The 230,686-nt window shown below is 58.5% G+C and carries 190 protein-coding genes and 6 tRNA genes (1 of these 196 running past the window's edge); 104 read left to right on the top strand and 92 right to left on the bottom strand.

Annotated features, from left to right (window positions below):
* The first annotated feature begins 193 nt into the window (after nt 1–193).
* From dnaK to QBL02_RS04500, 6 genes are all read left to right on the top strand, one after another.
* A complete protein-coding gene (gene dnaK / locus QBL02_RS04525; protein ID WP_282725159.1) occupies nt 194–2,041 on the top strand; it encodes a molecular chaperone DnaK in 1,848 nt (615 codons plus the stop codon).
* A gap of 2 nt (nt 2,042–2,043) precedes the next feature.
* Nucleotides 2,044–2,661 (top strand): nucleotide exchange factor GrpE, encoded by a 618-nt coding sequence (locus QBL02_RS04520; RefSeq protein WP_282725158.1) that lies wholly within the window; start codon nt 2,044–2,046, stop codon nt 2,659–2,661.
* The gene (locus tag QBL02_RS04515) at nt 2,654–3,634 is read left to right on the top strand and encodes a DnaJ C-terminal domain-containing protein (RefSeq protein WP_282725157.1); all 981 of its coding nucleotides are present in this window, start codon (nt 2,654–2,656) and stop codon (nt 3,632–3,634) included. The genes QBL02_RS04520 and QBL02_RS04515 overlap by 8 nt, the downstream gene beginning before the upstream one ends.
* A 34-nt stretch (nt 3,635–3,668) precedes the next feature.
* Entirely contained in the window at nt 3,669–4,082 is a 414-nt protein-coding gene (locus QBL02_RS04510; RefSeq protein ID WP_282725284.1) for a MerR family transcriptional regulator, read from the top strand.
* Nucleotides 4,083–4,232: 150 nt separating this feature from the next.
* Complete coding sequence (locus QBL02_RS04505; RefSeq protein ID WP_282725156.1) at nt 4,233–5,405, top strand: methyltransferase; 1,173 nt, start codon at nt 4,233–4,235, stop codon at nt 5,403–5,405.
* 43 nt (nt 5,406–5,448) lie between these two features.
* On the top strand, nt 5,449–6,123 hold the full coding sequence (locus QBL02_RS04500; protein WP_282725155.1) for a TrmH family RNA methyltransferase: 675 nt from the start codon (nt 5,449–5,451) through the stop codon (nt 6,121–6,123).
* Between the two features lie 12 nt (nt 6,124–6,135).
* Here QBL02_RS04500 and QBL02_RS04495 read toward each other — a convergent pair whose 3' ends face one another.
* A complete protein-coding gene (locus tag QBL02_RS04495) occupies nt 6,136–7,314 on the bottom strand; it encodes a PLP-dependent aspartate aminotransferase family protein (RefSeq protein ID WP_282725154.1) in 1,179 nt (392 codons plus the stop codon).
* A gap of 125 nt (nt 7,315–7,439) precedes the next feature.
* Between QBL02_RS04495 and QBL02_RS04490 the strand changes: the two genes are divergently transcribed.
* Nucleotides 7,440–7,937: an Lrp/AsnC family transcriptional regulator gene (locus QBL02_RS04490; RefSeq protein WP_282725153.1), complete on the top strand. Its 498-nt coding sequence runs from the start codon at nt 7,440–7,442 to the stop codon at nt 7,935–7,937.
* Between the two features lie 482 nt (nt 7,938–8,419).
* Nucleotides 8,420–9,445, top strand: coding sequence for a hypothetical protein (locus QBL02_RS04485; RefSeq protein ID WP_282725152.1), 1,026 nt, complete (start codon nt 8,420–8,422; stop codon nt 9,443–9,445).
* A gap of 70 nt (nt 9,446–9,515) precedes the next feature.
* Here QBL02_RS04485 and QBL02_RS04480 read toward each other — a convergent pair whose 3' ends face one another.
* Nucleotides 9,516–11,192, bottom strand: coding sequence for a PucR family transcriptional regulator (locus QBL02_RS04480; protein ID WP_282725151.1), 1,677 nt, complete (start codon nt 11,190–11,192; stop codon nt 9,516–9,518).
* A 209-nt stretch (nt 11,193–11,401) separates the two neighbouring features.
* On the opposite strand from QBL02_RS04480, the gene QBL02_RS04475 reads away from it, so the two are divergent.
* The 3 genes from QBL02_RS04475 (at nt 11,402) to QBL02_RS04465 (ending at nt 16,109) form a co-directional block, all read left to right on the top strand.
* Nucleotides 11,402–12,886: a CoA-acylating methylmalonate-semialdehyde dehydrogenase gene (locus QBL02_RS04475; protein WP_282725150.1), complete on the top strand. Its 1,485-nt coding sequence runs from the start codon at nt 11,402–11,404 to the stop codon at nt 12,884–12,886.
* Between the two features lie 193 nt (nt 12,887–13,079).
* The gene (locus QBL02_RS04470; RefSeq protein ID WP_282725149.1) at nt 13,080–14,471 is read left to right on the top strand and encodes an aspartate aminotransferase family protein; all 1,392 of its coding nucleotides are present in this window, start codon (nt 13,080–13,082) and stop codon (nt 14,469–14,471) included.
* 261 nt (nt 14,472–14,732) lie between these two features.
* Complete coding sequence (locus QBL02_RS04465; RefSeq protein ID WP_282725148.1) at nt 14,733–16,109, top strand: NAD-dependent succinate-semialdehyde dehydrogenase; 1,377 nt, start codon at nt 14,733–14,735, stop codon at nt 16,107–16,109.
* Between the two features lie 66 nt (nt 16,110–16,175).
* Here the strand turns inward: QBL02_RS04465 and QBL02_RS04460 are convergent, their stop codons facing one another.
* From QBL02_RS04460 to QBL02_RS04435, 6 genes are all read right to left on the bottom strand, one after another.
* The gene (locus tag QBL02_RS04460; RefSeq protein WP_282725147.1) at nt 16,176–16,886 is read right to left on the bottom strand and encodes a CE1759 family FMN reductase; all 711 of its coding nucleotides are present in this window, start codon (nt 16,884–16,886) and stop codon (nt 16,176–16,178) included.
* A gap of 139 nt (nt 16,887–17,025) precedes the next feature.
* A complete protein-coding gene (locus tag QBL02_RS04455) occupies nt 17,026–17,511 on the bottom strand; it encodes a MarR family transcriptional regulator (RefSeq protein ID WP_282725146.1) in 486 nt (161 codons plus the stop codon).
* 5 nt (nt 17,512–17,516) lie between these two features.
* A complete protein-coding gene (locus tag QBL02_RS04450; RefSeq protein ID WP_282725145.1) occupies nt 17,517–18,728 on the bottom strand; it encodes an LLM class flavin-dependent oxidoreductase in 1,212 nt (403 codons plus the stop codon).
* A gap of 311 nt (nt 18,729–19,039) precedes the next feature.
* Complete coding sequence (locus tag QBL02_RS04445) at nt 19,040–19,879, bottom strand: siderophore-interacting protein (RefSeq protein WP_282725144.1); 840 nt, start codon at nt 19,877–19,879, stop codon at nt 19,040–19,042.
* A 324-nt stretch (nt 19,880–20,203) separates the two neighbouring features.
* A complete protein-coding gene (locus tag QBL02_RS04440; RefSeq protein WP_282725143.1) occupies nt 20,204–21,406 on the bottom strand; it encodes a pyridoxal phosphate-dependent aminotransferase in 1,203 nt (400 codons plus the stop codon).
* Between the two features lie 26 nt (nt 21,407–21,432).
* Nucleotides 21,433–23,622 (bottom strand): malate synthase G, encoded by a 2,190-nt coding sequence (locus tag QBL02_RS04435; protein ID WP_282725142.1) that lies wholly within the window; start codon nt 23,620–23,622, stop codon nt 21,433–21,435.
* A gap of 154 nt (nt 23,623–23,776) precedes the next feature.
* Between QBL02_RS04435 and QBL02_RS04430 the strand changes: the two genes are divergently transcribed.
* The 5 genes from QBL02_RS04430 (at nt 23,777) to QBL02_RS04410 (ending at nt 28,580) form a co-directional block, all read left to right on the top strand.
* A complete protein-coding gene (locus QBL02_RS04430) occupies nt 23,777–24,517 on the top strand; it encodes an IclR family transcriptional regulator (RefSeq protein ID WP_282725141.1) in 741 nt (246 codons plus the stop codon).
* A gap of 54 nt (nt 24,518–24,571) precedes the next feature.
* Nucleotides 24,572–25,759 (top strand): AMP-binding protein, encoded by a 1,188-nt coding sequence (locus tag QBL02_RS04425; protein ID WP_282725140.1) that lies wholly within the window; start codon nt 24,572–24,574, stop codon nt 25,757–25,759.
* A gap of 27 nt (nt 25,760–25,786) precedes the next feature.
* Complete coding sequence (locus QBL02_RS04420; protein ID WP_282725139.1) at nt 25,787–26,743, top strand: 1,4-dihydroxy-2-naphthoate polyprenyltransferase; 957 nt, start codon at nt 25,787–25,789, stop codon at nt 26,741–26,743.
* A 70-nt stretch (nt 26,744–26,813) separates the two neighbouring features.
* Entirely contained in the window at nt 26,814–28,184 is a 1,371-nt protein-coding gene (locus QBL02_RS04415) for an FAD-binding oxidoreductase (RefSeq protein WP_282725138.1), read from the top strand.
* Nucleotides 28,185–28,232: 48 nt separating this feature from the next.
* A complete protein-coding gene (locus QBL02_RS04410; RefSeq protein ID WP_282725137.1) occupies nt 28,233–28,580 on the top strand; it encodes a cupin domain-containing protein in 348 nt (115 codons plus the stop codon).
* A gap of 4 nt (nt 28,581–28,584) precedes the next feature.
* Here the strand turns inward: QBL02_RS04410 and QBL02_RS04405 are convergent, their stop codons facing one another.
* Nucleotides 28,585–28,881, bottom strand: coding sequence for a DUF4229 domain-containing protein (locus QBL02_RS04405; RefSeq protein WP_282725136.1), 297 nt, complete (start codon nt 28,879–28,881; stop codon nt 28,585–28,587).
* A gap of 101 nt (nt 28,882–28,982) precedes the next feature.
* Between QBL02_RS04405 and QBL02_RS04400 the strand changes: the two genes are divergently transcribed.
* The gene (locus QBL02_RS04400) at nt 28,983–29,456 is read left to right on the top strand and encodes a PLD nuclease N-terminal domain-containing protein (protein ID WP_282725135.1); all 474 of its coding nucleotides are present in this window, start codon (nt 28,983–28,985) and stop codon (nt 29,454–29,456) included.
* A complete protein-coding gene (gene menD / locus QBL02_RS04395) occupies nt 29,453–31,285 on the top strand; it encodes a 2-succinyl-5-enolpyruvyl-6-hydroxy-3-cyclohexene-1-carboxylic-acid synthase (RefSeq protein ID WP_282725134.1) in 1,833 nt (610 codons plus the stop codon). Before QBL02_RS04400 ends, menD begins: the two co-directional genes overlap by 4 nt.
* A 59-nt stretch (nt 31,286–31,344) precedes the next feature.
* Here the strand turns inward: menD and QBL02_RS04390 are convergent, their stop codons facing one another.
* On the bottom strand, nt 31,345–32,607 hold the full coding sequence (locus QBL02_RS04390; protein ID WP_282725133.1) for an isochorismate synthase: 1,263 nt from the start codon (nt 32,605–32,607) through the stop codon (nt 31,345–31,347).
* Nucleotides 32,608–32,692: 85 nt separating this feature from the next.
* Here QBL02_RS04390 and QBL02_RS04385 point away from each other — a divergent pair, with 85 nt between their 5' ends.
* The 3 genes from QBL02_RS04385 to QBL02_RS04375 are packed head-to-tail and all read left to right on the top strand — an operon-like array spanning nt 32,693 to nt 36,262.
* On the top strand, nt 32,693–33,712 hold the full coding sequence (locus QBL02_RS04385; protein ID WP_282725132.1) for a class I SAM-dependent methyltransferase: 1,020 nt from the start codon (nt 32,693–32,695) through the stop codon (nt 33,710–33,712).
* 41 nt (nt 33,713–33,753) lie between these two features.
* Nucleotides 33,754–34,767 (top strand): polyprenyl synthetase family protein, encoded by a 1,014-nt coding sequence (locus QBL02_RS04380; protein ID WP_282725283.1) that lies wholly within the window; start codon nt 33,754–33,756, stop codon nt 34,765–34,767.
* A gap of 58 nt (nt 34,768–34,825) precedes the next feature.
* On the top strand, nt 34,826–36,262 hold the full coding sequence (locus tag QBL02_RS04375; protein ID WP_282725282.1) for an FAD-dependent oxidoreductase: 1,437 nt from the start codon (nt 34,826–34,828) through the stop codon (nt 36,260–36,262).
* 125 nt (nt 36,263–36,387) lie between these two features.
* On the opposite strand, the gene QBL02_RS04370 is transcribed toward QBL02_RS04375, so the two are convergent.
* Nucleotides 36,388–37,230, bottom strand: a complete 843-nt coding sequence (locus QBL02_RS04370) for a Sir2 family NAD-dependent protein deacetylase (RefSeq protein ID WP_282725131.1) — start codon at nt 37,228–37,230, stop codon at nt 36,388–36,390.
* A 76-nt stretch (nt 37,231–37,306) separates the two neighbouring features.
* On the opposite strand from QBL02_RS04370, the gene pyrE reads away from it, so the two are divergent.
* Nucleotides 37,307–37,861, top strand: a complete 555-nt coding sequence (pyrE, locus tag QBL02_RS04365) for an orotate phosphoribosyltransferase (protein WP_282725130.1) — start codon at nt 37,307–37,309, stop codon at nt 37,859–37,861.
* Nucleotides 37,862–37,916: 55 nt separating this feature from the next.
* Nucleotides 37,917–38,690, top strand: coding sequence for a sulfite exporter TauE/SafE family protein (locus QBL02_RS04360; protein WP_282725129.1), 774 nt, complete (start codon nt 37,917–37,919; stop codon nt 38,688–38,690).
* A gap of 64 nt (nt 38,691–38,754) precedes the next feature.
* On the opposite strand, the gene QBL02_RS04355 is transcribed toward QBL02_RS04360, so the two are convergent.
* The 4 genes from QBL02_RS04355 to QBL02_RS04340 all read right to left on the bottom strand — a co-directional run bounded on the left by QBL02_RS04355 (nt 38,755) and on the right by QBL02_RS04340 (nt 41,922).
* Nucleotides 38,755–39,558 (bottom strand): HAD-IIA family hydrolase, encoded by an 804-nt coding sequence (locus tag QBL02_RS04355; protein ID WP_282725128.1) that lies wholly within the window; start codon nt 39,556–39,558, stop codon nt 38,755–38,757.
* Between the two features lie 73 nt (nt 39,559–39,631).
* The gene (locus QBL02_RS04350; RefSeq protein WP_282725127.1) at nt 39,632–40,375 is read right to left on the bottom strand and encodes a hypothetical protein; all 744 of its coding nucleotides are present in this window, start codon (nt 40,373–40,375) and stop codon (nt 39,632–39,634) included.
* A gap of 38 nt (nt 40,376–40,413) precedes the next feature.
* Nucleotides 40,414–41,154, bottom strand: coding sequence for a hypothetical protein (locus QBL02_RS04345; protein ID WP_282725126.1), 741 nt, complete (start codon nt 41,152–41,154; stop codon nt 40,414–40,416).
* A gap of 39 nt (nt 41,155–41,193) precedes the next feature.
* Entirely contained in the window at nt 41,194–41,922 is a 729-nt protein-coding gene (locus QBL02_RS04340) for a hypothetical protein (protein WP_282725125.1), read from the bottom strand.
* Nucleotides 41,923–42,030: 108 nt separating this feature from the next.
* Here QBL02_RS04340 and pgm point away from each other — a divergent pair, with 108 nt between their 5' ends.
* Both pgm and pheA read left to right on the top strand, forming a co-directional pair.
* Entirely contained in the window at nt 42,031–43,683 is a 1,653-nt protein-coding gene (gene pgm / locus QBL02_RS04335) for a phosphoglucomutase (alpha-D-glucose-1,6-bisphosphate-dependent) (RefSeq protein WP_282725124.1), read from the top strand.
* 32 nt (nt 43,684–43,715) lie between these two features.
* On the top strand, nt 43,716–44,654 hold the full coding sequence (gene pheA / locus QBL02_RS04330) for a prephenate dehydratase (protein WP_282725123.1): 939 nt from the start codon (nt 43,716–43,718) through the stop codon (nt 44,652–44,654).
* A 17-nt stretch (nt 44,655–44,671) separates the two neighbouring features.
* Here the strand turns inward: pheA and QBL02_RS04325 are convergent, their stop codons facing one another.
* Nucleotides 44,672–45,658 (bottom strand): diacylglycerol kinase family protein, encoded by a 987-nt coding sequence (locus QBL02_RS04325; RefSeq protein ID WP_282725122.1) that lies wholly within the window; start codon nt 45,656–45,658, stop codon nt 44,672–44,674.
* Between the two features lie 67 nt (nt 45,659–45,725).
* Here QBL02_RS04325 and serS point away from each other — a divergent pair, with 67 nt between their 5' ends.
* From serS to QBL02_RS04285, 8 genes are all read left to right on the top strand, one after another.
* Nucleotides 45,726–46,994 (top strand): serine--tRNA ligase, encoded by a 1,269-nt coding sequence (serS, locus tag QBL02_RS04320; RefSeq protein WP_282725121.1) that lies wholly within the window; start codon nt 45,726–45,728, stop codon nt 46,992–46,994.
* On the top strand, nt 46,994–47,848 hold the full coding sequence (locus tag QBL02_RS04315) for an HAD-IIB family hydrolase (protein WP_282725281.1): 855 nt from the start codon (nt 46,994–46,996) through the stop codon (nt 47,846–47,848). Before serS ends, QBL02_RS04315 begins: the two co-directional genes overlap by 1 nt.
* A gap of 40 nt (nt 47,849–47,888) precedes the next feature.
* Nucleotides 47,889–47,979, top strand: a tRNA-Ser gene (locus tag QBL02_RS04310).
* Nucleotides 47,980–48,144: 165 nt separating this feature from the next.
* On the top strand, nt 48,145–49,368 hold the full coding sequence (locus QBL02_RS04305; RefSeq protein ID WP_282725120.1) for an LCP family protein: 1,224 nt from the start codon (nt 48,145–48,147) through the stop codon (nt 49,366–49,368).
* A gap of 59 nt (nt 49,369–49,427) precedes the next feature.
* A tRNA-Ser gene (locus tag QBL02_RS04300) sits at nt 49,428–49,516 on the top strand.
* A gap of 266 nt (nt 49,517–49,782) precedes the next feature.
* On the top strand, nt 49,783–51,189 hold the full coding sequence (locus QBL02_RS04295) for an SHIRT domain-containing protein (protein WP_282725119.1): 1,407 nt from the start codon (nt 49,783–49,785) through the stop codon (nt 51,187–51,189).
* 80 nt (nt 51,190–51,269) lie between these two features.
* A complete protein-coding gene (locus QBL02_RS04290; protein WP_282725118.1) occupies nt 51,270–51,512 on the top strand; it encodes a PLD nuclease N-terminal domain-containing protein in 243 nt (80 codons plus the stop codon).
* Nucleotides 51,513–51,622: 110 nt separating this feature from the next.
* Nucleotides 51,623–51,793: a hypothetical protein gene (locus tag QBL02_RS04285; RefSeq protein WP_282725117.1), complete on the top strand. Its 171-nt coding sequence runs from the start codon at nt 51,623–51,625 to the stop codon at nt 51,791–51,793.
* Here QBL02_RS04285 and QBL02_RS04280 read toward each other — a convergent pair.
* On the bottom strand, nt 51,790–53,079 hold the full coding sequence (locus QBL02_RS04280) for an MFS transporter (protein WP_282725116.1): 1,290 nt from the start codon (nt 53,077–53,079) through the stop codon (nt 51,790–51,792). The two genes, QBL02_RS04285 and QBL02_RS04280, sit on opposite strands and share 4 nt — an antisense overlap.
* The gene (locus QBL02_RS04275) at nt 53,076–54,458 is read right to left on the bottom strand and encodes a GH1 family beta-glucosidase (protein WP_282725115.1); all 1,383 of its coding nucleotides are present in this window, start codon (nt 54,456–54,458) and stop codon (nt 53,076–53,078) included. Before QBL02_RS04275 ends, QBL02_RS04280 begins: the two co-directional genes overlap by 4 nt.
* A 183-nt stretch (nt 54,459–54,641) precedes the next feature.
* On the opposite strand from QBL02_RS04275, the gene QBL02_RS04270 reads away from it, so the two are divergent.
* A complete protein-coding gene (locus QBL02_RS04270; RefSeq protein WP_282725114.1) occupies nt 54,642–56,801 on the top strand; it encodes an AAA family ATPase in 2,160 nt (719 codons plus the stop codon).
* 309 nt (nt 56,802–57,110) lie between these two features.
* Entirely contained in the window at nt 57,111–58,433 is a 1,323-nt protein-coding gene (locus QBL02_RS04265; protein WP_282725113.1) for an MFS transporter, read from the top strand.
* Here the strand turns inward: QBL02_RS04265 and QBL02_RS04260 are convergent, their stop codons facing one another.
* Nucleotides 58,434–58,736: a helix-turn-helix transcriptional regulator gene (locus QBL02_RS04260; RefSeq protein WP_282725112.1), complete on the bottom strand. Its 303-nt coding sequence runs from the start codon at nt 58,734–58,736 to the stop codon at nt 58,434–58,436. It abuts the gene before it with no gap.
* A 393-nt stretch (nt 58,737–59,129) separates the two neighbouring features.
* Here QBL02_RS04260 and QBL02_RS04255 point away from each other — a divergent pair, with 393 nt between their 5' ends.
* Together QBL02_RS04255 and QBL02_RS04250 are read left to right on the top strand one after the other, a co-directional pair.
* Nucleotides 59,130–60,281, top strand: coding sequence for a glycosyltransferase (locus QBL02_RS04255; protein ID WP_282725280.1), 1,152 nt, complete (start codon nt 59,130–59,132; stop codon nt 60,279–60,281).
* Nucleotides 60,282–60,286: 5 nt separating this feature from the next.
* Nucleotides 60,287–61,495 carry a glycosyltransferase gene (locus QBL02_RS04250; RefSeq protein ID WP_282725111.1) on the top strand — a complete coding sequence of 403 codons (1,209 nt, stop codon included), beginning with the start codon at nt 60,287–60,289 and terminating at the stop codon, nt 61,493–61,495.
* Between the two features lie 100 nt (nt 61,496–61,595).
* Here the strand turns inward: QBL02_RS04250 and QBL02_RS04245 are convergent, their stop codons facing one another.
* Nucleotides 61,596–62,237, bottom strand: a complete 642-nt coding sequence (locus QBL02_RS04245) for a lipase (RefSeq protein ID WP_282725110.1) — start codon at nt 62,235–62,237, stop codon at nt 61,596–61,598.
* 307 nt (nt 62,238–62,544) lie between these two features.
* Nucleotides 62,545–63,942, bottom strand: a complete 1,398-nt coding sequence (locus QBL02_RS04240; protein ID WP_282725109.1) for a M20/M25/M40 family metallo-hydrolase — start codon at nt 63,940–63,942, stop codon at nt 62,545–62,547.
* A 49-nt stretch (nt 63,943–63,991) separates the two neighbouring features.
* Between QBL02_RS04240 and QBL02_RS04235 the strand changes: the two genes are divergently transcribed.
* Entirely contained in the window at nt 63,992–64,504 is a 513-nt protein-coding gene (locus QBL02_RS04235; RefSeq protein WP_282725108.1) for a glutathione peroxidase, read from the top strand.
* Between the two features lie 35 nt (nt 64,505–64,539).
* The gene (locus QBL02_RS04230; RefSeq protein ID WP_282725107.1) at nt 64,540–64,983 is read left to right on the top strand and encodes a DUF3995 domain-containing protein; all 444 of its coding nucleotides are present in this window, start codon (nt 64,540–64,542) and stop codon (nt 64,981–64,983) included.
* A 10-nt stretch (nt 64,984–64,993) separates the two neighbouring features.
* Here QBL02_RS04230 and QBL02_RS04225 read toward each other — a convergent pair whose 3' ends face one another.
* The 5 genes from QBL02_RS04225 to QBL02_RS04205 form a co-directional block, all read right to left on the bottom strand.
* Entirely contained in the window at nt 64,994–65,764 is a 771-nt protein-coding gene (locus tag QBL02_RS04225; protein WP_282725106.1) for an SDR family oxidoreductase, read from the bottom strand.
* A 10-nt stretch (nt 65,765–65,774) separates the two neighbouring features.
* Nucleotides 65,775–66,965, bottom strand: a complete 1,191-nt coding sequence (locus QBL02_RS04220) for an acyl-CoA dehydrogenase family protein (RefSeq protein WP_282725105.1) — start codon at nt 66,963–66,965, stop codon at nt 65,775–65,777.
* 51 nt (nt 66,966–67,016) lie between these two features.
* A complete protein-coding gene (locus QBL02_RS04215) occupies nt 67,017–68,417 on the bottom strand; it encodes a dihydrolipoamide acetyltransferase family protein (protein WP_282725104.1) in 1,401 nt (466 codons plus the stop codon).
* Between the two features lie 80 nt (nt 68,418–68,497).
* Entirely contained in the window at nt 68,498–69,469 is a 972-nt protein-coding gene (locus QBL02_RS04210) for an alpha-ketoacid dehydrogenase subunit beta (RefSeq protein WP_282725103.1), read from the bottom strand.
* Nucleotides 69,466–70,623, bottom strand: coding sequence for a thiamine pyrophosphate-dependent enzyme (locus tag QBL02_RS04205; protein ID WP_282725102.1), 1,158 nt, complete (start codon nt 70,621–70,623; stop codon nt 69,466–69,468). The genes QBL02_RS04210 and QBL02_RS04205 overlap by 4 nt, the downstream gene beginning before the upstream one ends.
* Nucleotides 70,624–70,826: 203 nt before the next feature.
* Between QBL02_RS04205 and QBL02_RS04200 the strand changes: the two genes are divergently transcribed.
* The 3 genes from QBL02_RS04200 (at nt 70,827) to QBL02_RS04190 (ending at nt 72,459) form a co-directional block, all read left to right on the top strand.
* Nucleotides 70,827–71,261 (top strand): Lrp/AsnC family transcriptional regulator, encoded by a 435-nt coding sequence (locus tag QBL02_RS04200; protein ID WP_282725100.1) that lies wholly within the window; start codon nt 70,827–70,829, stop codon nt 71,259–71,261.
* Between the two features lie 95 nt (nt 71,262–71,356).
* A tRNA-Ser gene (locus QBL02_RS04195) sits at nt 71,357–71,441 on the top strand.
* 190 nt (nt 71,442–71,631) lie between these two features.
* Nucleotides 71,632–72,459 carry a hypothetical protein gene (locus QBL02_RS04190; protein ID WP_282725099.1) on the top strand — a complete coding sequence of 276 codons (828 nt, stop codon included), beginning with the start codon at nt 71,632–71,634 and terminating at the stop codon, nt 72,457–72,459.
* 40 nt (nt 72,460–72,499) lie between these two features.
* Here the strand turns inward: QBL02_RS04190 and QBL02_RS04185 are convergent, their stop codons facing one another.
* The 3 genes from QBL02_RS04185 to hutI are packed head-to-tail and all read right to left on the bottom strand — an operon-like array spanning nt 72,500 to nt 75,862.
* Nucleotides 72,500–73,195: a helix-turn-helix domain-containing protein gene (locus QBL02_RS04185; RefSeq protein ID WP_282725098.1), complete on the bottom strand. Its 696-nt coding sequence runs from the start codon at nt 73,193–73,195 to the stop codon at nt 72,500–72,502.
* A gap of 7 nt (nt 73,196–73,202) precedes the next feature.
* Complete coding sequence (locus QBL02_RS04180; RefSeq protein ID WP_282725097.1) at nt 73,203–74,573, bottom strand: aromatic amino acid lyase; 1,371 nt, start codon at nt 74,571–74,573, stop codon at nt 73,203–73,205.
* Nucleotides 74,570–75,862 (bottom strand): imidazolonepropionase, encoded by a 1,293-nt coding sequence (hutI, locus tag QBL02_RS04175; protein WP_282725096.1) that lies wholly within the window; start codon nt 75,860–75,862, stop codon nt 74,570–74,572. The genes QBL02_RS04180 and hutI overlap by 4 nt, the downstream gene beginning before the upstream one ends.
* 120 nt (nt 75,863–75,982) lie before the next feature.
* Here hutI and QBL02_RS04170 point away from each other — a divergent pair, with 120 nt between their 5' ends.
* The 6 genes from QBL02_RS04170 to QBL02_RS04145 are packed head-to-tail and all read left to right on the top strand — an operon-like array spanning nt 75,983 to nt 81,938.
* Nucleotides 75,983–77,623 carry a urocanate hydratase gene (locus QBL02_RS04170; RefSeq protein WP_349238629.1) on the top strand — a complete coding sequence of 547 codons (1,641 nt, stop codon included), beginning with the start codon at nt 75,983–75,985 and terminating at the stop codon, nt 77,621–77,623.
* Nucleotides 77,620–78,564 (top strand): arginase family protein, encoded by a 945-nt coding sequence (locus QBL02_RS04165; protein ID WP_282725095.1) that lies wholly within the window; start codon nt 77,620–77,622, stop codon nt 78,562–78,564. The genes QBL02_RS04170 and QBL02_RS04165 overlap by 4 nt, the downstream gene beginning before the upstream one ends.
* Complete coding sequence (locus tag QBL02_RS04160) at nt 78,561–79,631, top strand: ATP-binding cassette domain-containing protein (protein ID WP_282725094.1); 1,071 nt, start codon at nt 78,561–78,563, stop codon at nt 79,629–79,631. Before QBL02_RS04165 ends, QBL02_RS04160 begins: the two co-directional genes overlap by 4 nt.
* Entirely contained in the window at nt 79,628–80,275 is a 648-nt protein-coding gene (locus QBL02_RS04155; RefSeq protein WP_282725093.1) for an ABC transporter permease subunit, read from the top strand. Before QBL02_RS04160 ends, QBL02_RS04155 begins: the two co-directional genes overlap by 4 nt.
* The gene (locus QBL02_RS04150) at nt 80,272–81,006 is read left to right on the top strand and encodes an ABC transporter permease (protein ID WP_282725092.1); all 735 of its coding nucleotides are present in this window, start codon (nt 80,272–80,274) and stop codon (nt 81,004–81,006) included. Before QBL02_RS04155 ends, QBL02_RS04150 begins: the two co-directional genes overlap by 4 nt.
* Before the next feature lie 32 nt (nt 81,007–81,038).
* Complete coding sequence (locus QBL02_RS04145) at nt 81,039–81,938, top strand: glycine betaine ABC transporter substrate-binding protein (protein WP_282725091.1); 900 nt, start codon at nt 81,039–81,041, stop codon at nt 81,936–81,938.
* Between the two features lie 86 nt (nt 81,939–82,024).
* Here the strand turns inward: QBL02_RS04145 and QBL02_RS04140 are convergent, their stop codons facing one another.
* Both QBL02_RS04140 and QBL02_RS04135 read right to left on the bottom strand, forming a co-directional pair.
* A complete protein-coding gene (locus tag QBL02_RS04140; RefSeq protein ID WP_282725090.1) occupies nt 82,025–82,711 on the bottom strand; it encodes a LysE family translocator in 687 nt (228 codons plus the stop codon).
* Nucleotides 82,712–82,776: 65 nt separating this feature from the next.
* Entirely contained in the window at nt 82,777–83,325 is a 549-nt protein-coding gene (locus tag QBL02_RS04135) for a TetR/AcrR family transcriptional regulator (protein WP_282725089.1), read from the bottom strand.
* Nucleotides 83,326–83,407: 82 nt separating this feature from the next.
* Here QBL02_RS04135 and QBL02_RS04130 point away from each other — a divergent pair, with 82 nt between their 5' ends.
* The 3 genes from QBL02_RS04130 (at nt 83,408) to QBL02_RS04120 (ending at nt 86,125) form a co-directional block, all read left to right on the top strand.
* Nucleotides 83,408–84,946 carry an MFS transporter gene (locus tag QBL02_RS04130; protein ID WP_282725088.1) on the top strand — a complete coding sequence of 513 codons (1,539 nt, stop codon included), beginning with the start codon at nt 83,408–83,410 and terminating at the stop codon, nt 84,944–84,946.
* Between the two features lie 64 nt (nt 84,947–85,010).
* Nucleotides 85,011–85,565, top strand: coding sequence for a hypothetical protein (locus QBL02_RS04125; protein WP_282725087.1), 555 nt, complete (start codon nt 85,011–85,013; stop codon nt 85,563–85,565).
* Nucleotides 85,562–86,125, top strand: coding sequence for a dihydrofolate reductase family protein (locus tag QBL02_RS04120; RefSeq protein WP_282725086.1), 564 nt, complete (start codon nt 85,562–85,564; stop codon nt 86,123–86,125). Before QBL02_RS04125 ends, QBL02_RS04120 begins: the two co-directional genes overlap by 4 nt.
* A gap of 55 nt (nt 86,126–86,180) precedes the next feature.
* Here QBL02_RS04120 and QBL02_RS04115 read toward each other — a convergent pair whose 3' ends face one another.
* From QBL02_RS04115 to QBL02_RS04100, 4 genes are all read right to left on the bottom strand, one after another.
* Nucleotides 86,181–87,308 (bottom strand): AAA family ATPase, encoded by a 1,128-nt coding sequence (locus QBL02_RS04115; RefSeq protein WP_282725085.1) that lies wholly within the window; start codon nt 87,306–87,308, stop codon nt 86,181–86,183.
* A gap of 36 nt (nt 87,309–87,344) precedes the next feature.
* Nucleotides 87,345–87,415: transfer RNA gene (locus QBL02_RS04110), tRNA-Cys, on the bottom strand.
* A 32-nt stretch (nt 87,416–87,447) separates the two neighbouring features.
* Nucleotides 87,448–88,794 (bottom strand): 4-aminobutyrate--2-oxoglutarate transaminase, encoded by a 1,347-nt coding sequence (gene gabT / locus QBL02_RS04105; RefSeq protein ID WP_282725084.1) that lies wholly within the window; start codon nt 88,792–88,794, stop codon nt 87,448–87,450.
* On the bottom strand, nt 88,778–90,190 hold the full coding sequence (locus QBL02_RS04100) for an aminotransferase class I/II-fold pyridoxal phosphate-dependent enzyme (protein WP_282725083.1): 1,413 nt from the start codon (nt 90,188–90,190) through the stop codon (nt 88,778–88,780). Before QBL02_RS04100 ends, gabT begins: the two co-directional genes overlap by 17 nt.
* 99 nt (nt 90,191–90,289) lie before the next feature.
* Between QBL02_RS04100 and QBL02_RS04095 the strand changes: the two genes are divergently transcribed.
* The 3 genes from QBL02_RS04095 to QBL02_RS04085 all read left to right on the top strand — a co-directional run bounded on the left by QBL02_RS04095 (nt 90,290) and on the right by QBL02_RS04085 (nt 91,800).
* Entirely contained in the window at nt 90,290–91,078 is a 789-nt protein-coding gene (locus QBL02_RS04095) for a YggS family pyridoxal phosphate-dependent enzyme (protein WP_282725082.1), read from the top strand.
* 32 nt (nt 91,079–91,110) lie between these two features.
* On the top strand, nt 91,111–91,293 hold the full coding sequence (locus QBL02_RS04090) for an aminoglycoside adenylyltransferase domain-containing protein (RefSeq protein ID WP_282725081.1): 183 nt from the start codon (nt 91,111–91,113) through the stop codon (nt 91,291–91,293).
* Nucleotides 91,294–91,362: 69 nt separating this feature from the next.
* A complete protein-coding gene (locus tag QBL02_RS04085) occupies nt 91,363–91,800 on the top strand; it encodes a carboxymuconolactone decarboxylase family protein (RefSeq protein ID WP_282725080.1) in 438 nt (145 codons plus the stop codon).
* 71 nt (nt 91,801–91,871) lie between these two features.
* On the opposite strand, the gene QBL02_RS04080 is transcribed toward QBL02_RS04085, so the two are convergent.
* The 3 genes from QBL02_RS04080 to QBL02_RS04070 all read right to left on the bottom strand — a co-directional run bounded on the left by QBL02_RS04080 (nt 91,872) and on the right by QBL02_RS04070 (nt 94,201).
* Nucleotides 91,872–93,053, bottom strand: coding sequence for a Cmx/CmrA family chloramphenicol efflux MFS transporter (locus QBL02_RS04080; RefSeq protein ID WP_282725079.1), 1,182 nt, complete (start codon nt 93,051–93,053; stop codon nt 91,872–91,874).
* A 187-nt stretch (nt 93,054–93,240) separates the two neighbouring features.
* A complete protein-coding gene (locus QBL02_RS04075; RefSeq protein WP_282725078.1) occupies nt 93,241–93,711 on the bottom strand; it encodes a GNAT family N-acetyltransferase in 471 nt (156 codons plus the stop codon).
* Nucleotides 93,712–93,718: 7 nt separating this feature from the next.
* On the bottom strand, nt 93,719–94,201 hold the full coding sequence (locus QBL02_RS04070) for a DUF523 domain-containing protein (RefSeq protein ID WP_282725077.1): 483 nt from the start codon (nt 94,199–94,201) through the stop codon (nt 93,719–93,721).
* A 154-nt stretch (nt 94,202–94,355) separates the two neighbouring features.
* Between QBL02_RS04070 and QBL02_RS04065 the strand changes: the two genes are divergently transcribed.
* Genes QBL02_RS04065 through QBL02_RS04055 form a run of 3 tightly spaced genes read left to right on the top strand, consistent with a single transcriptional unit; the run spans nt 94,356 to nt 97,818 of the window.
* Nucleotides 94,356–95,399 carry a GNAT family N-acetyltransferase gene (locus QBL02_RS04065; protein ID WP_282725076.1) on the top strand — a complete coding sequence of 348 codons (1,044 nt, stop codon included), beginning with the start codon at nt 94,356–94,358 and terminating at the stop codon, nt 95,397–95,399.
* Nucleotides 95,400–95,434: 35 nt separating this feature from the next.
* Entirely contained in the window at nt 95,435–96,859 is a 1,425-nt protein-coding gene (locus QBL02_RS04060) for a PLP-dependent aminotransferase family protein (protein WP_282725075.1), read from the top strand.
* 41 nt (nt 96,860–96,900) lie between these two features.
* On the top strand, nt 96,901–97,818 hold the full coding sequence (locus QBL02_RS04055; protein ID WP_282725074.1) for a DMT family transporter: 918 nt from the start codon (nt 96,901–96,903) through the stop codon (nt 97,816–97,818).
* 9 nt (nt 97,819–97,827) lie between these two features.
* On the opposite strand, the gene QBL02_RS04050 is transcribed toward QBL02_RS04055, so the two are convergent.
* The 5 genes from QBL02_RS04050 to QBL02_RS04030 are packed head-to-tail and all read right to left on the bottom strand — an operon-like array spanning nt 97,828 to nt 102,052.
* Complete coding sequence (locus QBL02_RS04050; protein WP_282725073.1) at nt 97,828–98,466, bottom strand: M15 family metallopeptidase; 639 nt, start codon at nt 98,464–98,466, stop codon at nt 97,828–97,830.
* A gap of 15 nt (nt 98,467–98,481) precedes the next feature.
* Nucleotides 98,482–99,717 (bottom strand): ABC transporter permease, encoded by a 1,236-nt coding sequence (locus QBL02_RS04045; protein WP_282725072.1) that lies wholly within the window; start codon nt 99,715–99,717, stop codon nt 98,482–98,484.
* Nucleotides 99,714–100,403 carry an ABC transporter ATP-binding protein gene (locus QBL02_RS04040; protein WP_282725071.1) on the bottom strand — a complete coding sequence of 230 codons (690 nt, stop codon included), beginning with the start codon at nt 100,401–100,403 and terminating at the stop codon, nt 99,714–99,716. The genes QBL02_RS04045 and QBL02_RS04040 overlap by 4 nt, the downstream gene beginning before the upstream one ends.
* On the bottom strand, nt 100,400–101,533 hold the full coding sequence (locus QBL02_RS04035) for a peptidoglycan-binding protein (protein WP_282725070.1): 1,134 nt from the start codon (nt 101,531–101,533) through the stop codon (nt 100,400–100,402). Before QBL02_RS04035 ends, QBL02_RS04040 begins: the two co-directional genes overlap by 4 nt.
* Before the next feature lie 42 nt (nt 101,534–101,575).
* A complete protein-coding gene (locus QBL02_RS04030; RefSeq protein WP_282725069.1) occupies nt 101,576–102,052 on the bottom strand; it encodes a hypothetical protein in 477 nt (158 codons plus the stop codon).
* Nucleotides 102,053–102,201: 149 nt separating this feature from the next.
* On the opposite strand from QBL02_RS04030, the gene QBL02_RS04025 reads away from it, so the two are divergent.
* Nucleotides 102,202–102,912 (top strand): response regulator transcription factor, encoded by a 711-nt coding sequence (locus QBL02_RS04025; RefSeq protein WP_282725068.1) that lies wholly within the window; start codon nt 102,202–102,204, stop codon nt 102,910–102,912.
* Complete coding sequence (locus tag QBL02_RS04020) at nt 102,909–104,033, top strand: HAMP domain-containing sensor histidine kinase (RefSeq protein ID WP_282725067.1); 1,125 nt, start codon at nt 102,909–102,911, stop codon at nt 104,031–104,033. Before QBL02_RS04025 ends, QBL02_RS04020 begins: the two co-directional genes overlap by 4 nt.
* Nucleotides 104,034–104,048: 15 nt before the next feature.
* On the opposite strand, the gene QBL02_RS04015 is transcribed toward QBL02_RS04020, so the two are convergent.
* On the bottom strand, nt 104,049–104,831 hold the full coding sequence (locus QBL02_RS04015) for an FCD domain-containing protein (protein ID WP_282725066.1): 783 nt from the start codon (nt 104,829–104,831) through the stop codon (nt 104,049–104,051).
* Between the two features lie 232 nt (nt 104,832–105,063).
* On the opposite strand from QBL02_RS04015, the gene QBL02_RS04010 reads away from it, so the two are divergent.
* The 4 genes from QBL02_RS04010 to QBL02_RS03995 all read left to right on the top strand — a co-directional run bounded on the left by QBL02_RS04010 (nt 105,064) and on the right by QBL02_RS03995 (nt 110,122).
* Entirely contained in the window at nt 105,064–106,563 is a 1,500-nt protein-coding gene (locus tag QBL02_RS04010) for a CoA-acylating methylmalonate-semialdehyde dehydrogenase (RefSeq protein WP_282725065.1), read from the top strand.
* A 65-nt stretch (nt 106,564–106,628) separates the two neighbouring features.
* Entirely contained in the window at nt 106,629–108,020 is a 1,392-nt protein-coding gene (locus QBL02_RS04005) for an aspartate aminotransferase family protein (protein ID WP_282725064.1), read from the top strand.
* 115 nt (nt 108,021–108,135) lie between these two features.
* Entirely contained in the window at nt 108,136–108,939 is an 804-nt protein-coding gene (locus tag QBL02_RS04000; RefSeq protein WP_282725063.1) for a gamma-glutamyl-gamma-aminobutyrate hydrolase family protein, read from the top strand.
* A gap of 88 nt (nt 108,940–109,027) precedes the next feature.
* Nucleotides 109,028–110,122: a Zn-dependent alcohol dehydrogenase gene (locus tag QBL02_RS03995; RefSeq protein WP_282725062.1), complete on the top strand. Its 1,095-nt coding sequence runs from the start codon at nt 109,028–109,030 to the stop codon at nt 110,120–110,122.
* Between the two features lie 53 nt (nt 110,123–110,175).
* On the opposite strand, the gene QBL02_RS03990 is transcribed toward QBL02_RS03995, so the two are convergent.
* From QBL02_RS03990 to QBL02_RS03980, 3 genes are all read right to left on the bottom strand, one after another.
* A complete protein-coding gene (locus QBL02_RS03990) occupies nt 110,176–111,693 on the bottom strand; it encodes an APC family permease (RefSeq protein WP_282725061.1) in 1,518 nt (505 codons plus the stop codon).
* 256 nt (nt 111,694–111,949) lie between these two features.
* Entirely contained in the window at nt 111,950–113,689 is a 1,740-nt protein-coding gene (locus tag QBL02_RS03985) for a GAF domain-containing protein (RefSeq protein WP_282725060.1), read from the bottom strand.
* A gap of 136 nt (nt 113,690–113,825) precedes the next feature.
* Nucleotides 113,826–115,454, bottom strand: coding sequence for a sulfite reductase flavoprotein subunit alpha (locus tag QBL02_RS03980; protein ID WP_282725059.1), 1,629 nt, complete (start codon nt 115,452–115,454; stop codon nt 113,826–113,828).
* A 319-nt stretch (nt 115,455–115,773) separates the two neighbouring features.
* On the opposite strand from QBL02_RS03980, the gene QBL02_RS03975 reads away from it, so the two are divergent.
* The 6 genes from QBL02_RS03975 (at nt 115,774) to QBL02_RS03950 (ending at nt 122,188) form a co-directional block, all read left to right on the top strand.
* Nucleotides 115,774–116,550 (top strand): type 1 glutamine amidotransferase, encoded by a 777-nt coding sequence (locus QBL02_RS03975; RefSeq protein ID WP_282725058.1) that lies wholly within the window; start codon nt 115,774–115,776, stop codon nt 116,548–116,550.
* Between the two features lie 114 nt (nt 116,551–116,664).
* Complete coding sequence (locus tag QBL02_RS03970) at nt 116,665–118,053, top strand: glutamine synthetase family protein (RefSeq protein ID WP_282725057.1); 1,389 nt, start codon at nt 116,665–116,667, stop codon at nt 118,051–118,053.
* An 88-nt stretch (nt 118,054–118,141) separates the two neighbouring features.
* Nucleotides 118,142–119,323 (top strand): cytochrome P450, encoded by a 1,182-nt coding sequence (locus QBL02_RS03965; RefSeq protein WP_282725056.1) that lies wholly within the window; start codon nt 118,142–118,144, stop codon nt 119,321–119,323.
* A 5-nt stretch (nt 119,324–119,328) separates the two neighbouring features.
* On the top strand, nt 119,329–119,550 hold the full coding sequence (locus QBL02_RS03960) for a ferredoxin (protein ID WP_282725055.1): 222 nt from the start codon (nt 119,329–119,331) through the stop codon (nt 119,548–119,550).
* The gene (locus QBL02_RS03955) at nt 119,547–120,719 is read left to right on the top strand and encodes an FAD-dependent oxidoreductase (RefSeq protein WP_282725054.1); all 1,173 of its coding nucleotides are present in this window, start codon (nt 119,547–119,549) and stop codon (nt 120,717–120,719) included. Before QBL02_RS03960 ends, QBL02_RS03955 begins: the two co-directional genes overlap by 4 nt.
* Entirely contained in the window at nt 120,716–122,188 is a 1,473-nt protein-coding gene (locus QBL02_RS03950) for an aldehyde dehydrogenase (RefSeq protein WP_282725053.1), read from the top strand. Before QBL02_RS03955 ends, QBL02_RS03950 begins: the two co-directional genes overlap by 4 nt.
* Nucleotides 122,189–122,319: 131 nt before the next feature.
* Here the strand turns inward: QBL02_RS03950 and QBL02_RS03945 are convergent, their stop codons facing one another.
* A complete protein-coding gene (locus tag QBL02_RS03945) occupies nt 122,320–125,475 on the bottom strand; it encodes a hypothetical protein (protein ID WP_282725052.1) in 3,156 nt (1,051 codons plus the stop codon).
* Nucleotides 125,476–125,755: 280 nt separating this feature from the next.
* Here QBL02_RS03945 and QBL02_RS03940 point away from each other — a divergent pair, with 280 nt between their 5' ends.
* Nucleotides 125,756–127,357 carry a sigma-70 family RNA polymerase sigma factor gene (locus QBL02_RS03940; RefSeq protein ID WP_282725051.1) on the top strand — a complete coding sequence of 534 codons (1,602 nt, stop codon included), beginning with the start codon at nt 125,756–125,758 and terminating at the stop codon, nt 127,355–127,357.
* Nucleotides 127,358–127,408: 51 nt separating this feature from the next.
* Here QBL02_RS03940 and QBL02_RS03935 read toward each other — a convergent pair whose 3' ends face one another.
* Nucleotides 127,409–128,401 (bottom strand): LacI family DNA-binding transcriptional regulator, encoded by a 993-nt coding sequence (locus QBL02_RS03935; protein WP_282725050.1) that lies wholly within the window; start codon nt 128,399–128,401, stop codon nt 127,409–127,411.
* A gap of 228 nt (nt 128,402–128,629) precedes the next feature.
* Between QBL02_RS03935 and QBL02_RS03930 the strand changes: the two genes are divergently transcribed.
* The 6 genes from QBL02_RS03930 (at nt 128,630) to QBL02_RS03905 (ending at nt 134,862) form a co-directional block, all read left to right on the top strand.
* On the top strand, nt 128,630–130,312 hold the full coding sequence (locus tag QBL02_RS03930; protein WP_282725049.1) for an amidohydrolase: 1,683 nt from the start codon (nt 128,630–128,632) through the stop codon (nt 130,310–130,312).
* A 53-nt stretch (nt 130,313–130,365) separates the two neighbouring features.
* The gene (locus QBL02_RS03925; protein WP_282725048.1) at nt 130,366–131,286 is read left to right on the top strand and encodes a transporter substrate-binding domain-containing protein; all 921 of its coding nucleotides are present in this window, start codon (nt 130,366–130,368) and stop codon (nt 131,284–131,286) included.
* Nucleotides 131,287–131,289: 3 nt separating this feature from the next.
* Nucleotides 131,290–132,237: an amino acid ABC transporter permease gene (locus QBL02_RS03920; protein WP_282725047.1), complete on the top strand. Its 948-nt coding sequence runs from the start codon at nt 131,290–131,292 to the stop codon at nt 132,235–132,237.
* On the top strand, nt 132,234–132,998 hold the full coding sequence (locus tag QBL02_RS03915; protein WP_282725046.1) for an amino acid ABC transporter ATP-binding protein: 765 nt from the start codon (nt 132,234–132,236) through the stop codon (nt 132,996–132,998). Before QBL02_RS03920 ends, QBL02_RS03915 begins: the two co-directional genes overlap by 4 nt.
* 165 nt (nt 132,999–133,163) lie before the next feature.
* Nucleotides 133,164–133,985: a polysaccharide deacetylase family protein gene (locus QBL02_RS03910; RefSeq protein ID WP_282725045.1), complete on the top strand. Its 822-nt coding sequence runs from the start codon at nt 133,164–133,166 to the stop codon at nt 133,983–133,985.
* Between the two features lie 85 nt (nt 133,986–134,070).
* Nucleotides 134,071–134,862: a hypothetical protein gene (locus QBL02_RS03905; RefSeq protein WP_282725044.1), complete on the top strand. Its 792-nt coding sequence runs from the start codon at nt 134,071–134,073 to the stop codon at nt 134,860–134,862.
* Nucleotides 134,863–134,991: 129 nt separating this feature from the next.
* On the opposite strand, the gene QBL02_RS03900 is transcribed toward QBL02_RS03905, so the two are convergent.
* From QBL02_RS03900 to QBL02_RS03890, 3 genes are all read right to left on the bottom strand, one after another.
* Complete coding sequence (locus QBL02_RS03900; protein WP_282725043.1) at nt 134,992–136,767, bottom strand: BspA family leucine-rich repeat surface protein; 1,776 nt, start codon at nt 136,765–136,767, stop codon at nt 134,992–134,994.
* Between the two features lie 309 nt (nt 136,768–137,076).
* A complete protein-coding gene (locus QBL02_RS03895; RefSeq protein ID WP_282725042.1) occupies nt 137,077–137,667 on the bottom strand; it encodes a YdeI/OmpD-associated family protein in 591 nt (196 codons plus the stop codon).
* Between the two features lie 8 nt (nt 137,668–137,675).
* The gene (locus QBL02_RS03890; protein ID WP_282725041.1) at nt 137,676–138,623 is read right to left on the bottom strand and encodes an alpha/beta hydrolase; all 948 of its coding nucleotides are present in this window, start codon (nt 138,621–138,623) and stop codon (nt 137,676–137,678) included.
* 69 nt (nt 138,624–138,692) lie between these two features.
* Here QBL02_RS03890 and QBL02_RS03885 point away from each other — a divergent pair, with 69 nt between their 5' ends.
* The gene (locus QBL02_RS03885; RefSeq protein WP_282725040.1) at nt 138,693–139,658 is read left to right on the top strand and encodes a YafY family protein; all 966 of its coding nucleotides are present in this window, start codon (nt 138,693–138,695) and stop codon (nt 139,656–139,658) included.
* A gap of 1,730 nt (nt 139,659–141,388) precedes the next feature.
* Here QBL02_RS03885 and QBL02_RS03880 read toward each other — a convergent pair.
* Nucleotides 141,389–141,465 (bottom strand) — tRNA-Met (locus QBL02_RS03880).
* 385 nt (nt 141,466–141,850) lie between these two features.
* On the opposite strand from QBL02_RS03880, the gene nrdH (QBL02_RS03875) reads away from it, so the two are divergent.
* Together nrdH (QBL02_RS03875) and QBL02_RS03870 are read left to right on the top strand one after the other, a co-directional pair.
* Nucleotides 141,851–142,078, top strand: coding sequence for a glutaredoxin-like protein NrdH (gene nrdH / locus QBL02_RS03875; protein ID WP_282725039.1), 228 nt, complete (start codon nt 141,851–141,853; stop codon nt 142,076–142,078).
* On the top strand, nt 142,075–142,365 hold the full coding sequence (locus QBL02_RS03870; protein WP_282725038.1) for a hypothetical protein: 291 nt from the start codon (nt 142,075–142,077) through the stop codon (nt 142,363–142,365). The genes nrdH (QBL02_RS03875) and QBL02_RS03870 overlap by 4 nt, the downstream gene beginning before the upstream one ends.
* A gap of 112 nt (nt 142,366–142,477) precedes the next feature.
* On the opposite strand, the gene QBL02_RS03865 is transcribed toward QBL02_RS03870, so the two are convergent.
* Both QBL02_RS03865 and QBL02_RS03860 read right to left on the bottom strand, forming a co-directional pair.
* On the bottom strand, nt 142,478–142,969 hold the full coding sequence (locus QBL02_RS03865) for a hypothetical protein (protein ID WP_282725037.1): 492 nt from the start codon (nt 142,967–142,969) through the stop codon (nt 142,478–142,480).
* Between the two features lie 90 nt (nt 142,970–143,059).
* Entirely contained in the window at nt 143,060–143,791 is a 732-nt protein-coding gene (locus tag QBL02_RS03860) for an FHA domain-containing protein (protein ID WP_282725036.1), read from the bottom strand.
* Nucleotides 143,792–144,075: 284 nt separating this feature from the next.
* On the opposite strand from QBL02_RS03860, the gene QBL02_RS03855 reads away from it, so the two are divergent.
* Both QBL02_RS03855 and mobF read left to right on the top strand, forming a co-directional pair.
* A complete protein-coding gene (locus QBL02_RS03855; protein ID WP_282725035.1) occupies nt 144,076–144,705 on the top strand; it encodes a hypothetical protein in 630 nt (209 codons plus the stop codon).
* A gap of 501 nt (nt 144,706–145,206) precedes the next feature.
* Nucleotides 145,207–148,839, top strand: coding sequence for a MobF family relaxase (mobF, locus tag QBL02_RS03850; protein ID WP_282725034.1), 3,633 nt, complete (start codon nt 145,207–145,209; stop codon nt 148,837–148,839).
* Between the two features lie 29 nt (nt 148,840–148,868).
* Here mobF and QBL02_RS03845 read toward each other — a convergent pair whose 3' ends face one another.
* The 10 genes from QBL02_RS03845 to QBL02_RS03800 all read right to left on the bottom strand — a co-directional run bounded on the left by QBL02_RS03845 (nt 148,869) and on the right by QBL02_RS03800 (nt 162,413).
* Entirely contained in the window at nt 148,869–150,836 is a 1,968-nt protein-coding gene (locus tag QBL02_RS03845) for an amidohydrolase family protein (RefSeq protein WP_282725033.1), read from the bottom strand.
* Between the two features lie 95 nt (nt 150,837–150,931).
* A complete protein-coding gene (locus tag QBL02_RS03840; RefSeq protein WP_282725032.1) occupies nt 150,932–152,320 on the bottom strand; it encodes a hypothetical protein in 1,389 nt (462 codons plus the stop codon).
* Nucleotides 152,317–153,924, bottom strand: coding sequence for a hypothetical protein (locus tag QBL02_RS03835; RefSeq protein ID WP_282725031.1), 1,608 nt, complete (start codon nt 153,922–153,924; stop codon nt 152,317–152,319). The genes QBL02_RS03840 and QBL02_RS03835 overlap by 4 nt, the downstream gene beginning before the upstream one ends.
* Nucleotides 153,921–155,525, bottom strand: coding sequence for a hypothetical protein (locus QBL02_RS03830; RefSeq protein WP_282725030.1), 1,605 nt, complete (start codon nt 155,523–155,525; stop codon nt 153,921–153,923). Before QBL02_RS03830 ends, QBL02_RS03835 begins: the two co-directional genes overlap by 4 nt.
* Nucleotides 155,522–155,917 (bottom strand): RidA family protein, encoded by a 396-nt coding sequence (locus QBL02_RS03825; protein WP_282725029.1) that lies wholly within the window; start codon nt 155,915–155,917, stop codon nt 155,522–155,524. Before QBL02_RS03825 ends, QBL02_RS03830 begins: the two co-directional genes overlap by 4 nt.
* 10 nt (nt 155,918–155,927) lie before the next feature.
* Complete coding sequence (locus tag QBL02_RS03820; protein ID WP_282725028.1) at nt 155,928–157,031, bottom strand: aminotransferase class V-fold PLP-dependent enzyme; 1,104 nt, start codon at nt 157,029–157,031, stop codon at nt 155,928–155,930.
* Complete coding sequence (locus QBL02_RS03815; RefSeq protein ID WP_282725027.1) at nt 157,028–157,822, bottom strand: ABC transporter ATP-binding protein; 795 nt, start codon at nt 157,820–157,822, stop codon at nt 157,028–157,030. Before QBL02_RS03815 ends, QBL02_RS03820 begins: the two co-directional genes overlap by 4 nt.
* On the bottom strand, nt 157,819–159,780 hold the full coding sequence (locus QBL02_RS03810; RefSeq protein WP_282725026.1) for a dipeptide/oligopeptide/nickel ABC transporter permease/ATP-binding protein: 1,962 nt from the start codon (nt 159,778–159,780) through the stop codon (nt 157,819–157,821). The genes QBL02_RS03815 and QBL02_RS03810 overlap by 4 nt, the downstream gene beginning before the upstream one ends.
* Nucleotides 159,780–160,793, bottom strand: a complete 1,014-nt coding sequence (locus QBL02_RS03805; RefSeq protein ID WP_282725025.1) for an ABC transporter permease — start codon at nt 160,791–160,793, stop codon at nt 159,780–159,782. Before QBL02_RS03805 ends, QBL02_RS03810 begins: the two co-directional genes overlap by 1 nt.
* A 21-nt stretch (nt 160,794–160,814) precedes the next feature.
* Entirely contained in the window at nt 160,815–162,413 is a 1,599-nt protein-coding gene (locus QBL02_RS03800) for an ABC transporter substrate-binding protein (protein ID WP_282725024.1), read from the bottom strand.
* 253 nt (nt 162,414–162,666) lie between these two features.
* Here QBL02_RS03800 and QBL02_RS03795 point away from each other — a divergent pair, with 253 nt between their 5' ends.
* Genes QBL02_RS03795 through QBL02_RS03785 form a run of 3 tightly spaced genes read left to right on the top strand, consistent with a single transcriptional unit; the run spans nt 162,667 to nt 166,239 of the window.
* Entirely contained in the window at nt 162,667–163,395 is a 729-nt protein-coding gene (locus QBL02_RS03795; RefSeq protein WP_282725023.1) for a PAS domain-containing protein, read from the top strand.
* 22 nt (nt 163,396–163,417) lie between these two features.
* Nucleotides 163,418–164,854, top strand: coding sequence for a hypothetical protein (locus QBL02_RS03790; protein WP_282725022.1), 1,437 nt, complete (start codon nt 163,418–163,420; stop codon nt 164,852–164,854).
* Nucleotides 164,851–166,239, top strand: coding sequence for a hypothetical protein (locus QBL02_RS03785; protein WP_282725021.1), 1,389 nt, complete (start codon nt 164,851–164,853; stop codon nt 166,237–166,239). Before QBL02_RS03790 ends, QBL02_RS03785 begins: the two co-directional genes overlap by 4 nt.
* A gap of 1,714 nt (nt 166,240–167,953) precedes the next feature.
* Here QBL02_RS03785 and QBL02_RS03780 read toward each other — a convergent pair.
* The 4 genes from QBL02_RS03780 to QBL02_RS03765 all read right to left on the bottom strand — a co-directional run bounded on the left by QBL02_RS03780 (nt 167,954) and on the right by QBL02_RS03765 (nt 174,718).
* Nucleotides 167,954–171,142: a DUF5979 domain-containing protein gene (locus QBL02_RS03780; protein ID WP_282725020.1), complete on the bottom strand. Its 3,189-nt coding sequence runs from the start codon at nt 171,140–171,142 to the stop codon at nt 167,954–167,956.
* Between the two features lie 566 nt (nt 171,143–171,708).
* On the bottom strand, nt 171,709–172,419 hold the full coding sequence (locus QBL02_RS03775) for a hypothetical protein (protein ID WP_282725019.1): 711 nt from the start codon (nt 172,417–172,419) through the stop codon (nt 171,709–171,711).
* A 47-nt stretch (nt 172,420–172,466) separates the two neighbouring features.
* A complete protein-coding gene (locus QBL02_RS03770) occupies nt 172,467–173,666 on the bottom strand; it encodes an alpha/beta fold hydrolase (protein ID WP_282725018.1) in 1,200 nt (399 codons plus the stop codon).
* Complete coding sequence (locus tag QBL02_RS03765; RefSeq protein ID WP_282725017.1) at nt 173,663–174,718, bottom strand: FUSC family protein; 1,056 nt, start codon at nt 174,716–174,718, stop codon at nt 173,663–173,665. Before QBL02_RS03765 ends, QBL02_RS03770 begins: the two co-directional genes overlap by 4 nt.
* Before the next feature lie 364 nt (nt 174,719–175,082).
* Here QBL02_RS03765 and QBL02_RS03760 point away from each other — a divergent pair, with 364 nt between their 5' ends.
* The 7 genes from QBL02_RS03760 to QBL02_RS03730 all read left to right on the top strand — a co-directional run bounded on the left by QBL02_RS03760 (nt 175,083) and on the right by QBL02_RS03730 (nt 185,567).
* Nucleotides 175,083–176,483 carry a glutamate decarboxylase gene (locus QBL02_RS03760; protein WP_282725016.1) on the top strand — a complete coding sequence of 467 codons (1,401 nt, stop codon included), beginning with the start codon at nt 175,083–175,085 and terminating at the stop codon, nt 176,481–176,483.
* Between the two features lie 69 nt (nt 176,484–176,552).
* On the top strand, nt 176,553–177,263 hold the full coding sequence (locus tag QBL02_RS03755; RefSeq protein ID WP_282725015.1) for a hypothetical protein: 711 nt from the start codon (nt 176,553–176,555) through the stop codon (nt 177,261–177,263).
* 92 nt (nt 177,264–177,355) lie between these two features.
* Nucleotides 177,356–178,441, top strand: coding sequence for a linear amide C-N hydrolase (locus QBL02_RS03750; protein WP_282725014.1), 1,086 nt, complete (start codon nt 177,356–177,358; stop codon nt 178,439–178,441).
* Between the two features lie 125 nt (nt 178,442–178,566).
* Nucleotides 178,567–181,185 carry a YhgE/Pip domain-containing protein gene (locus QBL02_RS03745; protein WP_282725013.1) on the top strand — a complete coding sequence of 873 codons (2,619 nt, stop codon included), beginning with the start codon at nt 178,567–178,569 and terminating at the stop codon, nt 181,183–181,185.
* Complete coding sequence (locus tag QBL02_RS03740) at nt 181,178–183,364, top strand: YhgE/Pip domain-containing protein (protein WP_282725012.1); 2,187 nt, start codon at nt 181,178–181,180, stop codon at nt 183,362–183,364. Before QBL02_RS03745 ends, QBL02_RS03740 begins: the two co-directional genes overlap by 8 nt.
* A gap of 14 nt (nt 183,365–183,378) precedes the next feature.
* Nucleotides 183,379–184,590, top strand: a complete 1,212-nt coding sequence (locus QBL02_RS03735) for a carbamoyl-phosphate synthase large subunit (RefSeq protein ID WP_282725011.1) — start codon at nt 183,379–183,381, stop codon at nt 184,588–184,590.
* 23 nt (nt 184,591–184,613) lie between these two features.
* Nucleotides 184,614–185,567 (top strand): multidrug DMT transporter permease, encoded by a 954-nt coding sequence (locus tag QBL02_RS03730; RefSeq protein ID WP_282725010.1) that lies wholly within the window; start codon nt 184,614–184,616, stop codon nt 185,565–185,567.
* Between the two features lie 254 nt (nt 185,568–185,821).
* Here QBL02_RS03730 and QBL02_RS03725 read toward each other — a convergent pair whose 3' ends face one another.
* From QBL02_RS03725 to QBL02_RS03665, 13 genes are all read right to left on the bottom strand, one after another.
* On the bottom strand, nt 185,822–186,391 hold the full coding sequence (locus QBL02_RS03725; RefSeq protein WP_282725009.1) for a hypothetical protein: 570 nt from the start codon (nt 186,389–186,391) through the stop codon (nt 185,822–185,824).
* A gap of 72 nt (nt 186,392–186,463) precedes the next feature.
* Nucleotides 186,464–186,892, bottom strand: coding sequence for a hypothetical protein (locus QBL02_RS03720; protein WP_282725008.1), 429 nt, complete (start codon nt 186,890–186,892; stop codon nt 186,464–186,466).
* Nucleotides 186,885–188,681 (bottom strand): TraM recognition domain-containing protein, encoded by a 1,797-nt coding sequence (locus QBL02_RS03715; protein WP_282725007.1) that lies wholly within the window; start codon nt 188,679–188,681, stop codon nt 186,885–186,887. The genes QBL02_RS03720 and QBL02_RS03715 overlap by 8 nt, the downstream gene beginning before the upstream one ends.
* A 29-nt stretch (nt 188,682–188,710) precedes the next feature.
* Complete coding sequence (locus tag QBL02_RS03710; RefSeq protein ID WP_282725006.1) at nt 188,711–189,208, bottom strand: hypothetical protein; 498 nt, start codon at nt 189,206–189,208, stop codon at nt 188,711–188,713.
* Nucleotides 189,205–190,677: a hypothetical protein gene (locus QBL02_RS03705; RefSeq protein ID WP_282725005.1), complete on the bottom strand. Its 1,473-nt coding sequence runs from the start codon at nt 190,675–190,677 to the stop codon at nt 189,205–189,207. Before QBL02_RS03705 ends, QBL02_RS03710 begins: the two co-directional genes overlap by 4 nt.
* A gap of 10 nt (nt 190,678–190,687) precedes the next feature.
* A complete protein-coding gene (locus tag QBL02_RS03700; protein ID WP_282725004.1) occupies nt 190,688–192,190 on the bottom strand; it encodes an SCO6880 family protein in 1,503 nt (500 codons plus the stop codon).
* On the bottom strand, nt 192,187–193,281 hold the full coding sequence (locus tag QBL02_RS03695) for a hypothetical protein (protein ID WP_282725003.1): 1,095 nt from the start codon (nt 193,279–193,281) through the stop codon (nt 192,187–192,189). The genes QBL02_RS03700 and QBL02_RS03695 overlap by 4 nt, the downstream gene beginning before the upstream one ends.
* Nucleotides 193,282–193,395: 114 nt before the next feature.
* A complete protein-coding gene (locus QBL02_RS03690; protein ID WP_282725002.1) occupies nt 193,396–193,731 on the bottom strand; it encodes a hypothetical protein in 336 nt (111 codons plus the stop codon).
* 179 nt (nt 193,732–193,910) lie between these two features.
* The gene (locus QBL02_RS03685; protein ID WP_282725001.1) at nt 193,911–194,360 is read right to left on the bottom strand and encodes a hypothetical protein; all 450 of its coding nucleotides are present in this window, start codon (nt 194,358–194,360) and stop codon (nt 193,911–193,913) included.
* Nucleotides 194,361–194,437: 77 nt separating this feature from the next.
* Nucleotides 194,438–195,058, bottom strand: coding sequence for a M23 family metallopeptidase (locus tag QBL02_RS03680; protein ID WP_282725000.1), 621 nt, complete (start codon nt 195,056–195,058; stop codon nt 194,438–194,440).
* A complete protein-coding gene (locus QBL02_RS03675; RefSeq protein WP_282724999.1) occupies nt 195,037–195,924 on the bottom strand; it encodes a hypothetical protein in 888 nt (295 codons plus the stop codon). The genes QBL02_RS03680 and QBL02_RS03675 overlap by 22 nt, the downstream gene beginning before the upstream one ends.
* On the bottom strand, nt 195,917–196,435 hold the full coding sequence (locus QBL02_RS03670) for a hypothetical protein (RefSeq protein ID WP_282724998.1): 519 nt from the start codon (nt 196,433–196,435) through the stop codon (nt 195,917–195,919). The genes QBL02_RS03675 and QBL02_RS03670 overlap by 8 nt, the downstream gene beginning before the upstream one ends.
* 349 nt (nt 196,436–196,784) lie before the next feature.
* Nucleotides 196,785–197,849 carry an acyl-CoA desaturase gene (locus QBL02_RS03665; RefSeq protein WP_282725278.1) on the bottom strand — a complete coding sequence of 355 codons (1,065 nt, stop codon included), beginning with the start codon at nt 197,847–197,849 and terminating at the stop codon, nt 196,785–196,787.
* Nucleotides 197,850–198,550: 701 nt separating this feature from the next.
* Here QBL02_RS03665 and QBL02_RS03660 point away from each other — a divergent pair.
* From QBL02_RS03660 to QBL02_RS03640, 5 genes are all read left to right on the top strand, one after another.
* Entirely contained in the window at nt 198,551–198,754 is a 204-nt protein-coding gene (locus QBL02_RS03660) for a cold-shock protein (RefSeq protein ID WP_282724997.1), read from the top strand.
* Nucleotides 198,755–199,508: 754 nt separating this feature from the next.
* Nucleotides 199,509–200,705, top strand: coding sequence for an Ig-like domain-containing protein (locus tag QBL02_RS03655; protein ID WP_282724996.1), 1,197 nt, complete (start codon nt 199,509–199,511; stop codon nt 200,703–200,705).
* 944 nt (nt 200,706–201,649) lie between these two features.
* The gene (locus QBL02_RS03650; protein WP_282724995.1) at nt 201,650–202,192 is read left to right on the top strand and encodes a hypothetical protein; all 543 of its coding nucleotides are present in this window, start codon (nt 201,650–201,652) and stop codon (nt 202,190–202,192) included.
* A gap of 30 nt (nt 202,193–202,222) precedes the next feature.
* A complete protein-coding gene (locus QBL02_RS03645) occupies nt 202,223–203,329 on the top strand; it encodes an acyl-CoA desaturase (protein ID WP_282724994.1) in 1,107 nt (368 codons plus the stop codon).
* A gap of 44 nt (nt 203,330–203,373) precedes the next feature.
* On the top strand, nt 203,374–204,321 hold the full coding sequence (locus QBL02_RS03640) for a diacylglycerol kinase family protein (protein WP_282724993.1): 948 nt from the start codon (nt 203,374–203,376) through the stop codon (nt 204,319–204,321).
* 422 nt (nt 204,322–204,743) lie between these two features.
* Here QBL02_RS03640 and QBL02_RS03635 read toward each other — a convergent pair whose 3' ends face one another.
* The 3 genes from QBL02_RS03635 to QBL02_RS03625 all read right to left on the bottom strand — a co-directional run bounded on the left by QBL02_RS03635 (nt 204,744) and on the right by QBL02_RS03625 (nt 209,447).
* Entirely contained in the window at nt 204,744–207,155 is a 2,412-nt protein-coding gene (locus QBL02_RS03635; RefSeq protein WP_282724992.1) for a hypothetical protein, read from the bottom strand.
* A 122-nt stretch (nt 207,156–207,277) separates the two neighbouring features.
* Nucleotides 207,278–208,597 carry a hypothetical protein gene (locus QBL02_RS03630; protein WP_282724991.1) on the bottom strand — a complete coding sequence of 440 codons (1,320 nt, stop codon included), beginning with the start codon at nt 208,595–208,597 and terminating at the stop codon, nt 207,278–207,280.
* Between the two features lie 106 nt (nt 208,598–208,703).
* Entirely contained in the window at nt 208,704–209,447 is a 744-nt protein-coding gene (locus QBL02_RS03625; RefSeq protein WP_282724990.1) for a hypothetical protein, read from the bottom strand.
* On the opposite strand from QBL02_RS03625, the gene QBL02_RS03620 reads away from it, so the two are divergent.
* Nucleotides 209,422–209,691: a hypothetical protein gene (locus QBL02_RS03620; RefSeq protein ID WP_282724989.1), complete on the top strand. Its 270-nt coding sequence runs from the start codon at nt 209,422–209,424 to the stop codon at nt 209,689–209,691. The genes QBL02_RS03625 and QBL02_RS03620 overlap by 26 nt on opposite strands.
* A gap of 277 nt (nt 209,692–209,968) precedes the next feature.
* Here the strand turns inward: QBL02_RS03620 and QBL02_RS03615 are convergent, their stop codons facing one another.
* The 3 genes from QBL02_RS03615 to QBL02_RS03605 all read right to left on the bottom strand — a co-directional run bounded on the left by QBL02_RS03615 (nt 209,969) and on the right by QBL02_RS03605 (nt 213,044).
* Nucleotides 209,969–210,736 carry a hypothetical protein gene (locus QBL02_RS03615; RefSeq protein WP_282724988.1) on the bottom strand — a complete coding sequence of 256 codons (768 nt, stop codon included), beginning with the start codon at nt 210,734–210,736 and terminating at the stop codon, nt 209,969–209,971.
* Nucleotides 210,729–211,754 (bottom strand): ParB N-terminal domain-containing protein, encoded by a 1,026-nt coding sequence (locus QBL02_RS03610; protein WP_282724987.1) that lies wholly within the window; start codon nt 211,752–211,754, stop codon nt 210,729–210,731. The genes QBL02_RS03615 and QBL02_RS03610 overlap by 8 nt, the downstream gene beginning before the upstream one ends.
* Nucleotides 211,755–212,084: 330 nt before the next feature.
* On the bottom strand, nt 212,085–213,044 hold the full coding sequence (locus QBL02_RS03605) for a helix-turn-helix domain-containing protein (RefSeq protein ID WP_282724986.1): 960 nt from the start codon (nt 213,042–213,044) through the stop codon (nt 212,085–212,087).
* Between the two features lie 487 nt (nt 213,045–213,531).
* Here QBL02_RS03605 and QBL02_RS03600 point away from each other — a divergent pair, with 487 nt between their 5' ends.
* Together QBL02_RS03600 and nrdH (QBL02_RS03595) are read left to right on the top strand one after the other, a co-directional pair.
* Nucleotides 213,532–213,882, top strand: a complete 351-nt coding sequence (locus tag QBL02_RS03600) for a helix-turn-helix transcriptional regulator (RefSeq protein ID WP_282724985.1) — start codon at nt 213,532–213,534, stop codon at nt 213,880–213,882.
* Between the two features lie 403 nt (nt 213,883–214,285).
* Complete coding sequence (nrdH, locus tag QBL02_RS03595; RefSeq protein WP_282724984.1) at nt 214,286–214,513, top strand: glutaredoxin-like protein NrdH; 228 nt, start codon at nt 214,286–214,288, stop codon at nt 214,511–214,513.
* Nucleotides 214,514–214,811: 298 nt separating this feature from the next.
* Here the strand turns inward: nrdH (QBL02_RS03595) and QBL02_RS03590 are convergent, their stop codons facing one another.
* Nucleotides 214,812–216,515, bottom strand: coding sequence for a sigma-70 family RNA polymerase sigma factor (locus QBL02_RS03590; protein ID WP_282724983.1), 1,704 nt, complete (start codon nt 216,513–216,515; stop codon nt 214,812–214,814).
* A 451-nt stretch (nt 216,516–216,966) separates the two neighbouring features.
* Here QBL02_RS03590 and QBL02_RS03585 point away from each other — a divergent pair, with 451 nt between their 5' ends.
* Nucleotides 216,967–218,946, top strand: coding sequence for a putative Ig domain-containing protein (locus QBL02_RS03585; protein WP_282724982.1), 1,980 nt, complete (start codon nt 216,967–216,969; stop codon nt 218,944–218,946).
* A gap of 325 nt (nt 218,947–219,271) precedes the next feature.
* On the opposite strand, the gene QBL02_RS03580 is transcribed toward QBL02_RS03585, so the two are convergent.
* Nucleotides 219,272–219,343 (bottom strand) — tRNA-Thr (locus QBL02_RS03580).
* 66 nt (nt 219,344–219,409) lie between these two features.
* On the opposite strand from QBL02_RS03580, the gene QBL02_RS03575 reads away from it, so the two are divergent.
* A complete protein-coding gene (locus QBL02_RS03575; RefSeq protein ID WP_282725277.1) occupies nt 219,410–219,889 on the top strand; it encodes a hypothetical protein in 480 nt (159 codons plus the stop codon).
* An 89-nt stretch (nt 219,890–219,978) separates the two neighbouring features.
* Here QBL02_RS03575 and QBL02_RS03570 read toward each other — a convergent pair whose 3' ends face one another.
* Together QBL02_RS03570 and QBL02_RS03565 are read right to left on the bottom strand one after the other, a co-directional pair.
* A complete protein-coding gene (locus QBL02_RS03570; RefSeq protein ID WP_282724981.1) occupies nt 219,979–221,280 on the bottom strand; it encodes a TRAM domain-containing protein in 1,302 nt (433 codons plus the stop codon).
* Between the two features lie 76 nt (nt 221,281–221,356).
* Nucleotides 221,357–223,903 (bottom strand): helix-turn-helix transcriptional regulator, encoded by a 2,547-nt coding sequence (locus QBL02_RS03565; protein ID WP_282724980.1) that lies wholly within the window; start codon nt 223,901–223,903, stop codon nt 221,357–221,359.
* A gap of 425 nt (nt 223,904–224,328) precedes the next feature.
* On the opposite strand from QBL02_RS03565, the gene QBL02_RS03560 reads away from it, so the two are divergent.
* From QBL02_RS03560 to QBL02_RS03550, 3 genes are all read left to right on the top strand, one after another.
* Nucleotides 224,329–228,690 (top strand): choice-of-anchor G family protein, encoded by a 4,362-nt coding sequence (locus QBL02_RS03560; protein WP_282724979.1) that lies wholly within the window; start codon nt 224,329–224,331, stop codon nt 228,688–228,690.
* Between the two features lie 157 nt (nt 228,691–228,847).
* A complete protein-coding gene (locus QBL02_RS03555) occupies nt 228,848–229,720 on the top strand; it encodes a DUF5819 family protein (protein WP_282724978.1) in 873 nt (290 codons plus the stop codon).
* Nucleotides 229,717–230,686, top strand: partial view of an HTTM domain-containing protein gene (locus QBL02_RS03550; RefSeq protein ID WP_282724977.1) — the 5' portion only. 86 nt of this gene lie beyond the right edge of the window; 970 of the gene's 1,056 nt are visible here — the first part of the coding sequence; it begins with the start codon at nt 229,717–229,719; its stop codon lies beyond the right edge, outside the window. Before QBL02_RS03555 ends, QBL02_RS03550 begins: the two co-directional genes overlap by 4 nt.

Here is a 230,686-nt window from a genome sequence, read left to right as displayed (position 1 = left end):
TTCGTTTTCAAAACTTGACTTGAGTGGAGCCGAAGCTAAACTTGAGTGCATAAGGCTCAACTTGTGGGGCGCAAGATAACAAACCGTTGGATCGCAAGATCCGCGAGAACACCGCCCCAAAAGCTAAGCCATAGAGATTTCGGGCAACCCGCCTGAGTAACAAGACACACGAACCCAGCAAGGAGAACCACATATGTCACGTGCAGTAGGTATTGACCTCGGAACCACCAACTCGGTTGTTTCAGTGCTTGAAGGTGGCGAGCCCACCGTTATCGCAAACGCAGAGGGCTTCCGCACCACTCCATCGATCGTCGCCTTCACCAAAGACGGCGAGGTGCTCGTTGGTGAGACCGCAAAGCGCCAGGCAGTCACCAACGTTGACCGCACCATCGCTTCAGTGAAGCGCCACATGGGCACCAACTGGACCACCGACATCGACGGCAAGGCATACACGCCTCAGGAGATCTCGGCCCGCACCCTGATGAAGCTCAAGCGTGACGCAGAGACCTACCTCGGCGACAAGGTCACCGACGCCGTGATCACTGTTCCCGCATACTTCAACGACGCCGAGCGCCAGGCAACCAAGGAAGCCGGCGAGATCGCCGGCCTCAACGTGCTCCGTATCATCAACGAGCCAACCGCCGCAGCTCTCGCATACGGCCTCGACAAGGGCAAAGAAGACGAGCTCATTCTCGTCTTCGACCTCGGTGGCGGCACCTTCGACGTTTCGCTGCTCGAGGTAGGCAAAGACGACGACTTCTCGACCATTCAGGTTCGTTCGACCGCTGGCGACAACCGCCTCGGTGGCGACGACTGGGATCAGCGCGTCGTAGAGTGGCTGATCCAGCAGTTCAAGGCAAACTCGGGCGTTGACGTATCGGGCGACAAGATCGCACTGCAGCGTCTCAAGGAAGCTGCCGAGCAGGCGAAGAAGGAACTGTCGAGCTCAATGAGCGCACAGATCCAGCTGCCATACCTCTCACTCACCGAGAACGGCCCAGCAAACCTCGACGAGACGCTGACCCGCGCAAAGTTCGAAGAACTGACCAAGGATCTGCTCGAGCGCACCCGCAAGCCTTTCGAAGACGTAATCAAGGAAGCCGGCGTAAAGGTCGGCGACATTGCTCACGTTGTACTCGTTGGCGGCTCGACCCGTATGCCAGCCGTCACCGAACTCGTCAAGCAGATGACCGGTGGCCGTGAGCCAAACAAGGGTGTCAACCCTGACGAGGTCGTAGCTGTTGGTGCTGCTCTGCAGGCCGGCGTGCTGAAGGGCGAGCGCAAGGACGTTCTGCTGATCGACGTCACCCCACTGAGCCTCGGTATCGAGACCAAGGGTGGCATCATGACCAAGCTGATCGACCGCAACACCGCGATCCCAACCAAGCGCAGCGAAACCTTCACCACCGCTGAAGACAACCAGCCATCGGTTGCGATCCAGGTATTCCAGGGTGAGCGCGACTTCACTCGCGACAACAAGAACCTTGGCACCTTCGAGCTGACCGGTATCGCACCAGCACCTCGTGGCATCCCGCAGATCGAGGTCACCTTCGACATCGACGCCAACGGCATTGTTCAGGTTTCGGCTAAGGACAAGGGCACCGGCAAGGAGCAGACCATCACCATCTCAGGTGGTTCGACGCTCTCGAAGGACGACATCGAGCGCATGGTTCGCGAGGCAGAAGAGCACGCTGCAGAAGACAAGCAGCGCCGCGAAGCAGCTGAAGAGCGTAACAACGCTGAGCAGCTCGCCTACTCGGTAGAGAAGCTCATCAGCGAGAACGAAGACAAGCTGCCTGAAGAGGTCAAGACCGAAGTTCAGGGCGATCTCGACGAGCTCAAGCAGGCGCTTGCCGGAGACGACGCAGCTGCCGTAAAGACCGCCTTCGACAAGCTGAACGCTAGCCAGCAGAAGCTTGGCCAGGCAATCTACGAAGCTGCACAGGCTGAAGCTCCCGCAGCAGACGCTGCCGAAGAAGCAACCAACGACGAAGACGTAGTCGACGCTGAGGTTGTTGAAGACGACGAGGAGAAGAAGTAACCATGGCTGAGAAGGATGATCTGACTGTTGACGACATCCTGAACTCGCAGCAGAGCGGCGCCGCCGCATCTGCTGACCGCGAACCGGCTGCTGAAGAGGCAGCCGGTTCCGGCCATAGCGAGGATCAGAATGGTGCCGCTGGCGAGGCTTCGAACGCAGAAGCTGGCGAAGCCGAAGCTGCTGTTGATCCGCTCGACGATGCAGCAAACCCATACCTCGAAGATCTGCGTCGCCTCTCTGCCGAGTACGCGAACTACCGCAAGCGCACCGAGGCAAACGCCGAAATCGAAAAGCAGCGCGCAAAAGCATCGGCTGTAACGCCACTGCTATCGGTGCTTGACGACCTCGACCGCGCCGAAGCGCACGGTGATCTTGAAGAGGGCAGCGCTTTCGCAACCATCGCGCAGAAGATCCGCGGATCGCTTGAGCGAATGGGCCTTATCGGATTCGGTGAAAAGGGCGAAGCCTTCGACCCTCAGCTGCACGAAGCAATCGCTCAGCTGCCGATCCCCGGTACCGAGCAGCAGACTGTGCTTGACGTTGTCGAGCGTGGATATCGTTTGGGTGAGGTGGAGTTGCGCCCCGCCAAGGTAGCTGTGGCGGTGCCGACCGATGGCTAGTCAAGACTGGCTTGAGAAGGACTTCTACCAGATCCTCGGCGTCTCAAAAGATGTCAGCGAAGCTGATCTGAAAAAGACCTACCGCAAACTCGCGCGCAAGTATCATCCGGATTCAAACCCGGGTGATACTGCGGCCGAAGCGAAGTTCAAAGAGATCAGCGAGGCCTTCTCGGTGCTCTCTGACAAAGAGCAGCGCTCAGAGTACGACCAGATTCGTGCGATGGGTGCTGGTGGTGCTCGCTTCACCTCGGGTGGAGCTGGCGGCCAGGGCTTCGAGGACATCTTCGGCGGTATGTTTGGCGGAGCCGGTGGGCCCGGTGGCCCCGGCGGCCAGCGTTTCACCTTTCAACAGGGTGGCGCAGGCGGTTACGAAGATCTCTTCGGCGGCATGTTCGGCGGTGGACCACGCGCACCGCGCGGGCCGCAGCCAGGGCGTGACATCACCGCATCGACGACGCTCGACTTCGAATCGGCAGTGCGCGGTGACACCGTAACGCTGCAGATGCAGAGCGGCCAGGTCAAGGTCAAGATTCCGGCTGGAGTTGAAGACGGCAAGCGGATTCGCGTGCGCGGCAAGGGCGAACCAAGCCCCAACGGCGGCGCCGCCGGTGATCTGATGCTCACCGTTCATGTGCGCAAGCACCCGGTGTTCGAACGTGAAGGGCACAACCTGCGCGTGAAGCTACCGGTCACCTTCGTCGAAGCGACTCTTGGTGCGACCATCGAGGTGCCCACCCTTGGTGGCGACCCGGTCAAGCTCAAGATGCAGCCGGGCACCCCAAGCGGCCGCGTGCTGCGAGTAAAGGGTCGCGGTGTGCACACGGCAAAGGCAACCGGTGATTTGCTGGCTGAAGTGCAGGTCGCAGTGCCCTCGCACATTAGCGACAAAGCAAAAGAGGCGTTGCTCGCGTTCGACGCGGAGATGCCAGATGAGTCGCCCCGGGCAGATTTGATTGCCAGGGCGAAAGGCTAAAGGAGAGTAGGTCATGGCGCAGCAAAGACCACAGATGGATCGGTTCACTCCGATCTTCGCGATTGCAGCGGCGGCAGAGCTTGCCGAGATGCACCCGCAGACGCTGCGCCAGTATGACCGTATCGGGCTGGTGTCGCCGGGTCGCACGAGCGGCAACACCCGCCGATACTCCCTGCGCGATGTTGAGCAATTGCGCGAGGTGGCGAAACTCTCGTCTGAGGGACTCAGCCTTGAAGGAATTCGCCGCGTGCTTCGCCTAGAAGACGAAGTACAGCAATTGCAGAATCGTGTGCGCGAACTAGAGCGTGCCCTTTCAGATGAACTACTGAGCCGGCCAGAGCGGCGAGTTTTCGCCGCCGGCCAGGCCGGTGAGGTCATATCCATGCGACGCGGATCGCGGCTGCGCCGCAGCGCCGAAGTTGTAGTCTGGCGGCCAGACGGCCGCTAGACGCTGGTTGCTTCGATACGGCCCGGCGATCCAGCGCCCCTCGCGAGACACACCCTTTTTGTCGAGACACACTCGCTTTCAACGTAAATAAGAGTGCGTCTCGGCAAAAGCAGTGTGTTTCACCGCACAAACTGGTGCGAGAATACTTGGGTGACACCGCAGATCAACGAGCTTGAGACGTTTTTCGCCGAACTTTCGCGCGAACCCGACTTCGACGCTCCAGAACTGCAGGCCTTTGATGCCGCAGATCTGTTGCTGATCGAGCGTGCTCACGAGACACTGAACAGCCAAACGGCTGTGCCGTCGCTCGCAGAGGCAACCGTCATACTCGGAGACAGGCACGGAGCCCTCACCCTCGGCGCGATCAAAGCACTTGGCGCGAGCGCTGTTCGGGTGCACCAAGATCCGCTACTCTCTGAGCGCGCTCTCGACGCGAACGCGGCGCGGCTCGACCTCGCCAGCCACTACGAAAAACATGAGTTGGGAGAATCGCTGCTAAGCGGCGCGAGACTCGTACTGCTGCAACTCCCGAAGTCACTCGCTGAACTCGAAGAAATCTCCTTCAACATTGCGCGCTACGCCGACACCGATGTCACCGTGCTCGCTGGCGGTCGCGACAAACACATGAGCCGCGGCATGAACGAGACGCTTGCGAAATACTTTGCCGAGGTGTCGGCGGGGCGTGGCTGGCGCAAAGCCCGAGTACTCACAGTGCGAAGGCCAAAGGACACCGAAGCGCTTGGCGATCCAACGTTCCCGACGCATGCGGGTGACCGAGATGTGCCGTTTCAGCTTTACGCCTTCGGTGCGACCTTCGGCGGGGCAACGCTGGATCACGGCAGCCGTTTGCTCTTGAGTACTCTGCGGTCGCAGCCTCCCGCCACCACGCCTGCGAAGGTGGTTGATATTGGTTGCGGAAACGGTGTGCTTGCGGTCGCGGCGGCGCTGACCTTCGCCGACGCGCGAGTGATTGCGAGCGACCAGTCGGCTGCCGCGGTCGCCTCGACTCGGCTCACCGCCGAAGCCGCCGGGGTCGCGGATCGAGTCGAAGTGCAGCGCGCCGACGCGAGTGAGGCTGTGCCTGAAGGCTGGGCCGATCTGGTGCTCCTGAATCCGCCCTTTCACACGGGCAGCACGGTGCATGCCGGCGTTGGGCAGCGGCTGATCCGCTCCACTGCCGCGGCGCTCGCTCACGGCGGAGAATTGCGCCTCGTGTACAACTCGCACCTGCCGTATCGCGCGCTGATCGAGCGTGAAATTGGTCCCAGCAGGCAGATTGCGCGGGATCGCACCTTTACCGTGCTCGCTGCGACGAAGCGGTAGTCCAGCGTCACTGAACGTCTCCAGCACCTGCGAGAATAACTAGGTGACGACGAGCCCAGATCTTCGACCCGAAGCGGCGAACAACGAGACCCACGAACGCAGCACCTCCGGTGTCGGCCCCTGGCCTGGTGAACGTGCGGACTGGCCGAGTGAGCCATACTACGATCCTGAGCTGCTCGAACACGGCGACACTCGCAACGTGATCGATAGGTACCGCTACTGGCGCACCGAATCGATCAAAGAAGACCTAGATCAGCAGCGGCACACCTTTCACGTTGCGATCGAAAACTGGCAACACGATATGAACATTGGTTCAATCGTGCGCAGCGCGAACGCGTTCGGAGCCGACACAGTGCACATTGTGGGCCGTCGCCGTTGGAACAAGCGCGGCGCAATGGTCACAGACCGATACCAGCACGTTGAGCACCGCGAAGACATTGATGCGCTCATCGAGTGGGCTCAAGCCGAGGGCGTGCCGATTATCGCGATCGACAACGTGCCAGGCTGTGTGCCAATGGAGACTTTCGACTGGCCAGAGCGCTGCGTCATGCTGTTCGGGCAAGAAGGCCCCGGACTCACCGACGAAGCAGTCGCCGCCGCTGAAGCCGTGGTCGAGATCACCCAGTACGGTTCAACCCGCTCGATCAACGCGAGTGCGGCGGCAGCAGTCTCAATGTACTCGTGGGTGCAGCAGCACTCGCCGCTGCGCCCACGGTAAAGATGGTGTAGCTCAGAGACCCTGAGCGAGATCTGCGATGAGATCTTCAGGGCTCTCAAGGCCGATCGACATACGCACAAGACCGGCGTCGGGTTTTGCGTCGCCGGCAACGGGGCGGTGCGTAAGCGCAGCAGGATTCTCAATCAGAGAATCAACTCCACCGAGCGATACAGCGTGAGTGAAGATGTTGACCGAAGTGGTGAGCTTCTCTGCCGCCGCATACCCGCCCTTGAGTCGAATGGAGATCATTGCTCCCGGGCCCGACATTTGTGTGCCAAGCACACCCGCCGGATCCTCATTCATACCGGGGAAATACACCTTCTCGACCGACTCCTGGGTGCTGAGCCACTCGGCCACCTTGCGAGCATTGTCCTGCTGGGCGCGCACACGCAACGGCAGCGTGGTGAGCCCGCGATGCAAAAGATAAGCCGCGAGCGGATGCAAGATTGCGCCAGTGATGGCTCGGATCGGGCGCAGCATTTCCGCGTGCTCTTCTGAACACGCAATCACGCCGCCGATCACGTCACCGTGACCACCCAGATATTTGGTTGCGCTGTGCATCGACATTGCAGCCCCGTGATCGAGAGGGTTCTGCAACACCGGGGTTGCAAAGGTGTTGTCGACAAGGACCGGCACTTCGCCCGACTGCTTCACCACATCGGCAATGCTCACAAGCTCAAGCGTTGGGTTCGCGGGTGTCTCCATCAACACAAGACCAGTGTCGCTGCGCACTGATGCGGCAACCTCATCTGGATTGCAGAAGGTGACCTCGGTGCCGAGCAACCCAGTCGCGAGCAGGTGATCTGTGCCGCCATAGAGTGGGCGAACCGCGACGACGTGCCGCTTACCAGTGCTCGCCGTGAACGCAAGCAGTGCGGCGGTGAGCGCCGCCATTCCGCTGGCGAAAGCTACCGAAGTCTCCGCGTGCTCGAGCTGGGCAAGGCCAGCTTCAAATCGAGCAACGGTCGGGTTCCAAAGGCGTGCGTAGACATTGCTGCCGCCCTCTGGCGGTGTGCCGCCAGTGGCCAGTGCTTCATATGAGTCGCCGCCCTTTTCGATGTCTGGCAGCGGGTTGGTCGTTGAAAGGTCGATCGGCAGGGCGTGCAAGCCAAGCGCGGTCAGATCTTCGCGGCCAGCGTGCACAGCGAGAGTGTCAAAGCTCATGGGAAGGTCGTTCTTCGAGGCGTTCATAGGCATAGTTTGCTGTTCGGTCGAAGAAAATCCAATAGCTCTTGTTTCAAGATCAATGTTTATCTGAAAAACTTGATCTACCGCCAATCAACGTAGAGGCGGGTTGCTGATGGAGGCGAATACTGGTGGCTGAACCCCGGAACGATAGCAAGAAGACGCTCACGCTCGATGCACTTGACTTCGATATCGTGCGCTTGCTCAGCGCCGATCCCACGCGCACCAACAAATCACTCGCCGCAGAACTAGACGTCGCCGAATCGACCTGCGCGTACCGGGTGCGACGCATGCGCGAATCAGCAGTAATACGCCCATTACGACTCGAACTCGACCACAACCAGCTCGGCTATTCGCTGCACGCCGTGATCATGGTGGTGCTGAGCAGCCATTCTCGCGAGGTCGTCGACCGGTTCATGCGCAGCATGGTGCAGACACCCAATGTGCTGCAGGTCATGAACCTCACCGGACGCTACGACTTCTTAGTGACGGTGGCCGTGCGCGACGCCGAGCAATTGCGCACCTTCGTGCTCGACCACGTCACAGTACACCCGTCAGTGCGCGGAACCGAGACGCACATCATCTTTGACATGCGCGAGGGCGGCTGGACGCCGACCGCGGGGAGCTAGCGCAGTCTACGCTGGACGGGCAGCTCGTGTTCTTGCCCTCTCGTCTTCTTGGCTGCCTCTGCTCCTGCCTCTGCACCACGCCCTCTTCCGTTGTCTTGCCTGGTCATCTTCCGTCGTCTTGTCTGCTCGTTTTCCGTTTTCTTCGCCCCCGTTCCTTCCTTGCGACAAACCCTCCGTCGCCGACCCTCCTGCCCTCTGTTGGCAGCCTTCCTGCCTCTCCCGCCGACCTTCCTGCTCCCTACACCAGCCCCCCTTCCGCCGAGTGGATACGTTGTCGCATATTTGCCGCGTTTTTCGTCGCCCCGACGTATCCACTCGGTGACAACGTATCCCCTCGGTGAGGAGAGCAAGGGGCAGTAGCGGGGTGGGGCAGGGAACAGGTCTGACTTGCACTATCCGCTCACAGACGGACAAGTCGAGCAATTCGTGACCGCTTCTGTGGATAACCCACATCTCGCAACAACCTCGGCAAAACTCAAGGCATGAACTCAAGCCCAAAGCTTGACCCGATCTTGGTGGCGATCCTCGATTCGGGCCGACACACCAAACACAGAGTGCATTCCCCGCACGTGCGACCGTCGCTTGACCGCAATGGCGAACTTGTTCGCCTACACCGGGGCAGTTACATGCCGAAGCGGCGCTGGTCGGCCCTGTCAACCGAGGATCGTCACCTTGCTGCCATGCTGAGCGCTCAGAGAGCGGCGACTCGGCCGTTGGTGTTCTCCAGACTCTCAGCCGCGATCTTGCTTGGCCTTTCGGTTCATAAGCCGAGGGATACTCGAGTGCACATTGTCACGTCCGAATCTGGAGCGGGGAAAACCACAGCAGGAATCGTGAGGCATCGGTGCCCCATTGACTCGGCTGAGATTGTCTCCGTACATGGACTACTGTGTACGAGCCCTTTTCGAACTTTGCTTGACCTTGCTCGTTTCGAACCCGCCGAGCTTGCTCTTGCTGCGGCTGACAGTTATCTTCGCCAGGAATACCGAGTTGGTCGAATCGTTGATTCGAACGAAGTCGAACAGTGGCGGGAAGCGTTTGCGATTCGACTTCGACTTCTGCGCGGACACCGTGGTGTTCGACGGGCCCTACAAGTGTGCGAACTTGCTGATGCGAGGTGCGATTCAGTTCTTGAGAGCGTGAGCCATCTGCAACTTCGACGTCTCGGGTTTGATGTGGCGTTGCAGGTCGCAGTGCCAGCACGTTATGGAGGCCACTACTTCGTTGATTTTGAACTCTTGGGTCTTGGCGTTTTTGCTGAGTGTGACGGGAAGAGCAAGTACACCAATAGTGTTCTGCGCGGTGGTCTGAGTGCAGAAGAGGTGGTGTATCGAGAAAAGCGCAGAGAAGAATGGATCTCCTCTAGCACCGGAAAGCGAATCGTACGCTGGGGCTATGCGGACGTAGCGACACCAATTACTCTCGCTCAACTTTTGGAATCCTATGGGGTGCCGATCCCAAAATCGCCGTCCGGTAGGGCCAACTCCTCGCGCCTGGACTTCGAGTAGTGCCTGACAATGTCTGGAACGCAGAACGCCGGAATGAGACGGGGCACCACAAGCACATTGCCGAAAATGCCTATCGAGAGCGAGCGAGCAGCGCCACGGTCAGCGCGGCAATGGTTTCCCCCTCAGCGAGGTCAACCGCAAGTAATTGTTCGATGAGATCGAGGCGCTGGTAAAAGACAGATCGAGACAGTCTTGCCTTCTGCGCAGCGAGCGATCGGTTTGTCGGATGTGCAGTGTAGGCTGCAAGCACAACAAGCAGGTCGCCGGTATGGCCGGGGCCTGAGATGCGGTCGTGTTCGACGAGGGGCGCGAGCATATCCGCAGAGAATTGCTGTAGTTCGGGAGCTCCAGCAAGCGAACGAATCAAATGAGCAAGCGGTTGCCTCTCCGCCTGCTGCACCGTCACCCGGCCGACCTCAGACGACGGTGCTAAACGTCCAGCAGCGCGTAGCTGCTCAAGTGAAGCCACAAGCTGGCCAAGGCGATGTCCGGCCGCACCCAAAGCCAGGTGCGCACGCCAAGCTTTTGGGGTGGTGTCCGGCACCAACATGTCGAGTTCGCGGGCAAGCCGTACCGCGAGCATCGGTGCGTCGCGATCCTCGGCCCAAGCAAGCCGAGGGTCGCCCTCTGGCAGTGAGATCAGGGTCAGCAAAGCGCCCTCACCGTCATCCGTAATCAGCACTCGACCGTCAGGCGCAACCGCGCGTCGAAGGGAGGTTTCAAGAATCGCATGTGCGAGCGAATCGTGCGCCCCAAAGTCACCCGTCCCGCGTAGGGTAGCGGCGAGGATTATCCGCCCCTCGATCGGTAATCCAGCAGCAGTGAGTTGAGCCTCAAGTTCGGTGTCATTGCGGTAGCGTCCGCTCAGAAGCGCCTCAAACACGCGCTTTGAAGCGAGCTGCAGCCACTGGTCAGAACTGGTGTCGGCGAGACGGCCAAGCGCGAGCGCGAAGGCGCCAAGCTCGAGTACGGTACGACGCCCGGCGGGATGCGCCGGTCCTGGCAAGGCTGTGAGGTATCCCCAGCGATTACCGCGTGCTTCAACAGGCACGCGGGCGCTCGCCGCAGGTAGCTTTGGCTCGCCGTCGGAATTCCAAGGGTGCAGGGTCTCGACGGGATCTTCTCCGTGTACCGCGACCGCGACAACCTGGTGTGCGGAGTCTTCAAGCACAACGGGGCAGCCGAGGGTCGCGGCGAGACGCTCAACCACATAATCAACAGGGCTGCGATTGAGGCCAAGCTCGGTGAGCATGTTGTGAACCTCTTCGCGTGCCTGCAGGGCTTCGGTCTGCGCCGACAGGATGCGTTGGTGTACACGCTGAGTGATTTGCACAAAACGAACCTCGTGGTGGAGCACAATCAGCGGGACGCCGCGCGATTCGCACGCCTGTACCAGCTCGCTCGGGGCCGAGGTGAAGCCAATGCCCAGCTCAAGGACGATCGCGGCAACGCCGGTCCCGCCGGCTTCTGTGAGCGAAGTGGCGAGCGAGCGCAAAGCGCGGGCATCGTGCGGCCAGCCGGCGCCGGTGGTGAGGGCTAGTTCACCGCCATCAAGCAACTCAGCGGCGCCGGCTCCGGCGACGACGTGCGCCCAACGAATCTCGCGGTCAAGGCCCCGCGATCCAGCGATAACTTCCGGTGCGCCGGCCTGCACCTCAGGTAGGTCGAGTACCTGCGCGACGGTCGGCAGGGGTTGCTGCTCTGTGCGCGGTTCGCCAGGCAAATCGGATTGAAAGGAGGCGCTCATGACGTAATCATACAATTTGTCCGAGATTTCGCGTATTTCAAGATGAATTGGCCGTGCGCACTCGGTGCAAGCCTTGTGATACTTGGATAGATCGTGTTCCGAGAAATCGAACACATTGACCAAATGCGGTTGCATATTCAACAGAATTCAAAGCAACCAGCAAAAGAACACCCGAACAACAACCCAAGAGCTAGAGAAGAGGGCCAGCTATGGCACGCATTCCCCACGTCATCGCCGGTGAAAAGGTCACCGACGCTGAGCGCACTCAGCCTGTCTACAACCCAGCAACCGGCGAGGTACAGCACGAGCTGAGCATCGCTTCGGTCGAGACCGTTCAGCAGGCCGTTGCTGCAGCAGCCGCTGCCCTGCCAATGTGGCGCAAGACCAGCCTCACCAAGCGCGCAGACGTCTTCTTCAACCTGCGTCAGCTGCTTAAGCAGCGCACCCCAGAGCTCGCAGCAATCGTGACCAGCGAGCACGGCAAGGTACTCAGCGACGCAGCAGGCGAAATCGCACGTGGTCTCGAGAACGTAGAGTTCGCATCAGGTCTGCTGCATCTGCTCAAGGGTGAGCGCGACGAGCAGGTTTCGACCGGCGTCGACGTGCACTCGGTGAAGCAGCCAGTCGGCGTTGTCGCGGCCATCACCCCGTTCAACTTCCCAGTGATGGTGCCACTCTGGATGATCGCGAGCGCGATCGCGTGCGGCAACACCGTCGTGCTGAAGCCATCTGAGCGCGACCCAAGTGCATCGATCTTCATCGCCGACCTCTTCCGTGAGGCTGGCCTGCCCGACGGTGTGCTGAACGTGGTGAACGGTGACAAGGTTGCCGTTGACACACTGCTCGACGCGCCAGAGGTCAAGGCAATCAGCTTCGTTGGTTCGACCCCAATCGCGAAGTACATCTACGAGCGCGCAGCTGCAAACGGCAAGCGCGTGCAGGCTCTCGGTGGTGCAAAGAACCACATGATCGTGATGCCAGACGCCGATCTCGACATGTCAGCAGATGCCGCTGTATCGGCTGCATACGGTTCGGCCGGTGAGCGCTGCATGGCTGTCTCGGTGGTTGTCGCAGTTGGCGGCGTGGGTGACGTGCTCGTGCAGAAGATCGCTGATCGCATGAAGGACCTCAAGATCGGTGACGGCACCGATCCGGCAAGCGAGATGGGTCCGCTCATCACCGCAGAGGCGAAAGCTCGTGTCGAGTCCTACGTTGAGGGTGCCGCGGCAGAGGGTGCAACCGTTGTGGTTGACGGCCGTGACGACAAGTTCGAGGGCAACGGTTTCTTCACCGGCGTCTCACTGATCGATCACGTGAAGACCGACAGCAAGGTGTACCGCGACGAGATCTTCGGCCCAGTGCTTGCAGTCGTTCGTGTCGATACCTACGAAGAGGGCGTCAAGCTCATCAACGAGCACCAGTTCGGCAACGGCACCGCAATCTTCACCCGCGACGGCGGCCTCGCTCGCCAGTTCGAGTTCGAGGTTGAGGCCGGCATGGTTGGTATTAACGTGCCCATCCCAGTGCCAGTCGGCTCGTTCTCGTTCGGTGGCTGGAAGGACTCGCTCTTCGGCGACTCGCACATCTACGGCCCAGAGTCGATCCACTTCTACACCCGCTCGAAGGTCATCACCACTCGCTGGCCAAACCCAGAGCAGTCGAAGGTCGACCTCGGTTTCCCAAGCAACAACTAATGCTCTCTCGCCATTCTGCGTCTAGAGCGTAGCCAAAGTCGCAGGGTCTCGTTCCTCAGAGAGTGAGATTCTGCGACTTTGGTGCACAAGCAGCAGAGCGGCGAAAACCCCGCGCAAAGTAGCGCACAGCATTTTCAGATCGCGTTGGATCAGTCAGCCTGATCCAACGCCAACAAAAAGGACTTCTCAACACATGAGCGATTACATCGACCTCAACGGCGAAGCACAGAGCTTCGGCGACAACGACGCACAGCGTGAGGTGCGCGCAAACGACCGCCAGTACGTTTTCCACTCGTGGTCTGCGCAGGGCGCGATCAACCCACTGCCAATCGCCAAGGGCGAAGGCGTGCGTTTCTGGGACTACGATGGCAACGAGTTCCTCGACTTCTCGTCGCAGCTCGTCAACCTGAACCTCGGCCACCAGCACCCAGGCCTGATCAAGGCGATCCAGGAGCAGGCGGGCCGCCTCGCAACCATCCAGCCAGCACTCGCAAACGACGTGCGCGGCGAACTCGCAAAACGAATCGTTGAGCACTCGTTCGAGGGTGCCCGCTCAGTGTTCTTCACCAACGGTGGCGCAGAAGCAATCGAGTACGCAGTGCGTCTCGCTCGCCAGTCGAGCGGAAAGCGCAAGATCCTCTCGCGCTACCGCTCGTACCACGGCTCGACCGGCACCGCGATCACCATGACCGGTGAACCACGCCGCTGGGCAAACGATGTGATCGACGGCGAAGTTGTGCACTTCTTCGGCCCATACGCCTACCGCAGCGCTTTCTGGGCAGAGACGCCAGAGCAAGAAGCAGAGCGCGCGCTTGCACACCTCGAAGAGCAGATCATGCTTGAGGGACCAAACACCATCGCTGCGATCGTGCTCGAAACCGTAACGGGTACTAACGGTGTGCTCGTGCCACCAGCCGGCTACCTGCCAGGCGTGCGCGCACTCTGCGACAAGTACGGCATTCTCATGATCTGCGATGAGGTCATGGTGGGCTTCGGTCGTACCGGCGAATGGTTCGCATACCAGGGCTTTGGCGTGACACCAGATCTCGTCACTTTCGCCAAGGGTGTTAACTCGGGCTACGTGCCACTCGGCGGCGTCGTGATTTCTGAAGAAATTCATAAGGCATTCGAGGATCGCGCTTTCCCAGGCGGACTTACCTACTCGGGCCACCCACTCGCTTGCGCTGCCGGTGTCGCCACCTTCGACATTTTCGAAGAAGAGGGCATCATGGAGCGTGTGCGCGACCTCGGCGAGCGCGTCGTCGAGCCACGCCTGCGTGAGTTCGCTGCAAAGCACCCATCGGTCGGCGAGTACCGAGGCAAGGGCCTTTTCTGGGCACTTGAGCTCGTGCTTGACCGTGAAACCCGCGAACCACTCGTGCCGTTCAACGCCGGTGGCGAGGCAGCTGCTCCGTTCAACGCAGTGGTTGCTGCGTGCAAGAAGGCGGGCCTCTGGCCATTCGCGGCGGGCAACCGCCTGCAGATCGCACCTCCGCTGGTAATTAGCGAAGAAGATCTGGTGAAGGGCCTCGACATCATTGACGAGGCGCTGACCGTGGCAGATAGTTACTACACGGGCAAGTGATTTGAGTTGGGGGTGCTGGCCACCCCCAACTCAACCCTCCCTGTGCGAAGTGAGCTTCGCGAGCGAAGTCGCAGGGTCTCATCGTCAAAGGTGAAACTGGACGTGGATGAGACCCTGCGATTTGCAAGGCGAACGCAGGATGGCGGTGGACGCAAAGCGAACGCAGCCCGCGCGGGCTGAAGAAGCGCACCGTCAACGCAGGATCACGAATCGTGCGAACAGACATTCAAACCCCCAAGACAAAGATTGCAAGGAAGCGAAATGGCTAAGTATCGAGTGCAGAACCCTGCGACCGGTGAGATCCTCGAAACCTTCGAGAGCGCCACTGATCAGCAGATCGAAGAAGCAGTTACCAGCGCCGACGACGTATACCGCGAGTGGCGTGAACGCAGCGTGCAGGAGCGCGCTGGCGTTGTCAAGCGTGTGGCCGAAATTTTTGCAGAGCGCCGCGAAGAACTCGCGCGCCTGATCGCCCTCGAAATGGGCAAGTCGATTGCTGAGAGCCTCGACGAGGTTGATTTCGCGACCGACATCATCGAGTACTACGCAGTGCACGGCCCAAGCCTGATCACTGACTACGAGATCCCGAGCACAATTCCGGGCAAGGCAATGATCGAGCACCTGCCGGTGGGCACCCTGCTCGGTGTCATGCCTTGGAACTTCCCGTACTACCAGGTCGCACGTTTCGCCGCACCAAACCTGGTGCTCGGCAACACGATTCTGCTCAAGCATGCAGACATTTGCGCGCGCTCTGCGCTCACGATTCAGGAGATCATGGAAGAAGCCGGTGTTCCAGTCGGCGGCTACCAGAACGTCTTTGCCTCGCACGATCAGATCGCTTCGATGATCGCGGATCCTCGCGTGCAGGGTGTTTCGCTGACCGGTTCTGAGCGTGCCGGCGCCATCATCGGCGCTCAGGCCGGCAGCCACCTGAAGAAGTGTGTGCTTGAACTTGGTGGCATCGACCCAATGGTTGTGCTCGATTCTGACGATGTCGCAGCTGTTGCTGCCGAGGCGTGGAACTTCCGCGTCTACAACGGTGGACAGGTCTGCAATTCGAACAAGCGTCTTATCGTGATGGACGACATCTACGACGAGTTTGTGGCTGAGCTTACGAAGCTCGCAACCGGTCTTGTGCCAGGCGATCAGATGAACCTTGGCGAGGGTGAGTTCGCTCCGCTCTCGACTCGCACCGCGGCAGAGACCGTTAACGCGCAGGTGCAGAAGGCAGTTGCCGAGGGCGCCACTCTCGTTGCAGGCGGCGTGCTCTCTGACGGCCCGAGCGCGCACTATTCGCCAGCAGTGCTGACCGGAGTTCCACGCGAGTCTGAGTCATACGGCGAAGAGATCTTCGGCCCGGTCGCGACCGTCTACAAGGTGTCGAGCGATGAAGAAGCGCTCGAGCTTGCAAACGATTGCGCGCTCGGTCTCGGCGGCTCGGTGTTCTCGACCGATGAGGCTCGTGCGGCTCGTGTAGCATCGCGTCTCGAGGTCGGCATGGCGCACGTCAATACGATCGCTGCTGAAGCCGCAGAGCTGCCATTCGGTGGCGTCAAGCGCAGCGGTTTCGGTCGCGAGATGGGTCCAATCGGCATCGGTGAGTTCGCGAACAAGCGTCTCTACTTCGTGGCGAAGTAGTTTTTTCACACGCTGGATCCAGTGAGGGCCGGGGCATTCGCCCCGGCCCTCACTGCTTGTGCCCGATTATTTGCTGCTGGCTCCACCAGCGGCGAGACGCATCAGATCACTATCGAAGTCGATTGAGGTTTCGGTGCCGCCGGCGCTGCCGAAGCTGTGCTGGTACGACCCCCAGGAGTTTCCGCGCAGTTGTTCTCGCAGGCCTGACTGCATCAACAGCACCAATTCATTGGCGGCACGGCCGATCCTCGACCCTAAGCCCTTTTCTTGCCAGTCTTCTGGAGCCGCGTAAACAGCCGTCGGTGCGGTCATGGTGCGCAGGTAGGCGAACGATGCCCGCAACTGATCGTCGATCACAAGTGAGTGGCGTGCGCTGCCGCCGGTTCCGGCGAGCACGACGGGTGTGCCAATCAGCACATCGGTGTCGAGAATCTGGAAAAACTGGGTGAAGAGGCCGCTCGCGCCAGCCTGGTAGACGGGAGTGCTGGCCACGAGGCCATCGGCGTCGCGTACCAAATCGAGCGCGTGTTGCAGCTCGGGGGAGACGTGCCGGCTCACCACTGCCGAGGTGATGTCGTTTGCGAGCCCACGCAGGTTGATCTGTCGAAGGCCGATCTCGATACCGTGCTCGGCGCCGATGGTGATGGCGCGATCGGCGATGCGGTCGGCCAACATCTGGGTTGAAGATGGATCGCTCGTGCCCGCATTGATTGCGACTAGATTGAGCGGTGCTTTGCTCGATGGGGTGGTGGTGTCGTGTGAGTTGAGCTCTGACATGGTGTCGTGCTGCTTTCTGGAAGTCTGTGTGTTTGTGCCGAGATCGCCTGGTTTTGCCGAGATCGCCTGGTTTTTCGGGAGACGCGAGTGTGTTTCGGTAAAACCAGGCGATCTCGATGGGGCGTTGGATCGCCGGAACTTAGACGGCGGGATTTGCCTGTGCGCCGGACTCAACCTGCGCGCCGGACTCAACTGTCGGAGTGAGCAGTTTGCTGGCAAGGCGGCCGAGTTCGTGCTGTTCTTCAGGCGTGAGTGTGCGCATTTCGCGCTCAACGCTTCGGGCGTGTGATCGGCCGACGGCTCGCTGCACATCTGTTCCCTGGGCAGTGAGCGCGATCCGCACGGCACGGCCGTCAGCATCGTCACGCACGCGCGAGAGCAATCCGCGGGCCTCCAGGCGGTCGACCATGCGCGAGAGCGCCGGTTGGCTGAGTAGAACATTGTGCTGCAGGTCGCTCATGCGGGCCGGTTTGCCGCACTTTGCGAGCGTGTAGAGCACGTCATACTCGCGCATGCTGACGCCGTGTTTTTTCCACACCGGCTCGTCGGCAAATCGTCGCATAATCACCGAGTGGGCGGTGAGTAGCGCCTCCCAAGCTTGGTTAGCTTCGCGCAGGTCGGCCATGATGCCTATTCCTTTGAGTCAGAGAGGTCGCGACCGAATGCGTCGAGACCCGATGGCTTCTTCTGGGTGTCTTGGTAAGGGGATCCACCGGTCACGTTATCACCGCGGTTTGCGTTCGGGCGTGGCTGGCGTGGTTCTTCATCGCCGTACTTTGCCTTGACTCGCGATGCGTGCGAAGGAGTGTCTGGCGTCTCTGGATCGCGCCGAGCCTCAAGCTCCTTGCGCAGCACGGGAATCACTTCTTCGCCGAGCAGGTCGAGCTGATTCAGTACGGCCTTGAGAGGCAGGCCTGCGTGGTCGATGAGGAACATCTGGCGCTGGTAATCACCGAACTCATCGTGGAAGGTGAGTGTCTTGTCGATGATTTCCTGGGGGCTGCCAACCGAAAGTGGAGTCTGCTCGGTGAAGCTTTCCATTGAGGGTCCGCCACCGTAGACAGGTGCCTCGTTGAAGTACGGCCGGAACTCGTTCCAAGCGTCTTGCGACTTCTTGGCGATGTAGGTCTGGCCGCCGAGACCAACGATTGCCTGCTTTGCGGTGCCGTGGCCGTAGTGCTCAAAGCGCTGGCGGTAGAAATCGACCAGGCGCTTGTAGTGGCCCTTTGGCCAGAAGATATGGTTTGCGAAGAATCCGTCACCGTAGAACGCGGCCTGCTCTGCAATCTCTGGGGTGCGGATCGATCCGTGCCAAACGAATGGCGCGACGTCATCGAGCGGGCGTGGGGTAGAGGTGAAGCCCTGCAGCGGAGTGCGGAAGTTGCCCTCGAAGTCGACCACATCTTCGGTCCAGAGGCGGTGCAGCAGGTTGTAGTTCTCAAGCGCCATCGGCAGGCTGGAACGAATGTCTTTGCCGAACCAAGGGTAGACGGGGGCGGTGTTGCCGCGACCGAGCATCAGGTCCATGCGGCCCTTGGCCAGGTGTTGCAGCATTGCGTACTCTTCTGCAATGCGTACGGGGTCATTCGTCGTGATCAGTGTTGTCGAAGTGCTCATCTTGAGCGTGCTGGTCTGCGCGGCGATGAATGCGAGCAGGGTGCTTGGGCTTGACGAGAAGAACGGCGGGTTGTGGTGCTCGCCTACCGCGAAGACATCGAGACCAACCTCTTCAGTCTTCTTCGCGATCTGCACGGTTGCATCAATTCGCTCGGCTTCGCTCGGGGTGTACCCGGTCGTAGGGTCGCGCGTGATGTCGCTGACGGTGAAGACGCCGAATTCCATGATTGCTCCTGTTGCGCTGTGGTGAATCTCGTGCCCGGGTGGGCCGATCTTCGAAACCAATTATATGTGTTTGCATATATCAACGCGCTGGGAGTGAATCTATTCCCGATCTGTTCATGGGATTCTGTGATCCGCGTCGCGGGCGCAGAATGAGGCGACGAGCGACGAGCGACGAGCGAAAAGTGAAGGCGAAGAGCGAGAGGCGGCGCTGATGGTGAGAGGCGTCGCTGAAAAAGGCAAAGCCCCGCGCATCTCGACGAGCTCGATGGGCGGGGCTTTGCGTTCTGACGGAGCCTGGCGGCTTGGCTGCCTTAGTCCTCGTCTGGGTCCGAAGGATCCAGTGGGGCGTGGTGATCAAGATTCGCCTCGCCCTTTTTCCAGTAACCGTGCGCGTCAACCTGCTGCTTCGGCAAGCCGAGTTCACGACGCAGGTAGCGGCGCAGCGGAATCAGCGAGCTTGCCTCGCCGGCCAAGAAGACCATCGTGCGCTCGCCGATGTTGAGCCCCTCAAGTGCGGTTTTGATTCGGTCGGCGCGATCCTCGCCGCTAACCCAGTGGAAGTTTCGGCTGGGGCCTTCGTAGCTCGCAAGGTACGAAGCGGTTTCTGGGTTGTCGACAGTAAAGAGGCCCACGACCGGGGTGTCGCCGAGCAGGTCGAGCCAGCGGGTGACGGCTGGCAGTGCCGACTCGTCGGCGAGCAAAATCGCCTCTTCAATGTTGCTTGGTGGCACGAGTGAGCCGCGAGGTCCTGCGACAACCAGCGGATCGCCGGGCGCTGCCTTGGCTGCCCATGCTGCGGCGGGGCCGCTGTGCGAGTCGTTTGCGTGGAGCACAAAGTCAAGGTCGAGCTCGGGTCCTTGTTCACCTTCGGCGCAGAACGCGAACGGCGTGTAATCGCGAGCGATGACCTCGCCAGCTGGCGCCGGAGCTTCTTTGTCTCGGGCCGGCGTGAAAATGGTGCCATCGCCCGCTGGGTCAGGGAAAAATACCTTGACGTGGTCGCCCGGTGCGAGGGCGACAAAGCCCTCAAGATCCTCGCCGACAACCGTGATGCGCTGCATGCGTGGCGCAATCTGTTCTGAGCGCAACACCCGCAGATTGCGGCGCTTGAGCTCGTGCATCACTCTGGTCCACTCGAAATGTTCGCTCATCGTGCACCTACCCCTTATAAATCTCTCGCGATATCAACAGTTATCCAGCCTAGCCAATTCGTCTGATGAAGAGAAGGGGGTACTTAGGGTCTGCGCCAAGTTGCAGAACCGCAACCGCCCGCGGGTGATATTTCACAATTCGCTACGCGAGTGCAGAAAGACAGAGGAGACGCGAGCGCAGAAAGACAGAGGAGATGCGAACGCAGAAAGACGGCAGGGACGCGAACGCAGATTGGCAGGGGAGGGGAAGGTGGGCGCTGAACAAAAAGCGGCCCCGGTCACCTGAATAGCTCAGGGAACGGGACCGCCTATTGTTTGCGAAGATTACTCCGAAAGCAGTGCCTGAATGCGGCGGATGCCCTCAAGCAGTGGCTCGTCGCCCAGCGCGTAGCTGAAGCGCAGGTATCCACTCGGGCCAAATGCTTCACCAGGAACCGCTGCGACCTCGGCCTGATCAAGAATCAGATCGGCGAGTTCAAGGGAGGTGTTCGGGGTAACGCCACGGATCTCGCGGCCAAGCGCCTCGCGCACATCTACGTAAGCGTAGAAGGCGCCCTCTGGGGTTGGGCAGTGGAAGCCAGGAACCTTGTTGAGCTCGTCAACAATCAGCTTGCGGCGGCGGTCGAAAGCGAGACGCATCTCTTCGACCGGCTCCTGCGGGCCGTTGAGTGCGGCAGCGGCAGCGAGCTGAGCAATATTGTTCACGTTCGAGCAGAGGTGTGACTGCAGGTTCGAAGCGCCCTTGATGATGTCGGCGGGGCCCATCATCCAGCCGAGACGCCAGCCGGTCATAGCGTAGGTCTTTGCGACACCGTTTACCAGGATGGTGCGGTCGGTGAGCGCTGGCACAGCCTCAACAATCGAGACAGCGCGCACGCCGTCGTACACCAGGTTCTGGTAGATCTCGTCGGCAACAACCCAGAGGCCGTTCGCTTCTGCCCACTCGCCAATTGCGCGGGTCTCTTCTGGAGAGTAGACCGCACCGGTTGGGTTCGAAGGTGAAACAAAGAGCAGAACCTTGGTGCGCTCGGTGCGAGCCGCCTCAAGCTGTTCAACGGTTACCTTGTAGCCCTGGTCTGCACCTGCAAAAACCTCAACAGGAACACCGTCGGCGAGCTGAATCGCCTCTGGGTAGCTGGTCCAGTATGGCGCTGGCAGCAGCACCTCGTCACCCGGATCAAGCAGCACCTGGAATGCCTGGTAGACAGCCTGCTTGCCACCATTGGTGACGATTACCTGCGCTGGATCAATGTTCCAGCCAGAATCGCGGGCGGTCTTTGCGGCAATAGCCTGGCGCAGCACGGGAAGACCAGCCGCTGCGGTGTAGCGGAAGTTCTTGGGATCGTCGAGCGCGGCGCGTGCCACGTCAACGATGTGTGCTGGGGTCGCGAAATCGGGCTCGCCAGCGGCGTAGCTGATTACGGGACGGCCCTCGGCTTGCAGGGCTTTAGCCTTGGCGTCGACCTTGAGGGTTGCGGACTCGGCGATCGCGCCGATCTTCTTCGAAAGACGGGAGATGTTGCTCACGACTCAATCCTAGGGGCTGTGACATGCTATTTCTGCATGTGTTCAGCCTTCTTTGCGCGACGGAGCTCGTGCAGCAGCGGCTCGGTGTAGCCGCTTGGCTGGGCTGCGCCTTCAAGAATCATTCGACGTGCGGCTGTGAATGCGATTCCTGGGGTATCGCCGTCTTCGCCGAGCAGTTTTTCGTACAGCGGATCGTTCGCATTCTGAGCGTCAACTACCGCTGAGAGACGGCGCAGACTCTCGTCGATTTGGGCTGCATCGATGACGCCGTGTGTGAGCCAGTTGGCAAGCAACTGCGCCGAAATGCGAAGTGTTGCGCGGTCTTCCATCAGTGCAACGTCGTGAATGTCCGGCACCTTCGAGCAGCCAACACCCTGGTCGATCCAGCGCACGACGTAACCAAGAATCGATTGCGCGTTGTTGTCGAGCTCGGTTTGCACCACGTCGACGCTGAGGTCGTTTGCGCCAGCCAGCGGAATTTCGAGCAGAGTGCTGAGTGAATCGGCTGCAAGTGCGGGGAGCTCCGCGCGCGCCCGGAATGCATCAACCTGGTGGTAGTGCAGTGCGTGCAAGGTTGCGGCGGTTGGCGACGGAACCCAAGCGGTTGAGGCTCCGGCTCGTACGTGGCCGATCTTCTGAGCGAGCATGTCGCTCATTAGGTCGGGCATGGCCCACATGCCCTTGCCGATCTGCGCACGGTGGTCGAGGCCGCATTCGACACCAATTGCAACATTGCGCTGCTCGTAGACTCCGAGCCACGGCTGGTTGCGAATCTCGGTCTTTGGCAGCATCGGGCCGGCGAGCATTGAGGTGTGGATCTCGTCACCGGTGCGATCGAGGAAGCCCGTGTTGATGAACACCACGCGTTCGCGAGCTGCGGCAATGCAGGCTGCGAGAGTTGCGCTGGTGCGGCGCTCTTCATCCATAATGCCGATCTTCACGGTGTTCTCTGGCAGGCCGTAGAGGCTTTCGACGCGTGCAAAGAGTTCTGCGGCAAAGGCCACCTCGTCTGGGCCGTGCATCTTTGGCTTCACAATGTAGATCGACTCGGTGCGGGAGTTGCGGCCGGCGCTTTCGCCTCCGAATTGGGTGAGGTCGCTGAGCGAACCGAGCAAGGTCATGATCGCGTCGAGGATGCCCTCTGGCACCCACTCGCCTTCGCGATCTAGCACGGCGTCGGTGCGCATCAGGTGGCCCACATTGCGAATAAACAGGGTGGACCGTCCGGGCAATACGAGTGTGCTGCCATCGATGGCGGTGTATTCGCGGTCTGGGTTGGCCGAGCGGGTGAAGCTTGTGCCGTTCTTTTCAACGGTTTCAGTGAGCGTGCCGTCCATGAGGCCGCGCCAGTTTCGGTAGCCGAGGGCCTTGTCGTCTGCGTCGACCGCTGCAACCGAATCTTCGAGGTCCATGATTGTTGAGAGGGCTGATTCAAGCAGAATGTCTTGTACGCCCGCATCATCGGTCTTGCCGATTGCGCCGTTTGCGTCGACCACGATTTCAAGGTGCAGTCCGTTGTGTCGCAGGAGTACCGAGCTTGGCGCTTCGGCTTCCCCGCGGTAGCCGACAAAGGTCGTCGGGTTTGCGAGTCTTGCGGTCTCGTTGCCTACGAGTGATACGACGAGTTCTCCGCCGATGACTGAGTAGAGGGTCGATTGTGCGTGCGATCCAGCGTCGAGTTCTGCTACTTCGTCAAGCAACTCGCGGCCTAGCTCGATGACCTTTGCGCCGCGCACTGCGTTGTAGCCCTTGCCTGGCGCGAGGTCACCACTCTGATCGATTGCGTCGGTGCCGTAAAGCGCATCGTAGAGCGAGCCCCAGCGGGCGTTCACGGCGTTGAGCGCAAAGCGAGCATTGAGCAGCGGCACTACGAGCTGTGGGCCGGCGAGGGTCGCGAGTTCTGGGTCAACATTGAGTGTGCTGATTTCGAAGGGTTCGGGTTCTGCGCGAAGGTAACCGATTCGTTCGAGAAATTCTTGGTAGAGCGTTGGATCAGGCTGGCCCGGATTCGCTCGGTGCCAATCGTCGATGAGATGCTGCAGGCGGTCTCGTTCTGCGAGTAGTTCAGCGTTTTTTGGTGCGAGGTCATGCACGATGTCGGCGACGCCTGCCCAGAAGGTATCAAGGTCAAAGCCATGTCGCGTGGCAGTCTGCTCAGCGAACTCGATGATTGGTGTTGCGACACTGAGATCGGCGCGGGGGGCGTAGTGAGACAAGTGCAGTCCTTCGTTGGTGCTGAGCGTTGGGCTTATTGCTTGGTGCTTGTTGCTGAGTGTAGGCAGGCGTATCCTTTTTTGAAATAGCTATTCCGCATCGTGGAATTCGTGAAGCAATATCGGCGTGTACAGCCGGAAGAAAGGCGGCGCGGCCTTGACCACCAGCGGCGTTCAATCGCTCGAACGAGCATTCGACGTGCTTGAAACCCTTGGCGACGCGGCAAGACCGCTCTCACTCGCCGAAATTGCAGCCCAGACCGGACTCGCAGCTCCAACCGCGCATCGACTACTGAAGACACTGCAAAGCAGAGGCGCCGTCAATCAGGGCAACGACCGAAACTACAGCCTCGGACCAACCCTGATTGCGCTCGGCAGGCAGGCAACGCCCGGGCTCGCCGAAATGGCCGCACCGATCCTCGCCGAACTCGAAGAACTCTCGCAAGAGACCGCGAACCTTGCCGTGCTCGAACACGACCTCATTGTGTATGTCGCGCAGATCGCATCGCGGCAACAAATGCGCATGTTCACCGAGGTTGGCAGGCAAGTGCTCCCGCACGCATCGGGCGTTGGCAAAGCGATCATGTCGATGCTGCCAGAGCATCACGTGCGGGCACTACTACAACGCACCGGGCAGCCAAAATACACCGAAACCACGATCACAGATGAAACCGCACTCATTGCAGACCTGCGTGAAGCCCGAGCCCGAGGGTTTGCGATCGACGACGGAGAAAAAGAGGTAGGGGTGCGCTGTATTGCGGTCGCTATTCCCGGCACCAACCCGCCAGCAGCGGTCTCAATTTCAGGTCCAGCCGTGCGAATGACCGAGGTAGCTGTCGCGCAATGCGTCGAAGCGCTGCGCGAGGCCGCACGAACCCTGCAGGGCGACAGCGCCTAATCCTCGGCAACTCTCGTTCACGGCACAGCCAGAAAACGCGGCTACCCTGAAAGGGTGACGAATCAAGCCAAATTGCGCGCGGTACCAGTTGACGATCGAGCCTGGCTATTGGCCGCTCTCGGAGACGCGCTGAAAGGCGGCGCACCAGTGCTGCCGGTCGCGACCGGGCTTGACGAAGCCGAAGTGCAACGACTGCAAGCACTTGAGCTGCCAGAAAGTACCGCCGTGCTCGTACGCACATCAGGTTCAAGCGGAGTGCCAAAGGCAGTAGCGCTCTCGGCCGAAGCGCTCCAAGCGAGCGCCGCCGCAACGCACGAGCGGCTCGGCGGCGAAGGGCAGTGGCTTGTCACCCTGCCAGCCAATCTCATCTCTGGCCTACAAATGCTTGTGCGCAGCCAGGTGAGCGGCATCGATCCAGTCTTCTTTGACGCGCCCTTCGAGCCACACGCATTTCTTGAGGCAGCGAAACGCCTCGATCACGAACGTCGCTACGTCTCCCTCGTTCCCGTGCAGCTGATCAGGCTGCTCGATCACGCCGAGCAAAACGAAGAAGCCGCCGAGATTCTGCGCAGCTTCTCAGCAATTTTGGTGGGCGGCCAAGCCGTTTCGCTCTCGCTACGCCAACGCGCCCACGAACTCGGCATTGAACTGCGCCGCAGCTACGGCATGACCGAAACCGCAGGCGGCTGCGTGTATGACGGCGTCGAAATTGGTGAGACGCGCATGAGGATCCGCGGCGGCGAGGTGCAACTGGCGGGGGAGAGCCTGGCGCTCGGCTACGTTGGTGACGATGCACTCACTGCTGACCGCTTCATTACCGAAGAAGGCGTTCGCTGGTATCGCACGGGTGATGCGGGTGAATTGCTCGGAGGCATGCTGACCGTCACCGGCAGGCTCGATCGCGTGCTGATTTCGGGCGGCATCAATGTGTCGCTTGACGAAGTTGAGCGGGTTGCCCGAGAGCTGCCTGGGTTCGACTCTGCCGTTGCGCTCGCCGTCGAAGACGAAGACTGGGGTGAGCGGGTCTTGCTCGTCACCGAAAGGGTGAGCGCAGACGCAGGTGCAGACGATGCCTACGCTGCCGCCGACGATGAAAATCTTGATCAAGCCGTGAGTCACGCGCTGCGCGCACAGATCGGAGTTGCCGCGGTACCCGTAGCGATCCACCGTGTCGAAAAAATGCCGCGACTCGCGGGTGGCAAGCCTGACATTGAAGAGCTCAAGCGCAAGTTCGCTCACTGACTCTCGCAGATCAGTAGGATCGAAGCCATGAGCGCTTCGAAGAACCCACAGCGGTCGGGCAACCCGGCCACTCGCGCTGCCGCAGAACGGCACCAGCATGTAGACGGCCGCAGCAAAATCACCTGGGTCGACTGGGTAGGCGGAGCTCGGCTGCGCACACTGCCACTTGCGATCGCTCCCGTCGCAGCAGGCGCAGGTATTGCGCAGATGCAACAAAGCTTCTCCCTGACGCTCACACTCTTGGCCCTCGCAGTCGCAGTGCTCTTGCAAATCGGCGTGAACTACGCGAACGACTACAGCGATGGTGTGCGTGGCACCGATGAGCACCGAGTGGGCCCAGCACGGCTCACCGGATCAGGTCTCGTCAACCCGAAGAAGGTACTCGCGACCGCCCTCGTCTTTTTCGGTCTTGCAGCCGTCGCCGGCCTAGTCGCCGTGATCCTCAGTGAGCGCTGGGCGTTCCTGGCAGTTGGTGCTGTCGCGATACTCGCGGCCTGGTTCTACACCGGTGGCAAGCGACCATACGGCTATGCGGGCCTTGGCGAGATTGCCGTGTTTATCTTCTTTGGTCTCGTGGCAACGGTGGGCACCGTGTGGCTACAAAGCGACATTATTCCGCAAGAGGCATGGATCACCGGGACCGGCGTTGGCATGCTCGCCGTCGCGGTGCTGATCGCAAACAACACCCGCGATATTCCAACCGACAAACTCGTTGGAAAGCGCACACTCTCGGTGCGCGTAGGCGATCGTGCCTCACGAATTCTTTTCGCTTTCTTCGTGCTTGCACCATTCGCAGCCCCCGGAATTTATGTGCTCGCCTACCCAATGATGATCTTTGCGCTGTTCGCACTGATCGGCGCAATTCCGGCGGCCGTAATCATGCTTTGGGCGCGCAGCGCACGCGAAATGATTCTGGCCCTTGCGCTGACCAGTTTCACCGCACTTGCGTACGGTGTGCTGATGGGTGTTGCATTCGCGTTTTAACTAAGCGAAATCCGAGCGCGAAGCGCTAGGATTTCAGCGGCGTGAAAGATCGAAGAATCAAAGGAGATTCATGATTAACGGCAACGTCTCTCACTGGTGGCAACAGATCGGCCAGCCGAAGTTGCGAAGTCCACTGGCAGGCGATCTGCAGCTTGACGTCGCCATCGTTGGTGCGGGATACACGGGCCTCTGGACCGCCTACTACCTGAAGCAGGCGCAACCAGATCTGCGCATCGCCATTATCGAGCAGCGACACGCAGGTTACGGCGCATCCGGACGCAACGGCGGCTGGCTCACAAACGCTATTACTGGCGGACGTGAACAGTACGTGGCAAGCCACGGGCGTGACGCCGCCGAGCGGCAACAGCGCGCGATGAACGAGACGGTCGACGAAGTGATTCGTGTGGCGGCGGCCGAAGGCATCGACGCTGATATTAAAAAGGGCGGCGAGTTCAACGTTGCCTACGCCCCGGCACAAGAAAAGCGGATCCGCGAGTTTGCGGCCGCCGAACAAGCGTGGAAATACACCGACCTTGAACTGCTTGAAGCCGACGAAGCGATGGCGAAGATCAACGTCGCAGGCACCCGGGCGGCCGTGTGGCACCCGCACTGCGCGCGTATTCAACCGGCAAAACTCGCCGCCGGACTCGCCACTGCCGTCGAAAAACTTGGTGTAACGATTTATGAGGGCACCACAGCCTCCGAAATTTCGCCGCACCGGGTGGTGACCAACCGCGGTACGGTTTCGGCCGAGTATGTGGTTCGCGCTACCGAAGGATTCACCGCGAACCTCAAAGGATTGCGCCGTTTGTGGTTGCCGATGAATTCGTCTCTCATCGCAACTGAACCACTGCCGCAAAGCGTGTGGGACAGCCTGCACTGGAACAACGGTGAGGTGCTCGGTGATTTCGCGCACGTTTATATGTATGCCCAACGCACGGCCGATGACCGCATTGCAATCGGCGGCAGAGGGGTGCCCTACCGCTACGGGTCACGCACCGATACTGACGGCCAGACGCCCATCGTCACGGTCGATACCCTCAGCGAGATTATGCACCGATTTTTCCCGGCGACCCGGGGCGCAGCAGTAGAACACGTTTGGTCTGGAGTGCTCGGTGTGCCACGCGATTGGGCGGCCACGGTGGGCCTCGATCACGAGACCGGAATAGCTTGGGGCGGTGGCTACGTTGGGACAGGGGTGACCTCGACCAACCTGGCCGGTCGCACTATCACCGATCTGATCCTCGGCAATCAAAGCGAACTTGTCACTCTGCCGTGGGTGAACCATCGCGTTCGCAAGTGGGAACCTGAGCCACTTCGCTGGATCGCCACTAAGGGGCTCTACACCGCCTATGGCATGGCGGACGCAGCCGAATACCGTGGCCGGCCAACCACCTCACCGATTGCCAAGATCGCCGATGTGATTACCGGACGCGCGTAACCGAACAGACGCTTAGACACTGATTGAGATTTGGCAAAGGAGCCAAGCATGACAAGCACACCCGCACTTCACTCAGCAAATGAAGCCGAAATTGGCGAGCACACCGCAAAAGCAACGGCGCTCACTGAGGGACTCACCGAGGCTTCACGCACCATCTGGACAGGTGGCAAGATCGATACCGGAATTTGGGAATGCTCGCCCGGTGCATTCGCCGCAGAGCGCAATGGCTACGACGAAGTCTGCACTATTTTGAGTGGGCGTGTCACACTGCAAGTTGAGGGTGAACCCGATGTGAGCTTTGGCCCTGGGGACATATTCGTTACGCCCTCAGGCTGGAAAGGCACCTGGGTTGTGCACGAGCAACTGCGCAAGCACTACACGATCATTAGCGAGTAGACAGTTACTTCGTGTCGTTGGCAGAGCTATCGGTGCTCTGGGCCGCCTCGGCCGCGTCAACAGCATCGTCTTCAACGATGTCATCCGCGGTGCGATCACGCATGCGCCATTCGTAGATGCTGCTTGAAGCCGTGCTGCGCTGCTTCGAGAGGAAGATCACTGAGAGTGCCAAAGCGATCAGTGAGGCGATAGCCAGGGCGAGCCACCACGGCCAGCCGATGAAAAACAGCACCGCAAAGGGTACGGCGAAAAAGACGATTCGCAGAAGGACGTAGACGATCCATGCTTTGCCGGTATTCACGAGAGCACAGTCTACTGAGCGAAGCTGGGCGCAAGCGTCATGCCTGCATGGGCACGCTGCGGCTCAATGAGACTGTCAGCGACCACGGGTAGCATGGGGTCATGGTTCGGTTTGCGATCATCGGTGTCATTATCGGAGTGGCGCTCATTTTGTACGCTCTTGTCGATGCGGCAATGAGCGACGCCTCGCGCGCGCGGGGAGTCTCTAAGCCCGTGTGGGTAGTGCTGATTGTGGCGCTACCCGTGATCGGTGCTGTGCTCTGGCTCACGATCGGCAAAGGCCGAGGGCCGGCGCCTGTGAAACAGACCGCACCGGACGACGACCCACGCTTCACCGGCACGCGTCTCTCGACGGCCGAAATCGACGCCCACGTCGAAGAGCTCGAAGCGCGGCTTCGCGAACTCGACAATGAAGTGTTCCCCACTGCTGATGAATCGGCAGTTGCCGGTGATGCGAGCGGTGAAAAGAGCACCGACAACCCTGCTGATGTCTCAAAGCGCACGAATGAAACTCCTCGTGCCGAGGACAACAAACGCGATGACAACGGTGCCGCTGAGGGCGACGCACAACGGTGAAAGACGTCTCGCGTGCATCGGAATATGCCACACTTCTGCTGGCATCGCTGATCCGAGAGGGCGTTCGCGATGTCGTGGTGTGTCCAGGTTCACGCTCGCAAGCTCTCGCACTTACTGCGGCGCATGCTGAACGACTCGGCCTCATTCGGCTGCACGTTCGAGTGGATGAGCGATCCGCTGCATTTTTCGCGCTCGGTATTGCGCGCGAAACGGGAGTCCCAGCGCCCATCATCGTGACCAGCGGATCTGCCGTCGCTAACCTCGTGCCAGCGGCAATCGAATCACACGAGTCGCGTGTGCCAATGCTGCTACTCACGGCCGACCGGCCTGCCTCAATGCGTGGCACACGAAGCAATCAGACAACTCGTCAGGCGAACCTAACCGCCGAGTTCTCGCGCTACTCGCTTGATATTGATGTGGATCAAAGCTTTGAAAGCGTCGCGGGCGTAACCAATTGGCACAACGCAGAAAGTGTTGGCAAGCACAGCATGGGTGCGGCTTACGGTGGCGTGTATCACGAGCCAGCGGGCCCGGTGCAAATCAACCTGCAGTTTCGGGAACCACTCTCTGGGCCCTTTAGCTGGGAAGCGGACGCGGCTGACGAACTGCTCGTGCGTGCCGCACAGACACGCGACGAGGCCTATCAGCAGAACTCTGGCGTTACGCCGACGAACAACGTGGGCCGGAGCGTGCCGCTGGCTGACGGGCGATTCGTCACATTTCTACCCGACGAACCGCAATTTGCCCTTGAGGGTGACGCGCTCACCGTCGTGATCGCAGGTGAGGGTGCTGGCGAAGAAGCTGAACAGTTCGCGCGCGATGCGGGGGTGCCGCTACTCGCGGAGATAATCAGCGGCGTCCGCTACGGGCGCGAAGCGATTACCGGATATGCGACGCTGATTGACGATCCCGAGATCGGCGGGCTGATCGAACGTGCTGTGGTGTTTGGACACCCGACGCTTACCAGACAGATTCCTGCACTCTTGAAGCGTGACGACGTTGAGGTGATTGTGGTCGATCCGCATCGCGGTGACGACGTCGACCATTACGATCCGAGCGGTGACGCGAAGCATGTGTTCGGCATCAAGCTCGGCGCAGACTACGACCCGACTGTCATGCGCAGATGGCTCGGTCGCTGGGTGTTGGCCGACCGAGAGCTGCGTGCGGAACGATCCACCGTGCACGAACCCGATCTTGAATCAGCGAAAGCAGTTGGCTACAAAGAGCGCAATGCGTATGCGCGTGCCGAGCTCGCTGCCAAGAAAGAGCCGGTGAGCCGGGCCATGCTGGCCGAAAGCCTGTGGCGTTCGAGCTGGCCCCACGATCGACTGGTGGTGGCAGCGTCGCGCCTGGTTCGTGAGCTTGACCGCGTGGCTGCACCGCGAAAAGTTGAGGTGCGAGCGAACCGCGGCCTGGCGGGGATCGACGGCACCATAGCGACAGCTCTCGGCATCGCAGCATCAAGTCAAGCGTTGGATCAGCCGCAGCTCGGAGCGGGCACCACTCGGGTGCTTATCGGTGACCTCGCCATGCTGCACGATGCAGGCTCACTACTTTTGCCCGTAGACGAGCCGCACCCACGTATCCAACTCTTCGTTGGAAACGATGGCGGTGGCACCATTTTCGACACGCTTGAGGCCGCACAAACCGCTGAATCTGCGGCGTTCGAGCGAGTGATGTATACCCCTCAGCGAGTCGACTTAGCGGCACTCGCCGCTGCCTACGGGTGGGAATACCGTCGAGTTGAAACGCGCGGCGAACTTGAGCGCCTACTCACTGAGCCGGTAGCGGGGCCGCAAATCGTTGAGGTTCCGCTCTCGCGCGAGTAACACCTGTCGTGCGTTGAGGGCAGGGTGAAGGCTCCATGAGTGACCTAGCGCCGATTTGTTTAGGGTGCGAGCGCCTCAGCGATCGGGCGAAACTTTGAAACCGTCTCCTGCAGTTCGTGCGAGGGATCACTACCCGCAACTATGCCGCCACCGGCATATGCCGTAACCGAGCGTTCGCCATCTACGGCCTCGCCGATCTGGGCGCAGCGCAGGGCGATGACCCACTCGCCGTCACCGTGCGAGTTCATCCAACCGATTGCGCCGGCATAACGTGCCCGGTCGAAGGGTTCCAACTGGTAGATCGCCTCGATAGCATCGCTGGTTGGAGTGCCAGCTACTGCCGCAGTGGGGTGCAACGCAGCGGTGAGCTCAAGGGAAGAGACGCCGTCTCCGGGTGTTGCCTGAAAGTCAGTAGCAAGGTGCCAAACATTTGGCAGTTTGAGTGCGAACGGCTCCGGGCTCACCTGTAGGTCGTTCACATGAGGCGAGAGCGCAGTCACTACGCTTTGCACAGCGAAAACGTGCTCATGCTGTTCTTTCTTATTTGCGAGCAATTCGTCACGTTCGCGCGCATCAGCCAACTCGTCTTCGCGTCGGCCACGGGTTCCGGCGAGCACCCGTGCAGTGATGCCTCCGCCGGTTTGCCGAATAAGGGTTTCGGGACTCGCCCCCATCATTCCGTCGAGAGCATATGTCCAGCAATCGGTGTAGCGTTCAGCGAGACGATCGAGCGGTATACGCAGGTCGTCGCTCGCATCAATCGCAGAAATAACGCGTCTGGCCATCACGATCTTCTCGGCTTCGCCACGATCAATCTGAGCGACGGCCCCGCGCACCCCTGAAAGGTAGGCTTCATCGGCGAGGTCGGTGAGCAGTTTGGTGCCGCGCCACGAACTTTCAGTCTGCCGCTCAGGCAGCTTGGGTTCGTCGTCGATCGGTGTAGTCGATATTTCGGTGATCCACGCCTGGGTTGCGTTGCGGGCGATCACCATGCGGGGTACTACGAGCAGGCTTGAAGCTTCGCTGCGCGCATCAAAAGCGAAGGTGCCAAACGTGATCAAGCCAGTGCCCGGCAGATTCAGCGGATCGTCAACCGTCGAGAGTGCTGAAATCTTTTGCCAAATGTCATTGGCGGCGGCAAAACGATCCTCGCCAAAAAAATCGTAACGCAAGAGTTCGCCGACACCAACGCAACCGCGATCATCGCGAATCCAAGCCAGAGGATGCTGCGCGTCGGTGTACTCAAGTAACCGCGAGACATCTTCAAGTGGGAGGGGTCGCGTGACGGCAAAGAGGTGAGGAGGCACCGAATCAGCGTTCACGCAGTCCAATGTACTCTGCATTCGCTGATCGCAAGCTTGTGCTCTCCCGGCGAGCACGGAGGGAAGTGCGGCTAGCATAGGAAGAGTGACCCGCCCCGATACGGCCACCAAGCTGGCCACCGACGTCTCGACCATGTTCGACGAGGTTTCTCCTCGCTATGACCTGATCAACGATGTACTCACCGTTGGTAACGACCGCCTTTGGCGTGTTGCTACCACCAAAGCCATCGCTCCACGCAAGGGAATGCGAGTGCTCGACCTTGCCGCAGGCACGGGTACCTCGAGCGCCGCTATTGCCAAGCACGGGGCGAATGTAGTTGCCGCAGATTTCTCGGAAGGCATGCTGGCTGAGGGGCGAAAGCGTCACGCAGGAAACGACCTCATCGACTTCGTGTTCGCTGACGCGACACAGCTGCCATTCGAAGACAATAGTTTCGATGCTGCAACGATTTCGTACGGCCTGCGCAATGTGAACGATCCTCGCAAGGCACTTCGCGAGATGCTGCGAGTGGTGAAACCTGGCGGTCGAATCGTGATCGCCGAGTTCTCGACTCCGCCAGCGCAGCTCGTGCGTGTGCCCTACGGACTCTACGGACGCCACGTCTTGCCGAAGGTCGCGGGACTCATCAATCGTGAGGCTGCCGAAGCATATCGATACCTCAACGAGTCGATTGAATCTTGGCCGAACCAAGACGAGCTCGCTGCTTGGTTGCGCGAGGCCGGTTTCGAGCGCGTCGCCTATCGAAATCTCACCCTTGGCATCGTGGCCCTTCACCGAGGATTTGTGCCGCAAGATAAGCCGGTAGCGGCCGCAGAATCAGCGAGCAAAGCTGCCGAAGCCAAACCAGTAGCGAAGAAGCCTGCTGCGAAGAAGCCTGCTTCGAAGCAGACAACAGGCAAGAAGCCCGCAGCTACGAAGACCGCTGCCGCTGCGAAAAAGCCCGCATCCGCCGCGAAGCCGGCAGCGAAGAAGCCTGCTTCAAGCGCGAAGCCAGCAGCAAAGACGCCCGAGGCGGCAACACCAAAGCCAGGGCCAGCAAAGACCTCAACTACCAAGACTGCAGACGCGAAGTCTGCCCCAGCGAAGAAGGCGGAGGCCAAATGAGCCGCCCCATCACCGAAGACACCGCCACCCAGGCGATGCCCATGCACCTCTTCCGCGGTGCAGCCGAGAAACGTCACGCCGACAAGATGAAGCAAGAGCTTGCACTTGTCGAAGAAGACCTGCTCGCACAACTCGCATTTGCTTCAGAAGTTGCGGATGCACCCGCGCGCTACCTCGCCGAAGCCGGTGGCAAGCGAATCCGCCCGATGCTGACGCTGCTCACCAGCCAACTCGGCGACGGACCAAACGATCGCGTGCGCCGCGCAGCAATCGCAATTGAACTTACTCACCTCGCCTCGCTCTACCACGACGATGTGATGGATGACGCCACGCTGCGCCGCGGTGTACCCGCCGCTCAGACTGTCTGGTCAAACTCAGTCGCGATCCTCGCCGGAGACCTGCTGTTTGCACGCGCATCATCAATGGTTTCAGGCATGGGCGAAGAAGCGATCCTGCTGCAGGCAAAAACCTTCGAGCGTCTCTGCCTCGGACAACTGCACGAGACGGTTGGCCCTCGCTCCGAAGACGACCCAATGCAGCACTACCTTCAGGTGCTCGCCGACAAAACCGGTGCACTGATTTCCACAGCTGCGCGAATGGGCGTGCTGTTCTCTGGCGCCCCACGTGAGTACGCCGATTGTGTCACCGCATATGGCGAAAAGATCGGTGTCGCCTTCCAACTGATCGACGACGTTATCGACCTCTCACCAAAAGCAGAGCAGACTGGCAAACTCGCCGGCACCGACCTGCGTGCTGGCGTGGTCACAATGCCACTGCTCTTGCTGCGTGATCGCGCCGCAAAGGGCGATGCGGCCGCCGCAGAATTCTGCGCACGCATTGACAGCGGAGTCGCTCGGATCGCTGCGGGCGAAGACCCGTCGATCCTCGACCCAGAAGTCGTTGCGCTGCGCGAACACGAAGTTACCCAGCAGACCGAAGAAGCCGCCCGTCAGTGGGCTGCCGACGCGGTTCGTGCGCTTGACCCACTGCCAAAGTCGACCGTGAAGCGCGGTCTTGAGCGCATGGCAGAGTCGATCGTCACCCGCGAGGGATAACACCGCAACGCAAACCCCGCACCGATGGCTAGCGAGGGCTAGCAAGAAAGCGATGAACTTGAGCAAGATGCGCCTCGCGATTGTTGGAGCCGGCCCCGCAGGAATTTATGCGGCCGACATGATGATCAAAGCCGAACGTGACTTTGACGTTGAAATTGATCTATTTGATCAATTGCCAGCACCGTATGGTCTTGTTCGATATGGCGTTTCACCAGACCATCCGCGCATCAAGGGCATCATCAAAGCACTGCGTGAGGTGCTTGACCGCACCGACCGGGGCAACGATTCTGACGCCTCAGCAGAGGGCGCAGGATCGCAAGGCCCACACGGCTCAGTGCACTACTACGGCAACGTTCGCTACGGCGAGCACATCACGCTCGAAGACCTGAAGCGTCACTACCATGCGGTGATCTTCTCAACCGGTGCGATCCGTGATGCACAACTGAGCATCCCAGGTATCGACGCCGAGGCTTCATACGGCGCAGCCGACTTCGTGAGCTGGTTCGATGGGCACCCAGACGTGCCACGCGAGTGGCCACTTGAAGCGAAGCAGGTCGCCGTGATCGGCAACGGCAACGTTGCGCTTGACGTTTCACGCATGCTGATCAAGCACGCCGAAGACTTGCTGCCTACCGAGATTCCAGACAATGTGCATCGGGTGCTCGATCAGAACCCGATCGAAGAATTGCACCTCTTCGGTCGCCGCGGTCCACAGTACGTAAAGTTCACGCCGCTCGAACTGCGTGAGCTCGGTGAAGTGCGTGACGTAGACATGGTGATCGACGAGCGTGACTTCGACCTCGACGACCCCTACGTCACCGAAACTCTGATGAGCAACAAACAGATCATCGTAATTTCGCGCATCATGAATCAGTGGCGTGAAGCACAGAAGCTGCGTGAGAGCGGCGAGGTCGCACCGGCAAGCCGCCGACTGCATCTGCACTTCTGGTCAAAGCCCGTCGAGGTTGTAACCGAGAACGGTCGGGTCGCAGGTATCAAGATTGAACGCACAGCTCCCGACGGGCAGGGCGGCATCATCGACACCGGTGAGTTTGAAGTGATCCCAGTGCAGTCGCTGTACCGAGCAATCGGGTACTTCGGTTCACCACTCGAAGAGATCCCCTTCGATGATGTGCGCGGCGTGATTCCAAACGAACAGGGCCGAGTGCAGAGCGCTGACGGCTCGCAAATGCAGGGTGTTTACGCGACTGGTTGGATCAAGCGCGGACCGGTCGGTCTGATTGGTCACACCAAGAGCGACGCGATGGAGACCATCGAATGCCTGCTTGAGGATCGCTCAAAGCTTTGGCAGCCGAGCGAGCCTGAGAGCGCTGCGATTCCAGAGCTATTGCGATCGCGCAACGTGCCTTTCACCACGGTTGAAGGCTGGCATCGCCTCGACGAGCACGAGCTTTCGCTCGGTGAGGCAGCTGGCCGTGAGCGTATCAAGGTTGTTTCGCGCGAGGAAATGACCAAGGTTTCACTCGGCGAATAGCCGTATCCGAGGTTCGGCGAGGAATCTGCGTTCGGTAGGAGATGTTCTTCAAGAATGTCTCACCGAACGCAGGTCTCTCACGCGCTGTCGCGCTATCGCAGCGCTAGCCTCGGCAGCGTCTGAGACTATGCGCCCAGGCGTTCAGTGAGCGCCATGAACACCTCACTGGCACCGCCATCGATCCGAACCTTCACCGAATCGCGCTGATCAATTTGGGTAGCACCACGGTTGATCACGGCGATCGGCAAACCGCGCTGCTCAGCACGGTGCACCAGCCGGATGCCGGTGTTCACCGCGAGAGACGAGCCAGCAACGATCAGTGAACTGGCCGCGGCAACGATACGTTCAGCATGGGCGAACACGTCGACAGGCACATGCTCGCCGAAATAGACAACATCTGGTCGCAACATGCCGCCGCATGCGGGGCAGACCGGCACTCGAACGCCAGCAGTATCAGAAACATCAGCGTCGCCGTCCGGCGTAATCTTTGCGCCAGCATTGCGGTCAGCAAAACCCGGGTTTGCCACATCGAACCAGGTAAGCACCTCAGCGCGGCTGAAGCGATGGCCCTCAGGCACGCAGCGAATGGTCGCACCATTGCCGTGCAGTTCGGCAAGATTAGAAGTGCCAGCGGCAGCGTGCAAACCGTCCACGTTTTGAGTGATCACACCGCTCAGCCGACCGTCGCGCTCAAGCGTTGCGATCGCGCGGTGGCCCGCGTTCGGCTGCACTCCGCTCAGGCCGAGCGCGCCAACTCGCGCACCAGCCCAGAACCTGCGCCGGTAGGCATCATCGCCCGTGAACTGAGCGATACTCATTGGGGTGCGAGGTGGAGTGCCAGCACCGCGATAGTCGGGAATGCCCGAATCAGTACTCACCCCGGCTCCGGTGAGCAGGGCAGCCGGGCCAAGCTCAAAGAGCCCCGAGAGGCTGATGATTTCAGACTGAAGACGATCCGCTTCGTGCATATTGTCAGCCTACGCCGGGTGCCGCGGCAGAGTCCTCGACGTTCGCTGCCAGCGCTCGGTCTATAGACTTGAGGTTATGACTACCGCTCGCGAACAACTCATTGACCTGATCACCTCCGAGGCGGTGTTTCACGGCGACTTCACGCTCACGAGCGGAAAGAAGGCGACCTACTACATCGACCTGCGCAAGCTGAGCCTTGACCACCGTGCTGCTCCACTGATCGGCCAGGTCATGCTCGACCTAATCGAGGATGTTGACGGTGTTGTCGCGGTTGGCGGACTCACCATGGGGGCAGACCCGATTGCTTCGGCCATCATGCACCAGGGTGTTGCGCGCGGCAAGACCTACGATTCGTTCGTAGTACGCAAGGAGCCAAAGGATCATGGTCGTGGTCGCCAAGTTGAGGGCCCAGACCTTGAGGGCAAGCGCGTCATCGTGGTCGAGGACACCTCAACCACCGGTGGATCACCGCTTCAGGCAATCGAAGCGCTCGAAAAGGTCGGCGCAATCGTGGCCGGTGTGGCCGTAGTGGTTGATCGCCAGGCGCCCGCAAAAGCCCGCATTGAAGAAGCCGGCTACGAGTACCGCTACGCAATCGGCTTGAACGACCTGGGTCTCGACCCGCAGTAACGCATCAGGTGAGGCTCGGGTGAGTGTTGCCCCGGGTGACTCACTAGGGGGAATGATGAATCAGACAGCACGTCCGAGCGCGCTCGCGCTCATTCTGGTTGGCCTCGCCGGAGGGTTACTTTCGGGGCTATTCGGCATTGGCGGCGGCACGATTATTGTGCCGGCGCTCGCTATTTGGTTGAGCATGCCGCAAAAGCTTTCGGCTGGTACCTCGGTAGCCGCGATCTTGCCGACCGCAATTGTTGGTGCGACAACTTACGCGATCCAGGGAAACGTTGACTGGTTTGCGGCCCTGCTTTTGGCCGTTGGCATCATCGTCGGCGCTCAGGTGGGTACTCACCTGCTCGTAAAACTTCCCGTGAACGCGATTCAGTGGGCATTCATGGGCTTTTTGCTCGTCGTGATTGTAAGCCTCTGGTTTGTGGTGCCGCAACGCGATGACGTGATCACGATCGACTTGCTGCTTGGATCATTGCTGGTTGTTACCGGCTTTGTGACGGGTGTGCTCTCGGGCATTCTTGGCGTCGGTGGTGGCATTGTTGTGGTGCCAATTCTGATGTTCTTCTTTGGCGCAAGCGACTTGATCGCAAAGGGCACTTCGCTGCTGATGATGATTCCCGGCTCGATTTCTGGAACCATCGGAAACTTCCGCAGACAGAACGTTGACATGCGTGCGGCAGCAATCGTTGGCTTTTCTGCCTGCGTTTGCGTGCCATTCAGCAGCGTGCTTGCCGGGTTGATTGACCCGTTCTGGGGCAATATCGCGTTCTCGGTGTACCTGCTCTTTATCGTGGGCCAGATGGCTTGGAGAAAGTTTCGTTCGAAGTAGGACAACGCGGCATTTCGGGCGCTGGATCGGCACACGCGAGTGCGATCCAGCGCCCGAAAGCAAACTACTTCGCAGGCAGCAGCTCAGCGACCGATCCGAGCACCTCTTCTGGACGGAACGGAAACTTCTCGATTTCAGCTGGATCACTGATGCCCGTCATCACAAGAATCGTGTGCAGGCCAGCTTCCATGCCCGCGACCACATCGGTGTCCATGCGGTCGCCGATCATCGCGGTGTTGTGCGAGTGAGCGCCAATCTTGTTGAGCGCTGAGCGGAACATCATCGGGTTTGGCTTGCCAACGATGTATGGCAGCTTGCCGGTGGCCTTGGTGATCAGGGCATTGATGGCGCCGGTTGCCGGCAGCGGGCCCTCTGGACTTGGTCCGGTGGCGTCGGGGTTCGTCGAGATGAAGCGCGAGCCATTGTTGATGAGACGGATCGCTTTGGTGATCGCGTCGAAAGAGTAGTTGCGTGTCTCGCCAACCACCACAAAGTCAGGGTTGGTCTCGGTCATCACAAAACCAGCGTCGTGCAGCGCTGTCAAAATGCCTGCCTCGCCAAGCACAAACGCGGTGCCACCTGGCTTCTGTTGGGTGAGAAACGCCGCGGTTGCGAGTGCACTCGTCCAGATGCGGTCTTCGGGCACGTTGAGACCCGAAGCGGCCAGGCGCGCACTCAAGTCGCGTGCGGTGAAAATCGAGTTGTTGGTGAGCACCAGGTAGGGCTGCTCAGTGTCTGTCCAGTGCTTGATCAATTCGGCCGCGCCGGGAATCGCGCGGTCCTCGTGCACCAGCACGCCGTCCATATCGGTGAGCCAGCATTCGATGTGGGCCCGTGGGTTTCCCAGTTCAGCAGGTGATTTGCTCATATGTTCAGACTACGCGGCGCGGGTAAACGGAGGGTAGCCCGAATACCCGCGCGTGGCAGCTGGTTCTCAGTAATTAGGGGAGCGTCGGGTTTGCGGCGCGGATTGCTGCGATAGCCGCTTCGGTAGTTGGGGCGGAATCATCTTCGCCCGAACTCGCGAACCAGATATCTCCGAGGAAGGCGTGAACGGTGTAGGACTGGAGCCGGTATCCGCTGAATTCTGTATTGTGCCAAGTGAAGACCACTGCGCCGTTCACTTCACTCCGTACAAAATCGCTATCAGCTTTGAGGCTTTGCTCAAGCGCATCTCGCGCGTCTTTTGGTAACTCAGCCACGGAACTCATCAGGAAGCTCTCGCTATTGAATGGATACAAGCAGGCCCGAGATTGAGTGGCGTGCTCAATCGCAGTCTGTGCAGCTGGTCCAAAGAGGAGCGGGAATTTTTCATAGTCGCCCTCTCCCGCAGTGATGCCTGTCATGCCTTGTTCCGCATAACGTTTGGCAACTTCAAGCCCAGCAGCATAGCCCTCAGGGTTCAATGCCTCGCAGTCGGGCAGCACAATTGGGGCAGCTGGCTTTTCCGGCTCGGTGGTTGGTTTGATGGTCGGTTTTGTTGTGGTGGTGGGCTTGGGTGGAGCCGTTTCTTCGCTGTCAGTTGCGAAGACCTGGGTGATGAGTACCCAGACCAGCAGTGCGATAACGACAACGGCACCGATGCTGGCGAAGATCCAGGTCTTCTTTTTTGACGCGGTAGGTGGTGGGGCCTGCTGACCAGCAGCAGTCTCAGGGGTATCTTCGTTTGGGAACTGCTCGTTCACGAGACGACACCTTTCAGATGGTTGTGTGCCTCAACTAATTAAGGCAGCGTCGGGTTTGCGGCGCGGATTGCTGCGAGTGCGGGCGCCGTCGTGAGGTCTTCCACTGCGGGACCGGAACTGGCGAACCAGACATCGCCGAGGAAGACATGAACGGTGAAAGTTGATGTATACGCGCCGTCGAATTCGGGGTTGTGCCAGGTGTAGACAGCTGCGCCGTTGACGGTGCTCTCGACGTAATCCCCGTCGGCACTGAGCGCTGCTATCAGTGTCTGTTGCGCCGCGCTGGGCAGTTCGGAGGTGTAATTCAGTGAGAACGCCTCGCTGTGTATCGGGTAGATGCAGGCTTGTGATTGAATCGTCTCGTCAAGAGCAGCCTGTGCTGCTGGCCCAAAACGGAGTGTGAACTTTGAAAAGTCGGTCTCACCCGTAGTGACGTCTGTCATGCCTTGTTCCGCATAACGTTTGGTAACTTCAAGCCCAGCAGCATATCCATCTGGATTCAGCGCTTCGCAGCTGGGCAGCACAATCGGTGCGGCCGGCTTTTCCGGCTCGGTGGTTGGTTTGGTCGGTTTCGTAGTCGTGACCGGTTTTGGTGGTGTGACCTCGTTGGTATCGCCCGCGAAGACCTGGGTGACGAGCACCCAGATCAGCAGGGCGACAACAACAACTGCGCCAATACCCGCGAAGATCCAGACCTTCTTTTTTGACGCGGTAGCTGGTGAGGGCTGCTGACCAGCAGCAGTCTCAGGGGTTTCTTCGCTCGGGAACTGATCGGTCATGAGTTGAAATCTTTCAGGCTGTTTCGGATCAACTATCGATTAGGGAAGTGTCGGGTTCGCGGCGCGGATTGAAGCGATCGAGGTTGGCAGCGAATCTTCGACTGGCCACGGGCCAAAGCTCGCGTACCAGACATTTCCGATGAACGCATGCACAGTGTTTGATTCGTCCCAGTGGCCTTCGTCAGATACTTGTTTCCATGTGAACACGGTCGCGCCGTCTACGGTGCTTTCAACAAAGTCACTATCGGCGCGCAGTTTCTCAAGGAAGGCATCCTTGTCGGCCTCGCGGATTTCCATCAACGCGGTGGCGAGGAAGGTTTCCAGATTGCGAACGTAGACGCACTCGCGAGACTGCACAGCACTTGAAAGCGCATCGACAGCCGCTGGCCCAAACTGGTCAGGGAATTTCTGGAAGGGTGTCACCTCTGAAAGCGGATCATGTTCCATTGCCGCGTAGCGGGCGCGAGCTTCGGCATCAATTGCGGCTTCCTGCGGGTTCAGTGCCTCGCAACTGGGCAGCACAATCGGAGCAGCCGGCTTTTCCGGCTCGGTGGTTGGTTTGGTCGGTTTCGTAGTCGTGACCGGTTTTGGTGGTGTGACCTCGTTGGTATCGCCCGCGAACACCTGCGTGACGAGCACCCAGACGAGCAGCGCGATGACAATCACGGCGCCGAAAACGCTAAAGAGCACAACCTTCTTTTTTGAAGGAGCCGTTGCGGCACCCTCGGTGTCGTGAACCGCATCGTTTTCAGGCATCTGACCAGTCATTTCACCATTCCAGTGTGTGTGTTGAGTATTGGCCCCAGCCTATCTTTGCTACAGCCGTCGGATACAAGGGGCGTTAGTGCATTGTTACTTAGCTGGCAAACTGTAGGTATGCATGAACGGGCCGGGCTCCAAGCAGAGCAGAGCGACTTGATTGATGTTCACCAACTTTTGGCTGCCTTCACCGAGATAGTTCCAGATCCAACGCAAGCTGAACAGCGCGTTGTGTTTGGTACATCTGGCCACCGTGGCAGCTCGCTCAGCGCGTCATTTAACGAGGCGCACATTGCCGCCATGAGCCAGGCGATCGCTGAGTATCGCAAAGCGCAGGGCATTGCTGGGCCGCTCTACTTGGGTGGCGACACTCACGCGCTCTCGCTGCCAGCGCTTCGGGTCGCCAAGAGCGTGCTCATCGCAATGGGTGTAAAGGTGGTACTGCCGAGTGCAGCACCGGGCGAAGCCGCCAATTTTGTGCCGACACCGGCACTCAGCCGGGCGATCCTCGCCCACAACGAACACCTGACGCTCGATGCGGCTGAACGGGCCGACGGAATCGTGGTCACGCCAAGCCACAATCCGCCCCGTGACGGCGGATTTAAATACAACCCGCCACACGGCGGACCGGCTGACACCGACGCGACCTCATGGATCGCGGCGCGAGCAAACGAATTGCTTGAGAGTGGCCAATGGCGTGACACCCTCGCCGCGGCAGACGAACCACACGAGGCAGCGCTTACATACGACTATGTCGGCGAATACGTGAGGGCCCTCGGCAGCGTGATCAATATGAAAGCGATTCGTGAAGCAGGAGTGCGTATTGGTGCGCACTCGCTCGGTGGCGCAAGCGAAGCCTACTGGGCAGCCATTCGCGATCATTACGACCTCGACCTCACCGTGCTTGGCAGCGGCATCGATCCACAGTGGGCGTTCATGCACCTCGACTGGGACGGCAAGATTCGAATGGATCCTTCGTCGGCCCAAGTGATGCAAACCGTCGCCGAATATCGTAAAGACTTTGACATTGTGACCGGCAACGACGCCGACGCCGACCGGCACGGCATCGTTACTCGCGACGCAGGCTTGATGAATCCCAATCATTTTCTCGCTGTCGCGATCGATTATCTGATTACTCACCGCCCCGACTGGCCAAAAGAAGCGGGCATTGGTAAGACACTTGTCTCTTCAGCAATTATCGACCGAGTAGTAGCGAAACACGGACGGCGACTGCTTGAAGTACCGGTTGGTTTCAAGTGGTTTGTGCCTGGGCTGAGTGATGGCAGCGTGGTGTTTGGTGGTGAAGAAAGTGCGGGTGCCTCATTCCAGCGTTTTGACGGCAGCGCGTGGAGCACCGACAAAGACGGAATTCTGCTTGCGCTGCTGGCCGCTGAAATTCAGGCCGTCACCGGTAAATCGCCGAGTGAGCTCTACCGTGAACTGACCGAAACATTTGGTGCACCGGTCTACGAACGCGTCGATGCCGCAGCGACCCCCGCGCAGAAGAAAGCTCTCGCAGCGCTCTCGCCCGCAGATGTTACCGAGACAGAACTTGCCGGCGATCCGATCACTGCTGTGCTGGTGAACGCACCAGGCAATGGGGCAGCCATCGGAGGCTTGAAGGTGCAGACTGAGCACGCATGGTTTGCGGCGAGGCCGAGCGGAACCGAAGACGTAATGAAGGTGTACGCAGAATCATTTAGGGGAGCGGATCACCTCGCTCTTGTGCAGCAGGCAGCGCAAGAGCTGGTTGCCGCCGTAACAAGCTGATACAAGGTCAAGAAGGGACTACGATTATTCGCATGTCCTCAACGCCTGCACCGCTCCGTCGCTACAGCTTTCTGGGCCCGGCAGGCACCTTTACCGAGGCGGCTTTGCGGCAGGTGCCAGAGGCTCAGGGACAAGAGTGGAAGCCCGTCGCCAACATTGGCGAAGCACTCAACGATGTGGTTACCGGCGCAAGTGACGCGGCCATGATCGCAATTGAGAATTCAGTTGATGGCGGCGTGACAGTTGCGCAAGACGCGCTCGCAACCATTCCCGGTTTGCAGATTATTGGTGAATACCTGGTGCCGGTGAGCTTTGTGCTGGTCGCTCGGCCGGGCACCACACTCGACCAGGTTGACGTGATTGCGGGGCACCCGGTCGCCTACGGTCAGTGCCGCAAATGGCTTGACGAAAAACTGCCAGCTCATCACCACCTGCCAGCCACTTCGAATGTGCAGGCCGCAGCCGACATTTTCAACGAGGCTAAGGGCGTTGACGCGGCTATCGCACCCCCAGGCATCGAAGCTCACTATGACGTGAAGGTGCTCGCTGAGGGCATCGCCGAAAACCCAGACGCTGTCACCCGCTTTGTGCTGGTCGCACGTACCGCGACGGTTGGCGAGCCAAGCGGAGCAGACAAAACCAGTCTCATCGTAGAGTTGCCTGACGACAAGTCGGGCTCGCTATTGCTCTTGCTCGAACAGTTCGCGACCCGAGGAGTGAACCTCACCCTGCTTGCGTCGCGGCCGATTGGTGATCGCATGGGACGATACCGGTTTGTGATCGATGTTGAGGGGCACGCCCGCGACGAACGAGTTTCAGATGCCCTGCTCGGGGTGAAGCGGTTCAGTCCGAACGTGGTGTTTTTGGGCTCGTACCAGCGCGCAGATCGAGTCGCAGCGACCACCCGAGGCGAGCACGACAATCAGTCGTTCAGCAGTGCTCGCGAGTGGCTTGACGAGCTGCTTGGCTAATGTGCGGCGCTCGCGCCTTAAATGACCGGTTTCCAGCTCTTTAGTACTTTTACGACGAGAGAGCCTGGATCCACCGTGCCGTTTGCTGCCAGTGCCAGGCCGAAGTCGTCGCCATCAAGTTGAATCGGCTCTGGGTGAGGCACTGAGAGTGAATATCGACGTGCGCGCATGTACGTAACCGAGCGGGTGTCGTTCACCAGGTCGATCACCTTGCGACCGGTTTTGGTTTTGCGCAGCACACCATTTTCGAATCCGAGCTTGTGCCAAATACGCAACCAAGAAAATGGACCAAGCGGGCGCAACGCCACCACGTCGAGCTGACCGTCGGCAATATCTGCGTCTGGAATGAGCAGCACACCGCCAGGCAGCAGCCCACAATTGCCAATCATTACGGTGAATACGGTGAGCGACTTGGCCGGTGCACCGTCAACCGAATAGTGAATCTGCAGGGGCGCGTCTTTGATCATGGTTCGCATGCCGGCATCAACGTAGGCAAGCCAGCCGACTCTTTTTTTCAACGAGGATCGGGTTGCCGTAATTGCTCGAGCGTCAAGACCCATGCCCGCCAACACCAAAAAGACGTGCTCGTCTTCGCTCTCATCGGGTCGAATGATGGTCACCAAACCAAGATCAATCGCCCGATCTTCGCCAATAAACGCCGCCCGCACCGACTCTCCCAGATCGTTCAGCGGTGCGCCGAGGTTTCGAGCAAGCAGATTGCCAGTGCCCTGCGGAATCACCGCGAGCGGCACGCCAGATCCGCGAAGTGATTCGGCCACGGCGCGAACTGTGCCGTCGCCGCCCGATGCGAGCACTACGGAGACGTCGGCTTCGATTGCTTCTTTGGTGATGCCTTGACCGGCATCATGCTCGGTCGTTTCGAACCACAGGCTGGGCGCCCAACCCCCGGCAACCTCGTGCGATTCAACTGCCTCGCGAAGCGTTGCAATGTCAGTCTTCAACGGGTGAAACACGATGGCGGCACGGGGCTGAGGAGAGACCATGGGTCCACGTTACTCTGTTCTGATTTCAGCAAGGAGTCTTAGAAGCTGCGCCGGATAGGATAGGGGCGTGATTGATCCTCAACTCCTGCGCAATGACCCCGAGACCATCAAGCGCTCACAGCGAGCGCGCGGAAATGACGAATCAACAGTAGATCTTGCGATCTCGGCCGACGAGTCGCGCCGTGCTGCACTTGGCGAGTTCGAGTCGCTTCGCGCCGAACAGAACCAATTTGGCAAGCAAGTAAAGGCAGCTTCGAAAGAAGAGAAGCCAGCACTGATCGCGAAGGCGCAACAGATTGCTGCCGACGTGAAGGCCGCAGAAGCGCGCTCACGCGAAGCCGATGCCGCATTTGATGTCGCAGCAAGCCGGATTGAGAACATTGTCATTGAGGGTGTTCCGGCGGGTGGCGAAGAAAACTTCGTGACGCTGCGCGAGGTGGGCGGTGTGCCCGAGTTCGACTTCGAACCGCGCGATCACCTTGAGCTTGGCGAAATGCTCGACGCCATCGATATGCAGCGCGGTGCCAAGGTATCTGGCGCTCGCTTCTACTTCTTGAAGGGTGTCGGTGCTCGCCTTGAGCTTGCGCTGATGAGCCTCGCGCTTGATCGCGCGCTCGCGGCAGGTTTTGTGCCGTTGATTCCGCCAACCCTTGTGAAACCAGAAATTATGCAGGGCACCGGGTTCCTCGGTGAGCATGCCGACGAGGTGTACCACCTGCCATCGCAGGATCTGTTCCTAACCGGCACCAGCGAGGTTGCCCTCGCCGGTTACCACGCCGATGAGATTCTCGACCTCTCGGGCGGTGCAATGCGCTACGCAGGTTGGAGCACCTGTTACCGCAGTGAAGCAGGCTCGCACGGTAAAGACACCCGCGGGATTCTGCGTGTGCACCAGTTCAACAAGCTTGAAATGTTTGTCTACACCGACCCTGCAGATGCCGAGGCAGAGCACCTTCGACTGCTCGGGTGGCAGGAGAGCATGATGCAAGCGCTGGGTCTGAGCTATCGAGTGATTGATGTCGCAGCCGGCGACCTCGGTTCGAGCGCGGCTCGCAAGTACGACATTGAAGCGTACGTACCAACGCAGGGCACTTACCGCGAGCTGACCTCGTCGAGCAACTGCACCACCTTCCAGTCGCGTCGCCTCGGTACCCGCTATCGCAGCGAAAGCGGCAAGACGACTCCGGTAGCGACCCTCAACGGTACGCTCGCGACCACGCGCTGGATCGTTGCAATTCTTGAGACGCATCAGCAGGCAGACGGCAGTGTTCGTGTGCCAGAAGCACTGCGTCCTTACCTCGGCGGACTCGAGGTCTTCACCCCGGTGTCGGCGTGATGCGCGCCGAGGATCGCCACCTCATCGCGCTCGATATTGACGGCACTGTGATGCCGTTCGGTGAGCGAGATGAGCAGGGTGAGTACATTCCGGCAACCCCGCACCCAGAGGTCGCCGAAGCGATTCGCACGCTGCACAACGCCGGGCACGAGGTCATTATTTCCACCGGTCGCGCGGTTGAGGCGACTCTTGACGTGGTCGAGCAGCTGCGACTTCAGGCTGACTGGGTTGTGGCCGCAAACGGTGCGGTGACGCTGAAGCGCGATCCGCTTGCCACTCGTGCATACCGGCGTGAGCACGTTGAGTCGTTTGATCCGGCCGGATTGCTGGAACGTATTCGCACTCATCTGGTCACTGCTACCTATGGTGTAGAAACTGCAGATGGCGAGTTTCTTTATACCGAGAAGATGCCTTCTGGAACGCTGCCTCGCAGGCAGCGACAGGTGACCTTCGACGAACTTCTCACTGCGAATGCGAGTCGCGTGCTTGTGGTGTCGCCAGATCACGCTCTGCAAGATTTTCTTGAGGTTTCTGAGGCGCTGGGGTTGAGTCGTGTTTCGTACGCGGTCGGGCTCACTACCTGGTTCGATATCGCACCAACCGGGGTCACTAAAGCGAGTGCGCTCGAGGTGCTTCGTCAGCGTCTCAACATTGACGCAGATCGTGTGTTTGCTGCTGGCGATGGTGAGAACGATATGCAGATGCTTGAGTGGGCTGGCCGCCGAGGTGACTCCGTTGCCATGGGCCAGGCTGATCCACACGTAAAAGAATCTGCGCGTCGGGTCACCGAAAGTGTCTACGAAAACGGTCTTTTGACCGCTCTGCAGCAACGATTTCCGGACTTGTTGGGCTAAGCGGTCAACTGCCGCCGATTTTTCCAGTAAGCTTTTACGCGGAGGGTTGTCCGAGCGGCCGAAGGAACTTGTCTTGAAAACAAGCAGGCGGTAACCCCGTCTCAGGAGTTCAAATCTCCTACCCTCCGCCACAGAAGCCCGACCAGAAGCAAATTTTGGTCGGGCTTCTCTCGTTTTCGGCACAATAGCTACAAATTACGACCCCAATTGTTACAGCTTGGTCACAGAACTTGCGGGTAACATCGGTAGATGCGCTACTCGCGCACGACACTTGTCATTACCAGGGAGTTTCACGTATGGCACGACAGCAACGCGGACACAGCGAGGCAAACCTTGGCGCGCGCCATGGGCGCTTGCGCCGTTCTGTCTCCTGGGCGAATGCTGCGAAGGTTGCGTTGACGGCCGTTCTGGTGGCAACCCTGAGTGGCGTTTCGGTAACCGCATATGCTCTCTGGGGAGCAGTGCAAGGAGCCCAAACGGTTGAACTGCCAAGCAGCCCCGATGCTGTTGCAGCCGGGGCACAGTCGCTTGATGGTGAGTTGACGGTGCTGCTAGTCGGTTCAGATAAGCGCAACGAAGAATCTGTGATGTACGACGGCGAAGAGGGCGAGCTCAACGACGTCAATATGCTGCTGCATATTCCAGCGGATCATAAGAGCGCGACCGTGATCAGTATTCCGCGTGACTTGATGGTGCCTATCCCAAGCTGCACCGACCCAGACACCGGTGAAACCAGCAGTGCCATGAGTGAGCAGCAGATCAATACCGCACTCAGCTATGGCGGGCTTGCCTGTGCTGCCGCAACGATCAGTGAACTCACCGGTATGGATATTCCCTACGCTGCGATGGTCGACTTTGATGGCGTCATCGATATCACCAATGCACTTGGTGGAATCACGGTCTGCCTCGCCGAGCCAATCGAAGATAGCGAGACCGGCCTGAACCTGCCAGCTGGTGAAGTGACAGTTGCCGGTGTTGACGCATTGAACTTCGCGCGCACCCGCTATGGTGTTGGCGACGGCAGCGACGTGAGCCGCATTAGTAACCAGCAGGTGTTTATGTCTGCGCTGCTGCGTCAGCTGCGCAGTTCGGACACGCTGAGTAACCCCGGCAAGGTTTACGCACTGGCAAAGACCGGCTTCGACAACCTCACACTTTCGAGCAGCATGGCATCAGTCCAGTTCTTGCAAGCGTTTGCGGGCACCGTGGTCGACATTGATCTTGATCGAGTGAACTTTGTGCAGTACCCAAGTTACGCACACCCATATGATCCGGGTCGCCTTGCTCCGGATCGAGCAGCTGCTGACGAGTTGATCCGTGTTGTGCTTAGCGGTGAGCCGTTCCAGGTGGCAGGCACGGGCGAGGCCGCGGTCGGCGGTACCGTGACAGAGGCTCCAGTTGAGGGTGAAGTTCCTGCTGAGGGAGCAACCGAGGTGCCTCCGGTGACTGTGCTTCCGCAGAATATTACGGGACAGAGCGCAGCCTCGGAGACGTGCTCGGCTGGCCGAACGAAATTCTAATTCGGCGAGTTTCGCTCTCGATTTCCGCGGGCTAGGTGCTTTGCCCTAAGATGGTCTACGGAGCCATGCCGGAGCGGCCGAACGGACTTCACTGCTAATGAAGGGTCGGGGTTAAACTCGACCGGGGGTTCAAATCCCCCTGGCTCCGCCGAAAACCCCCGCTTTATGCGGGGGTTTTCCCGTTCTCTTGGGAGTTTCGACAGTCCCTGGGGGATCCTCGTGGACGGCGCCTTTCAAGGGCGCGACGTAGTCTCTATGACGCACGAGGGGTTTTCGCGGAGTTCTGCTAACTTGTGACTTCACTAACATTTACTGTGCATGTGATCAAAATGTTGTCGAATGAGCCCAAATATATTTCATTTTCGTGACTCCCGAGGTTAGCTTGAGACAAGGCGTGACCTCGAACGGAGCATCATGAAACCCCTCGCAACCTCAGCAATTGCCATGATCGCCGCAGCCGGGCTGCTGCTCGGCACAGCATCTTCAGCGCAGGCAGCAACCCCTGTGACCATCTCGGTGGCAGCCGACGCATACGCCCTCGACGATAGCGGCCAGATCACCGGATCGAACGAGTTCCTGTATGACTCCGCCAAGGGCGACGAAGCTTCAAACGCCTACCAAATCGCATATCGAGGCACACTCAATATGCGCAGCCTCTGGTCTTCCTATCGCCTATTCAAAGTTGCTTGGTTGTTCAGCCCAGGCAACAACCAAGCGGAATGGGAACGCAAGACATTCTCGGGCAACTGGGATATTGCCTTTCACGTCGACAACACCGTTGTGACGAGCGATCCATCGTTTGTTGACTGCACTGCCCTGCAAAGCGAGATTGAAGCGCAAAACCCAGATACCGGTCTCTCACGTTTCATTCGCTGCACCTCGGTGAGCTATGACGACGCGAGTGGACAATACAACGCCCAGTTCATTCTGATGAATGAAGACGGCAGCAAGGTTACCGGCAAACAGCTTGACAGCAACCAGCCGAACATTTTGCGACTCACCACACCAGCGCAGGCTTTCTACGTGAAGCAATCTGCCTTCGAAGCCGGTAAAACCTTCGAAATGACGCAGCCGAGCGTCAACGGTGAAATGCGGATGGACGCATTCTTCCACTCGATGATGCCACTCACTTTTGACGCAGTCGGCAACGATGTGTCGCTGACAATGGTTAACACTTACGATGCCAGTTTCGAGTTCGTGAGCAACGCGCCAGGGAGAGCCCTATCTGCAGATGTGCAGGCGCTACTACCGCCCACGAAGACAATGCTGGTAGACGGTTCGACCGTGCAACCACCAGTGCCGGCGCTTACCTCAGTTGCCGACACGCAAGGCACCTGGACATTCGCTGGTTGGACTCCAAACGAATCGGTGATTACCGGCGCGAATGTGAGTTTTGTGGGTGCATGGGACTTCACCGTAGACCCCGATGCGCAATTCAACGTCACGTATCGTTTTGTCGATACCTCCGGAAACCCAGTGCCCCCACAGCTTGCAAGTGTGCAGCCATTGTCTGGTACCGCAACTCAGGGTGACACTGTGCAGGCCGCGACTTTCCCATCTAACGACGTAAACACATCCGCCGGAACCTGGTCATTTGCTGGATGGCAAGAAAACCCTATTGTTGTCGACGGACTTGATATTGAATTTGTCGGCGTCTGGTCGTTCAGCAAGACGGTGGTTCCACCAATTGACGGTGGATCAGGCGGCCTCGCGAATTCCGGCGCGGAGCCACAGCCGTTGCTTATCGGTGCTGGAATTCTCGCTTTATTATCGGGAGCGCTCGTACTGGCGACCAGCGCACGGACTGCCCGGCGACGCTAGCCGCATAGGATCGCTCGACAGATGTTGGGTCGCGCTGTAAGAATGGCAGCGCAACCCAACACCTCAAGAAGGTCGAAGACATGAACGCTAATCCACTGGTCCCCGTTAGCTATGACATCTTCTTCGCGCTTACAGTGCTCACCTGCCTGGTGCTACTAGTTGCTGCTTTCATTTCGATTGGTCGCAACGGCTCGAAACTCGGCTCAACGCAGACACTCGTCTGGGTGCTACTCGTGATTTTCTTGCCGGCGATTGGGTCGCTAGCCTGGTTCCTTGCAGGGCGGCCAAGCGTGCGACGCAGCTCTGAAATGCCAGCTGAATGAGGCCCCGACCGGGCGCAGGATAGTGCTTCTTTTGTGAGGGTCAAGGCCGGTGCATTTATTCCGCAGCGGCGTTAGCGTGGCAGTGAGAGTAGCTATTGGAGGCGAGATTCATGCACAAGAAACCACATGACAAGCACGAAGAAACCCTCGACAAGCCCGTGATGGACGGGGCTGACGAAGTGTTTGGGGGCGACGAAGACCCGCGCAAGAGTGAAGACGATCCCGCGTTGATTCGGCACCCAAGCGAGGAAGATACGACAGCGGCGCCCTACAACCTCTAAACGTTCGTGACTGAGCTCACCTGTAGAGACTTGTGTTCTCGGGCCAGCAGCGTGAGCGCCCCGCCTACGAGCGACAATACTGCTGCAGCGACAAAGAGCAGCCAAAAGCCGCCAACCAGCGCGACAAGGCCCGCACCAATCACCGGACCGAGCAACTGTCCGAGAGCCGCCACCACATTCACGACGCCAAGATCGCGAGCGTGGTCTTTTTCGCTTGGAAGCAGATCCGTAGCAAATGCGAGACCGACGGTCATAAACGCACCGTAGCCGACGCCCATCAACGCTGCCGCGAACATGGTGGTGGCGTAGCTCGGCGAGCTTGCGATCACCACACCTGAAATGGCTTGCAACACTGCAGCCGCCACGGTGATCCAGCGTCGCTTGCCGATCTTGTCTGAGATGACCCCGGAAACAATTGAGGCTGCGACAACAAACACGGTGTACACAACAATGAGTAGCAGCAGACTGTCTTCGGCCTCGCTCTTTGGAATCTCAAGCCCGTACAGCAGAAAGAAGAGCAGCAGTGATGTGCCGAGTGCATTGCCAATGTTCACGACGAGACGGCCAATCAGCATCCAGCGAAAGTCGTGATCACGCAGAAAGCTCAGGCGAGGGCTGCGTGGCGTCTCGAAATCGGCTCGATCGGCAACGGGGACCGCAGCCGCTTCGCTACCAGAGAATTTGGGAGGATCAGGCAGGAGCAACACCACAATTGTGCCGACCACGCCCATCGCGATCGCGAGCACCAGGTAGCTATCAAACACGCCAAGACCGAGCAGCACGACAGTGCCGACACCAACCACAATGCCAACCGCCTGGGCCGAAGACGCCGCTGACGCTGCGGCCCCGCGCTGGTGCGTGGGCAATTGATCGGCGATCATTGCGGTGAACGCGGCCGAGGCAATTGCGATACCGATCGACACGCCCACCCAGGCGAGCCCGATGCTGATTGGCGTGTTGCTCATGCCGGTGAACACGAGGCAGAGCGCCGTGATCCAGGTGCCGACAAGAGCAAATGGTCTGCGGCGAGAAGTGCTGGGATTTCTGCGGTCAGAAAACGCGCCGGCAATCGGGCCGGCAATTACGCCAGCCAACCCGCCAACGCCAAGCACCAGGCCAGAAGAGACCACGCCAGAGACCCAGCCGGCCTCACTTTCTGAGGTGTCGAGTTGCAGGGGCAGAAGAAGCTGCAAGGGGGTGAGCTGCACCGTCCAGATCAGTAGCCAAGCAATGGTGAACAGCACAAACCAGCTGGCGCCCGCCTTTTGGGTAGTTGAAATGTTCATGCGCGGCTACTTTCGATCAGGGCGCGGTACCACTCGAATGAGGCCTTCGGCCTGCGTTCGCCGCTCGTCATGTTTACGTGGGTGAGCCCAAAGCGCTGCGTGAAACCGTCGGACCACTCGAAGTTATCTAGGAGTGACCACACCGTGTATTCCTCAACAGCAACGCCAGCGGCAATGGCATCGGCTACCGCCAGAATGTGACCGTTGAGATAGTCAATGCGATCCTGGTCGAAAATCTCCTCGCCAGGGCCAAGCGAATTGGGCTCTGGAAAGGATGCGCCGTTTTCGCTCACAATGACAGGCGGTAGGGCATCACCGTAGACAGCGTGCATTTCGGTCAAGAGTGCGCTTAAGCTTGCTGGCACGATCGGCCAATCTGGCCCGAACCCAGTCACCGGCGCCCCAGGTGTGGGCACGATTTCAAAGGGAAGTGGGCTGCCCTCGTGCGCTGCGGCAACGGTGGTTGGGTTGTAAAAGTTGAGGCCGTAGAAGTCGATACTGCCCTGAATGAGTGCGAGGTCGCCGTCGTGCGCAGGCATCTCGGGTAGACCGTATTCGGCGAGGTCGGGGTAGTGGCCGAGTAGGAGTGGCTCAGCAAAAAGGCGATTGTGCACGAGATCGTACGCGGCTGCGGCTATCGCGTCGGCGGGGTCGACCGATGCTGGTCGTACGTGGGTGTGGTTGTTTGTGAGGCCGATTTGGGAGGCGCCAGCCGCCCGGAGCATCGGTGCCGTAAGCGCGTGTGCAAGCAATTGGTGATGTGCGGTCGGTAGTGCACCGAACAGTTCATTGCGGCCGGGGGCCAAATCGCCGATGCCGTACCCCTGCAGTGTGGTCATCGCTGGCTCGTTGATTGTGTACCAGTGTTTCACGCGATCGCCGAGGTGGATAGCGACGATCTCGGCGTAGTCACGAAAGCGCTCGGCTGTGTCGCGTGCTAGCCAGCCGCCTTCTTTTTCGATTGAGGCTGGTAGGTCCCAGTGGTACAGGGTTGGAAACGGAGTAACTCCCGTCTCGAGCAGCGCGTCGACCAGGCGGGAGTAGTAGTCGAGGCCCTTGGGGTTTGCGGCGCCAACGCCGTCTGGGAGCACACGAGTCCAGGAGATGCCAAAGCGGTAGCGATCAAGTCCGAGCTCTGCGCAGAGCGACACGTCTTCGAGGTAGCGGTGATAGCTGTCGGGCCCGGGTTCGGCGGTGCTTGCGTCTTTGATTGTTCCGGGGGAGTCAACGTAGTCGTCCCAGATGCTGCGACCGCGACCGTCAGTGTTTCGGGCTCCTTCAATCTGAAAGGCTGCGGTGGCTGCTGACCAGCGAAGCTGTTTCAGTGCCGGGTGCGGTGGGGAGTTAACAATTGGGCCGGGGTAGGGGCTTTGCGTCACGAAGTCACCTTTCGCGTCTATTCGCGCGCAACGCTGCGGCGAGTTGTTCGAAGCCTAACCCCATTCAAGAAAAGCTGGCCAAAATTTCAACAAATAGGTAAACTTGAGTCAACATCACTCAAGTTTGTTGGGGCGAGGATCATCGAACCCCAACGCACCCGTACTGCGAGATGGAGAGGAACCATGCAGGCAAATTGGCAACCAGCCGCTGAAGGCGGCGAACAGAGTGCGCTCGAACAGTTCGGTGTGAACCTCACCGAAGTTGCGCGCACGGGAAAACTCGATCCGGTCATCGGTCGAGACAGTGAAATTCGACGAGTCAGTCAGGTGCTCACCCGGCGCACAAAAAATAACCCAGTGCTGATCGGTGAGCCCGGCGTTGGCAAAACAGCCGTAGTCGAAGGACTGGCACAGCGCATTGTCGCCGGCGACGTCGCAGAATCACTGAAAGACAAAGAACTCATTTCGCTAGATATCTCTGCACTGATTGCCGGTGCAAAATATCGTGGCGAATTTGAAGAACGCATGAAAGCTGTGCTGCAAGAAATTAAAGACAGCGACGGCAAGGTGATTACCTTCATCGATGAGCTGCACACCCTCATGGGTGCTGGCGGAGGCGAGTCCTCAGTCGCAGCATCGCAAATGCTGAAACCCATGCTTGCCCGCGGCGAACTGCGACTCATCGGCGCAACCACGCTCGACGAGTACCGCGAGTACATTGAAAAAGACGCCGCGCTTGAGCGCCGTTTTCAGCAGGTCTATGTTGGTGAGCCATCGGTTGAAGATACCGTTGCGATCCTGCGCGGGCTCAAAGAACGTTATGAAGCACACCACAAAGTAACCATCGCCGATTCGGCGTTGATTGCGGCGGCGTCGCTTTCAAACCGCTACATCACGGCCAGGCAACTTCCCGATAAGGCGATTGACCTGATCGACGAAGCAGCATCGCGTCTGCGCATGGAAATCGACTCGGCGCCGCTTGAAATTGACGAGCTGCGCCGCGCAGTCGATCGCCTCAAGATTGAAGAGCTCGCGCTAAAGAAAGAAAAAGACGAGGCTTCAAAGCAGCGTCTCGCAAAACTGCGCGAAGACCTTCAGGCACGCCAACGCGACCTCGACGTGCTCGAAGCGCGTTGGGAAAAAGAACGCTCGACACTCAACCGAGTGGGCGAACTGCGCGAAAAGCGTGACCGTTTGCGTGTTGAAGAGGCCATCGCCGAGCGCGAGGGTGATCTGGCAAAGGTCTCGAAGATCCGCTACGGGCAATTGCCCGAAGTCGAGAAGCAACTTGCAGAAGCCGAGAACGCTGAGCGTCTCGACGAAGCAAGCGGTGAAGCGCGTATGGTCGGCGACCAGGTCACAGACGAGGACATTGCCGAGGTCGTAGCAGCCTGGACCGGCATTCCGGTTGGCCGCCTACTGCAGGGCGAAACCGAAAAGCTGCTCGCGCTTGAGGGCGAACTTGGCAAGCGACTCATTGGCCAGAGCGACGCAGTTCGTGCGGTGAGCGATGCGGTGCGTCGCTCACGTGCTGGAATCGCTGACCCCAACCGGCCAACTGGCTCGTTCCTCTTTCTCGGCCCCACCGGTGTCGGTAAAACAGAGCTCGCAAAAGCACTCGCCGAGTTTTTGTTTGACGATGAGCACGCGATGGTTCGTATCGACATGAGCGAATACGGTGAGAAGCACTCAGTATCGCGACTCGTCGGCGCCCCTCCGGGATATGTCGGCTACGAGCAGGGTGGTCAGCTCACCGAAGCTGTTCGGCGCAGGCCATACTCGGTTGTGCTGCTTGATGAAGTCGAGAAGGCTCACCCTGAGGTCTTTGACGTGCTGCTGCAGGTGCTCGACGATGGGCGGCTCACCGATGGTCAAGGCCGCACGGTCGACTTCCGAAATGTGATTCTGATCCTCACGTCGAATCTCGGTAGTCAGTACCTCATTGATGCCGATATGCCTTGGGCTGAGAAGGAAGACGCTGTGCGCGAGACAGTGCGCCGCGCGTTTAAACCTGAGTTTGTGAACCGTCTTGATGAGATGGTGATCTTCAGGCCGCTTTCCGAGCAAGACCTGGCACACATTGTTGATATTTCGATTGATCGCCTGCAAACGAGGCTCGAGGATCGCCGATTGACGGTCGGCGTGACCCCCGAAGCGCGCACCTGGCTGGCGGCTCGTGGTTATGACCCGGTCTACGGCGCGCGGCCACTGCGGCGGCTCATGCAGCGTGAGATTGACGACCGTCTTGCTCGCGCCATCCTGAGCGGCGAGGTGCACGACGGTCAAGCAGTGCGGGTGACGCTCGCCGCTGACGGCAACGGCCTTGAGGTGAGCAGCAACTAGCTGGCTGTTGCTCGCACCGGCCGCTGGGTCTCGTGCGGCGGCTCTCACGCGTGGGTTCTCGCTCATCGAGTGGATACGTTGTTACTCAAAAGGGGCCTTATGCGGGTTCCCCGCGTATCCACTCGAGAACAACGTATCCACTCAGTGGGAAAGGCCGGCGGGCTATCGCGGGCTTCCGATCCCTCGTCGGTTTAAAGACGAGGTACCGTTGAACTTGCGGGTCGTTCGATTCGAGCGGCCCGCAAGTTTGATGTTTGGGGGCGGGCTATGGCGAATCCGGCACGGGCAATGCTAATGCGATTTGCCCCGATGATCTACGGGCCCACCGTCTTGTTCGCGCTCGGTGAGGGTGCGGTCATCCCGCTCATTCCGGTGCTTGCCACAAATCTGGGAGCTGATCTTGCCACCGCTGGCTTGGTGGCTTCTGCGCTCGTAGTGGGCCAACTCTGCGGCAACTTCCCGGCAGGCTGGCTCGTAATGCGCCTCGGCGAGCGACTTACCATGGCAATCGCAGGCACCGCCGCGCTTTTTGGCGTGCTCGGGTTGGTGTTTGCGCCAAATGTCGGACTCCTCAGCGCCTCAGTCTTTTTGATCGGCATGTGCGCTGCGGCATTTGCTCTCGCGCGGCACGCGTTCATGACTGCAAAGGTGCCGTTTTCATTCCGAGCAAGGGCCCTTGCGTTGCTCGGCGGATCGTTTCGCCTCGGCATGTTTATCGGCCCATTTCTCGCGGCAGGCCTGCTCAGCCTGACCGGAACAGGCACATCGGCAGCCTGGTGCTTCGCGGTGTGTCTCGTCGCTTCGGTGCTGCTCGTGCTGCTCGGGCCCGACCCGGAGCAGCAGATCGAAGAGGAACTGCGTAACGAACGGGCCGGGCAAACTGGGCTTTTGCAACCCCTTGCAGACACTGGAGAAGCAGTCACTGGATCGATTTCGCTGCCCACGAGCCCGGTTATTGGAAATTCCAATAACACAAGAAGGGGCGGGAGTGACGAGGATCGTGCTGCTCGCGAGGGTGTGTTCCGCACGATGGCAACACATCGAAAAGTGCTCGCCAGGCTCGGTGTAGCTGCGGCCTCGCTCTCAGCTGTTCGTTCTGCCCGCCAGGTCGTGCTGCCGCTCTGGGGTCTTTCGATCGGGCTAGACCCGCAATCGATTGCGCTCGTGATCGGTATCTCGGGAGCGATCGACTTCGCGCTGTTCTACGCGAGCGGTCAGGTGATGGACCGGTTTGGGCGGCTCTGGGCCGTACTGCCAGCGATGCTGCTCATGGGCGCAGGATTTTTGGCGCTCGCCCTCACCCATGACTCGGCCGATGCATCAATGTGGTTTGCGATGTTTGCTGCGGTGATCGGCGTGGGCAATGGCCTCTCTAGTGGAATCCTGATGACGCTCGGCGCCGACGTTGCACCGCAAGATAATCCGGCGGCATTCTTGAGTTCATGGCGCACACTGAACGATGCCGGAGGTGCGCTTGCCCCCGTCGTATTTTCGGCGCTTGCGGCCGTTTCAACTCTGAGCATTGCAACCGGCGCAATGGGCGCAATCGCGCTGCTTGGCGCTTTCGGGTTTTGGCGTTGGGTGCCGATGTTCGTGCGTAGGGTGCCCGGACCGAGCGATCCAACGAGCTAACTAGTTGTTGTTTGCTTGCCGAGCGGCGATCAGATCGCGCGCGGTGAGTCTGTGCTGCCGTTGCCTGTAGTCGTCAGAAGTGATGCCGCTGATGAGTGAGCCCGGGTCGATTTCAAGGGCGGTCGCGATTCGCACGAGTGACTCGACGGTCGGGCTTGAAGCGCCGCGTTCGATCTTGCCGATAGTGGTCCAGTTGATCTCAGAAAGATGCCCTAGGTCTTCGAGGGAGATCTGACGCGCATTGCGTGCTTTGCGCACTCTGCGGCCGATTTCCTCAGCTGCTGGAGAGTGAGAAATTGACACGAGACTAGGGTGCGCGCAGCCTCCTATATTCGCCAACGTTTTTGCGGATAATGTGCAAAAGCATTGGGCGAAAACAGCAGTGTTTACGTGTGATTGTCCATAATATTGATCGCGATGGGCTGCAACATTGATCGTGGTGGGCCGCAACGCCAGCCCGGGTTTGGTGGCCAGAACGTTGCAAGAGCCACCTTTTCGACCCTGTCAATGGCACCTGAGTTGCAGATGAAAGCGAACCGCGTGGTACTTAAGTCGGATCTTCGGCTCTCTGACACGTGTGATGGGCAATAGCCCAGTGAGTCACACATAGACTTGAACCGCCGCGATCAGCGGTGTTCCCTGACCGAAAGACTGAAGCCCGTGAGCCGAGCCGATCGATCCGACAAATTGCGCATTATGATCGCCTGCGACACATTCTCGCCAGACGTGAATGGTGCCGCGCGATTTGCCGAGCGTCTTGCCGCAGGTCTTGTTGAACGTGGGCACTCCGTCTATGTGATTGCCCCAGGCCAGCAGTGGAAGCGCACCGCGCCAAGTGTTGAGACCATCGAGGGACAACCCATGACCGTGTACCGCCTGCCCGCATTGCGCTGGCTGCCACACGATTGGCTGCGCTTTGTACTGCCATGGCGCTCACGACACTACGCCCGCAAGATTCTGAAGCACGTAACGCCAGACGTGATTCACATTCAGTCGCACATTATTATCGGTCGAGGGTTTGCCGCCGAGGGCGAGCGCAAGGGTATTCGTATTGTGGCAACAAACCACGTTATGCCCGAAAACGTACTTGACTTCACCCTGCTGCCCGAGCGTGCGAAGCGTCTCTTCGTGCGGTGGGGCTGGCATGACGCCGACAGTGTCATCTCAAAGGCAAGCGCCGTCACCACACCGACCCGACGCGCGGCAGACTTCCTCGAGCGCAACACCACCCGTCGCGGAGTGCTGCCAGTGAGCTGTGGCCTGCGCGCAGCAGACTACAACTCCGATCTCACTCCGCGCACCGAGAACCGTTTGGTGTTCGTCGGGCGCGTCACCCTCGAAAAAGAGATCGACGTCATCATTCGGGCGCTGACAAAGCTCGACCCTGCGCTGAACGTATCATTCACAATTGTCGGCGATGGCGACCAACGCAAACAGCTCGAAAAGCTCACGCGTGATCTGGGCGTTGCCGATCGAGTGACCTTCACCGGACGGGTGAGCGACGAAGTGCTCCGTGCACACCTCACCGGAGCCAGCGCCTTTGTGATCGCTTCAATTGCTGAACTGCAGTCGATCGCGACAATGGAAGCAATGGCGAGCGGTCTGCCGATTCTCGCCGCTGACGCTATGGCGCTGCCACACCTGGTGCACCACGGCGAAAACGGGTACCTCTTCCAGCCGGGCAACGACCGAGAACTGGCAGCACGAATTACCCAGGTGCTTACCGCGAGCCCAGAAGAATATCTGGCAATGCAGCAGAGCTCGCTCGAAGCAGTCAAGGTTCACGATCTTGATCGCACGCTCGACACTTTCGAGGCGCTCTACCGCGGCGAAACCCCAGCAGAGTAGCCATCGTGCACATTCTCATCGTCACCGATCAGCACCCTGATTCGCTTGGTGGGGCACAGGTTGCGATCCGCACGCAGCGAGCATCGCTAGAGCAGCTTGGTCACCGGGTTACGATCGCAGCGCCAGCGCTGCATCGGGCTGGTTATCTGGTAGCCGACGAGGATCGCGAAGCCTATATAGAGCTGCCCTCTCGGCCGATCACCAAAGATCGTGAATATGGTCTGAGCTGGCCAAGCGCGCGCACCGATCGCGCACTTGCCGCCGCTCTGCACAAATTGCCCGCCGTCGACGTCGTGCACGTGCAGGGCGACTTCTGGGGCGCCATGATTGGTATTCGTGCGGCGCGAGGGTTGCGAGTTCCTCTTGTGTTCACGATGCACAATAACGTTGATGAGGGCACGAGGGCAGTTACCCCGCTTGCGCCGCTCGTCTTTTTGGGGCTGCGTGGCTGGCGGTTGCTCTCGCTTGGCAAACCTCGCGGTGAAGTTGCTGCGTCTGCGAAGGGTTCGTGGCGTTATTTGGCTGAACTCGCTGCCGAGGCCTCGGCCGTGATCGCACCGTCTGGCCACTTTGCAGCGCAGCTTGAACGCAAAGGCGTCGCGACGGGCGTGCGGGCCGTGCGTGGCGGCGTGAATGATGACCTCGTTGACGTTCCGTTGGCGCTGCCCCGCAGCCCTCGTTCGAGACCACTGCTTGCGTGGCTTGGTCGTATGAGCAGTGAGAAGCGCGTGCTTGAGTTTATCGATGCGATTGCGCTTGCCGATATCGATGCCGATGTGCGGCTATATGGCGCGGGCATGCTGCTGAATCAGGTGCAGGAACGTATTGCCAATCACGGGCTTACCGATCGGGTTGTCATCGTCGGTCCGGTCACGCATGAGGCTGCGCTGGCTGCACTGCGCGAGGCAGACGCCCTGGTGCAGACCTCTGTTGGTTTTGAGACGCAGGGCCTTACCCCGTTCGAGGCAGCAGTGCTTGGAACACCAACCGTCTTTTGCGACTTGGCGATTGCTGATGATGTTGCCGTGACGCAGTCTTGGCGAGTCGCCGATGAAAGCGTGGCCGCGCTTGCACACACTCTGCGTGAGGCTGTGAGCGAACTGAACTCTGCCCCGGGTGAGCTGCGAGTAGACGAATCAGAAACGCAGGCGTTCTTGCAGAGTGCGCAGACCCGACGCCTCGTCGAGATTTATCAATCGGTTCTTGACGCCTAAACGCGCATTTTGCGCTCAATTGGTGTTTCGTGCTTAAAACGCAGTATGCGCGCTGATTGCTCAGCGCGCATACTGCGTAAATCTTTGTTTCGTGGTGGACTTAGAAGCGCCAGACCACTGCCTGGAAGCCCGATGGAGGCTGTGGCACCCAGTTGTCGACCTCGGTAACAAGGCCGCTGCCGCCTGGCACGTTTGACTGCACGATCTGGAAGGTGCCGTCGCCGTTTACGCCAGTGATCAGCAGGGTGTGCACGCCAGAAACCCAAGAGGTTGGGTAATCGATGCTTTCGTACTGCACGATGTCGCCTGGCTGAGCCGAAGCAATAGTGAGACGGGTTGCGCCAGTGTAGTTGCTGACGGGGTCGCCACCGCCTACCCAGTTGGCGCCGCCGGCGCCCTCAACCCAGCGGATAACCGACATGATGCATTCGCCTGGAGCGCTCCACCCGGTTGGTCGGCTGGTGCCGACCTCGCTCTTTGCTGCGGCAATTGCTGCCGAAACGTTGAAGCTGTGCGGTGCGTTGCCAATCTCGCTCTGCTCAAGGAACACGTCAAGCGACTTGGTTTCGATTGAGTTGGTTCCGGTGCTCATGGTCTGAGCGACAGGAGTGGCCGGCTGTACCGCAGCTACTTCGTAATCAGGGGTAGTGGTGGGTGCAAGTGCGGCCGCAGGAGCGATACCGAATGCCATGGTCACCAGAGAGACAAGCGTGACTACAAGAGTCTTCGCGGGGGTTCTCACTCGGTGGTCTCCTCAGGTTTGGTGATGCTCGCGAAGCGAACTGGCCCAGGACTGGGCGCTGCCCATTCAGGCAGAATGCTCTCTAGTATGCGTTACCGTTCCGTTACAAAGCAAATCTTGTATGCCATTTCATACAGGAATTGTGCAGAAATGAGTGCCTGAATTGGCCCCATGAGTAGTCACTCTCGACGACGAGATTGCTCTGCAAGCCTTTGCTGGGCTTTGTTTCCCGCGCGCCTCGACAAGCTCAGCGAACGGGAAACAAAGTTCGGCAAACAGGAAACAAATCACAGCATTAAACGTGAAACTACGCCTGAGCTACACGGCTGAGGAAGAGGGCCTCGCCGAGCGCAATACGACGAATCTCTTCTGGATGCACACTCTCGTTGGTGGAATGAATGCGACTCTCAGGGTCAGGCACACCAAGCAGCACGATATCTGCGCTCGGGTTGATACCAGCGAGGGTGGTAGTCAACGGGATCGAACCACCTTCGCCAGCCGAAACCGTTTCAACCCCGTCATAGGCATCGGTGAGGGCCTGCTCAAGCAGCTTGAACGACCGGGTAGTGGTGTCGCTGCTGAACGGGTAGCCCAGCTCGCCTGCCTCGGTCTCCACCTTTACACCCCACGGCGCAACAGCGTGCAGGTGTGCGATCAGTGCATCACGCATCTGCGCTGGGTCTTCTCCCGGTGGTACTCGCAGGTTCAGCTTCGCTGCAGCTTTTGCCTGCACCGCGGCAACTGCACCAACCACAGGAGGGGCATCGATGCCAAGAATGGTAATCACCGGGCGTGCGCAGATCTGATCGCTCACGGTGCCAGAACCAAGAATCTGAGACCCCTCAAGCAGACCCGCATCTGCGCGGTAGGCCTCTTCTTCATACTGCAGCCCCTGCCACACCTGGTCTGCCCGAATGCCAGGCACAGTTGTGTTGCCGTGCTCATCGCGAAGTGTGGCGAGCATACGCACCAGAGCCGCGATCGGGTCAGTCGCCGGGCCGCCGAACATGCCCGAATGCACTGAAGCCTTCAGTGCCTCAACCCGCACCTCAATATCAACAGCACCGCGCAGGCTCACCGAGAGAGTGGGTAGGCCGTAGGCTGCGTTGCCGGCGTCTTGAATCAGAATGACATCTGCCTTCTGGAACAGCTCCGGGTTGGCAATGGCGTATTGATCGAGGCTTGCGCGACCCTGTTCTTCTGAACCTTCGGCAACGAGGATCAACCCAACCGGGTAAGCATCATCGCTGTCTGCCGGAGTCTGATCGCGCAGGGCGCGAAGCGCAGTCAGGTGGGCAAGCACATTGCCCTTGCAATCGGCGGCACCGCGGCCAAAAAGTCGGCCATCACGCTCGGTCAGCTGGAAGGGTGGGCTCAACCACTCGTGTTCGTCGAGAATAGGCTGAACGTCGTAGTGGCAGTAGAGCAGCACGGTTGGTGCGCCAGCAGGGGCTGGCCGGTGTCCGATCACTGCGTAGGTGCCATCAGGTGTGAGTTCAAGTTCGGCGGGGATTCCCTCAGCGCGAAACGCCTCGCGAACCCACTCTGCCGCACGTACGCACTCTGCAGGGTCAACGATCCGCTCGTCAGCAATTGAAGGAATTGCCACAAGCTCGGCAAGTTCCTCAATGGCGCGAGGCATCAAAGCCTCAATGCGAGCGCCAATCTCAATACGATCTGCGGGGGCTGTGTATTGCGAAGTCATGCCTCTATCTTCCCTTACTTCTTGAAGCTTTCTGCGAGAAGATTGACGCATGAGCATTAGGGACATTGAGGTAACACTGCTTGACGGATCCACGCAGCGCTTCGGCGATCTTGCGCCAGGAGCGGCTCTTGTGGTGAACGTAGCCTCGAAGTGCGGCTTCACCCCGCAATATGAAGGGCTTGAGGCGCTGCATCAGGAGTTCAGCTCCAGCGGTCTCACCGTGATCGGCATGCCATGCAATCAGTTCTTGAAACAAGAACCGGGCACCTCCGAAGAAATCGGTGAATTCTGCAAGCTCAACTACGGCGTCACTTTTCCACTGCTCGCCAAGGGCAAGGTGAATGGACCCGGCGCCGATCCGCTATTCAAAGAGTTGAAGCACGCGAAAGACGACAAAGGGCTCGGTGGCCCAGTGCTTTGGAACTTTGAAAAGTTCTTGTTGAGCAGTGGCAGCGACGGCTACGAGGGGCGCGGATCACGAAGTCTGCTGCGTTTCAGAAGCGCGGTAACTCCCGAAGATCAGGCGATCCGCGACGCCATCGAAGCCGCACTCACGGCCTAAACCTCACACAACGAGCGAACCACTAGGAGCTTTTTATGCGCGCAATCGTGACACTCGCGAGATTTATTGCTTGGCTGGGATTGACAGCAGTTGGTGTGCTGCATGCGGTCTGGGCGGCAGGCTCGGCCTGGCCCGCAAAAACCCGCAAACAGCTTGCGCAGGCAACCGTTGGCAGCAACCAAAACCCAGATGCGCAAGCTACCGCGGTTGTCGCCGTGACTGCCATTGCCGGCGGTGCGGTCGCTGCTGGAGCGCTCGGTGAAAGTGCACTACCCGTGGCGGGCCGTCGCATTGCGGGCCTGGTGCTCGTTGCGCGCTCGGCGCTTGGCGGCGACGCGGCACTCAGCGTGCTTGGCCTGCCGAAGGCAAACAAGCGTTTCGTTGAGCTCGATAATCAGTACTACCGGCCGCTCTGCGCAGTGCTCGGTGTTGCGCTGCTGATCGGTGCGAGAAAGCCACGCAAGTCGCGCATGGCCTAAGCCGTCCGATCTAGCGGGGTGCCATGCGCAACGCGCCATCCATTCGCACGACCTCACCGTTCATGTAGTCATGCGAAATCAAGAAACTCGCAAGCGCTGCATACTCGTCAGGTCGCGCAAGCCGACTCGGGAACGGCACCGAAGCCTCAAGAGCCTCGCGGAACTCATCTGAGACCGTTGCGAGCAGAGGCGTCTCAACCACTCCGGGCGCAATCGTATTGACCCGAATGCCGTACTGTGCAAGATCCCGGGCAGCCGCAATGGTCATGCTAATCACGCCGCCCTTTGAAGCGGCATAGGCTACCTGACCAATTTGCCCCTCATACCCGGCGACACTCGCGGTGTTCACGATAACCCCGCGCTGACCCTGCTCGTCTGGTTCGTTCGCAGCGATGCGTTCGGCGGCGAGCGAGAGCACATGAAACGTGCCATTGAGGTTAATGTCGATCACCTTGGCGAACAGCCCGGCATCGTGCACACCCTTGCGCGAGAGTATGCGAGCTGAGGGTGCGATGCCTGCGCAATTCACGACGATACTGAAAGGCTGACCGCTCTCAACAGCAACCTCGGCAGCCACATCGAGCCCGCGCGAAACCGCCGCCGGATCAGTGACATCAACCTCGGTGTAGCTGACGCCCTCGACTTCCGCGGCCGAGGTAATCGACTGAGCAAGATCAAAGCCGACGACCTTCGCGCCGAGGGACGCGAGTTTTGCGGCGGTCGCAGCTCCCAGCCCTGAAGCTGCTCCAGTTACAACTGCGGTGGTGCCTGAAATGTTCATTGCACTTCTCCTATGCCAATGCGAACTGCTTCGAGACTATTGCCCCGGAGCCCGATCGCTCTAGATGTCTCGCGATAACCACGCGCTGAATTTGGTTCGTGCCCTCAAAAATCTGCATGATCTTCGCCTCGCGCATAAAACGTTCAACCGGAAAATCTCTCGTGTATCCGGCACCGCCAAGTACCTGCACTGCGTCGGTCGTCGCCCGCATGGCGCCGTCGGTCGCAATAAGCTTTGCGATCGAAGCCTCTTTTGAATAGTTGAGACCCATGTCTTTGAGGCGGGCGGCCGAGAGCAGTGTCGCCCTAGCCGAAACAATAGTCGCCTCAATATCGGCGAGCATAAAACTCACACCCTGATATTGAATAATTGGGTGCTCGAACGCTTCACGGTTGCGCGCGTAATCAAGCGCCACATCGAGGGCGCCCTGCGCGAGTCCGGTCGCGCAGGCTGCGATGCCAAGACGGCCGGCGTCGAGAGCGGCGAGCGCGATCTTCAAACCGGCGCCCTCCTCGCCGATCAGATGATCCGCTGGGATGACAAGATTTTCAAAACGAATCGAAGCAGTAGGCGAACCGGTGAGCCCCATCTTTCGTTCTGGTTCGTCGGCAATCAGACCCGGGGTGCCCGCTGGAATATAGAAGCATGAGATGCCATCGCGGTCGCCTGGCAGGCCACTCGTTCGCGCCATAACCGTGTAAAAGTCTGCGTAACCGCCGTGGGTAACCCAAGCTTTTGTGCCGTTGAGCACGTAGTTTTCACCGTCTCGCCTGGCCGTCGTCATCATTGCGGCGGGATCCGATCCAGCGTGCGGCTCAGAGAGGCTGTAAGCACCGAGCATTGTGCCGCCGAGCATTTCGGGCAACCAACGCTGCTGCTGTTGCGGAGTCCCGTAGTTGGCAATTGCGAAACAGCTGAGTGCGTGCACTGAAACACCAACCGCGACAGAAGCCCAGACCGAAGCAATTTCTTCGAGCACCTGCAGATACACCTCTGAGGGCAAACCAAGACCGCCGAGTTCTTCGGAGTAGGCGAGTCCGAGCACGCCCAGTTCGCCGAGCACCCGAAAAGCTTCGCGCGGAAAGCGCTCTTCGGCCTCGACGCGCGCAACTTGCGGTGCGATCTGGCTGGCGAGAACTGTGCGTACGAGCTCAATAAGCTCGGCATGCTCAGGCGATTCGAGAATCCGTCTGGCAGGCATGGTGGCTCCTTATATATAGGTAGGTTGTCGAGAAATGAGGTGGAGTCGCGGCTAGAGCAAGGCCAAGCCCGGATTGCGTAGGATCGCCGCCGTATCGGCGAGCAACCGTGAACCCTCGGCGCCGTCAAGTACGCGGTGGTCAAATGACAGTGCGAGTTGCAGAATCGAGCGGGGTTCGATGCGCTCGTGCTCTCCTGCGCCAACAACCCAGGGTCTACGCTGGATCGTGCCCACCGCGAGAATGCTGGTTTCGCCTGGGTTCAAGATCGGTGTGCCGGTGTCGATGCCGAATACGCCGATGTTCGTGATCGTGGTTGATCCTCCGCTGAGGGCTGATTGCGGGGTTTTGCCCGACCTCGCGGTGGCCGCCAAATCGCTGATTGCTGCCGCCAATTCGTCGAGCTTCAGCTGTTCGGCCCCTTTAATGTTTGGTACCAGGAGGCCGCGCGGAGTCGCCGCGGCGATGCCAAGGTTGACCGAGGCGGGCAGCACAATCTCCTGAGCAGATTCATCCCAGTGCGCGATCGCCATCGGTGTCCGCGCAATAGCCAGTAGGTAGGCGCGTGCCACGAGGGTGAGCGGGGTGAGTTTCAGCTCGCAAAACTCGGGACGCTGCTGAATCACGGCAAGCAGATCGAGCGTTGCGGTGACGTCGAGAGTGATGAACTCGGTGACGTGGGGAGCGGTGAAGGCCGAGGTGACCATGGCCGCTGCTGTTGCCTTGCGCACACCCTTGATCGGGATGCGAGTCGGTGCTGCCTGCTGTGCTGTTGCATTCTGTTGCGCTATTGCTGTCTGTTGCGCTGTTGCTACTGGCATCTGTTGCGATGCTTCTGCGCGAAGTACGTCTTCCCGGCTGACAATTCCGTTCGGGCCGGTCGCCGCGATTGAGCGCAGGTCTATTCCGAGCTGTTTTGCGAGGCCGCGCACCGGCGGCTTCGCGCGCACCGCGCCTGAGTGGTTGCGCAGACCTGGGTCTTGCGCGTTTTGAACGTTTGCAGGCGCCGGCGACTCCGCGGGCGTGGCATGGCGTCGGCGCCTGCGGCTTTGACCGTGGTCGGTTGCGCCGTAACCGACCAGAAGTTTGGGAGTGTCTTGCCTGTTTGCGGCTGCCTGACGTTTAGCTGCTTCAACTTCAGCTGCTTCGGACTCCGCAGCTTCGGCTTCTGCAACGTCGCCTCCTGCTGCCTGCGCAGCAGGTGTCTCAACCGAAATAATCCCGGCCCCTACCGGAACGCTTTCGCCCACCTCGGCCAAGAGCGACGCGACTACTCCGTCGAACGGTGAGGGCAGTTCAACGATCGACTTGGCCGTTTCGATTTCGACAATCACTTGATTGATTTTCACCGAGTCGCCGGGAGCAACATGCCAGGCGACAATCTCGGCCTCGGTGAGTCCCTCGCCAACGTCGGGGAGGCAGAACGTCTGGGCCTGTTGCGCAGTAAGGGTCATGGCTTGATCCAATTTCTTCAAGGGTGCTGGTGTCGGTGCTGATATCGGTGCTGAAACTCGGGCAATTGCTCGAGTGCTCGTTAGTGGCTGAAGCTGCGGTCGCAAGCGTCAATCAAGCGGTCAACGTTTGGCAACCAATCGTGTTCGAGTTTGCTTGCTGGGTAAGGGGTGTCATAGCCCGTGACACGAAGGATCGGCGCTTCCAACTCATAAAAGGCCTGCTCTTGCACGCGCGTCGCAAGCTCACCGCCAATGCCGCCGCTTTGCGAAGCCTCGTGCGCAATCACCAATCGGCCAGTGCGTCGAACCGAAGCGACAACGGTGGCATCGTCGATGGGCGAAAGCGAACGCAGATCAATCACCTCAAGCTCGCGGCCTTCTGCCGCAAAGGCTTCTGCCGTTTTGAGTGCAGCAGGCACCAGTGCGCCATAGGTGACGAGAGTGAGATCCGCGCCAGGGCGTACGATCCTCGCGCTATTTAAATCTGAAGCAACAGGCTCTGCCGATAGTTCACTCTTTGCCCAGTACGAACGTTTCGGTTCCAGGAAAATCACCGGATCATTGCCGCGGATCGCCTCGCCGAGCATCTCGTAGGCCTCTTGCGAATTTGACGGGCAGACGACCCGCAAACCAGCAGTGTGCGCAAAATAGGCTTCGGGCGATTCACTGTGGTGCTCGATAGCGCCAATGCCCCCGCCAACTGGAATGCGAATCACCACCGGCAGCGAAACCTTGCCCTCCGAGCGGTGCCGATACTTCGCGAGCTGCGTGACAATTTGGTTCATCGCTGGAAACACGAAACCATCGAACTGAATTTCGCACACTGGGCGATAACCGGCCATAGCCAGGCCGATAGCCGCGCCGACGATGCCAGCCTCGCCAAGCGGTGAAGACACCACCCGAAGATCACCAAATTCTTGTTGCAGCCCTTCAGTGACACGAAAGACGCCGCCGAGCTGGCCAATGTCTTCGCCAATCAGCAATACCTTTTCATCGTCGCGCATGGCATCGCGCAGGCTGGCGTTTAGGGCGTGGGCGAGGGCCGTGCTCACTGAGCTCCTCCGATCGTGGTCGGGATCTTGGCGGTAGGGACGTCTTCATAGGCGGCAATATCAGCGAGGTGGGCTGCACGTTGCGCCGCAAGTTCGGGAGTCATCGTTTCGAGCGTGTGCAAAAACGGATCTTCTGGATTGGGCGTTGGCAGTGCGCGACAACCAGCGCGCAGTTTGACCGCAAGCTCCTCAGCCTCGGCTTCGAGCTCGGCAAGAAACGTCTCGTCGATCTGCGCTTCGCCAGCTTCATCACTGAGCAAATACGTACGCAGACGGTCGATCGGATCAAGAGCCGTCCAGTGGGCATTTTCGGTCTCATCACGGTAGCGCAAGTCATCGTCTGAAGTGGTGTGCGGGTTGCGGCGGTAAGTGATTGCTTCAATCAGAGTCGGGCCGCCGCCCGATCGTGCCTTCGAGAGGGCATCTTCGACGATGGCGTGAGTAGCAACTACATCGTTGCCATCAACCTGCACACCTTCGATGCCAAAGCCCTGCGCGCGCTGATACAGGGGAACTCGGCTCTGCGTGCTGACCGGAGTTGAGATGGCCCACTGGTTGTTTTGGCAGAAAAACACGACCGGCAGGTTTTGCGCCGCAGCCCACACAAAAGCCTCGTTCGCTTCACCCTGGCTGAGTGCGCCGTCACCCAAGAAGACCAGCACAGCGCGGTCGCGCTCTGGAATGCCGGTGCCGACATCACCGTCGCGCACAATACCCATGGCATAGCCAACGGCATGCAAAGTTTGTGCTGCGATGACGAGCGTATAGAGGTTGAAGTTTCGCTCGTGTGGATCCCAACCGCCCATCGTTGTGCCGCGAAACAGCCCCAAGAGTTGTACAGGATCAACTCCGAAACACCAGGTAACGGCATGCTCGCGGTAGGTGGGGAACACCACGTCTTGAGGGCGAAGCGCGGTGCCAGCACCTACTTGGGCGCCTTCTTGGCCGAGCATTGAAGGCCAAAGGCCGAGTTCGCCTTGGCGCTGCAGCGCGATGGCCTCTGTATCGATACGGCGAGCGAGCATCATATTGCGTAGGGCCGCGCGAAGCTCGAGCGCTGATTCGCCCTCTGGCAGGGCAGCATCGTTTCGCAGCTCGCCGGCGGCGTTGAGAACCGACCAAGGGCTATTTGCGATCGCGGTGAGGGACATCATGCTCCTTTGACACTGATTGAAGAAACCATGACAGGGCGTGCGCCTTGATTCAAGATCAGTGCGCACTGCTTGCAAAACATGCAACAAAGACGCAAGAATGTGCAAAAGGGTGTGTGATATCGCTCAATCGACGCAAGTAATGAACATCGCTCGAATTGGCAGCATGGGCACGCGCGACACTGAAGTTGCAGGGGGAGAACGGCATGATCGACGAGACAGACCGACAGATATTGGCAGTGCTGCGTAAAAACGCACGTATGCCGGCGAGTGAGATTGCGCGGATCGTCGGACTCTCGGGCGCATCAGTGACCAGGCGAATCGAGCGGCTAGAGGCAGACGGAACTATCAAGGGCTACATGGCCGTAGTCGACGATGCTTCGTCAGGGGAGTTGGTCGCTTTCACCGAGATTCGGCTGCGCAGCGGAGTCGGCGCGAACGAATTCGAAGAGATCGCTGAGCTCATTCCAGAGGTGCAGCAGTACTACACAATCGCGGGCGACCCAGACGGTCTCGTGCGCTTTCGGGCCCGCAACCTCGATCACCTTCAGCAAGTGGTGAACGACATTCGCAAAATGCCGATTGTGGCCGGTACAAAAACTTTGATCGTAATGTCGGTCTGGGATCGCACCTTCGAGTAGCCCAACTAGCCATGAGTCTTCCCTGTTGTGCGTCGCGCGGGGAGAACCGCACCGGCGGTGGGGCTAAGATGGAAAGGTCGGCCTAGCGTCGACATGGAGGTATCGCCTAGCGGCCTATGGCGCACGCCTGGAACGCGTGTTGGGTTCACGCCCTCGTGGGTTCAAATCCCACTACCTCCGCCGCAGACCCCTCCTTTGGAGGGGTCTTTTGCGTTGCCATGGGATTCCACCCATCGAGATCGCCTGGTTTTGCCGAGATCGCCTCGTTTGACACTGAACAACCAGTCGATCTCGGCAAAACCAGGCGATCTCGGCGAGGTGAGGCGCGGATGATTGGTGCTGCGCGAACTTCGCTGGTAGACCTGTATGAATGGAAAACAGTCGTCTGGTTATTTGCGTGCCCTCTGAGCGGGTTGCTCTCGCGCGGAAAACGCATGCCTCGGCGACCCGCAAAGTGTTTATCTGCTTCGGTGCGCTCGCCGCAATTGTGCTGATCGCCGGAGTCTGGCTTGCCTGGACCAGGCGAGCGCCTCTCGCGGGCGCACTACTGCTCGGGCTTGGACTGCTCGCGATTCCTGCCGTGTTCGCTGCGACAAATCGAAAGTGCCTCTCGCGGGCCATGCTGTTTGTCGCTTCTGATTGCACGACGCAACTCGTTGCCGACAACCACGGCCTGCGCGTAGCGGACGTGTTTCTGCCCTACGAACGAATTACCTTTCTTAGCGGCACCGTCGCAGGCGATCACTACGCCGACGGCGGCCTCTGCGGTGAAGCCATGGCCGATCAGATGGAAATCGAAGCCAAACCGCCGACGACAACGCGCGCGCTTGGTGTGCGAGTGCGCGACGATTCACGCAAGAAACTGCAGCGCAAGGGCGCGAAATCGACCGTCACACTGGCGATCGGCATCGACCAGGCCTCAACTATTCACGCACCCAAAGGCATGATCTGCCAGTTACGTGCGGCGGGCAACGGAGTGAATGATCCGGGCCGAATTGAAATGCCGTTTGGCGCGTTTCTCTCTGTCGAGCAACTCGAACTGCTACTCGGCACGGTGTACCAAAAGACCGGTGGCAAAAAGTTTCCGATTGGCATTGTTGCCGGGGCGCCGGACTGGCAAACGATGACCGCCCGCGCAGTCGACACCCGCGACGAGATTTGGCGCACCTTCGACCAGCTTGTAGTTTCGCCAAGGTAGTCGGCTCGTCAGCCCTCTCTCCCGCTGATCCGCTGCGGAACTAAGAAACCTTCGCGCCCAACTCGTTTGCCGCGGCAATGACCTGCGGACCCACAGTTGCGACTGCGGCGCTGTTGAGCCGATAACTTGGCCCAACGATACTGAGCACCGCAATAATCTCACCGCTCGACGAACGTACTGGAGCCGCAACCACGGTTGCCTCTGAGGTGACGACAGCGTCCATCACCACATACCCGGTTTCCGGGATTCGTTCTTCGAAAACCTCGGCCACCGCCGAACTCGCCATTGGCACCGTGCGCCCCTGCCAGCCAGAAAAACCAACGTGGCGAATAGGGTGGCTAGTCTGCACCTCACGCAGATATACACAGGTATTTGCATCGCCGCGCACCGCAAGATAGCTCGATTCACCCGTAATTTCGGTGAGCGACTCAAGAATTGGTGCGCTGAGATCGTTGAGGTGCTCTGCCGAAGCTGGCTCTGGCGTAAACCGGCTCTGTGCGAAACGCGCACCAACCACGAACTGGCCCTGTTGGTTTTTTGCGACGTAATCCCAGTGCTCAAGCACTCGAAGCATCCGCATAGTCGTTGACGCCGGAAGATCCGCTTGGCGCGCGAGCGCACTCAGCGAAACTGGTCCCGCGTCGACCACCCGAGAAAGTAGCTCGAGCGCACGGTGCACTGAACGCGGGCCCTGGCCGGATCCCGGTTCTTCTTCTTGCGCTTCATTCATGCTCATGCTCTCGCTAGGATACCGACACTCGCACCTGATCGAGAAGCTCCATCGCGACAGTGACATCCGCACTGAGGTTGCGATCAGCAAGATCGAGTGAGCTGTCACGAAGAGCATCCGCCCCTGCGACGCCGTCAGGCAGACGACCAAGCGCTACGGCGATACAACCGAGCAGGGTGCGGTAGGCCGCTTCTGAGCGGGCAAGACGCCGGATCGCATGGGCGGTGAACGGCGCGTGCTCTTCTGCACCCTGTGAAACGTTCACGCCATAAGCTCCGTGCGCTGCCGCGGCCTCTCGAATATCTGCCACCGCCGCGGAAGCCGCATACTCAAGCATCATTGCGCCAGTGGCATCTGCGGTGCCATCGCTCAAGAAATCATTTGCTCCGGTGAACCGGCTATCGAGTAGCAGGCCGAGTCGTGCCGCGGCAAGGCTTGCCTCGTGTGCGAGCGCTCGCAGCAATCCGTCGATCGCGAGGGACAATTCGACTGAGTAGAAATTGCCGACATGTGCGACATCGCCGTGTGGCAGCACCACGGGGTTTTCGAAGGCTGCGTTCACGCCGATCTCAACCACCTCTGCTGCCGCGTTCCAGGCCCGGAGCACGCTCCCGTGTGAGTGCGGAGCAAGGCGAACTGAGAAGGGCTCCTGTACACGAGATGCCGGGGCTGCTCCCCGAATCTCACGCAATCGTTCGGCAACCTCGCGCACTTCACGGTGTTGTGGGTGGAGCGCTTCGGCTGAGAAATGATCGGTGGTTGAACGCACGGCCCGGGCAATAAGACCGGTGAGTTCGATACCAGAATCAATTGCGCGAGCGCTTGATTGCAGTGTGATTGCGGCGTCGGCGTAGGTGAGAGCACCTGAGCTCATGAAGGGCAGACCGTCGCTCGGCGAGAATTGCACGCCAGATTCGGTGATTTGCAGGGCTGCTGCTGCGAGCGAGCCAATATCACCTGTGCCCAGAGAGACTCCATAGCGAAGCGTTGGCAGCGAGCTGTCGGCCTCGCTCTGGGCGGCTTCGGCAAGCCCTTGTGCCAGTTGCGGGCTCACTCCCGAGCCGCCGCGTGAAATCTGTACGGCTCGAATGAGCAGGGTTGCGCGGGTGCGCGCCGGGTCAACCACTTCGCCAAGCTGTAGTGCGTGTGCCCGCCAGAGCCGAAGACATGAGTCGAGATCGCGTTCTACTGCGACGAATCGTCTGGCACCCACCCCGGTTGAGAGACCATAGACCTCTTTTTCGTTCGCCGCACTGAGCAGATTCCGTTGCGCGATTGCAATTCGCTGTTGATCTTCTGCGGTGAGTTCTGCACGAAGCTGGCGGTCGCTGAACGACTCAATTTCGTTCAAGCTCCAGTAGGAGCCAAGTGCTTTCGCCGTCATTTTCCGGTCTCGATTCGGCGGCCGTCGCGGGCGACTATGGTGCCGGCAATGTACACTTCGGCGGCGAGGTTTGATCCTATGCGGTGGATCACCTGGCCGTGTTCGGCAACATTCCAAATCACGAAATCGGCTACCTTGCCAACCTCAATGCTGCCACGCTCTGCGGCGTTGCCAAGCGCATGGGCCGCGTTGATCGTGGCGAGGTGCCAGGCTGACGCATACGAGATTCGGTAGAGACGGCAGGCTAACTGCATGGTCATTTGCATCGAGGTGCACGGTGCAGTGCCTGGGTTGTAATCGGTTGAGAGTGCAAGCGCGGCGCCCGATGCGATGAGGCGATCGGCCCATGCGACAAGATCTCGAGGTTGTTTTCCTTCGCGTCCGGGTGTCATGTCTAGTAGATGCATGTTGGCTGCTGGGAAAATGACGCCCACGGTAGTCGAGTGGGAGAGTGCTGCAAGGCTTTCATCGCTCACAAAATCGAGGTGGTCTACTGTGAGCGCGCCTGCCTTTGCCGCGAGCTCTGTGCCTGAAATGTCGCCGGTCTGGTCGGCGTGCACTCGCAATTCAAAATTGTGAAGCTTTGCCGCGTCGATGAGACGCTGGCCTTCTTCGGCGGTGAAGGAGATGGGATCGATCGCGATGTCGCAGGTGTCGGAGAGTTCACGCGCGGCGGCCATCATTGCAATGACTTCAGAAATGTAGGCCTCACGGTTTTCGCGATGTCGTTCTGGCACCGTATGTGCGCCAAGGAAGGTGCTGCTGAGCTTCACAGGGTGTTTGATGCTGGCGGCTAGTTGAAGCAATCGCAGTTCGGAGCTTTCGCTGAGTCCGTACCCGCTTTTCGCCTCGATTGCGGTCGTGCCTGCAATCAGCATGTCGTCGAGGATCTCGGTTGCGTGTGTGAGTAGTTCAGTGTCACTTGCCGCAGCAGTCGCGTTGATCGTTGAGCGGATGCCGCCGTCGATGCCGAGGGCCGGTTGCTCAAGTACTTTCGCTTGCCATTCGAGGTGACGTGATCCGCCGTGAATGAGATGTGTGTGCGGGTCGCTAAACGCTGGGCTGACTAGGCGACCTGAGGCGTCAATTTCGCGCTTTGCCTGATATCGGCTCAGCAGTTCATCGCTGCTCCCCACTGCGATGATCGTGCCGTTGTTCACGGCAAAGGCTCCGTTGGGAATGATCTCAAGCTGGTCGAGTTCGTTTCCGCGTACTGGACCGTTTGAAGCTGGTTTTGCAGTGAGCAGTTCGGTGGCATTGTGCACCAGCAGGTCGATTCTTTCTTGCATTTTCCCTCGATGTAACGGTTTTTGAACGGCGCTTGACAGCGCGCGAAGCGTCTGCGTTAATTAGTAAAGCGTTTCACACAATGATTCGCAAGTATTTCACACAATGCAAAGGAGCGAAAGATGGAGCGGGTTTCCCCCGGCACCGGCCGAGAATTGCGATGCAAAGGTTGGCGCCAGGAAGGCATCTTGCGCATGCTCGAGAACACGCTCCACAACGCAGAGCGGCCAGAAGATCTCGTCATCTACGGCGGCATTGGCAAAGCAGCGCGCGATCACGAAAGCCTGAAGGGAATCATTGAATCGCTGAAAGACCTTGCCGACAACGAGACACTCGTAGTGCAGTCGGGTCGCGCAGTCGCGATTATGCCAAGTTCAGTCTCAGCTCCGCGCGTGCTGATCGCCAATGCAAATGTGGTGCCTCGCGCGGCAAATCGTGAAGACTTTTTTGAACTCAGCGATCGCGGGCTCACCATGCACGGGCAGTACACGGCAGGTAGCTGGGCCTACATCGGCGGTCAAGGCATCGTGCAGGGAACATTTGAGACGTTTGCTGCCGCAGCCGAGCGGGCCTTCGGCGACGACCTCACCGGCAAGATTGTGCTCACCGCCGGACTCGGCGGCATGGGGCAGCCGCAGGGACGCGCAGTTCGAATGAACGGCGGTGTTGCGCTGATCGCCGAGCTGAATCGCCCGCTGATCGAACAGCGAATCGAAGCTGGCAGCGTTGACGAGGTCTTCGACACCCTCGATGGAGCTTGGGCCAGAGCCGAAGAACTCGCTGCCGCAAGACAGCCGCGAGTCATTGCGGTGGTGCAAAACGCGGCAGACGTTGCAGAGCAACTCGCAGAGAGCGGCCGCATTCCGGCTATCGCTACCGACCAAACCAGTGCGCACGACCTGCTGCACGGTTACATTCCATCAGAACTGAGCTTTGAAGAAGCGGCAGTGCTGCGCGCAAGCGATCCTGACGAATACTTGCGCCGCAGCGAATCAACTCTGCTCCGTCACGTGAGTGCGCTCGTTAAATTGAAGAGCGCTGGATCAGTGGTGTTCGAGTATGGCAACGACATCCGTCAGGCCGCTCGCAGACTTGGGTACGCGCAAGCCGACGAAATTCCTGGATTTGTGCCCGAATACATTCGCCCGTCATTCGGCGTCGGTCGTGGACCGTTCCGTTGGATCTGCCTCAGCGGAGAAGTCGCCGATCGCGACCGTCTCGACCGAGCAGCTCGGGAACTCTTTCCAGACGACACTCGACTGAACACCTGGCTAGACCGAGCAGCCGAAGAAACACCCGTCGAAGGGTTGCCGGCCCGAATCTGTTGGATTGGCCACGGTCAGCGCGCGGCAATGGCGATAGAGATTAACCGCCTGGTTGCTAACGGCGAACTGCATGGCCCAGTTGCGATCACCCGCGATCATCTTGATTCTGGCTCATGCGCTTACCCCACTCGCGAAACCGAAAAGATGCCAGACGGTTCAGACGTGATCGCGGACTGGCCATACTTGAACGCCATGCTGAATGTGGCTGGCGGGGCCGACCTCGTGGCGATTCACCAGAACGCCGGAATTATCGGCGGCTCGGTCTCTGCAGGCATGACGCTGGTGCTCGATGGCACCGAGCTCAGTGAGGCGCGCGCTCGAATTTGCTTTGAAAATGATCCAGCGATCGGCGTGATTCGACACGCGAGTGCTGGAGTCCCAGAGGCTATTGCTTATCTGCCACAGAGCGGCATTCGAGCGGTTCAGGTGGGCGCATGAGCGACCTCATTGCGACACCGCACGGCCTGCTCGGAGCGGCGCAGGCACATATGGACGACGTACAACGCGGTGACATCGTCATATTCGGTGCGCCCTACGGTTCGCCGTACTGGATGAGCGGGGTACATTCTGACGCAGCAAATGCGCCGCGCGTGTTTCGCGAACGAGCGAATCGTCGCTTCGGCGCGCACAAGAATCGTTACGATTTCTCGCTCGGGGGCACCTTGCTTGGCGACAGCGGTGTGCGACTACTCGACCTTGGCGATTTGAATGGAAACCCGAGGGATCTTTCGGCAAATGCCGCAGCCGTGACTGCAACGGTCAACGCCGTAGTGCAGCGCGGCGGTGTGCCAATCGTGCTCGGTGGAGATGACTCGGTGCCGATCCTCGTTGCCAAGGGTTACCAAGCCACGGTGCCAACCGTGAATGTCTTGCAAATTGATGCCCACATTGATTTCGCAGATATTGCGCACGGCCGCAGCGACGGATTTTCAAGCACCATGCGACGAATTCGTGAGATGCCCTGGGTCGGCCAGATCGTACAGGTGGGTGCGCGCGGCACCGGCAGTGCAACACCGGAAGACTATGCCGCCGCGCTCGCGGCAGGCAACCTGATTGTTCCGATGGCAGAGCTTCGTGAACGCGGAGTGAGTCACGTTCTGACACAAATGAACAGTGAGCTGCCTTGGTTCGTCACACTTGATGTTGACGGACTCGATCCGACGATCGCGCCCGCCACTAGTTGCCCGGTGCCAGGCGGAATGAATTTCGAAGAAGCAGAGACCTTGCTCGCGGCTGTTGCCGGCAATCTCGGTCTCGCCGGAATCGACATTGTGGAACACTTTCCCTCTCTCGATGTGGGGGAGACGACATCAACTACACTTTCTCGGTTGCTCTCGGTGCTCATCGGGAACGCTGCGCGAGCTAGGAGGCACGCATGATCACATTCCAAGACGTTGAAAAGCGATACCCCGATGGCACCCTCGCTGTCGAATCGCTTTCGCTCGAACTGCCGGCTGGCAAAACAACGGTGTTCGTTGGCCCATCAGGATGTGGCAAGACCACGAGCCTGCGGATGATCAATCGGATGATCGAGCCGACCAGCGGCAAGATCACAATTGACGGCCAAGATGTCACCACGCTGAAGAAGGCCGAACTGCGTCGAGGCATTGGCTACGTGATTCAGAACGCCGGGCTTTTCCCACACCGCACCGTGCTGCAAAACATCATGACCGTTCCAAAGCTCAACGGTGTTTCAACCGCAGAGGCAAAAGATCGGGCTTTTGAACTGCTCGACACGGTGGGATTGCCGCGCGAATTCGCGTCACGCTTTCCGACCCAACTCTCCGGTGGGCAGCAGCAGCGTGTGGGTGTTGCCCGTGCGCTCGCGGCGAGGCCAAAAGTACTTCTCATGGATGAGCCTTTTTCGGCGCTTGATCCAGTAGTTCGTCACGAATTGCAGGAAGAATTTGCGCGGCTCGGCCCTGAACTCGGCACCACGATTGTGTTTGTGACGCACGATATCGATGAAGCTGTGCGCCTTGGCGATCGTATTGCGGTGTTTGAGAAGGGTGGCAGGCTGGCGCAATTTGCGAGTCCAGAGGAACTTCTCACCTCGCCAGCCAATGATTTCGTGGCGAGCTTCGTTGGCAAGGATCGCGGTTACCGTGCGCTCTCGTTTAGAGAGGTTGGCACCGAAGTGCGCCCGGTCGTTTCGATCAAACTCGGTGATTCGACGAGCGGCCTTTCAGCCCCGGGAGCTGCGGTCGTCGACCAGTCGAATCGCTACCTCGGTTGGGTGCGTCCGGGAGAGGCGAACGACAGCGTGAGCTCGCTCGAACAAAAGCCTCGCGTGCACCACGGCGATACGCTTCGGCTCGCGATGGATGCGGTACTCACCAGCCCTGACGGACTCGCAGTGGTGGTCGGTGATGAAGACCGGTTGGTCGGTGGCATTGATCTCGCCTTGCTTGCTCCAATGCTGCAGGGTGATGGGGCTCGGCCATGATCGAATGGCTTGGCGATAATTTGCAGCGAGTGCTGCAACTCGCTGGCGTGCATACGGTGCTCGCAGCAGCGGCCACGTTGATCGGACTTGTGCTCGCGCTTGTGCTCGGCATGATGGTGGCACGTACCCGATGGACCGCAGGCGCCATGCTCGCAATCAGTGGTGTGCTCTTCACGATTCCATCACTCACGCTTCTGATTTTCATTCCAGTGTTGATCGGTACCAAGATCCTCGACCCGATCAACATTGTGATCGCACTTTCTGTCTACTCATTTGCACTCATCTTTGGCGGAGTTGTTGAAGCGCTGCGGGCCGTGCCGATTGAGACCAGGCAGGCGGCGGAAGCGATGGGAATTGGACGGTTGCGACTGCTCTTCACCGTGGAATTGCCGCTCGCGATTCCTGTGATTGCGGCATCGCTTCGGGTTGCGGCGGTCTCAAATGTGAGTCTGGTCTCGGTGGGTGCGTTGATCGGAGTCGGTGGCCTTGGTGACCTCTTTACCGAGGGCTTCCAGCGCAGTTACCTCGTCCCAATCGTTTGGGGCATCCTCTTGAGCGTCGTGTTGGCCATTATTTTTGACCTTGTTGTGGTGCTGCTTGAACGTCTCTCAACTCCGTGGATTAGGGCAGGTGAACAACGATGATTTTTGAACAAATTGTTGAGTTCTTCTCAAACCCGGCAAATTGGTCTGGGCCCGACGGCATTCCGGTGCGACTTGGTGAGCACCTGCTGTACACCTTCGTGGTGGTGCTGATCGGTATCGCGATCGCTATTCCGGTCGGTGCGATTATCGGTCACACCAGACGCGGCGCATGGCTCGTCATCAATATCGCAAACGGTTCGCGCGCGCTACCAACGCTTGGCCTGTTGACCCTCATGGTCTTGTTGCTCGGGCTCGGCTTCTTACCCGCGGCAATCGTGCTCGTTATCCTTGCGATTCCACCGATGCTCACTGCAACATACGCTGGTGTGCGCGGAGTTGACCCTGCCGTGGTCGATGCCGCACGAGGTATTGGGATGCCTGAGTGGCGCATCTTGCTGACCGTTGAGTTGCCGATTGCGACCCGCGTAATTGTGAGCGGTATCCGCTCATCGGTGCTGCAAGTGATTGCAACGGCAACCATTGCTGCCTACATCGCGCTAGGCGGCCTCGGCCGCTTTCTGCTCGATGGTTTGGCGTTGCGAGATTATGGCGAAATGGCCGGAGGCGCGTTGCTCGTTGCGTCGCTCGCACTGGTAACCGATGGTCTTTTCGCGCTCGGTGGAATTCGTCGGAAAAAAGCTCCGGTGAAGGCAGCAGACACTGTTGCGGCAAAGGCGAAGCCTGCTGAAGTTACCGAGACTCGCGTCGTTCGGCTCAGCGATCAGACGTAGCAAATTTCAAAGTCCCCCAGAAAGGAATTTCAATGAAGAAAACACTCTTTGTCGCAACGGCTGCGGCAATCGCAATTTCACTCGTCGGATGTGCGAGCGCTGGATCGCTCGACGGCAGTAGCTCTGAGAGCACAAGCGGCGATGCGATTACAATCGGATCGGCCAACTTCTCAGAGAACGTGCTGATTGCGCACATCTACGCTGAAGCACTGAATGATGCTGGTGTCGAAGCGAATGTAAAGCCCAACATTGGTAGCCGTGAGGTGATTGTGCCTGCGCTGCAGGACGGCAGCATCGACCTTGTGCCCGAGTACAGCGGAGCATTGCTTGCATATCTCGGTGGCGACGATACCGCGTTCAGCTCGGCAGATGTTCTCACGGCGCTCGACGACGTGGTGCCAGAAGGCCTCACGCTGCTTGAGGCAGCCGAAGCTGAAGACAAGGACACGCTGGTCGTTACGGCTGAGACAGCTAAGAAGTACAACCTCGTGTCGATTGCTGATCTGAAGCCAGTCGCTGGTGAAATGGTGCTCGGTGGCCCGCCAGAGACGAAGGATCGTCGAGCCGGCGTGCCTGGCCTGAAAGAGCTCTACGATGTGACCTTCGGCGAGTTCAAATCAGTCGATCTCGGCGGCCCGCTCACGGTTGCCGGTTTGAATGGCGGCGATATTGACGTCGCCCTAATGTTCACCACGCAGTCGGCTATTGCAGAAAATGGCTTTGTGTCGCTTGAAGATCCTGAGTACATGTCGCTCGCTGAAAACATCATCCCGGTGTTGCGCAGTGATCGCACGGATCCAAAGATCGTTGAATCGCTGAACGCGGTTTCGGCAAAGCTCACCACCGAAGATTTGATTCGGATGAATCGTGAGATTGAGGTCGACAAGAAGGACCCACAGAAGGTCGCTCGCGCCTACGTGGATTCGCTCTAACGATACAGATTGAAACCGCCTGGCTTTCTTCGGAAAGTCAGGCGGTTTTGTGTTTGGCGGGGACGGGAACCGCGATCCAGCGTGAACTAGTGTTTGTTGCCGCTCAGCGCGAGCGCGCCGCCTAGGCCGATCATCATTGCGCCTCCGGTGGCGCTCATGCGCGACATGCGCTTGGGGTCGCGCGCAAACCACTGCCTGGCGGTGCTCGCGGTGAGCGCCCAAACGCTGTCGCTGAGTAGTGCGATCGCGAAGAAAATCAGCCCGAGCAACGCCAATTGCAGCGGGACTGCGGGGGAGCTGCGACTGACAAACTGCGGCAAGATCGCGACAAAAAAGACCAGTGTTTTCGGGTTTGTCGCACCGACAATGAAGCCTTCTCGAAGCAAGCGGAATGCCGATTGGCTGGCTGCGGCCCGGTGTGTGTCGGAGGGTAGTGTGGCACCAAGCTGCTCGGCGGTTGTGGCTGCCTCGCTGCTAGCTTTAGGTTTGCGGTGCCGGATCGCCTGCACACCAAGGTAGATCACGTACGCGGCACCGAGGTACTTGATCACGGCGAAGACAATGGCTGACTCTGCCACTACGGCGCCTACTCCGAGGGCGACGAGCGCGATCGCAGGCAGCATGCCGAGTGCGTTACCGAGCAGGCTGAGCATGCCACCGCGTCTGCCGAGCGAAAGCGAGCGCCCAATCACAAACAACACGCTCGGTCCAGGAATCACAATGAGCGCGAAGGCGGCGAGGGCAAAGGCCCAGGCATTTGCGGCTGGCAGCATGTTGACTCCTTCGTCGGCTGGCGAATGTGAAAAACCTACCCTGAGATGCCCGGAAAGTCAGTACTCTATTCGACTTCGAGGCTCTTCAAGATAGTGCCGACGATGCGGGAGCGAGCCTCGCGACTGATCGGGGTGGTGACGATAGTTTCGTACCCCCAGTACCCGTCGGCCGCCATTCGGGCCACGAGGCAGCGCACTGAGATATCGTCAAGTTCTTCAACGGGTAGTTCTTCTTCGGGAAACCAACGGTGATAGATCCGGTTCCAGGGGGCGAGCCATTCTGGCTCATTTGTTGCATCAAGGATGAGTTGCAACTCAACGTTTCCTGGTTCGCTGAGGGTTGCTTTCACGTAGCCGCGAGTGCGTTCGAGCAGGCTCGCGCCCTCAGGCGCTTTTCCTGTTTCTTTGAGAAGTAGCACTTCGAGTCGTGCTGCGAGTTCTTCGTGTAGCCCAAGGATTAGGGCATGTTTTGAGGGGAAGTGGTAGATCAGGCCGCGCTTGGTGACGCCTGCTTCTTCGGCGACTGCGTCGAGGGTGAGCGCGGTGATCCCACGTTCTTCGACCACAGTAAGTGCTGCGTCGAGAAGCCTTGGCCGGGCGCTTGGTCGTGCCATGTTCTGCTCCAATCTTCAGGATTAGTATACCTATTGGTGTAGTACACTGCTTGGTGAAGTAATTCGAAGAAAGGTGGAACTCATGAATGGTGCCCTACAGCGCGCGACCGCGCGTACTTGGGTGGGGCTGGCGGTGCTTGTGCTGCCAATGTTGTTGATCGCAATCGATGGCATGGTGTTGGTGTTCGCGCTTGCCGACATCACCAAGGAACTGCAGCCAACCGGCGCGCAGCAGCTCTGGATGCTAGATATTTACTCACTGATGCTCGCCGGGTTGTTGATCACCATGTCGACCCTCGGAGATCGCTTCGGTCGACGCAAGATTATGTTGACCGGCGCGGTATTTTTCACCGCGGCATCGATTCTGGGCGCACTCTCGACCGAGCCCTGGATGCTGATTACCGCACGAGCCTTGCTCGGAATTGCTGGTGCAGCAATTATGCCGGGAACCCTTTCGCTCATTCGAAACATGTTTCTCGAGCGAAACCAACGACGCACGGCAATGGCCGTTTGGTCGGCGTCGGGCGCAGTCGGTGCTGCCGGCGGCCCAATTATTGGCGGCTGGATCATTGAAACGTTCAGCTGGCACGCCGCGTTTTTGATGAACATTCCGGTCATGGTGTTGCTGCTCGTCCTCGCTCCATTCTTTGTACCGGAAAGCAAGAACCCAAACCCCGGCAGAATCGACTTTTCGAGCATTCTGCTCTCGCTCGCCGGCATGGTTTCGTTCGTGTACGGCGTAAAGACTTTCGCAGAAGGCAAGGCTCCGGGTGTTGGCTTGCTGACGTTCCTCGTTGGCCTTGGCCTGCTGGTGCTTTTTGTGGTGCGGCAATTGCGTATGCCCGTACCGATGATCAACGTGCGACTTTTCAAAGTACGCGCATTCACCGGCGCCGTGCTGACCGACTTCCTTTCGGTGTTCGCACTTGTCGGCGCGCTCTTCGCGCTCACCCAATTCTTGCAACTCGTCGTTGGCCTGAGCGTGATGGAATCTGCGCTGTGGATGCTGCCGCAGGCAGCGATCTCTGCCTGCGCCGGGTTTATTGCCGCGGCGCTCGTGAAGCGAATCCCGACCTCATGGATCGTGTTTGCAGGTGTGCTTGTTACCGCGGGCGGATTCTCGGTGCTGCTGACACTCACCCCGAATTCGAGCCCAATAACAATCGCCATTGCGCTCTGTTTGGTAAGTCTTGGCGCTGGCGTCGGCATGACACTCACGAACGATCTCATTATGAGTTCGGTGCGCCCGGAGCAGTCTGGGCAGGCTGCGGCGATCAGTGAGACAGCGTATGAGCTTGGCACCGCTTTTGGTACGGCGATCCTCGGCTCTGTGCTGCTCGGTTTTTATCGTTCGGGTCTCGAGCAGGCGGCTCCGGCTGGATTGCCAAGTGGGGTGCTTGAGTCGGCGAAAGAAACACTCGCTGCTGCTCTGCTCTTTGCGCAAGAATTGCCAGGCGAACTTGGGGCGGCTCTGGCTTCAGCTGCGACGTCCTCGTTCTCGAATGCCTTGGCTTGGACGGGCGGTATTGGTGCTTTGATCTTGGCAGCGGTTGCGGTGTTCGCCGCAATCATGCTTCGCGGCGTCTCTGCGCAGGCCGACCTCGCTGAAGTGGAGCACTGAGGCTGGGTGATCCAGCGTAAAGCACTCACGGCAAGCAATTAGTAAACGGTCATATACTAATTGCATGGCGCGACCGCAAACCGTGAGTGACAAAGAACTCGTCACCCGAATAGCGAGTTTCTTGGCCGCCCGGGAGTGGCCCGCGAGTACTTGGAGTCTCGCCGAGGTCGCTCCCGCGGCAGGGCTCAGCCCAGCAGGATTAGTCAAACGGTTTGGGTCGCGTGCCGGACTGCTCCAAGCGCTCGGCGCTCACTGGGTCGAGAGCATCCCGCGAGAACCGGTACGAGAACTCTCACCGCTCGAAGAACTGCGCGGCTTCGCCCGTGACACCTTCGCGGCGCAGAACCCAGCCGCGGCGATTGCCGGGTTGAACGACCTCTTCGCAGACCTCGCCGACAGCGGCAGCGCCGCCGTCCTGCGCAAAGGGCAAGCGCTTCAGCGAAGCTATTGTGCGCAACTCTTGGCAGCGCTGGATCAGCCGCGCATTGCGCAGCCAGAGCGTGCGGCTGAGGTACTGCTCGACGCGCTTCACGGCAGCCTCATTCGACACGCAGCAGGCGACGATACCACTGAGCGGACCGATCAAACTATTGACTACTTTTTGGAGGTATGGGCATGACTATAAAACGCTCTTGGCAGGGCCGCGCATTTCTGGGGATGAGCCTCGACGGTTTTATCGCTGGACCAGGCGGCGACCTCAGCTTTCTGGAATCTGAGCCAGGCAAAGGTCAACACACAGAGATTCGCAGCGACCACCCGGCGCTCACCTGGGACACATTTTTCCCAACCGTCGATGCCATCGTGATGGGCCGCACGACCTATGAAAAAGTACTGACCTTTGGCGAGTGGCCATACCCGGGCATGAACGTCATTGTGCTGAGCAGTGCGCTTGAAAGTGATGACCCCAACGTCACCATCGCGCACAGCCCTGAAGAGGTGATTGCGCTGCTAGACGATGCAGGAGTGAAAAACGTGTACGTTGATGGCGGTCGCACGGTACAAGAATTCTTGGCGCGAGGGTTGATTGACGAATTCACTGTGTCGATCTTGCCAATCGTGATTGGCGATGGAGTCCGCCTATTCGGACCAGAATCGCGGGCCACCTTCGCCGTAGAGGGAGCGCATATCGAAGCCGATGGGCTCGCGCGAATCACCTATCGAGTGCTTTCGAACGCTTAAGTCGAGCGGAGAAAATGGGGCGAGGGCAAGGGAGAGATTGCGGCAACGCTTGACGCTAGCGTTTCGGCCAGTTCCAGGCGGGCCCGTCAAAACGCATTTGCCCGCGCACGCTGCTTGCCCCGCCAGACTTTTCAAGGTGAATCAGATTGGCGTTATCGCTCAGTGCCCGCACCAGCGGATCAGCGTGCGTCACGACAATGATCTGCATGTGCTGCGAAGCATTGTTGATCATGGAGGCAAGGCCCGGCAGCAAACTGGGGTGCAGGCTACCCTCGGGCTCGTTGAGCACGAGCAGTTCTGGCGGCCTTGGTGAAAGCAGCGCAGTTGCCAGCAACAGGTATCGCAACGTACCGTCGGAAAGCTCAGCCGCGGTGATTGCCCTGCGCAGGCCAGGCTGTCGCATGCACACTCTGGTCATGCCTTGCTCGTCAGTCTGTAGCTCGACGCTCGCCCCCTCGAAGGCAGCGGCAACGGCGTTTTCGAAGTATTCTTCATCACCTACCCCAAGCACTGTTGCGAGGGCGCCGGCAAAGTTCGCTCCCTCGGCATCGAGCACCGGTGTGAAACTGAGCGGGCTTGGCCGTCTGGCTGGTGCGCCCTGGTCGGTGCGCAGCTGGTCGTAAAAGCGCCAGCGCCGGGCGGCCTCGCGAAGTTCGAACAGCTCGGGAGTTTCAGTTGGCGAAGCGAGCGTTGCCAGCATCGATTCGCTCTCGCGCACACGCCACGGGCTCATCTCGAGCTTGCCGGATTGGCCGAGCAAGCGTACGCCAAGCGATTTGCGTTGAGCCATGATGGTCGATGGGCGCAGCACTGGGCCGTGCCAGACTGTTTCGTTTTTCACTTCGGGGTCAAGCGGTTCTGCTCCGTTTTTCACTCGAAAAGCTGGCAGCTGCGGTAGGCCGAGATCGATCGCGTATGAAAGCTCGTCCGAAGCGAAGCCCAGGCGCATAGCGACAGGCGAAATGCCTATGCGATCGCCAGCGTGCAACACGTTGCGTAGACCGCCCTCGGCAACAAGCGAGGTGAGCGCGCCTTCACGCACCACTTCGGCAAGCAGTCGGAGTGCGCGGTAGAGACTTGATTTGCCGCTGCCGTTTTCGCCAGTAATAACGTTGAGCTGTTCAAGGCCAATCGTCACATCTTGGAACGATCGATAATTCTCGAAAGCAAGTGTGCGAATCATTTGGCCAGCCTAGGGCTAGCCACTGACAATCTATAGAGGTGGGGGCAGGAGTCGAACCTGCATACACGACCTTGCGAGCCGCGACCTAGCCATTCGGTCACCCCACCGGGGGTGGCCGCCGTGTGGGCGGCCACTGTCATTATGCCTGGTTTCTTGAGGCGAGCGCTTCAGCGATCACCTCAAGTGCGAAGGCGATATTTTCATCGCTCACCGCAAGCGAAGGCAAGAAACGAATCACGTTGCCATAGCTACCGGCAGTCAGTAGCAACACCCCGCGACTAGCCGCGTGCGCGGCAATCTCGGTGGCAAGTCCGGCGAGCGGGGTTGTGGTGCCTGGCTCAGTGAGTTCAAACGCAATCATTGCGCCGCGGCCACGAATGTCACCTACTTCTGGGTGCTTTCGTGCCAGCTCACCGAGGCCATTGAGCAGCGCTTCTTCAATACGTGCTGCTTCGGCAAAAGGTGCGCCGCTCTCAAGGAGATCGAACACTGCGTGTGCGGCCGCAATAGAGACTGGGTTGCCGGCGAAGGTGCCGCCCAATCCGCCGGGCAGTGCACTATCCATGATCGCGGCGCGGCCAGTGATACCGGCGAGAGGCAGGCCGTCGGCAATGCCCTTCGCGGTAAGTACAAGATCAGGCACTAGCCCGAAGAGTTCGCTTGCGAACCAGGTCCCGGTGCGACCGAGTCCAGCTTGAATTTCGTCTGCAATGAAGACGACACCGTTTTCGCTCGCCCACTTCTGCAGCGTGATCAGGTAGCCGGGGGCTGGAACGATAAACCCACCCTCACCCTGGATCGGTTCGGCAATGACGGCGGCGAGGTCGGCGACGCCGATCCGCTGCTCAAGATATTCGATGGTGCGAGCGGCGGCTTGCTCACCGTTCAATCCGTCACGGAACGGGTAAGAATTGGGCACGCGCTGCACATCAGGCGCGAAGGGGCCAAAGCCGGTGCCGTACGGTGCTGCACGGTGGTTCATGGCCATGGTGAGGTTGGTGCGGCCATGAAACGCGTGATCAAGTGCTGCGATGACGCGTCGCCCGGTGTGCGCTCGGGCGATCTTGACGGCATTCTCAACGGCCTCAGCTCCGGAGTTCACAAAGAATGTCTTCTTTGCGTGTGCGCCGGGAGTGTGTGCCGAGAGCCGTTCGGCTAGGCGCACATAGTTTTCGTAAGGGGTCACGGTGAAAAGGGTGTGCGTCACGCGGTCGAGTTGTGACTTCGCCGCAGCGACAACTGTCGGTTGTGTGTGGCCGAGGGTGGTCACACCAATGCCCGAGCCAAGGTCGAGCAGTCGGTTGCCGTCGACATCGGTAATCCAAGCGCCGTCAGCCTGTTCGATGTAGACCGGCAGCGCGCAGCCAACTCCGCGAGGTACTGCTTCTTGGCGGCGTGCGTGAATTTTAAGGCTCTTCGGCCCAGGAATCGCGGTGCGCAATTCGGGGCGCTGCAACGCGGTAGAAACTTCAGTGGTCAGAGTCATGGTGCGTCCTTTCAACGGGAACCGGTGCGGTTGTGCTTGTTTTGATGTTTGCGGTGGATCGCCCTGTCTTTGGTGTTCCGATCGACTCGGCAAGATCTTGCGCTAATTGGCGCATCTCACTTTCGCTTAGATCGTGCACAGTGAGGCGTACATGCTGATCGATGCCGTTGTTTGTGCCTCCGTCGAGCGCAAAGGCTCCACCATCGCGAGCGATCCAGCCCTTGCGAGTAAGCGCTGCGAGGGTGGCGGCACCGTTTGTGTGCGTATTGACCCACACGTTGAGGCCGTCACGGCTGGTTGATTCGAGGCCAAACTCTGAAAGCTGCGCAATGCAGCGAGCGTTTTGAGTGAGATAGTGCGCCCGGGCTCTGGCGATCAGTTTTTTGGTGTCGGGACTGGTGAGCATGGCGTGCGCGATCCGCTGCATGTGATGACTGACCCAGGTGATGCCGCCGCTGATTCTCGCGCCAAGGCGTTCGGCGGTTTCTGGGTCGCTCGCGATCAGGGCGGTTCGCATGTCAGGGCCGAGCACTTTCGAGAGTGAGCGCACGAGTGCCCAGCGGCGGTGATGCTCGCCAATTATGGATGCGTAGGGTGCGCTAGCGAGCAGGGCGAAGTGGTCGTCTTCGATCAGCAGCACGTTCGGATAAGCGCTGAGAACTTCGCGCAACTGGCTGGCTCGCTCTGCTGTCACGCTTGCTCCGGTCGGGTTGTGTGCGCGAGGGGTGCATACGACTGCGCGTACGCCAGATTCGAGGGCGGCCCGCAGGCTCTCGGGCTGCATACCTTCGGCGTCCATGCTCACGGGAACCGCACGATAACCGTTTTGGCGGATGGTGCTGATGCTGGTGAGAAAGCATGGATCTTCAAGCGCGACTGTGTCGCCCTGTGTGAGTGCTCCCGCGAGTAGTCGTTCGACTGCGTCTACGGCCCCTGCTGCGACCGAGAGCTGAAATTCTCGGGGCTGGTCTTCGTTGATCCACTCGGTTGCCCATTCGGCGAGGCCGGGGTCGACGGTCGATTCGCCGTAGAGCTTGCGGGGGGAGGGAGACAGGATAACGCTCGCTGGATCGGGCAGTAGTTCGGGGCTTGGGTTGCCGTCGCCAACGTCGCGTAGTGCGGTGTTTGCTGCGAAACCCTCTTCTTCGCCGGGGGCAAACGGGTCAATGATGACGGTGCCGGCGCGGCGTCGGGTTTCAGCGAGTCCCGCTTGAACGAGGGTTTGGTAGGCGGTGAGCGCAGTATTGCGATTCACGCCGAGGCTCTCTGCGAGGGTGCGAACTGGGGGCAGCGAATCGCCGGCTTTCAGTTCGCCTGCGTCAATGAGCAGACGGATGCTCGTCGCAATATCTTCGGCTGTATTGCCCGAGATGCGTGCTGCATTTTGCTCGTTCACGTCTGCTGCTTTCGTTGCGAATATCGGTTTCTGGCGGATTTTTCGGCCGCATGGTTCTGGGACTGGTGGCCCGATATTGATCATGCTAGCGTTTGACCTATGACAAAGCAAGCGGACGATCAAATGCCCATTCACGACTTCCCGACGGCGTCGAGTGTGCATGATTTCGCGCGCAATATTGCCGAGGTGCGCGCGAAAATCTCGACAGCAGCCAAGCGAGTTGGCCGCGATCCAGCCGAAGTTGAACTCTTGCCGGTAAGTAAAACCGTGCCTGGTGATCGCGTCCGGCTGAGTGTTGCCGCTGGCTGTCTCAAGCTCGGTGAAAACAAAGTCCAAGAGGCAAAACGAAAATCTCAAGAACTCGCTGACCTCGGTGTTAACTGGTCGGTAATTGGACACTTGCAAACGAACAAGGCGCGAGATGTCGCTGCTTTTGCGAGCGAGTTTCAAGCGCTCGATAACCTGCGCGCAGCTGCAGCACTCGACCGTCGATTGCAGGCGGCAGGGCGATCCCTCGATGTCTATGTGCAGGTGAATACCTCGGCTGAACCGCAAAAATACGGTCTGCCACCCGAAGAGCTCGAAGCATTCCTGCGAGAACTGCCTAACTTTTCATCGCTCAGGGTGCAAGGGCTCATGACGCTAGCGATCTTCAGTAATGACATTCCGCGGGTGAGGGAGTGCTTTGTGCGACTGCGAACACTGCGCGATCAAATGCGTGACATCGATCAGGAGTTGATCGGCCCAGGCGGTCTTTCAATGGGAATGTCTGGTGACTACGAAGTGGCGATCGAGGAAGGGGCCACCTGTGTGCGGGTGGGGCAAGCAATATTCGGCGCCAGGCAAACACCCGACAGTTTCTACTGGCCAGAAGCAACGTTCGAATAGCGTAGCTGGGCAGCGATTGCGCCCTTGAGCACTTGCTCTGGGGTGCTGCAGCAGGTCTGGTGCTTGATCAGTTTCCAAAGCATCGCGCCCTGCTTGAACTTGCCCGAGCCGGGTACCGAGGTGAGCGGGTGGATCAGTGGGCTCAGCACCGCGATGAGACAAGCGAACTCGTCGCAATGATGCTCAGCCTTATCAAGCGATCAGGTCCAAAGTGAGCTTCCAGCCTGCGAGCGTATTTTAGGTACGTGCGTTCGGCTGAGCGCTCGTGAGGAAGGATCGGAATCATGACTCGTGTGAACCTCAGCAAACAGGATCCCGCTGTCTATCAACAGCTTGAAAACCTGAGCAAAGCAGCGGAGAGCGCAGCAGTTGCCTCTGGGCTCGACCCGAAACTGATTGAACTGATTCGCTTGCGCATTTCGCAGATAAACGGCTGCGCATTCTGCTGCCGCCTGCATGCGCGCGACGCCGTGAACGCTGGCGAAAGCGCGGACCGCCTTGCCGTACTGGCGGCATGGTGGGAATCGCAATACTTCAGCGATACAGAACGTGCGGCGCTGGCGCTCGCCGAAGAGGTCAACGAGCTTTCCGGTGCAGCCGCTGACGACTATGAGAGTGACCTGCTCGATGCCGCACAGGTTTCGGCGATCAGCTGGCTCGCTATTGTGATGGGCGCCTGGAATCGCGTCGCCATTCGCAGCGGTTATCGCGTCGCACCCTAGAGAGTCGTTCGCGCCCGAACGGAAAGTACCGCAGGGCGCGAGCGATCCAACGCGAGAAATACTGCGGTGGCCTAGCTTTGTGCTGCCGAATGCCTGCTGAAAACGATCAGCAGTGCAGCGCTCAACACGAAGATCGCGCTGAGCAATGGCGGGGCAAGCAGACCGAACCAGGTGATGGCAGCTCCGCCGAGAGCCGGCCCGAGAAACGCCCCAAGGTTCAACGCCGTGGTCGAGTATGCGCCGCCGAGAGTTGGCGCTCCCGCTGAAGTTTGCAACACCCTAGCGATTAACGTGCTGCCCACAGCGAAAGAGGCTGCACCCAACGCAACTGCAATGATCCAAACGCCAAGCTGCCGATCAGACACGGCAGCAAGGCCCAACCACAGTGCACCCAAGAGCAGCGTTCCCGGCAAAACAATACGTCGCCAAGGCAATTGGCCGAGCTTTCCGGCAAGCAGCACCCCTGCGAAGGATCCGACGCCAAAAAGCGTGAGTACAAGCGGCACCAAAGGCTGAGCTATTCCGGCACGCTGCACCGAGATCGCCGCGAGATACGTGAACGAACAAAACGTGGCAGCGTTGACAAGCACCGCGAGCACAATCGCCTGCAACAACTTGGGCTGCTTCAGCGCCGCGAACTCGGCGTGCAGCTTTGGCGTTGGATCACCGAGCCCGTCTACGTGCTGACCCTCATCACGCAAAGCAACGTGCTGTGTCGATCGTACAAAAGGCAGCATGAGAGCGGCGGGCAGGCAGAGTGCAGCAACTCCCCAAAATGTGGCCCGCCAACCCAGCACCTCGCCAAAAGCAGCGCCCGCTGGCACTCCAACGATCAGCGCGAGAGTTGTGCCAGCGAGAATGATGGAGATTGCTCTGGGCTGTATTCGCTGCGGTACCACTCGCATGATTGAAGACAGGGTGACTGCGAGAAACCCCGCGTAGGCAAACGCTGAGACCGCCCGACTCGTGAGCAGTATCTCAAAACTTGAGCCGAGCGCAGCAATGACGTGCATCGCAATGAAGACGGCGAGAAACCCGCTGAGTGTCGCGCTCATCGGCAGGCGCCGAGAAACAATCGCCATGACAGGGGCGCCGATCACCAGGCCAAGAGCGAAAGCCGAGGTGAGTAGTCCGGCAGAACTGATGGGAATGTTGAGGTCGGCTGAAATACCGGGCAGCAGCCCGGCGAGCATGAATTCCGAGGTGCCCTGTGCGAATACCGCGAGGGCAAGGAGATACACCAAAATTGGCATGAGTAAGGGTCTTTCCGAGAGCGAATGAATAGAAAGCTATTCGGCTCAGCCGGAGCTGCCCAGGTGTTCACAAGATACTGAACACGCCGCTACAGATACAGAAATTATCGGGCTACCGGCTTGCCGATAGCCCTGACCTGTCTGATTCGGGAGTTACCACGGAGCAACTGTAACAGTTCTCGTGAAATCAGCTTGTCGACGGGTGCCAGACAAAACGCTCCATCAATCCGTCGCGGCCCTCGTGCTGCCAGTCGAATGCTGAGAAGAATGAAAATGCTGCAGTGTTCTCTGGATCAACAAACGCTACCCAGTGTTTGCTCTTTGGATGGTTTGACCAGGCAAGGGTTTCGTTGACTGCGCGGCGGCCCACACCACTATTCCGGCGGATCGGGTTTACCGCGAGATCTGTAATGCCGTGCTCGATTCCGGCGGGATCCCATGCGCACCCGATAAGCGCTGCCGGGCTGCCGTCAGCCTCGCAATACACAAGTTGTGCACCGGTCTCATCGGCCAGCACATACTCAAGCCATTCCTCGTCTAGCGGGCCGAGTTCATTGTTGAGGGTTTCGTCTTCGAACCACTGTTGCACCCAGCCCCAGTCGTCGCGTGTGAACTGGCGAATCGAGGGGTTCGCGCCTGCGTTGTGTTCGGGTGCCATCGTCGTCTCAGTTCTGCTCTTGACGCGCCCCGCGTACCGGTATCACTCTGATGCCTTCACGCTTGAGCATTGCAGCTAGTACCCCGTCACCTTCGACTACCTCACCGCTGTGCGTGCCGTCGTAAATTGCGCCGCAACCACACGAGGGGCTTTTGGCCTGCAGCACCGCCTCAGTTATTTCGTGCTCGCGAACAAGCTGAGTGACAGCGGCTGCACCTGCAATGAATTCGTCGGTGAAGTCTTCTCCCTCGATGGAAATTACTCGGGCGCGGCCGTTCAGCACGTCTTCGCCGTCGCCGTGAGCGATTTCGGCGGTGGGGCGAGGGGTGGGCAGCCCGCCGAGTTGTTCGGCGCAGGCAGGGATCGCTCTGCCTTCTGTAACGGCTCGCACAATTTCGGCGTCTGGACGCGAGCGCGCATCGTATCGACATGGCACTCCCGCAAGGCAGGAGCTCACAAGAATGGGCCGTGAGGTGCTGTGCGAGGTCATACCAAGAAGCTACAGCTCACGGCTGAACTTCGGCCTATCGATTGGCTAGGCAGTTGCCAGATCGGCAACACAGCATTGTTTTTCTCAGCCGATGCGCAGGTTTTCAGACGATAGCTTGGAACCGAAAAGGGCGTTGTCTTGAATGGGAGACCAAATGAACCACACCCAATTGCCTCTCTCTGAGAGGATTCAGTTAACGGCACAACCGGTAATTCCTACTGGTTTTGACGACCTCACCTGGCGATCGCTTGAGCATGCTGATCTGCCGGCACTTCTTGTGCTCCAAAACTTGTGCAACGCGGTCGATTCGCCCGAGAGTGTGACGACGCTTGACGAACTTGAGGAGAGCTTTGCGACCCCAAGTTTTGATGCAAAACTCGATAGCCTGATCGCTTTTGATACCGAGGGTCGCGCCGTCGCTCACGCTGAATCGTTTATGGATGACGAAGCTGAGACGCTCGTGAATGTCTACCTGAACGGCTGCGTGCATCCTGAGCGCCGTCGTGAGGGGATCGGGCGCGCATTGCTCGCCTGGCAAGAAGCGCGCGGCTTGCAGCAGCTTGCCGCTTCACCTTTGACTCTGCCGGGCTGGCTCAACACTCACGCTGAAGCCGATGCGAGCGCGCCGCTCGCTTTGCTGAAGGGCGCTGGTTACTTGCCAACTCGTTGGTGGCTCAGCATGCAACGAGTGCTCGGCGATGATCTGCCCGTGCGCTCTCTCGCCGAGGGCGTGAGATTTGAGCCTTACTCTGCAGAGTGGTCAGAACCAGCAAGGATCGCGATGAACGACGCGTTTCGCGACCACTGGGGCAGCCAGCCAGCTTCAAAAGATGAGTGGGAATCGGGCGAGCGTCTAGAAAGCTTCAAGCCAGAGCTAAGTACCGTCGCCGTGGTGACTCTAGACGACGGCAGCGAGCAAGTTGCTGGCGTGCTGACTGTCGAAATCTCTGAGGAAGAATGGCAGGCCAACGGCTTCAGCTTCGGCTACATCTCGGGTCTCGGAGTTTTGCGTGATTGGCGCGGCAAAGGAATCGCACAAGGTTTGCTTACGCGTGCTCTAGCTCAGCTCAAAGCGGCAGGCCTTGAACGGGCAGTGCTTGACGTTGACAGTGACAGCCCAACCGGCGCGAACGGCTTGTATGAGCATCTTGGGTTCCGGGAGAAGAGTCGCTCGCTTTCGCTCACCAAACAATTCTGAGCCTCAAAACCCATCGCTTGCTACTCTGAACAGCAATGAATTTGAGTAGCGCTGACCGAATCGTGGCTGACCTGCGAGTGTGGCTTGAAACCGCTCCCGCAGGCGCTCGTTTGCCTTCGAGCAGAGAGCTTTCTGAGCGCTACGAAGCGAGCCCGGTAACGGTGCAGAAGGCCATGCGGATGCTTGTCGCGCTCGGCCTCGTGGAAAGTCGCCCGGGGTCTGGCAGCTTCGCGCTAGGACGGCGTGCAGCGGCGCGCCCGCTCGATTTTTCGTGGCAGACGGGTGCGCTGCGTTCGGCCGCGCACCCGCTGCCGGCACTCTCCGCGCCATTGCGTGAAACCGCTGTCGACAAGATTTCTCTGCACGCTGGCTATCCCGCTAAGGAACTTTTGCCAGAGCGGGCGGTTCGGGCGGCGCTCGTTCGGGCGGCTCGTGGTGATGCTGCCATAGTAAAGTCACCGGCGGGCGGTCTGCCTGAATTGCAGGCCTGGTTTGCGAGTGAGCTGGCCTCGGTGACGCCCTCTGGAGTAACCCCGGTGGCTGCTCGGGACGTGCTGGTGGTGCCGGGAACTCAGAGCGCGCTCAGCAGCATTTTTCGTGTTCTCGCGGGTGCCGGCCAGCCTGTGATTATGGAGTCACCCAGCTATTGGGGGGCGATCTTGGCTGCCGCTCAAGCGGGAGTGACAATTGTGCCGATTCCAAGCGGCCCCGAGGGGCCGGAGCCGGCAGATCTTGAGGCAGCTTTTGCTGAGAGCGGCGCAAAAGTGTTTTATGCTCAGCCAAACTATGCGAACCCGACCGGGGCGCAGTGGTCGCCTTCGCGCCGAGAGAAGATGCTTTCGGTCGTGCGAGCTCAGGGTGCGTTTTTGATTGAAGACGATTGGGCCAAAGATTTCGGCATTGACAATGAGCCGACCCCGATGGCTGCGTATGACGACACCGGCCACATCATTTATATTCGTTCACTGGCCAAGAGTGTTTCGCCTGCTGTGAGAATCGGCGCGGTGATCGCGCGGGGACCCGTGCGCGAGCGTTTGCAAGCTGATCGTAATGCTGAATCAATGTATGTGAGCGGGATGTTGCAGGCTGCCGCGCTAGAGGTGGTGTTGCAGCCGGCCTGGCGTTCGCACCTGCGCTCCCTGCGCGGGCAATTGCGCGAGCGCCGTGATCTGCTCGCCTCGGGCGTCACGCGTTTTATGCCGCAGGCAACGCTGGATCACCTGCCCCGCGGCGGACTTAACCTCTGGGTGCAGTTGCCTGATGAGATTGATTTGCCACGCCTGGTGCAAGAGTGTGAACGGCGCGGTGTGCTGATTGCTGCCGGGAGCGAGTGGTTTCCGGCTGAGCAGCCAGGTAACTTTGTTCGGCTGAATTACGCCGGGCCTGATCCAGCGCGCTTTACTGAGGGAACCGCCGTAATTGGTGCAGCAATGCGACAGCAGCTTGATGCTTCTGGCTGAGTGCAAGTGGCCTACTGAATAGCAAAGTGCTATCCTGATTTATGAATAATCAGAGTAGCGCTATCGCTGAATTGAAACAACCGTTATCGTCTCGAAACGGCCTCTGGTGGGGTTTGCTCGGAGTGGCCGCGTTCTCATTCACCGTGCCGCTCACCAGAGTCGCAGTCGCTGACGGGGCCATGTCACCGCTCTTTGTCGGTGCCGCCCGAGCGGTCATCGCGGCACTATTGGCGGCCATCGCACTTGGCATCACGCGGCAGCGCTTTCCAAAGGGCGTGCAGTGGTTCCGGCTCGCGGTAGTCGCGGGTGGCGTTGTTATCGGGTTTCCGCTGCTCACTTCCTTCGCCATGACCACCGCGCCAGCTAGTCACGGAGCAGTGGTGATCGCTCTCCTGCCAGCCGCCACAGCTGTCGTCGCCGTGCTGCGAACAGGGGAGCGGCCACGGCTTTCATTCTGGCTTGCTGCCGGACTTGGCGCGATTGCGGCAATCGTGTTTGCGGTGCTGCACAGCGGAGGCTTCGGCAGCCTGCACACTGCCGACCTCTACCTTTTTGGCGCAGTGATTGCTGCCGCTATCGGTTACGCGGAGGGAGGATTACTTGCGCGCGAACTTGGCGCCTGGCAAACAGTGTCTTGGGCGCTGGTGCTCGCTGCACCCCTCATGGCCCTGCTCACTGCCATTTCGATGGTGCAGCAGCCACCGACAGGCACTCCGGTGCAGTGGCTCTCGTTCGCGTATCTCGCTGTTGTCTCAATGTTCCTCGGATTCTTCGCATGGTATCGAGGGCTCGCGATCGGGCCGATGGCGCACGTCAGCCAAACCCAGTTGGCACAACCTGTGATGAGCATTCTTTGGGCCGCGCTGCTGCTGCACGAATCGATCAGCATCGGCACGATCATCGGCGGCGTAGCAGTCATCGCATGCGCCCTGCTCGCGGTTCGCTCTCGACAGCTCTAGTGCAACTCGCTAATACAGGCGAGGATCCTCGCTCGCATCTGCATAAGCAACTGGGCAGCCGTTATCGATAGCCTCGGCAACAAACTCGTAATGCCAAAGCTCGTTCGAATAGGTCTGGCAGAGACCGTAGTCTGAACCAAACTGTGCGAGCCAATCGGTCGCGGTCATCGGACCAATATCAACTGCCTTGCCCTGCACATGCATCGAGGTTGGTGGTGCGACCCACCGGGCAGCCTCGCGTTCAGAACCGTACTGTTCCACAGCTTCGGCAAAAAGCCGCTCTTGCTCTTCAACAGTGCGCCAACCGCTATTCACCTCAAAATGTACCCCCGAACCGGCGGCATCATTGGCGGCGGCTTCAAGAGCCTGCCGCAGCTCGGGGTCAAGATTGCCAACCATTGGGTTATCTCCGTCAAACACCGATAGCTCCGAACCGCCCGAAAAATCTTGAGGTTCTCCGCCCTGCTCAACCCCAAACGCCGGGGTTTCGCTGCGATTCAGGAGTGAGTGCTGCAGATACACAATCGCAAAAATGGCCGTGGTGACGAGCGCAATAGCGATGATCAGCACGAGCAAAAGACCGCGTCTGCGTCTGCGTCGGCTTGCCGGTAGCCAGGTCTCGCGGTGCTGTTTTGGCAGGGTATTCATAAGATTCTCCATCACTTATCCATTGAGGGCAGCAGTCGGCGGGGTGCGTGAAGCTCGTACCGCCGGGTACAGCCCGGCAACCGCACCAACACCGAGAGTGGCCACCGCCGCGATGAGCAACACATTGCCGGGAACCGTCGGACTCCAGCCATTGAAAGCGGCAACTCCGGTAGTCACCAGCACCCCGATAGTGATCCCAGCAGCGCCACCCAGCCCAGACAACACAAGCGCCTCGCACACAAACTGCAGCCGAACATGACTCCTGGTAGCCCCAAGTGCTCGCCGTAGACCAATTTCGCGGCGACGCTCAATCACCGAGATGATCATGGTGTTTGCAATTCCAATCGCACCAACAAGCAACGAGATCGAACCAAGACCGAGCATCATGCTCGTGAACACCTCATCGGCAGCCGCCGCTGCGGCGAGCGCGTCAGAGGGTCGCGACATGGCGATTGCGCCGGGTTGGTCGGGTCGAATTGCAGCCGGTGCAAGGCCGCGCACCTGATCAATCTGAGTCTCGTCAATTCGCAGATAAAGCCTGCTCGGGTGACCAGCAAACTCCAATTGGGAACTCGCAAAAGCCGGGCCGACAAGCGCTGAGGTATCAAGTTCTGGGGCTAACGCAACCGGTTCAAGAATGCCGATTACTCTGACATCCATACCGCCCAACCAGACATTCACATTGGGTGAAGTGACCCCGAGCCGTTCAGCTGTCGTCGCCCCAAGCACAGTGCTTGGTTGAGCGCTCGTTGCCTCACTGAACCATGTGCCCTGTGCCAATTTCGCCGCGACCACATCGTGAAGTTCCGGGCTCGCAGCGGCAACTGAGATTCCGCCATTGTGTGACGGGTCAACGTGCAAGTTGCGATACACAGAGGCCTCGGGAAGATTTGCGAGTGCAGCTGAGCCCTGCACGCCGTCGAGCCGGTCAAGCCTGCCGTGCGCGCGTTCCGGCAACACAGTGTCATCGCCGCTCATGTTCTTGTTCGCTTCGATGGTGAAAAGATTGGTGCCAAGCTCAGCAAGTGTCGCCTGCAATTTCGCCTGACTCGATGCCGAGATGCCGAGCACTGCGACCATGGCAGCCACGCCGATTGCGACGCCGAGCGCAGAGAGCGCAGTACGAACAGGTTTCGCTTTGAGCCCCACCAGGCCGAGGCGCAGCATATCCGCTGGTAAGAGCAACGAGCGCTGGGGAGCCTGCTGCTGCGTGCTCGTTTCGCCCATCAAGGATTCTGTGGCACGGGTCATTGCGATCCACCGCCCTTTACATCTGAAATCAAGTTGCCGTCAGAAATAGTGATGCGTCGGGGTGCGCTCTCGGCGAGAGCCGGGTCGTGCGTAATCATGAGCACGCTCGTACCGTCAGCGTTGAGTTCGCGCAGCAGCGCGACAATGGTGTCGCTTGAACGGGAATCAAGGTTTCCGGTTGGTTCATCTGCCAAAAGAAGCGGTGGATCGCCAACCACTGCGCGCGCGATCGCTACCCGCTGGCGCTCTCCGCCAGACATTTCGTTTGGTCGGTGTGAGACCCGATGGCCAAGGCCGACCTTTTCGAGAGCGAGCAGTGCGCGCTCCTCGCGGGCTGCTTTTGGGATTCCCGAATAGAGCAGGCCATCAGCGACGTTCCCTAGCGCACTCACTCCCTCGCGAAGATGAAATTGTTGAAACACGAAGCCAATGCCACTCGCGCGTAAGGCGGAGAGTTCATTGTCGTTCAGCGCCCCAGTATCGATGCCGTTAATCTCTACCGTGCCGCTGCTTGGGCGATCCAAGGTGCCGAGAATGTTCAACAGCGTCGACTTGCCCGACCCACTTGTGCCAACGATCGCCACAAATTCGCCCTGCTGCACCTCAAAGTTGATCTTTGAAAGTGCGGCTACCGGCGGGGTGCCGTAGCTTCTTGAGACATCTGTCACACGTATTACATGGTTCATTGCACGGGTACCGTTACTTCGAGGCCCGCTTTGATGCCTTTGCCAGACACTTCCACGCGATCGGCGGCGAAGATGCCGAGTTCGACGGGCAGAAGCTTGCGCTCTGCGTCCGCCGACTTGCGGGGCAGCTCGAGCGCGAATTTTCCCTCTGCAATGGGCACGAGCGCATCGACTGAAACACTCAGCACGTCTTCGCGAACCACCTGTTCGAAGTGCAGCGTGACGGATATTTTGGTGAGCTGACCGAGTGCCTCCTGGTCTGAGAGCGCAACACTGATTGGCAAGACGACTGTCTTTTTGTTGTCTTGAGTGCGTTCAGTCGGACTACCAACACTCGCGATGGTGCCCGTAGTTGAACTGCCATTTGGCAGATCAATCGTGACCGGGGTGCCCGCAACCGCAATTTCTGCGTTTTTGATTGGCACGTCGGCGGTCACCATCTTGCTTGGGCTGGTGATCCCAAACAATTTGGTGCCTGGAGCCACCGAGCTGCCGATGCTTGGCTCAATGCTGTCGATCCGAATCGAACCGCTCGCGAAGATAATTGAACTTCTGCTGAGCGAATAGTCGGGTTCAAAGCCAACGTCTTTCTTCCAGTCGTACACCGCCTCGCGGGTGCCCCAGGTGTAGCGGCCATCGGCCTCACCATCGAAGTAGCCGAGCGCGCCGAGATTCTGCTGCAACTGTGTCACGTCATCACCGGGGTTCATGCCTGGCTCGAAATCGCGCCAGGCAGGCATCGCTCCGGTCATCAAAATCACCGGTTGCTGGTCGGCGCGATAGATCGCCTCGCCAGCATGCAAGACGGCACCTGCCGACGGTAGATAGGTGAGGGTGCCGGTCGTTGTCGCAAGCATGCTCGCGGGAGCTGCGAAATCTAGGGTGCCTGGCACGGTGGTTTCTGCCTTGAGCTGGCCTGACTGGATGCTTTCAGTGCTCACCTTGGTCGCCGGCTGCACCGCGCTTTCGCTCGGCGTAGCGAAGCTTGCGTAGGCGAAAGCGCCGCCGCCCACAACCGCGAGCAAGCAGACAGCACTGATCGAGATCACTAGTAAGCGCTTTGGCTTCTTTTTAGTGCTGGATACTTCAGAACGATCAATGTCTGATTCAAGTTCGATGGCGTGAGGCATTGCAATTGACTTTCTTGTTAGGCCCGGGCGGCGGCGTTGCGATTAGGCGACGAGATCGCAGGCGGCGAGATCTTCGTCAGTTACGCTTTCTGGAATCGAGAGGGCCTCATCTTGTTTTGGTTCGGTGACGTCATTGCCCCGCTCCCGCAGACAAGAAATAAAAGCGCGCTGTTGTTTTTCGTACTCTGGGCTTCCCGGTTTAATCGCTGGTGTCGGTGGATCGCCCAGCTCCGCCATGCAGACGGAAGCTGCTTCGCGAATCTCTGGAGAGTCTTCGGTGATTCCTTCACCGGGGCGAGGATCTTTCACGTCAAAGCCTTTGTCGCGCAGGCATCCTGCGAGCTTCAGGTCGTACTTGTCGCGCTCAGCGCTGAAGTTTTCATCAGTGACTGTGTTTGAGCCGCCCTCTGCCGTCGCGCCCTCAGCGCTTTGGCTTGAGGCAGCACTGCAAGCAGGCAGGCCGATGAGCAACACGGCTGCGCCAATGACAAGAGTGAGGCGTTTTGTCAGGGTGTTCATAGGGGATCCTCTCGAAGGGAATGCACCGCACTTGCGGCAAGATCCATTCGAGCAAAGTGCCCGTTTCGGCAGCGTAATCAGGCATCGTTACGTTTTTCTTATGTGCCGCTTTAGGTTTTCGAAACACCTGGCCGCGTAACGTGGTCGATATGAGAGTGTTAATCGTTGAAGACGAGGAACTGCTCGCGGAAAGTGTGCGCGACGGTTTGAACTATGAAGCCATTGCCGCAGATATTGCGCCAACGGGTGAACTCGCGCTTGAGTTGCTTTCGATCAACGAGTACGACGCAGTTGTGCTCGATCGTGACCTGCCGGGTATCTCTGGCGATGAGGTGGCTCGCCAGATCATTGCCGAAGGCAAAAACGTGCCGATTTTGATGCTCACAGCCGCGCGCAGTCTCGCCGCAAAAGAACTCGGTTTTGAAAGCGGCGCCGACGACTACCTCACCAAACCTTTTGAGCGACGTGAGCTGGTCTTGCGTTTAAGAGCTTTACATCGGCGCCGCAGCTCAAAACGCGACACCGTGCAAGAAATCGCAGGTATCAAGCTCGACACCTTCCGTCGGGAGGTCTACCGCGACGGGCGATACATTTCACTCACCAAAAAACAGTTTGCCGTGCTCGCAATTCTGGTCGAAGCGCAAGGTGGCGTCGTGAGTGCAGAAGAACTGCTTGAAAAAGCTTGGGATATGAACACCGATCCCTTCACCAACGCGGTGCGCGTCACTCTTTCTGGTCTTCGAAAACGCCTCGGTGAACCCTGGGTCATCTCAACAGTTGCCGGGGTCGGTTACCGCATTGAGGCTGAAGCAAGTGCTGCCGAGACAGGCGCCGAGACGCATGACGGAGGCGCGAAATGAGCTCAGCAGCACAGGTCGGACGCGTGCGCGGTGTGAGTACGAAAGTGAAACTGGCTCTCGTGTTCACCGGGATTCTGGTGGTGAGTTGCGCTCTCGTACTATTTGTCGTGTGGGCGTTTCTGATCCGCTACATACCTGCCGAAGCTGTCTACACCTGGGACGGCAATCACTTCGTGCCATCACGCCGAGACGTACTGCGTGAATTTGTGCCACGAGTGACAATCGCTTTCGTCGGCCTGGTGGCAGTTGGCCTGTTCGTAGCGTGGTTCGCCTCGTTTCGTGTGCTGGCGCCGCTCTCTCAAATGCAAGCTGTGGCAGAACAGGTGCGTGCCGGCGACCTGACTCGCAGAGTGAATTTGCCCGGCGCCGAAAACGAAATGACGGTGCTCGCAGACTCTTTTGACACGATGCTCGACCGTCTTGAAGCGCTGCTCCACTCGCAACAAACTTTTGTCGCAAACGCTTCGCACGAACTGCGCACACCCCTCGCATCCACCCGAGCATTGCTCGAAAACGCGAGTTCGTCAGGAGCAGACCCCGACCCTGAGTTGTTGGGCAAACTCACCGGTGTGAACGAGCGGGCCATCGCCCTCGTTGATGCACTATTGCTGCTGCACGAGGTGGAATTCACCGAAATCGAGCGCAGTGTAAGTGACCTCTCACTTGTGGTCGAAGAAGCCGTTGAAGAGTTGATCCCGCTCGCCTCGAAGCGGGGGATCGAAGTCGGCCTTGATGTCGATAGCGCAATGGTGCTGGTATCCACCCCCCTCGCGCACCAACTCGTGAGCAACCTGGTGCAAAACGCCATCGTGCATAATCTCGACGAGGGTGGGCTGCTCGACGTGGCGCTCTCCTGCGAGGCCGACTCTGCTGTTCTCGTGATTGAAAACACGGGCGCAAAGCTCGACGCCGAGTTTGTCGCTCAAACGCGTGAGCTGTTTGTGCGTCGCGGCGAACGAGTGCGCGCGCAAAATAGCGACCATGCAGGGCTTGGCCTTGGCTTGGCAATTGCCGAGCGGATTGTGGCTTCCCAGCAGGGGGAGCTTGAATTGCAGCCTCGCGCAGAGGGCGGACTTCGGGCTGTGGTTCGTTTTGCGCTCGTGCCCGAAGCGGCTCGATAGTAGCTAGGGCCAGAATTACTGTAAGAACCCGACGATGAGCTCTCTCGTGGCCTCAACGTGGTCATGCATAACTTGGCGCGCGGTCACCGGGTCACCATTCAGAATTGCGGCGACAACTCGTTCGTGTTGTTCGTTCGAGTGATCCATGGCCGGACCGATCTCGGGCAACACCTTCATGAGCTGCTCGTTCAAGAGCAGCTGCATGTTCTCGATCGATTCGGCCAGGGCCCTGCAGCCGCTCAGCTCGCCAATGTATCCGTGCAATTCAGCGTCTGGAATGCGCGCATTCATGCCGGCAGCATGCACTGATGCCAGATGCTGTTTCAGGGTTTCACACTGGGACTCAGTCAAGGGACGTGAAGCCGCAAGTTCTGCCGCGCCCGGTTCAAGAATTGATCGGAACGTCAGGCTATCGAGCAGACGTTCTTTCATTGCGGGGCTAAGCCTTGGTGCCGGCACTTCTGCAGGGTCGACGTCGGCTTGCCAGATCACTGTGCTGCCGCCACTTCGGCCGCGCACGGTTTTCAGGTAGCCGGATTGCTGCAACGTGCGAATGACCGCTCGAAGAGTCACCCGACTCACTTCAAAATGCTCACTGAGATCGCGTTCAGAGGGCAACCGAGTGCCGTAGGGGAGCACACCGCTACGCATCAGCGAAACCAAATGTGCCATGACCTGCTCGAACGGGTTCGTCAGCGGAGTGCCTTCAGCGAGCCCCGGAATGGCCGGAAAATCAAGCTCGGTTCGATCCGCAATGCCCGGCTCTGGTGCACTGGCGCGTTCTTCGAGATGTGCCAACTAAGACTCCTTGAATTGCTCTTGCCGTAAGTGTAGAGGTCGCACATCTGTCGCGCCCGATTTTGTGCTCTCTGAATCGGCCGCTTTTGGGTGTGCAAAAAGGCCATATGCAGTCCTAAAACTCCATTGGTAATACCATTGCTTTTCTCCTTGAACTCATTGAATAATAAGGTCAATGCTCGGTGCGATGTGGCACATGATGCACCTTTTGATCCGAAAGGAATTAAAAAATATGACCATTCGTACACTGACCCACTTCGTAGGCGGAGAGCACATTGAGGGCACCTCAGGTAATTTCGCTGACGTGTTCAACCCAAGCACCGGCGATGTGCAGGCCCGCGTGCCCATCGCAAGCAAAGAAGAAGTCGCAGAAGCTATCGCCGTAGCCGAGGCAGCACAGCCCGCCTGGGGCGCAACGAACCCGCAGCGACGCGCTCGCGTGCTGATGCGTTTCCTCGAACTAATTGCGCGCGACACCGATGAGCTCGCTCGTATGATCTCTATTGAGCACGGCAAGACTTTCGAAGATGCCAAGGGCGACATTCAGCGTGGAGTCGAAGTAATCGAGTTCGCGCTCGGTGCACCCCACCTGCTGAAGGGCGAATACACCACCGCAGCCGGCACCGGTATCGACGTGTACTCGATGCGCCAGCCCCTCGGCGTAGTCGCCAGCATCACACCATTCAACTTCCCAGCGATGATTCCGCTGTGGAAGATGGGACCGGCGCTCGCCGCAGGTAACGCTGTCATCTTGAAGCCATCGGAGCGCGACCCATCGGTCCCACTACGCCTTGGAGAGCTGCTCATCGAGGCCGGGCTGCCGGCGGGTGTGTGCAACGTCGTGAATGGCGGCAAAGACGCAGTTGATGCCCTCTTGAACGACGACCGGATCAAAGCAATCGGCTTTGTCGGCTCAACCCCAATTGCGCAGTACATCTACGAGACCGCGGCAGCAAACGGAAAGCGTGCGCAGTGCTTCGGCGGCGCAAAGAACCACATGATCGTGATGCCAGATGCTGACCTCGATCAGGTTGCTGACGCACTGATCGGTGCGGGCTACGGTTCGGCTGGCGAGCGTTGCATGGCAATCTCGGTTGCGGTCCCAGTCGGACAGCAAACCGCAGAAGCACTCTCTGCAAAGCTTGCGCAGCGGGTAAGCGAACTGAAGGTCGGCCCAGCGCTCGATCCGCTCTCGGACTACGGCCCAGTGGTCACCGCCGAGGCGAAAGAGCGCGTCGAAAGCTACATTCAGGCAGGCATCGACGAAGGTGCAACGCTGATCGCCGATGGTCGCGGATATGTGGTGCCCGGACATGAGCAGGGCTTCTACCTCGGACCAACCCTCTTCGACAATGTCACCAAGGACATGAAAATCTACCGCGAAGAAATCTTTGGCCCAGTGCTCGCGATTCTTCGTGCCGAGTCGTACGACGAGGCGCTCGCGCTTGCCAGCGACCACGAGTACGGCAATGGTGTGGCGATCTTCACCCGCGACGGCGACACCGCTCGCGATTTCACCGCTCGAGTGAATGTGGGCATGGTCGGCGTGAACGTGCCAATTCCAGTGCCAATTGCGTACTACACCTTCGGTGGATGGAAGAAGTCGGGCTTCGGTGATTTGAACCAGCACGGCACCGACGCGTTCCGTTTCTACACCAAGACCAAGACGGTAACCAGCCGTTGGCCATCAGGCATCAAGGAGGGCGCGAGCTTCGTTATGCCAACGATGTAGCTCGCGACGATATTCACTCGATCGGCGCGATGGCGCGACCGATGCACACTGAAAGGAACGCACGAATGTCAGATTACGTGGATCTGCACGGCAACGCGCAGAGCTTCGGCGACAACGATGCACAGCGCGAAGTACGCGCAAATGATCGCCAATACGTCTTCCACTCGTGGTCGGCGCAGGGCGCCATCAACCCGCTGCCTATTGCGAAGGGTGAGGGAGTACGTTTCTGGGATTACGACGGCAACGAATATCTCGATTTCTCGTCGCAACTGGTCAACCTGAACCTCGGCCACCAGCACCCGCGAATGGTGCAGGCGATTCAAGACCAGGCAGCGCGCCTCGCGACGATTCAGCCGGCAGTGGCAAACGATGTGCGCGGTGAATTGGCCAAGCGCATTGTTGAGCGCTCGTTTGAGGGTGCCCGGTCGGTGTTCTTCACCAATGGTGGCGCTGATGCCAACGAGTACGCGGTGCGAATGGCTCGCCAGCACACCGGTCGGCAAAAGGTACTCGCTCGTTACCGTTCGTATCACGGCTCAACAGCAACGGCGATCACCATGACAGGTGAACCACGTCGCTGGGCCAATGGCACGCTCGATGCGGGTGTGGTGCACTTCGAGGGTCCGTACCTCTACCGTTCGCCGTTCTACTCAAGCACGCCAGAAGAAGAGTCGGAGCGCGCACTCGCCGAGCTGGAACGCACGATTCAGCTCGAAGGCCCGCACACTATCGCTGCGATCATTCTCGAAACAATCACCGGTACCAACGGTGTGCTGGTGCCGCCACCCGGTTACCTGCCAGGTGTGCGCGAGCTTTGCGACAAGTACGGCATCGTGATGATCTGCGACGAAGTAATGGTGGGCTTTGGCCGCACCGGCGAGTGGTTCGCGTTTCAGGCCTTTGGGGTCAACCCAGATCTGGTCACCTTCGCAAAGGGCGTGAACTCGGGTTACCTGCCGCTCGGTGGGGTTGTGGTTTCAGAAGAAATTCACAAGAGCTTCGAGGATCGCGCTTTCCCCGGCGGACTCACTTACTCGGGGCATCCGCTTGCGTGTGCCTCGGGCGTAGCCACCTTCGATATTTTCGAAGATGAGGGCGTGATGGAGCATGTGCGAGATTTGAGCGAGCGCGTGATCGCACCGCGTCTGGCTGAGTTCGCAGAGCGTCACCCCTCGCTAGGTGAATACCGCGGCAAGGGAATGATCTGGTCGCTCGAATTGGTGAAGGATCGCAACACCCGCGAACCTCTCGTGCCATACAACGCGAGTGGCGAAGCGGCAGCGCCGATGAACGCGGTGATTGCCGCATGTAAGAGTGCGGGGCTGTGGCCATTCGCACACTTCAACCGACTGCAATTTGCGCCACCACTCATCATCAGCGAGGAAGACCTAGTGAAGGGTCTCGACATTCTCGATGAAGTGTTGAACATCGCGGATTCGTATTCAACCGAAGCATAACCATGCTGCAGACAGGGGCCCGTCTCGTTTTAGAGGCGGGCCCCTGTCTCTCACTAGACACCACCGTGTCGCGCCGATTGTGGTGCAGACATAAATCAATGAAAGGTACTCAGGAATGAGCAATGTAGCTTCTCCCGCTGCCAACCAAGAAGGTGCTGCCAAGGCGAGCAGTGAAAGAGTTCGGCCTGTTATCGGGATTCCTGCTCCGATCGAGCACGCAACCTGGCGAATCTGGGAGGGAAAGTCGCACCTGCTGTCATACGGCTACACCGCCCACCTGCGCAATGCGGGAGCTTCGGTTGTGCTGTTGCCGGTCACTCCCGACATGGACAGCGACCTAGACGCGGAGGCGGCGCATCTGATTTCGATGCTCGACGGGCTCACTCTTGCCGGCGGTTCTGACGTCGATCCGGAGCTTTATGCGGCACCCGCATCGCCAAAATCTGGCCCCTTTGACCGCCCGAGAGATGCTTGGGAAAGCGCCCTCTTGCGCGCTGCCATCGCTGCGCAGGTGCCCGTGTTTGGGATTTGCCGCGGTCTGCAAATGATGAACACCGTGCTCGGCGGCACGCTGATTCAGCATTTGCCGCCTCATGTTGGCAGCGATGTGCACAACCCCATCTCGACCGGTTTCGGTGAGCATCCAGTACGAACGCTTGAGAGCACTTGGCTGCGAGACGCGGTGGGGGAACATGCCGACGTGGCGACCTACCATCACCAGGCGATTGATCGTCTTGGCGAGGGCCTCATCGTTTCGGCAGTGGCCGAAGACGGCACGATTGAGGGCGTCGAAGACCTCGGGCGCGGACTCGTCGCTGTGCAGTGGCATCCAGAAGCTCGCCCGCACGAGGGAATTTTTAAGAGTTTCGTGCGGCTCTGCGCGGTTCGCCGCGACGAGCGGGCCGCTGTAAGTCGGTAGCGCTTCGCCGCACCAAATCTATTCACCATCGCCGAGCGGCCTCGACGCCGAGTGCCGTTCGGCTCAACCTCATAGAGGAGAAACCGAAATGAAAGCTGCAGTATTTGAAGAGGGTCGTTCTGACCTGGTCATTCAAGACGTTGAAGTTGGTGCCGTTGGCCCGAACGAGGTACTGATTCGTACAGTCGCTGCTGGTCTTTGCCATAGCGATCTGAACCACCTCAATGGCGTCTTTGACATTCCTCGCCCCTCGGTGCTCGGCCACGAGTCGGCTGGTGTGGTGCTTGAAGTTGGCAGCGAAGTTGTCGATTTTGAGCCGGGGGATCACGTCATCACCTGCCTCGCAACATTTTGCGGGCACTGTGAGCGCTGCCTCGCCGGGCGCTCATATCTGTGCGAAAGCCCGATGAGTTTGCGTGATCCCAGCGATGCCCCTCGCCTGAGTCGTGACGGCCAAGAGATGCACCAGTTCTTGAACGTCTCAAGCTTTGCTGAAATGTTGCTGGTGCATGAGCGGGCGGTCGTGCGAATTGATAAGCGGATGCCGCTCGATCTGGCAGCACTGATCGGGTGCGGAGTAACTACGGGGCTTGGAGCCGTGTTCAATAAGGCGAAGGTGCAGCCTGGGCAATCTGTGGTGGTCCTTGGCTGCGGCGGAATCGGCTTGAGTGCGATTCAGGGGGCCCGGATCGCCGGCGCTTCAGAGATCATCGCGGTTGACCTCAACGCCGACAAATTAGGTGTCGCGAAGACGCTCGGTGCGACCGCCACTCTCGCACCAGACCCCGACCGTGACTTGGCCGAGCAGATCAAAGAGCTTGCAAAGGGTGAAATCGATCACGCGCTCGAAGCCGTTGGAGTCGCTTCAACCGCAACCGCCGCGCTTGAGTGCCTTGGCGTCGGGGGTGTAGCAACCATTATTGGTCTGATGCCTGCCGGTCGCACCTTCCCTGTGCAGGGGCGCTTGCTGCTTGACGACCGCCGGATTCAGGGTGCCTACATGGGAGCGCAGAACTTCCGTCTGGCAATGCCTCGCTACGTTGAGATGTATCTTGACGGTCGTCTCCTGCTTGAAGAGATGGTGAGCTCGCGTATCGAGCTTGAAGATGTGAATATCGGGTTCGATTCGATGCGTAAGGGTGAAGCTCTTCGCGATCTGATCATTTTCGATCAGCAGAACTAGCGCAAACACTAAAGGCCCCGTCCAACTGGACGGGGCCTTTAGTGTTTGCCGGTTTAGAGGTCGTCGAACATGTGGCCCATGTTTGACCAGACCTGCTTGCGGGTCGAGCGGATCCACGCGGCAAGAGCGAGTCCGACCAGGAGAATGCCAACACCAACCCACGGCACAATGCGGGTTGCGAACGGAATCTCAGCACCTGGCTCCGACGGTACGAACGCGAAGTACAGGCCGCCAATGATCGCCACGATTGAGAACACCGCTGCAGCGGCGCCGGCGAAGACGAACTTCGGTGCCCGGTTGCGAATGCCGTGCAGGATCGCGGTGAAGCCGAGCATGACGTACACAAAAATGACGACTGGGGTGCCGTAATTCAGCAGGAGCGAGAACGCGTACTGGCCACCCGTGGTGTGGTCGTCAATGCCGCCGACAAGCGCCACCTGTGCGTCGTAGGGGGTGAGTAGCACTGGGCCACCAATCAGCAGCACAATCAAGATGATGACGAGCAGCATCGAGTTCCAGGGAGTGTTCCAGCGCGAGTGCAGCCGGCCGAGACCCGAAGGCAGTACGCCCTCGCGTCCCATCGCGAACAACACTCGCGAGGTTGCCGTGTGCAAGCCAAGTGCACAGAACAGGCTTGCGCCGGCCGCTGAGGCGAGCACGAGTGCCGAGCTGAGCGTGTTCGGGGCAACGGCGGCAAGACCGGTGGCAGCGAGCGGCCAGTCGGTTGCTGCCTGTTCTACGCCAAAGCCGATTGCGGTGGCGATGGTTACGATCAGGTAGAAGAGGCCCGCAATGATGACCGAACCAATCACCGCACGCGGAATATTGCGCTTTGCATCTTTGGTCTCTTCTGAGAGCGACGCAGATGACTCAGAACCAACGAAGGAAAGCATGGCAAATCCCATGCCGAAGAACACGCCCATCCAAGGTACGCCTGCAGCTGGCGGCCAGAATACTGAGAAGTCGAAGTGGCTGCCTGCTGAAGCGATTGGTGTGGTGCCATCGACCACGCTTACAGCTGGCGTGCCAATGCCGATCACAATGAACGAAACAGTCAACATGATCGCCATGCTTACGAGCAGGAAGATCAACTGATTTCGGGTTGAGACTGCCACGTTGAAGAAGTTCAACATCGCAATGATGCCAATGCCGATCAGCGTGAACCAGTACCAGGCAACTGCGCCGCCAAAGAGTAGTTCAACCAGCGTTGACATGAAAAAGCCGAAGCCTGCGAGCACGCCACTTGCGAAGAGCAGGTATGCAGCGACATAGGCCCAACCGCCAACAAAACCGGTGGTGCGGCTACCTCCCTTGCTGAGATAGGTGTACATCGATCCCGATGAAGAGATCGTTTTTGCGAAAAGCGCCACAACCGTGCCAACACACAGCATGCCGACCGCGCCGAGCAAGAAGGAGAGCGGCGTTGCCCCACCTGCCTTGATCGCAGCTTGGTAGGTAATGAACGCCCCCGACATTGCGGGCGCCATGACCGAAAGGCTCTGCGCGATGACATCCTTGAGGCCGAGTTTCTTTTGAAACTCTTGCACAGGAGGTGACTTCATTGTCGTCATTTCTACATCCTCGTTTCAAGACAATATCCACCCCGAAGGGTGCGATCTGTTCCACAGATTACGGACACTGTATTTGGGCTGAGAAAATAGGGCAAGGAATTTGCCTCGACAGGATCGAAGTGTGGAGATCCTTGATAGCGTATGGATAAATTGACCATATTAAGGGCTTGCCATTTAGTGAAAAGTGCGATTGCAGCACTCATCGAACGCCGCATGCGGGGCCGCGATCCAGCGTTTCGAACATCAAAATCGCACGCTAAAAGACTTCTTGTCGAAGCAATCTGGCCGCAAGTAAAACCTCAGGCCAGTGGCTTTCCTGCCAGAGGTCTTCTTCAAGCAAACCAGAGACACGAGCCAGCCGCTGTCGCAGCGTATTGCGGTGAATGAACAGGGCCTCAGCAGCATTGACGACCGAGCCTCCGTGCAGCGCAAACGTTTCAATGGTCTCGACCAATTGTGTGCCGTGCTGCTGGTCATACTGCAGCAACGGGCTGAGCACCTCGCAGTACCGCTGCACGCCAGAGCTCAACTCATAGACCAAACGAGGCAGATCGCGCACCGCCCGAATCGAATCAAAATCCATCAATTGCGGGGCCTTGCGCGTCGACGAGAAGCTCGCCCAGGCGAGCGCCGCCCGCGCCTGAATGAAAGAGTTCCGAATGCTATTGCTGCGAATCGTGCTTTGACCAATGCCAATGTCGGCGCTCATGCCGATGGTCTGTTCGAGTCTTGCGAGCCACTGGTTTACCCGATTGCGCGCAGAAGACTCTGGTGCGCTCTGGTCCACTTGCAGCAACAGCACCACCAGGGTGCCAGATTGGGCAAGCAGAGTCTCAGGGCCAAGCTCGCTCAGCACTGTTTCTTGCACAAAACGGCCGAAGGTTTCAACGTCTGAACCCAGACGCTTTACCTGCACCAGCACCGGAACAAAGCCGTTGCCCTTCCAGCCGAGGTAACGCAAACTTTCGAGCATCTGATCTTCGCGATCCGAAGCGAGCAGCGACATCATCTGCGCAGCCCGGTTCGGGGCGACCCCAATGTTCTCAATCAGCACACCGACCTGAGTGGCCAACATGTTCAGCCGATCGGTCTCTTCTTTCGTGAATTTACGTGATCGAAAGCAAGTAAGCACACCGTGCGAGATTCCGTAGCCGAGTGAAGCCGAGATCTGGTCAAACCCCTTGCTCTCGTAACGTTTCTCAACATCACGAGCCTGATGCTTCGAGTGGCTGAGCCATACCTTCGGATGCTCTGGATCGCCGAGCCGCTCGGCCACGGCGATCGGCTCAGTGGCCATCGAAAGCCAGCCGACATAGTCAATAATGCAGGCATCAGCGTCGAGCAGCGAAAGAATGCGTCGCGTGCACTCTTGGGCCGCGGCCGGAAACGATACCCCAGAAAGTGGAGGCAGATCGATGAGAAAGCGGGCGGTCGCAGATTGCAGTTCGAGCTCGCGCACCGTTCGCGCTCGCTTCAAACCGCTCGCAAGCAGCAGACCCACCTCTTCTGCGATCGCCAGCTCATCATTGCCAAAAGTATTCGGCTCGGTGGAATACATGGCGAATACGCCATAGAGGGCTTCATCGTCATAAATAGGGGCGGTGAGCACCGCAGAGAATTCACTCTCGTCAACGCCGTCAATGCCGAAGAATCTGGGATCCTCGTGAAAATTCTGGTTGATCATCACGGGCTTTCGGTGCAGTGCACTCCAGCCGGTGATTCCCTCGCCCAGGCGCATTTGAATGCCGTTGGCGAGAAACCCCTTATCCGCGTGTGTCATAGTGCGAAGCGCGAGGCGCTCCGATTCGGGGTCCCAAAAGTAGACAAAGACACTCATCTCGCCGGTTGCGCGTGCGACCAGGTTCACGGCGGCCTCAACGAGCTCAGCCGGCTCTTTTCCGAGAGTGAACACCCTCATCAATTCAGAGAGCACATCTGCTCGCCGCTGTGCGAACGCAACCTCTGCATGCTGCTGCGTGAGTTCGGGGGATTCCACGTGATCCTTCTTCCTCATCGTTGAGTCGTAGGCGGTGTGCATCTCATCGGTGCCACCCGCGGTGCAAGATCCGTGCTGGCCGATTCTGTGACCAGCACGGTTCAGCTGGTCGGTTGTTTCATACTAGTGGCCGGTGTTAGTACACGTCTTTCGCATATCGGCCAGCCGTGCGCAGGTCCTCTAGTGCGGATGCTCCAGAAGCCAGATCGTCGGGTGAGTTGGCAAGCACTTCGATCAGAGACTGCTCGACATCGTGCGCCATCCGGTTTTTATCTCCACAGATGTAGATGTGCGCCCCACGCTGTACCCAATCACGCACGAGCGAGGCCTCGGCTCGAATCTCGTGTTGCACATAGTGCTTTTCTGCCTGGTCGCGTGAAAAGGCGAGATTGAGTTTGTTGAGAGTGCCTGAGTCGAGCCAGCTCTGCATTTCGTTTCGGTACAACCAATCACACGAACGACGCTGATCACCGAAAAATAGCCAGGCATCATTATTGTTGCCGCGCGATTCGATCTCTTGCAAGAATCCACGGAACGGCGCAACGCCAACTCCTGGTCCGATCATAATGACGGGGGCATCATCTTCTGGCAAACCGAAGCCATGTGATCGTGCTCGCCGAACCGAGATTTCGTCTCCGACGCTTGCCTCGAGGTGTGATGTGCCGGTGCCAAGATGCTCGCGCCCGTCTGCGTCGTAGGAAATTGCAGAGACCGTGAGGGTCAGCTTGCTCGGGTCAAGAGCTGGAGTTGATGAAATCGAATACGAGCGGTCTTGAATGGGACGAAGTAGATCAACGATTGTTTGCAAATCGCCGCCGGCAAAGCCAAGCTCTGTGACAACGTTGAGCACATCTCGACCCCAGAGCCAGGCATCAATTGATTGGCGATCACCTGAATCAAGCAGATCGCGGATACGATCGGCGGCCTCTGAGGAAGCAATCTGCGCCAGCAGTGAATTGACGAGGCCGAGGTGGGGCAGCCGAATTTCAAGACGTTCGCGTAGCGCAGTTGCGACTGCAACCTCCTCGCCGTCGAGCGTTACCGTGCTGCTGTCAGGAAAAGCGCGAAGCCACTCATCAACGAGAACCTTCGAATTGTACGGTGCCAGATCAAGCGAGTCACCCGGTTCATATTCGAAATCACTTGGCAGCTCAAGTTCGTAGTGCAGGACCCGTTTTTCGGAGTCTGCTTCAGTGAGGCAATGTACGGCAGAGACTTTTGCGCGGTGCCACGGCTCGGGCGTAGTGCTGAACTGCTTCGCCGACTCGGTATCAACAGCAGTCACCTGTTCAGGCTGCCAGGGAGCAACTTCTGCCGCTGCGGCGAGCATCTTTTTGATCCAGGAGGTCGAAGTGAGGTCGTAATCGACATCGCACTCAACATGCTCGATCCAGGGCACGGCGCCCAGCTCACCGAATCGGGCAAAAAAGTCATTGCCGGCCTTGCAGAAGTCGTCATACATCGAGTCGCCAATGGCGAGCACGGTGTAGGGCAGGCCCTGGTACTGGCCGTCATCGCAGCTCTGCAACCAGGTCCAAAAGCTTTCTGCGTTGTCTGGCATGTGGCCGTCGTCATGTGTTGAGGTCACAATCAGCAGGCGTTGCCAGAACAGATTGCCCTCTTGGAGAGCATCTTCGAGCGAGAGCAGCTCCGATTGCAATCCGTTCTTGCCTGCCGCCTCTGAGATGTTGTATGCGAGGAACTCCGCATTTCCGGTTTGGCTGCCGTAAAGGATCGTGAGATCAGCCTGAGATAGCGAGTTCATCTTTCCCTATCGTTCGTGCACGGTGTCGTAGTGCGGCCAAAAAGCGTGACGACGATTCGGGGGATCGGAACGTCAGCGGGCCGAGGTGCTTCCCACTCTCGGGGAAAGCCGCGCGGAAGACGCGTGCAAACGGTACGCAACGATCCGTGAAGGTGTACAAAATGCACACATTGATGCTTCAGCGAATCTGTTGTGATGTGAGCGCACCGAGCTGCCATGCTGGTGCTTGGCGCAAGGATGCACCGATCTTCTTGCGCACGGATGATTACCTCAACCGCGACTCACAATGAGACCCCGGTTGACCAAGGAAGGACGCAAGTTGAACCACTCTTCAGTAACCTCGCCAGGGCGGCCGCGAGTGCTCGTGCTGCAGCCAGATCGCGAATGTGGACCAGCGCGATTTTCGAGCTGGTCTGAAGCTGCAGGAATCGAACTTGATGTGCGCAACGCCGACACCGCAAGCGAGGTACCTGAGACGCTCGAAGGCTTCGACGGGCTTATTGTTCTTGGTGGTGATATGGGCGACGGCGATACAGCGCAATACCCCTGGCTTGAAGACTTACGAGAGCGGCTACGAGAGGCGCAGGATCGCGAACTGCCAACCCTCGGCATTTGTCTGGGCGCGCAATTACTCGCCTCGGCGCTTGGCGGAGAGGTGCAACTTGGCGCAGACGGCCTTGAAACGGGAGTGGTCAGGCTGGAGCTTGAGGAGGCCGCCGCAGACGATCCGCTCCTGAACGGAATCTCCGAAGTGTTCTACACCGGCGCCATGCACAATGACGCGATCACCAGATTGCCAGCCGGTGCCACTCTGCTAGCCACCGGCGAACGCTACCCCCACCAGGCCTATCGGATTGGTTCGGCCTGGGGCGTACAGTTTCACCCTGAGATTGGCCCGCAAGAATACGAAGACTGGGGCCCGGCGATCTGCAAAGAACGCGCGAATTTCGAAGAAGAATTTGCCGCCACTGCCGCAGAATTCAGGCGGATCGATCAGCTCGTTGAGATCGAGTGTAAACGCCTCGCGCAAAACTTTTTCCACGTCGTTCGCGACGCCGCAGGGCTGGGCGATCCAGACGCAACAAACAAGCCCTAAGGTGCTCGACGCACCTCTCGCCGCCGAGCTGTGTACGAAGTGCACATATCGCTCTTTGCGCGTATCAATACCGTAGTCCCTACATCTACCGCCACAAGAAAGGCAACACCTCTGATGAACAATGGAGTTCGTGGGTACGACCCTTCAACCGACCTCAGGACCTATTTCGAAGAGAACGGGATCAAGGTCGTGAAGGTCGGCGCACCCGACATGGAAGGCATCTGGCGCGGCAAGCGCATCATGGCCGAGTTCTTCCTGAAGACCGTTGCCACAGAAGGCAGCCACTTTAGTGATCTGCTCTTCGGTTGGGATGTGCAGGGCGAGCCAATTCTCGGCCTGAAGCACACCGGACCGCACACCGGTTTTCCGGATATGGCACTCGTGCCCGACCTGACTACCTTGCATGTCGTGCCAGGTGAACCGGGTGTCGCAGCTGTGATTTGTGACGCATTCAGCCTCGACGGTGACCCAATCGAATTGGCTCCCCGTGAGATTCTGCGCCGCATGGTGCAGCGCGCCGAAGATGCCGGCTACCGGCCACTGTGCGCATACGAGTTTGAGTTCTATCTTTTCGAGGGCAGCCCACGCGAACTCGCTCGCAACGGCTACCGCGACCTGGTACCGATCAACGAGGGTGTCTACGCTTACAGCATTTGCCGCGACAGCGGAACCGACTGGTTGATTGGCGACATTCGTGACCGCCTCGCCGAGATCGGCGTGTTCATTGAAGCCAGCAACAGCGAATATGGCCCCGGTCAATTCGAGGTCAATATTCACTACGGTGATGCGCTCGCCGCAGCCGATAGTGCATTGCTGCTGAAGAACACGGTCAAGGAAGTTGCGGCTGAGCACGGCTACACCGCTTCGTTCATGGCAAAGATCAAGACCGAAGACGCTGGAAACTCGGGCCATGTGCACATGAGCATGCACGCGCTCGACCGGAGCGAGGCCTACTTCGCGAACCCGGAAGATCCACACGCACTTAGCGAACTCGGCATGAACTTCATGGCCGGCGTTCTCGACCATGCCCACGAGCTGACTGCCCTGTACCTGCCCACACCAAACGCGTTCAAGCGCGTTGAGGGCGGTCAGTTCGCTGGTTCGAACACCTCGTGGGGTGTCGACAACCGCACCGTTGCGGTGCGTTCCATTCCCTCAAGCGGGCCTGCAGCTCGGGTCGAGAACCGCATCGCTGGAGCCGATGCCAACCCGTACCTGGTGCTCGCAGCGACCATCGCGAGTGGGCTTGAGGGCATTCAAAAGAAGAGTGACCCAGGCACCGCGATCATTGGCAACGCTTACGAACTCGATTGCGATGAGTCTCGCCGCCTGCCAAACACTCTCGACAAGGCGGTAGACCTATTTGCCAAGAGCGAGATGGCAAAGAAGTACTTCGGTGAAGACTTCGTCGAGCACTACGCGCAGATGCGCCGTTGGGAAGCTCACCAGGCGCGTATCGCCGTGACCCAGTGGGACGTCGAGCGCTATCTCGAGCGTATGTAAATCCCGCTCTCGCAAATCATTAGCCGGAACAGTGCCCGCAGCTACACGGCAAAGCGCACAACCGGAAACGAAGAAAAGGAATGGATCAATGGCGAAAACCAAAGAAGACCTGAACGAATTTAGTTACCACGGGGATCACCTCGACGACATCTTCGAAGACTACGAAGTGATGGTGAACGAATGCCCGGTTGGTCGCAGTAACAAGTACGGCGGATTCACTTTCTTGGCGAAGAGCGAAGACATTTTTGCTGCCGAGCAAGACCCAGAGACCTTCTCGGTCACCCCGACCATGCTGCTGCCAGACCTGGGCATCGATTTTCCAATGGTGCCGATCGACCTTGATCCGCCAGAGCACACCGCATACCGCAAGATCTTGCTGCCACTGTTCACCCCGATGAACATCGCCAAGCTTGAACCGGGCATGGTCGACACAGCGCGCGAACTTGCCGACGAGGTGCTCGCAGAAGCAGAGAAGAACGGCGGCATTGCCGACCTTTCGAAGCTGTACGCGCGCCCAATGCCAACGATCATTTTCAGTCGCCTTTGCGGGTACCCGGAGGCAGACTGGCCCAAATTTGACCAGTGGGTGGATGACATCCTTTACGAACGCACAGAGCACCCAGAGGTGGCCCGTGCAGCCAGTGATGCAGTGATCAAGTACTTCGAAGAAATGATCACGGCTCGTAAGGCTGAGGGCGGCGAATACAACGATCTGATGGACAAGATCATCAACTCCAAGATCGATGGACGCGAACTCACCCTCGAAGAAATGGTGTCTTACAGCTACCTGCTTTTTGTTGCCGGTCTCGACACCACTGCATGGGGACTGCGCGCCTCTCTCTGGTACCTCGCCAAGAATCCAAAGGCACAGCAGCAGTTGCGCGAGAACCCGGATGAGGTTCCTGCGGCCGTTGAAGAATTCTTGCGCACAATGTCGCCAGTGCAGGCCATGGCACGTCGCTGCACGCGAGACACAGTGGTGCAGGGCCAGGAGATCAAAGAAGGCGAGCGGGTTGTGCTGGTATTCGGCGCAGGCAACCGCGACCCAGAAATCTTTGAAGATCCACATGAGATCAAGATCGATCGCGAAGACAACCGCCACCTCGCCTTCGGTGGTGGCGTGCACCGCTGCCTCGGCTCGAACCTCGCTCGCAAGGAACTCGTGATTGGTTTGCAGGAATTCCTCGCCAAGGTGCCGTCGTTTGAGTCGCACGGTGGCGAGGTTTGGCACGGTGTCGGTCCACTCACTGTTCGCATCGGAAAGGAGTGATCGGCATGGCAAAGGAACTCGCTATTGATCTCAGTCGATGCCAGGGGCATGCCCGTTGCTGGGCATTCGCGCCAGAAGCATTCGGTATCGACGACGAGGGCTACAGCTACGTGCTACCCGGAGCAGAAGGCCTCGTCGACAACGAAAACGTGCGGAAGGCAATTAAGAATTGCCCAGAGCGCGCCATCATCATTCGCGACGGCGATGGGGTAGAGGGGGCACCGTGATCCCGGACCACTGCGAACTCGTGGTGGTGGGCGCCTCAGTTGCGGCTGAGGCGCTTGTCGCCAGACTCCGCGAACTCGGCCACGGCGGCGACATTCTTGTCGTAGACCGCGATCCGCGGATGCCCTACGAACGCCCACCACTGTCGAAGCTGTATCTGACGCGGCCAGAGGATACCGACATTACTGTCGAGTGGGATGCAAATACACCGGTGATGGCGGCCGAGGCTGTCTCGTTGCAGACGAGTGAAAAGCGTCTTGAGTTGCGGGCCAATGGCGCCAGCGAGACACAATTTGTTCGCTATGACACCCTGGTAATCGCCACCGGCGCAACACCGATTCGGTTGCCAATTGAGCCAGACGGGGTGCTGCGTCTGCGCACCGCAGATGACTCTGCCAAGATCCGCTCGGCTGCGCAATCTGGTTGCCGCGTCGGCATCATCGGTGCGGGTGCCATTGGTGCAGAGCTTGCTACATCGCTTCGACAAAATGGTGCAGAAGTAGTGTTGATGGACAAAGCAGACCGCCCGCTTGAGCGGCTGCTTGTCGGTCACCTCGCTGCTGACGTCACCTCCTGGCTGCAAGCCGTGGGTATCGATTGTCGCTGGGGCGTAGATATTCAGCGCATCGCTGGATCCCCCGGCGATTGGACGGTGGTACTCGGTGACGGGAGCGTGCTCGCTTTCGATGCTCTCGTGAGTGCGGTCGGTGCTCGCCCGATCACCGAATGGTTGAGCGAGAGCGGTTTGCTCACCGAGGGTCAGTTGCTCTGCAATGCCTACGGCAATGTGATCACTGAAGCCGGTGCGGTGGAGGGCATCTATGGCATTGGCGATGTGGTGACGAGACAGTTGCCCTCGGGGGAACGCGTACGGACCGAAAGCTGGACCGCAGCTGCGGAACACGGTTCACGTCTTGCCGATCTCTTGATGTCACGGCCAATGCTTGAACCAGAAATCTCCTACTTCTGGACAGACGTTGCCGGTCGCAAAGTACAGGTGCTCGGCTCGCTCCATCGAGACGGTGCCATTGAAGTTGAATTTGAAAATCCGGCCCGCGGCGCAATCGTCTATCGGGTGACCGGTAGCGACGGTAGCGAAGGCTGGATCGGCGTGAACGCTCAGCCCAAGATCGCAATGTTGCGTATGGCGAGAGAGAAAGGAACACCATGACCCGGAATTCACCGCCAATTGTGCGTCAGCGTTCATACATTGACGGGGCTTGGGTTGAGATTCAAGACAGCGGGCGTCCGCTGTGCGATCCCAATACAGGTGAGGTACGTCAGCAGAAGCTGACCACTTCGCCCGAAGACATCGAACGTGCGCTCGCTGCAGCTCATCGCTTCGATCAGACGGGCGCGATCAGGGAGTTCCCACTCGCAGCGCGAGCGGCAATGCTTCGCGATTTTGCGAACACCCTTGATCGCAGACAAGATGAGATCGCTCTGCAAGACTCGATCAATACGGGCTGCCCGATTCGTACTGCGCGTATCGTTGCCTCGTCGCTCGGTGACCGGGTGCGTTCGGCGATCCAGGAAGCACTTGACCTTGGCGAGTCAGTCGATTTGGGCACCGCAGAACACCCGGTGAAACTGCTGCGCAGACCACTCGGTCCAGCTGTCATTATTGCGCCTTGGAACGTGCCCTCGTTTACTTCTTCTGGCAAGGTCGCTGCCGCACTGCTCGCTGGTTGCCCGGTGTTGCTGAAACCCTCAGAGAACACCCCAAGCGGTGTGCAGCTCATTTCAGAGATGCTGGTTTCCGCAATCGAATCGCACGGAATGCCACGCGGCTATTTCCAACTGATTCAGGGCGGATCTTCGATCGGCACTCTGCTCACGGGTGACCGCAGAATCGCCTCATTGGTCTTTACTGGTGGTGTTGAAACCGGGCGTTCTGTCGCGATGAGCGCTGCTTCTGCGCTCGCCGTGATGCAGATGGAACTCGGCTCAAATAATCCGGCCATCGTTCGTGCCGATGCAGATGTGGCCCACACTGCGGCCTCACTTGTGCAGGGCACCACCCGCATTAACGGGCAGTGGTGTGAAGCACCCGGAAAGATTCTGGTGCATGAAAGTCTGCACGACGATCTGGCCGAGGCGATCAGGCTCGAATTTGCGAGCCTGCGCATCGGTGATTCACTCGATGAAGAGACCCAGCTCGGGCCGCTCGCGTTCGAACGCCATCGGGACGCGCTACGCGATGAAGTTGCAAGGTTGCAGCAATTGGGTGGCCGACTCTTGGGCGCTGAAGAGCTGCCGACGCTTGGCGGCTGGTTCTTGAACCCGGGAGTTGTGGTTGGAGTTGCAGCTGAAGAGGCAACTACCGAATTGTTTGGGCCGCTTCTGACCATGCACTCCTACAGTGACGAAGAAGTTGCTCTGCAACAGGCAAACGCACCAAGCGGCGGTCTGGACGCCTTCGTTTTCAGTGCCGACACCGAGGCTGCGATGACTCTTGCGAGTCGGGTTCGGGCCGGTGAAGTTCGTATCAACGGCACCTTCATGTCTGACCTCGCCGACGGTTCGCAGCAGACCTTCTGGGGCAGCAGCGGTATCGGCGGGCACGGCCTGCAGCACGGTGTGCGTTTCTTCACGGGGGACCGGGTGGTTGGCGTTGATAAGGGGAATTTCGCCTTGTAAACGCAAGAACCGCGTGTGTTCCGAATAGTTGGGGGTTCGGAACACACGCGGTCGGGGGTGGGGCACTGGCAGCTGGGAAGCGGCCAGTGCCCCTTCTCTGGTTTGGGGCCAGAGAGTTTAGTGACGCAGGACTACGCCAGGTGCTGGCGTCGGCGTGCGATCAGGGCAGCTGATCCAGCGGCAACGAGCAGTGTCGCTACACCGCCGAGCAGCCACGGCACGCTCGCGCCAGTGTTGACGAGACCAGCTGGTGCTGCTTCGGTGAAGCCGTGCCAGTCGTCCTGGTCGTCGACCTCGATGCCGGTGTGCACGCCAACGGCTGTCACTGTGGCGCGGTCACTGTGTTTCTGGCCAGCTGCGAGTGCTGGCAGGGTGCCGGTGCACGAGAACTGCTCGCCGATCACAAATGGGCCTGCCCATTCGGTGCCGGTTGAGTCGTCAGGGAAGGTGCATACAAGATCTTCGATCTCGCCCTTGCCGTCGACGAGTTTGTCGCTCACGACCACATTGATGAGGTCTTCGCGGCCATCGTTCGAGACCGTGAAGTTCAGTTCTTGCTTCTTTCCGGCATCGAGCTTCTTGCCAGGTGCCGCATCAAAGTCGCCCTTGAAGCCGTCGTTGGTGATTGCGCCGCTAGCGTCGTACTCGGGAGTTTCGCCCTCGTCGTTCCATTTTTCAATGTCAATGCTTGGGTCGCCGACCGGGGTGATGACAGCGTCTGAGCCGGCAATCGTATTCACGATCGGAGCCGAAGCGTCGTTCGCGCTCACCGCGAAGTAGGTCACGATTCGGCCCTGGTTTGAATCCAGGGAGGTGCCGTCTGCCTGCTGAATGGTGACCACGCCGTCTGCGTAGCTTGCGACGATGTTGCCCTTCATGTCGACCGCATCGCTACTCAGGCTATTCAGATCTGGCACGCCATTCTGATCGAGCCCAACGAAGCCGAGAAACTCGGTCGAAGCTGGCAGCACATCTTCACGGGTAAAAACGCTCACTGGGAATGCGCGACCGTATTCGCCACGTGGGATCAGTTCAATCGAGTAGACAAATCGCTCATTTACGAATTTGCCATCTTCGATGGTTGCGTTCAGCGCTGCAGTCCACTCGCCGGTCGACTCGTTGAACAGTCGTTTGCGCAGTTCGGCTTCGTCTCCGTAAGAGGTGGCCTCAGAATCGTCATCGCTCCAGTAGTCCCAATCGGCGTCTGTGCTGTGCAGTGTTGCCCGGTTGTAGATTTCGAAGGTCTGTTTGCCAGTGAAAGGAACGGTTGTGAACTCAATGTCGATGATCCACTTCTGCTTCTTTGGCAGATCTTTCACCAGGTCTTTTCCGGCCTTGCTGAGCTCGATGACAAGCTTGCCGTCGGCGTTCATGCTCAGTGCAAAGTGGCTCCGGTTCAGCGGCTGGCCGCCGTACGAACCGGATACCGGAATCGAATCGAGGTCAGAGACATCGAAGATTTCGGTGTTGAGATCATCGACGATGCTGCTCTTGAGCGGATCAACCTGTGGGTTTTCGGTGTTGATTTCGAAACGGTATGGCACCTTGGCGCTTTCGCCCGGCGCAACTCGCACCTCTGGGCTCAGTGCTGACTTGTTGAAGGTTGCCGAATCATTCACACCCTCGGTGTAGTCGTTTGGCAGCACGATGACATCGGCATTGTGGTCACGAGTCGTTGGATCGCCAGCGCGGTAGTGGAACTCAGCCCGGTTTGGCCAAGGGTACTTTGTGCCACCGACGACTGTTGTGTCGGTGTTTGCCGTGAGGCCAGCAACAGTATTGAGCTGTGCTTTTACCTTGATATCGATCTTGGTGGTGTTGTCGTCGCCGACATTAACTAGAAGGGTCTGGCCGTTGAGGGCGTAGTGGCCAACGTACTCGCTTGCGGCGAACTCGCTAACAGTGCCGGTGAAGCCCTTCGCCTCGGTGAGTGAAGCAAACGGTGCATCGCCACTGATGGTGATGAAGTCTGCGCCGCTCTGCCATGAGGCCTGATCGAGCAGGGTGTCTCGAATGACCACGTTCTGGGTGAGCGTGAAATTGGCGTTGCGGGCATCCCAAGGGGTGAGATCTGCGCGCAGAGTGTAAGTCATCTCGGCTGGCGGTTGCAGTGCACCCGATTTGTCAGCGACGACGCTGCGCAGTGTCCAGTTGCCGCTCTTTGCGAAGTTGTTGCCGACGCCGACGCCTGGAATGTTTCCGCGTACTCGCACGTTTGCGGTGCGCTCATGCTCGTCACCAAACACTGCAAGGTTTGGCAGCAGCACCTCGTAGTTGCCGGGTGCGTCGTTGCGCTTCTGCCACTGCTCTTTGAGCTTTGCTTCGAGCGCAGCCACATCGGTGACCTTTGCCTGGTAGGTGATGCGAAGGGTCGACTGTGCTGGCACGTCAACTGTGCCGGCGAAGGTGTTGCCGGTAACGTTTGGCTCGAACGCGAAGGGTGTGGTGCCCTCGATTGTGGTGAGCTCTGCGGCGAAAGACTCAGTTACGTAGCCCATTTCAGCTGAGAGTGCATCTGCGATCGAGTAGCTTTCGCGCTTGTCAGCCGAAGTCATTACCAGGGTGTAAGTGATGAGCTGGTCAGCGATTTCGGGCTTGAGCCCGGTGAAAGCGTAGTCAGGTGAGCCGCTTGTTGTGACAAAACCGTCAAGGTTTCCTGGCTGAGCTGACTTGCTGTATCCGTCGGCGATCACCTCTGGTGGGGTGACATCGTCGGCGATGATGATCATGACGCCACCCTCGTCGTCACCGATTTTCCAGGTGATTGGAGTCAGCGTTGGACCGTCTACCTCGCCGGCCACCAGCTGAATCGCAAATGCGCCCTCGGTGATGAGCTCAGGAATCGGGTTTTTGAAGGTGACGGTGAAGGTGCCATCGTCGTTCTGCACCGCTGATTCGATCGCATCATTTGTGGGCAGGCTTCCTGACACAGTGACGTGTTTTGGCAGCGTGAACGTGATTTGTTTGCCCGCGATTTCTTGCGCGGCGTCGTACTGTACGCGCACGGTGAGCTTGTCGCCTGGGCGCACCTCTGCGCCGCTGACGACCGAGCCGTTGTGCAGTACAGCGATTTCGATGCCTGCGGTGTCTGCGTGTGCGGCTGCGCCGGTAACGCTGACCAACCCAATGCTCATCGCAATCGTCGCTACGGCTGCGAGTACTCGCTTGGCGAGGCCGCTGCGACGTACTGGGGTCTCGGCCGAAGCGGCCGAATTTTCTAATAAGTGTTGTCGGCGCTGTGACGCCGAAAATGTTTGCTGCGCATCCCTACGCATATTCATCTTCACGATGGGTCTCCCTCGAAGCTTTCTTCACCCGTTAAAGAGGCCCGATTCCTGCGCTGGGAATAGGGGATTCTGAAACTCAGAAATCGGGCCCACTTACTAACACGGTGAAAATGTCGAAATCGTGACGCGGCTTTTGAGAAATCCTCAAAGATTTATGAATTGATGTGCGTAATTTGCGTTTCCCGCCCATACTGGGAGTTGGGGATTAGACGACTTGGGGAAGTCGTCTTACTGGCGCGCGGTCTACGCGAGCTGCTGGGCAGGAGTTGGGGAGGACTCTATGACCCATTTACAGGTGCGCCATGCGTCTGACAGTGAGCTGCTTCAGGCAAGCCGCGAAGATCATCCAGATGCCTATGGCGAGTTGTGGCGACGGCACTCCGGGGCAGGCCACACAGCTGCCAAGAGTCTCGCGCCTTCACTTGACCCGCAGGATCTCACTGCCGAAGCTTTCTTGAAGATTTTTCGAGCGCTGAAGGCAGGCAAGGGGCCGACCGGCGCCTTTCGGCCGTATCTCTACCAGGTGCAGCGCGCGCTGGCAGCTGACTGGCTTGCCGAACGCGATCCGCTGAGCAAATCTTCAAACGAGCCACTCGAATCGGTGCCCGACCTAGAGACACCGTGGCCGTGGGACGACCAAACGCTTGACGAAGACACCGCGGTGCAGGCGTTTTCGCGGCTCGAAGACCGCTGGCAGACTGTGCTCTGGTACACCGAAGTTGAGCAGATGCCACCGCGCAAGGTTGCAACCCTCATGGGTACATCGGCAAACGGTGTATCAAAACTCGCCGCCCGCGCCCGCGAGGGTCTTCGCACGGCCTGGCTTGACGCTCATCTCTCGAAGCGGCTCTTCTCGCCTGAGTGTGAAACACCACTGAAGAACCTGCGCAAAATGCAAGACGGCAAGCTCTCTCGCAGTATGCGGCTTGAGGTGCAGACACATCTTGACGAGTGTGCTGCGTGCCGTAATGCCACTGAAGAGCTCGCAAATGTGCGCCAGCGTATGGTCGCTGCAGTGCTGGTGCTGATCGTTGGTCCCGGTGCGACGACAGCGTTTGCTGCCTCGTTTTCGGCAGCCGCACCCGGTGCTGCTGCCGCCGCCGCTGGTGTCTTCTCTGGGGGAACAACACCCGCATTACAGGGGGGCATCACCCTTGCCAAGCGTGCTGGAAATGCGCTCAAAACGCCGGTGGGTGCGATTGCCGCGACCAGTGTGGTCGCGCTCACAGCGGCCGGAGCCTTCGCCTATTCGATGCAAACCGCGGCGCCAGAGCAAACCGAGCAAGGCACCGGGATCGAGCAGGCCATCGATAGCGACGACACTGCGACGGATTCTGCCACCCAAACCCGGAAACCACACGAGCCGGTAGTGAAAGAAGCCGAAGCTCCAGAGCCGAGCGACCAGCCAGAAGAAGCTACCAAGCCAAACCCAGTTGCGCCGATAGTCGTGCCGCCAGGGCCAGGGCCAGGGCCAGGGCCGGGGCCAGGACCAGGACCGGGGCCGGGCACCGACCCCGACGACGGCTACGACCACACGTTGAAGCCAAACTACCTTTGCTACTTTGAGCACGACGGGCCTGGCTCAATCAACATCTCGGGCACTGCCTCTGCGCAGGGTCTGCTGAAAGTGCGAATCACTCAGCCGCCATCGCACACGCCGGTTGAACTGATTGTGGCGCAAGGAGTTACCACCGGCACCGATGCCAGCGGCTGGTGGTTTACCGAATCACTCACCCCTCTCGAAAAGTGGCCTGGGCTGCTGCCCGGTGAGATTCGCGAGAGCAAGCTCGAGATTCAGTTGATCACCTCCGACGGTCGCCGTTCTCCGTGGAACACGATTGTGTTGCCAGAAACGGTGCCACCGATTGAGACCTGCACCTAGCCAGAAGGCCATAGTTGCAGGGATCGTGTGGGCGGCCCTGTCGTTCGGGTCTTAGGTGGCCCGAACGACGAGTGGTGCCTCGAGCACGGTGCCGAGTGGTGTGGCCGGGCGATCCCCCGCTTCAAGAAGCGTTCGCATCATCTCGGCAGCCTGCTCGCCAAAGCGAACCGGGTTCATGTCGACCGAAGTGATCGGTGGCGTGTGATATTCCATGATCGTGCTGTCGACCCCTGAAACCAGCTTGATGCTTTCGCCGATCGCGTGGCCGAGGGTGCGAAGCACGCCTGCGATGCGCACGGCGACGCTATCGCCGCAGATGAAGAGACCGTCGCATTCGCCGCCGGATCCAGCGATGATCTCGGCAAGGTTGTCGCGCAACTTGTCGTTTCCTTCGCTTAGGTCGACGTGCAGCACGATCGGATCTATGTGCTGTTCAGCGCACCATTCGCGGTAACGCTCGAGCACGGCGGACGTCCATTGCGAGACGGTTTCGACTATCAGCACGCCTGGCCGTTCGCTGCCGCGTTCACGCATCAGTTCTAGCGAGGCTGCGGTGCTTTTTGCGGTGTCGGACTCTACGACGCCCCAGGGCTGTGGGGTCTCGGGGGGCGGTGGGTCAATGCTCACTGTTGCCAGGCCGCTGTCGAGTATTGCTGCCACGCCGAGGTCGTCTGAGTGGGGTTCAACCAGGATGTAGCCATCGACCGGTGGAAATTCGCGCAGTTCGCCAGAGTCGCTTATTGAGGGCAGCATGACGGGGGAGTAGCCCGAATCGGCGAGGCCGGTGACAACGCCCTTGGTGATTTCGCCGTAGTACAGCGAGTAGTCGTGCAGGCTGCGCGGTGTGTAGATTCCGATCGAGCCGGTGCGTGCGAGGCGCAATGCCCGGCCGCTCTGATTTGGTCGGTAGCCAAGCTGATCTGCGGCTGCCAGTACGGTTGCTCTGGTCTCTTCGGAGACTCCGGGTTTTCCGTTGAGTGCCATTGAGACGGCTGCGGTGGAGAGCCCGGTTGCTTCGGCGACGTCGCGCAGTTTTACCGCCATGGTTTCTCCGTTCGGTCGTCGATCGAGGTGTGCGAGCAGCGGCTTTGCAGCTCGCCGCTTTGCACCGAGTATAGCGAGCCGCTTGCGGGCGTATTGCCCAGAGTTTTCGCGGTTTTTTGGGTCGCGGTTTGACAATCTGGCGCAGCTTCGTTTACTCTCACATCACACAGCTTAAACGATTAAGTAGCTCGTTCATCATCGCGATGATCGAGGCGACAAAGGAGTCTGATGCAGAGCCAAGCTCTCGACCTTGCCATCATTGGCGGTGCCGTCTTCGATGGCGAAAAGTATATCCCCGCACCGTGCGATATCGGAATTCAGGGTGGGCGAATCGTACTTATCGGCGAAGAGGTGCAGGCAGCAATTGCCGAAGGCACCGAGGTTATTGACGCGGCTGGTCGCCTGGTACACCCGGGCATGAACGACTCACACGTGCACCCCATCGAGGCTGGCATGGAAATGCTCGGTTGCAATCTCGCCGATGGCTGGGATCGCGACGACTACCTCACCACCGTTCGCGAATACGTTGCAAGCCACCCCGACGTCGAATGGATCGTCGGTGCGGGCTGGCAGCAGGCTGCGTTCCCCGGCGGGGCCCCGTTGAAAGACGACCTTGACGCCATTTGCAGCGATCGACCCATCATCCTTTCAAACCGCGACCACCATAGCGCCTGGGTAAACAGCGAAGCACTTCGCCGCTGCGGAATCGACGCAAACACCCCAGACCCCTCAGACGGCCGAATCGAACGCGACGCCGACGGTAACCCCACCGGCACACTGCACGAGGGCGCACGAATGCTCGCACTGTCGCACGCACCCCAGCCAACGATCGAGGCAATGTACGAGGGATTCCTGGTCGGCCAGCGCAAGCTTGTCGGCTACGGCATCACCAGCTGGCAAGACGCGCTGATCGGCCAGTACGGAAACCACAGCCCAGAGTTCTACACCGTCTACCGCGACGCCGAAGACCGTGGCGAATTGATTGCGCGAGTGAACGGTGCACTCTGGTGGGAACGCACGCAGGGTGTGGAACAGATTGGTGCCTTCATCGAGCGCCGTGACGCGGTCTCGGGCCGTCGCTTCCGAGCCGACACCATCAAGATCATGCAAGACGGTGTCGCCGAAAATCAGACTGCGGCAATGATCGAGCCGTATCTCGAGCCATACGCGATTCCTGGCGGCTGCGCGCACCGGGTCACCGATAACTCAGGAATTTCATTTGTTGATCCAGAGCGCCTGCGCGAGTACGTCACCGAGCTTGACCGCCAGGGCTTCCAGGTGCACTTCCACGCGCTCGGCGATCGCGGTGTGCGCGAATCCCTCGACGCAATCGAAGCCGCTCGCACAGCAAACGGTGAGGCATCGACGCAGATGCACACCATCGCGCACATTCAGGTCATCTCACCAGATGATGTGCCGCGGTTTGCCCCGCTCAACGCTGACGCCAACATGCAGCCGCTCTGGGCAAGCTACGACCCGCAAATGATCGACCTCACCGTACCGTTTCTCGGTGAAGAACGCATTGCTCACCAGTACCCATTCGCGTCGCTACACGCGGCCGGCGCGCACTTGAGCGGTGGATCCGACTGGCCAGTCACCTCGGCTGACCCGTGGCTCGGTATTCACGTTGCAGTCAATCGTCAAGTGCCGGTGGATCACCCGGACTACAACGAACAGGTGTTCTTCGAGAGCGAGCGGTTGCCGCTTGATGTTGCCCTGCGGGCCTACACGCTGGGTGGAATTGAGACGAACGGTCGCGCTCACGAGGTCGGTTCGATTGCGCTCGGCATGCTCGCCGACGTGGTGATCGCAAATCGAGACCCGTTCACGGCTTCAGCAGACACGATCCACGAGACCAGCGCTGCACGCGTCTATGTAGACGGCGTGCTCGTGCACCACAACGAAGACTAACGTTCCATCCACTTACGCATACGCAAGACATATCTCCTATGAAAGGGACCACCATGAAAAAGAGCCTGGTAGGAATTGCGGCAGTCGCCGCGATTCTGTTCACCGCAGGTTGCTCGGCTGCAGGCGATGACGCCAGCAAGAGCAACGAAGAGACCAACACGGCTAACACTGCTGTCGATCTTTCGAAGCTCGGCGTAAACGAAGCCGCTCAGGCCCTCGTGCCCGCTGACATTGCAGAGCGCGGCACCGTGATCGTTGGTGTCGACGCAACCTACCCACCAAACGAGTTCAAAGATGAGGCTGGCAATGCCATCGGCTGGGAGGTCGATATGGTCGCTGCAGCAATCACCCGCATGGGTCTTGAACCTGAGCTGAAGATTGCAAAGTTCGAGAACATCGTGCCAAATATTGAGCTTGGCAAGTTCGACCTCGGTATCGCCGGTTACTACGACACCCTGAAGCGACAGAAGGACTTCGACGTGGTCGACTACATCTGGGCAGGCAACCAGTTCGCATCGCTTGCAAAGAACACCATTGCCGAAGAGACCGATATTTGCGGCAAGAAGATCGCTGTCGCAAACGGTGGATCAGCACCGCTCTACTACATCCCAGAGGTGCAGAAGAAGTGTGACGCTGCAGGCGCCGGCAAGATCGACACCCTCGGCTACGACACCACCGACGAAATGGTTGCTGCGGTGAACCTCGGCCGCGCGTACGCGCTCGTGGCCGATTCGCCGGTAGTGAGCTACGCAATCAAAAACTCCGAGGGCAAGCTCATCGGTTCGGAAATCTACGAGAACATGCCTTCTGGCGCACCATTCTCAAAGAAGACCGACGGCAAGCTCGCTGAGGCTTTTGCCGCTGCGCTGCAGTCGATGCATGACGACGGCACCTACGATCAGATCCTTGAGTTCTGGGGCGTTGAAGCCGGTCGTTACGACGCAATCACCATCAACGCTGGCGACAAGGACTAACTCGTGACCCAGCCGATCACACAGGTGGTCAATGTGGCGCCGCCGAAGCCTATTCGTGCGGTGCCACTGCGTCACCCCTGGCGTAACTTCTTTGCCGTCGCGCTGATTATTGGCATCGTCGCGTTCATTCTCGACGCTGCGCAGCGTGAAGCGTACGACTGGCCTTCGTTCGCTCAGTACCTCTTTGACGAACGAGTCATGATGGGTGCAGCGAACACGCTTGCGCTTACCGTGCTCGCCATGATCCTCGCCGTAGTTGTTGGCATCATCATCGCAATCATGCGAGAGACCACCAACCCGGTGCTGCGCGGCATCGCGTTTGGCTTCCTCTGGTTCTTCCGCGGCACACCTGTCTACGTACAGTTGGTGTTCTGGGGACTGTTCACGGCGATCTACCAGCAGGTCAATGTTGGTTTGCCATTCACTGAGCCCTGGTTCACCCTTGAGCTTGTTGATGTCATTCCGGTCTTCTGGATCGCTGTGGTCGGTCTTGGTCTGAATGAGGCGGCCTACATGGCAGAGATCGTTCGCGCTGGTTTGCTCTCGGTGGATAAGGGGCAGAGCGAAGCTGCTGATGCGCTCGGCATGAGCTGGTGGCTACGTATGCGCAAGGTTGTCATTCCGCAAGCGATGCGTGTGATCATTCCGCCAACGGGCAACGAGCTCATCTCGATGCTGAAGACCACCTCGCTCGTTACCGCAGTGCCGTACAACTACGATCTGTATACCCGCGCTCGTGATATCTCATCGGCGACGCTGAACCCGATTCCGCTGCTGATGGTTGCCTGCGTCTGGTACCTCGTGTTCACCTCGATCATGATGTACGGCCAGAGCCGACTCGAGAAGCACTTCTCGAAGGGGCAGAACGCGCTGATCGCGAGCAAGCGCAAACGCGCTCGCCGCAAGAGCACGCAAACGCCAGCTATCGCCAGTGAAGGAGCCAGCTCATGAGCGACGTAAAGGTCACTGCACTCGATGTGCACAAGTCATTTGGTGACAACCATGTGCTCAAGGGCATCGACATGACCATTAAACGCGGCGAAGTCGCTTGCTTGCTTGGCCCATCGGGTTCGGGCAAGTCGACCTTCTTGCGTTGCATCAATCACCTGGAAACGATTGACTCAGGTCGTATCGAGGTCGACGGTGAAGTTATTGGCTACCGCGAGCACGGCGACAAGCTGTATGAACTGCATCCAAAGGCTGCTTCGAAGCAGCGCGAAAGCATCGGCATGGTGTTTCAGCGCTTCAACCTTTTCCCGCACATGACATCGCTTGAGAACATTACGTGTTCTCCGATGTTTGTGAAAAAAGAGGGCAAGGCGCAGGCGAAACAGACTGCGCTCGAACTGCTTGAGCGCGTGGGCCTTGCCGATAAGGCTGGCGCTTACCCGGCTGAACTTTCCGGAGGCCAGCAGCAGCGCATCGCGATTGCCCGCGCGCTCGCGATGAAGCCAGATCTGATGCTCTTTGACGAGCCAACCAGCGCGCTCGACCCGGAGCTGGTCGGTGAGGTTCTTGAGGTGATGAAGTCACTTGCTGAGACTGGCATGACCATGATCGTTGTTACTCACGAGATGGGCTTCGCGCGTGAGGTTGCCGACACTGTGACGTTTATGGACGGTGGTGTTGTGGTGGAGCAGGGCACTCCTGACGAGGTGCTTGGCAATCCGCAGCACGGCCGCACCAAGGCGTTCCTGTCTAAGGTGATCTAAACGCACTTTGCACACACAAACGACCCTCGGGAAACCGGGGGTCGTTTGTTATTGCCCCTGGGGTTTGCGAGTCGTGCGAGGGTGCCGATCCAGCGCAACAGATGTCTAGTAAAACCGCCAAATGCCTGAATATCACGGGTTTTTTCTTTTGCACACTTGTTCATCATGATTATGCTTCGAACTATGAAGCGACGATTGTTTCTCAGCACGGCTATTGTCGCAACGGCACTCGGCCTGCAGTCATGTGCAAGTCCCGAGCCACCTCCACCTCCCAAGCCAAAGCCAAAGCCAAAGCCGACACCCACCCCGACCCCCACGCCAACGCCAGAACCCCCGCCCCCGCCCCAGTTCGTGCCGCAGTACGACCTCACCGGCGAACCGCTGTGGGGCCTGCCAGATGAGGTCGGCAATCAGATGGCTTGGACCGTTGACGACGGTGCAAGCCCAGAGGTGGTGCAGGCCTACGCAAACTTCGCACAGCAGACCGGCACCCGACTGACCTTCTTCATAAACGGCATGTACGCCGACTCGTGGGTGCCGGCAGCGGCCACTCTCGCACCAATGATCGCCTCTGGGCAGGTGCAAATCGCAAACCACACTTTCAGTCACGCCTCACTGCTCGACAGCAGCGATGCCGAGATTCAAGACGATCTCATGCGCAACCACGAATTCATTCAGAACACTTTTGGTGTTGATGCACGACCATACTTTCGGCCGCCATACGGTGAGCGAGACGCGCGCACCGACGCGGCAGCGGCTGCCGTCGGCTACACGGCGCCGGTCATGTGGTACGGGTCACTCGGTGATTCTGGCCTCATCTCACAAGAGGTGATGATGCAAGAAGCAGACAAGTGGTTGCAACCCGCCCACATTGTGCTCGGACACGCCAATGCGCCAACCGTCACCGAACTGTATCCGTGGCTGCTCGACCTGCTCGCCGCCCGCGGCATCCAAACGGTCACCCTGAACGACGTGTATCGACGCTAGCGACTTCGTGAAACCACAGCCGCTCTGTTAGTTTCTTTTTGCGCATTCACCCGGGGAGGGGTGAAGCGCGAATAAAGGGGAACAGATGAGCACATCACACACAGCTTTGCCATGCGAACTTGCGGCAACCGGTGGCGCAGCAGAGCCAACCTACCTACTGATCGCAGTGTCAGCACTTTTCATTGTCGGAGGGGCGATCCTACTTGGGCGCCGCAAGTCAGCACTCGGCATATTCGCCATTATCGCGCTCGCCGGGATCGGGATTTCGCTAGCTGGACCGGTCACGGGGGCACAAGCGGCAAGCAGTGCAGACTGTGCACCAGCGAGCGCTGAAACCGAGACGAAGACACCCGGCGTGACCACCGATCCGGGTGAGGTCTGCGTCGCGAAATTGCTTGCAGCCCCGGGAGCCGATCAGCAGCTGAGTTTCGCCTCATACCGTTTCGGCTACGCCAGCGCTTTTTCTTCGACCGATGGTGTGATCGCTGGATTCAGTCCAGAATGGTTAGGCACCGCGACCGAACTGAACGCTGAGATTTCGGTAGCTGGAACCATCACCGAAACCGAAACTCTTGAGGGGCAAGTGGAACGCCCAGAATCGGCTGTGGTGGTGCAGCATCTCGCCTGGAACCCGGGTCTGGGCTCAATTACAGAGCGTGGGATCGCCTTCGCACCAGTGCCGTTTGAAAGCGAAGAACCGGCTCCATTCGACCAGATCGCCGCTCTCTTCCCAGGCATCTACCCGGGCCACCCCGACTTTATTTGGCGCACAGTGGCCGACATTCGGCTCGATTTCACCGTGAATTACACCAGCTGCGGCGAACCGCAGACACTGCAATTCAGTGCGGCCTCGGGTCTTGGGCAAGGGGTCTCCTAGTACGGTGCAGCGCGTACTCCTGCCCCACAAAAACACGTGAAACCCCCGGAGATCCCCGGGGGTTTCACGTGTCATGAGCCGGGTGGACCGGCGATCCAACGCTCTATGCCAGTGAGCGGGCGTGAACCTTTACTTGCTTGACTTTCGGCGAAGCGCAAGCAGAGCGCCAATTGCGAGCAGTGCCGCACCGGCGACGCCGACGCCCCAAGCAGACTCGGCACCGGTGTTGGTGAGTGTGCCGGGTTTAGGGGTGGGTTTTGTCGGATCTACGGGTTTCGTTGCCGAATCCCACTGGGCGTAAAGCGTGTACTCGCCAGCGGCAAGGTTCTCAACCTGGCCGGCAGTGAAGGCAGTGCCGCTGCCGTCTGCTTCGGTGTTCCAGCCGGTGAAGGTGGCCTTGTCGACCGTGAAACCATTTTCGGCGATCGTTACGGGGCGTCCAGTGCCACCAATCAAGCGCTCGGTGTTGCCGCTTACCTGAGGATTGTTGCCCTCGTAATTCACGATGATCGTTTCTTGCCAAACATACGTGCCGGCATCAAGGCGCGAGGCGGTGAAGTTGTAGAAATCTTCATTGGTGCCGTCCCACTTCGTGCGGATCGGCAACGCGATACTGCCAGAACCAATCTCGACCCACTTGCCATTGGCGAGCGGTTCAATCAGTGCGCTTGGAATCCAGAGGTCAACTCCGTCAGGAATAGTGGTTTCATCGCTAATGGTGATGGCGCGCAGCGGGGTCTCGGAGAAGAAGTAATCCATATCGGTGACGCTCTCGGTGTTCCAACCCGAAAGATCGATGGCGGTGAGGTTCGCCATTTCGCCAAATGCGCCAAAGAGGGTCTGTACCTTTTCGACATTCCAGCCAGCGACCTGCACTGAGGACGCACCCGAACGGGTAAAGAGATATTCCATTGTGGTCACCTGCGAGGTGTCCCAACCGGCGGTCTTTACGAGATTCAGCGAGGTGGTGTCAGAGAAGAGTTGCTCCATGTTTGTTACTTTGCCGGTGTTCCAGCCGCTGAGGTCAAGCTCGGTTAGGGCTGAGGCGTAGGCGAAGGTGCCATGCATGGTTGTCGCGCTTGAGGTGTCAAAACCCGAGGGGTCAAGTTTGGTGAGCGCGGTGGTGCCGTAGAACGTGGTTTTGAATATCTCAACTTTTGAGGTGTTCCAGCCGGTGACATCAAGTTCTTTGAGTGAGTGTGCGTTGTGGAAGAGTGCCTCCATGTTCACCACGCTGCTGGTATCCCAATCGCTCACATCGAGAGTTGTCAGACTGCTTACGTCTTGGAACATTGCCTGCATATCGGTCACATTGCCAAGGTCCCAACCTGAGATATCGAGATCAGTGAGTGAGGAATCACCCTGGAACATAAACGCGGTGGTCTCAACATTGCTTGTATCCCAGCCGGCAAGATTCAGCGAGGTGAGGCCGGATGCCTTCCAAAACATCGCGTAGAGGTTGTTGACGCTGCCGGTCTTCCAAGCCGAGAGGTCGAGGGAGGTGAGTTTTGGTGATTCCCAGAACATCGAGCTAAAGGTGGTTGCTGCGGAGGTATCGAGTTGTTCGATGCCCTCAATCGCTACGAGATTTGGCACCTTCGCGAACATTTCGGCCGCATGTGCCGGCAGTTTTGTATTCGCTGGATCCGCGAACACAATGCGGGTGACTTCGTTTTTGAGGGGTTCCCAACCGCGGCTTCCGAGCGTGCCTGGTTCGACGGTCAGTATGCCGTCTTCGAGGCTCCATGGCGCTGTGCCCCAGGTGCCGGTTTCTGCGGCGAGAGCTGTAGGCGATTCTGCGCGAGCGATCGTCGCGGGTGGGGTGGCAGCGGTTGCTATGGTGCCGCAGCTGAGTACGGCAGCGGCAGCAACCGTTGCGCCAAGGATGGTGGGTAGTAGTCGCATGAAAAACCTCCTGGGTAATGCAACGTTCAGGGAGGCCGCCACGCAGGACTGTTTTTCCAACTAGCTGACCAAAAAAGCCCTAGTTCTGAAGTTACTCCTGCTCGGGAAGAAATTCAAAGCGGGCAAATGTTGCAACAAAGAAGCATTCAACACACTCGCAAAAACTGCCGAAAACGACAAAACCGCCGGGCGAACCGGGGGTTATTCTCGTGACGCTCTGCAGCTGTCATTTTTATAGTTTGGGCAAGATCCACCGCATGAACGGAGAGCCCGTTGCTCTCAGCCGCTGAGCCGGAAAGCACCTTCCTGCTACACGCCACGCGCGTTCGGCGACGTAGCGTGCAACGCGGGAACACGTTGTTTTTTGGCCGACGAAGAAATCAAAATCTCCAGTCTCCTCGTTCTCGTTTCTTCGCGCTTTGCGCTCATCACCCACCAGACTGCGTCCCGAATGTACGAGGGCGAGAACTCCGAGAAGATCTCCCAGGCGCGTTGATGCTGCTGAAATCTCTGCGCATAGACAGGATCGAGCTCAACATTTCGTGTCTGGGAGGAATAGCCCTCAGTGTCCTTTCGGCTCTGATAAAGGGCAATGCCTTCCGGCCGCATTTTCCCATCGAGAAGCAAGGCCTCAACCTTTTTCACGTTTACGGCACTCCACACGCTGTTTGGCTTGCGAGGCGTGAAACGGACCTTATAGCTGTCGCTGTCCACGCTCTTTCTGAGGCCATCAATCCAGCCAAAACACAGCGCGACATCGACTGCTTCAGGCCAGCTTTGACTGGGTTTCCCTGACCCTTTTTTGTGAAATAAGATCCACACTTCTGGCGTGTGCTTGTGGTGCATTCCTAGCCAGTCGCTGAACGATTCAGCATCAGCAAAAAATAGAGTCTCAACCATTCTGGACCTTAGGCGCTGGGGGTCTGTGTGAGCCATTCTATGATCGCAGGCGTGACCTCGCTGTGGCGCTCCTGATGAACCCAGTGGCCACTGTCAAAGCTCATCTCTTCAACCTTTGGCACGAAGTCCGAAAGTTGTTCTGAGCGGGCAACGGCGTCGCGAAGCCCATAGATCATGAGCGCTGGCTGCTGGATAATAGGGTCAGCATCGGCCAGAAGATGCCAATTGCGGTTTAGGTTTCGGTACCAATTGATTCCGCCAGTGAACCCCGAGCGGGTAAACGCGGACGAATATACTGCCAGCTCTTGCTCGGTGAGCAGCGGCTGCCCGAGCGGATCACTATTTTTGGCAATCTCGATCATTGCCATACCCGGCTTTGGCGGCAGAAGTGGTTCGTCTCTGCGGTAGAGATTGTTGAGAAAGCGTGCAGGATCAGCATCAAAGACAGCGTCCGCGACACCTGGTTGTTTATTGAAATGCACAAAGTAGTAATCCTCCCCAAGCACGGCCTCCATGAAATCGAGCCAGGGCATCTCGCCCCGAGCAAGATACGGCAGGCTCAGTGCCACCACCCGGTCGACGCGTTTTGGATAAAGCAGGGTAAAGCTCCAGACGATGAATGTGCCCCAGTCGTGACCCATGAAAGTTGCGCTGGTGTATCCGAAATGATCAAGCAACGCGGCGAGGTCACCGGTGAGCTTTGAAATATCGTAGTCAACAATTTCTTCGGGGTTGGCTGAGCCGCCGAACCCTCGTTGATTTGGCGCGATCACGTGGTAGCCGGCGGCGACAAGGGCTGGTATCTGGAATCGCCAGGTGTACGCCAGATCGGGCCAGCCATGACACAACACAATTGGGTTTCCTGCGTTCTCGCGGCCTGCCTCAAACACCTCAAGCTCAACCCCGTTGACGGAAATGATGCTGGCGTTAGGGAACGTATTCTGATGAGTTGTCATGTTCATATCTCCAAGGTAATTCAGTAAATAGGACAACTATTGACCGGTTTTAGTGAAAAGCTATAGATTATGAAATCCGATCGTTTAGTGGCCATCCTTTTGATGCTGCAAAGACGCGAACAAGTCACGGCGGCCGAGGTTGCGCGGGAGCTTGAGATTTCAGAGCGCACCGCCCGGCGAGACCTTGACGCGCTCGGTATGGCAGGGGTGCCTATCTATTCGGTCCAGGGGCGATCTGGTGGCTGGCGTCTTTTGGGTGGCGGCAAGACCGATCTCTCGGGGTTAACCGAGAGCGAGGCTCGCGCATTGTTTTTGACCGCAGGGCCCTCGGTCGCCGCGGAGGGGGCGGCGCCGGAGCTAAAGGCTGCTCTGCGAAAGCTTGTGCGAGCGTTGCCTGAATCTTTTCGTTCACAAGCCGAGGCCGCCGCCTCTTCAACGATTGTTGATGCGCAGCCTTGGGGGATTGAGCGCGAGGCGGTGCCGCCGTCACCGCTCCTTGAAGAACTGCAGACCGCAGTGATCCGCGGCGTGCAAGTGAAACTTGACTACACCGACAGCTCAGGTAAAAGATCTGCGCGGACGGCCCATCCGCTCGGGCTCGTGTCAAAAGGCGCGAACTGGTACCTGCTCGCTCACACCGAAAAAGGGCAACGTACCTTCCGCCTTGATCGGATAGTTTCCGTCGTGTTGAGCGACGCGCCCGCGCAACGTGCAGATGACTTTGATCTTGCGCGAAGCTGGCGGGAAATCAAGGACCACACTGAGCGCTATCGCCCACCGATAGAAGTTCATGCGGTCTGCGCCCCAGAGGGGCTCAGCTTCCTTCGAACCGCGCTGAATGACAAGCTTCAGATTGGTGCGGCGCTGAGCGATGGACGGATTCCCGTTGTCTTTCATGCTCCGAGCGAGTACGGCATCGCTGGGCATCTTGCAGGTCTTGTCGAGTGGCTTGAAATCAGTAGCCCCCAAAGCGTGCGTAAGCACTTAGCGGCGATTGGTGTGGCGCTCAGTGAGCGCTATGCAGAGGAGGCCTGAGGCGTTAATAGTCCATCGCGGACGTCTTCGGGTCTTACCCCAGATAGCCGTTGAAGGAAGCTGATCAAACGCAGACCGGGCAAAGCAAATGTTTGAGACGTCGCCCGTTTGCGCAGCAACGAAGAGAGCCATGTAGTACACAATGAAAGAACCCCTGGTGAAACCAGGGGTTCTTTTGGTAGCTGAGGCGGGGCTCGATCCCGCGACCTCACGATTATGAGCGCGTTGGCTGACAATCTTGAAAATGCAGGCCAGGTGGAACGATCAATTGACTCTCTGCCAAAGGTTGTTTCGCTCTCTGAATTCCGAACCAACCGGTTGCTTCGAGTTGGATAACGTTTAGGTCTAGTTGTCCGAGCCGTGCCCGAAAAATCGTATACCATCTGCCAGATTTTCATTTTGAGCAAGATCAAAATCGACATTGCGATGGGGGAGCGCTGCGGGAGGGACCAATGGACAGTCGGCAATCGCTCCTAGACCAATTTGGCAAGGACTTCGACAGAACAGCGTCACCAACGTACAAGGCGCAATCCTTAAAGCTACTCGACCGGTACTTACCCGTTTGTGGAATTGAATCAATTACAAATCAACGGCTAGAAGTTTTCTTCCGAAGATCAGCTGCTATCTGGTCAATTTCGTACCTTCGCAAAGTTCATCGAGTGGCTCAGGTCTTTTTTCACTGGGCTGCGCAGAGAGAACTGATAGCCAGCAATCCCATGGTTGGGTTGGCGCGAGCGATTGACTTCGTTCCTCATAGGGCGGAAACCGTCACTTCGCCCTTGCTTCTTAACTACGCGTTGCACTTGCGCTCGATAAACCGGGCCGAGGAGACGGTTACTCAACGGCTGGGTGACATCCGGCGTTTTGCTGGAACGAAGGATCCGCTTTTGGCAACGCCTCAGATGCTTGGTGAGTACTTGCGTGAAAACAAATACCGGTGGAGTCAGGAGTACAGAAGGAAGATCCGAGCCTCTTTCGTTTCCTTCTATGGTTGGGCGCTCAAAGCTGGATACATCTCCACTGATCCAACTATCGACCTACAGAGCATTCGACCGGGTAAGCCTCCACGCGCCCCAATCCTAGAAGACGACATGTTTGACGCTTTTTACTCAGCGGGGTTAGAAGTTCAAACCACTATCGCGCTTGCAGGATCTCTGGGAATGCGAAGAAACGAAATTACAGTTCTTCATACCCGTGATCGAGTCGGCAGGACTCTTACGGTTCATGGGAAAGGCGACAGAGTCCGGTTCGTGCCGCTGAACGATCTAGCTTTAGAGCTCTTGGTAGAGCTGGAGCGACGACAAGGAAGTGGGTACTACTTCCGAAACCAGAAAACGGGGAAGCACCTGCATCCCTCGACCGTATACAAACGAACGAAGGCGTATATTGGGAATTGGTGCCTGCACTCGCTACGGCACAGAGCTGCAACGGTGGGGTTGCGCAAAGGTGGAAACATTCGGGAGATTCAAGAGCTCCTTGGGCATTTAAGCTTGAGCACTACGCAGATCTATGCCGCTGTCACGTTTGACGAGCTTGCGAATGTGACAACGTCTACGTCCTGGCCTAGAGCAAAAGGGCAAGACGGTCCGCCAAGCAACCGAGTAACCGTGGACCTCGACAATCTAAGTGAATTCGAGTTGGCACTTATAGCCGATGCAATCAGCAGACACCTGCGAAATGGACAAGCTGCGGCATAATGAAAGAACCCCTGGTAAGACCAGGGGTTCTTTTGGTAGCTGAGGCGGGGCTCGATCCCGCGACCTCGCGATTATGAGTCGCGCGCTCTAACCAGCTGAGCTACTCAGCCACATCTCTGTGCGTTGCTTTAGGCAACCGTAGAAGACTATCACCTGGTGTGCGTTTCACGCCAATTCTTGAAGCTATTCCGCCACCGAGGTGTGTCGGAAAGCCTAGTCGTGGAACAACTTTTATGCACCGCAAGTGCATTCTTTCGGACACGCTTCGCGTGCTGTTCATATTTCTTTTTCCTTTTGCGCAAGCGCATTTTACGTTCCATCGCTCCGCAATCAACCGGCTTACTGCCTCGCCCGTCACTGCGTGCCGCGCGTTGCCAGCTTGACGCCGGTGGACAGCTCCGTGCTGTCTCTAAGGGTGATGAATCACCCAAAAGGGAAAAGAAATTTGATGTGGAGGATGCGCGAGAGAGTGCGTCTTACATTCAGGAGGACATCATGGCAATCACCGTCTACAGCAAGCCAAGCTGCGTGCAGTGCAAATCAACGTATCGGGCTTTGGATAGCAAGGGCCTCGATTATGAGATTGTCGACCTCACCGAAGACGCTGAAGCTCTTGAACTGGTGAAATCACTCGGATACCTCAGCGCACCAGTCGTGATAACTGACACCGATCACTGGACAGGTTTCCGTCCCGATAAGATCGCGACCGAAGCAGCAAAATGAGCCGCAAAGTAGTGCTCCCCGCACCAGTCATGGAGCAGCTTGAAATTCTCGCTGAGCAACTGCAGCTCGGGGAGATTGGGTTGCAAGATCTCCCTTCCCCTGTTGCCGCTTTTTTCTATCTCGGTGAGACCTCAGCCAAGGTCACCGCGAGTGAGACAATCGAATCTCTCGAACAAGAATGCGACCGCTACTATCTGGCCGCGTTCACCCCGGCGCAGCGTGATGCAGAGTACCGCCGCCGCTTCATTGCAGCGAACGAAGCTGAAGCTCTCGACTGGGAAGCTTGACCCGCTTCCCAGCCGAGCTGCCGCTTATGGCTTCGCTCCGTATGACTGGTGAGGCGTTTCGCTCCCCAGCTCCACGTTTGAAACGCTACGCACATATGCAGCGTCAGTGTATTCAGAACGGGTTTTCATTGCTGGTTCCGAACGCGGCTTCACCCGGGTCTTTCAGCATTTCCAGCAGCTCGTGGTTATCGGCCTCGCGATTATCAATCCACCACTTTGCCCGATCAATCTTCCGCACAAGATCGAGCACCTCACCATCAAACTCCGCCTCTGACATGCTCCCGCCTTCTACGAAGTCGGCATACAAACCCCGCAACATGTTGAAACGGGTCTGCAACGCCCAAGACGCCTGTTTCGGACTGCCCTGCAGTATCGGCAGATTGCTCTGTTCCTGATCCTCTTCGGCGGCCGCCATCTCCGCTTCACGCTCTGCTTTGATTTCAGCTGACACTTCCCTCTTCGACGTCCGCTTCCAACATTCGGTGCATTTCTGTTTTGCAAGCCAGCTCGCGTAACTTCTGCGGTCGCCAGCAGGTTTCGCTGACAAGTCACGATCTTCTTGGTGTCCGCAAGCGAAAGTGATTTCAGTGATGGCGTTGGACATTTTGGAACTTCCTTACTTTTGTTTTTTAGTTGGCACTTGTCGTGTCGTGTCGTGATCTGTCGCAATGTCGCTGCGCTGCGACAGACCGTTTTATGGGCGAGACGGGACTTGCATCCGTGTGATGCGACAAGCCATGTCACCGAGCTTGAAATACTGCGGCACCCACTCGGCAGTGTTCGCCGCGACATCAACCTCTTGTCCATTCACGAGAACGACAGTGCCGTTGGATGAGGCGAGGTCTGCGACATGCCACTGCGCCTGTGTCGCGTCATAGGTGAGTCGCGCGTGCGACTTTGAGACTGTGCGTGTCTTGTCGTGGATCTTTACTGCGGCTTCACCCAATGTCGCTTCTGGGTCGCGCCCGATGACGCAAGAGACATGTGGGAGGGGGATGATGTCGCCCTGTCCTGTCTCAACAACCCACGCCCACCGCGTCGACGCTTTCCGAAGTCGTGTCGCATCGTTTTCGGCGTGCGTGAAAATGTCCTCAGCATCATTCGCGACATTGGGCGAGTGAGCGACTTCAACATTTGTCGCCGCAGCGGCACCTGGTGCCGCGCTCGCGACATTGGTCGCCACCCAGGGTGCGGACGAACTTGCTTGCTGTTGCACGAGCGTCTGATCGAGTGCCGGTTGTACCTCGACATTCGACTCTGCCTCTGTGGTGGTGATTGCGGCACCAGCGATCATCGTGTCCGCTCTCGGTGAGGTGTCCGGTCGGTGTTCCTTCGGGAGCACCTTGCAAACCGGACAAGGTTCGGTCACGGTGTCGTCCACCAAGATCAGTGAATAGCAGAACCAGCAGTTAGTGAGACTCTTCATGCTTCACGAAGCCTGCCGCCGCGCACTTCTTTATTGCCACAAGCCGAGTGCAGATGGTCGAGAGTGGCGAGGGCCGAAGCACAGGCAGAGCAGCCGGGAAACAGGAGCTAGAGAGCCAGGAGAGAGGAAGCAGGGGAAACCTCGGCGGAGCCGGAGGTTTGGGGTACACGACTGGCATTTGAGGATGCACCCGTTTCACGTTCCGTGACACGCCACTGCGCGAGCTACCCCTTCGAGTAGCAGTCCAAGTGACGAGCACTTGGGCTTAAGCGAAAGAAAACAAGATGAAAAACACAGGTCGAATCAAGCTGCTCTTCATGGACTCGTCCCAACGAAAGAGCAGAGAAAACGAACACCTCATCCGAGACGTGGAGACTTACGAAAAGGCTCCTACGCATGTTGAGCATGAACGTCTTCTCGTGAGGATCCAGCACTTCTACCGGGAGCCGAACGTTGCTGATTTCTTTGACCAAGAGGGGTGCCTACCGCTGGTCAACGCCGCACCGTATCCGATGAAGCAGCATGAAGCCTTCAGGTTTCAACTCTGGCTGACCGGTACATGGATACTCGTGAGCTTCGGACTCTGTGCCGCTTCGAAGTTCTGGTTCAGCGACAACACCTGGCTGATCGCAGCAGCAGTCATCTCTGCAGCACTGGTCTTTATTTTTCCGATAGTGGCGGATGCAATTTGGTCGCGGAGGCTCCCAGACGACATTCAAGAACGCCTTCGCTTGGTCAATGTCTTTGAGGAGCTCCGCAGGACGGAGGTGTGGCGAAGCGAAAGACGAGCCAAAGAAGAGGCAGCAAACCGTCGAGTCTCCCGCGCTGCACAAGCGCGACGGAAGTTCAAGCGGACTCATGAACGAGTGACCCCAGCGTCGATTCTCCTGCGTCGTCGCGACACGACAAAGTAAGCCGACACTTGTGGCGAAGACCAGGGAACAGCGGGCTTGGGAAGCTAGGCAGTGGGATGCTGCCCGGAGACATATGCCGCGCGGGATCGCGCACCCAGCAGAACCAGTAGACGATCTTGGACTCTGGCAGATCCCGTGCGAGCGCCCAGGATGCGACACGACATTTGTCACGAAGACAAAACAGCGCCGCTACTGCAGCGACACATGTCGCCGCGAAGTCGAAGCGACACGCAAACGACGAATGGGCACCATCTCCAAACTTGTCGCCGCGACATGCGCCAGAGAATCATGCGACATCGTGTTCGTGCCCAGACAGTCGAGACATCGGTTCTGTTCCACAGAATGTCGTGTCGCATCGTGGCGACATTCAGGGCAAATCACGTTGTCGGTGTGCCTGGAATGCGGCACCCCTCTCGTGTCGCCCACGACACGGACACGTTACTGCGGTGCGACATGTCGCAAACGAAGCTCGCGCCGCCGAGCACAACTAGGAGACACGAAATGCTAACTGTCGCACTCATCGGAGCCAACCGTGAGGCATGGAAGTACCTGTACGACACCGTGCAGGAAGAACAACCACGGTTCATGACAGGCGACAAAGCCGCCTACTATTTCGCGGACGGCACCCCACCCGGGGTGTGGCGCGGCCGCGGGCTTGCCGCACTCGGAATCAAAGACGGTCGTGTCGCCAAAGAGGGACAGCTCGCGCTCCTGTTTGGTGAGGGGAAAGATCCACTGTCCGAAGTGCAGCTCGGCAAAAAGTTTGCGACCCCAGTGCCGGTTGAAGAACGCATCGCAGCTCGCGTTGAACAAGAACTCGACGCGACAATGACGACAGAGGAACAGACCGCGAAGCTGGAGTCGATCGAGCGTGAAGAACTCGGCCGGAAAGAAACCCAATCCGTTGCCGGGTTCGAGTTTGTATTCTCCCCGCCCAAGAGCGTGAGTAGCTGGTGGGCGCTGGCCGATCCAGAAATGAAGGGGCAGATTCAAGCTGCACACCAGGCCGCGATGGACGCGACATTGGAGAAGCTGGAAACCGACATCATCCGCACGCGCACCGGCACGGACGGAATCGCGCAAGCACACGTCCAGGGCGTACTTGCTGCCACGTTCAACCACTGGGACTCCCGCGAGGGAGATCCGCAGCTTCACACCCACATGCTGATTTCTAACCGTGTCCAAGGCGTCGACGGAAGGTGGCGAACGATCGACTCACGCTGGTCATTGATGCCTGCTGTCTCCACAGCCGGCGCATATTACGACACCGTACTGATGGACGAGATCTCAAACCGGTTCGGTGTCGAATGGACGACGCAGAAAGCGCTTGAACACCCGAAGGAATATCGACAGTACCTGGTCGATGGGCAGCGCGCGGACACTCCTGCAGCCAGGCACCAATTCGCGCTCGATATGGGAGAAAAGAACGGGGCAGTGAAGTGGCAGATCGACGCAATCCCGCAGGAGCTGAACGACGAATACTCGACCCGTGCGAAACAAGTGGCCCGTGAGAAAGACCGCATGATTGCCGAGTACGTGGGGAAATACGGCAGGGCGCCCGGTGCAAGCGAGGTGATCAGAATCAGGCAACGTGCGACGCTGCGCACGAGGAACGTGAAGAAAGCACAATCTCTCAAAGGCCTCACCAGTTCATGGCGTGAACGTGCAAGAAAGCATGTGGGCGACAGTTTCTCATTCGCTGATCGAGTACGCGATACGCACCGTGCCCGGTTGAACGACCTGCCGTTGTGGTCATTCCGGCAGGACGACGTGGACGACCAGGCCGTGCTCGATGCAGCAGAACTGGTGCTGCACGAGCTGGCAGGAACACGATCAACCTGGAAGACGCGAAACGCTGAAACAGGTGCCCTGCGCGCCATCGCTGGGTGGCGATTTCGCAGTCCCGAAGATCGTGAGCTCGCGGCACGGCGCATCACCGAAGTCGTGCTCTCGCAAGCGATTCGTCTCACTCCAAAGAATATGCTCCGCACCCCGAATGCGTTCCGCACCGCAAACGGCGAAGACATGTTCCACCCCGAAGCGAGAGATCTCTACACCACGCGCGAAGTGTGGGATGCAGAAGAACGCCTCCTCGCAGCAGGAAACACCCTCACCGGCCCAAGAGTTACTGAAGCAGACATCAGCGAACGGCTCTTCACTCCAACCGGGGAAAAACAGCGGGTGCTCTCTCCCGACCAAGCAGCAGCCGTCGCGAATATCGCAGCGAGCGGCCGAGTCGTCGACGTGCTCGTGGGGCCTGCCGGTGCAGGGAAAACAACGAGCCTTGAAAAGCTCCTAGAACTTTGGCAGCACACACACGGCGAAGGCAGCGTTCGCGGGCTTGCCCCAACCGCACGAGCTGCGGAAGTGCTCGCCGAATCCCTCAAGATCGAGACGGAAAACACGGCGAAATGGTTGCACGAACACCGTGCAGCGGAAACACGAAACGAGGAGGTGCAAGACGAATTCTCGATGCGAGAAGGCACGCTGGTGATCGTTGACGAAGCCTCGCTCGCTGGAACGATCGCACTTGATACGCTCCGCGAACAAGCAGCACAGGCAGGCGCGAAACTCCTTCTCGTGGGCGACTGGGCGCAGCTCGCAGCGGTCGACTCCGGTGGCGCATTCGGACTACTCGCCCAGAGCCGTGACGACGTGGCGGAACTCGTGAACCTGCACCGATTCAAAACCGAATGGGAAGGCGACGCCTCAAAGCTCCTGCGACTCGGCAAGACCAGTGGGCTTGACCCGTACATCAAGCATGATCGAGTGAAATCAGGGTTCGAAGAAACAATCATTAGCCAAGCCGTCGACGCATGGAAGAACGACGAAGCCGCGGGCGACAAGGACTCGGTGTCGCTCTTGATCGCACCTCAAAACGACATGGTGGAGCGGCTGAACACTCTGGCCCGGGACTGGCGGATCGAGATAGGCGAAGTCGACGCGACACGAGAAGCGACAATCATGTCCGGTGTCGCCTCACCCGGCGACAGGATCGTCACCAGACAAAATAAGCGGACACTGCGCACCGACCACGACCGTTGGGTGAAGAACAACGACGAATGGATCGTCTCGGACATTCTCAAAAGTGGCGATATTGTCGCTGTCGCAGGCGAAGAAACTGTCGTGCTCCCCGCAGACTATTGTGCCGATCATGTGCAACTCGGATATGCGACAACCGCACACCGGTCGCAAGGCCGCACTGTCACCACGGCCCACTTCATTGTCGATTCATCAACGACACGAGAAACGTTCTATGTCGGAATGACTCGCGGGAAGCAAGCAAATCATGCCTATGTCGTAGTCGATTCCGACACCAGTATCGGCGACAAGTCGGCGACACCAATGTGGACAAGCTGGCGCGACATTCTCGAACGTGCCGTCCTCACAAAAAGCGGTGACCTGTCCGCCCACGACACCGGACAGGAAGAAACCGAACGCGTCACCTCAATCAGACAGCTCGTGGCCGAGCACCAATCACTCATCGTGCACGAGCTTGAAAAAGAGCACCTCCCAAAACTCGAAGCGCTGGATCTTGTCGACGACACCCATGAATCGCCCTACCTAGGCTCAGTCCTCGCCAACATTCGCAGGCTCGAAACCCTCGGCCAAGACCCACAAGAAGTGATCCCCGTATTGTTGGCAAAACGCGAACTGGAAACAGCGGTAGATAAGCTCGCGGTGCTGCACTACCGATTGGCGAAGCATCTTGAACGCTCGGAACTGACGATGCCGAAGATAGCCGGCATCATCGAGCAAGCACCACGAGTCGGCGACGCAGAGATTCGCGCCGCGATTGAAGACCGGGAATACGCAATCCAGCTCCGCGCTGAACAGCTCGTGGATCAAGCCATCGCAGAAAATGCGCCCTGGCTTGAAGAAATCGGGCAACCCGATTTTGTGAACACTGAAGAATGGCGCCGTAAAGCTACAGCCGTAGCTTGCTTTCGCGACCTTTACGGAGTCAAGGGGGACAGCGCGCTTGGACAGGAAAAAGGCGTTGCAAAGAACCGCGATCGTGATTACCAACTGCTGCTGGGATTACTGGAAGCGAGCGCGTTTCATCAGTCCAGAGCAAACTCATCTCATCATGATTCACCTGAGATGAGACCGAAGCCGACACTCAACTACTAGTCGAATCTTTGGAAGAAGTTTAGCCTGATCTAGAGGACCACTGCTTCTCGCGCAAACGGCACCATACCGAAGCCGCGGTAAATGCGCTCGGGGCTGATCACGCGCCCCTCGGCGACCGTGAGTGCGACCTGTCGGATGTTTCGAATCGACTGCGTTGGGTCGCCGTCCACAAGAATGAAGTCGGCAACTCGACCCACCTCAATGAGGCCACGATCCTTTCCCTGATGCAGGTGTTCAGCGCACGAAATCGTCGCGAGCCGAAGCGTATCGGTCGCCGAGATACCCGAGTCAACGAACAGCTCAAGCTCGCGGTGCACGGTAAGACCGCTGCCGTCGTCGGTGCCCGGCCAGAGCTTCACCCCAGCTTCGTTCAGCATCACGACGATGTCTTGCAACCGCCGGAACGCGAGCGCGTACCGCTCGAGCTCTGCCTCGTCGCGGTACGGCACATAAGTGCGTTTGCGATATCGGCGCAGCCCGGCCGGCAGGTGATCGATGATCGGCTCATGCGCCGGGATCACGGTGCGTGCGCGGCTCAGCATGAGCTGCTCAAGAATCACGAGTGTCACGTCAAGCGAGATGTCACGCTCGACCATGGTGCGAACCGTCGCTTGCACCACCTCAGAATCGAGGTCAAGATCTGCGACCCGGGTGAGCCCCGTCAGTCGAAGCGTCGTGCGCGTATCTTCGAGGGGATCAAGCACCCACCCAAGCACCAGCTGGTTCAGGTGGGTGATCTCGTCGTAGCCGTCGGCGATCGCCCGATCCGCGTTCATAAACGCGGGCACGTGGCCCTGTACCCGCATACCGTGCGCATGGGCACGCGCGGCGGTTTCACGCACCCACTCGGGGTTGAACGAGTTGTAAATCTTGATCGCGTGAAAGTTACGCTCGGCGTACCACTCGACCGCCTCAAGCGCCTCTTCGAGACTGTCGACGACCTTGCCAAAACGCGCGGAATACGGGCTGCGGCCCTCGATGAAACCTGCAGGCACGCTCGCCGGCCCGAGCAGTTCACCGTCAATGATCGCCTCGCGCAGGGTTTCAAGCTGGCGGTTGTCGTTGCCCATGTCACGCACCTCGGTCACGCCCGCGGCAACATACATCAGCGCTGACGAGGGCTCAAGGTGAGCGTGCATATCGTGCAGGCCGGGGGCAGCGATGCGACCTGCCGCATCGATCACCGCGGCCCCCTCAGGTACGGTGAGTAAAGGATCGATCGCCTCGATTCTGCGGCCTCGCACCAGCACTCGCGTCGGTTCGCCGACCGTGCCGCTTCTGGTGTCGAGCACTCGCACGTTCTCGACCACGAAGTCGCGATCGCCGAGCAGCGTGGCCTCGCTCGAGATCTCGATGTAGCGGCGCTGGGTCTCTTGCTGTAGCACCACAGCGACCTCGGTCACCTGCGGCACCCACTCGAGCGAAACCAACAGCGTGCCACCGTCAGAGATCGCCACGAGGTCGCCGAGACCAGAACTATCTGCTGGCACTTCACCCGCATAGACGACATATTGCGGGCTCAGCTGCACCCCGCTCAGAGCATAGACCCGCACCGCGCGACCCGCGATCTCGCTCACCGGTGTCTGCACAAGACGCGCCTCGCCCTCGGGTAAAAGCGGCACGGTGCCACCCGCGCGACCAGAGGCGCAGGCAGCGAGTAGCGCCAGCGTGAAAGGGCTCGAGTCGGCCGGCAGGTAGAACCCGAGCTCGAGGCTCGACCCGGTGTCTGCCTGACTGCTCCAGTGCTGCTCGCCGCTCGCCTGCTTGGTGAACGTCTCGTCGACTGCCCCACCCATGAGTGAAGTGCCGCGAATCTGCCACTCCACCGGCAAGTCGCCGAGCAGGGCGATGGTTTCAGCGAGCTTCGCTCCGCGCCCGTTGTCATCTACTTCGTAGCTCAGCTCGATGGTCTCGGTGCCGGCGGCACCCTTGCGCTCGACCGCGAGGGTGCCGACCCGCTCACCGTTTGCGATGAGTGCCAGTTCAAGAGTTGTCATGAGTTCGAGCCCTTCTGTGAGTGTCACAAGATTAAAGAAGTACGGTTCTGCTTTGGGGTGGAGGCATGACCTGCACCGTGATGTGCGAAGGCTTGCTAGCCTCCAGCTAGCTGCTCAGCGATCGCCTGACGCACTTGCGCGCGCACCTCTCCGTCGATCGAGTGCCCCGCGACAAGCGGCAGCACCCGCAGGCACTCGTCGGCGAGTCCCGCGTGAGCAAATGCATGCACGGTGCTCGCAAGGGTGGTCGCGAGATCGAAGTACCCACCGGTCAGCAGCATGCCCAGATTCGGGTGCGCTTTCGCGGCCTCGGCGATCTGCCGGGTCACCGAGGTTGAAAACTGCGGCGGGTAGGGGGTCTCTGGTCGCCAATCCCACGCAAAATTGAGATCGAGTGAGAGCGAGACGTAGCGTTCGTCTGCCTGGGCGCCGGCACCGACGATGTCGCGCAGATACGCCTCGATTGGGGCCGAGAGGATCACGTTGCTGCGGCCAATACCGAGCGCGGGGTCGTCTGCCGCGGGCGGGCGACCCTCGGGGTGCGGCTCGGGCAGGGGGCCGGTGATCCTCGTATCGAGTCTGCCAACCAGCTGGCCCTCGTCGGCAAGCAGTCGACGCAAGAACCACTCGCTATCGACGCGCAGCCTTTGATCGCGCACCTCGTTCGAAGTGACCCCGAGGTACTCAGCCAGACGGTCGGCGACCCGAGCCGCCTCTGCCTCACCGATGCCATCGCCCCGGTACAGCGCTGGCAAATACTCGCGCTGCGCGAACTCTTGCGTCTCGCCCCACACCTCGGCCGCGGTGGTCTCGCGTCCGACGAACACGCCCGCGCCGTGGTGCCAGGCAGCGACGGCCATGGTCGGCAGCTGAAAGACATACGGCAGATCGTTACCCGGCGCATCGATGTTCGCGGTGGCATCGATGAGCGGCGAAATGAATGTGAGGCTTGAAATACTGAGGTCGGCAAGCAGTGGCAGCACATTGCCGAGTCTGAACCCGCCATAGCTCTCACCAGCAAGATGCACCGTCGCGTCGTCGCGGTCGTGCAATGCCAGCCAGGCGTGCACGAATGCAGAGACTGCCTCTGCGTCGCCTCGACTACTCAGCCAGCGCGCCGTGCTCGATCCATCGAGCAGGCGGCTGAAGCCCGTGCCAATCGGGTCGATGAACACGAGATCTGCCTCACGCAGCAGAGTGTCAGGGTTCGGCACCGGAGTGCCGTCTTTCAGCAGCATCGGTCCGAAGGCGTTCATGTGCAACGGCGATGACGATGCGCCGGGCCCACCGTTCCAAAGGAACAGCACGGGTCGCCCCTCGCCCGGCAGCGTGTATGAGGTCCCACTGATGGTTGCCTCGGTGGCCCCAGTTGCACCCAGCAGTTCGAGCCTCTGCCACCTGGCTTCGCACGACTGCCCGGCGGCTATGGCAAGCGGACGAGCGGCAGGGGTCAGGCCCCACCGGCTCGCGACCTGACCACTCACGAGCCCACCACCCACTTGGTCGTCGGCACCTCTGGCCCGCGTGGCTGGTAGCGAATGGTCTCTTCGACACCGTCACGCATCACCGCGACGTCAAACGGGGTCGTGCCGTCGCGCGTAGCGCCATTCGAGAAGCGCCTGGTCACGAGCTCATCACCCTCGCGAAGGCCGGCCCCTTCGGCCGCCGACCCCGGAACAAGGCCAGTGATGAGCCTCGGCGTCGTGTTGAACGAGTCGATGTCGAATCCGAGGTTGTGTTCGGGTGCCGTGATGGCCACTGGCTCAAAGACTCCCTGAAACGCGCGTTCGGGTGCAGGGATCGGCTCGCCGTCAAACATCGCGCGATACTCATCGCGAACGCTCTCACCGATCACTGCCTCGATGCGCTCAAGCCACCCCTCGGTCAGTACCTTCTCGCCGCGACGCTGAGCACGCAGAATGTCGAGCACGATGTCGTCGAGCGAAGTCGCCTCGTTCGACGCCTCGCGTAACTGCGAATCGACCCGCACAAGGTACTGAATGCCCCGCCCGTATGGCACGGTCTGCGCCCGGAGGTCTGCCCAGAACAGCTCTGCCGCTTCGGGGTACGAGAGCGTGCGTCGAATGTTCGTGTCGTAGCGACTGTACATCGTGCTCAACTGTTCAGCGAGCGACTCGGCACTTAAGAGGCCCGCGCGCCAGGGCAGCACGAGTGAGTAGAACTCGGCCGTTCCCTCGCTGTACCACGAGGCCACCTCCCACTCCTCGTCAAGCGTGGGCCAGTTGTGCACCATCTCATGTGCGAGCAGGCTGCGAAGATCCTCCTCGTCAACCTCTGTAGTCGGCGAATAGCCGAACGCAAACGATGACGGAAACGAGGTGCCGCCAGAACCCTTGTCGGGGTTGCGGCGCACGAGCACGTGATAGCTCGCCTCGTCTTCTTCAAAGAAGTCGGTCATGTAGGCATGAATGTCGCCCAGGTATCCGCTCAGCGCGTCGAGATCAAACGGCACATCGCTATAGGCGTGAATGCCGAAGTTCTTCGAACCCTCTGGCGAAATTCGCGGAGTGCCTGCGCCGAAGAGGCACCGTTCGATCGTGTCAGAGGATCCCCTCCAGCGCCGAACCTCGTCGCCTGAACCGCGACTCGAGACCGCGGTTACCCCCGCCTCCAGTTGCCAGGTCAGCGAAAAGTCGTACTCGCGCTCGTCGCTCGGGGGAATCGGCACGAAGCTAATGCCCGCACCAAAGAGACCCAGCGGTTCACGGCGTAGGTCGAAGAGCGGCCCGACCGGGGTGCGCAGATCGATCTCGCGAACGGGAGCGCGCACTTCAAGGCGAACCTCGCCGTCGACGGTGCGATCGGCGTAGAAGTGGCGGTAGGCGCCCATTGGCCCCGACTCACCCTCACCTTCGGTCAGCTCGAGCGCTCCGGCCGCATCTGAGACGCGAATGTCACTCGCCTCGTAGGGTGCGCCCGGCACCGAAGCCACGATCTTTGGAAGCTTCAGCAGCACCTGATCGGTCGTGACCGGCCCAAAATTCGCTGTATAGGCAACATCGATGCCCGCCCAGCCTGCATCGTTCGCAAACGGCGTCATCTCAATGTCGAAGCGTCGATCGCTCATGACTGCACCTCCCAGCGCACACTCTGCACAGATTCGCCTGCGGGCAGATAGGTGAAACTGAGTGGTTCGCCATCGCGGATCACGGCAATGGCGATCTCGCGGTCGCTGCGACGCACCGCGTGGTAGGGCAAGGCATGATCGACAAGTTCGTCGCCCTCGCGCAACCCCGCAAGCGCCGCGCGCGATCCATCTCGAAGCCCCGCGATACGCCTGCCCTCGCTTCGATACGAAGCGGGATCGAAGCCGAGCTCATACTCATCGATGATCACAGGCACAGGTCGAACGATGCCCTCGAATGCGGTATCAGAAAGTTCGATCAGATCACCCGCGTGCATCGATCGGAAGTGTTCTTCTGCCGCCGAACCGAGCACCGCCGTGACCCGAGAGAGCCAACCGTCGACGCCCACGAGCTCGCCGGTTCGCTGGGTGCGAAGAATGTCGAGCACGATGTCGTCGAGACTCGTCACGCCATCAGTTGCGGCCCGCAGCTGCAGATCAGTCGCGATCAGGTAGCGCAAACCTCGGCCATACGGAATACGTTGCGCGCGCGGATCAGACCAGTACGACGCCGACGCCGCGTTACTGTCGAGCGTGCGCAACGCGTTGCTGTCATAGCCCTGAAAGCGATCAGTGAGCTGAGCCGCGAAGTCTTGTGCCGAGAGAAACCCGGCTCTCAGCGGCAACACGTGCGAGTAGTACTCAGCGGTGCCCTCGGTATACCACGAGATCTTCTGGTGATCGTCGTGCAGCGTCGGCCAGTTGTGCGCGGTCTCGTGCGCGAGCAGGCTACGAAGTTCTGCGGCCGAGGTTTCATCAACCGCCGAGAAACCGAAGGCAAACGAATCAGGAAACGCGGTGCCCCCGGTACCCTTGCCGAGGTTCTTGCGCACGAGCACGGCGTACCTCGCGGCCTCGTCTTCGAAGAACTCGGCGAAGGCCGCGTGCGCCTTGGCGGCATACTCGGCTACCTCTTCGAGCTCGAACGGGGTCTCGGCGAAGGCCTGCAACGAGAACCCGCCAGAGGTGATCGTCTGCGGCTCACCCGCACCATAAAGCGCGAACGAAACCGACGACAGCGGGCCCTGCCATTCGGCATCTCCGGCACCGTGGCTCGAAATGGCCCGCACCCCGTTTTCGAGCCGCCACGTCAACGAGATGTCGAACTCGGGACCGCCAGGCCCATAGACCACCTCGCCTGGAAGCGGCAAGAACGTGATGCCGGCACCGAACAGCCCAAGGTCTTCAGCGCGAAGATCAAAGAGCGGGCCGACAGGCGTCAGCTTGTCGTGGGGCCGCACAGGCGCGAAGAATCTCAGCTGTAGTGCGCCCTGCAGGTCTCGGTCTGCGGCCCAGCGGCGGTAGCGACCAGAGGAGTCTTCGCTCGCCTCTAGTTCAACCAGCGGCAGCGTGCCGTGCTCATCGGCTGCGTGCAGATCCTCTGTGACGTAAGGAGTGCCCGGAATCGACACGATGCGCTCAGGCACGCTGAACAGCAGTTCTCCCGCGGCCACCGACTCGAGCTCGGCCCGGTAACTCACCTCGAAGCCTGCCCACTTGCGTCCCTCACGCACTGGCGCGAGCTCAAGCTCAAAGCGACTCATGCGCACACCTCAGCGTCAGCGGATCGATGCGCGGTGCAAGCCATCTCGACACTGATGCCGAACGGCAGCGCCGCCACCTGCACGGCGGTGCGCACCGGGTGCGCGCGGTCGCCGAGATACTCGGCATATGCCTCGTTCATCGCGGGCCAATCGGCGATGTCGGTCAGGTAGCAGGTGATCTGCGCGAGCTCAGAAATATCGAAGCCCTCGGCGGTCAGCAACGCCTCGATGTTCTCCAGCGTGCGACGGGTCTGCGAGCGAATATCGTCGAGCACCGCATCCCCCGTCGCGACATCGATCGAGCCCTGGCCCGATAGATAGAGCACATTGTCGACCTTGCGGGTGGTCGAGTACGGGCCCTTCGGCTGCGGAACGAGAACGGTATTAGACATCTAAAATCTCCTAGTTGTTGTGCTGTGCGCTGATAGCGCGGTGCACCGATGCGAGGTCAGCGAGCGCAGTGAGCAGCCCGTCTGCATCTGAACGTGTGGTGGTGACCGAGGGTGAAATGCGAAGCCGCCCCTCTCGGTGTGTTGTGGTGAAGCCTCGCTCCGCAAGCGCTTCAGTGAGGGCTGCGGCGTCTGCAACATGTAGCGAGAGGATCCCCGCTTCGCGGGCCGGCGACCAGGTGTCGTAGCCAAGCTCGGCCGTGCCGTGCGCAATGTGTTCGACCAACCCTCGCGTGTGCCGATAAACGACATCGAAACCGAGCTGCTGTCGCACGCTAGCTGCCGCCGCAAGCGCTGCCAAGCCAAACAGGTTGCTGTGCCCGACGGCAAGACGCGGCGAGGGTGCTGCATTCATGTACCCGAGCAGCCCCGGAACCGCCTGCGCATCGAAACGTTCATTGGTCGACACGACGGCGGCACCGAACCCTGCGAGCATCCACTTGTACGAAGCGCTGACGTAGGCGTCGCTGTGCACTGCGACCTCGGGCAAGAGACCGGCGGCCTGGGCACCATCCACGAGCAGCAGCGCGTCGGCCGCAATGCACGCCGCGTGCAGACGCTCAAGATCGAGCGTCGCACCGGTGGTCGCGTGTACGTGCGTGACCGAGACCACGCGGGTCGACTGCGTGATCGCGGCGATGAGCGTATCGGTGCGATCAGCACCGGCAGCCAAGAAGACCTCGACCGTCGATGCCTCTGAGATCGCTCGCCAGGGCAACCTTGGCGACGGAAAGTCATCGGCGAAGACCAACACCTCATCGCCCTGACGAAACGGAATCGCTCTCGCCAACGAGTTGAACGCGGTGCCGGTGTTCGCCAGCACCGTGATCGCCTCGGTGGCCACTCCGAAGTCGGCCGCAAGCAGGGCCTCAGCGGGGTCGGTGAGTTCGTGCCAGCCCATTGATCCTCTCGTGCCGCGTGAAAGCGCCCTCGCGACGCCCAAAATCGCTTCTTCGACCGCGCGCGGCACGGTAGCGACCGCGGCATGATCGAAGTAGCCACGAGGGGCGTATGGAAAGAGCTCATTGACCGTGCGCTCATCGAGCAGATCGCTCACAGCGCTGACCTCCGGTCGATGCCGGGGGGCACCGCAAAGCGAGGAACCGCGCCGAGCAGCATCTTCGTGTAGGGGTCGTGCGGATCCTCGAAGAGAGCTTTGGTCGGCCGCGTCTCGACAGCGACACCCCGACGCATGACCATGATGTCGTCGCAGAGGTAACGCAGCACGTCAAGGTTGTGTGAGACGACTGCGAGTGCCAGCCCCGACTCTTTTCGAATGTCGCGCAAGAGGTTGAGCACGGCTGCCTGCACGCTGACGTCGAGCGCGCTCGTTGCCTCGTCGGCCACCAGCACCTCGGGCCGAACCGCGAGCGCCCGCGCGATGGCAATGCGCTGACGCTGCCCGCCCGAGAACTGAAACGGGTACTTGCTGGCATCTGCTACTTCAAGACCAACAATGCCGAGCAGACGACGCGCCTCGGCGCGATGATCACCCGGAATGTCGTTGACCTGCAGTGCTTCTCGTATCGCATCGCCCACGGTCATGCGCGGGTTGAGCGACGACATCGGGTCTTGAAACACCATCTGCACGACCCGCGGCCGCGACCCTTCACCGCGCTTTGGCAGCTCTGCGAGTGGCGCACCGTTGAAGGTGACCGAACCCGATGCCGGTTCGAGCAGGCCGATGATCGCCCTCGCGAGGGTCGATTTACCGGAGCCCGATTCGCCGGCGATGCCAAGTGCTCGATCGCTCGAGATCGTCGCGCTTACGCCCCGCACCGCGTGTACCCGGTTTGCGCCGTGCCCGTAGACGACATGAACGTCGTCTGCCCTGAGTTCGCTGCTCATCGCTCGCCTCCCGTGGTTGCCATTGGTGCGGTCGCTGCCTCTTCGTGCCTCGGCACCGGGTGTTGCTCGCGATACTCATCGGTGTTCCACGAGTAGTCATCAATCGTGGTGAGTCGGTGCGAAGTGCCGGCCGAAAGATCTGGGACAGCCCCGAGCAGCGACCTCGTGTAGGGGTGCTGCGGGTTGCCGATCACGGCCGCCATCGGCCCCTCTTCTACGATTCGCCCGTCGTACATCACGATGATGCGCTCGCACACCTGGCTGATGAGAGCAAGGTCGTGCGACACCATGACGATTGCGGTGCCGTCTCGATCATTCACCTCGCGCAGCAGATCAATCACCTGCGCCTGCACGGAGACGTCGAGCGCTGTCGTCGGCTCGTCGGCAAGAATTACCTGCGGGTCGCCGAGCGTCGCCATCGCGATCATCACGCGCTGGCGCTGACCGCCCGAGAGCTCGTGCGGGTGCTGGCGCAGGCGCCGTTCAGGCTCAGGAATGCCCACGCTTTCAAGCGCCTCGATCATGTGCTGCTTCGCAGCAGCCCCACGCAGCGCGGTGTGCGCGGCGAGCTTGTCACCCATCTGCCGACCGATGGTCAGCGCCGGGTTCAGTGACGACATCGGGTCTTGAAAGATCATCGGCATCTTTGCGCCGATGACGCCTCGAAGCTCTGCCGCCCGTACGCCGCGCAAATCCTTCCCAAGAAAGACGTGCGAATCCATCTCGGCCGACAGCACGCCCGGCAACATGTGCGCGAGCGCCGAGATCGTGAGGCTCTTACCCGAACCAGACTCTCCGACAATGCCGATACGCTCACCGCGTCGCACGATGACGTCAACACCGTGCACCAGCTCTTTGCCGCCTGCCGTGACGACAAGACCCTGAATACCGAGCACGGTGTCTTCGGGCATCGCTTCGACGACGTCTACCGTGGTGACCGCCGTCGTGTGCTGCGAAGCGCCCCGGCCGCGGCCCTTCACGCTGCGCGTAGCCTTGCGCAGTAGACGCGACATTGTCATTACGTTTCCGCGAGGATCGAGCTGTTCTGCGAGCTTTTCACCGAAGAGGCTGAAGCCAATGCCGGCACTCACGATTGCGGCTGCTGGGCCGATCGTGGTCCACGGTGTGCGGTAGATATCTTTCATCGCCTCAGCAACCATTCCGCCCCAGTCGTACTGGGGCAGCTGCACGCCAATGCCAAGAAATGAGAGCGCAGCCATCATCATCAGGCAGCTGCCGAGGGTCACGATCATGAGGGTGACGATGGGCTCTGCGACGTTCGGCACGATGTACCTCGCCATGAGGCGGCCCTTTGGCACGCCGAGCAGGCGCGCGCCTGCGACGTAGTCAGAGGCCGCCACGGTCGAGGTCAGGTTTACAACGAGTCTCGCAGTCGAGGGCACGCTCGCGAGGGCTAGGCCGATCATTGCGGCGACGCCTGATCTTCCCATCATGGTTGCCAGCAGCAGCGCGAGAATGATTGAGGGAAAGGCGGTGGCAGCGGCAATGAGCTGGTAGAGCACCTGGCGAGCCGCGTTGCCGAGCACGGCTGCGAGCGCGCCGACGAAGACGCCAAGCACGAGGCCGATCGCCACTGCCCCGAAGGTAAGGGCAAAGGTCAATCGGGTAGCGACGAGCACGCGGGCGAGGACGTCACGCCCGAGAGCGTCGGTGCCGAGCCAGTGCTCAGCCGACGGGCCGGCCAGGCGGGCCGACGAGTCGAACTCATCGGCTCTGTGGCCGAGCAACATCGGCGCAAAGATCGCGGCCAGCACCCAGAACAGCACAATCAAGAAGCCGATCAGGCCCGACGGGCTCTTCAGGGTGCGCAGCCAGGCTCGGGCCCGCGAAGTCGGGGCGAGGCCCGTTTCTGTCGCGGCGCTCTGCTGAGCCGCAACACCCGCGGCGTCGGTCGCCGCATCGCGTGTAGCCGGGTCGCTTGTTGTCGTGGCGCTCATCAGCTACTCCTGATCAGAGACTTGGGGTCGACCTTGGCAAGAATCAGGTCGACGATGAAGGTGGTCACCAGCGAGAAGGTCGCGATCAGAATCACGAGGCCCTCAAGCAGGGTGTAGTCGTAGACGGCGATCGACTTCACCAGTAGGTTGCCGATACCCGGCCAACCAAACACGGTCTCGGTGATAATCGCGCCGCCCAGAAGCGATGCCAGGGTCATGCCCGAATATGTGAGAGTCGCCGTCAATACGTTGGGAAGCACGTGCCGAAAGAGCACAACGCGCTGCGGTAGGTTGTTCGCCCTGGCCGTGCGAATGTAGTCCTCGCGAAGCACTCGCGTCGTCTCGGCCTTCATCAGCCTGCTGAGCACTGCGATCAGCCCGAGCGACATGGTGATCACGGGCAAGATGAACGCGGTGAACCCGCTACCACCCGCGGCAGGCAGCCAGCGAAGGCCCACGGCGAAGATCATGACCAGCGCGATCGCGATCAGAAAGTCGGGCACCGAGGCGAAGAAACCGGTAAGCGCGTTGAACGATATGTTGGTCTTCGCGCCCCTCCCGTTCTCTGTGCGAACAGCCATCCAGATACCGAGGGGAATCGAAATCAGCATCGCGAGCACAAACGAGTAGAGGCCGAGCTGCACGGTGTACGGCAGGCGAGAGCCAATTTCAACGATGACGGGGTTGCCGGTCGAGATCGAGGTGCCGAAGTCAAAGGTGAACAGGCGCCCGATGAAGCGCAGATACTGTTCGAGAAGCGGGTCATCGAGGCCAAGGGCAGCGCGTTCGGCGGCGATGTACTCAGGTGTGGCAGTGAGACCCGCAGCTGCGCGCACGGCGTCGCCACCGATTGCGCGGGCGAGGAAGAACACGAGCGTGGCGATCAGCCAGAGGCTCAGGATCAGCGACCCGATGCGGCGCAGCAGAAAGCCGGTCCAGGGGGATCGCGCCCCGGTACGGGCCGGCTCGTTCGAGTCGACCCGTACCGGGGCTTGAGTGGTTTCAGCGGTCATGATGGTGTGTGTTAGTTTCGCTTACTTCTTACGCAGGTTGAGCGGGTCGATCTGCGCCGAATCGTTGAAGAAGCTCACGCCATCGCGCAATACCCACTGGGTATCAGAGGCGATGGTCGGCACCCAGTCCGCGTTCGACACGATCGCTGACTCAGCCTCGATCCAAGCACCGCACGACTCGAGACCGGTCAGTTGCGATGCCTCGCCCTGCTTCTGGGCATACACCGGGTTGCTCACTGCTCCGAAGTTGGGGCCTTCTGGAGCAGCTGGGCCTACGAAGAACGGGCGAATACCGGTCGGCTGCGAAGAACCGATGCCCACGATGCTCGAGCCCCAACCTGTGCCAGAGGTCAGCACGTCAACTGCTTGACCCGGCGCGCGCCCGTCAACCTCGACCTGTACCCCAAGCTTTGTCCATGCGTCGGTGATGAACTCTACCGAGGGGCTAGTAAGCTCCATCTGCAAGAACTGCACCGAGATCGGAGTGCCGTTCTTTTCGTAGATGCCGTCGGCGTTCTTGGTGTAACCAGCTGCTTCGAGGGTCTTCTGACCGGCCTCGACTCCGCCGGTCGGGCGAGCATCTGCGATCGCGTCTTCATCGACACACACGTTTACTGGCGGGCGCAAGAAGTTCGGCACGTAACCGAGCCCCTGCGTCTCGATATCAGTCAGTTCTGCCGGGTCAATAGCCTGCGTGAGTGCCTGGCGTACAGCAACATCTGCGGTTGAGAAGCCCTCGCGCTCGTTGAACATGAGCATCGAAATCTCCGTGTCAGCAAGTTGCTGAGTGAAGCCGGTCTCCTGTTCAAACCGCGCGAGCTGGGCAACGCGAAGTGACGCTGCGTCTGCCTCGCCGCCGAGCAGCAGGTTCACCTGGGTGTCAGGATCGGCCACGATCTGCAGCTTTACCGTCTCGGGCAGCTCTTCGATCTTGAAGCCCTCGGGGCCCCAGTTGTAGTCATCGTTGCGAGTGAGCGTGATGTGCGAGCCGGTCACGAAGTCGGCGACCACGTAGGGAGCAGTGCCGTCAGAGCCGTTCTTCATCACTTCGGGGTTCTCGAGCGCCGAGTCGCAGGCGATACCGAGCTGAGTAAACGAAGGCACGGTGCCGAGGAATGGCATCGACTGGGTCAGGGCCACATCGACCGTGCGTGCGGCATCGTCGAATTCAACGGTGAAGTCGGCAGAACCAAAGAAGTTATTGACAAGCGGGGCATTCGTCTCGGGATCTTTCATGCGCTCGAAGTTGCGGGCGACAGTGCCTGCGGTAATCTCGCCGCCATCTGCGCAGAAAGCGCCCTCTTTTATTACGAACGAGGCCGATGTAGGGGTGAAGTCAAACTCTTCAGCAAGACCTGGAATCGCCTTACCCGTCTGAGGGTCGACACGCACGAGCGATTCATAGACCATCCATGTGGCCTGACGGCCACCCGTGCTGAACGCGAGCGCCGGATCGATGTTGTCAACGCTGTCGCTGAGCAAGATCGTCATCGTTGACGAGTCACCGCCACCCGAGCCGCCTGGAACGCTCGGTGTGCAGGCAACTAGTGAGAGCATCATGGTAATGCCTGCTCCCACCGCGATGGGCGTAGCGCCCTTGGACTTTGACAGGGTTCTCAAGGGTCCTCCATAAGATTGGGGCGACCGGATGTCGCCTTCGACAGTTTGTTGGATCTTATTCAACACGATGGCGAAAGAATTATTGGTAACAAAATGGTCACGTTTGGCTGACTCTCGGCACAATTCGCATTATTTCAACAAAAAACTGAGACCAAACGCTTCGGCGTTCACGGAACGAGCATTGCGATCTTCAACACTTTGTGACAGATTTTCTACATACAGGAGATCCCGTCACTGATTCAAGGGGGAACACATGACAGGCAATTGGTCTGCATTGACGCCGGTAAAAGACCCGGATTTCACGGAGGCTGAACGCGCGCACGCCGAACAGATCGTGACGCTGGTCGGTCCCATTATTGAGCCGCTTGCCTTAGCGCTCGCACCGAAAACCGAGGTGCTGCTGCATAATCTCACGCAGATGCCTAATACGATTGCGGTCATCGCTGGCGGCATTACTGGGCGCGGCATCGGCGGGCCGGCGACCGACCTCGGCCTTCGCACGTTCTCATCGGGCTGGAGCGAACCGCTTATCGGCTATCGCACCGAGACCGACGATGGGCATCCGATGCGCTCCTCGAGTATTTTCTTCAAGGCTGAATCGGGGCGACCCGTGGCCTGCCTCTGCATTAATACAGACATCAGTGAGGTACTGCGCGCACAAGAGATGCTGAAGGCGCTCAGCGCGATCACCACGATTGACCCCTCACTTCGCGGCGCCGAGACCGTCACCGAAAAGTTTCCCGCCTCAGTTGACGATTTGGCTCAGGGAATTCTGGCCCAGGCCGTCGCCGAGAGCGGCCTGCCCGTCACCTCGATGAAGAAGACTCACAAGGTCGAGATCGTACGGCAATTGCGCGACCGCGGGTTCTTCACCATGCGCGAAGCGGTGCCCATCGCAGCGCAGCACCTCGGCGTTGGTCGGCACACAATTTACAACTATCTCAACGAAATCGAGCAAGAACTCGACCAGGCCGACGCCTGAGCCGAGCAAACGGAGTACACACATGGACGAGCGCAGCGCCAGGCTTTCCGCCACACTCGGCGACCAGACCATCGACTACACCATTCGGTTTGAGCAGCTGCCCCTTCGGGACGTCAGCGGGGCCGCCGTTGGCACCCTCTCGGCTTTCAGCTATATCGTTGAAGCGTCACCGATCGAGCGAGCAAGCAGGCCGGTGCTCTTTCTCACGAACGGCGGGCCGGGCGCAGCGACAAGCTATCTGCACCTCAGCGGTATCGCCCCGTTTCGCGCAGATGTTCCGACCGATGTCGAGGCTGCGCCCGCTCCTCCCTATGGCATCACCACAAGCGAGAGCTCGATCCTCGACATCGCCGATCTTGTCTTCCTCGACGCACCAGGAACCGGCTTCGGTTCGGTAGACGAGGGCGTTGAACTCACGGACTTCCACTCGGTCGAGGCCGACGCCGCGGCCGTCGCGGCGGCAATCACCGATTGGGTCATCACGCACGAGCGCTGGAACAGCCCCAAGTACTTTCTCGGTGAAAGCTACGGCACGCACCGCGCCGCCTTTCTCGCCACCGCATCGCACGGCTTCGACACCGCCCCGCTCGACGGCATTCTGCTGCTCGGGCAGGCGGTCAACATTCAAGAGATCTCTGAACGCCCCGGCAACGTCGTCGGCGCCCTCGCCAATCTTCCCTATAAAGCGGCCGTCGCACGGTTTCACGGCCTTGGCTCCACCGAGCACTCGACGACCGAAGAAGCTATTCGGGCGGCTCTCGACTACGCCTGGGGCGATCTCGCTCGGGTCATGCTGCAGGGCACGAAGGCAAGCGAAGAGGATCTTCGCGCGATGGCAGACAAAATGTCTACCATGATCGGGATTCCCGCAGACGAACTCGTGCGATCGCGACTCTGGATCAACAAGTCAGATTTTCGCGCGCGACTGCTTCGAGATCGCGGACTCGCAATCGGATCAAACGACGGCCGGTATACGGTGGCGGCCCCCGATGCGTCATTCGGTGAGCTGCCGATCGACGCGACGAACACACAGCTCACCCCACGCTACACCGCAGCATTTCACCAACTTTTCGCAGAGGTATTTGGCGGTGCGGCAGATCAGCCGTACCGCGTGCTCGATGCGACCGCCGGGCGCGATTGGGAGTGGGGCGATAGTGCGGGCGCCAGGTTCATGCTGATGGGTAAGCCATCGCCGTTCCAGACCTATCCATACCCCGCCCACCTTTCGCGCTGGATGAAGCAGTCACCCAAGGTGCGCCTCTTTGTTGGCACCGGCATGTACGACTCGCTCACCACCATCGGTGCCGCCGATCACCTGCTGCGCCAGTGGGAGCTGCCGAGCGACCGCGTCACCGTGCGCTGGTACGAGGGCGGTCACATGATGTACAGCAGCCCAGACACCGCCACGAGCCTCAACGAAGACTTGCGCGCGTTTCTCACGAAGAAGGATTCCCAATGACCCTCACCCGCACCGCGCATATCGGTGGCGCCGAGATCAGCTACGAGGGCTCGGTCGTCGAGTTCGACGTAAGTGACGGCGAGGATGGGCCCGGGGCCCGCTACGTTTGCATCCAATACCTGCGCACCGATCTGCCTGCGCCAGAGAAGCAAGCACGCCCCGTGCTCTTCGTATTCAACGGCGGCCCCGGATCTTCTTCGGTGTGGATGCACCTTGGAATCGGCCCTCGCCGGGTCGCAGCGGCAGACTCGCTCGAACCGCCCATGACCCCACCCTTCGAGCTGGCAGATAACGAGCACTCCCCGCTCGATACCGTCGACCTCGTGTTCATCGACCCGCCCGGCACCGGCTACAGCCGACTGCACGATGCGGTCGACACCACGAAGTTCTACAGCGTCGAGCAAGATGCCCGCGCAACGCTCGAGGTTATTGGCCAGTGGGTGCGCCGGAACAGGCGCGAGAGTTCGCCCCGATTCGTCGCGGGCGAAAGCTACGGCACGCTTCGTGCCGCCCGCATCGCAAAAATGGCAAACGGTGGGCCCTTTCACGGCGGCACCACCCGTTCGACCTCCCTGAGCGGCGCGATTGTGCTCGGCCCGGCGTTCGGTCTCGGGGAGAGCGGCTGGACGGGCGACGTGCAGACCGCCCTCGAGGTGCCGACTCTCGCGCGCTCTGCCCAGTTTCACGATGTCGCCCCCGCAGCGTCAGATGATGAGGTCGAACGTTTCGCTGTTGAAACGCTGCTGCCCGCACTCGTGAGCGGGTCGCGCCTCGCGCCGACGCAGCGGCAAGAGGTCGCACAGCGCCTCGCGAAGTACACCGGCATCGACCCGTCGATCCTCTTCGCAAACAACTTGCGAATCTCGCTGCCAGAGTTCGCTCGCACCCTGTGCGCCGGCGAGAACCAGCACATCGGTATGTATGACAGCCGCTACACGCTTCCCGCGCAAAACGCAGGCGTCGACCCGGTCGCCGACGACCCCGGCATGGGCCGCTACGCCCCACAGTTTACTGGGACGATCGAGCAATACCTGCGCGAAGAGCTTGGCTACGCCAGCGATCTTGAGTACCGCTCAATCGACTTTCGTATCACGCTCTCGCACTGGGACTACGACGGAGAAAGGGTGCCTGCTAAGAACTCCTTTGGCGACTTTGCAGAGGCTCTGCGGCGCAACCCGGGTTTTGAACTGCTCATTGCGGCAGGCGATTACGACCTCGTCACGACGCTCGAGGCGACGAAGTATGCTCTAAGCCGTTTCCAATACGAGGAGGGTCGCGTGCACCTGAACCGCTACGAGTCTGGCCACATGCCCTACCTCGGTGCATCTCCCGCATCTCAGTTTTCGAGCGACGTACGCGAATTCATAGACCGTCTCAGCAGGTAAACCATGGAAGTGATGCCGTGGAAGGGATTGAACCTCTAAACCGCCTTTGAGCTTCGTACGATGTGAAACGATGCGCAATTACCAGGCTGCTGCCGAGGATCAGCAGGACGCCCATTCCCCACCAGACAAGATTCGAGTTCCCCCCAGTGAGGGCAAGGTTTGAATTAGCGGAAACCTTGCCCGGGCTTACGGGGACATCGTTCACAGTGACGGTGAGCTTTGCAGGAAGGCTTGTCATGCTTCCGCTTGCTGAAGATGCGATCGCGCGGAATAGGTATCCGCTAATAGTTCCTGCGTCACCGCTAACAAGGAGTGACAGGCCGTTGGCAGAAGGAGTTGCGAGCTCTGGCGGATCCTTACTCTATATAGGGCAAGGGTCGACCGAGGCTTAGGGCAACGAACGCGAACGCATGCCCTACATTCAGGTCGACTCCGACCTGTGAGCTGCCATGCGCGAAGACCCCCGCGCTCGCGCCGTAAATTGTCGCGTTGTCCGGCGACCCGTAGGCGGCCAGCGAAGTTTCTGACTCTCACACGACGCGGCACGGAAGGTTCAACTAAATTAACAGCCTTGGCGCATTGAAGTCACATAAAGAGTGCCCCTGAAAGTTGATCAAGCTCTCAGGGGCACATGGGATACCGGAAACGTTGACTTTGCAGTCAAACGACTCGGAGGCCCCTCTAAATCTAAGCCATCACATCAGTGCCGCAAAGCTTTCGTAGGATGAGACAAAGGATCCGCGGCAGAAGGTCACCCTGCATCGTTCATGATGAGCGCCAGGTCTACCATTCGGTAGAATAAGCCTTCTAAATGCTGAAACCAAACATCACAGCAACTAGCCCCAAACTAGGCTTTAACGTGAAGTCAAATTCATAGTCGCTTCAAACGGGGAATCATTTTGTTGCTAGAAACGCTTGTGTCAGCGATCGTGCTTGTTGCCGCACTCTTGCTCGTAATGAGCTCGATCAAGCAATGGCTGAAAGACCGCAACACCAATGCGCTCACGAACCCCGAAGCACCAGACCCCTGTTCGCGCAGAGGATGCTGCCGATTGGATAATTCGCAGGGCCCTTCCCAGCTTCCTAGGCCTGGTCACCTTGGCAGACGAAGGCACCTACTTCTCCGAGCTTCCGCCGTTTAACGGCTTCACTCCCAAAGGTCGTCTCTGAGGGTGGCAAGGCGCAGGGGTGCGGCACGCAACTGCCGAAATCTCTTTAAACACTGCGCTCTCAAATGTGCTGAAAATCTGAAATGAATTCCCGCGAACTGACACGACGGACGCAGAACCGGAGGCGCGGCATGTATGCGTGTTTGCTCTTTCCGCAATGCTCCCCTCGCGCCTCGATGGGGACGCATGCCGTGTGTTATCACGCGCAAGTCGACTAGCGACCTATGCAGCGATGTAATCAGTAGGTAACAACTCATCCCCAGGAGCCTGAGATCCAGACACGTAGTTATCGGAGGGAACGATCTATCATCTACCCAGCAGGGGTCGTTCACGTTCGTATTTCGAAATACTGCCTGGTATCTCTTGCGGATTGATCTGCTATGATGCCTTCTCTCCACTCCTCCAGAGCCCGGTTTCGGAGGTTTGTCGTGTTCGGTGCATGAGAATCTTTGGGGTTGTGGGAGGGCATCGCGAGATGCCCATGACAGTGAAGAAGCATCCTGGTTTCAATCCTTCTAGGGACAGAAAACGCCAAGGGACTGAAGTTAGCTGCGTCGTTTCGAGGTAACCAACGCTGCGGTGCCGCCGAGCATGAGCGCGAGTGAAATGGCTGCCCAAACCCAAAACAAGGCCGCTTCAGCACCCGTGTTAGTTAGACCCTGCTTGTTCGGGATTGGTGGCGTGGGGCCTGGATCATCAGGCTCAATAGTGGTGTTGATGAGGTTGACCCGCACATCGGTGCCATCTCCGATCGTTATCAGCACTGGCGCCTCAAGAGCATTGCCGTCAAAATCGACGAACTGTGGCGTCTGCCAGCCTTCAGTTCCGGGCAACGGCGCAGGGACAATCTCCTCCAACACGAGTTCGGTGCCTGTCGGGAACGCTTCTGAGAATGCTTCACCGTCATTCAAAACGGTGAGTGTCCCCTCGTGGGCAGGATTATCTCCGGGTGAACGATAACTCACCTCGAAACGTGCTTCACTCGTATCTGCTGGGGCATTACTGTGAACGAACTTTGCGACCGAAAAGCTGCCCTCGTGTAGTTCGGCAAAGTTCGTAAGGGAGACGGCCGCTGATGGTGCCGATCCTTCTTGAATGATGGTGAATGAGGCGTCAAGTCCTTCGTCGCCAATGCTCCACTTCACATCGTCACCCCACACAACTCCGGGAATGACTGGCAGATCGACTTCGCTCAGTGTGATCTCGGTTCCGAGTGGGAATGAGGCTTGATCGCCAGCTTCGTTTACCGGAACCGCGACCCAATCAGGGGCACTCAGGACGAATTCTCCGCCAGGCTGTGACGGATCAGTCGAGGTCCATTGCGCGGTGAAATCGATCCCGTGGAGTCGCTCATCGTTGCGATCGATCTCACCTGCAACGATTTTCTCAACAGAGAAAGATCCAGTAATTACGCGATACTTGTTCGTCATAGTGACAGCGAGATCTGGGATAGCTCCGCCATTAGATGCATCTGGGATAGTGACGCTCTGTGTCGGCGTATCACCTGACACGTTCTCGAAGGGTGGTGTGCAATTTGCACAAGACCATAAAGGGGTTCCCAACCACTCGATGCTGGGATCTGAGCTCCTGATTTCAGTCTCTTCCACTGTCACAACCGTACCTACTGGCAAGTCAGTGCCAAGTCCCACGGTCCAGTTGTTTCCGGAGTTCAGTAGCAGCACATTACTACCATGCACGTTCAGTGGGTCGTTCACCCAGGTTACCGTGATCAGGATTTCAACGTCATCGAAGTGCCCATCGCCGACACCCGGCTGCGTGTCACCGTTTTCATCTTCGACAAGCTTGCGAACCGTAAGCGAACCGTTGGAGATATCTATTCCGTTCGTGAGTTGCACTTCAGCAGCCGATGTATCTCCGCCCGGCGTGTGCGACGTCGGGTCCCATTCCTCAGCGATCGTTACCATGCCACGATTACCTTCAAAACCCGGAACCGTGTTGCTACCCCAATCGACAACGTTTGAGATTCCGGGAGGAAGCCCCGGTCGCACTGCTATCTCTTCGAGCAAGATTGTCGTGCCTAGAGGAAACAGTGTCGGATTTGTCTCGTCTGCGCCAGGCAGAGACATAAAACCGTTTGAGACATTTAGGGTAATAGTTTCTGCGGTACTCTCATCGGATCCTTGTACCCACCAGCGCACCTCCACTTCGGTGTCTGCGGGTGGAGATAAGGGGCCGTTCTCAGTTGCAAAGCTCTTGCGCACTTCGAACGTGCCCAGGACCTCAGTAAGGGTATCGGTCAACGTGACGGCCACTGTGCTGCCGTCGCCAACCATGATCTCCACAGTATCTCCGGTCGTAACCTGACCGTTGACCGTCCAGCTAGCGCTCTGCTGTTCCAACGCTGCTGGGAGTCCTGTGACCCCAGTTTCCGTGATCGACACGGTGGTGCCGTCAGGGTAAGTCGGGCCCGTTGCGGTGAAACCATTTGCTTGGTTCAGCACGAGACGACCATTGTCTGGGGTTCCTGAGGGAAGAGAAGGGCCACCGGTAACCACATACGATAATCCGATGGTGAGATCGTCTAGGTCGCCTGTTGTAGGGGTGATGCCATCAAACGTTTTGGTGACCGTGAAGGTACCTGAACCGAGGAAGTTGGCGTTCGCGGTTTGGGTCAGACGTACCTTTGCGCCTTCCACATAATCTGCAAAGACTTGGCAGCCGCGGTTTCCGTTCCAGAGGAGATTCAGTTCCGCAGCCTGAGGCAGGTCTCCCGTGTCTGCCGTCACAGAAACCTCTGCTGTCGCCGTTGAACTAGCACACAGCGTTACAGTGCCAGGCTCGTTGAGCTGTAACGTCTTTCCGTCGAAGGTGGCGCCGTCCTGATCGACAGGGCACAGCTGCAGCGACGAGGCACCAGTGCTGGTGAGAGTGACAGGCGTTGTCACATTTGTCGCGAGGACGAACTGCGCCGGAGTGTTCGCCTCGATCGCGCTGCTGGGGCCGGTCAGGGTCAGCTCTGGCGATTGCGTGAGAACGGGCAGATAGTTGCAGCGTGCCTCAGCGTCTGAGAGTTTGCGCGTTTCTAGATCATTTCCGGTCTCAGAGCCCTGAAAATTGTTGTAATTGAAGTATGTTTTCGCATCGGTGTTTACTGATCCCTCTGCCCAATTATCAGAGATGCACCAGACCTGAAGCTGGGTTATTGCCCGATCCCGTTTGGTTGAGAGTGGGGCGCCGACCAGCACATTTGCGATCTGAAGCTTCTGATCATAGGTGAGGAGATTTTCTGGCGTGCCAGTCCATTCAGAGCCGGGCGATTCATTAGCGCAACCTCGTTTTCCTTGGTCAGTGCAGAAACGCCAGTCAACTTCGAGTTCTCCGCTGTCGAGAACACGGGCTCCGCAATAAGGCAGCCCTCCCGAGCCGTTACTAATGTTATTGCCGTTGCCATCAACGTATACGGATCCTTGATTTCCGTAGAGCATAACTGTCTTTCCGCTACGCAAATCTTGAGCGCCTGTGCTCGACTCCGCGAAGGTAAAACCTGTGGGCGTGTTCGAGGTGCCATACGACGACGAAGTCGTGCCGGTACACGCGGGCACTGTGATCGGTCCAGTGGGTCCCACCACAGCCGCGACAGCGATCGGTGCGGCCGACGCTGGGGTGGCGACGGTCGGTGTCGCTATTGAGAAACTGATGATGGCGAGTGCCGCGACGAACCCGGCAATGAGCTGTGAGAATCGGTGTCGATGTCTTGCCAGTTCGTGCTTCATTGCGCCCCCGGGTCCATATGATCGTTCCTACCTGATTTTTACTCGTAGTCCGTGAACTGTCAATGTTTATTCATCCGCTTACGCTTAACTACCGGGGAAAGTCTGCTAAGAGAAGCGGTCACCACAAACTGAACTGATGCGCGCATAGATGACTTCCTCGACATGGGCTTTTCCGGCATGGTTGATAGGACGGTAACCATGTCTGCCAATTGCGCCGCAATGACAGTGGGTGAGGGCGCACAATGCGTCCATGCCGCATGGAGTGACGCATTCAAATCGATTGCAGCCACATACATTTGCTTCCACATTTATGTGGGACGCGGCTTGTGGATGACAACCAGATACAACAGCAAATCCCACATGAAAGTACAAGCAATCCCTCGTCCAGCCCATTGCTCCTTGCGTGCACCCGACCTGCGGGCATCACCGAGCAAGCCCACCTCATTGCTGACTCCCGACCAGTCATTTCATTACATCGTGATGCACTGGTCACTGCTGTTCTGAGCACTTTGTCCGGGAGTGGGCAAGTGCAGGGGGGAGGCCGTTGAAGATAAGAAAGACCGCATTTAGTGATGGGAGACAAGTTCAAATGCGATGATACTTAGCCCGGAAAGTGTGCACACGGCAGACAGGATCCAACGCCAATCTGCATGAGAGAGTCTGATGTAGCCGCTGTGCGCCCATTGTGCGAAAGCTGGAAACCGCGGCCAAGCCCACGCCAGCAACATATACGGGGTGATCAAGAGCAGCAGAAAGAGTGCAAACACGAGTATTCGAACGAACAGTCTCTCGTCGCTTGCTGAGATAGTTCGAACGACAAGATACATCACCGGCCAAGATGTGAAGGCAAAAATTGGGCTGGCGAGACCGATGCTAAAGTGCATGATCGCAGATGCTTTAGTGGCCTGCTTTGCCTGGGTTCGAGTGCCTTTGCTGCGCGGATGCGGTCGCACGATACGCCACACCGCAATGCCCATGCCAATTCCCACGAAGGCGGCGCCTGTGATGAGTTCGATTCGTGAGTTGATGATGGTTTTGTCGATTTCGGTATGCAAAAACTTGAGAAAGTTCGTTGGGTTTACAAATTGGAGCACCACAAACATGAGGGTCGCGCCGAATGCTAGGCCGGCCATCATCCAAGTCAATTTCTGCAAGACAGACTCACCGCGGGCCAAGAGCTCTGCGGTCGCTGCATGGATCTCGGGCCGCAACCCCATGACGAGCGCATACACGACGATTGAGAGCACAACCGCAAATATGCCGCTGTGACTAGCCAACGTTGAGCTCGCTCGTAGCGACAGTCAACTTTGCCCGTCGACGATTGTTAGAGGCCAAGGCGCCCACCCAGTTTCAGGAGCTGCGGTAACCGCGCAGCAAGCCCCTTTTTTGGCAGCTGGTCGAGCCACGCTGCGACTGCTGGCAAGCGATGCTGGTTTCCAGCGAGGAGCCAGCGAATGGAATTCAGCAGCGCCAGTGGATGCGTGTCTAACGCGCTGTGTCCATTATTGATTGAGACCAGGGTCGCATCGGGGGTGGCGCTCAAGAGTGATTGTGCGATCTGTGGCGGCGTGCGCAGATCTCGGGTTCCAGACAGCGCGACAATTGGCCAATGAAACTCTGCGAAATGCTGCGATAGCTTGTATGGCTCGTTGGTGAACGCGGGAAACCGATTGATCAGAGGGGAATAGGTGAGGGCCGGATCCAGCGGGAGGCCGTCGGGTTCCACTCCATAGTGAAGCTCTCTGAACCCGATCACTCCTGCAAGGTCGAACTCGTAGATTCCCGGAATTCTCGCGATTGAAGCGTCTCGTGTGGCGTAGCTCTGCATCGCATTCCAGCTTGGTGAACGCTCGGAACGGAGCCGACTGCGCAGCAGCGCGGTTACTAATTCGTAACCGCCGAGTTCATAGCCGGCTCTGGCGATATCTAGCAGGATTCGCGGCGGTACACCGGACGTGGAGAGTTCGGAAATGAGCTCCGAGAGTGGCAGATCAGGATTGAGAAGCGTGGCTCTCACTGTCTCGCGTTCTAGCTCAATATGGCTTGACGAGAGTAACGCAGAATCCAGAATCATGCCAGAAACACGTTCTGGGTAGGCGGCACCAAAAGACGCAGCAAGATAGGAACCATACGACGATCCGACGATGATGGTCTCGTGAATGCCCTCTTGGTCGAGCACGGCGACAAGATCTTTGAGCACCTCGGAGATGCGCATGGCCGAGAATGGCAGATCTGCGCCCGCACGGTCTTTTCTTGAAAAGCCAATACCGCGATGCTCAACCATAATCAGATTGATGCCGCCACGTGTTGCGAGAGATCGGAACGTTCGGTAGGGAAGCACCGATGCGAGTCCTGGGCCGCCGGGGATCACCAGCACCGGCGGGTGGGCTGACCGGTGTTTTGTGCGGACATAACGCAGGGCGAATTCGGGTGAATAGTTGGTTTCATCTCGCGTGATGGAGCTCACGGCAAGACTGCGACGGACGAGCGAAGCAACGCGGCTCTCTTGCGAATCGTGCCTCATAGCGACTCATCTTCCGGCGTTGCGGTCACGCCGAATCGATGATGAAAGACGAGATTCATGAGTAATGCCGCAGCGAGGGAAAGTGCTGTGCCCAATAATGTGAAGCCGAGCCGCTCAGCATCGAGTAACAATGTGTCGAGGCCCGCCGAATTCATGAGTACGACGGCGACGGTCAGCAGCATTGCGTAGATCCAGTACGGTGACTTTACAGCCATCGAGTAGATACATAGCCAGATGGCTGGCAGCGCGCAGGCTGCGAGTAGCTGATCTGAAGCCCCGAGCAATGCGAGCAGGGAGACGATTCCGAATCCTGCCGCGGTGCCGAGCGCTCTGCCAATGAGTTTTTTGGGCTGCACCAGCTTCACCGGATCAGCAAGCAAGTAAAGCGTGAGGGTGATCCAGACCCAGTGTGACTTCAGCCCGGTTGCGGTGCCGGCGAGCAACACTGCAGCCGAAATCAGTCCAAGCACAGTGCCATAGGCGATTGGCACCCTGCGATTTGCCACGCGTTCGCGGCGCAAGCCTCGTGTTCCGAGCACCAATCGAAGAACCAGCATGGTCCAGAGTCCGGAACCAAGCATCACCACAACAATGCCGAACGCATACTGTGCATTCACCACGGGAGGATCATGGAAGAGGGGTGGCGGCCTCATCATGAAGTAGGGCGTCAATATCGGAAGCTGCAGCACCGCAGCTCCGAGACCTTTGCTCGAGAAGTATCCGTAGAGCACTCCGAGGGCAAGCAGCATGAGCGCGAGAATCAGGGTGTGTGATTGAAGTGCAACCGAGGCAAGACCGAGCGCGGATAGCGCTGTCACAATCAGAAAACCGCCCTTTGTGCCGCCCTCCATCCAGCCAAATGCGGCGGCAAGTACGCCAAAAAATGCAACGCTCATCACGCCATCAATGAATTGGTTTGCAATAAATGCCGGGGCGGCGATGATCAATAGACCCGCGAGGATCTGCAGTCCGAGGACTAGCTTCTGGTGAGCTGTTGAAGGTACTGAACGCTCTGTGCTGACTGCGGCAGGCGGCGGCGATTCGAACGTCAATCTGTTCCTCTCGCGTGCGCATCATCGTTGGATGCAATGTTGCCATGATCAAAAGCCCAGATCAATAGCTCTTTAATTTCAGTGCAACTATTCTGCATCACTGACTGATTATTTGAAAAGGGGTCGCTATTTGACCTTCACCGGTGCTAGCCTTCTTGGCAAGAAACCGGTTCACAGCTGTGCAAAACATATGAAACAGCGGGTATTTGGGGGGAAACCGGGATCCACTGGGTGTTGACGACGTCGTTGCAGCCGACTGTGGGTGCGAGACCGTGAACGACGAGCGTCAATCGTCTGGGAAGTAAGGCCAGAGCAGAGTTCTATCGAGCTTTGCGCTTTCATCTAAGTCTGAGAGGTTCTGAATATGTCCGAGCGATTCCGTACTGCTGCACAGCAAGACGCTGAGGCAGTGTTGGCGATTCAGCCAGTGTTCACACGCCCTGGCGAGAGCACTGTGCTTGAGAAGTTCAAGATCCCTGAGAGCATGATGGATCCGGACACGGCCTACCAAATCGTTCACGACTCCGCCATGCTCGATGGCAATTCCCGACTAAATCTCGCCACGTTTGTCTCAACATGGATGGACGAGAACGCTCAGAAGCTTCACCTCGAAGCAGCTGACAAAAACATGATCGACAAAGACGAATATCCGGCAACAGCAGAGATTGAGGATCGTTGCTGGCGAATGATTGCTGATCTTTGGAATGTGCCTGATGCGAACGACACAATCGGAACATCGACTATTGGTTCTTCGGAAGCCTGTATGCTCGGTGGACTCGCGCTCAAGCGTTTGTGGCAAGAACGCCGAAAGGCCGAGGGGAAATCGACGGAGAAACCAAACCTCGTACTTTCGTCGGGTGTGCAGGTCGTCTGGGAAAAATTCTGCAACTATTGGGACGTTGAGGCCCGCTACGTGCCAGTGACCGAGGACCATCTTGTACTTGATGGTTTCGAACTCGAAAAGTATGTCGATGAGAATACGATCGGTGTAGTCGCAATTCTAGGACAGACCTACACCGGATTGTATGAGCCAGTGGCCCAAATCGCTGCGAAACTCGACGAGATTCAAGCATCCACCGGCATCGACGTAAAGATTCACGTTGATGGTGCATCGGGCGGGATGGTTGCTCCATTCTGTCAGCCGGAGCTCGAATGGGATTTCCGGGTAGACCGGGTGAATTCGATTAGCACCTCGGGTCACAAGTACGGTCTGGTGTACCCGGGCGTCGGCTGGGTTGTGTGGCGGAATAAGGCGGTCTGCCCGGAGAGTCTGATTTTCCACGTGAGTTATCTCGGTGGCGACATGCCCACGCTCGCGCTCAACTTCTCTCGCCCTGGGTCCCAAGTTCTTTTGCAGTACTACCAGTTCCTGCGGCTCGGCCGGGATGGCTACCGTGCAATCCAGCAGGGATCGATTGACGTCGCCACCTATCTCTCATCAGAAATCGCAAAGATGGAAGACTTCGAACTGATTAGCGCAGGCGACACTATTCCAGTGTTCGCGTGGAAGCTGAAGAAGAAGCCACGCAACTGGGATCTCTATGATCTGGCTGATCGGCTGCGAATGCGCGGGTGGCTGGTGCCTGCGTATCCAATGCCTGACAGCATTGCCGACATGATTGTCCAGCGCATCGTAGTTCGAGCTGACCTCAGCAAAGATCTTGCAACCCACCTTCTAGTAGCGCTGAACGAAGAAGTGACTTTCCTTGACAGTCTTGAATCGCCGTTGCCGCGCGAAGCAAAGAACCATCAATTCGCTCACTAGGTGATCGGCTGGCGAGCGCGGTGCGCTGAGTACCGCGCTCGCTGGCGAACCACAAACAGGAGAACGAAGATGAGCGGATCGAAGAAGATCGTCGCAGTTGTACCGGCGTTGATGCCAACTCTGACCAAACAGAGCTGGTATTTCATCATTGGCGGCTCCCTGTTCGCGATCGGATCAGCAGCAGCCATTTGGGGTTTTGCCGGAACGGCATTCACCAACTGGGTCTGTTTCACAGGGGCCTGGTTTTTTACTACTGCTGGTCTTTTCCAAGTTGTACTTAGCGGTGACGCCACTGTTGCAGTGAGCTACGGGAACGGAAAAGCTTTTCGCGCAGAATGGCTTGCTGCAGCTACTCAGAGTTTTGGCACGTTGCTGTTCAATGTGAGTACCACTGCGGCGCTCACCGCTTCTTCGGTGAACGCAGAGAAACATTACATGTGGAACCCGGATGCCGGCGGATCCATCGCCTTTCTGATTAGTGCGTGTTTTGTGTACGTGGCGTTCTACCGTGATTCGCACACACTCTGGAGCCCCAGAAATCCGAGCTGGTGGTCGGCCCACATCAACATGATCGGGTGTATCGCTTTTGCTTTTTCTGCCGTTGGATCGTTTGTGCAGAACGACGGAAGCAGCAAGGACGCTCCACTCGCAAATTGGGGCACCTTTGTGGGCGCGATCTGTTTTGTTCTGGCATCAGCAATTGTGCTGCCAGCGCTGCCTTGGAACCGCAGCGCAAACAATGACTTCTCGTCAGCACAAGACCTCGCGACAGCGAACTAGGTTGCTCCAAAAAACTATCGAATACTGCCCGAACCGATTGGCCGAGGGCAACAACTCACCCTGTGAGTACAAGTAGTAAGGAAACAAGTCAGATGTGTACACGTGTACTTTGGCCCGATGCAAATGGGGCAGTGATTGTAGGACGCAACATGGATTTCCACATGGATCTCTTGAGCAACCTTTGGAAAATGCCGCGCGGTATTTCTCGCACGGATGGTGTGAATGGGAAACTCGCGTGGAAATCAAAGTACGGCAGCGTCGTTGCTACCGCATTTGATCTCATCGCAACCGACGGCATGAACGAAGAAGGCTTCGCCGGCCACATTCTGTGGCTCGCCGAATCTGATTATGGCAAGCCTGCCGAGGGTGACCTGCAGCTCAGCCAAGCTATTTGGCTGCAGTATTATCTGGACAATTTCGCCACCGTCGCCGAGGCAGTCGCGTGGACCGAGGAAACCGGAGTGCAGGTTTCGCAGCTTTTTGATCCGACCGGTCATCTGGTGCCGACCCTGCATCTTGCGTTGAACGACGCAAGCGGCGATTCGGCAATTATCGAGTACACCGATGGCAAACCGAAGGTGTACCACAGCGCTGAGTACACGGTGATGACCAACTCTCCGACCTACGACAAACAACTCGAACTCGTGAAAGAGATTGATGGGCTCGGCGGGGACAAGCCGCTTCCCGGATCGACCTTGGCAAGCGATCGATTTGCGCGGGCTTCTTACTATGTCAAGCACCAGGTGCAGCCCAAGACTCAATTGCAGGCGATGGCGGCGATGTTCAGCATTATTCGAAATGCCGCACAGCCGTTCCGCACACCAGAGCCTGGCAAGCCAGATGCCTCGCAAACCATTTGGCAGGTCGTCGCGGACATGACAAATAAACGATACGCATTCGAATCAACTACTCGGCCAAATGTGGTGTGGATTGACTTCGAAAAACTGAGCTTCGCCGAGGGGTCAAAAATCTTGAAGCTTGACCTGGTGGGCAAGCTTGCGCTGGAAGGTGGCCTTGCCGGTGAGGTGAGCCATAACTTCCACGATCCAGGCGAAGACGCGCTCGGCCTAATCGACACTGGCATGGGAGCGCTCGAATTCATCGCAAAGAAACAGGATGAGTTCGCGGAGCTGAGCAAGATGCTGAAGAAGCTCGGAATCGGCAAGTCCGCGAAATAGGCGCAAGCCGGCTGTGCTGGTGGCGATGAACACGCTCATGCCACCGGCACAGTGCTCGCTCTCTCAGGAGAGCGAGCCAAATCGCCGTTGCGACGCAGCGTGCGACACGAGCACGCTTTTGGCCAATGACAGAAAAATGGGTGGGTGATTCTGTGAAGAACGCAGTGAAGGTGCTGGTGCGGGACCTGCGAAGATTCGCCCGAGTGCCGCAAGCAATACTCATTCTGATCGGAATCATTATTATTCCGTCGCTCTACGCTTGGCTGAATATTGTGGCCTTTTGGGACCCATATTCGAATACAAAAGATGTCAATGTCGCCATTGTCAATCTTGACAGGGGCGCAAGCTCATCGTTCACAGGCAAGCTGAACGTTGGCGATCAGGTGGTAGCCCAGCTCAAACAGAATGACCAGCTTGGCTGGCAGTTTATGGGAGAGAAAGAGGGCCTAGCTGCCGTGAAATCGGGTGAGGTGTTCGCCACCATCGTGCTGCAGCCTGATTTTAGTAAAGACGTGCTGAGCCTCACCACCGGGTCATTTGTGAAGCCAGAGATTCAGTATTACGTGAATGAGAAGGCGAACGCCATCACGCCAAAAATTACTGATACCGGGGCTTCCACATTAGAGACTCAGATCAATTCGACATTCGTTTCTACTGTGTCTCAAAGCATTGCCGAATCTATCGAGCAGGCAGGTGGAAACCTCGGCGACAAACTCGAAACCGCGCAAAGCAGCTCGGCGAAAGAACTGAGTGCGGCAGTGAACCAACTTGGCGGTGCGCGCAAGGGTATCGGCGAGATTCAGGAAGCATTGGGCGACGGCAGTACAGCGGTAGCCGACGCGCGAGGCGCACTCCTGAGTGTCAACACAACCATCGATGAGCTGCAAAGCTCATTGATCCAAACCGAGCAATTGGTCGCCGACGTGCAAGCCGGGCTGATGCAGTTCTCAAATTCGATCACTTCAGCGGTTCTGAACGGTTCTTCGCAACTCACCTCTATTTCGGCCAAGATAAACCAGAAAATGGCGGCCCTCTCAGGCGACGTAAGCGCTGCAAGCGGCGCGGTTTCCACCGCGCTCGATCAAGCCACGGTTGCACTTGATCGCACGGACGTATTGTTGCAGGATTTGCGGGCGTATACCAATTCTTTGCCGCCCGGTGATCCAGAACGCACACAACTGGAATCGTTTATTGACGAACTGCAAACTCAATACGATGCTGATGCGCAGCTGCTCACACAACTGACCCAGTTAAATGGCGAGGTATCCCAGGTATCCGCCGAACTCGAAGCGGCGGCGGCGCAAATGAACGCCGCTGTGCAAGACGCGGCGGATGCAGCTGGTTCTGTCCACGGGATACTTTCGGAAACACTTCCAAAAGTGAATCAGGCGATGCACGCGCTCTCTGCCTCGGCTGGGGGATTCAGCGCGGCCCTGAACGCCCAAAAAGTGTTGAACGATCAGGCGATTGCGCTGCTTGGAGAATTCGAGAATCAGCTCGCTACAGCCCGCAACGCAACCTCTTCGCTTGATGGAAATCTCGCAACCACCCAGAAAAACCTTCAATACTTGCGAGCCGATGTCACAGCGCTTGGCGCTGCTGGCGTCTGGCAGCAACTCGCAGATATCTCGAGTCTGAATCCCACTCAGATCGCTGACTTCATGGCATCGCCAGTCAAGGTGAAAGAGCACATTCTGTTCCCCGTGGCTACCTATGGTTCTGCTATGGCGCCCCTCTTCACCAATCTCTCACTCTGGATCGCGGCGTTTGTGCTGGTCGTGCTGCTGAAACAGGAGGTTGACGCCGAGGGAATTGAGGGCCTCACGGTGCGGGAAGCCTACCTCGGAAGATGGATGCTTTTTGCGGTGATTAACTTTTTCCAAGCGCTGTTGGTCAGTGTCGGCAATGTGGTGATCGGTGTCCAGATGGCGAGCGCCATTGCGTACGTCCTCACGAGCCTCTTCGTGGGTTTTGTCTATATGGCATTGATTTATGCTCTCGCAGTATCGTTCGGCTACGTCGGCAAAGGCATGGTCATACTTTTGGTCATTATGCAGATCCCCGGTGCGTCCGGAATCTATCCGATCCAGATGATGCCCGAATTCTTCAGGGCTCTCTTCCCGTTCTTCCCGTTCACCTACGGAATTGATGCCATGCGCGAAACGATCGGCGGCTTCTACGACGGCAACTATTGGCGGTCAATTGCAGTGCTCGCGGTGTTTGCTGTGCTTGCGTGTCTGCTTGGCTTGTTCTTCCGGCAGCGGCTCGGAAACTTTGCAAGGCTATTTAACAGGAAGCTGAGCGATACCGGGCTGTTCGTCAGTGAAAATGTACAGATTCTTGGCTCGAAGCGGCGTGTGACGCAGCTGGTTGAAGCCATCACTAACCACGCGAAGTTTAATGCGAAGACACTGCATCAGGCGAAATGGTTTGCAGAACACCACGTCACAATGATCAGAATTACGGTGATCAGTGGTCTCTTTCTCACGGCGCTATTGCTGATCGTTTCTTGGCTCATACCCGACGCGAAAGCGACCGTGTTGGGCTTGTGGGGTCTGCTCTGCTTCATCACCATTGCGTTGTTGGTCACGCTTGAATACCTGAAGCAGAACATTGCTTTTGCCTCCAAACTCAGGGAGCTAGGAACGCAGGAACTGAAACAACGGCTGGAGCACGAAGAAAGTGCGACCCATTCAAACACCGAACTGGCTTCGTTGAAGAGCGGGGGATCAGCACATGAATAACATCATCCAGCTCTATCGAAATGACCTGCACCAGCTCACAAGAAACACCATTGCGATGGTGGTGCTCTTCGGCGTTGTTGTCATTCCCTCATTTTTTGGTTGGTTCAATGTTCTCTCCAGCTGGGATCCGTTCGGCAATGTAAAAAACCTTAAGGTTGCGGTTGCGAGCGCCGACGAGGGGTATAAGAGCGAGTTTTTTCCAATGCCGGTGAAGCTCGGCGAACAGGTGATTTCGAACCTTCGCGCGAATAGTGATCTGAACTGGGTATTTACCAGTGAGGCTGAAGCCATTGAGGGCACAAAATCAGGCGAATACTACGCGGCATTGGTGCTGCCAAAAACATTCAGCCAAGACATGATGACGTTCCTTTCGCCGGATGCTATGGCTGGAGAGATCGAGTACTACTCCAATGAGAAAGAGAACGCACTCTCTCCGAAAATCACTGATGAAGCTGCCACTGAAGTTTCGAACACCATCAATTCTTCGTTCACCAAAACTCTTGACGAAGTCGCGTTGAGCTTGATTTCGGCCCTCGCTGATAAAGCCGGTAGCCCCGAATCTTTGAGCGCGGTGGCGAGACTGAGTTCCAGTGCAGAGCGAGCCTCAGACAGCCTCGGTTCCAGCGCGGTCACACTTGATCTTTTCGCGTCTCTGCTGAGCTCCAGCAGAGCCATCTTGCAGAGTGCATCATCGCTGGCCGACTCCTCAAGCGCCGCGGCGAACGACACAGCCGGTGTGCTCGCAAAAGGTGCCGCAAATGCTCGATCACTACAAGAGGCGCTCCGGAAAGCCGCCGCGGCGATCCCAGCAGCACTGACACAAACCGAGAACGGGTACCAGGCGCTCATCAATCAGGTCAATGCTCTTGACGCCTCCATCGCGCAGCAATCACAAGATGCAGTTGGCGCGTTGAACAGCATCTCAAGCGATTTGGGCGCGCAGATTGGCGACTATCAAACTCTTCGCGCGACGTTGGCCGCACAAGCGGCCCAAACAAGCGATCCACTTGTGCGGGCTGCCCTCGAATCGTTTGTCGGTGACCTCGACCTTGCGATCCAGCGCCAAATCGCCCTGCAACAACGAGTTGACCAAGCCTCACAAAAGCTGCTCGAATCCAGCAATGGGCTTGGCGCAGATCGCGACGAAATTATTGCTCTCGCGCAACAAGCGAAGGCAGCATTTGCACAGCTTCGTGATTCTTACACTTCAAGTCTTCGCCCCAAGCTTGATTCGCTCGCGAACACCCTGGATGCTGTGCAGGCAAACTTTAGGCAGATCCGCTCAGAACTCGGTGGAGCAGCGAGTGCGCTGGCAAGCGGGGAAGGCTCTCTCGAAGCGGTACTCACACAATCTGAAACCACGACCAAACAGCTTGCGGCAGATCTTCGAGAGGCCAGTGGAAATCTCGCGAAGCTTTCACACGCACTCGCGAAAGCTTCAAACAGCGGGGATTTCAGTGAGGTTCAGCAACTGATCGGTGACAATCCTGCGATTCTCGCGGGTGAACTGACCAGTCCGGTTGGCTTGAAGCGTATTCCTGTGTTCCCGGTGGCAACCTTTGGTGCACAAATGGCACCGTTTTATACCGTGCTTGGCCTCTGGGTGGGGGCACTGCTGCTTTCTGTACTGATTCGTACAGACGTCGCTCCCGGAACCTTTGTGGCGTCAGGCCTGGTAACAAAAACCCAGGAGTACTTTGGTCGATACGGTGTGTTCGCATTGCTCGGATTCTTCCAAAGCTCGTTGCTCTATCTCGGACTGATCGGTTTTGTCGGGGTGAAACCAGTGCATCCCTTCCTGCTGCTTTTGGCAGGTTGGGTGATGTCCACGGTCTTCACACTGATCACCTACACACTTGTGCTTTCATTCGGCGAGGCGGGGAAAGCGCTCGCAGTCTTCCTGCTTGTTGTACAGATTTCTGCGGGCGGCGGAGCCTATCCGCTTTCTGTGCTTCCGCAGTGGTTCCAGAGTATTAGCCCGTGGCTCCCGGTCTCACACGCCACCTCTGCGGTGAGATCGGCGATTGCTGGAATCTATCAGGGTGACTATTGGATCTACCTTGGCCAATTGGCGCTCTTCCTTCTCCCGGCGCTGCTGATCGGACTGGTGCTGCGACTGCCAGCTCTTAAGCTCAACGCGAATCTTACTCACGCCCTCGAATCCACCAAACTGATGTGAAAGGCCACCACAATATGCGTGCACTCATTACCAGCTCACGGAACACTTTTGCCCTCGACATTATTCGAAAATTGGGGAGTAGAGGGCACTATGTAGTTGCCACCGATACCTATCACGGGGCGATCGGTAGCCACTCAAGATATATCGCGGCGCACAGCCTGGTAGCCTCGCCTCGTTTCGAGACCGACAAATTCATCGAGGATATTTCTAAGTTGGTGCGAACACACCAGATCGACGTGATTATTCCAACATTCGAGGAAGTCTTTTATCTCGCGGCGAGAAAAAACGATCTGCCAGCCGGGGTGAAACTTTTTGCCGGTGACTTTGACAAGCTGGCCCAGCTGCACGATAAGGGGAGTTTTCAGCGACTTGTGGAACGTTCCGGGGTGCCAATTCCGGAGTCGGTTGTGGTCGCCAGCGAAGATGAATTGCACGATGCCATCGCGCGCTTTCCAAGTTTTTTCGCGCGTGCGGTGTTCTCTCGCGGCGGGGTGGGCCTGCTCACCAACACCGGCCCGCTTGCCGGGAAAATGGAAATCTCAGACTGCCATCCGACCGAGGATCAGCCTTGGCTGGTGCAACCCTTTGTTGACGGCCCGATGGTGTGCACCTACAGCATCGTGGTGAACGGCAAAGTGACGGCGCAATGTACCTATACAGCGCCAGAGCAGTGGGCGCACAGCACAGGTATCGCGTTTCTTGCAGAGGACAGTACAGTCACTCTCGATTACACCCAGCGACTTATCGATGAACTTGATCCAGGCTTCAACGGTCAGATCTCGCTCGATTTTGTGAATCATCAGGGAGAGCTCTACGCAATCGAGTGCAACCCTCGGCCGACCAACGGTGTGATCCTCCTGGAAACTGATGAGTTTATTCGGGCGCTCACCGGTGAAGTAAGTGACCCGGTGATGGTCGAGCCCGGTGTGGAACGTCAAATTCGACTGGCGGTATTTGCTGACTCGTTTGCAGAACCCGCTTCCCATTTTCAAAAGTCGCTGCACGACCTCCTTGAGGTACACGATGTCGGCCATGGCTGGCACGATGCATTCGCAATGATGTGGGGGCCTGCTGCTCTCATTCACGGAGCAAAACTCGCTCATGGGGAACGTCAGGAATTGCTGAAAGCGATGGCTGAGGACATTGTCTGGAATGGCGAAGCGATCGAGGGAATGAGCATGGCTGACGCGGAATCACTCGAACGAGTGCACGCTCAGCGAATCTAACCAAGGAAAGGGAGCTTGACGTAGTGACCTCTACTCTAATTGGGATATCACTTGCCGTCTTTTCGGCCGCCTTTTTGTCGCTCGGAAACATCTGGCAGAGCCGTGGCGTGCAAATCGCCACGGCTCACCGTCAAGGCCGTTCGCAGTTCGGCGCATTGTTGCGCACCAAAATTTGGTTGTTCGGCACGGTCATGTTTGGCGTCGCCATCGTGTTGCAAATGAGTAGTCTGGCATTCGCGCCGATTACCCTGGTGCAACCAATCGGTATTCTTGCGCTCGTGTTCTCTGTGCTCATCAACGCGAAACACAGTGGTGTACGACCCAGCCAAGGGGTCGTGAAATCGGTCACGGTCACGCTGTTGGGGGTTACCGCCTACGTGATTATTGCTTCGGTGGTGACCACACAGGGCAAGATTAGCGACCAACAGCTGATCAACATTCTCTGTGCTCTCGCCGCGGCGCTGCTCATTGCCGGTGTCATCCGTCTGCTCAACCAGGGGAAATCCTTAGGTATCCCGGTGCTGTATGTGGTGCTCGCCGGCATGTTTTCTGCGTTCGTTGCGACACTCGGCAAAACCGTTATTTCGAGAGTGAAGACGCTCGTTGAGTCGGGACTTTTTTCCTTCGACAGCGGCACCGTGCTCACCATCATCTGCGTGCTCGGCATGGGGATAGCCTCGGCGCTGACGATTTACTTCACGCAAACCGCGTACACCTGCAATCCCTCGGATGTGGTGGTCGCCGGGCTTACCGTTATTGACCCCGGAATTGCCGTGTTCCTTGGCATTCTTATTTTGAACGAGGCCGCCGGGGCCTCATGGTGGTCGCTTTTGGCGATCTTGTTGGCCGGTGTAGTTGCAATGTTCGGAGTGGTGCGGCTCGTTTTTGCCGAGCAGAATAGCCTTGGTGCAGACAAGTCAGGAAACGATCAGGGTTCGGCCGCCACCCCAGCTGACGCACATACGCCCAAAAGCTAGTGAGCGGGCTGCTGGCGTCATCGGTGACCGGAGAGAACGAGGTGGTGTGTCGGCTCACTTTAATCTTTTTCAGACTCGCCGAACAGATCAAGTGCCAGCTGCGCGTCTGGTACCCGAATTCTTTTGCGACCCATTCTGCAAGCCCCCTCTGACATTTACCGATACGACATATCGACGAAAGAGGGTGCGCAGTAAAGAAAAGTGGTGACGAGCGAGAGTCGCCCGTCACCACTTCAAAAGAGACACCATGAATGTCACATCTGCGGTGCCGCCGTGTGCGCTTGGCCGGTGGCCGGGTGGTTCGACACCGAAGGCGTATAGCTCGCTGCGTGCTCCACCCAACGATCCACTCGTGCGTCAAGATCGTGAGACGCATGAGTCTCTGGGACTGCTACCTGCTTGCGACCGGCTTGTGGGCTATCTACGTGATTCATTTGAGGCGCAGCCGTTGGGGTGCTTACGGCTTGCTGTGTCTGCTCACGCTGTAGAACGTAGTTGCTGTGCGCCGCATCGTTCCCGAACGCATTGACAAAAAACCTGCGGACTGGGCGTTCTTGTCCATCCGTGCCAGTTTTCATCTGTTCTGTCGCGTTCCCAAGTAGCACGAGTGCATCGCCTTTCTGATGCTGTGCATAGAGAACTTCAGCCTGTTTCCCGCTCCATTTTGCGTCGTACCAGGTCGGTTCAAGCCTGGAAATTTCCCCGTCAGCGTTGCGCTCCCAGTTGTCCTTCGCCACTGACGCATACGCAGCTGCAGGCTGCTCTGCTGTCTCTGGAAGAAAGCGAATATCGCTCCCGATTCGTACCCTGATTCCTTCTGACATGATCCACTCCTTTGCACCGCTGACACTTCGTTGGCCAGGTACAGGAGCGACAACACACCCCGCGCAGTCGTGCTACAGAAACTCTTTCAAGCCGGTCACGGTGAGCGTTTGAATCTCATCGGCAGGAAGGCCGGCTATCTCCCTACGAAGCACCGGCAATGCTTGAACGTTGGCGAACCGGCGGGACATTCTGCGCCACGACTTTGACGATTCGATGAGCTGGTGCATTTTCGTGTGACAGGGGCGGTGCATCGGCCACAGATCGTCATGGGCTTCATCGCCCAACCGGTCATAGTCGATATGGTGCAGATCATCGCGCAACGTCCATTTCATGTTGCACGCCACGCAGAGCACCGCAGGGAGGCCCGTACTCGCGAGTTCGGTGCGCTCCCACTCACGGCGACGCTCCCACCAGGCCGCAGATGCCATGTACTCGGCATACAGCGCTCGGTGGGCATCTCTACCCACCGAGCGCTGCTGGTTCGGCCGAAGCTTACGCATACTCGGCTTCTGCCTCAGATACTTGCTCAGTAAATGCTGCGCTCGCGCGTTGCACGTCGACGGCAAATGGGGAGTTTGCTGCCATCAGTGTTGCAAGCTCAGCTCCATCCTCTTTGAACTGCGAATAGTTCTCGTGGCTACTGAAAGGGTTGAGCTTCGGGATCACGGGCTTCATGTTTCGGTAGAACAGCAAGCCGTAGCCTCCCGCCATTTCACGGATCTCAGATGCGGTCAGGATCTCCCGTTTTTCTTCCCCCACGGAGACACTGCCGTCACCGTGGCCAAAGGAGTGCTGTTCGCGTTTCACCCAGCGTTCACCGACGAGAGAAGACATTGCACGCAGGTCATCGTTGTCAGCGCCGCCGGGGAGGATGATCTTTGCGACTGCCGCATCCCAGAGTGCTTTCATATTGTCGCGCCCATATTGGCCAAGTTGGTCTTTCGCCTGGAACACTGCAACACCGATACGGCCGCGGCCGCCACCAGCGGTGATGAGTTCGTAGAGTCCTTGGTACTCAAAGTTTCCTGCCTCATCAAGCAAATAGGTCACTGGCGGGTCGAGCCTGCCACCCATCGCATCAGCGAGACCTTTAGACACATAATCGACTTCGGCAAGGAGACCGTCGATGATCCGCACATACCCGTTCGTGGTCTGCTTATCGCCCACCAGGTACAGAGTGCCTTTATTCAGCAGGAACTGCACCAGGTCGATTTCTGATCCTGGGGCTGGTGTCATCCACTTGCGTGCAGAGCGTGATGCAAGGAACGCGAGCACTGTGGTGAGTACACCCCAAGAGTTTGACCGCTGCTCGTCAGGCTGCTGCAGTACCGCTTCAATGTAGCGCGCATACTCGGGCATCCCTTCCGGGTGACGGCGGATCGCATCGACTGCTTCAAACGCACGGTTCGGTGCAGTCACCCATTCCCAGATCTTGTCGACATCAGCATCCGCACAAGCCGCGGCGTGGAACAGTGATGCAGAAAGCTGCTGGCCGAGGGAATCCCAGTGGCCTGCATTTGTCGTTGTTCCAGAGAATGCGCCTGAAGGTACGAGGGCATGGATTCTGCGAATCAACGCCTCTTCATCGAGACATCCAGCAATTGGGTCCCAGTTGAGGACGTGGCCGAGAGATTCGCCGCCAGCTATGCCAGGCGCAAAGACCCGCACATAGTCAGGCGAGACACGTTTGCGGTGCTGCATTGTCATGATTGCGTTGTCCATCTTTGACGACGTGGTGATGACTGCACCTGGTGCGTCAACGAGCCAATTCAGGATCAGGTACCAGCCTTTGCCGCTGCGGGATGGGCCGATCACAATGGTTGGATCTTCAACCCGCAAGTAGCAGGGCAGTTTCCAAAACGCGCCCACACGGTAGCCGTAATCGGTCGGCCGCGCCTCATCCTGAGCTACTGCAGGGCGCAGCTGCGGCCCGTACTGCTGCATGAGCGCGCGTTCTCCGAGCTGCTTCACCACGTCTGAAAGTGGTGCGAGGCCCTTTTTCCGCTGCGGGTCTTTTCCCTGCACATAGATGATCCGCGCGATGAGCGCTGACACTGCAACGATCAGTGTCAGCATCATGCTAACGGTCACCCAATGCAACCATCCGGGGATACTTGCCCCGGTCACCACTGTGGGGTCTTTCTGCCCCCACAACCCCAGAAGTTCAAAGAGCGACAGACGGTTGTCTCCACGCAAACGATCTGACGCGGTGATCCCGACAGTAATCAGTTGCAACATGATTGCGGCAAGCACGGGCACACCGATGAGTACCGCGAACACTGCACTCACGGGGAGAGTGCTCCACCTGGTCGACGGCCTCATGCGATGACCTCCCGTTCGTTGAGTGCAGGAACGACCCGGAATAGGCAATGATTCATGAGCGTGCCCTGCCGTGCGAGCACGGTCAGCCACTCCACGACGGGAAGGGAGGAACGGCCAAGGTGCTTTTGCGCGTAGCAAGACAGATCATCCGCGAGCGGGGCAGCGAGCTGGAAGAAATCAGCAACATCATCAGTCGTCGGCGTATCAGAGAGATACTTTCCAAGCGCGGTGATCGCACGGAAGGCCGGTGCCGGCACCCTCAGGGGCATTCCGTCTGACACCTGGGAGACGCTTGCGAACCTGGCGAGGTACAGTTCGATTTCATCAGCCCCCGCAATGCTTTCGCCAAACTCGGGAGTAAGAAGCAGGTTCCCAGCGATCCGGTTCACCTCGGTGTACCTGTCCCACCATTCAGTGAATGATGGACTTGCCGATCCAGTGGTAACTTCAAGTCCAGTTTTGATGTCTTCGTAAAAGGTCTGTACGCCGTTCATGCTGCGCTCTCTAGCTCTCGGTTTCGCATCTGCTTGTCGGTATCGAAAAGGGATCGTTCCCAATCCGTGGTGGTCGGTGTGCCGTCAACCACATAGGAGCCGCTGCGGAGCTTCACAAGGAACTGCCCACGGTTGAGCCGTGCGATCGCGTCGGCTTCCGCCCCGGTGAAGGTTCCCGTTGCCACTGCGTTCAGGAGGGTTTGCGCGGGCTGGAAGAAACAGATCCGGTTCGCATATCCGCGCAGCAAACTCTTCGCCAGCTCGCGTTCTTTCGACCCTTCCGGCCCGACAGAATCAAAGTCGCCGTCCTCATGCACGATCAGCACCATTGCGATGCCGTACTCGCCGGAAAGCTTGAGCTGTTCCTGGTGCGCTTCAAGGGACTGCACGGTTTTCATGTCGCGCCACCCTTCCTCGCGAATAAGGAAGTATTGTCTGCCAGAGGCCTTGTTCGCGATGGTGTTCTGCACCCAAGCGTTTGTCACGGCCTGGGTGACCGCAAGTGCGCCCTGCCCGCGTTGGCTGATCGCGAAGGTATCAATCACGGTGTATGGAGAGGTCGCTCGAAGTCTGACTGATGATTCTTGATCGAACATGCCGCCGAGATCCCCATGCACGAGACGGCGCAGACCGTCCGCCAAGTCGGCCGCGTCCTCACGCTTGAAATAGCCATCACGAGCTGACTCGATTTCGCGCGAGCTCAACTTCTCCCACACCGCCCGAACCGTCGGATTGTTGCCACTTTCGGTGACCACTTCTTCAAGCGCCCACTCCAAAATGGACGCCTCGCGTGAAGTGACAGAACGTTCACCAGGGTTCAACAACCCGGCCATCTGCGCGAGCACCGACACCCTGGCTGCTCGCACTCGCAACGCATGGGCAGCATCGGTTTCATCCGCCCACTGTTCTCCGGCTTCGAGTGGGTTCATACGGACGAGGTTGCCGAATACCCCCATCTTGAAGACGTCTCCGCCAAGGGCTTCTGCGACGGGGGCGTGTTCACCTTTCGAGTCAGACACATTGATCGCAAAGCGGCCAAGCATTGCAAGCAACGTAATCAAGCGCTTAATGATGAAACTCTTCCCCTGACGAAGTGAGCCTTGCACCAACAGGTTCGGAGAGGTCACAAGCCCTCGCCGGTACAGCTCCCACAGGTCAAACGTGAACGCGCCACCGCCAGAAAGCATCTCTAACCCCACTATGGGGCCAGCCGCCTCATGCACCCAGGCAGCCGAGAACGGGTTCGCTGCAGCGAGCTTGTATCCGGTCGCACGATGCGGCGGCCGCCGAAGCGGGAACGTCCAAAAGTCAGACGGTAGCCCAGGGGCAAGCATCGGCAACGGATCACTTTCGACTTCTTCGCTCTCCGTCTGCTGAGAGTCGAGAAGATCCCGGTAAGCGCTCTGGAGTTGCTTGCGTTCCTTCCTGGTGAGGTTTGCTTGTTCCAGCGTGATGAGTTGCTTTGACATCTTCGATCTCTCACTTCATTCCGGCGCCGCACGGGTATGCGACATTCAGGAGCGCTTCGGTCTGCTGCCACACGACCGGGCGGGGTTCCAGCCCCGCAGCGGTGCAGGCGTTCAACATCGACGCGGCTTCCGCTTCAAGTGCGTCTTCGCTGGTCGCGGTGACGGTGAGGTAGGCGGTGAACTGCAGCTCACCCTGCCCACCCACCAAGTCTGTCTCGTGCTGCAACAGGTTCTCCCAGTCGGCCTCATCCGCTGCAGAGTCAGGCTTGCCCGATTTCGCGCGGAGCTTCTGGTTCGTGATCCAGGTACGTTTTTGTTCCTCGATCTTTTTCATCGCCTTAGACACTTGTGTCGGGGTGCCGATCAACGCGAACGTGTGCCGGACAGGTTCACCGGTCTGCTTTCGTGCGAACACCATACGAGACAGAAAGCCCGGATGGGTTTCGTAGCGGGGCCACTCATTGATCCAGAAGGTGCGATGCCAAGCCGAGTCAGTTTCCACGCTGGTGCGTTTTTCCTCAATCAGCATCGGTGTTGCCGCCTGCGGATCGACGCCTTGCCATTCGGTGAGAATTCGCCGATCCACTGATGACTGTCCTGCCGGGTCGATCAACGATTTCGCCCACGCACCCCACTCGCGCGGGGTCACCCACACGAGGCGCGTAAACCCAGCAAGAATGAGCGCTTCTTCTGCGGTCTGCATCTCCAACTCAGCAAGCCCCAAGAGTCCGCGAATACCGCCGCCAGCACCCTTCACAAGGGTGCGCGCGTTTCCAGACACAGTAAACGAGATGGTGAGCTGCGTGAGGTGTGCGACCACGGCCTGATCTGCCAGTTCCAACGCCTCACGGTAGGACTCCTGCACGCCGGTCACTTCAGACAACAGCTGATCTTCAAAATAGCGGCGCTCGGCCGCGACAGTGCCAGGCCGGGTCTGCTCGATCACCGTCACGCGAGTAATGTGCTGCTTTTGCGTGAACGAGCCAAGCACTTTCGCCCACTCAAAAATCAGTGCGTCTCGCTGTTCTGGGGTGAGCGTTGGCGCGCTATCAGCTTGCGGCTGGCCCAGCCCGGGCGTGGCCACCATGCAAGAGATCGTTGCCACGCCATGCTTCGCATCCCACACCACAACAGCACCGTTCTCGGCTTCATACAGATGGATACGCCCGTCACGACCAGGGAGGTCGAGTGCGCCGGTTGGGGATGGTTTTTTCAGTTCTGGGCGCTTCTTGTAGCTGGTCGCCCCTGTTGCTTTTCTCATGTGTCCACCGATTTCACGAAGAGTATGAATCAGGAGTGTTTCGCCCTGAATTTTTACGAGCGCAAGCGTCGCAAGCGGTGCTGTCACCGGGAGAGAAGTGACAATGCCCATAAAGCCTTGGCTGATCACAGAAATTCCCATTGTGAGCACCGCAACTAGCAGCGCAATAACGCTGAGCAAGCTGATGCCGTACACCACTCCTTGCGACGGGAGCCGATCAAATGCGACTGTTTGTGGCTGATACTCGCTCATGAGCTCTTCCCTGCCTTTGGTGCAGCTGGGGGCGGTTTGGGAGTGAACGTGTCACGGCTACCCGCACCTGCACCCGGCCTTGGCGCGCCACTTGATCCGCCACCCTCAGCGCCTTTTCCGGGAGGGTTCGGTGCTGCTGTACCACCTGACTTTGAAGCACCGCCTGAAGGCTGCGGTGCTGCCTGTCGGCCTGGACTGGTGCCGCCTCTGCCGCCGCTGAATACTCCTCGCCCCACGGATTGGAAGTTGCGTGTGACTGTTTGCCCGGTCATTTTCATTTTCATTGCAGCCTCCTTGCCCGCACCATCCGCAGTCGCGCCGCCAATGAAGCTGAAGAAGCTGTAGGCCATCATCGGCATGAACGCCGAGATAACCAGGCCAATGAGTCCGACCAGCCCGGTGAAAGAAAACACGGACACGTCTGCCGGTTTGAAAATCGCAAGAACCATCACCAGCACTCCATAGGTGAGGGGCTTGGCGAGCACGAGAGCAAGCGTTGTAGTGATCCAACGCTGAACCCACACCTCGCCACCCTTTGAAGGAAGGAGCACAAATGCCAGTGGTGCGAACGCGATCAGGATCAGGAGCACAAAGTTTCGGAATGCCATTGTGCATCCGATCAGCACTACACCAATCGTGAGAAGGAACACTGCGAACGTCACAGGACCGGTAACATTCCCGCCGGTAGCGAAGTTTCCACCAGCCCACAGGTTTCCTGCAAGCGTGCCGTCAGCCCCCGCCTGGAACTGCTTGGCTATCGACTTGATGAATGCAGGGAACCCACCCCCTTCGGACGTCAGGCTTGAGAGCATCCCATCACTCACCTCATCGACCAGTTTGAGCCCTTCACCTACAGCAAAGAACGCGAAGAACGTTGCCGGTACTGACAAGAATGTGCCGATGAGTGTGCGTTTAATCAGGTCAGGTCGGCCAAGGATCATACCGACCCCCATAGCGACAATCGCGGTGATGATCATCACCATGATCGAGAGCCCAAGCCACACGTTTGCTTGTTCGATTGCGGTATTCCACAAACTCGTACCGGGCTGAAACTCCTGTCCGCCGAGCACGTTCTCGGTAAGCCACGTCACCGTACTTAAGCCTGAATTAGCTGCCCCTTCTGCAGTGAGGCAGAAGTAATCCCCGAAGGAACACCCCAGCTCGATTTTCGCGGGATCTTCTACAAGAAACATGCGCGGACTCGTTTATAGGCCGAGGTCGAGGCCGACAGTAAACGCGAAAATCGAGAATACTGACCCGAGGAAGATCACGCCAATAAACGCCCAAATAATGTTCTTTGCGCCCCACTGCTGTACCGCCTGATTTCCAAAGCCCCTGAACACGATAAACGCGCCACAGACAATCAACGCGAGCACTGCAAGGCTTAGCACCAACCCCAGTGCCCAAGACGTGAACTGGCGTGCAATGCCAGATCCCGGGCCGTTAAAATCTGGCTGCACTTCTGGGGGAACGTTGGCCTGCAACGAAATCAGCCCGTCGACAAGACCCGGGGTCTGTAGTGCTTCAATAATGGCCTGCATGAGATTGCCTTCCGTAAGGAGTGATTGACACTCCCCGAAGGCGGTCTGCGCGCACTACCAAGGGCAAGAAAAAGGTGGGTGGGTATCTGATGTTGATACCCACCCACCTGGTGGAGAAATCTCATTAAAGATCGTTCGCTGAACTCCTTCTACCATTTTCTTCAGTGCTCAAGAAGCAACTATCGGGAAACCTTTCGAAGGCACCTCTGTGCGAAGATGCTTGCCAGCCAGGACATGAGGAACACGCAGGCAGCCAGAGAAGGCACCCCGACCACGAGCATCGCGACAAAAATCACCCCGCCATAGAGAGTTGAATACGCGGCGATGATGCCAGCGACGGCCACGCACGCAGCAAACACTCCAATGAACACGAAAGCACGGCCCAGAACACTCGAGTAACTAGGAACAGGCCCTTGATACTTTTTTGCCTGTGAACGCACTCGCGCGAGCATCCAGGCCACAAACACGCCAAAAGGCAATGCAACAAGGAGCGCCAAGAAGAAGTCTCGTGGACTGTACCAGCCGTCAGTCGCGAGATAGCCGTAGACAAACACGACCACCAAAAGTGTCCCCGCCAAAGCAAGTAACGCTATCGATAGACGGAAACTATTAAAAGTCACATCATTCATACCCGTTACTCCTCACAAACCCCGGCAACCCGCAGCATAGCGAAAGAGATGCCTGCAAAGAAAAGGTCTGTTGACCGTCACCCACCAGCAAGATAGGCATATTGGCAATCCGAATAGCAGTACCCGAGGTTGATTCCTCTTGCTTTCATGAACGACACGGCTTTCAGCATGTGACTCCTTGAGTTACCGCCTTGCCGAACTTCGAAATGCAGATGCGCTCCCCAATCACCACCAGTGGCTCCCACTGTCCCGATAAGTTGCCCAGCCTTCACCTTTTGCCCTTGTGAGACTGCAACAGACGAGAGGTGGGCGTAGTAGGTGCGAACGTCTCCGGAATGGGTGAGATTTACGGCGATACCGTAGGACGTTCCTGACCAGCCAGCCTCGCTGACGGTACCGCTCGATGCGGCATAGACCGGATCGCCAGCTGGTGCCGGCATATCGATCGCACCGTAAGCGTGGGAGCCAGTCGGGTAGGTATCCCATTTGAACTCATACCCGAGCGGGTGCGCCCAATCTCCCGAGATAAGGCCACCGCCAGGGGTGTCAGCTCCAGCTTGTGTCGCAGCACCAATCGCGCCGACGAACATAGCGCAGAAGCCGACAAAAATGAGCAACGCGACCCCAGCAAAGCCCGACACAATCTTCCAGATTGTGCGGGCTTTCAGCAGTGTGGCTACTGCGACCGGTGCGGCCATGAGTCCGGCAACTTCACGAATACAGTGTTTGCAGCAACACCACACAGGCCGCCAGCTGCAGGAGGATCACACCAGATTCCGAACACTGAGGCAATCTCTTGTGACGCTTCTTCATCCACAAGCCGATCTTTCACATCGCTCACAACCACCCACCAGGTGAGTGTTGCTCCCTCAGTGTTTGGTACCGAGCCGCCTGCCGCATTAATGTCCTCTGCAGCGAATGGTCCTCGTGGATACCAGTCCCGCATTTCAGCCTCAGTCAGCACCAGAGTCGGCGTGCCGCTCATCGTGATTCCCTCAGCCCGGTAAGTGTCATAGTTCCCATTGCTGAGCGCAGGCCACAGCGTGCACACCCCTGACGTTGCTTGCAAGCAACTCTTAGCTCCCGCGATCACCTGTTCCCTCGAAGTGTCGACGTCGAATGGCTGCCGCATTCCCGTCTCGACGGACAGATCCGGGCCAACATATTTATCGGATGGGTGAGTCATACGCTGCGCGGCTTCTTCCACGAACTCAACCGCTGTGTACTTCGTGGTATCGACGTTGAACTTCACTGCCGCCGCGCCCGCCGCAGCTTCGGCCGGGTCTGTGGTGACCGGCATCACTGCCATGCCGGTACCGTCCATTTCGAAGGTGTACTTTCCGCTCTGCACGGCTTCTTCAGGGGCTGGCTCTTTTTCGGTAGCTTCTTTGGACTGTTCTGATTTGATCTGTGGTCGGGTTTCCCCGGTACTAATCTTTGACCCGTTCATCGCGAGCACGAAGCTCACGACAGTCGCCACGATTAGCAGAAAAAACACGCTCGCACCAATGATGATGAGGGTCTTCATCCGTTTGGTTTGTGGACTCCACCATGAGCTAGACATTCGTTGTCCTTTCGTTTCGCGCAGTCGCGGTATCCCACGGTGCGCCGCCAAAGTTGATCGCTTCGATGGCCACTAACACTTCCTGTTGCCAGCTCGACGCCTTTTCTCCATCTACCAATGTCCAGGGCTGTGGCCTGTCCGGAGTGTGTTCGCTTTCGTTGCACTGATGCCAGCTGGTGAGGCGATGTATCGCGAGCTGGAATTCGTAATGGAATTCCTTCGCAGCCACTGCCGGGGCAGTGGGGAGGAATTGGTTTTGATTCCGGTACTGGAACAACGCCAGCAACTCCTGAATAAGCGACTCATGCCGGTACCAGCACGGTGGGACAGTTTTCGCGGGAAGTGAATACCTGCGTGCAAGTTCGGGAACCCATGCTCGCAGAAGTTCCATCACTTCGGTGCGTTCTTGAGCGTCGAGCCGCCACCAGTTGATCGGTGCGAGCGGGGCAGGTTCTGCCGTTGCGGGGATAACCGGAGCTGCGGGTGCGGCGGTGCGGGTTCGATCCATCATTGCGTCCGAGCTACTCGATTGCGCGCAGGTCCTACTCGGGGCCGATGGTGCTCGTGCATGTGAAACTCGCTCTCTAAAATGCCAACGTTTGTACTTCATGAAGCGTCCGTTCGCGCAGCATCGAGCGAACTGAACATTCCGAGGCAGGAGACGCGATTGGTGCCGGCCGGAATATCGAGGTGGGTACCTAGCCACGACGCCAGGGGGCAAGGCCGCTTTTTCAGCTAGGCAGCGAAAGACCCGCAGCCAGTTTGGTTGCGGGTCTAAACTTGGAAAGCGCTGGGCGCGAAACCAGTTCTCGATTAGCTGTTCAGCCTCGGTTGCTGGTGTACGCCAGTGAAGAGCTCAGCTATGCGCGGCGATACTCCGCACGCACTGGACAGTCGAAAGGGTCTCGTGCCGCTAGACCTACACGGTTTAAGTATTCAATTACGATCGCATACGAGCGAATCAACGAGGTCTCCGTATACGGAACTTCCAGAGTCTCACAGTATTCCTTAACAATGGTTCGCGCTTTCGACAAGTGCGGGCGGGCCATGTTGGGGAAAAGATGATGCTCTACCTGGTAGTTCAGGCCACCCATCAGAATTGTTGCCCACCATCCGCCACGAATATTTCGTGAAGTGCGAACTTGCTTACTGAAGAAATCGAGCTTGGCATCATGAGCGATCACGGGCATGCCCTTATGGTTAGGAGCAAATGACGCACCCATGTATACGCCGAAGACAGCGAACTGCACGCCGAGGAAAGCGAACGCCATTCCAAGAGGCAGGAACATGAATACTGGCACAAGAAGAAGCACGAACCTGGCCATGATGATAGCCAATTCGGTCCAGCGGCCTTTGACCTGCTGTTTGTTGAAAAGATGCTTGAAACTGTGCAGATGCAAGTTGAGGCCTTCCAGTGTCAACAAAGGAAAGAACAACCATCCCTGACGCATCGTGATGAAACGACGCAATCCCCGCGCTCCAACGGCATCTTCTTCAATGAACGAGATCGTGTCGACCTCGATATCCGGATCTTTACCAACTCGGTTGGGGTTGGCATGGTGCCGCGAATGCTTTGAGTCCCACCAGGAATAACTCATACCAATTGAGCCAGCCAAGACTCTCGCCAATCGATCGTTCGAAGGACCGGTTGCAAGGATTTGACGGTGTGCCGCTTCGTGAGCTAGAAACGCGACTTGGGTAAAAATGAGACCGAGCGCCCCAGCAATCAGAAGCTGAAACCAGCTCTGGCCGAGCAACACGAAACCCGTGATTGCCCCACCCAATGCCACGGCAATAACGCATGCAGTCATCACATAAAACCATGTTGCACGACGCAACAAACCTGACTCACGCACCACTTCAGAAATCTTGGAATAAGAGCGAGCCACCGGCGGGAAATCTGCAGCCCTGGCGCGAGTTGGCATGATTGGCCCGAGCCCATTCAAAGTACGAGAAAAAGACACGATCAGCACCTGCTTCTTTAACGGTGACTCACATCACCTCGAACGCCATTGGCAGTTGCCGACCGCTGTCCTCACCGTACCCGAGAAGGCATACCGTTCCCTGAACGCCACAGAAGCAGTGGCCCGGGCATCACGGACAGACCTCCTTCTGAGCGAAAACAGATATTCACAGGCCCTACAGATTCGTCTCTTGTACTCTCGAGTCGAGCGAAGTCCAGGAAGTTGCGTTTCTGCCGGTAAGTATCCGGACCGACTTGAAGCTGCAGGCACTGCCGCACATGCATTAGATCACTACTTCGCCGCGCCATCCTAGATTGTCTATGCCAATCTCGTACCTGAACGGTTCTCATTAGTATTTCCACGACCTCACAGGTCCAACTCTTCTGGCAAGCCGCATCAACCGAAGTTGAAGTTGCTACAAACCATGGAGAGTACGCCGGTTTCATCATGTTCGAAAACGGCTATTACACCGTCCACGACTCGCACTCTCGACTTATTGGAATACACAAGTCCCGGCACTCCGCGAAGCATACGTTGCGGACACTGCACAGCAGCAGCCTTTAAAGTCGCCGAAAGTCCGCAACACAAAGACCACCGTTTCGAAGATCGATGCGGGTAAACAAGATCACCATGTGATCCAAGACACACGAAGGAATGACGTCATGGCCACAGGCACCGTCAAATGGTTCAACACGGAAAAAGGGTTCGGCTTCATCGGGCCCGACGATGGTTCAGCTGACCTGTTCGCTCACCACAGCGAAATTCAAACTGATGGTTACCGCATCCTCGAAGAAAATCAGCGAGTCGAATTCGATGCGGAACGCGGCCCAAAAGGAATGCAAGCTGTAAACATCAGCTCACTCTAAAGCCTCACTCAGGCGACAAGGGTATCCGGTTCAACTCGGGCGGCCTTTTTAATTAGACTCTCGCGCGAGTACGGTAGGGTCTGGCTTGGGTGTCTATACCCGGAAATGAGGGCATCAATATGTCCAAAGATCGAGGCCAGAAAACTGAGAAGAAACCTGCAGCGATGACAGCCAAAGAGAAAAAGGCTGCTAAGCGAGACAAGAACCAAGCAGCAGCTTCCGTGCTCAACAACCGGAAGTAAACGTTACCGAGCTGCACCTCAGCTCAAAGAAAAGTGCCCCGCCCGATCAAAACGGGCGGGGCACTTTGCTATCAGAACTCAGGATCATCGTCGCAAGCGGCTGGCTGAGCCCCTGAATCAGAGACATTCGGAGTCTTTTCCGGTTTTTTCCAACCGACGTTCCGAATCGTGGGCATTGCTCTCCTCGCATCACCGAGATTCAGGTGAATCTGAACCTCAAAAAAAAGAATACCCAAACAGTAGTTTGCATTTGCTGATGCGATCAGTGCCAAGCTTGTATGTCGCAGATGAAGCGGTTACTACCGCTCGAAATGCACGTTGAAACTGACGGTTCGGGCCGAAGCAGTCAGTATGCCAACGGTATGAGTCTGCAGATCAAACCATGGCAAGTAGGCTCATTTGTGCGCTTTCACAGAGCAAGCAGACGCTCTCATTGATCCAGTTCGCGCACTGCATCAACAATCCGCGCAGCCGGGTGCTCTGACTGCCCAAACATCAATACATTTGGGCCTATGCGTCTATCGTTAAAAAGTGCACTCACCGTTGTAGCACTCTCCACGGCAACCCTTTTCATTGCCACCCCAGCCCACGCCGACACGATATCTATCGAATACGAGGTCACTTCCCAAGACCTATCGGTCAACACCTGGCCAGGCGGCACCGGCACTTGTGATACCGATCGACAGTGGTGGGCACTAGCGTCTAAGTTCTACATTGAAAAAGAGTTGCGCGTAAGCGAAACGGGCCTATATACGTTCACTGATGAACGTGGCGGTGGCTTCACCGAGGACGCAGCGATGGTAATCCTCACCAGCAGCCTCAATCCGGACGATGTCAGCAATTGTGTCTACTCCATCGACGATTACGCACAAGTACGCCTTGAAACGGGTATCACCTATACGGTCGCCCTATCCAGTTTCCATCGAGATGGAATGGGACTCTTCTCTTATCAGGCACAGGGACCGGGCCTCATCATGCTCGGTAACCTTGCTGAATCTGAACTGATCATTGGGCCATCCTCAACAGATACTGACACCCAAGTCGTACTCACTGCTGCGCCAGTTAGCAATTTGCTCGGCGCTGATCTTTCAGGAACAGTCACTTTCAAAGTCAACGGCGGGCTCGTTGGCGAAGCTCCAGTGGACAGCGCAACAGGCGAAGCGTCGCTCCGCATCGGAAACGCCTTCCCCGTTGGCACCTACACCATCACGGCCGACTACAGCGGCGTAGCTGGAAAGACGCTCCCCTCTTCAAACACAATCACAATGACAACGACTGCCACGCAAACCGCAACCACACTCGACATCTCGCTAATGGAAATCATCGAGGGCGCACAAGCCACTTACACTGCAACCGTCAGCGGCATCAACCCGACTGGAAACGTGGAGTTCTACAGCGGCACCGTCCTCGTCGGCATCGGTCAAGTCACCGATGGAACGGCAAGCATCACCGTGTCTCCATCGGCAGGGACTTACAACCTCACCGCCCACTATGTGGGTGACGCGAAATACACTGCATCGAGCTCAACGGAGAAGTCTCTCCTAGTGAAACCTGCAGTCAAACCTGACCAAAAGCCGAAAACCCCGACTACTACACCACTCGCCAACACAGGCGACGAAACACCATACGTTGGAGCTGCCTTCGCTGCAACTATTGCGCTCACTTCCGGCCTCGCGCTCCACATTGCTCGCCGCAAGACGGTGAAGTAACACAAACACGAAAGCATTGCCCCTTTGCGCTCTTCCATCACGGAGAGCGCAAAGGGGCATTGCTACATGCAATTGGACTGGATCCCAATTGAAGCACTTAGCGTTTACAGCCGGGACCGACATTGCCTGTCCCGGCTGAGCGAACTGATTTAACGCTCGAGCGGTGAGTGGAACGAGCCAGTGCCTCTGCAACACGGGAATTGCAGAGGCGCTGACCAAGCTGAGCGGTTCTCAGGCCTTATTTGCCTGAGGGCTCTGTCTGATTGGGAGCTTTCGGTTCGCCGGGCACTTCTTCCCCGACTGAAATTCGAGCCGTTTCCTCAGCGGCATTCGCTGGTTTTGATGCTGCGTTCTGCTTGTTGGACATGATGTCCCTGCTTTCTTTGAGAGACTCAAGAAGTTCTTGAACCTCTAAACCCGACCATACCCCGGGACCAACCGCCAGAACCGGGACTGTGAGTATTGCCAGGAAACAGCTCATGGCCGGGGCAACATCACCCACCAAAGACCGACTACAGCGACAGCAACGATCAGCACCACCAGCCCGAACAGCACCCGCCGATCCCGGGATTTGCGTTGCTCATCCAACTGGCACATAGCACCATGAGGATGTACTGCCACAGGGCATTTCGATACATATTGACACATGAGGCACCTCGGCCCAGAGCAACAAGCGCTCTAATCGGAATGTATACCAAAGCGTTCGTAAATGCGACCCGTTGACAGGTCGCAGACAAATAGCTCGACGGAGGCTCTGCTCAGAGTAGCTGACACGTGACCTGCATCAGCTGTTACCACGAAACGCGCACGCTCGAACTGAGGGAGCTTAGAGCGGTCCGGACCAGCGTCCACGGGGAAACAAGCTTTTTGCAACAACGACCGTGCCGGACAACAAGCTTTCACGAAGCTGTGAAGCGCACATGTAGAGGGCGTATCGTCGGATCATGAATACACAGACACGAACGAGCGGTACAGATACCGCTACGCTGGGCCTCGGAATGGTGCTGGTGGGTTCGTTGCCTGCCTCGCTGATGACTGATGAAGCCCCAGATCGATACACGGTTGAGGCCGTGTTCACGCGTCGCCCTTTGCGTGACGAAGCGGTCGAAATCCTGGGACGCGAGACCCGTGACTTTCTCTCGAAAACCGGATACCCCAATACAGAGCTGACGATCTCTGATCGCCGCCTTGAGATTGCAAACACGAACCTCGAAGAATTACGTGACGGACTCGCGAGCATCCTCGCGGATCGCCTGGCAGAGATTAGCAATGGAGTCCAAGCGCAAAAGGAGGCGGCAGCTATCGCCTTTCGAAACGCTGCCGAAATTGAGAACACGCGTACCGCAGCGGTCACCACACTCGCGGAATCCATTATTTTCACCCCGTCCAAAGAAAAGCAAGATGCGGCGGCGGATGAGCTCAGGACACTATCAGATCGCGCCCAGATTAATGACTGGACCGATGAAGGCGGACACGGACGTTCCTGACGCCCAAGCCCGCAGGATCTCAGGTGCATCATGAACGATTATCGTTCGACCCGGACTCCACGAACGAGTCGGCGAGTCAGTGGCAAGGGCGGGAGCGAGTTCACGACATTGGCGAAAACGATCCGAGAACAGGGGCTGCTGCGTCGCCGGTACGGGTACTACTGGACGAAGCTGGTCGGGCTGCCCCTGGTCCTCGCGGGCAGCTTATTCGCGTTCGTTTGGATCGGTGATACCTGGTGGCAACTGTTCACTGCGGCGTTCCTCGCGATCCTCTTCACCCAGATCGCGTTCCTTGGACACGATTCCGCGCATCGCCAGATCTTCGTGTCGGGGAAATGGAACGACTGGGTGAGCATCGTCCTCGGCGACCTCCTGGTCGGTATGAGCTACGGGTGGTGGCAGCATAAGCACACGCGCCATCATGCAAACCCGAACAAGTTGGGTGCCGATCCTGACATCGACCTTCCGGTGATTGTCGTCACTCCGGGTCGAACACCTCCGAAGAGCCGGACGCTGAGATGGCTTCGGGCGCATCAGGGAGTGTTCTTCTTTCCGATTCTGCTTCTGGAAGGGGTGTCGTTGCACGCGTCCGGGGTGCGCCGAGTGCTCGCAAGGGGCGAGCTGAAGCGGCGCTGGGTGGAGATCCTCTTTCTGCTGATCCGGCTGACCGGGTTCCCGGTGCTGGTGTTCTTCGTGCTCTCGCCGGGAATCGCCTTCGTGTTCCTCGCCGTGCAGCTCGGCGTGTTCGGGTTCTATATGGGAGCCTCGTTCGCGCCGAACCATAAGGGGATGCCGGTCGTGCCGAGAGACGTGAGCCTCGATTTCCTGCGACGCCAGGTGATGATGAGCCGGAACATCCGCGGTACCCGTGTTCTCGATACTGCTATGGGTGGCCTGAACTATCAGATCGAACACCACCTGTTTCCTTCAATGCCTCGCCCGCATCTGCGCAAGGCAGCACCGATTATCGCCGAATACTGCCGAACCCACGATGTCCCGTATTTGCAGACGGGATTGTTCGCTTCGTACGCCATCGTCGTGCGCTACATCAACCGTGTCGGGCTCGGGGAACGCGATGTGTTCACCTGCCCGCTCATCGAACAGCGCAATCACCTCACGATGCCAGCAGCATCGTGAGGTTTCCTCGCAGAGATGGGACGCCGAGGCGGTCACATGCCGCCGTGGTCTATCACCCGGCGAAGATCCCTCTGGAGCGCGTCCGTGCTGCTGTAGAGATGCATGAGCGAGCGCTGGGCTGGGCAGCTTCACGCTGGTACGAGACCAACGCACAGGATTCCGGACGCGCTGCGGCAGAGCAAGCCCTGGCGGGTGACCCGGCAGTCATCATCGTGGCCGGTGGCGACGGCACCGTCCGAGCCGTCGCAGACGTCGTCCACAGCTCCGGGATTCCCATCGCACCGATCCCCACCGGTACCGGGAACCTCCTAGCCCGCGACCTCGGTATCTCGCTCGGCGATGTCGAGGGCAACATCGAGGCGGCATTCACCGGCGCGACGCGGGCCGTGGACGTCGGGATCGCCGAGTTCGACGATGCCACCAGCACCTCACAACGACATGCCTTCGTCGTCATGGCAGGTATCGGTCTAGACGCTGAAATGGCCGAGTATACGAGCGCAATCGCGAAGAAGCACCTCGGCTGGTTCGCGTACGTCACCCCTATCGCCAAATCGATCATCATCAACCGGCTTTTCCATCTCGACTACCGAGTCGATCAGAGCAGGGTCAGGTCCACGCGGGCGCACACGGTGATCGTGGGCAACTGCGGGACACTCACCGGAAACATGCTCCTGATCCCCAGCGCGGTCATCGATGACGGGCTTCTCGACGTGGTCATGATGCGACCGAAAGGACGATTCGGGTGGGCTCGGATCGGCACGCGCCTCACGCTGCAGGGCATCGCACGCCGCTCCCGCCTCAGCCGGCGCGTGCTCGAGCGCGCACCGGATATCCACGCTCTCGCGTACGTTCAAGGCAGACAGTACGAAGCGCGCTTCGACATCCCGCACTTGATCGAACTCGACGGAGACAGCTTCGGTCAGACTTCCTACGTAGAAATCGATATCAAGCCCGGAGCATTGCAAGTCAGGGTTGCTCGGGAAACTAATTGAACACAAGCCATCAACATAGAGCGCGCACTAAACATCCATAACCTACCGCAATGGAATAACGCTCGCGTCTATACAACAGCGGAGGAAACCTATGAATCCGACCGCTTCGCTCTTTGCCGGAGCAGCCCGAACAAGAGAGTGCTGACGAAAAGCACGATTCCGATGATTGCCAACCAGAGGAGACCTTCAAACGCAAACCCTACGATCGACAGCACTACCCATGCCGCGAGCAAGAATAGAAGTACTGTCCACATGTTCTTCACCATACGCTCTTTCTCTCCCGCACACAGAGAACTGGCAACACTCACAGCAAGCCGCCCGACTTGACTCCTAGCCGAAAAATCGAGAGGGTGTTCCGCGAGACTTTCGTTCTCGGAACACCCTCTGACTTACTATTTGGAACTAGTCAGCTCGCCGGCAAATTAGCCTTCGCAGTCGCGTGAATTACTGGCCGCAAATGCTGCTGCGTGACGCTTCCGAGCAATCACGAAAGCTGACGTGCCCGCTGCGGCAAGTAGGCCGGTGATACCGAGTCCGTAGGCCAGGCCGGTTGGATGACCCATCGCGCCGGTGAGCGCGAGCACAGGGCGCTCCTTCACCTTCGTAGTCTCGTCAGGAAGGCCACAGATACCACGCTTGATTACCTTTTCAGTCTCGTCAGGGTAGACGTACTTGAGGGTTTCGACCCAGTGCTTGTCGCCCACAGTAGTGAACTGCACCTTTTCAGAGGGGTACTCGCCCGGCTTCGTTACCTCGACTGGAGTATCGAGGTTAAACAGACGGTTTTCGTCGGTGCAGACCGGGGTGCCCTTGGCTGCCTCGTACACCTCGAAAGTGACCTCGGTCTTCACACCTGACTCGGCGCTCGGCACATGACCGGTCACGATAGCGGTGTCATGTGCGTCCTCACCCGTCCACACTGCTTCAACAGCCTTGGTGGTGACGTCTGGATGCACGATCTTTGCTGACTCTGCAGGGATACCGAAGTCATCACACTTCTCTTCCCAGATGCCCTGTGACTGAGGCTCCTGGTCGGCATCCACCACACACCAGACCATCGTCAGGTGCTTCGCTTCAAGTGGCGTGTAAATGTCGAGCATCAGATCTTCAGAAACGAGGACCTGCCCGTTTTCCTCGGGATCGGTAACAACCTTGGTGGTGCCCACGGCTACCGCGTCCGCTGGAATCTCAGCCGACTGCACCAGCTCCGGAGTGTTCACGAGATATGCAGTGCCGGTCAGGGTTTGCGTGTGGCGTTTGCCCTGATCGTCACGGAGCCAGTTCTGTCGCTCAGGCACGGTGATTGCATCCGTGTAGGTGTCGCCCAGGGTCAGTTCGTGGGTCGAGAGTTCAGTGTTGAACTCGGGCTTCATTTTCACTGCTTGAGTCTCGCCCTTGGTGCCGAAACCATCAGAGAAGTAATAGTTCGTTGGGAACACTCGGCAGCCAGCCTCACGGTCTGGAGTGACGCAATCATCAACACCAGTCACAGCTTCGTGCTGATCGTCACCGATGATTTCCCACACGAACGTGTAGTAGCCCTGTTCCTTGGACTTGATGCCGGTATCAATGGGAATCTGCTTCCCAGTCGGGTCCTCAGTGACGAACGAACCATCTTCGTTCAGTACCGAATACTCAAAGGTTGCGGCAACCGGTGCACCAACTGGAATAGTTGGCTGCGGGTTCAACGCCGGGTCAGAGATGTATGGGCCGTAGACGGTGCCCTTTGCCTTGATCGGCATCCACTCCTTCGTTACACCGTCCTCAGCTAGACGCCACCGCCACTGGTCGCTACGCCCGATGTCTGCAGGTAGCGAGCCGAACGTAATCGTGTCCGAGAAGGTTTCGCCCTTCTTGATGAACTCTGAAGTCACGAGCGACGAAACACTCGGTGCCCAGGTCGTATCAGGATCGAGATAAATGCGGGTCAGCTCGCGCTCACGCGGCGGGCCGCTGGTGATTGAGGACTGCCAGCCGCCACCATCACCGAAAGCAACGTCCAACCCTGGAACCACCTGCTTTCCGGTGAAAGACACACGGTAATACTTGTCCCACTTCTCGTTCGACGGCGGGATGCCAACCCAAGAAAGCTGCGTACCGGCAGGCGCGCCACCGTTCCACGTCTTCGTCGTGGAGCCGTCGGCCCATGAACCATTCTCAATAGTCATCTGGGTAGATCCAGCAGGAACTTTAATCGTGCCCTCGTACGGCTTTTCGGGAGAAGCATTGATGTAATTGCTATCCCACATTCCTCCGTAGTCGCCGTTTGATCCACCCGCTGAGACCCATGCTGCAGCTTCGTTCATGTAGGAGTTCGCAAGATTAACTACACCGGCACCAATAGAGTTCGCCACGATAGCGAGCTGAGCGTTGTAGCCGGCATTGCCAGAGCGCATCGCCCAGACCGCATAGGCGGTAGCTGCAGCTTGCGCCGAATCGTTAGTTTGACCGTACTTCGAAATCACGAAGCCAATCATCTTCAACGCATCGCCACTGGTCGCGTACACCTCGATGCCACCGTCGGACTTACCTGGAATGGTGTCTGCGGTGACATAGTTCGGGATACCTGATCCGGGATCGGTGAAGATGAACATCTCCGCGCAGTACACGAATCGTCCATCAGGAAGGATGAAGTTTCCTGCACCATTTGCGTGGACACCAACCCCCCAGTTGATGCCAGCGCCATGATATGCGTCGATCGCTTGCGCCGGCGCGGCAGCAAGCGTGTTCATCCCACCCACGGCAGTTCCGCCGAGCACCAGTGCACCGAGGATCAGGGCTCCAGCACGGAATCGTTTGGTACGCGCTGGGGGCCGCGTAATTTGAATACTCACTAGAAAGGCCTTTCTGGTTTGTGCAGCAAAGAATGCTTTGCCACAGGTACGAACAGAAAGGCTGCGCAGTAAAACAAATGCGGCCTGGGAGAGTGTCATTTCCAGACCGCATTTACTAAAAACTATTCATTTCCACCGTGCCAGGTTGGATCATCTTCTCCCCAACCATCGTCACTACCCCAGCCGCTACCAGAGTTACCGCCACCTGAGTTACCGCCACCTGAGTTGCCGCCACCGCCAGAGTTGCCGCCACCTCCGCGGCCAGAGCCACCACCTGAGTATCCGCCTCCGCCGCCTGAGTAACCGTAATCGCCGTCTGAGTACCAACCATCGTCACTACCCCCACCGCTCCAGTTCCCCGCGGCTGCAGCGGCTGCAGCTGCTTCTGCCTCGGCTACCGCTGTCGCGTGGCCTGCACGCACCTGGTCAGTGCTTTTCACATATCCGTCGACCAGCTTCGCAAGCTCCGCAACGGTGGAGTCCTTCTTTAACGCTGCGGCAGTATCCGCCGCAGCGACCGCTGCCTCGTTCAGGGAAGCCGGTGAGCTTGGCGCTGCGGCAACCACCGCCAGAACCTGTGTTGGCGCTTCTTTCGCTGCCGCCTGCAGCGGCTCTGAAAGTGTGAGCTCGAGTTCAGCAAGTTGAGCGATGAGCGTCTTTGGCTCCTTGTTCGCAGCTTGCACCTCTTTGAGCTCTTCAGTTTTCTCAGCAAGGTCCAGCTTCGCCTGAGCGAGCATTTCCCGAGTCAGCTTGGACTCATCAACGTCTGCTTGTTTCTCTGGCTCAACGCTCAGCTCAAGGTAGTCAGCGACAAGCTCCACGGTCAGATCGGCTTCGGGTACCAGCTGGGCGGCGAGGTCGTCGCGTTGCAGCTCAAGCTCTTTGACCTTCGAGGAAGGCTTCTGCTGCTTTTCGCTCTCCGCAGTCTCCTTACCGATTTGTGCGTTCACCTCTACAAGCTTTGTAGCGAGATTGGTTCGTACTTCTCGCACCTTTGCAACCTGCGCGGCAACAGCGTCATTCGCCGATACGGGCGAGTCTCCAACCAGATCAGCAACTGCAGTGGTGTACTCGGTTCCAGCTTCCTTCAGCGCAGCGGCTGTGTCCGCATTCAAGGTTGGTGCTGGAGCTGTAGCGATACCAAGGCTTTGCTTCCCCAAGGTTTCTGCCGCGCTCAAGCGGATACTCGTCAACGCCGGGTATACCGCTTGCGCGGTTTTTTCATTGGCGAGTTCGCTCTGAACCGCCACCAACTTGGGTGCTACCTGGTTGTATTCAGAAACAAGAATTGAGTGATTGATCTTGGGAGAGAGCACCAACAGTGTGATGGCAACGACGAATGCGGCCGCACCGATTACGATGCCGATGATGCTTTTCTTGCGCTTCTTTGCGCGCTCCACGTCCAGCTCAGTAGCTGGCGAAGTTTCGGGGATGGTGTTCATAATTACCTGTTTTCACTAACGTTTTTCTCTGCTTTGGATGCCCGTGATCTGTGGAACGAGTGGGGCATCCTTCCCCTGGTTCCAACTTATAGTCAGCCGCCGACATTCACCGCCGAAGCTCCCTATCGATGTAGTTCTGTAACCCTTCCCGCACCACCTGCATCTTTGGCGCGGGATCAAACACGCCCTCTTCTTCAAGACGTTTCATGAAACGCTGTCCACTCTTCGGGGTCTGACCCAGCCACACCCCGACAGTTGCACCCGTTGGACGTTTGCCAGTCTCCTGAATGTGGGCAAGCACACGAGCCTGTACCTCTTGATCGCTTGACTTGGATTGTGTTGGCTTTTCAACTTTGGTAGTCGATGTAGAGGGTGCAGGTTCGTAGCGTTCATTGTTTGGAGTAGCGAGAGCTGGCACTGCTCGCACCGCATTTGGCTGCGGAGTTGGTGCAGCTCGGCGTTCGACTTGTGGCTCCTGTTGAGCGCGTTCGCGCGCTGCTTGAAGCTTCGCCCGTTCCTTCTCGTCCGGTACAAGCAGCATCACCAGGTGCGTGATCGCAAGGAGCGCGGCTGGTGGGGTCGCAGCAAGAAGCGCTGCCGCCCACGGCGTAGTCACCGTCATGTCGGCCGCGCGCCACGCATGGGTACTGTTGGCCACAATCGACACCGCTGAGAGTGCAATAAACGTCGCGTAGGCAAGCCAGCGACCGTTCACACCACGAAGCCGAAACTGAGCTGCAGCGATCATCGTTGCGACCGTTCCCACATCGACGAGAACAGGGAATAGTTCTGGCAGGGGCAGACCGTTTACTCGCGCAACATCAATGAGCGTCGCATATGAGATAGCCATTGCTGATACCCCGACGATAGCCAAAGGGATGCCGAGAGAAAGTACCAGCGACCATGTTCTTGAAGGGTGCTTCTTTGCAGACATGGCTTCACCCTCTAAGCATTACGAAAAGAAACAATACGAATATCAGAAACATGATGAAACCACCGGAGATGAACAAGCTAGTCAACACTCCCTCTGCGGGCTTCCCTCTCCAGAGCGCAGAGAAGTAAGCAATCATGTGAACAACGGCAATCAGCAGTAGTGCAGCTCCGAGAAAAATAAAAATACTGAAGAGAGATAGTTCTAGATCAAGAAACACGAGTTCACCCCAAAACCATTCGGGTAACTACAACACCGAGCGAGACGAGGACGATCACAAGGCAAATCAAAGCAACTTGCATCAAAGCCTTCCCATCCCATTCGCCTCGGCGGGCGGACGCTCTGCTCAGTGCATAGAACACAATGGCGAGAATGAGCACAGCTCCAATAAGAATCAATACAAGGGTGGAAGGGGCTAGGTCTAAACCAAAAAACATGAGTTATCTCCAATCAGATAGGAGCCGAGAACCGTTACGCGCGGCAACCATTCGGCGGCGATACGTTTCACGAGCAAGAGCGTGAGTAGAGCTTTCAGAAATCTGAAAATTGGAATCGAGTAAGAACGCACCCATGAGCGATGTTTCTGCTTTACGCGGCCGACCACCCCAAGCAATGTTCATGACAGCAATCACTTGATCGATGGTGAACGACGGGCAAGCACGATGAGCCGCCACACATTCATCACGCTCATACGAGAGACGCTGCTGCGGGTTATAGGCAAGCCAGCTCAACAGCTTTGCAAGTTCGGGATGAAGATCCTCGTCCGTGACAGGCGCGAGCGTTTGGAATGTGAGCTCAATCACTTCTGCAAGGTCCGTCGAGGTGGTGTCTGGCTCCCAAGCGTATGACTGGGGTATCCATTCCAGAATCTCAGCGGGGACACCGCGAGTACCCCACAACGCCCGTATCCACTTACGTGCAGACACCGCAATGTACGCCCAAGGGTCTGACTGGCTTGCCGTGATTGCGAGTTTTGCAACACGGCCTTCGTTCTCCATGAGTCCTACGAGGATTGTGTTTTCAATCTCCGCTGGCTCAATTGGGAACGAGAGTTCGCGGGCCATTTTCATCATCGACGCGACAAAGTGTTCGTGGATCTGTTCACGAAACGCAACGCCCTCAGCAGTTGAAAGAAACCGGGGATCGTTCACAAGTGAAGTCAGAGCTTCACGTTGCCGCCATGCCGTGAACCGTTCGACGTTACTCATGGTCGATCACCTGTCCGACCTTGTCCGCTGACTTATCAGCGAGTGCCTGGGTAACCTCGCGGACAACCATCGGCAGGATTTCAGTGGGAGTTGGGGCGTTCAGGCACTCAACGGCAATGATGATTGCGAGACTCTTTGCGAGTGACATTCTTATAGTTCGCAAGTTTTCAGCCCCAAGGGGGAGACTACGTGCAGCGTCACGGAGTCGCTTGTCAAGCCCACGCTCATCGAGTCGTTGCTCAAGGAGCGCAACATTTGTGAGGGTGCCACCCAGTTCATTTTCAAGGTATGCGAGATGAGCCGCGCCCGGATCGATTTCCCGACGTACAACGCTTGCGATCTTCAGCAGGTTTTTATGGAGCGCATCTACGCGAGCTTCAGGAGCTTCGAGTTTCTTGATTGCCGTGAGTGCTGCGGTGCGGAGCGGTTCAGGTGCGCTGCTGCTTTCCGCGATCTGGTGAATGTCCTCGATCTTGTTCAGGCTGTCGAGCGACATGCCCGTGAGTTGCTTTGCTGCAGCAGCTACCGAGGCTGAAGAGGTATCGCCGGAGTTACTGGAATTTACGGTAACCCCGTGTCCCTCATTGCTCCTACCGAATCCGCTGATTTCACTTGCTCGAATACCGCCCTCGATTTGCCGGCTCTTCGCCCGTACCTGGGCAACAGGTAGACCATAAGTTTTCCAGGCTTTGTAGACCTCGGCGGGACTCATCTGTTTGCGAAGGCGGTTGGCTTCCAGCTCGATCAGTGGCCGGTCTTCATCGGTCGCGCCGTGCACGACCATTGCGCCGATGGTTTCCCAGCCGGCGTTCTTGGCCGCTTGCAATCGGTGTGCGCCGTCAACAAGCACGTAGTCTTCGTCGACGACAATCGGCTGGATCTGGAAGTTCATCTCCCGGAACGACTGAGCAACGACAGCAACATGTGCTTGATCTACGGCGCGCTGTCGTTCTTTAACGATCACTTCGTTAACACGTACTTGTGCCCATTCCTGGCTGATCTGTGGTGTGCTGGTCATGCGTTCGCCCTTTCCGTCAGCGCTTGGAAGCTTTCAACTTCGTTGGGGATGATCAGGGAGTCCCACACCATGGCCGCAGCGTCACGGCTATGCGCGGTGCAGAGGTGGGCGCGTTCCGGATGGGTTCTGCACGAGCAGTCCCACGCTCGTTCGGGGTGTGCAGGGCAATAGGCTCTCAGTCGGGCCAGCAGGATGAGCGACCAACCTTGGCCGACGAGGGTCTTTAGCTGGGGGAGCTCGTCATGCCAGGTTGATGGTGCGGGAACCGGATTTAGAGCGACATGTGCGTTGCAGCTACGGAGGTCGCATGAGATAGCGATGACTTGTTTTTCAAGTACTCTGCCCATTGCGGTCACCTCCGATTGTGAATTGATCGTGTTCGTCTTGGAGTTCACGAAACACTGGGTCAAGGTTTCTTCGAGCAGTGCCGCAGTCGATACAGTAGGCGCGATCAATTTCCGCCCAGGTGTCCGGCCCCCATTGATGTTCGTTCCGGTTGCACGCGTCACGATTCGCGCGCTGTACCTCGCGTAGGCTTGGTTTGCCAGACACATCCTGCCCCGGCTCAAATCCAGGGAGAGTGACGCCCCATGCGTCTGGAGTCGCGTCAATCGCTTTTGCGACAAATGCGAGCGGGTTGTGTACGGTTCGGGAAGCTCGGGCGAGGATTGTTTGTACAGCCCGAAGTACGTCGATGTCTTCGACTCGCGCTACCTTCAACCGGGTGCTCAATGCGTTGACACTAAGTGTTGGGTGGATGTTCCAGAGCCGTGTATCGAGCAAAGAATTGTTCATGTCCGGCCGTGGCGCGGCCTCTGCCGGAGGCTCTTCCTCGATGAAGATAGATTTATCTATCTTCTCTGGGGTATCTATGTGTATGTCACAGTTGACATCTAATGAGGTCACCCTTTCGCCATTAGAAGTCAGATTGACATTTAATGATTTGACCTGGTCTTTTGCCTCTTCTGGATCATTAGATGTCAATTTGACGTCTAATGATGAGAAGGAAGTCTCCATGAGCTGCCCGACGGGCAGGACGAACCGATCATTGCTGCGCTTTCCGAATGCAATGTAACGTCGTTCGCGACTTAGGTAGCCTGACTCTTCGAGCTGCTTCAGATACCGCTGTACGGTGCTAAGGCTTACTTCGGCACGGTCCGCAATCCACTCTGTCGATGGAAAGCAGGAGTGCGTTTCGTCGGCAAGATCTGCAAGTGCTGCGAGGATCGCTTTCGCGGTAGGCGACCCCGTTCTTTGCTCCCAGGCCCAGTTCAGGGCCCGGATGCTCATGATGTCGCCCCAGGTTCAGTCTGAAGTGAGACAATTGTGGTCTCGCGTGAAAACTTTTTCGAGGATGCGCGCGAGGCCGTGTCATTAATGTGAGGCACGTTTGATATTCCTTTCCGAATATCTATGAGCCCCTGGAGTTGCACCTCCGGGGGCTCTTCCATTTATTTCGTCCGGCCTGACTCACTAGGCATTGGAACACCACCAATTACGTCTCTTAGAAACGTGTACTCGTCGATTTTCATAAAGACCTCACCGTTGAGTTTTCTACGAACCCACATTTCGTTCCTGCCGATTCGGCGGGCAATCCACGCGTACGTAAGATCTCGGGACTTCCGCATGTCATCAAGCTCGCGTGCGGCTTCTTCGTTTGTAGAGGGCATATTCAGACATTATCATGAAATCCACATTTCCTGAACTAATCTCAGACTCTGAATGTTTCTTTAAATAAGAATGGATTTGTTCAGGGTGTCGGGATAATCTTCATAGCATGGGAGAACCACAGTTTGAAGCCACTGCATACGATCTTGTTTCGCAGCGTGTCAATCATCTTCGCTTCTTGAAAAAGTGGTCGCAGAAGTTCGTTGCTGCGCACATTGGTCTTACGCCGTCAGCGTTCAGCAACAAGATGGGTGGCGCAACTCGGTGGACGCTTGAGGAAGTTATTGGGTTGGCCGACCTTTTCGATGTCGATCTTGACGCTCTTGTCGGTCGTTCGCGCCCGAGCGAAAGTGCCTCAGGTGACAAAAAAGCCCCTGGCGACGATGCGCAAGGGGCGAGTGGTGAGCAAAGTGTTGGGGTCAAGGAACGCGACCTCACGATTATGAGTCGTGCGCTCTAACCAGCTGAGCTACTCAGCCACATCACTGTGTGTTGCTTTAGGCAACCGTAGAAGACTATCACCTGGTGTGCGTTTCACGCCAATTCTTGAAGCTATTCCGCGACTGAGGTGTGTCGGAAAACCTAGTCGTGGAACAACTTTCATGACAGCAAGTGCATGCTTTCGGACACGTTTCGCGTGCTGTTCATATTTCTTTTTCCTTTTGCGCAAGCGCATTTTACGTTCCATCGCTCCGCAATCAACCGGCTTACTGCCTCGCCCGTCACTGCGTGCCGCGCGTTGCCAGCTTGACGCCGGTGGACAGCTCCGTGCTGTCTCTAAGGGTGATGAATCACCCAAAAGGGAAAAGAAATTTGATGTGGAGGATGCGCGAGAGAGTGCGTCTTACATTCAGGAGGACATCATGGCAATCACCGTCTACAGCAAGCCAAGCTGCGTGCAGTGCAAATCAACGTATCGGGCTTTGGATAGCAAGGGCCTCGACTACGAGATTGTCGACCTCACCGAAAACGCTGAAGCTCTTGAACTGGTGAAATCACTCGGATACATGAGCGCACCCGTCGTGGTGACTGATACCGATCACTGGACAGGTTTCCGTCCCGACATGATCGCGACCGAAGCAGCAAAATGAGCCGCAAAGTAGTGCTCCCCGCACCAGTCGTAATTGCCGACAACGGTCATTGGATGGGTTTCCTTCCAGACAAGACCGCAGCCGAGGGAGATTAGGCGGCGTAGCGATGAGCAGCAAAGTGCCGTTCTCTGCCCTGGTTATGGAACAGCGCGAATGTTTCGCAGATCATTCCCGATTCGTACCCTGATTCCTTCTGTCATGATTCACTCCTTCGAACCGCGGGCACTTTGTCGGACAGGTACACGATCGATACCAAGGAGCGCGTGGTGAGGCTGCAAAGATGCGTCGGGAAGTTTTGCTACTGGATCCCAGTAATTGTCCAAATGCGGGTGCTCGGACCGTAACGCTCACGTTCGCAGTAGGAAACATTGACGTACTGGTCGCTCCAGCCGGTCATTGTCGCGGTACGTGCATGGCCTTGAGCATCAAGAGTTAGCCTGTTCAAGCTTCCCGTGGGGGTGTTCCAACAGATGTCAGCGCCAGGCTGGCCAGTTACTCTGATGTGAAAAGCATCAGGTTGTTTGGCAGATGCTTCGTTTATCCGCGCCACCTCAGGGACTTCAACTGTGAAGCTCAGCTGCCGCGATACTGTAGACGCTCCAGTGCCAGAACGAACCGTTACTGAATGAACGCCAGAGCTGAATGGGAACGCTGCGAGATCAAATGCCCACTCACCGCCGTCGCCGACTTGCACGGAATGCGCGTCGCTATTTGCAATGATTTTCACAAGCGTTCCTGGCTGCGCAGTTCCAGTAAGGTGGGGCGGGAGAGTGTCAACATTGGTTGCCTCTGAGCGAACGGATAGCGCTAAGGGCTGGCCGTGCGGAGTTCTGGATGGATGCTCACCAGGTTTCTTCTCACCCTCATCCGAGTTAGTGGCATCGCCGCCTCGATTAATGTGTGATTGACCATCGTCGTCTGAGCCATGTCCAGCTGAGTCGTCTGTTGCTCTGCCCTCTTTTTGAGCTCCACTTCCCTCGTGGTCTGTCTTCACTTCTACTTGTGTTTCGGGGATGGTTCCATCATTTGTTCCAAGCGAGAGCCACCCATACGCGAAGGGACTAGAAGCAAGTATTCCGAGCGCCAGAACTGCTGCCGCACCTGCGAGAACACGACGGCGCGGGTTAGCTGCCAGCGGGCCCTCGCTCTTTGGCGCTAGGGCTGCGCGCGCTTCCTCGGTGGCATCACCGTCATCGGACGCGCGAAGAATGCCGCCGGCGCTGGCAAGAGCGAGAACTGCTGCGGCGGTTCCGCGGAGGCGGGTGCTGATCGTGCGGGACTCCAGCTTTTGGTTTTCGATCTTCAACACATCGCATGTTTGCGCGCACGAGCTGCAGGTGGCAAGATGCGCTCGGACCGCATCAATCCGCGAGGCTGGAGTGCTCTCACGAACATATTCAGGCAACAAAGACGGGAACTCAGTGCCGCAACCCAATCCTGCCGCTGGAATATGAGTACGCAGCCAGGCAAGACGAAGACCTTCTTTTGCTCGGCGCACAGTCACTGAAACAGTGTTTGGGGTGAGCCCTAGTGCCTCAGAAACCTCTGCCCTTGGCAGGCCTTCGACCGTGGAGAGCCACAGTATTCGCTGCCACTGTTCAGGGAGGCGTTGGAATGCCTCGATGATGGACTCGTTCTCAAAGCGCGAGTCAACACTCGCCGCTGCGCTAGGAAGCCCCTCTTCTGGGAACTCAAAATTGGTGAATACTCTCTGGCGGTGCCGATGGTTTGAAGCCGCGATGTTCTTGGCCACGGTGACCAGATATGGGCGAAACTGCGAGTCCGGACCCACGCCTCGCTGTAGTTGCTCCCATATCGCAGTGAAAGCTTCAGCAACTACATCGTCCACGTCTCCGCGGGCGAGCGCGCGAACAGACGATGTTGCTGCGCCGCTATGTCTGTGCCACAACCTCGAAAAAGCGGTTGCATCTCCTGCCTTAGCGTCTCGCAGGAGCGAAGCATCCGATGGCTCTGTTCCTTCGTCTCTTTCGCTCTCGCTCATTTTCTCCCCTGTTCACCAACTTGAGGATATCGATCCGACCGAGCAGAGGCGCGCACGTTCATCAATTCTTGGGTTATCGCGAAGAAATTCGCAACAGCTTGTCACTTTCGCGAACCTGGTCACACCTAATGAGAGAAGAGGCCCGTTGGACTCCCCCTCCGAAGTGTCCTCTTCCTGGATGGCCCGCCCGCAACGGTCGGTCTCCCTCCCCAGGGATTCCCCCAAATATCGACCGTTTCAAATGAACAGAGTGGCGGGCCATCTCACCGATTGTCACAGAATGGTAACATCGTGTCACCTCCACGGCCCAGGTCGCACCTATCTATTAGAGGCCTGCCGAGGTCGCGCCAGCCAAGAGAATGGCGGGCGTTTCTTGGCTTGAGTTTGCCTCGGGAAAACCAACTCACCTGCTTTCTGAAGCGAGCAGGTAATAGCCATTTAGGAGCATTTTGTGAGTCGTCCACATAGGAATTTTCTGTCAGTTGGGGCTGTCGCCGCCCTACTGGCGGTGGGACTGGTGGCCCCCGCCGCCGCAGCAGCATCTGCAGCCCCACAGATTACGCCTCAAGTTGGCCCCGAAACTGGCGGAACTAGCGTGTCGCTTGAAGCCTTGCCAATCGCCCAGCAGTTCACCATGATCGGTGGATCGCGAGACGCCTTTACCGGGTTAGGCATCGATGGTCGACTCTACAGCTGGGGCATGAACGACGGTGGCCAGCTCGGAGTCGGGAACGCGGCGTTTCAGGTGAACCCTATCCCCGTAAACATGAATGGCGTTCTTTCCGGGCAAGAGATTTCTTCAATCAGCGCAAGTCACGCGGGTGCGACATTTGTCACGACGAAGACAGGTGAGGTGTTTCTCTGGGGTGAGAACTACATGGGTTCATTGGGAACCGGGTCAACTTCGACTACTCGCACGCCACTCGCGCTTGACATGACCGGAGTTCTTGCCGGCGAACACGTTACGCAGGTCGCTGTAAGCCAACTCAACGGATATGCACTCACGGAATCAGGCAAGGTGGCTGCGTGGGGTGACAACCGCTACAGCGCACTTGGCGCGCCTGAGATTCTCCCCACCGCAGAGACTTTGAGAATGGATTCTCCGGTACTTGTTGATCTGAGTCCGCTCAATGGAGAGCGACCAATACAGGTCGCTGCGAACAACACCGGCGCATATCTGCTCACAGAAAGTGGGCAAGTCTTCGGCTGGGGCAATCTCTCTCACTACAACAATCCCGGCGGTTCGCTCCAGACGACGCCTGTACTCACCCGAATCGGTGATCCCGGAGCACTTGCGGGGCAGCGTGTGGTCGAGATTGGCGGCAACGCTCAATTCATGTTTGCATTACTCGAAACCGGCCAGCTTGTGAGTTGGGGAGAAACCAATACCGGTGCTACCGGACTTGGCAGCGTTGACGGCTCGACCATTCCAACACCAGTTGTGCAATCCGGGGCATTGGTTGGAGAGACAGTAGTGCGATTCGCTGCAACCGGATACACCGGCTATGCATTAACTGCTTCCGGCAAGATCGTGGCTTGGGGAAGAAACTCGTCAGGTGAAATTGGCGACGGAACTACCGAGCAGCGCCTCGAACCAACGTTGACAGATATGAACGGCGAACTGGCAGGAAAGACAGTCGTTGACCTCGTTGCTACTCGTGAGGGTGTCTATGTTCTTACGTCTGAAGGTTATGTCTACAGTTGGGGTCGAAATCCTCGCGGCCAACTTGGCAATAGTACCCAGACAGATTCATTGACTCCCAAGCTCGCTGCGAGACTCACTCCGGTCGCTGTGACGTTTGATGCTCTGCAAGCGAGCGATGTGACTCCGGGTGTCGAAGGGGCAGCCACTGCTGTCACCCCGCCACACGCAGCGGGAGTTGTGGATGTGGCCCTTGACTATGCATTTTCAAACGGCGCGACTGCACCTGAATCCACGCGAACAGTCATCTCGAATGGATTCCGTTACGCCGCAGCTCCGACGATTGAGGTCGGGCAAACACCAGATGGCTGGGTTGATGAGCGGTACGAATGGCCAGTGCCAGTGCAGCCTGGAAATGGTCCTTACACTTGCGAGGTCACTGCCGGCAAGCTCCCCGCTGGCCTCATGCTGAACGAAAACACTTGTACGCTCGAAGGCACACCGACCGAGTCAGGCACCTCGGATTTCACTCTGACGGTGACCGGGCCCGGCGGAACTACAGACATCGAGTACCAAATCAATATCGCTAAGCGGCCTGCCGTCCCAGCGGTGCCGGATACCAATGCAAGCTCGGATGGCGTCGCGGGTCTTCCCGTTACAGGATCTGAAACGCTACTACCGGCCCTTTTGTCCGGTGCGGTGCTCCTGGCACTTGCTGTCGGGGCCTGGAGTTTCAATGCAGGTCGCAAGCGTCGAAAGAGTAACCCTGCGCAGACCGTGAACCTGTAGTTTCATTGATCTTCGTGATTGACCTCCCAGCCAGGAAGCGTGTGCTTCTCTGGATGGGGGGTCAATCTTTTTGCTGAACAGCCGCCTGGTGCCCGCTGCACGTCGACGACAAAAGGAGAGATCTCGGCCGTTGAGGCTGCAAGTCCTTGCCGCTAGTTCGTGTCCGAGTGAGCGTGCCTCAGACGGCAAAAGTCCCCTGGCGATGATACGCAGGGAGTGAATGTGTTGGATGAGCGGAGCGCGGCCTCGTGATTATGGTTCGTACGCTCTAAGCTGCTGAGCTACTCAGCAAAATGGCCCGCACAAGTGCGAGCCAGAAATTCAGAGCCCCGAGCCAGGATTGAACTGGCGACCCCTTCCTTACCATGGAAGTGCTCTACCACTGAGCTATCGGGGCGCGCTGCCGCTACTCAGTCAAACTGTGCCGCGGCAACCTCACAAGACTAACATCATCTATGTGACTATGCGAAATCGAGTGCTTGGTGTCGTCGGAATTTTTTTGGCCGTTTGGATGGGGGCTGGTCGTTGGGCCTTCGGGATCGGGGGAGAACTCACTATTTGGTTTGTTCCACTGATCACAGTTCCATTTATTGTGTTGCAAATCTGGTCGCTACGCCGTGCGCGTGTCGCGGCTGATCGAGGCCGCCCTGTCGGTCGTCAGTTTTATGTCGCTACGGTTGTCGCTTGGCTTTGCGCCATCGGCTTTGGCTTCACGGTGCCCGATAGCGTGCATGGCGAGCTCGTTTCGGTGATGAGCTTGCTGGCTGGCGAAGATTCGCTCGGAATGTCGATCGCCCTGTGTAATCCGTTCGGAATCATCGCTTTCTCGGGCATTATCGCCGCACTGATTTTCGCGATTATGGCTGGTCGCGATCCTCGCCCCAGTGAAGACGATCTGCTTGGCGACGCCGAGGTGATCATGGTGAATCACCCGCTGAAGTAGACGCGCTGCGAAATTTGCGCAAAAAAAGAACCCGCTGCCGGGCCAGACGGCCAAAGCAGCGGGTTCTTTTTGTATTTGCTAGTACGAATTTAGCGGGTGAATACCGCAAGCGCCTCTAGGTGGTGCGTGTGCGGGAACAGGTCGAATGCGCGCAATGAACTGATCTTGTAGCCAAGTTCGCCGAGGGTTTTGGTATCCCGCGCAAGGGCAACCGGGTCGCACGCCACGTAGACGAGGTTCGCCGGGCGCAATTCGCCGAGCTGAGCACAAACTTCGCCACCAGCACCCGAACGCGGTGGATCGAGCACCACCGTTGCGCGACGCAAACGCTCGCGCACGGGGGCCGGCGCCTTCAACAGATCGGCCAGGTAGCGGTCGACCCGTGAGGTGAGAGCGAGCGCTCCGACCAGCTCGGAGAGGTTCTCGGCGGCGTCGTCGGTTGCGCCCGCATCGGCCTCAACCGTGGTGACCTTGAGCGTCGGGCCGGCAGCTTCTGCCATCGCTGCGGCGAGAAGTCCGGCACCGCCGTAGAGGTCAAGGTTCGTTGCGCCAGCGTCGAAGCGGCCGGCATCAATCAGTTCGAGGATCGCATCGCGCACGGCTTCGAACAGCGTGTTTGGCGCTTCGCGATGAACCTGCCAGAACCCTCCGGCGCGCACCAAAAACTCGCGTCCGCCGACCGACTCCTGAATGGTGTCCTTTTCGCCGGCGCGAGTGCGCTCACCGGGGTACGAGACAAGCATGCGTGGGTCATCGGCACTTGGCGCGATGAGGTCTACTGCTTCGAGGTCTGGCATTAGGTCATCAAGTGGCGCAATAAAGCCAATACCCTCGCTTGCCAGCGGCAGCGATTCGACAGGGATCACCGTGCGGCTGCGTGCGGCATATGGGCCGACGACACCTGATTCTGGGTCGATGTGCAGGCGAACACGGGTGCGCCAGCCGAGACCGTTTTCCTCGTCGTCGCCGGGTGCGGCCTCAACTTCGAGCGAGCCGCCCGAGATGCTGGCGATGGTGTCTGCTTCGAGGCCGCCGAAACGGCTGAGCGCATCAACCAGTACCTCTGCTTTGAGTGCACGCTGGCGTTCTAGAGTGATGTGGCCGAATTCTGCGCCGCCTGCGCGCTCGTCTGGATCGCGGTCAAGCGCGGCCTCTGGCCACACGTGCGGGCGTCGATCCGCTGATGCTTCGAGAACTTCAAGGGTCGCGGCGCGAGCGAACGACTTCTTGCGGGCTTCGGTGACGCGGGCGCGCACGCGCTCGCCTGGAATGGTGTCAGACACAAAGACCACGCGGCCTTCGTGACGTGCGACGCAGACGCCGCCGTGGGCGATTCCGGTCACATCGAGTTCAACTATGTCGCCAACTTGCAGCGCAGGAGTGTTAGTCATGTGACCTATTCTCGCACCGTCTGCTGTGCGCTTGACACGTGCGAATGGCCCGCGAATGGGCGAGCCACTGAAGAGATTACGTGGCTGTGAGCTTGACGAGTTCTTGGAACCGCTCCGCGAGCTGTGCGCGTCTGCCTGCGCCGAGCTTGGCGCGAGCAGAGGCGAGGTGCGATTCAACCGTGCGGATGCTCACTTCAAGCCGTTCGGCGATCTGCCTATTGCTGAGGCCTTCGGCGCACAACTGGGTGACTGATGTTTCACGTCTGGTGAGTCGAACTGTTCGCGGCGGTTCGAGCGCTTCTGCAGTGAACCATGGCGCGTAGCGTCGAGCCTGTTCGTTGAGCGACTCGATGAGCCCATTGCAGTAGGTCACGCTGCCGGTCGCCCGGCGTCGCAGAAAAATGGCGCGTGCATTGAGCAGTGCGTAGGCGGCTGGTGCCCACAAGTGTTGCGCTTGGAGCACCTGGGCGATGCGTTGCAGCGCTACTGGGTTCTGCGCTTCTCGCGCGCTGAGATGTGCAGAGATGAGGCGGTAGATCGGTAGCGGACTGGAGGGGGGTGCCCCTTTTGCCCGGGCGAGATTTGAGTGCTTGGGCAGCCTGATGGCGTCGAAGTCTCCAAGTACGTAGTCGAGCATGAAGTGGCGACTCTCGGAGTGTCCGCCATTGCCTTTCTCGCTGAGTTCTTCGCCGATTTCTGAAACGAGGGTGCGCACGCGCTGCGGCAAAAAGTAGGGCAGCGCTTTGCTGAGCAATTGCCACTCAAGTACGGCTCGCGGGGTATCGCCGGCGGCAATAGCGGTGACTGCCGCCGTGAAGTGCCGTGCCCAGATCGAATGCAGCAGAGCCCCGGGGAGTCGAGCGACCGTGTGCTGCAACTCTTCAACAGCCGAAGTGTGTTCTGCGGTGAGCAGGGAAATAATGGCCTCGGTCACTGCTGCAGTCGCCAATAGGTCATGCAACTCGTCGGTGCCAGACACCGCGAGACCTGAGATGCGATGGAACCGTGAGGTGGTGTGTTTGGCTCCAGCAATACGTCCAGCTGAGCCCGCTTGTGTGAAGTGGGGTGAGGGTTGCACGCCGAGTCGCAATTGGTCGAGTGCGAAGAGCTGTTCGGCAAGCAGCGCCACTTCAAATACGGGGTGCGAGCAGGCTGCCTCAAATATCGCGGGCGCGTCTTCGCCGAGTGGCAGCGCATCGTTGAGCCGAGCGAACACTCGCTTCGCATTGATCGTATTGTTGTCGCCCGGTTGCTGGTGTTTTTGGGTTGATTGCATCGAACCCAGGTTGAGCGGCCCGGTTTGTGTGGTGGTGCCGTCATGCGCCGCAATGAGTTGCTGATGTAAAAAGTCGAGCGATAGTTGCGCCTCTGGTGTGCGCGCTGCGCCGAGTGCTTCGGAGTTTTGCTCTGCTGCCGTCTCTTCGAGTACTGAGCGGAAGGTCCGTAGGCCTTCGATTGGCCCACGGAAAATTGTTGCGGCACGAACTCTATTGATGTCGGAGAAGCTGGTTGCGGCGCTTGCCCGCAACATGAGGTCGCGAGATTCTGTGCGACCGAATAGCAGGAGCACTGAAGCTGTTTGGGTGGCGATTCTTGAGTGAACCTGATTCGTGCGTTGGTGAGAATGATCGATTGTCTCAGTGGCAATCGTTTGCGGCTCGTAGGCCCAAGCGCAAAATACGGACTCGCGCATGGAGATCGCGATTCCAATTGACTCTTGCATCAGGAGCACGCTCGCTGATGCAGAGGCGGTGCGACCGAGCAGGGCTAGGTCGACATGCGGCTCAAGCGCAGCCGCGTAGATTTCCGGGACCCCGTACAGCCCAGAGTTGGCTGAGTTGGTGACTAGAATCCCGGCATTGCGCAGGGCAAGTACGTGTTCATTTCCGACAAGATGGGTGGCCCCGTCTAGGGTTCTCGCATCGAGTTTCGAAAGCACAATGGCTGCTGCAATGCTCTCTTGTTCAAGATGGGTTTTGGCGGCCCGCGAGGCGAAGCTCAGCGCAGGCAGGTGCATGTCGCTTGAATTGACGCCCTTGATTTGGGGTAGCGGATCGGCCAGCACCTTTCCGGAGGCGGCCAATTTGAGCAGATCGATGAGCCAACCCGGTCTGCCCCATGACAGTTGCGCGATTGCTCCGATGGTGACCGAATCGAGTGGCACCAGCTGTTTGCTGTGGGCGAGCCGTTCGGCCTGTTCTTGAGAGAGCGGACTGAGGCGGAGGTTTTGAGTTTGCGCGAGGGCGCTCGCGGCCGGATGCGCTGAGGTGCTTAGGTCGCGAATCACTTCATCGTAGGTGCGGGTGTCTTCGTCGGTGCCGAGGGTACCAACAACTTTTACTCCGGCCGCTACTTGGTCTGCGAGAGCTCGCAACATTTCTGCATCGGCGAGTTCGAGATTGTTGAAGAGCAAAATTTGACCTGGCCGCGCGGCGCGTACCAGGTCGAGAGCTTTTGGGTCGTTGTGTGCGATAACGCAGTGTTGAGACTGGCTTTCGTCCAGTCGTGCTGCGAAGGCGTCGAGGGCGTGTTTTTTGCCGCTCTGTCGTGGACCAATCACGAGGACGGCGTCGGTTTGAGCTAACTCGAGCGTCAGCTGATCAAGCAGTTCATCACGTGGCACGCCAAACTCCCTCCCCCCATGTTTGCCTGGCGTTCCGAACCGAACAGAGACCCTGTTCAGCGCGGTAGCTATTGACTTGAGGATGATTTTAGCCTCATGTCAATGATCGCCAAGGGGCTTGCCAAATACCTATACCTATGAAATGGCATCTTTTCGGGGCTAAACGAATAAAACTCAGTATTTTGCAATTTTGTCTCAGGCCCATGTTGCGCGTTGCTCGGTGATACCTACGCGCATCGTCAGATCGGGCCTTGCTGTCTTACGCTCACTGCAAACCGCTATGTGTCTTCGGCGGTTTACTGACCCTTTTTGATCAGACAAGACACACCAACTTTTGGGGGAACGCCTTGAAACGCAAAGACCTACAGCAGAGATGGAGGCGGGCCTCTCGGCCCATAGCCTTCACAACTGCGTTGGCGCTCACGATGGCAGGAGTCGCCACCGGCGTCGCGGCCTCGAACGCCGATGAGCAGACGCTCGACCCGAACGAGGTTTCGGCAGCGCACTCACATTTCCTCTACGTGCCAGGCCTCGGCCTCGACGTTGCAGGCGCAGGACTCGCGCAGACCGAGTTCTCAAATGGCACAAGCCCCGAAAGCGAGATGCTCAATGCGGCGCTTCTGAACGGACTCGTCGACCTGAACCTCGGCAACCTCACCCTGCCGCTGCTCACCGACGGCACAGCCCCCGGACTACTCGACCTCGGTAGCAACATCGGCCTAGTGCAAAGTTACGCAATCTCGCCATCTGAGACCTCGTCGATTAGCGCCTCGGGTGCAGTAAACGATCAGGGCGCAATTAACCTTGACCTCGTTCGTAACAGTCCCGGATACGAGCCAGCGTCGCTCGATCTCACCCACCTTTTCAGCCAGCTCAACATCACTGGCCTGACAGATCAGCTGTTGGATGGCGCAAAGATTGAGCTCGGCGTGCTCAGCTCACGTGCCGAAAAAACCGATGGCGTGGTTGATCGTTCCTACGCGATCGCCGACCTCAATGCTGAATTGAGCGCGCCGATCCTCGGTACCGTCACCGGAGCTGTAGACGACATCGTCGGCACCGCTGGTACCTCAATCGACGCACTCGTCGGGCCAAGTGGTGCGCTGACACAAACCGTGAGCGGTCTTGTCAATGCGGTGAATCTCAACCTGCCATTGGTCGGTGGACTGACCTCGCAGATGGATCGTTTTGAGATCAACACCACCGGACTCGTCGGCTCGGTACGAAGCGAACTGCTCTCGACAACCATCAATAACGCAACTGCAACGACACCGGCCTCGATCGAGGTTGACCTTGAGAACGGCGTTGTTCGAGCAAACCTTGAGCAGCTGCTGATCGGCCCAGGCGGCAAGTACGAAGGCCTCACCCTCAACAGCCTGCCAGCGAATACTGATCTGCTTGAAGCGGAAACCGTTGAAGCAATCGCGAGTGGTTTGCTGAACGCACTTACCGGTTCACCTGCCACCTACCCAAACTCGCTGACCGCGAATGCGACTCGAATCGTGCAGGAAGGCCTGTACAGTCTCGAGATCGGTCTCGACCTCGCAATTGACGCAAACCTGCTTACTATTCCACTCGCTGGTGTAAGCGCGTCACTCCTCGACACCAACCTGCAGCCAGCCACACTCGGTGGTTTGCTCGGGCAGAGCGGCTACACCCCGGTGAAGTTCGAACTGACCGGCAGCGGAGTGCTCGGTGGATTGCTCAACCCTCTGCTCGGCCTGCTGAGCACCCTGGTGACCGACCTCACCAGTGCTGTTGGTCAGGTAATCAGCCCGATCATCAACACCGCGGTCAGCAATGTCACACCAACCCTGCTGAGCGTATTGAACCCGCTGCTGGATGGACTGCTTGGCAACAACGGTTCGCTGCTCAAGCAGGTACTGAACGCGCTTGCGACTGTCACGATCAACGAGCAGACAACGGGTGATCTTGGCCCGGACAGCTACACCGTGCGTGCGCTCGCCGTTCGCGTGTTGCCTGGCGTGCTTGGTAGCGCTGCGGTTGGCGTTGAAGTTGCTTCGTCAACGGTAATGGCCGAGGATCCTGCGGCCTCGCTCACCGCCACCCCCGCACAGGTAGTGCGCGGAGACGTGGTGACCCTGACCGGCGCGACCTTCACCGCGGATTCACCAATCACGATTGCAGTGAACGGTACTGATGATCCAGCGCTCGCAACCACTGCCGACACCAACGGGGCCTTCGCTCAAACGTGGACCGTACCTGCCTCTCAGGCGTTCGGTACTGTCACCTTCACTGCAACCGACGGTGAAGGTCGAAGCGATACCGCAACCACCGAAGTCATTGAGCCAACACTGGCTGCGAGTGACGCAGTACAGGGCGGTACCAGCACGATCACCGGCACCGGCTTTGTACCTGGCGAAAACGTGACCATCACACTGCCAGACGGCACCACAGCAACTGTGAACGCTGATACCAGCGGCAACATTAGCTACACCTGGACAGTGCCAGCGACAATGGCCCCGGGCACAGCGACCTTTGTTGCCACCGGTGATAGCGGTCGCACTGCGACCACCACCGCAGCAATTTCGCGAGCGGTTGCAACGCTAACCGCATCACCGAATCCGGTCGAACCGGGAGGCACTGTCACCATCACCGGCGGCAACTTTGCGCCAGGTGAAGCAGCAACCCTGACCCTGCCGGCAAGCTGCGCGGTAGCCTCCGGCACACCGGTAGTTGCTGATGGTTCAGGTGCCTTCACCGTGACCTGTGTTGCTTCGGCTGCCCTCGCAGACGGCACGACGCTGAACTTCTCGGCAACCGGTAACGACAGCGGTCGCACAGCGACAGGTTCAACCGTTGTTGACAGTCAGCCAGACCCAGCGGCAAACTCCAATGCTTCGGCATCGGCGGCCGCATCGGCTCAGGCCAACGGCAATAACGAAGTTGCGGCACAGGCCGCAGCTGAGGCTGCAGCAATGGCCGACAACTCAACCGCAGCAGACGCAGCGGCAGATCCCAATGCAGAAGCCGCGGCTCGTGCGGCGGCAAGGGCGAGCGTAGAAGCTAACGCTTCGACGAACGCATCTGCAACTGCGACCACGGCCACAAACGCTTCGGCTCAGGCCTCAGCTCAGGCAAGCGCAGACAGCACCTCAGGTGCAGACGCGAATGCCTCGGCTGCGGGTTCGGTTGCTGGCACGGTCGATGCTCGTGCGGCATCGCAGGCCTCAGCAAACTCGGCAGCAAGTAGTGAGGCGAATGCCTCGTCCGATGCTTCGCAGGATGCCACTGCCGATGTGCGCGCAAATGCAAATGCTTCGGCTTCGGCTTCGGCTTCAGCGAACGCAAATGGCGACCAGCAGGCAGCAGCTCAGGCTGCGGCGCGAGCTGCTGCTTACGCGGCGGCAGATAGCGACGCTTCGGCTGCTGCGAACAGCGATGCAAGCGCGGCAGCGGACGCTGCGGCTTACACCGCTGTCGATGCAGATGCATCGGCTGCGGCTTCCGCTGACGTGACCACGAGTGCAAACTCGGCAGCCCAGGCTTCGGCGGCATCGACTTCGCAAGCAGCAGCGACCGCTTCGGCGGCAGCGACTGCTTCTGCTGATCAGAATGCAGACTCCGATGCCAGTGGCGACAATTCGGCTGATTTCGATTCGGCGTCAGCTGCTCGCGCGGCGGCAATGAACTCGGCGACAGCCGATTCGAGTGGCTCCACCGGTGCATCAGCTGATGCTTCGCAGGACGCAGCAGCGAATGTTCGTGCAAATGCCAACGCTTCGGCTTCGGCATCTGCCTCGGCAGACGCTGATAGTCACAGCAACCCAGCAGCTCAGGCTGCGGCTCAGGCCGCTGCCTACTCGCTCACCGATAGTGACGCGAGTGCCGCAGCTACCGCTAACTCCGAAGCTGCGGCTCAGGCTGCTGCTCGTGCCAACGTGCAGGCAGATGCTTCGGCAAATGCTTCGCAGAACGCCGGCTCGCAAGCTCTTGCAGCGGCAACTTCGACGGCAGATGCTAACGCCGTGCAGGACGCATCAAGCACTGCGGCCGCGAACGTTGATGCTGACGCGTCTTCGGCGGCGGCAGCGCAGACCAATGCGTCTACAACGGCTTCGGCTCAGGCCGCCGCTGATGTGAACGCGTCGGCTTCGGCGTCTGCTTCGGCTCAGGCCGACAGCAATGCGAATGCGGCAGCTCAGGCTGCGGCCGAGACCTCGGCTCTGGCGAACGCTTCGACGACCGCAACCGCAAGCGCTTCGGCGCAGGCGACGGCGAACGCCGAAGCGGCAGCTCAGGCAGCTGCCGAAACCGCGGCTCGTGCGAACGTTGCGGTGACCGCCTCGGCGACTGCTTCTGCTGACACCTCGGCGCAGGCGAACGCTTCGGCAACAACTGCAGCTCAGGCGAGTGCCGATCACTCGGCAAGCGCCAACGCCAGTGCCGATGCTCGAGCAGAGGCTGAGGCTAACGCGAATGCTGCTTCGGCGGCTGAGGCTTCGGCCCGTCAGGCGGCAAACGCCGACTCGACGGCTGACGCAGCAGCAAGTGCGTCGGCGACTGCTTCGGCAACCGCCCGCGCGGGTGCCGATGTGACGGCGAACGCTGATGCAACAACGCAGGCATCTGCGAATGCAACGGTGAAGGCAAGCGCTGCCTCGCAGGCGGCTTCGCAGGGCGCGGCAAACGCTAGCGGCGGGCAGAAGCTGGTGAACACTGGCGCTGCTCAGGCAACTGGTATCGCGGTGGCGGCACTTGTGCTACTGCTGATCGGTGGCCTCGCTGTTGTTGCTAGTCAGCGTCGCAAGGCGGCTCAGCAGTAAGGCTGTAGCTAGCTAGATCGTGAGATGCGGCCGGGAGTGAAAAAACTCCCGGCCGCATCCCGCTTTTCGGTTAGATTTACAGCAGATGATCAACAAAGGCGGGTCACATGCACGGATGTCATGGATGTGTGCACGCCCATCGCGCCCGGAGGCTAGCGTGAAACCAACAGCATCAACCACGGAGCGCGAAAGCACCAGCGCTTCGGAGCACGATTCGGAGCAGTCGGTGACTGAGCAACCGACAAGCCAGAGCTCAAAACCTAAGATCTGGGTACGCATCATCGCGGTACTCGCGGTGATCTTCACAGCCTGGCACATCTTCGCATCATTTCTATGGATCGCTCCCTACTCCGAGAACGCCAGGGAAGTGGTGCCGAGCAATATGCTTTCGGGCTACATGATCCCGCTCTTCGGGCAATCATGGAGTGTGTTTGCGCCAGAACCAATCAACGGTGACTACCACTTCAACGTGCGAGCCGTGGTCACCAATAGCGACGGCACTGAAGAAACCACCGGCTGGGTAAGCGCGACAGACGTCGAGCTATCAATGCTGAAATACAATCTTTTTCCACCACGAGGTGGCATCCAGTCGAGTGAGCTGGCTTCAAGCTACAAGGGTGCATTCGACGCTATGAATGACGTGGATCGCGCGGTCATCGGCGGGGACTTCACCGTGCCTGATTGGGAGATCGGGTTGCAGGCTGCACTCGAACAGCGGGAAGACACGAGCGGTGGCAGCGCCGAAGCCCGCGAAAAGAAAATCGCCGAGCTGCTGAAGGAAGAACATCGCAGCACGGCCTATGCCACACAGGTTGCCCGTGCGATCTGGGGTGACGGCGTCACTCAGGTGCAATATCGAGTGAGCAGGCAGAACATCATTCCTTTCAAGGATCGACACAACCCTGACGCAGTGCGACCAGAGCCGACCATCGTTTTGCCGGGCTGGCGTGACCTGGTTGTCAACGAGGGCCAGAACGACGGCAATTTTGGCGACGTGTTTCGCGGTCAGTTCGAGAGGATCACAAAATGAGCGAGCAAGGCACCACACCGGTAGCGCGCTTTGGCGCTTTTGTTGGCAGCCTGATTTCCGGCGCCTGGATGGCGGCGATGAACGGCATTGGCTCGGCCATCGCCTGGTTCGAAGCTTGGCTTTTCAACGGTAAAAAGGCGTTGTACGGCCTTGCCGTGACCAGGATGATCTTCGGCGTCACAGCACTGGGCTTGTTGCTCGCCAACTTCAGCACCCGCCTGTACACCTTTGGGTCGGGGTCTGCTTGGAACGGTGAAATCGCAGAACCGGTGAGTGATTTTCCTAGAATCTGGCTGTTCAGCGCGTTCCACGCAGTAGCGGCCAACGACGTTGGATTCACGCTGCTTTACCTGCTGCTCATGGTGTTGGCCGTGCTGTTTATGATTGGCTGGCGCTTTCGTATCGTGCTTCCGGTCTTTTTTGTGCTCTGGGTGAGCTTCATCGAGATGAACGACATGGTCGGCGATCAGGGCGACAATATGTTCCGCATCGCCATGATTCTGTTGTTCTTCGCGGATCCGGCAGCACGCTGGTCGATTGACGCTCGCCGGCGGGCGAAACATGAGTGGTTCGCCGAGGGCAGCTCGCCAAGACAGATTGGCACGGTGCTGCACAATCTGGCGCTGGTTGCACTGACCGCGCAGGTCGCATTTGTGTACGGTTCTGGCGCGCTTTACAAGGCGCAGGGCACACCTTGGGCGCAGGGTTGGGCCGTCTACGATCCGCTGCAAACCGCACGATTTGGCACTTGGCCGGTGCTGAGTGATCTGATCACTGCGTGGGGACCAATGGTAGCGATCGGTACTTGGGGCTCAATTATCTTGCAGTCGATCTTCTTGCTCGCCCTGCTCTCGCGACCGACGCGCCTGATTGCGCTGTTTGGGATCCTCGGTTTCCACATCATGATTGGCGTGCTGATGGGCCTGCCTTGGTTCTCGCTCACCATGATTGCGATTGATTCGATCT

Source organism: Leucobacter sp. UT-8R-CII-1-4 (genome assembly GCF_030010235.1).
Classification (GTDB): Bacteria; Actinomycetota; Actinomycetes; order Actinomycetales; family Microbacteriaceae; genus Leucobacter.
This window is presented reverse-complemented; position numbering and strand designations above follow the sequence as displayed.

Bases quoted from the DNA above. Each gene is read 5' to 3' on its own strand.
- dnaK (WP_282725159.1), top strand. From the start codon at position 194: ATGTCACGTGCAGTAGGTATTGACCTCGGAACCACCAACTCGGTTGTT.
- QBL02_RS04520 (WP_282725158.1), top strand. From the start codon at position 2,044: ATGGCTGAGAAGGATGATCTGACTGTTGACGACATCCTGAACTCGCAG.
- QBL02_RS04515 (WP_282725157.1), top strand. From the start codon at position 2,654: ATGGCTAGTCAAGACTGGCTTGAGAAGGACTTCTACCAGATCCTCGGC.
- QBL02_RS04510 (WP_282725284.1), top strand. From the start codon at position 3,669: ATGGATCGGTTCACTCCGATCTTCGCGATTGCAGCGGCGGCAGAGCTT.
- QBL02_RS04495 (WP_282725154.1), bottom strand. From the start codon at position 7,314: ATGAACGCCTCGAAGAACGACCTTCCCATGAGCTTTGACACTCTCGCT.
- QBL02_RS04485 (WP_282725152.1), top strand. From the start codon at position 8,420: ATGAACTCAAGCCCAAAGCTTGACCCGATCTTGGTGGCGATCCTCGAT.
- QBL02_RS04480 (WP_282725151.1), bottom strand. From the start codon at position 11,192: ATGAGCGCCTCCTTTCAATCCGATTTGCCTGGCGAACCGCGCACAGAG.
- QBL02_RS04475 (WP_282725150.1), top strand. From the start codon at position 11,402: ATGGCACGCATTCCCCACGTCATCGCCGGTGAAAAGGTCACCGACGCT.
- QBL02_RS04470 (WP_282725149.1), top strand. From the start codon at position 13,080: ATGAGCGATTACATCGACCTCAACGGCGAAGCACAGAGCTTCGGCGAC.
- QBL02_RS04465 (WP_282725148.1), top strand. From the start codon at position 14,733: ATGGCTAAGTATCGAGTGCAGAACCCTGCGACCGGTGAGATCCTCGAA.
- QBL02_RS04460 (WP_282725147.1), bottom strand. From the start codon at position 16,886: ATGTCAGAGCTCAACTCACACGACACCACCACCCCATCGAGCAAAGCA.
- QBL02_RS04455 (WP_282725146.1), bottom strand. From the start codon at position 17,511: ATGGCCGACCTGCGCGAAGCTAACCAAGCTTGGGAGGCGCTACTCACC.
- QBL02_RS04450 (WP_282725145.1), bottom strand. From the start codon at position 18,728: ATGGAATTCGGCGTCTTCACCGTCAGCGACATCACGCGCGACCCTACG.
- QBL02_RS04445 (WP_282725144.1), bottom strand. From the start codon at position 19,879: ATGAGCGAACATTTCGAGTGGACCAGAGTGATGCACGAGCTCAAGCGC.
- QBL02_RS04420 (WP_282725139.1), top strand. From the start codon at position 25,787: ATGAGCGCTTCGAAGAACCCACAGCGGTCGGGCAACCCGGCCACTCGC.
- QBL02_RS04415 (WP_282725138.1), top strand. From the start codon at position 26,814: ATGATTAACGGCAACGTCTCTCACTGGTGGCAACAGATCGGCCAGCCG.
- QBL02_RS04410 (WP_282725137.1), top strand. From the start codon at position 28,233: ATGACAAGCACACCCGCACTTCACTCAGCAAATGAAGCCGAAATTGGC.
- QBL02_RS04400 (WP_282725135.1), top strand. From the start codon at position 28,983: ATGGTTCGGTTTGCGATCATCGGTGTCATTATCGGAGTGGCGCTCATT.
- QBL02_RS04380 (WP_282725283.1), top strand. From the start codon at position 33,754: ATGCACCTCTTCCGCGGTGCAGCCGAGAAACGTCACGCCGACAAGATG.
- QBL02_RS04370 (WP_282725131.1), bottom strand. From the start codon at position 37,230: ATGCACGAAGCGGATCGTCTTCAGTCTGAAATCATCAGCCTCTCGGGG.
- pyrE (WP_282725130.1), top strand. From the start codon at position 37,307: ATGACTACCGCTCGCGAACAACTCATTGACCTGATCACCTCCGAGGCG.
- QBL02_RS04360 (WP_282725129.1), top strand. From the start codon at position 37,917: ATGAATCAGACAGCACGTCCGAGCGCGCTCGCGCTCATTCTGGTTGGC.
- QBL02_RS04355 (WP_282725128.1), bottom strand. From the start codon at position 39,558: ATGAGCAAATCACCTGCTGAACTGGGAAACCCACGGGCCCACATCGAA.
- QBL02_RS04345 (WP_282725126.1), bottom strand. From the start codon at position 41,154: ATGACCGATCAGTTCCCGAGCGAAGAAACCCCTGAGACTGCTGCTGGT.
- QBL02_RS04340 (WP_282725125.1), bottom strand. From the start codon at position 41,922: ATGACTGGTCAGATGCCTGAAAACGATGCGGTTCACGACACCGAGGGT.
- pgm (WP_282725124.1), top strand. From the start codon at position 42,031: ATGCATGAACGGGCCGGGCTCCAAGCAGAGCAGAGCGACTTGATTGAT.
- pheA (WP_282725123.1), top strand. From the start codon at position 43,716: ATGTCCTCAACGCCTGCACCGCTCCGTCGCTACAGCTTTCTGGGCCCG.
- QBL02_RS04325 (WP_282725122.1), bottom strand. From the start codon at position 45,658: ATGGTCTCTCCTCAGCCCCGTGCCGCCATCGTGTTTCACCCGTTGAAG.
- QBL02_RS04315 (WP_282725281.1), top strand. From the start codon at position 46,994: ATGCGCGCCGAGGATCGCCACCTCATCGCGCTCGATATTGACGGCACT.
- QBL02_RS04305 (WP_282725120.1), top strand. From the start codon at position 48,145: ATGGCACGACAGCAACGCGGACACAGCGAGGCAAACCTTGGCGCGCGC.
- QBL02_RS04295 (WP_282725119.1), top strand. From the start codon at position 49,783: ATGAAACCCCTCGCAACCTCAGCAATTGCCATGATCGCCGCAGCCGGG.
- QBL02_RS04290 (WP_282725118.1), top strand. From the start codon at position 51,270: ATGAACGCTAATCCACTGGTCCCCGTTAGCTATGACATCTTCTTCGCG.
- QBL02_RS04285 (WP_282725117.1), top strand. From the start codon at position 51,623: ATGCACAAGAAACCACATGACAAGCACGAAGAAACCCTCGACAAGCCC.
- QBL02_RS04280 (WP_282725116.1), bottom strand. From the start codon at position 53,079: ATGAACATTTCAACTACCCAAAAGGCGGGCGCCAGCTGGTTTGTGCTG.
- QBL02_RS04270 (WP_282725114.1), top strand. From the start codon at position 54,642: ATGCAGGCAAATTGGCAACCAGCCGCTGAAGGCGGCGAACAGAGTGCG.
- QBL02_RS04265 (WP_282725113.1), top strand. From the start codon at position 57,111: ATGATCTACGGGCCCACCGTCTTGTTCGCGCTCGGTGAGGGTGCGGTC.
- QBL02_RS04255 (WP_282725280.1), top strand. From the start codon at position 59,130: ATGATCGCCTGCGACACATTCTCGCCAGACGTGAATGGTGCCGCGCGA.
- QBL02_RS04240 (WP_282725109.1), bottom strand. From the start codon at position 63,942: ATGACTTCGCAATACACAGCCCCCGCAGATCGTATTGAGATTGGCGCT.
- QBL02_RS04235 (WP_282725108.1), top strand. From the start codon at position 63,992: ATGAGCATTAGGGACATTGAGGTAACACTGCTTGACGGATCCACGCAG.
- QBL02_RS04230 (WP_282725107.1), top strand. From the start codon at position 64,540: ATGCGCGCAATCGTGACACTCGCGAGATTTATTGCTTGGCTGGGATTG.
- QBL02_RS04225 (WP_282725106.1), bottom strand. From the start codon at position 65,764: ATGAACATTTCAGGCACCACCGCAGTTGTAACTGGAGCAGCTTCAGGG.
- QBL02_RS04220 (WP_282725105.1), bottom strand. From the start codon at position 66,965: ATGCCTGCCAGACGGATTCTCGAATCGCCTGAGCATGCCGAGCTTATT.
- QBL02_RS04215 (WP_282725104.1), bottom strand. From the start codon at position 68,417: ATGACCCTTACTGCGCAACAGGCCCAGACGTTCTGCCTCCCCGACGTT.
- QBL02_RS04205 (WP_282725102.1), bottom strand. From the start codon at position 70,623: ATGATGTCCCTCACCGCGATCGCAAATAGCCCTTGGTCGGTTCTCAAC.
- QBL02_RS04200 (WP_282725100.1), top strand. From the start codon at position 70,827: ATGATCGACGAGACAGACCGACAGATATTGGCAGTGCTGCGTAAAAAC.
- QBL02_RS04190 (WP_282725099.1), top strand. From the start codon at position 71,632: ATGGAAAACAGTCGTCTGGTTATTTGCGTGCCCTCTGAGCGGGTTGCT.
- QBL02_RS04185 (WP_282725098.1), bottom strand. From the start codon at position 73,195: ATGAGCATGAATGAAGCGCAAGAAGAAGAACCGGGATCCGGCCAGGGC.
- QBL02_RS04180 (WP_282725097.1), bottom strand. From the start codon at position 74,573: ATGACGGCGAAAGCACTTGGCTCCTACTGGAGCTTGAACGAAATTGAG.
- hutI (WP_282725096.1), bottom strand. From the start codon at position 75,862: ATGCAAGAAAGAATCGACCTGCTGGTGCACAATGCCACCGAACTGCTC.
- QBL02_RS04170 (WP_349238629.1), top strand. From the start codon at position 75,983: ATGGAGCGGGTTTCCCCCGGCACCGGCCGAGAATTGCGATGCAAAGGT.
- QBL02_RS04165 (WP_282725095.1), top strand. From the start codon at position 77,620: ATGAGCGACCTCATTGCGACACCGCACGGCCTGCTCGGAGCGGCGCAG.
- QBL02_RS04160 (WP_282725094.1), top strand. From the start codon at position 78,561: ATGATCACATTCCAAGACGTTGAAAAGCGATACCCCGATGGCACCCTC.
- QBL02_RS04155 (WP_282725093.1), top strand. From the start codon at position 79,628: ATGATCGAATGGCTTGGCGATAATTTGCAGCGAGTGCTGCAACTCGCT.
- QBL02_RS04150 (WP_282725092.1), top strand. From the start codon at position 80,272: ATGATTTTTGAACAAATTGTTGAGTTCTTCTCAAACCCGGCAAATTGG.
- QBL02_RS04145 (WP_282725091.1), top strand. From the start codon at position 81,039: ATGAAGAAAACACTCTTTGTCGCAACGGCTGCGGCAATCGCAATTTCA.
- QBL02_RS04140 (WP_282725090.1), bottom strand. From the start codon at position 82,711: ATGCTGCCAGCCGCAAATGCCTGGGCCTTTGCCCTCGCCGCCTTCGCG.
- QBL02_RS04135 (WP_282725089.1), bottom strand. From the start codon at position 83,325: ATGGCACGACCAAGCGCCCGGCCAAGGCTTCTCGACGCAGCACTTACT.
- QBL02_RS04130 (WP_282725088.1), top strand. From the start codon at position 83,408: ATGAATGGTGCCCTACAGCGCGCGACCGCGCGTACTTGGGTGGGGCTG.
- QBL02_RS04125 (WP_282725087.1), top strand. From the start codon at position 85,011: ATGGCGCGACCGCAAACCGTGAGTGACAAAGAACTCGTCACCCGAATA.
- QBL02_RS04120 (WP_282725086.1), top strand. From the start codon at position 85,562: ATGACTATAAAACGCTCTTGGCAGGGCCGCGCATTTCTGGGGATGAGC.
- QBL02_RS04115 (WP_282725085.1), bottom strand. From the start codon at position 87,308: ATGATTCGCACACTTGCTTTCGAGAATTATCGATCGTTCCAAGATGTG.
- gabT (WP_282725084.1), bottom strand. From the start codon at position 88,794: ATGACTCTGACCACTGAAGTTTCTACCGCGTTGCAGCGCCCCGAATTG.
- QBL02_RS04095 (WP_282725082.1), top strand. From the start codon at position 90,290: ATGACAAAGCAAGCGGACGATCAAATGCCCATTCACGACTTCCCGACG.
- QBL02_RS04085 (WP_282725080.1), top strand. From the start codon at position 91,363: ATGACTCGTGTGAACCTCAGCAAACAGGATCCCGCTGTCTATCAACAG.
- QBL02_RS04080 (WP_282725079.1), bottom strand. From the start codon at position 93,053: ATGCCAATTTTGGTGTATCTCCTTGCCCTCGCGGTATTCGCACAGGGC.
- QBL02_RS04075 (WP_282725078.1), bottom strand. From the start codon at position 93,711: ATGGCACCCGAACACAACGCAGGCGCGAACCCCTCGATTCGCCAGTTC.
- QBL02_RS04070 (WP_282725077.1), bottom strand. From the start codon at position 94,201: ATGACCTCGCACAGCACCTCACGGCCCATTCTTGTGAGCTCCTGCCTT.
- QBL02_RS04065 (WP_282725076.1), top strand. From the start codon at position 94,356: ATGAACCACACCCAATTGCCTCTCTCTGAGAGGATTCAGTTAACGGCA.
- QBL02_RS04060 (WP_282725075.1), top strand. From the start codon at position 95,435: ATGAATTTGAGTAGCGCTGACCGAATCGTGGCTGACCTGCGAGTGTGG.
- QBL02_RS04055 (WP_282725074.1), top strand. From the start codon at position 96,901: ATGAATAATCAGAGTAGCGCTATCGCTGAATTGAAACAACCGTTATCG.
- QBL02_RS04050 (WP_282725073.1), bottom strand. From the start codon at position 98,466: ATGAATACCCTGCCAAAACAGCACCGCGAGACCTGGCTACCGGCAAGC.
- QBL02_RS04045 (WP_282725072.1), bottom strand. From the start codon at position 99,717: ATGACCCGTGCCACAGAATCCTTGATGGGCGAAACGAGCACGCAGCAG.
- QBL02_RS04040 (WP_282725071.1), bottom strand. From the start codon at position 100,403: ATGAACCATGTAATACGTGTGACAGATGTCTCAAGAAGCTACGGCACC.
- QBL02_RS04035 (WP_282725070.1), bottom strand. From the start codon at position 101,533: ATGCCTCACGCCATCGAACTTGAATCAGACATTGATCGTTCTGAAGTA.
- QBL02_RS04030 (WP_282725069.1), bottom strand. From the start codon at position 102,052: ATGAACACCCTGACAAAACGCCTCACTCTTGTCATTGGCGCAGCCGTG.
- QBL02_RS04025 (WP_282725068.1), top strand. From the start codon at position 102,202: ATGAGAGTGTTAATCGTTGAAGACGAGGAACTGCTCGCGGAAAGTGTG.
- QBL02_RS04020 (WP_282725067.1), top strand. From the start codon at position 102,909: ATGAGCTCAGCAGCACAGGTCGGACGCGTGCGCGGTGTGAGTACGAAA.
- QBL02_RS04010 (WP_282725065.1), top strand. From the start codon at position 105,064: ATGACCATTCGTACACTGACCCACTTCGTAGGCGGAGAGCACATTGAG.
- QBL02_RS04005 (WP_282725064.1), top strand. From the start codon at position 106,629: ATGTCAGATTACGTGGATCTGCACGGCAACGCGCAGAGCTTCGGCGAC.
- QBL02_RS04000 (WP_282725063.1), top strand. From the start codon at position 108,136: ATGAGCAATGTAGCTTCTCCCGCTGCCAACCAAGAAGGTGCTGCCAAG.
- QBL02_RS03995 (WP_282725062.1), top strand. From the start codon at position 109,028: ATGAAAGCTGCAGTATTTGAAGAGGGTCGTTCTGACCTGGTCATTCAA.
- QBL02_RS03990 (WP_282725061.1), bottom strand. From the start codon at position 111,693: ATGACGACAATGAAGTCACCTCCTGTGCAAGAGTTTCAAAAGAAACTC.
- QBL02_RS03980 (WP_282725059.1), bottom strand. From the start codon at position 115,454: ATGAACTCGCTATCTCAGGCTGATCTCACGATCCTTTACGGCAGCCAA.
- QBL02_RS03970 (WP_282725057.1), top strand. From the start codon at position 116,665: ATGAACAATGGAGTTCGTGGGTACGACCCTTCAACCGACCTCAGGACC.
- QBL02_RS03965 (WP_282725056.1), top strand. From the start codon at position 118,142: ATGGCGAAAACCAAAGAAGACCTGAACGAATTTAGTTACCACGGGGAT.
- QBL02_RS03960 (WP_282725055.1), top strand. From the start codon at position 119,329: ATGGCAAAGGAACTCGCTATTGATCTCAGTCGATGCCAGGGGCATGCC.
- QBL02_RS03950 (WP_282725053.1), top strand. From the start codon at position 120,716: ATGACCCGGAATTCACCGCCAATTGTGCGTCAGCGTTCATACATTGAC.
- QBL02_RS03940 (WP_282725051.1), top strand. From the start codon at position 125,756: ATGACCCATTTACAGGTGCGCCATGCGTCTGACAGTGAGCTGCTTCAG.
- QBL02_RS03935 (WP_282725050.1), bottom strand. From the start codon at position 128,401: ATGGCGGTAAAACTGCGCGACGTCGCCGAAGCAACCGGGCTCTCCACC.
- QBL02_RS03930 (WP_282725049.1), top strand. From the start codon at position 128,630: ATGCAGAGCCAAGCTCTCGACCTTGCCATCATTGGCGGTGCCGTCTTC.
- QBL02_RS03925 (WP_282725048.1), top strand. From the start codon at position 130,366: ATGAAAAAGAGCCTGGTAGGAATTGCGGCAGTCGCCGCGATTCTGTTC.
- QBL02_RS03915 (WP_282725046.1), top strand. From the start codon at position 132,234: ATGAGCGACGTAAAGGTCACTGCACTCGATGTGCACAAGTCATTTGGT.
- QBL02_RS03910 (WP_282725045.1), top strand. From the start codon at position 133,164: ATGATTATGCTTCGAACTATGAAGCGACGATTGTTTCTCAGCACGGCT.
- QBL02_RS03905 (WP_282725044.1), top strand. From the start codon at position 134,071: ATGAGCACATCACACACAGCTTTGCCATGCGAACTTGCGGCAACCGGT.
- QBL02_RS03900 (WP_282725043.1), bottom strand. From the start codon at position 136,767: ATGCGACTACTACCCACCATCCTTGGCGCAACGGTTGCTGCCGCTGCC.
- QBL02_RS03895 (WP_282725042.1), bottom strand. From the start codon at position 137,667: ATGGTTGAGACTCTATTTTTTGCTGATGCTGAATCGTTCAGCGACTGG.
- QBL02_RS03890 (WP_282725041.1), bottom strand. From the start codon at position 138,623: ATGACAACTCATCAGAATACGTTCCCTAACGCCAGCATCATTTCCGTC.
- QBL02_RS03885 (WP_282725040.1), top strand. From the start codon at position 138,693: ATGAAATCCGATCGTTTAGTGGCCATCCTTTTGATGCTGCAAAGACGC.
- nrdH (WP_282725039.1), top strand. From the start codon at position 141,851: ATGGCAATCACCGTCTACAGCAAGCCAAGCTGCGTGCAGTGCAAATCA.
- QBL02_RS03870 (WP_282725038.1), top strand. From the start codon at position 142,075: ATGAGCCGCAAAGTAGTGCTCCCCGCACCAGTCATGGAGCAGCTTGAA.
- QBL02_RS03865 (WP_282725037.1), bottom strand. From the start codon at position 142,969: ATGTCCAACGCCATCACTGAAATCACTTTCGCTTGCGGACACCAAGAA.
- QBL02_RS03860 (WP_282725036.1), bottom strand. From the start codon at position 143,791: ATGAAGAGTCTCACTAACTGCTGGTTCTGCTATTCACTGATCTTGGTG.
- QBL02_RS03855 (WP_282725035.1), top strand. From the start codon at position 144,076: ATGAAAAACACAGGTCGAATCAAGCTGCTCTTCATGGACTCGTCCCAA.
- mobF (WP_282725034.1), top strand. From the start codon at position 145,207: ATGCTAACTGTCGCACTCATCGGAGCCAACCGTGAGGCATGGAAGTAC.
- QBL02_RS03845 (WP_282725033.1), bottom strand. From the start codon at position 150,836: ATGACAACTCTTGAACTGGCACTCATCGCAAACGGTGAGCGGGTCGGC.
- QBL02_RS03835 (WP_282725031.1), bottom strand. From the start codon at position 153,924: ATGAGCGATCGACGCTTCGACATTGAGATGACGCCGTTTGCGAACGAT.
- QBL02_RS03830 (WP_282725030.1), bottom strand. From the start codon at position 155,525: ATGAGTCGCTTTGAGCTTGAGCTCGCGCCAGTGCGTGAGGGACGCAAG.
- QBL02_RS03825 (WP_282725029.1), bottom strand. From the start codon at position 155,917: ATGTCTAATACCGTTCTCGTTCCGCAGCCGAAGGGCCCGTACTCGACC.
- QBL02_RS03815 (WP_282725027.1), bottom strand. From the start codon at position 157,822: ATGAGCAGCGAACTCAGGGCAGACGACGTTCATGTCGTCTACGGGCAC.
- QBL02_RS03810 (WP_282725026.1), bottom strand. From the start codon at position 159,780: ATGAGCGCCACGACAACAAGCGACCCGGCTACACGCGATGCGGCGACC.
- QBL02_RS03805 (WP_282725025.1), bottom strand. From the start codon at position 160,793: ATGACCGCTGAAACCACTCAAGCCCCGGTACGGGTCGACTCGAACGAG.
- QBL02_RS03795 (WP_282725023.1), top strand. From the start codon at position 162,667: ATGACAGGCAATTGGTCTGCATTGACGCCGGTAAAAGACCCGGATTTC.
- QBL02_RS03790 (WP_282725022.1), top strand. From the start codon at position 163,418: ATGGACGAGCGCAGCGCCAGGCTTTCCGCCACACTCGGCGACCAGACC.
- QBL02_RS03785 (WP_282725021.1), top strand. From the start codon at position 164,851: ATGACCCTCACCCGCACCGCGCATATCGGTGGCGCCGAGATCAGCTAC.
- QBL02_RS03780 (WP_282725020.1), bottom strand. From the start codon at position 171,142: ATGAAGCACGAACTGGCAAGACATCGACACCGATTCTCACAGCTCATT.
- QBL02_RS03770 (WP_282725018.1), bottom strand. From the start codon at position 173,666: ATGAGGCACGATTCGCAAGAGAGCCGCGTTGCTTCGCTCGTCCGTCGC.
- QBL02_RS03760 (WP_282725016.1), top strand. From the start codon at position 175,083: ATGTCCGAGCGATTCCGTACTGCTGCACAGCAAGACGCTGAGGCAGTG.
- QBL02_RS03755 (WP_282725015.1), top strand. From the start codon at position 176,553: ATGAGCGGATCGAAGAAGATCGTCGCAGTTGTACCGGCGTTGATGCCA.
- QBL02_RS03750 (WP_282725014.1), top strand. From the start codon at position 177,356: ATGTGTACACGTGTACTTTGGCCCGATGCAAATGGGGCAGTGATTGTA.
- QBL02_RS03745 (WP_282725013.1), top strand. From the start codon at position 178,567: ATGACAGAAAAATGGGTGGGTGATTCTGTGAAGAACGCAGTGAAGGTG.
- QBL02_RS03740 (WP_282725012.1), top strand. From the start codon at position 181,178: ATGAATAACATCATCCAGCTCTATCGAAATGACCTGCACCAGCTCACA.
- QBL02_RS03735 (WP_282725011.1), top strand. From the start codon at position 183,379: ATGCGTGCACTCATTACCAGCTCACGGAACACTTTTGCCCTCGACATT.
- QBL02_RS03725 (WP_282725009.1), bottom strand. From the start codon at position 186,391: ATGTCAGAAGGAATCAGGGTACGAATCGGGAGCGATATTCGCTTTCTT.
- QBL02_RS03720 (WP_282725008.1), bottom strand. From the start codon at position 186,892: ATGCGTAAGCTTCGGCCGAACCAGCAGCGCTCGGTGGGTAGAGATGCC.
- QBL02_RS03710 (WP_282725006.1), bottom strand. From the start codon at position 189,208: ATGAACGGCGTACAGACCTTTTACGAAGACATCAAAACTGGACTTGAA.
- QBL02_RS03705 (WP_282725005.1), bottom strand. From the start codon at position 190,677: ATGTCAAAGCAACTCATCACGCTGGAACAAGCAAACCTCACCAGGAAG.
- QBL02_RS03700 (WP_282725004.1), bottom strand. From the start codon at position 192,190: ATGAGCGAGTATCAGCCACAAACAGTCGCATTTGATCGGCTCCCGTCG.
- QBL02_RS03690 (WP_282725002.1), bottom strand. From the start codon at position 193,731: ATGCAGGCCATTATTGAAGCACTACAGACCCCGGGTCTTGTCGACGGG.
- QBL02_RS03685 (WP_282725001.1), bottom strand. From the start codon at position 194,360: ATGAATGATGTGACTTTTAATAGTTTCCGTCTATCGATAGCGTTACTT.
- QBL02_RS03680 (WP_282725000.1), bottom strand. From the start codon at position 195,058: ATGGCCGCACCGGTCGCAGTAGCCACACTGCTGAAAGCCCGCACAATC.
- QBL02_RS03675 (WP_282724999.1), bottom strand. From the start codon at position 195,924: ATGTCTAGCTCATGGTGGAGTCCACAAACCAAACGGATGAAGACCCTC.
- QBL02_RS03670 (WP_282724998.1), bottom strand. From the start codon at position 196,435: ATGATGGATCGAACCCGCACCGCCGCACCCGCAGCTCCGGTTATCCCC.
- QBL02_RS03665 (WP_282725278.1), bottom strand. From the start codon at position 197,849: ATGCCAACTCGCGCCAGGGCTGCAGATTTCCCGCCGGTGGCTCGCTCT.
- QBL02_RS03660 (WP_282724997.1), top strand. From the start codon at position 198,551: ATGGCCACAGGCACCGTCAAATGGTTCAACACGGAAAAAGGGTTCGGC.
- QBL02_RS03655 (WP_282724996.1), top strand. From the start codon at position 199,509: ATGCGTCTATCGTTAAAAAGTGCACTCACCGTTGTAGCACTCTCCACG.
- QBL02_RS03650 (WP_282724995.1), top strand. From the start codon at position 201,650: ATGAATACACAGACACGAACGAGCGGTACAGATACCGCTACGCTGGGC.
- QBL02_RS03645 (WP_282724994.1), top strand. From the start codon at position 202,223: ATGAACGATTATCGTTCGACCCGGACTCCACGAACGAGTCGGCGAGTC.
- QBL02_RS03630 (WP_282724991.1), bottom strand. From the start codon at position 208,597: ATGAACACCATCCCCGAAACTTCGCCAGCTACTGAGCTGGACGTGGAG.
- QBL02_RS03620 (WP_282724989.1), top strand. From the start codon at position 209,422: ATGAGCGTCGCATATGAGATAGCCATTGCTGATACCCCGACGATAGCC.
- QBL02_RS03625 (WP_282724990.1), bottom strand. From the start codon at position 209,447: ATGGCTATCTCATATGCGACGCTCATTGATGTTGCGCGAGTAAACGGT.
- QBL02_RS03615 (WP_282724988.1), bottom strand. From the start codon at position 210,736: ATGAGTAACGTCGAACGGTTCACGGCATGGCGGCAACGTGAAGCTCTG.
- QBL02_RS03610 (WP_282724987.1), bottom strand. From the start codon at position 211,754: ATGACCAGCACACCACAGATCAGCCAGGAATGGGCACAAGTACGTGTT.
- QBL02_RS03605 (WP_282724986.1), bottom strand. From the start codon at position 213,044: ATGAGCATCCGGGCCCTGAACTGGGCCTGGGAGCAAAGAACGGGGTCG.
- QBL02_RS03600 (WP_282724985.1), top strand. From the start codon at position 213,532: ATGGGAGAACCACAGTTTGAAGCCACTGCATACGATCTTGTTTCGCAG.
- nrdH (WP_282724984.1), top strand. From the start codon at position 214,286: ATGGCAATCACCGTCTACAGCAAGCCAAGCTGCGTGCAGTGCAAATCA.
- QBL02_RS03590 (WP_282724983.1), bottom strand. From the start codon at position 216,515: ATGAGCGAGAGCGAAAGAGACGAAGGAACAGAGCCATCGGATGCTTCG.
- QBL02_RS03575 (WP_282725277.1), top strand. From the start codon at position 219,410: ATGCGAAATCGAGTGCTTGGTGTCGTCGGAATTTTTTTGGCCGTTTGG.
- QBL02_RS03570 (WP_282724981.1), bottom strand. From the start codon at position 221,280: ATGACTAACACTCCTGCGCTGCAAGTTGGCGACATAGTTGAACTCGAT.
- QBL02_RS03560 (WP_282724979.1), top strand. From the start codon at position 224,329: ATGGCAGGAGTCGCCACCGGCGTCGCGGCCTCGAACGCCGATGAGCAG.